This window comes from Kitasatospora mediocidica KCTC 9733 (genome assembly GCF_000744225.1).
Taxonomy (GTDB): Bacteria; Actinomycetota; Actinomycetes; order Streptomycetales; family Streptomycetaceae; genus Kitasatospora; species Kitasatospora mediocidica.
The window spans coordinates 1-228,782 of sequence record NZ_JQLN01000004.1 but is presented as its reverse complement, the minus strand read 5'-3'; the positions used below and the strand labels follow the sequence as shown (position 1 = coordinate 228,782).

200 protein-coding genes, 1 tRNA gene and 3 pseudogenes (1 of these 204 running past the window's edge) are annotated in these 228,782 nt (G+C 72.2%); 105 read left to right on the top strand and 99 right to left on the bottom strand.

Annotated elements, in window-relative coordinates:
- Positions 1-465 carry the 5' portion of an FMN-binding protein gene (locus BS80_RS08905; protein WP_035795258.1) on the bottom strand. 15 nt of this gene lie to the left of the window's left edge, so 465 of the gene's 480 nt are visible here — the first part of the coding sequence; the start codon lies at positions 463-465; its stop codon lies off the left edge, out of view.
- 13 nt (positions 466-478) lie between these two features.
- The gene (locus BS80_RS08900) at positions 479-1,891 is read right to left on the bottom strand and encodes a ferredoxin reductase family protein (protein ID WP_035795255.1); all 1,413 of its coding nucleotides are present in this window, start codon (positions 1,889-1,891) and stop codon (positions 479-481) included.
- Positions 1,892-2,101: 210 nt separating this feature from the next.
- On the opposite strand from BS80_RS08900, the gene BS80_RS08895 reads away from it, so the two are divergent.
- The 3 genes from BS80_RS08895 (at position 2,102) to BS80_RS08885 (ending at position 6,899) form a co-directional block, all read left to right on the top strand.
- The gene (locus tag BS80_RS08895) at positions 2,102-3,298 is read left to right on the top strand and encodes an alpha/beta hydrolase (RefSeq protein WP_035795252.1); all 1,197 of its coding nucleotides are present in this window, start codon (positions 2,102-2,104) and stop codon (positions 3,296-3,298) included.
- A 111-nt stretch (positions 3,299-3,409) separates the two neighbouring features.
- Positions 3,410-5,647, top strand: coding sequence for an McrB family protein (locus tag BS80_RS08890; RefSeq protein ID WP_232246417.1), 2,238 nt, complete (start codon positions 3,410-3,412; stop codon positions 5,645-5,647).
- Positions 5,648-5,660: 13 nt separating this feature from the next.
- Positions 5,661-6,899 (top strand): McrC family protein, encoded by a 1,239-nt coding sequence (locus BS80_RS08885; protein WP_035795249.1) that lies wholly within the window; start codon positions 5,661-5,663, stop codon positions 6,897-6,899.
- Here the strand turns inward: BS80_RS08885 and BS80_RS08880 are convergent.
- Positions 6,886-7,791 carry a hypothetical protein gene (locus tag BS80_RS08880; RefSeq protein ID WP_035795246.1) on the bottom strand — a complete coding sequence of 302 codons (906 nt, stop codon included), beginning with the start codon at positions 7,789-7,791 and terminating at the stop codon, positions 6,886-6,888. The two genes, BS80_RS08885 and BS80_RS08880, sit on opposite strands and share 14 nt — an antisense overlap.
- A 142-nt stretch (positions 7,792-7,933) precedes the next feature.
- On the opposite strand from BS80_RS08880, the pseudogene BS80_RS08875 reads away from it, so the two are divergent.
- Positions 7,934-8,359 (top strand): annotated as a pseudogene (locus BS80_RS08875) (permease); the annotation flags it as partial.
- 19 nt (positions 8,360-8,378) lie between these two features.
- Here BS80_RS08875 and BS80_RS39160 read toward each other — a convergent pair.
- Positions 8,379-8,603, bottom strand: coding sequence for a hypothetical protein (locus tag BS80_RS39160; RefSeq protein ID WP_083974438.1), 225 nt, complete (start codon positions 8,601-8,603; stop codon positions 8,379-8,381).
- Between the two features lie 227 nt (positions 8,604-8,830).
- Between BS80_RS39160 and BS80_RS08870 the strand changes: the two genes are divergently transcribed.
- A complete protein-coding gene (locus tag BS80_RS08870; RefSeq protein ID WP_035797030.1) occupies positions 8,831-9,517 on the top strand; it encodes a M24 family metallopeptidase in 687 nt (228 codons plus the stop codon).
- A 73-nt stretch (positions 9,518-9,590) separates the two neighbouring features.
- On the opposite strand, the gene BS80_RS08865 is transcribed toward BS80_RS08870, so the two are convergent.
- Complete coding sequence (locus BS80_RS08865; protein WP_035795243.1) at positions 9,591-11,645, bottom strand: phosphocholine-specific phospholipase C; 2,055 nt, start codon at positions 11,643-11,645, stop codon at positions 9,591-9,593.
- Positions 11,646-11,840: 195 nt separating this feature from the next.
- Here BS80_RS08865 and BS80_RS08860 point away from each other — a divergent pair, with 195 nt between their 5' ends.
- Positions 11,841-12,371 carry a GNAT family N-acetyltransferase gene (locus tag BS80_RS08860; protein WP_035797028.1) on the top strand — a complete coding sequence of 177 codons (531 nt, stop codon included), beginning with the start codon at positions 11,841-11,843 and terminating at the stop codon, positions 12,369-12,371.
- Positions 12,372-12,437: 66 nt separating this feature from the next.
- Here the strand turns inward: BS80_RS08860 and BS80_RS08855 are convergent, their stop codons facing one another.
- Together BS80_RS08855 and BS80_RS08850 are read right to left on the bottom strand one after the other, a co-directional pair.
- Positions 12,438-13,361, bottom strand: coding sequence for a hypothetical protein (locus tag BS80_RS08855; RefSeq protein ID WP_035795240.1), 924 nt, complete (start codon positions 13,359-13,361; stop codon positions 12,438-12,440).
- Complete coding sequence (locus BS80_RS08850) at positions 13,358-13,879, bottom strand: SigE family RNA polymerase sigma factor (RefSeq protein WP_035795237.1); 522 nt, start codon at positions 13,877-13,879, stop codon at positions 13,358-13,360. Before BS80_RS08850 ends, BS80_RS08855 begins: the two co-directional genes overlap by 4 nt.
- Positions 13,880-14,049: 170 nt before the next feature.
- Between BS80_RS08850 and BS80_RS08845 the strand changes: the two genes are divergently transcribed.
- From BS80_RS08845 to BS80_RS42570, 6 genes are all read left to right on the top strand, one after another.
- Positions 14,050-14,388: a hypothetical protein gene (locus tag BS80_RS08845; RefSeq protein WP_035795235.1), complete on the top strand. Its 339-nt coding sequence runs from the start codon at positions 14,050-14,052 to the stop codon at positions 14,386-14,388.
- A gap of 202 nt (positions 14,389-14,590) precedes the next feature.
- The gene (locus BS80_RS08840; protein ID WP_035797026.1) at positions 14,591-15,829 is read left to right on the top strand and encodes a glycosyltransferase; all 1,239 of its coding nucleotides are present in this window, start codon (positions 14,591-14,593) and stop codon (positions 15,827-15,829) included.
- A 135-nt stretch (positions 15,830-15,964) separates the two neighbouring features.
- Positions 15,965-17,560 (top strand): ArnT family glycosyltransferase, encoded by a 1,596-nt coding sequence (locus tag BS80_RS08835; protein WP_051966373.1) that lies wholly within the window; start codon positions 15,965-15,967, stop codon positions 17,558-17,560.
- Positions 17,561-17,700: 140 nt separating this feature from the next.
- The gene (locus BS80_RS08830) at positions 17,701-19,710 is read left to right on the top strand and encodes a galactose oxidase early set domain-containing protein (RefSeq protein ID WP_035797022.1); all 2,010 of its coding nucleotides are present in this window, start codon (positions 17,701-17,703) and stop codon (positions 19,708-19,710) included.
- A gap of 61 nt (positions 19,711-19,771) precedes the next feature.
- Complete coding sequence (locus tag BS80_RS08825; RefSeq protein ID WP_035795233.1) at positions 19,772-20,242, top strand: hypothetical protein; 471 nt, start codon at positions 19,772-19,774, stop codon at positions 20,240-20,242.
- A gap of 596 nt (positions 20,243-20,838) precedes the next feature.
- Entirely contained in the window at positions 20,839-22,761 is a 1,923-nt protein-coding gene (locus BS80_RS42570; RefSeq protein WP_083974434.1) for a putative Ig domain-containing protein, read from the top strand.
- A gap of 161 nt (positions 22,762-22,922) precedes the next feature.
- On the opposite strand, the gene BS80_RS08810 is transcribed toward BS80_RS42570, so the two are convergent.
- Both BS80_RS08810 and BS80_RS08805 read right to left on the bottom strand, forming a co-directional pair.
- Entirely contained in the window at positions 22,923-25,472 is a 2,550-nt protein-coding gene (locus BS80_RS08810; RefSeq protein ID WP_408607355.1) for a glycosyl hydrolase, read from the bottom strand.
- Between the two features lie 240 nt (positions 25,473-25,712).
- Entirely contained in the window at positions 25,713-25,973 is a 261-nt protein-coding gene (locus BS80_RS08805; RefSeq protein WP_035795227.1) for a hypothetical protein, read from the bottom strand.
- A 185-nt stretch (positions 25,974-26,158) separates the two neighbouring features.
- Between BS80_RS08805 and BS80_RS08800 the strand changes: the two genes are divergently transcribed.
- Positions 26,159-27,094 (top strand): NADP-dependent oxidoreductase, encoded by a 936-nt coding sequence (locus BS80_RS08800; protein WP_035795224.1) that lies wholly within the window; start codon positions 26,159-26,161, stop codon positions 27,092-27,094.
- Between the two features lie 53 nt (positions 27,095-27,147).
- On the opposite strand, the gene BS80_RS08795 is transcribed toward BS80_RS08800, so the two are convergent.
- Both BS80_RS08795 and BS80_RS08790 read right to left on the bottom strand, forming a co-directional pair.
- Positions 27,148-28,029, bottom strand: coding sequence for a fumarylacetoacetate hydrolase family protein (locus tag BS80_RS08795; protein ID WP_035795222.1), 882 nt, complete (start codon positions 28,027-28,029; stop codon positions 27,148-27,150).
- A 96-nt stretch (positions 28,030-28,125) separates the two neighbouring features.
- Positions 28,126-29,340 carry an acyl-CoA dehydrogenase family protein gene (locus tag BS80_RS08790; RefSeq protein ID WP_035795220.1) on the bottom strand — a complete coding sequence of 405 codons (1,215 nt, stop codon included), beginning with the start codon at positions 29,338-29,340 and terminating at the stop codon, positions 28,126-28,128.
- 254 nt (positions 29,341-29,594) lie between these two features.
- On the opposite strand from BS80_RS08790, the gene BS80_RS08785 reads away from it, so the two are divergent.
- The gene (locus BS80_RS08785) at positions 29,595-30,554 is read left to right on the top strand and encodes a sulfite exporter TauE/SafE family protein (protein WP_035795218.1); all 960 of its coding nucleotides are present in this window, start codon (positions 29,595-29,597) and stop codon (positions 30,552-30,554) included.
- Positions 30,547-30,936 (top strand): DUF1634 domain-containing protein, encoded by a 390-nt coding sequence (locus BS80_RS08780; protein WP_035795216.1) that lies wholly within the window; start codon positions 30,547-30,549, stop codon positions 30,934-30,936. The genes BS80_RS08785 and BS80_RS08780 overlap by 8 nt, the downstream gene beginning before the upstream one ends.
- 43 nt (positions 30,937-30,979) lie before the next feature.
- Here BS80_RS08780 and BS80_RS08775 read toward each other — a convergent pair whose 3' ends face one another.
- From BS80_RS08775 to BS80_RS08755, 5 genes are all read right to left on the bottom strand, one after another.
- On the bottom strand, positions 30,980-32,197 hold the full coding sequence (locus BS80_RS08775) for an FAD-dependent oxidoreductase (protein ID WP_035795214.1): 1,218 nt from the start codon (positions 32,195-32,197) through the stop codon (positions 30,980-30,982).
- Positions 32,198-32,211: 14 nt separating this feature from the next.
- Positions 32,212-32,808, bottom strand: coding sequence for a PadR family transcriptional regulator (locus BS80_RS08770; protein WP_035795212.1), 597 nt, complete (start codon positions 32,806-32,808; stop codon positions 32,212-32,214).
- A 145-nt stretch (positions 32,809-32,953) separates the two neighbouring features.
- On the bottom strand, positions 32,954-33,676 hold the full coding sequence (locus BS80_RS08765) for a ribonuclease H family protein (protein ID WP_035795209.1): 723 nt from the start codon (positions 33,674-33,676) through the stop codon (positions 32,954-32,956).
- Between the two features lie 102 nt (positions 33,677-33,778).
- Positions 33,779-33,870, bottom strand: a tRNA-Gly gene (locus BS80_RS08760).
- A 166-nt stretch (positions 33,871-34,036) separates the two neighbouring features.
- Positions 34,037-34,729 carry an SDR family oxidoreductase gene (locus BS80_RS08755; protein WP_035795206.1) on the bottom strand — a complete coding sequence of 231 codons (693 nt, stop codon included), beginning with the start codon at positions 34,727-34,729 and terminating at the stop codon, positions 34,037-34,039.
- Positions 34,730-35,078: 349 nt separating this feature from the next.
- Here BS80_RS08755 and BS80_RS08750 point away from each other — a divergent pair, with 349 nt between their 5' ends.
- Positions 35,079-36,806 (top strand): WD40 repeat domain-containing protein, encoded by a 1,728-nt coding sequence (locus BS80_RS08750; protein ID WP_157536080.1) that lies wholly within the window; start codon positions 35,079-35,081, stop codon positions 36,804-36,806.
- Between the two features lie 213 nt (positions 36,807-37,019).
- Positions 37,020-39,383 carry a chitobiase/beta-hexosaminidase C-terminal domain-containing protein gene (locus BS80_RS08745; RefSeq protein ID WP_035795202.1) on the top strand — a complete coding sequence of 788 codons (2,364 nt, stop codon included), beginning with the start codon at positions 37,020-37,022 and terminating at the stop codon, positions 39,381-39,383.
- A gap of 63 nt (positions 39,384-39,446) precedes the next feature.
- On the opposite strand, the gene BS80_RS08740 is transcribed toward BS80_RS08745, so the two are convergent.
- On the bottom strand, positions 39,447-40,514 hold the full coding sequence (locus tag BS80_RS08740; protein ID WP_035795199.1) for a LacI family DNA-binding transcriptional regulator: 1,068 nt from the start codon (positions 40,512-40,514) through the stop codon (positions 39,447-39,449).
- Between the two features lie 247 nt (positions 40,515-40,761).
- On the opposite strand from BS80_RS08740, the gene BS80_RS08735 reads away from it, so the two are divergent.
- Genes BS80_RS08735 through BS80_RS08720 form a run of 4 tightly spaced genes read left to right on the top strand, consistent with a single transcriptional unit; the run spans position 40,762 to position 45,491 of the window.
- On the top strand, positions 40,762-42,087 hold the full coding sequence (locus BS80_RS08735; protein WP_035795196.1) for an ABC transporter substrate-binding protein: 1,326 nt from the start codon (positions 40,762-40,764) through the stop codon (positions 42,085-42,087).
- 60 nt (positions 42,088-42,147) lie between these two features.
- Positions 42,148-43,098, top strand: coding sequence for a carbohydrate ABC transporter permease (locus BS80_RS08730; RefSeq protein WP_035795193.1), 951 nt, complete (start codon positions 42,148-42,150; stop codon positions 43,096-43,098).
- 13 nt (positions 43,099-43,111) lie between these two features.
- Positions 43,112-43,957 (top strand): carbohydrate ABC transporter permease, encoded by an 846-nt coding sequence (locus tag BS80_RS08725; RefSeq protein ID WP_035795190.1) that lies wholly within the window; start codon positions 43,112-43,114, stop codon positions 43,955-43,957.
- Positions 43,958-44,015: 58 nt separating this feature from the next.
- Positions 44,016-45,491, top strand: a complete 1,476-nt coding sequence (locus BS80_RS08720) for a glycoside hydrolase family 1 protein (RefSeq protein WP_035795187.1) — start codon at positions 44,016-44,018, stop codon at positions 45,489-45,491.
- Positions 45,492-45,696: 205 nt separating this feature from the next.
- On the opposite strand, the gene BS80_RS42565 is transcribed toward BS80_RS08720, so the two are convergent.
- Positions 45,697-46,161, bottom strand: coding sequence for a class F sortase (locus tag BS80_RS42565; protein WP_232246416.1), 465 nt, complete (start codon positions 46,159-46,161; stop codon positions 45,697-45,699).
- Positions 46,162-46,917: 756 nt separating this feature from the next.
- On the opposite strand from BS80_RS42565, the gene BS80_RS08710 reads away from it, so the two are divergent.
- The 3 genes from BS80_RS08710 (at position 46,918) to BS80_RS08700 (ending at position 49,905) form a co-directional block, all read left to right on the top strand.
- Positions 46,918-47,997 carry an ice-binding family protein gene (locus BS80_RS08710; RefSeq protein ID WP_232246415.1) on the top strand — a complete coding sequence of 360 codons (1,080 nt, stop codon included), beginning with the start codon at positions 46,918-46,920 and terminating at the stop codon, positions 47,995-47,997.
- A 119-nt stretch (positions 47,998-48,116) separates the two neighbouring features.
- Positions 48,117-48,851 (top strand): DUF5819 family protein, encoded by a 735-nt coding sequence (locus BS80_RS08705; protein ID WP_232246414.1) that lies wholly within the window; start codon positions 48,117-48,119, stop codon positions 48,849-48,851.
- Entirely contained in the window at positions 48,841-49,905 is a 1,065-nt protein-coding gene (locus BS80_RS08700) for an HTTM domain-containing protein (protein WP_035795182.1), read from the top strand. Before BS80_RS08705 ends, BS80_RS08700 begins: the two co-directional genes overlap by 11 nt.
- A gap of 122 nt (positions 49,906-50,027) precedes the next feature.
- Here BS80_RS08700 and BS80_RS08695 read toward each other — a convergent pair whose 3' ends face one another.
- Positions 50,028-51,236 carry a PP2C family protein-serine/threonine phosphatase gene (locus tag BS80_RS08695; RefSeq protein WP_035795179.1) on the bottom strand — a complete coding sequence of 403 codons (1,209 nt, stop codon included), beginning with the start codon at positions 51,234-51,236 and terminating at the stop codon, positions 50,028-50,030.
- Between the two features lie 1,078 nt (positions 51,237-52,314).
- Here BS80_RS08695 and BS80_RS08690 point away from each other — a divergent pair.
- On the top strand, positions 52,315-52,602 hold the full coding sequence (locus BS80_RS08690) for a DUF4873 domain-containing protein (protein WP_157536077.1): 288 nt from the start codon (positions 52,315-52,317) through the stop codon (positions 52,600-52,602).
- A 378-nt stretch (positions 52,603-52,980) separates the two neighbouring features.
- On the opposite strand, the gene BS80_RS08685 is transcribed toward BS80_RS08690, so the two are convergent.
- Complete coding sequence (locus tag BS80_RS08685; protein WP_035795173.1) at positions 52,981-53,790, bottom strand: exodeoxyribonuclease III; 810 nt, start codon at positions 53,788-53,790, stop codon at positions 52,981-52,983.
- A 309-nt stretch (positions 53,791-54,099) separates the two neighbouring features.
- Between BS80_RS08685 and BS80_RS08680 the strand changes: the two genes are divergently transcribed.
- Positions 54,100-54,909 carry a GntR family transcriptional regulator gene (locus tag BS80_RS08680; RefSeq protein ID WP_035797010.1) on the top strand — a complete coding sequence of 270 codons (810 nt, stop codon included), beginning with the start codon at positions 54,100-54,102 and terminating at the stop codon, positions 54,907-54,909.
- Between the two features lie 85 nt (positions 54,910-54,994).
- Here the strand turns inward: BS80_RS08680 and BS80_RS08675 are convergent, their stop codons facing one another.
- Complete coding sequence (locus BS80_RS08675; RefSeq protein WP_035795170.1) at positions 54,995-56,152, bottom strand: ROK family transcriptional regulator; 1,158 nt, start codon at positions 56,150-56,152, stop codon at positions 54,995-54,997.
- Between the two features lie 323 nt (positions 56,153-56,475).
- Between BS80_RS08675 and BS80_RS08670 the strand changes: the two genes are divergently transcribed.
- Positions 56,476-57,201, top strand: coding sequence for a class I SAM-dependent methyltransferase (locus tag BS80_RS08670; RefSeq protein ID WP_232246413.1), 726 nt, complete (start codon positions 56,476-56,478; stop codon positions 57,199-57,201).
- A 77-nt stretch (positions 57,202-57,278) separates the two neighbouring features.
- Positions 57,279-57,794, top strand: coding sequence for an NUDIX domain-containing protein (locus BS80_RS08665; RefSeq protein ID WP_035797008.1), 516 nt, complete (start codon positions 57,279-57,281; stop codon positions 57,792-57,794).
- 46 nt (positions 57,795-57,840) lie between these two features.
- Here the strand turns inward: BS80_RS08665 and BS80_RS08660 are convergent, their stop codons facing one another.
- The 3 genes from BS80_RS08660 to BS80_RS08650 all read right to left on the bottom strand — a co-directional run bounded on the left by BS80_RS08660 (position 57,841) and on the right by BS80_RS08650 (position 60,341).
- Positions 57,841-58,914, bottom strand: coding sequence for a C40 family peptidase (locus BS80_RS08660; protein ID WP_035795167.1), 1,074 nt, complete (start codon positions 58,912-58,914; stop codon positions 57,841-57,843).
- A 162-nt stretch (positions 58,915-59,076) separates the two neighbouring features.
- Positions 59,077-59,979, bottom strand: a complete 903-nt coding sequence (locus tag BS80_RS08655; protein WP_035795164.1) for a M56 family metallopeptidase — start codon at positions 59,977-59,979, stop codon at positions 59,077-59,079.
- Positions 59,976-60,341, bottom strand: a complete 366-nt coding sequence (locus tag BS80_RS08650) for a BlaI/MecI/CopY family transcriptional regulator (RefSeq protein WP_035797007.1) — start codon at positions 60,339-60,341, stop codon at positions 59,976-59,978. The genes BS80_RS08655 and BS80_RS08650 overlap by 4 nt, the downstream gene beginning before the upstream one ends.
- Before the next feature lie 189 nt (positions 60,342-60,530).
- Here BS80_RS08650 and BS80_RS08645 point away from each other — a divergent pair, with 189 nt between their 5' ends.
- Positions 60,531-61,052 carry a DUF3291 domain-containing protein gene (locus BS80_RS08645; RefSeq protein ID WP_035795161.1) on the top strand — a complete coding sequence of 174 codons (522 nt, stop codon included), beginning with the start codon at positions 60,531-60,533 and terminating at the stop codon, positions 61,050-61,052.
- Positions 61,053-61,117: 65 nt separating this feature from the next.
- On the opposite strand, the gene BS80_RS08640 is transcribed toward BS80_RS08645, so the two are convergent.
- The 4 genes from BS80_RS08640 to bioB all read right to left on the bottom strand — a co-directional run bounded on the left by BS80_RS08640 (position 61,118) and on the right by bioB (position 65,295).
- Complete coding sequence (locus BS80_RS08640) at positions 61,118-61,786, bottom strand: class I SAM-dependent methyltransferase (protein ID WP_035795158.1); 669 nt, start codon at positions 61,784-61,786, stop codon at positions 61,118-61,120.
- Between the two features lie 151 nt (positions 61,787-61,937).
- Positions 61,938-62,669, bottom strand: a complete 732-nt coding sequence (bioD, locus tag BS80_RS08635) for a dethiobiotin synthase (RefSeq protein ID WP_035795155.1) — start codon at positions 62,667-62,669, stop codon at positions 61,938-61,940.
- Complete coding sequence (locus BS80_RS08630; RefSeq protein WP_232246467.1) at positions 62,666-63,898, bottom strand: adenosylmethionine--8-amino-7-oxononanoate transaminase; 1,233 nt, start codon at positions 63,896-63,898, stop codon at positions 62,666-62,668. Before BS80_RS08630 ends, bioD begins: the two co-directional genes overlap by 4 nt.
- A 104-nt stretch (positions 63,899-64,002) precedes the next feature.
- Positions 64,003-65,295 carry a biotin synthase BioB gene (gene bioB, locus BS80_RS08625; RefSeq protein ID WP_035795152.1) on the bottom strand — a complete coding sequence of 431 codons (1,293 nt, stop codon included), beginning with the start codon at positions 65,293-65,295 and terminating at the stop codon, positions 64,003-64,005.
- Between the two features lie 175 nt (positions 65,296-65,470).
- On the opposite strand from bioB, the gene BS80_RS08620 reads away from it, so the two are divergent.
- A complete protein-coding gene (locus tag BS80_RS08620) occupies positions 65,471-66,307 on the top strand; it encodes a hypothetical protein (RefSeq protein ID WP_157536074.1) in 837 nt (278 codons plus the stop codon).
- Positions 66,308-66,365: 58 nt separating this feature from the next.
- Here BS80_RS08620 and BS80_RS08615 read toward each other — a convergent pair whose 3' ends face one another.
- Positions 66,366-68,855, bottom strand: coding sequence for a DEAD/DEAH box helicase (locus BS80_RS08615; RefSeq protein WP_408607368.1), 2,490 nt, complete (start codon positions 68,853-68,855; stop codon positions 66,366-66,368).
- A 114-nt stretch (positions 68,856-68,969) separates the two neighbouring features.
- Between BS80_RS08615 and BS80_RS08610 the strand changes: the two genes are divergently transcribed.
- Positions 68,970-70,145, top strand: a complete 1,176-nt coding sequence (locus tag BS80_RS08610) for an 8-amino-7-oxononanoate synthase (RefSeq protein WP_051966576.1) — start codon at positions 68,970-68,972, stop codon at positions 70,143-70,145.
- Here the strand turns inward: BS80_RS08610 and BS80_RS08605 are convergent.
- Positions 70,126-71,301 carry an MFS transporter gene (locus BS80_RS08605; RefSeq protein WP_035795144.1) on the bottom strand — a complete coding sequence of 392 codons (1,176 nt, stop codon included), beginning with the start codon at positions 71,299-71,301 and terminating at the stop codon, positions 70,126-70,128. The two genes, BS80_RS08610 and BS80_RS08605, sit on opposite strands and share 20 nt — an antisense overlap.
- A gap of 207 nt (positions 71,302-71,508) precedes the next feature.
- Here BS80_RS08605 and BS80_RS08600 point away from each other — a divergent pair, with 207 nt between their 5' ends.
- Entirely contained in the window at positions 71,509-72,282 is a 774-nt protein-coding gene (locus BS80_RS08600; protein ID WP_035795142.1) for an enoyl-CoA hydratase/isomerase family protein, read from the top strand.
- Between the two features lie 36 nt (positions 72,283-72,318).
- Here the strand turns inward: BS80_RS08600 and BS80_RS08595 are convergent, their stop codons facing one another.
- Entirely contained in the window at positions 72,319-73,515 is a 1,197-nt protein-coding gene (locus BS80_RS08595) for an MFS transporter (protein WP_035795139.1), read from the bottom strand.
- Between the two features lie 84 nt (positions 73,516-73,599).
- On the opposite strand from BS80_RS08595, the gene BS80_RS08590 reads away from it, so the two are divergent.
- Complete coding sequence (locus tag BS80_RS08590) at positions 73,600-74,592, top strand: ArsR/SmtB family transcription factor (protein ID WP_035795137.1); 993 nt, start codon at positions 73,600-73,602, stop codon at positions 74,590-74,592.
- A gap of 41 nt (positions 74,593-74,633) precedes the next feature.
- On the opposite strand, the gene BS80_RS08585 is transcribed toward BS80_RS08590, so the two are convergent.
- Positions 74,634-75,287: a GNAT family protein gene (locus BS80_RS08585; protein ID WP_035797002.1), complete on the bottom strand. Its 654-nt coding sequence runs from the start codon at positions 75,285-75,287 to the stop codon at positions 74,634-74,636.
- Positions 75,288-75,471: 184 nt separating this feature from the next.
- Here BS80_RS08585 and BS80_RS08580 point away from each other — a divergent pair, with 184 nt between their 5' ends.
- On the top strand, positions 75,472-77,568 hold the full coding sequence (locus BS80_RS08580) for a tetratricopeptide repeat protein (protein ID WP_157536071.1): 2,097 nt from the start codon (positions 75,472-75,474) through the stop codon (positions 77,566-77,568).
- Between the two features lie 44 nt (positions 77,569-77,612).
- Here BS80_RS08580 and BS80_RS08575 read toward each other — a convergent pair whose 3' ends face one another.
- The 3 genes from BS80_RS08575 to BS80_RS08565 form a co-directional block, all read right to left on the bottom strand.
- Positions 77,613-78,005 carry a RidA family protein gene (locus BS80_RS08575; RefSeq protein ID WP_035795133.1) on the bottom strand — a complete coding sequence of 131 codons (393 nt, stop codon included), beginning with the start codon at positions 78,003-78,005 and terminating at the stop codon, positions 77,613-77,615.
- An 85-nt stretch (positions 78,006-78,090) separates the two neighbouring features.
- The gene (locus tag BS80_RS08570) at positions 78,091-79,026 is read right to left on the bottom strand and encodes an NADP-dependent oxidoreductase (protein WP_035795131.1); all 936 of its coding nucleotides are present in this window, start codon (positions 79,024-79,026) and stop codon (positions 78,091-78,093) included.
- Positions 79,027-79,125: 99 nt separating this feature from the next.
- Positions 79,126-79,749, bottom strand: a complete 624-nt coding sequence (locus BS80_RS08565) for a DsbA family oxidoreductase (RefSeq protein ID WP_035795128.1) — start codon at positions 79,747-79,749, stop codon at positions 79,126-79,128.
- 136 nt (positions 79,750-79,885) lie between these two features.
- Here BS80_RS08565 and BS80_RS40490 point away from each other — a divergent pair, with 136 nt between their 5' ends.
- From BS80_RS40490 to BS80_RS08540, 5 genes are all read left to right on the top strand, one after another.
- The gene (locus BS80_RS40490; RefSeq protein WP_035795126.1) at positions 79,886-80,491 is read left to right on the top strand and encodes a TetR/AcrR family transcriptional regulator; all 606 of its coding nucleotides are present in this window, start codon (positions 79,886-79,888) and stop codon (positions 80,489-80,491) included.
- 278 nt (positions 80,492-80,769) lie between these two features.
- Entirely contained in the window at positions 80,770-81,798 is a 1,029-nt protein-coding gene (tdh, locus tag BS80_RS08555) for an L-threonine 3-dehydrogenase (RefSeq protein ID WP_035795123.1), read from the top strand.
- Between the two features lie 22 nt (positions 81,799-81,820).
- Entirely contained in the window at positions 81,821-83,008 is a 1,188-nt protein-coding gene (locus BS80_RS08550; RefSeq protein WP_035795120.1) for a glycine C-acetyltransferase, read from the top strand.
- Between the two features lie 43 nt (positions 83,009-83,051).
- Positions 83,052-83,972: a LysR family transcriptional regulator gene (locus tag BS80_RS08545; RefSeq protein WP_035795119.1), complete on the top strand. Its 921-nt coding sequence runs from the start codon at positions 83,052-83,054 to the stop codon at positions 83,970-83,972.
- A 122-nt stretch (positions 83,973-84,094) separates the two neighbouring features.
- On the top strand, positions 84,095-85,018 hold the full coding sequence (locus tag BS80_RS08540; RefSeq protein WP_035795117.1) for a Gfo/Idh/MocA family protein: 924 nt from the start codon (positions 84,095-84,097) through the stop codon (positions 85,016-85,018).
- Between the two features lie 106 nt (positions 85,019-85,124).
- On the opposite strand, the gene BS80_RS41725 is transcribed toward BS80_RS08540, so the two are convergent.
- The 3 genes from BS80_RS41725 to BS80_RS08525 all read right to left on the bottom strand — a co-directional run bounded on the left by BS80_RS41725 (position 85,125) and on the right by BS80_RS08525 (position 89,415).
- Positions 85,125-87,236: an alpha-galactosidase gene (locus BS80_RS41725; RefSeq protein ID WP_035795116.1), complete on the bottom strand. Its 2,112-nt coding sequence runs from the start codon at positions 87,234-87,236 to the stop codon at positions 85,125-85,127.
- Between the two features lie 185 nt (positions 87,237-87,421).
- Positions 87,422-88,777, bottom strand: coding sequence for an ABC transporter substrate-binding protein (locus BS80_RS08530; protein WP_083974629.1), 1,356 nt, complete (start codon positions 88,775-88,777; stop codon positions 87,422-87,424).
- Positions 88,774-89,415, bottom strand: a complete 642-nt coding sequence (locus tag BS80_RS08525; RefSeq protein WP_051966367.1) for a hypothetical protein — start codon at positions 89,413-89,415, stop codon at positions 88,774-88,776. The genes BS80_RS08530 and BS80_RS08525 overlap by 4 nt, the downstream gene beginning before the upstream one ends.
- A 154-nt stretch (positions 89,416-89,569) precedes the next feature.
- Here BS80_RS08525 and BS80_RS08520 point away from each other — a divergent pair, with 154 nt between their 5' ends.
- From BS80_RS08520 to BS80_RS08495, 7 genes are all read left to right on the top strand, one after another.
- Positions 89,570-90,091, top strand: coding sequence for a hypothetical protein (locus BS80_RS08520; RefSeq protein ID WP_035795114.1), 522 nt, complete (start codon positions 89,570-89,572; stop codon positions 90,089-90,091).
- Positions 90,091-91,938: an ABC transporter permease gene (locus BS80_RS08515; RefSeq protein ID WP_051966366.1), complete on the top strand. Its 1,848-nt coding sequence runs from the start codon at positions 90,091-90,093 to the stop codon at positions 91,936-91,938. The genes BS80_RS08520 and BS80_RS08515 overlap by 1 nt, the downstream gene beginning before the upstream one ends.
- Positions 91,935-92,693, top strand: coding sequence for an ATP-binding cassette domain-containing protein (locus tag BS80_RS41720; protein ID WP_232246411.1), 759 nt, complete (start codon positions 91,935-91,937; stop codon positions 92,691-92,693). Before BS80_RS08515 ends, BS80_RS41720 begins: the two co-directional genes overlap by 4 nt.
- Entirely contained in the window at positions 92,690-93,355 is a 666-nt protein-coding gene (locus BS80_RS08510; protein WP_232246410.1) for an ATP-binding cassette domain-containing protein, read from the top strand. Before BS80_RS41720 ends, BS80_RS08510 begins: the two co-directional genes overlap by 4 nt.
- An 80-nt stretch (positions 93,356-93,435) precedes the next feature.
- The gene (locus BS80_RS08505) at positions 93,436-93,846 is read left to right on the top strand and encodes a VOC family protein (protein ID WP_035796993.1); all 411 of its coding nucleotides are present in this window, start codon (positions 93,436-93,438) and stop codon (positions 93,844-93,846) included.
- A 45-nt stretch (positions 93,847-93,891) separates the two neighbouring features.
- On the top strand, positions 93,892-94,347 hold the full coding sequence (locus BS80_RS08500) for a helix-turn-helix domain-containing protein (protein WP_035795113.1): 456 nt from the start codon (positions 93,892-93,894) through the stop codon (positions 94,345-94,347).
- A gap of 185 nt (positions 94,348-94,532) precedes the next feature.
- Positions 94,533-95,138 carry a hypothetical protein gene (locus BS80_RS08495; protein ID WP_035795111.1) on the top strand — a complete coding sequence of 202 codons (606 nt, stop codon included), beginning with the start codon at positions 94,533-94,535 and terminating at the stop codon, positions 95,136-95,138.
- A gap of 54 nt (positions 95,139-95,192) precedes the next feature.
- Here BS80_RS08495 and BS80_RS08490 read toward each other — a convergent pair whose 3' ends face one another.
- Genes BS80_RS08490 through BS80_RS08470 form a run of 5 tightly spaced genes read right to left on the bottom strand, consistent with a single transcriptional unit; the run spans position 95,193 to position 102,622 of the window.
- Positions 95,193-97,400 carry an RICIN domain-containing protein gene (locus tag BS80_RS08490; protein WP_198045474.1) on the bottom strand — a complete coding sequence of 736 codons (2,208 nt, stop codon included), beginning with the start codon at positions 97,398-97,400 and terminating at the stop codon, positions 95,193-95,195.
- Positions 97,401-97,452: 52 nt separating this feature from the next.
- Positions 97,453-99,432 (bottom strand): hypothetical protein, encoded by a 1,980-nt coding sequence (locus BS80_RS08485; RefSeq protein ID WP_035795108.1) that lies wholly within the window; start codon positions 99,430-99,432, stop codon positions 97,453-97,455.
- A gap of 11 nt (positions 99,433-99,443) precedes the next feature.
- Positions 99,444-100,304: a carbohydrate ABC transporter permease gene (locus BS80_RS08480; RefSeq protein ID WP_035795105.1), complete on the bottom strand. Its 861-nt coding sequence runs from the start codon at positions 100,302-100,304 to the stop codon at positions 99,444-99,446.
- Entirely contained in the window at positions 100,301-101,245 is a 945-nt protein-coding gene (locus BS80_RS08475; protein ID WP_035795102.1) for a carbohydrate ABC transporter permease, read from the bottom strand. Before BS80_RS08475 ends, BS80_RS08480 begins: the two co-directional genes overlap by 4 nt.
- A 30-nt stretch (positions 101,246-101,275) precedes the next feature.
- Positions 101,276-102,622, bottom strand: coding sequence for an extracellular solute-binding protein (locus BS80_RS08470; RefSeq protein ID WP_035795099.1), 1,347 nt, complete (start codon positions 102,620-102,622; stop codon positions 101,276-101,278).
- Positions 102,623-102,766: 144 nt separating this feature from the next.
- Here BS80_RS08470 and BS80_RS08465 point away from each other — a divergent pair, with 144 nt between their 5' ends.
- Entirely contained in the window at positions 102,767-104,047 is a 1,281-nt protein-coding gene (locus BS80_RS08465) for an ROK family transcriptional regulator (protein WP_198045473.1), read from the top strand.
- Positions 104,048-104,113: 66 nt separating this feature from the next.
- Here the strand turns inward: BS80_RS08465 and nadE are convergent, their stop codons facing one another.
- Genes nadE through BS80_RS08435 form a run of 7 tightly spaced genes read right to left on the bottom strand, consistent with a single transcriptional unit; the run spans position 104,114 to position 110,240 of the window.
- On the bottom strand, positions 104,114-104,956 hold the full coding sequence (gene nadE / locus BS80_RS08460; protein WP_035795098.1) for an ammonia-dependent NAD(+) synthetase: 843 nt from the start codon (positions 104,954-104,956) through the stop codon (positions 104,114-104,116).
- Positions 104,957-105,010: 54 nt separating this feature from the next.
- Positions 105,011-105,937, bottom strand: coding sequence for an NAD-dependent epimerase/dehydratase family protein (locus BS80_RS08455; RefSeq protein WP_051966365.1), 927 nt, complete (start codon positions 105,935-105,937; stop codon positions 105,011-105,013).
- A 3-nt stretch (positions 105,938-105,940) separates the two neighbouring features.
- Entirely contained in the window at positions 105,941-107,029 is a 1,089-nt protein-coding gene (locus BS80_RS08450) for a cytochrome P450 family protein (RefSeq protein ID WP_198045472.1), read from the bottom strand.
- Positions 107,029-107,970: an AMP-binding protein gene (locus BS80_RS43485; protein WP_269676098.1), complete on the bottom strand. Its 942-nt coding sequence runs from the start codon at positions 107,968-107,970 to the stop codon at positions 107,029-107,031. Before BS80_RS43485 ends, BS80_RS08450 begins: the two co-directional genes overlap by 1 nt.
- Entirely contained in the window at positions 107,967-108,482 is a 516-nt protein-coding gene (locus BS80_RS43480; RefSeq protein WP_269676097.1) for an AMP-binding protein, read from the bottom strand. Before BS80_RS43480 ends, BS80_RS43485 begins: the two co-directional genes overlap by 4 nt.
- A 10-nt stretch (positions 108,483-108,492) precedes the next feature.
- A complete protein-coding gene (locus BS80_RS08440) occupies positions 108,493-109,233 on the bottom strand; it encodes a glycosyltransferase family A protein (protein ID WP_232246409.1) in 741 nt (246 codons plus the stop codon).
- The gene (locus BS80_RS08435) at positions 109,230-110,240 is read right to left on the bottom strand and encodes a 3-oxoacyl-ACP synthase III family protein (protein WP_035795096.1); all 1,011 of its coding nucleotides are present in this window, start codon (positions 110,238-110,240) and stop codon (positions 109,230-109,232) included. Before BS80_RS08435 ends, BS80_RS08440 begins: the two co-directional genes overlap by 4 nt.
- Positions 110,241-110,423: 183 nt before the next feature.
- On the opposite strand from BS80_RS08435, the gene pepN reads away from it, so the two are divergent.
- Entirely contained in the window at positions 110,424-112,916 is a 2,493-nt protein-coding gene (gene pepN, locus BS80_RS08430) for an aminopeptidase N (RefSeq protein WP_035795094.1), read from the top strand.
- A 44-nt stretch (positions 112,917-112,960) separates the two neighbouring features.
- Here pepN and BS80_RS08425 read toward each other — a convergent pair whose 3' ends face one another.
- Both BS80_RS08425 and BS80_RS08420 read right to left on the bottom strand, forming a co-directional pair.
- Positions 112,961-113,956, bottom strand: coding sequence for an aldo/keto reductase (locus BS80_RS08425; RefSeq protein WP_035795092.1), 996 nt, complete (start codon positions 113,954-113,956; stop codon positions 112,961-112,963).
- Between the two features lie 102 nt (positions 113,957-114,058).
- Positions 114,059-115,072 (bottom strand): helix-turn-helix transcriptional regulator, encoded by a 1,014-nt coding sequence (locus tag BS80_RS08420; RefSeq protein ID WP_035795090.1) that lies wholly within the window; start codon positions 115,070-115,072, stop codon positions 114,059-114,061.
- A gap of 150 nt (positions 115,073-115,222) precedes the next feature.
- On the opposite strand from BS80_RS08420, the gene BS80_RS08415 reads away from it, so the two are divergent.
- Positions 115,223-115,909, top strand: a complete 687-nt coding sequence (locus BS80_RS08415; RefSeq protein ID WP_035795089.1) for an alpha/beta fold hydrolase — start codon at positions 115,223-115,225, stop codon at positions 115,907-115,909.
- 299 nt (positions 115,910-116,208) lie between these two features.
- Here BS80_RS08415 and BS80_RS37530 read toward each other — a convergent pair whose 3' ends face one another.
- A complete protein-coding gene (locus BS80_RS37530) occupies positions 116,209-116,808 on the bottom strand; it encodes a hypothetical protein (protein WP_051966363.1) in 600 nt (199 codons plus the stop codon).
- A gap of 388 nt (positions 116,809-117,196) precedes the next feature.
- On the opposite strand from BS80_RS37530, the gene BS80_RS08400 reads away from it, so the two are divergent.
- From BS80_RS08400 to BS80_RS08390, 3 genes are all read left to right on the top strand, one after another.
- On the top strand, positions 117,197-117,622 hold the full coding sequence (locus BS80_RS08400; protein ID WP_035795087.1) for a HEAT repeat domain-containing protein: 426 nt from the start codon (positions 117,197-117,199) through the stop codon (positions 117,620-117,622).
- A 295-nt stretch (positions 117,623-117,917) separates the two neighbouring features.
- Positions 117,918-118,877: a prolyl aminopeptidase gene (gene pip, locus BS80_RS08395; RefSeq protein ID WP_035795085.1), complete on the top strand. Its 960-nt coding sequence runs from the start codon at positions 117,918-117,920 to the stop codon at positions 118,875-118,877.
- A gap of 103 nt (positions 118,878-118,980) precedes the next feature.
- The gene (locus BS80_RS08390) at positions 118,981-119,619 is read left to right on the top strand and encodes a nucleotidyltransferase domain-containing protein (protein ID WP_035795079.1); all 639 of its coding nucleotides are present in this window, start codon (positions 118,981-118,983) and stop codon (positions 119,617-119,619) included.
- A gap of 189 nt (positions 119,620-119,808) precedes the next feature.
- Here the strand turns inward: BS80_RS08390 and BS80_RS08385 are convergent, their stop codons facing one another.
- A complete protein-coding gene (locus BS80_RS08385) occupies positions 119,809-120,540 on the bottom strand; it encodes an SDR family oxidoreductase (protein ID WP_035795071.1) in 732 nt (243 codons plus the stop codon).
- Positions 120,541-120,635: 95 nt separating this feature from the next.
- Here BS80_RS08385 and BS80_RS08380 point away from each other — a divergent pair, with 95 nt between their 5' ends.
- The 3 genes from BS80_RS08380 (at position 120,636) to BS80_RS08370 (ending at position 123,667) form a co-directional block, all read left to right on the top strand.
- On the top strand, positions 120,636-121,487 hold the full coding sequence (locus tag BS80_RS08380) for a LysR family transcriptional regulator (RefSeq protein WP_035795069.1): 852 nt from the start codon (positions 120,636-120,638) through the stop codon (positions 121,485-121,487).
- 365 nt (positions 121,488-121,852) lie between these two features.
- Positions 121,853-122,884, top strand: coding sequence for a hypothetical protein (locus BS80_RS08375; RefSeq protein ID WP_035795067.1), 1,032 nt, complete (start codon positions 121,853-121,855; stop codon positions 122,882-122,884).
- Between the two features lie 141 nt (positions 122,885-123,025).
- Positions 123,026-123,667 carry a hypothetical protein gene (locus tag BS80_RS08370; RefSeq protein ID WP_157536067.1) on the top strand — a complete coding sequence of 214 codons (642 nt, stop codon included), beginning with the start codon at positions 123,026-123,028 and terminating at the stop codon, positions 123,665-123,667.
- 123 nt (positions 123,668-123,790) lie between these two features.
- Here the strand turns inward: BS80_RS08370 and BS80_RS40480 are convergent, their stop codons facing one another.
- Positions 123,791-124,102 carry a transposase gene (locus BS80_RS40480; RefSeq protein ID WP_157536065.1) on the bottom strand — a complete coding sequence of 104 codons (312 nt, stop codon included), beginning with the start codon at positions 124,100-124,102 and terminating at the stop codon, positions 123,791-123,793.
- Positions 124,069-124,500, bottom strand: a complete 432-nt coding sequence (locus BS80_RS40475; RefSeq protein ID WP_232246466.1) for a transposase family protein — start codon at positions 124,498-124,500, stop codon at positions 124,069-124,071. Before BS80_RS40475 ends, BS80_RS40480 begins: the two co-directional genes overlap by 34 nt.
- Before the next feature lie 373 nt (positions 124,501-124,873).
- On the opposite strand from BS80_RS40475, the gene BS80_RS08355 reads away from it, so the two are divergent.
- Entirely contained in the window at positions 124,874-125,485 is a 612-nt protein-coding gene (locus tag BS80_RS08355; RefSeq protein ID WP_063771927.1) for a DUF3885 domain-containing protein, read from the top strand.
- A gap of 12 nt (positions 125,486-125,497) precedes the next feature.
- On the opposite strand, the gene BS80_RS08350 is transcribed toward BS80_RS08355, so the two are convergent.
- From BS80_RS08350 to BS80_RS40470, 4 genes and pseudogenes are all read right to left on the bottom strand, one after another.
- Entirely contained in the window at positions 125,498-125,923 is a 426-nt protein-coding gene (locus tag BS80_RS08350) for a hypothetical protein (protein ID WP_035795063.1), read from the bottom strand.
- A gap of 84 nt (positions 125,924-126,007) precedes the next feature.
- A complete protein-coding gene (locus BS80_RS42560) occupies positions 126,008-126,388 on the bottom strand; it encodes a hypothetical protein (protein ID WP_232246408.1) in 381 nt (126 codons plus the stop codon).
- Positions 126,389-126,610: pseudogene (locus tag BS80_RS43475) on the bottom strand (tyrosine-type recombinase/integrase); the annotation flags it as partial.
- Positions 126,611-126,750: 140 nt separating this feature from the next.
- The gene (locus BS80_RS40470; protein ID WP_157536063.1) at positions 126,751-127,110 is read right to left on the bottom strand and encodes a hypothetical protein; all 360 of its coding nucleotides are present in this window, start codon (positions 127,108-127,110) and stop codon (positions 126,751-126,753) included.
- 303 nt (positions 127,111-127,413) lie between these two features.
- On the opposite strand from BS80_RS40470, the gene BS80_RS08340 reads away from it, so the two are divergent.
- From BS80_RS08340 to BS80_RS08305, 8 genes are all read left to right on the top strand, one after another.
- Positions 127,414-129,129 carry an acyclic terpene utilization AtuA family protein gene (locus BS80_RS08340; protein WP_035796970.1) on the top strand — a complete coding sequence of 572 codons (1,716 nt, stop codon included), beginning with the start codon at positions 127,414-127,416 and terminating at the stop codon, positions 129,127-129,129.
- Entirely contained in the window at positions 129,126-130,724 is a 1,599-nt protein-coding gene (locus BS80_RS08335) for an acyl-CoA carboxylase subunit beta (RefSeq protein ID WP_035795061.1), read from the top strand. The genes BS80_RS08340 and BS80_RS08335 overlap by 4 nt, the downstream gene beginning before the upstream one ends.
- 97 nt (positions 130,725-130,821) lie before the next feature.
- Entirely contained in the window at positions 130,822-132,783 is a 1,962-nt protein-coding gene (locus tag BS80_RS08330) for an acetyl/propionyl/methylcrotonyl-CoA carboxylase subunit alpha (RefSeq protein WP_035795059.1), read from the top strand.
- A 62-nt stretch (positions 132,784-132,845) separates the two neighbouring features.
- On the top strand, positions 132,846-134,027 hold the full coding sequence (locus BS80_RS08325) for an acyl-CoA dehydrogenase family protein (RefSeq protein ID WP_035795057.1): 1,182 nt from the start codon (positions 132,846-132,848) through the stop codon (positions 134,025-134,027).
- A gap of 111 nt (positions 134,028-134,138) precedes the next feature.
- The gene (locus BS80_RS08320; RefSeq protein WP_035795055.1) at positions 134,139-135,713 is read left to right on the top strand and encodes an AMP-binding protein; all 1,575 of its coding nucleotides are present in this window, start codon (positions 134,139-134,141) and stop codon (positions 135,711-135,713) included.
- 149 nt (positions 135,714-135,862) lie between these two features.
- Positions 135,863-136,480, top strand: coding sequence for a TetR/AcrR family transcriptional regulator (locus BS80_RS08315; RefSeq protein WP_035795053.1), 618 nt, complete (start codon positions 135,863-135,865; stop codon positions 136,478-136,480).
- A 158-nt stretch (positions 136,481-136,638) separates the two neighbouring features.
- Positions 136,639-138,189 carry an aldehyde dehydrogenase family protein gene (locus BS80_RS08310; protein WP_035795051.1) on the top strand — a complete coding sequence of 517 codons (1,551 nt, stop codon included), beginning with the start codon at positions 136,639-136,641 and terminating at the stop codon, positions 138,187-138,189.
- Between the two features lie 185 nt (positions 138,190-138,374).
- The gene (locus BS80_RS08305; RefSeq protein WP_063771926.1) at positions 138,375-140,888 is read left to right on the top strand and encodes a SpoIIE family protein phosphatase; all 2,514 of its coding nucleotides are present in this window, start codon (positions 138,375-138,377) and stop codon (positions 140,886-140,888) included.
- Between the two features lie 16 nt (positions 140,889-140,904).
- Here the strand turns inward: BS80_RS08305 and BS80_RS08300 are convergent, their stop codons facing one another.
- From BS80_RS08300 to BS80_RS08285, 4 genes are all read right to left on the bottom strand, one after another.
- Positions 140,905-142,437, bottom strand: coding sequence for an MFS transporter (locus tag BS80_RS08300; protein ID WP_035795049.1), 1,533 nt, complete (start codon positions 142,435-142,437; stop codon positions 140,905-140,907).
- Positions 142,434-142,988, bottom strand: a complete 555-nt coding sequence (locus tag BS80_RS08295) for a TetR/AcrR family transcriptional regulator (protein WP_035795047.1) — start codon at positions 142,986-142,988, stop codon at positions 142,434-142,436. Before BS80_RS08295 ends, BS80_RS08300 begins: the two co-directional genes overlap by 4 nt.
- Before the next feature lie 140 nt (positions 142,989-143,128).
- The gene (locus tag BS80_RS08290; protein ID WP_051966361.1) at positions 143,129-143,521 is read right to left on the bottom strand and encodes a cell division protein SepF; all 393 of its coding nucleotides are present in this window, start codon (positions 143,519-143,521) and stop codon (positions 143,129-143,131) included.
- Positions 143,522-143,769: 248 nt separating this feature from the next.
- On the bottom strand, positions 143,770-144,288 hold the full coding sequence (locus BS80_RS08285; RefSeq protein WP_035795045.1) for a DinB family protein: 519 nt from the start codon (positions 144,286-144,288) through the stop codon (positions 143,770-143,772).
- 110 nt (positions 144,289-144,398) lie between these two features.
- On the opposite strand from BS80_RS08285, the gene BS80_RS08280 reads away from it, so the two are divergent.
- On the top strand, positions 144,399-145,133 hold the full coding sequence (locus tag BS80_RS08280) for an SDR family NAD(P)-dependent oxidoreductase (RefSeq protein WP_035795044.1): 735 nt from the start codon (positions 144,399-144,401) through the stop codon (positions 145,131-145,133).
- Between the two features lie 20 nt (positions 145,134-145,153).
- Here BS80_RS08280 and BS80_RS08275 read toward each other — a convergent pair whose 3' ends face one another.
- Together BS80_RS08275 and BS80_RS08270 are read right to left on the bottom strand one after the other, a co-directional pair.
- Entirely contained in the window at positions 145,154-145,837 is a 684-nt protein-coding gene (locus tag BS80_RS08275; RefSeq protein ID WP_035795042.1) for a TVP38/TMEM64 family protein, read from the bottom strand.
- 1 nt (position 145,838) lies between these two features.
- Positions 145,839-147,044, bottom strand: coding sequence for an MFS transporter (locus BS80_RS08270; RefSeq protein WP_035795040.1), 1,206 nt, complete (start codon positions 147,042-147,044; stop codon positions 145,839-145,841).
- A 56-nt stretch (positions 147,045-147,100) separates the two neighbouring features.
- Between BS80_RS08270 and BS80_RS08265 the strand changes: the two genes are divergently transcribed.
- The 5 genes from BS80_RS08265 to BS80_RS41715 all read left to right on the top strand — a co-directional run bounded on the left by BS80_RS08265 (position 147,101) and on the right by BS80_RS41715 (position 152,074).
- Positions 147,101-148,318 (top strand): ROK family protein, encoded by a 1,218-nt coding sequence (locus BS80_RS08265; protein WP_035795035.1) that lies wholly within the window; start codon positions 147,101-147,103, stop codon positions 148,316-148,318.
- A 103-nt stretch (positions 148,319-148,421) separates the two neighbouring features.
- A complete protein-coding gene (locus BS80_RS08260) occupies positions 148,422-148,838 on the top strand; it encodes a TOBE domain-containing protein (RefSeq protein ID WP_035795033.1) in 417 nt (138 codons plus the stop codon).
- 54 nt (positions 148,839-148,892) lie between these two features.
- On the top strand, positions 148,893-149,690 hold the full coding sequence (locus BS80_RS08255; RefSeq protein WP_232246407.1) for a glycerophosphodiester phosphodiesterase: 798 nt from the start codon (positions 148,893-148,895) through the stop codon (positions 149,688-149,690).
- Positions 149,690-150,799: a winged helix DNA-binding domain-containing protein gene (locus tag BS80_RS08250; protein WP_035795032.1), complete on the top strand. Its 1,110-nt coding sequence runs from the start codon at positions 149,690-149,692 to the stop codon at positions 150,797-150,799. The genes BS80_RS08255 and BS80_RS08250 overlap by 1 nt, the downstream gene beginning before the upstream one ends.
- Before the next feature lie 159 nt (positions 150,800-150,958).
- Positions 150,959-152,074, top strand: coding sequence for an AI-2E family transporter (locus BS80_RS41715; protein WP_051966360.1), 1,116 nt, complete (start codon positions 150,959-150,961; stop codon positions 152,072-152,074).
- A 31-nt stretch (positions 152,075-152,105) separates the two neighbouring features.
- On the opposite strand, the gene BS80_RS41710 is transcribed toward BS80_RS41715, so the two are convergent.
- On the bottom strand, positions 152,106-153,059 hold the full coding sequence (locus BS80_RS41710; RefSeq protein WP_035795031.1) for an alpha/beta hydrolase: 954 nt from the start codon (positions 153,057-153,059) through the stop codon (positions 152,106-152,108).
- Positions 153,060-153,209: 150 nt separating this feature from the next.
- Here BS80_RS41710 and BS80_RS08235 point away from each other — a divergent pair, with 150 nt between their 5' ends.
- Complete coding sequence (locus BS80_RS08235) at positions 153,210-154,052, top strand: spermidine synthase (protein WP_035796955.1); 843 nt, start codon at positions 153,210-153,212, stop codon at positions 154,050-154,052.
- A gap of 53 nt (positions 154,053-154,105) precedes the next feature.
- On the opposite strand, the gene BS80_RS08230 is transcribed toward BS80_RS08235, so the two are convergent.
- Together BS80_RS08230 and BS80_RS08225 are read right to left on the bottom strand one after the other, a co-directional pair.
- A complete protein-coding gene (locus BS80_RS08230) occupies positions 154,106-154,429 on the bottom strand; it encodes a nuclear transport factor 2 family protein (RefSeq protein ID WP_035795030.1) in 324 nt (107 codons plus the stop codon).
- A 32-nt stretch (positions 154,430-154,461) separates the two neighbouring features.
- Positions 154,462-155,646 carry a M20 metallopeptidase family protein gene (locus BS80_RS08225; RefSeq protein WP_035795029.1) on the bottom strand — a complete coding sequence of 395 codons (1,185 nt, stop codon included), beginning with the start codon at positions 155,644-155,646 and terminating at the stop codon, positions 154,462-154,464.
- Between the two features lie 163 nt (positions 155,647-155,809).
- Between BS80_RS08225 and BS80_RS43470 the strand changes: the two genes are divergently transcribed.
- From BS80_RS43470 to BS80_RS08190, 7 genes are all read left to right on the top strand, one after another.
- Entirely contained in the window at positions 155,810-156,856 is a 1,047-nt protein-coding gene (locus BS80_RS43470) for an Lrp/AsnC family transcriptional regulator (protein ID WP_269676096.1), read from the top strand.
- A 169-nt stretch (positions 156,857-157,025) separates the two neighbouring features.
- Positions 157,026-157,541, top strand: a complete 516-nt coding sequence (locus tag BS80_RS08215; RefSeq protein ID WP_035795028.1) for a hypothetical protein — start codon at positions 157,026-157,028, stop codon at positions 157,539-157,541.
- Positions 157,542-157,673: 132 nt separating this feature from the next.
- Positions 157,674-158,345 carry a DedA family protein gene (locus BS80_RS08210; RefSeq protein ID WP_035795026.1) on the top strand — a complete coding sequence of 224 codons (672 nt, stop codon included), beginning with the start codon at positions 157,674-157,676 and terminating at the stop codon, positions 158,343-158,345.
- Between the two features lie 61 nt (positions 158,346-158,406).
- Positions 158,407-159,075 (top strand): O-methyltransferase, encoded by a 669-nt coding sequence (locus BS80_RS08205; RefSeq protein ID WP_035795025.1) that lies wholly within the window; start codon positions 158,407-158,409, stop codon positions 159,073-159,075.
- A gap of 76 nt (positions 159,076-159,151) precedes the next feature.
- A complete protein-coding gene (locus BS80_RS08200; RefSeq protein WP_035796948.1) occupies positions 159,152-160,051 on the top strand; it encodes a Gfo/Idh/MocA family protein in 900 nt (299 codons plus the stop codon).
- A 262-nt stretch (positions 160,052-160,313) separates the two neighbouring features.
- Positions 160,314-162,242, top strand: a complete 1,929-nt coding sequence (locus BS80_RS08195; RefSeq protein WP_051966358.1) for an RNA ligase family protein — start codon at positions 160,314-160,316, stop codon at positions 162,240-162,242.
- Positions 162,242-165,154: a poly(A) polymerase gene (locus tag BS80_RS08190; protein ID WP_035795024.1), complete on the top strand. Its 2,913-nt coding sequence runs from the start codon at positions 162,242-162,244 to the stop codon at positions 165,152-165,154. The genes BS80_RS08195 and BS80_RS08190 overlap by 1 nt, the downstream gene beginning before the upstream one ends.
- A 50-nt stretch (positions 165,155-165,204) precedes the next feature.
- On the opposite strand, the gene BS80_RS08185 is transcribed toward BS80_RS08190, so the two are convergent.
- The gene (locus BS80_RS08185) at positions 165,205-166,287 is read right to left on the bottom strand and encodes a hypothetical protein (protein ID WP_035796943.1); all 1,083 of its coding nucleotides are present in this window, start codon (positions 166,285-166,287) and stop codon (positions 165,205-165,207) included.
- Between the two features lie 117 nt (positions 166,288-166,404).
- Positions 166,405-167,805 carry an APC family permease gene (locus BS80_RS08180; protein ID WP_083974624.1) on the bottom strand — a complete coding sequence of 467 codons (1,401 nt, stop codon included), beginning with the start codon at positions 167,803-167,805 and terminating at the stop codon, positions 166,405-166,407.
- 237 nt (positions 167,806-168,042) lie between these two features.
- On the opposite strand from BS80_RS08180, the gene BS80_RS08175 reads away from it, so the two are divergent.
- Both BS80_RS08175 and BS80_RS08170 read left to right on the top strand, forming a co-directional pair.
- Positions 168,043-169,257 (top strand): ROK family transcriptional regulator, encoded by a 1,215-nt coding sequence (locus tag BS80_RS08175; protein ID WP_035795021.1) that lies wholly within the window; start codon positions 168,043-168,045, stop codon positions 169,255-169,257.
- A 143-nt stretch (positions 169,258-169,400) separates the two neighbouring features.
- On the top strand, positions 169,401-169,727 hold the full coding sequence (locus tag BS80_RS08170; protein WP_035795019.1) for a nuclear transport factor 2 family protein: 327 nt from the start codon (positions 169,401-169,403) through the stop codon (positions 169,725-169,727).
- A 70-nt stretch (positions 169,728-169,797) separates the two neighbouring features.
- On the opposite strand, the gene BS80_RS08165 is transcribed toward BS80_RS08170, so the two are convergent.
- The 3 genes from BS80_RS08165 to BS80_RS08160 form a co-directional block, all read right to left on the bottom strand.
- Positions 169,798-170,529 carry a bestrophin-like domain gene (locus tag BS80_RS08165; protein ID WP_157536062.1) on the bottom strand — a complete coding sequence of 244 codons (732 nt, stop codon included), beginning with the start codon at positions 170,527-170,529 and terminating at the stop codon, positions 169,798-169,800.
- Positions 170,526-170,672, bottom strand: coding sequence for a hypothetical protein (locus BS80_RS40465; protein ID WP_157536061.1), 147 nt, complete (start codon positions 170,670-170,672; stop codon positions 170,526-170,528). The genes BS80_RS08165 and BS80_RS40465 overlap by 4 nt, the downstream gene beginning before the upstream one ends.
- Before the next feature lie 587 nt (positions 170,673-171,259).
- Positions 171,260-171,892, bottom strand: a complete 633-nt coding sequence (locus BS80_RS08160) for a TetR family transcriptional regulator (RefSeq protein WP_035795015.1) — start codon at positions 171,890-171,892, stop codon at positions 171,260-171,262.
- Positions 171,893-172,121: 229 nt separating this feature from the next.
- Between BS80_RS08160 and BS80_RS43465 the strand changes: the two genes are divergently transcribed.
- The 3 genes from BS80_RS43465 to BS80_RS08145 all read left to right on the top strand — a co-directional run bounded on the left by BS80_RS43465 (position 172,122) and on the right by BS80_RS08145 (position 179,219).
- Positions 172,122-177,830 (top strand): DUF5979 domain-containing protein, encoded by a 5,709-nt coding sequence (locus tag BS80_RS43465; protein ID WP_035795014.1) that lies wholly within the window; start codon positions 172,122-172,124, stop codon positions 177,828-177,830.
- A gap of 220 nt (positions 177,831-178,050) precedes the next feature.
- Complete coding sequence (locus BS80_RS08150) at positions 178,051-178,482, top strand: hypothetical protein (protein ID WP_035795012.1); 432 nt, start codon at positions 178,051-178,053, stop codon at positions 178,480-178,482.
- A 59-nt stretch (positions 178,483-178,541) separates the two neighbouring features.
- A complete protein-coding gene (locus tag BS80_RS08145; RefSeq protein WP_035795010.1) occupies positions 178,542-179,219 on the top strand; it encodes a GAP family protein in 678 nt (225 codons plus the stop codon).
- Between the two features lie 39 nt (positions 179,220-179,258).
- Here the strand turns inward: BS80_RS08145 and BS80_RS08140 are convergent, their stop codons facing one another.
- Positions 179,259-179,669, bottom strand: a complete 411-nt coding sequence (locus BS80_RS08140) for a hypothetical protein (protein WP_035795009.1) — start codon at positions 179,667-179,669, stop codon at positions 179,259-179,261.
- Between the two features lie 226 nt (positions 179,670-179,895).
- Here BS80_RS08140 and BS80_RS08135 point away from each other — a divergent pair, with 226 nt between their 5' ends.
- Positions 179,896-181,767 carry a galactose oxidase early set domain-containing protein gene (locus tag BS80_RS08135; RefSeq protein ID WP_035795008.1) on the top strand — a complete coding sequence of 624 codons (1,872 nt, stop codon included), beginning with the start codon at positions 179,896-179,898 and terminating at the stop codon, positions 181,765-181,767.
- A gap of 284 nt (positions 181,768-182,051) precedes the next feature.
- Here the strand turns inward: BS80_RS08135 and BS80_RS08130 are convergent, their stop codons facing one another.
- The 13 genes from BS80_RS08130 to BS80_RS08070 form a co-directional block, all read right to left on the bottom strand.
- A complete protein-coding gene (locus tag BS80_RS08130; protein WP_035795007.1) occupies positions 182,052-182,534 on the bottom strand; it encodes an NUDIX domain-containing protein in 483 nt (160 codons plus the stop codon).
- Between the two features lie 463 nt (positions 182,535-182,997).
- On the bottom strand, positions 182,998-184,197 hold the full coding sequence (locus BS80_RS08125) for a type III PLP-dependent enzyme (RefSeq protein ID WP_051966356.1): 1,200 nt from the start codon (positions 184,195-184,197) through the stop codon (positions 182,998-183,000).
- Between the two features lie 41 nt (positions 184,198-184,238).
- Complete coding sequence (locus tag BS80_RS08120) at positions 184,239-185,198, bottom strand: alpha-ketoacid dehydrogenase subunit beta (RefSeq protein ID WP_035795006.1); 960 nt, start codon at positions 185,196-185,198, stop codon at positions 184,239-184,241.
- Positions 185,195-186,190: a thiamine pyrophosphate-dependent dehydrogenase E1 component subunit alpha gene (locus BS80_RS08115; protein WP_332262161.1), complete on the bottom strand. Its 996-nt coding sequence runs from the start codon at positions 186,188-186,190 to the stop codon at positions 185,195-185,197. The genes BS80_RS08120 and BS80_RS08115 overlap by 4 nt, the downstream gene beginning before the upstream one ends.
- On the bottom strand, positions 186,187-187,101 hold the full coding sequence (locus BS80_RS08110; RefSeq protein WP_035795005.1) for a phytanoyl-CoA dioxygenase family protein: 915 nt from the start codon (positions 187,099-187,101) through the stop codon (positions 186,187-186,189). The genes BS80_RS08115 and BS80_RS08110 overlap by 4 nt, the downstream gene beginning before the upstream one ends.
- A gap of 20 nt (positions 187,102-187,121) precedes the next feature.
- A complete protein-coding gene (hppD, locus tag BS80_RS08105) occupies positions 187,122-188,108 on the bottom strand; it encodes a 4-hydroxyphenylpyruvate dioxygenase (protein WP_035795003.1) in 987 nt (328 codons plus the stop codon).
- 73 nt (positions 188,109-188,181) lie between these two features.
- Positions 188,182-189,447 (bottom strand): beta-ketoacyl-[acyl-carrier-protein] synthase family protein, encoded by a 1,266-nt coding sequence (locus tag BS80_RS08100; RefSeq protein ID WP_035795001.1) that lies wholly within the window; start codon positions 189,445-189,447, stop codon positions 188,182-188,184.
- Positions 189,444-191,063, bottom strand: coding sequence for a class I adenylate-forming enzyme family protein (locus BS80_RS08095; RefSeq protein ID WP_035794999.1), 1,620 nt, complete (start codon positions 191,061-191,063; stop codon positions 189,444-189,446). Before BS80_RS08095 ends, BS80_RS08100 begins: the two co-directional genes overlap by 4 nt.
- A gap of 124 nt (positions 191,064-191,187) precedes the next feature.
- Positions 191,188-191,736, bottom strand: a complete 549-nt coding sequence (locus BS80_RS08090) for a beta-ketoacyl synthase N-terminal-like domain-containing protein (protein ID WP_035794997.1) — start codon at positions 191,734-191,736, stop codon at positions 191,188-191,190.
- Positions 191,733-192,845, bottom strand: coding sequence for a beta-ketoacyl synthase N-terminal-like domain-containing protein (locus tag BS80_RS08085; RefSeq protein ID WP_035794995.1), 1,113 nt, complete (start codon positions 192,843-192,845; stop codon positions 191,733-191,735). The genes BS80_RS08090 and BS80_RS08085 overlap by 4 nt, the downstream gene beginning before the upstream one ends.
- Positions 192,842-193,123 (bottom strand): acyl carrier protein, encoded by a 282-nt coding sequence (locus BS80_RS08080; protein WP_198045470.1) that lies wholly within the window; start codon positions 193,121-193,123, stop codon positions 192,842-192,844. The genes BS80_RS08085 and BS80_RS08080 overlap by 4 nt, the downstream gene beginning before the upstream one ends.
- The gene (locus tag BS80_RS08075; RefSeq protein WP_035794987.1) at positions 193,120-193,395 is read right to left on the bottom strand and encodes a phosphopantetheine-binding protein; all 276 of its coding nucleotides are present in this window, start codon (positions 193,393-193,395) and stop codon (positions 193,120-193,122) included. The genes BS80_RS08080 and BS80_RS08075 overlap by 4 nt, the downstream gene beginning before the upstream one ends.
- Positions 193,396-193,447: 52 nt before the next feature.
- The gene (locus BS80_RS08070) at positions 193,448-194,851 is read right to left on the bottom strand and encodes a class I adenylate-forming enzyme family protein (protein ID WP_051966355.1); all 1,404 of its coding nucleotides are present in this window, start codon (positions 194,849-194,851) and stop codon (positions 193,448-193,450) included.
- A gap of 245 nt (positions 194,852-195,096) precedes the next feature.
- Between BS80_RS08070 and BS80_RS08065 the strand changes: the two genes are divergently transcribed.
- The 3 genes from BS80_RS08065 to BS80_RS08055 are packed head-to-tail and all read left to right on the top strand — an operon-like array spanning position 195,097 to position 198,552.
- A complete protein-coding gene (locus BS80_RS08065) occupies positions 195,097-196,236 on the top strand; it encodes an alpha-hydroxy acid oxidase (RefSeq protein WP_035794983.1) in 1,140 nt (379 codons plus the stop codon).
- A 31-nt stretch (positions 196,237-196,267) separates the two neighbouring features.
- The gene (locus BS80_RS08060; RefSeq protein ID WP_035794982.1) at positions 196,268-197,212 is read left to right on the top strand and encodes an alpha/beta hydrolase; all 945 of its coding nucleotides are present in this window, start codon (positions 196,268-196,270) and stop codon (positions 197,210-197,212) included.
- A complete protein-coding gene (locus tag BS80_RS08055; RefSeq protein WP_051966354.1) occupies positions 197,209-198,552 on the top strand; it encodes an aminotransferase-like domain-containing protein in 1,344 nt (447 codons plus the stop codon). The genes BS80_RS08060 and BS80_RS08055 overlap by 4 nt, the downstream gene beginning before the upstream one ends.
- Before the next feature lie 71 nt (positions 198,553-198,623).
- On the opposite strand, the gene BS80_RS08050 is transcribed toward BS80_RS08055, so the two are convergent.
- The 4 genes from BS80_RS08050 to BS80_RS08035 all read right to left on the bottom strand — a co-directional run bounded on the left by BS80_RS08050 (position 198,624) and on the right by BS80_RS08035 (position 201,921).
- Positions 198,624-199,388 carry an ABC transporter permease gene (locus BS80_RS08050; protein WP_035794980.1) on the bottom strand — a complete coding sequence of 255 codons (765 nt, stop codon included), beginning with the start codon at positions 199,386-199,388 and terminating at the stop codon, positions 198,624-198,626.
- A gap of 20 nt (positions 199,389-199,408) precedes the next feature.
- The gene (locus BS80_RS08045) at positions 199,409-200,365 is read right to left on the bottom strand and encodes a daunorubicin resistance protein DrrA family ABC transporter ATP-binding protein (protein ID WP_035794978.1); all 957 of its coding nucleotides are present in this window, start codon (positions 200,363-200,365) and stop codon (positions 199,409-199,411) included.
- Between the two features lie 102 nt (positions 200,366-200,467).
- Positions 200,468-201,643 (bottom strand): glycosyltransferase, encoded by a 1,176-nt coding sequence (locus BS80_RS08040; RefSeq protein ID WP_035794976.1) that lies wholly within the window; start codon positions 201,641-201,643, stop codon positions 200,468-200,470.
- Positions 201,640-201,921: a hypothetical protein gene (locus BS80_RS08035; RefSeq protein ID WP_035794974.1), complete on the bottom strand. Its 282-nt coding sequence runs from the start codon at positions 201,919-201,921 to the stop codon at positions 201,640-201,642. The genes BS80_RS08040 and BS80_RS08035 overlap by 4 nt, the downstream gene beginning before the upstream one ends.
- 144 nt (positions 201,922-202,065) lie before the next feature.
- Here BS80_RS08035 and BS80_RS08030 point away from each other — a divergent pair, with 144 nt between their 5' ends.
- The 4 genes from BS80_RS08030 (at position 202,066) to BS80_RS08015 (ending at position 204,989) form a co-directional block, all read left to right on the top strand.
- A complete protein-coding gene (locus BS80_RS08030) occupies positions 202,066-202,998 on the top strand; it encodes a 3-oxoacyl-[acyl-carrier-protein] synthase III C-terminal domain-containing protein (RefSeq protein ID WP_035794972.1) in 933 nt (310 codons plus the stop codon).
- Positions 202,999-203,072: 74 nt separating this feature from the next.
- On the top strand, positions 203,073-203,390 hold the full coding sequence (locus tag BS80_RS08025) for an acyl carrier protein (RefSeq protein WP_051966353.1): 318 nt from the start codon (positions 203,073-203,075) through the stop codon (positions 203,388-203,390).
- A 4-nt stretch (positions 203,391-203,394) separates the two neighbouring features.
- Positions 203,395-204,240, top strand: a complete 846-nt coding sequence (locus tag BS80_RS41705) for a hypothetical protein (protein WP_051966352.1) — start codon at positions 203,395-203,397, stop codon at positions 204,238-204,240.
- Positions 204,237-204,989, top strand: coding sequence for a 4'-phosphopantetheinyl transferase family protein (locus BS80_RS08015; RefSeq protein ID WP_035794970.1), 753 nt, complete (start codon positions 204,237-204,239; stop codon positions 204,987-204,989). The genes BS80_RS41705 and BS80_RS08015 overlap by 4 nt, the downstream gene beginning before the upstream one ends.
- Positions 204,990-205,031: 42 nt before the next feature.
- Here the strand turns inward: BS80_RS08015 and BS80_RS08010 are convergent, their stop codons facing one another.
- Positions 205,032-205,529, bottom strand: coding sequence for a GNAT family N-acetyltransferase (locus BS80_RS08010; protein WP_035794968.1), 498 nt, complete (start codon positions 205,527-205,529; stop codon positions 205,032-205,034).
- A complete protein-coding gene (locus BS80_RS08005; RefSeq protein WP_035794966.1) occupies positions 205,526-206,851 on the bottom strand; it encodes a DUF6271 family protein in 1,326 nt (441 codons plus the stop codon). The genes BS80_RS08010 and BS80_RS08005 overlap by 4 nt, the downstream gene beginning before the upstream one ends.
- Before the next feature lie 365 nt (positions 206,852-207,216).
- On the opposite strand from BS80_RS08005, the gene BS80_RS43460 reads away from it, so the two are divergent.
- The 4 genes from BS80_RS43460 to BS80_RS07985 all read left to right on the top strand — a co-directional run bounded on the left by BS80_RS43460 (position 207,217) and on the right by BS80_RS07985 (position 213,012).
- Positions 207,217-209,961: a PKD domain-containing protein gene (locus BS80_RS43460; protein WP_083974408.1), complete on the top strand. Its 2,745-nt coding sequence runs from the start codon at positions 207,217-207,219 to the stop codon at positions 209,959-209,961.
- 165 nt (positions 209,962-210,126) lie between these two features.
- Complete coding sequence (locus BS80_RS07995) at positions 210,127-211,071, top strand: ABC transporter ATP-binding protein (RefSeq protein WP_035794964.1); 945 nt, start codon at positions 210,127-210,129, stop codon at positions 211,069-211,071.
- Complete coding sequence (locus BS80_RS07990) at positions 211,068-212,435, top strand: ABC transporter permease (protein ID WP_035794962.1); 1,368 nt, start codon at positions 211,068-211,070, stop codon at positions 212,433-212,435. The genes BS80_RS07995 and BS80_RS07990 overlap by 4 nt, the downstream gene beginning before the upstream one ends.
- Before the next feature lie 262 nt (positions 212,436-212,697).
- Complete coding sequence (locus tag BS80_RS07985; protein ID WP_035794960.1) at positions 212,698-213,012, top strand: hypothetical protein; 315 nt, start codon at positions 212,698-212,700, stop codon at positions 213,010-213,012.
- A 31-nt stretch (positions 213,013-213,043) separates the two neighbouring features.
- Here BS80_RS07985 and BS80_RS07980 read toward each other — a convergent pair whose 3' ends face one another.
- Both BS80_RS07980 and BS80_RS07975 read right to left on the bottom strand, forming a co-directional pair.
- Positions 213,044-213,508 carry a J domain-containing protein gene (locus BS80_RS07980; RefSeq protein WP_035796926.1) on the bottom strand — a complete coding sequence of 155 codons (465 nt, stop codon included), beginning with the start codon at positions 213,506-213,508 and terminating at the stop codon, positions 213,044-213,046.
- 5 nt (positions 213,509-213,513) lie between these two features.
- Positions 213,514-213,894 (bottom strand): STAS domain-containing protein, encoded by a 381-nt coding sequence (locus BS80_RS07975; RefSeq protein WP_063771925.1) that lies wholly within the window; start codon positions 213,892-213,894, stop codon positions 213,514-213,516.
- A gap of 379 nt (positions 213,895-214,273) precedes the next feature.
- On the opposite strand from BS80_RS07975, the gene BS80_RS40450 reads away from it, so the two are divergent.
- The 3 genes from BS80_RS40450 to BS80_RS07965 all read left to right on the top strand — a co-directional run bounded on the left by BS80_RS40450 (position 214,274) and on the right by BS80_RS07965 (position 217,692).
- Positions 214,274-214,420 (top strand): hypothetical protein, encoded by a 147-nt coding sequence (locus BS80_RS40450; protein WP_157536060.1) that lies wholly within the window; start codon positions 214,274-214,276, stop codon positions 214,418-214,420.
- Positions 214,417-215,361, top strand: a complete 945-nt coding sequence (grpE, locus tag BS80_RS44045) for a nucleotide exchange factor GrpE (RefSeq protein WP_083974404.1) — start codon at positions 214,417-214,419, stop codon at positions 215,359-215,361. Before BS80_RS40450 ends, grpE begins: the two co-directional genes overlap by 4 nt.
- A 1,647-nt stretch (positions 215,362-217,008) precedes the next feature.
- Positions 217,009-217,692: a hypothetical protein gene (locus BS80_RS07965; protein ID WP_035794958.1), complete on the top strand. Its 684-nt coding sequence runs from the start codon at positions 217,009-217,011 to the stop codon at positions 217,690-217,692.
- A gap of 49 nt (positions 217,693-217,741) precedes the next feature.
- Here the strand turns inward: BS80_RS07965 and BS80_RS07960 are convergent, their stop codons facing one another.
- From BS80_RS07960 to BS80_RS42520, 3 genes are all read right to left on the bottom strand, one after another.
- Positions 217,742-219,106, bottom strand: coding sequence for a DUF2254 domain-containing protein (locus tag BS80_RS07960; protein ID WP_051966348.1), 1,365 nt, complete (start codon positions 219,104-219,106; stop codon positions 217,742-217,744).
- Between the two features lie 162 nt (positions 219,107-219,268).
- Positions 219,269-219,871, bottom strand: a complete 603-nt coding sequence (locus BS80_RS07955; protein ID WP_083974402.1) for an NAD(P)/FAD-dependent oxidoreductase — start codon at positions 219,869-219,871, stop codon at positions 219,269-219,271.
- Positions 219,872-219,969: 98 nt separating this feature from the next.
- Positions 219,970-220,509, bottom strand: coding sequence for a winged helix-turn-helix domain-containing protein (locus tag BS80_RS42520; protein WP_232246405.1), 540 nt, complete (start codon positions 220,507-220,509; stop codon positions 219,970-219,972).
- A gap of 584 nt (positions 220,510-221,093) precedes the next feature.
- On the opposite strand from BS80_RS42520, the gene BS80_RS07940 reads away from it, so the two are divergent.
- The 7 genes and pseudogenes from BS80_RS07940 to BS80_RS07910 form a co-directional block, all read left to right on the top strand.
- Positions 221,094-221,627, top strand: a complete 534-nt coding sequence (locus BS80_RS07940; protein ID WP_035794956.1) for a universal stress protein — start codon at positions 221,094-221,096, stop codon at positions 221,625-221,627.
- Positions 221,628-221,643: 16 nt separating this feature from the next.
- On the top strand, positions 221,644-222,075 hold the full coding sequence (locus BS80_RS07935) for a hypothetical protein (RefSeq protein WP_035794955.1): 432 nt from the start codon (positions 221,644-221,646) through the stop codon (positions 222,073-222,075).
- Positions 222,076-222,875: 800 nt separating this feature from the next.
- On the top strand, positions 222,876-222,965 hold the full coding sequence (gene kdpF, locus BS80_RS40440) for a K(+)-transporting ATPase subunit F (RefSeq protein WP_035794954.1): 90 nt from the start codon (positions 222,876-222,878) through the stop codon (positions 222,963-222,965).
- 1 nt (position 222,966) lies between these two features.
- Positions 222,967-224,628, top strand: a complete 1,662-nt coding sequence (gene kdpA / locus BS80_RS07925) for a potassium-transporting ATPase subunit KdpA (protein WP_035794953.1) — start codon at positions 222,967-222,969, stop codon at positions 224,626-224,628.
- Complete coding sequence (kdpB, locus tag BS80_RS07920; RefSeq protein WP_035794951.1) at positions 224,628-226,733, top strand: potassium-transporting ATPase subunit KdpB; 2,106 nt, start codon at positions 224,628-224,630, stop codon at positions 226,731-226,733. The genes kdpA and kdpB overlap by 1 nt, the downstream gene beginning before the upstream one ends.
- A 20-nt stretch (positions 226,734-226,753) precedes the next feature.
- Positions 226,754-227,392 (top strand): K(+)-transporting ATPase subunit C, encoded by a 639-nt coding sequence (kdpC, locus tag BS80_RS07915; RefSeq protein WP_035794950.1) that lies wholly within the window; start codon positions 226,754-226,756, stop codon positions 227,390-227,392.
- Positions 227,393-227,512: 120 nt separating this feature from the next.
- Positions 227,513-228,782: pseudogene (locus BS80_RS07910) on the top strand (universal stress protein); the annotation flags it as partial.

Here is a 228,782-nt window from a genome sequence, read left to right as displayed (position 1 = left end):
GTCGAGGGCGGCCTGCAGCGACTGCGCGTAGCCCTCGGAGGTGTACGTCGCGCCCGACACCACGTCGATGTCCGCGCTCTGCGCCGCCAGCGCCTCGGACTTCAGCACGGGCAGGGCGTAGGAGTCGATCTGCGAGCTGTGGCCGCCGTAGGTCTGCTGGAGCACCACGATGTCGGTCAGCTTCCCGCCGGACTTGACGGCCTGCACCTGCACCGGGCCGTAGCGGGTGTCGACGACGCTGCCCGTGAAGGTGCCGCTGCCGCTCCCCGCCGCCGGTGCGGGCGCCGCCGTCGACGTGCTGGACGGCGGGGCGGCGGACGGCGCGGCAGCCGGACGCGGCGCGTCGGCCAGCGCCGACCGGGGCGCGCCGGCGGACTGCGCCTTCACCCCGAGCAGCAGGGCGACGCCGGCGCCGGTGGAGAGCAGGGCCAGGCTGGTCCTGCGCGCGGGGCTGGTCTTGCGCATGGCTCCGGACCTCCTAGAACTCGAACGATTCGGTGTGGATCCGCCCCTGGGGGACCCCGGCGTACCGCAGGTGCTCGGTCGCGGTCGCGGTCATCCCGGCCGGCCCGCACAGGAAAACCTCGCGCTCGGACAGGTCGGGGACCATCCGGCGCAGCTGCACGGCGGACAGCGGGTCGCCACCGGCGGTGCGCGGCCCCACCAACGGGTAGAGGCCGAAACCGCGCCGGCGGGCGATCGCCTGCAGTTCGCGGTGCAGCACCAGGTCCTCGGCGCTGGAGGCACGGTAGAGCAGGATCACGTCCGAGCCGCGCCCCGGCAGCGTCTCGAACAGGGCCCGGATCGGGGTGATGCCCGCGCCACCGGCGATCAGCAGCACCCGCCGCCGCCCGCTGGTGCGCCGCGCCGTGAAGGCGCCGTACGGACCCTCGAACCAGACCCGGGTGCCGGGCCGCAGCCGGGCCAGCGCCGCACTGGAGGCGCCGAGGTCCTTCACCGTGATGCGCAGCGTGTCCGCGCCGGGCGCGGCGGAGAGCGAGTAGGGGTGGGACTGCCACCACAGGCCCGGGGCCAGGAACCGCCAGCGGGCGAACTGCCCGCCCTCGGCGCGCAGCAGGTCCAGGTCGCGGCCGGTCAGGTGGATCGACACCACGCCCGGCCCCTCCCCGACCACCCGTGCCACCCGCAGCCGGTGGCGCAGCGAGCGCCGCAACGGCAGTCCGATCCGGAAGATCACGACGGCCACACCCACCACCAGGTGCGCGCCCGACCAGAGCAGCCGGTTGCGCGCGGAGGTGGAGAAGTCCGCGCCGACCGCGAACTCGTGGGCGAAGGCGAGGCCGATCGCGACGTAGACCAGCAGGTGCACGTGGTACCAGGTCTCGTATCCGAGCCGGCGCCGCACCGCCCGGGCCGAGACGAGGCCGACCAGCACCAGCAGGGCCAGCGCGATGGCCGAGAGCAGCACGTCGGGGTAGTCGAGGACGACGGTGACGCCCTCGGAGACCGGGTTCGTCCCCGACTGCCAGGCGTAGCCCAGGATGACCAGCGCCGCGTGCGCCACCGCGAGCGCCACGGTGTACTCGCCCAACGCCCGGTGGTAGCGGGCGACGACGTCCGAGCCCACCCGGTTCTCCAGCCACGGCACCCGCGCCATCAGCGCGACCAGCACCAGCAGCAGGTAGGCGGCGAGCAGCCCGGCGATCCGTCCGCCGGCGGTCAGCCAGTCCGCGGTGCTGTGCAGCGAGCCGGGAATGGTGTTCTGCCACCACAGCGCGAGCACCGCGGGCACCCCGGACCAGATCACCACCAGCAGCGCCCGCGCCCACGGGACCCCGGCTCCGGGTACCCCCGGCAGTCCGGGCGGCCGCTCGGCCGGCTTGCCGCGATGCCGGGCCGAACGCGGGCTTGGCGCGCTCACGGTCGACATGAGTGGCTCCCGTCCTGGTGCGATTACTGACGGGATCACAGTGCCGCGCGCGGCATAACAGGGCCGTAACAGCAGGCTGGTGTGACGCGCTTCTCATCTCTCTTATGATCATGGGCGAAACCGAACCCGTGATCGGGCCCGTCCCCGTACGTGAGCACGCACCGGCCGAGCGGGGCCCGCGCGGTTGATGACCCGGATATGAGAGCACGCATGCAGCTGACAGGCACCCCCTTCCTCCTCCTCGCGATCCTGCTCTTCGTGGGCTCGATCGGGCTGGTCGTGGTGCAGTGGAGCAAGGCCGGCGCCGAGCGCGGACGGGGCCGGGCCTCGGGGCAGCCGCAGCCGCAGGGGCGGGCGGCAGGGCGCAGGCGCGAGCGGGAGACCGGTGGCCGCGGGCCGCTGCGGGCCGCCGGCTTCCTGGCCTCGGTCCTGCTCTGCCAGGCCACCGCCGTGACGCTGGTCTTCGTCCTGGTCAACAACGCCAACCAGCTCTACGACACCTGGGGCGACCTGCTGGGCACCGCCAACCACGTCCGGACGGTGGCCGCCCCGCCGCCGGACCACGGCCTGGTCGCCGACACCAAGCGGGCCAAGGTGCTCCAGACCTTCAAGCCGGTGGACGACAGCGCGGTGCCGGGCGACGTGCGGACCACCGACCTCAAGGGCCAACTCTCCGGTGTCGACGGTGAGGTGGTGGTGTGGACGCCGCCGCAGTACGACGACCCGGCGTACAAGGACAAGACGTTCCCGGTGGTGGAGCTGCTGGCCGGCTTCCCCGGCTCCTCCAGCGCCTGGTTCGGCTCCATGAACGTCACCAAGCAGCTCGCGCCGCTGATGACCTCCGGTCAGGTGACGCCCTTCATCCTGGTCTCGCCGCGGGTCACCCTGCTCGGCGGCGACACCGACACCGGCTGCGCGGACGTCCCGGGCAAGATCAACGCGGAGACCTGGTTCTCGCGCGACGTCCCGCAGATGATGCTGGACAACTTCCGCGTCGACGCCTCCGCCGCCCGCTGGGCCGTGGCCGGCTACTCGGCCGGCGCACACTGCGCCACCCGGCTCGCCCTGGAGCACCCCGACCGCTACCGCGCCGCGGTCAGCATGTCGGGCTACAACGACCCGATGTCCGAGCCCAAGTCACTGACCGCCAAGGACCCGCACCTGCGGGAGATCTCCAACCCGCTGTACATCCTCACCCACGCCCAGACCCCGCCGAACGTCGCGATCTACGAAACCGGCCGCAAGGGCGACGGCCTGGAGGACGCCCTCGCCCTCCAGCAGGCGGCGAAGGCCCCCACCACCGTGACCTCGGTGGAGAACCCCGGCGCCCACCTGATCAGCACCTGGAAGCCGATGGTGCCCGCCGTCTTCAAGTGGCTCAGCACCATCATCCCGGCCGGGAACTGACACTGACGCAACGTCAGCCCGGACCCCACTGCTCCGGGTGCACATCGCGGCACTAGCATGTGCGACGGACAGACCGGCGGTTGGTTCGGGGTGCACGGCGGGGGAGCGGCAGTGGCGGAGCAGCAGGTGGCGGGGACGGGCAGGCGGCCGGACGGCACCGAGGTGCGGGAGGCGGTCCAGCGGGTGTTCCGCGAGGGCCTGCGCACCGGGCGCTCCGCCTTCCTCCCGGAGCTCGCGGTGTGGACCGCCGAGACCGCCGCCGACCTGCGGGCCCGCTTCGTCGACCGGCCCGACGAGTCCGCGGACACCTTCCTGGTGAAGCTGCGCCGCCAGCTCGACGGTGCGCCGGCCGAGACCATGGTGCTGGCCGCCGAGCTGCTGTACGTGAACCTCGCGCCGCTGGTGCCCGAGCAGATCGGGATACCGAAGAAGCGCGAGATCCTCTCCGACATCCTGAGCTGGGCCGGGCGCGACTACCGCCTCCCCGAGGCTGAGGCCGGGCAGGTGCCGCTGACCGGGTTCCTGCATGGCGGCCAGGGCTTCCTCAACTACCGCTGGGCGCAGTTCCAGTTGCTCGTCCTGGTGACCGAACGGTTGGCCGGGCTGCCGCAGGCGCAGCGTGAGGCCGAACTGGCCGACCCGTGGCGGTTCCGCCAGGAGTGCTTCGCGATCCAGGAGCGGATCGGCCACCGCAAAGGCCGCGCCCAGATCCACGTCCTGCAGCACCTGCTGTTCCCCGACACCTTCCTGCCGATCGCCAGCGCCGCCCACAAGCAGCGGATCCGGGACGCCTTCCAGGACCGCCTTTCGGCCCCCGGCGAGAACCAGGACCGCGATCTGCTGGCGCTCACCCAGGTGTTGGCCGAGGAGTCCGGCGGCCGGGTCGACTTCTACGCGTCGCCGTGGGTCGAACAGTGGCGGCCCACCGCCCAGGAGGCCACTCAGCGCGGCTGGCTGGTGCGCGGCCACGACGTCAACGGACGGAACGTCATCCCGGCCTGGCTGGAGGGCGGTTACTGCTCGGTCTCGTTCCCCGAGGTGACCGGGCTGACCGCCGTCAGGCCCAGGAAGAGCGTGATCAAGGCTGTCGTTGAGGCCTACCCCGACCTCGGGGCCGGTGCCCGCGGCCAGATCATCTCCCAACTGCACACCTTCCTCACCGTCATGGAGCCCGGTGACGTGGTGGTCACCGTCACGCCCGAGAGCGTCCACGTCGGCACGGTGCAGAGCGCGGCGTACGACGAGCCCGCCGACGGCCCGGACACCGCGCGGCGCAGGCGGGTGCAGTGGGCGACCGCGCAGCGCCCGCTGCTCCGCTCCCAGCTTGCCGAGCAGGTGCAGAGCCGGCTGACCCGGCCCGCGACGGTCTACGACATCAGCGCGGTGGCCGCCGAGATCGCGGCGACGGCAGGTCTGGACGAGGTCGTCCAGGACGTCCTGCTGGAGGCCGATCTGACCCGGCCGCTGGAGTTCGCGCCGGTCACCGGGGAACTGGCCGAAGAGCTGCTGATGCCGCTGGACTGGCTGCGCGAGACGGCCCGCCAGCTCGAACTGGACCGGCAGATCATCCTCTACGGGCCGCCCGGGACCGGCAAGACCTTCCTGGCGCGGCGACTGGCCCAGCACCTGGCCGGGGCCGAACGCACCCGCCTGGTGCAGTTCCACCCGTCGTACACCTACGAGGACTTCTTCGAGGGCTTCCGGCCGGTCCGCGGCGAGTGCGGCACGGTGGCGTTCGACATCGTCCCCGGTCCGTTCAAGCTCCTCGCCGAGCAGGCCCGCCTGGACCCCGGCAACCCCTATGTGCTGATCATCGACGAGATCAACCGCGCCCATCTGGCCAAGGTCTTCGGCGAGTTGTACTTCCTGCTGGAGTACCGCGACGAGCCGATCACCACCCAGTACAGCCCCGAGACGCCGTTCGACCTGCCCCGCAACCTCTTCGTCATCGGCACGATGAACACCGCCGACCGCTCGATCGCGCTGATCGACGCGGCCATGCGCCGGCGCTTCGCCTTCCGCCGGCTGGCCCCCGACCGCGCGCCCGTGGCCGGTCTGCTGGACCGCTGGCTGGATCGCCAGGGGCTGGGCCACGAGCCTGCAAGGATCTTGGACGCCCTCAACCGGCGGCTGGCCGATCCCGAACGGGCCATCGGCCCCTCCTACCTGATGACCCGCCGGATCGCCGACCCGCTCGGCCTGGATCTGGTCTGGCGCAGCCAGATCCTGCCGCTCCTGGAGGACCAGCTCTACGGCAGTGGCATCGACGTCGAGCAGGAGTACGGGCTCGCCGCCCTGCGCGCCGAGGCACAGCAGGCGCCCGCGCACCCCGACGACGTCGCCGGGTAACCCGGTGCCTGCCGTGACCCCCGTGCTCCCGGTGCCCCGGTTCGAGCTGACCGAGACCGGGCCCGGCATTGTCCGCCGGCTCACCGGCGGACAGCTGGCCATGCTGATGGCGGTGCCCGAGCTGGTCGGGCTCGCCCCGGCCGCGGGCGGCCAGTGGCGGATCCGGGGCAACCAGAAGGTCGGCCTGGTCCGCCTCGGCCGCGGCGCGGACGCCCTGGAGGTGTTGATCCGGCCCAAGCTGGCGATCTCCCACCTGCTCTTCCTGATCGGCTACGCGCCGCACGACCCCTGGCACCGGGACACCGTCGAACTCGGCACCGCCGAGGATCTGTTGCCCGCGGTCGCCGAGCTGTTCGCCCGCACCGTGCGGCGCACCCTGGAGACCGGCGTCCTCTACGGCTACCGCACCGTCGAGGAGGACCTGACGGTGGTGCGCGGGCGGATCCGTACCACCGACCAGCTGCGTCGCACCGGCCTGCCGCTCCCGGTGGCCGTCCGCTACGACGACCACTCGCCGGACATCCCAGAGAACCGGATCCTGCTCGGCGCCCTGCACCACCTGGAGCTGCTGCCCGGCATCGCGCCCGCCACCCGTACGCTGCTGCGTCACCTGGCCGGACGCCTGGCCGGCGTCCGCCCGCCCATTCCGGGCGAGCCGCTGCCGGTCTGGGCCCCGAACCGCCTCAACGCCCGCTACCGGTCGGCGCTGCGGCTGGCCGAACTCGTGCTCGCCGGCCGGGCCGTCCAGCCCGAAGGGCCGGCGGCGCTCCAGGGGGACGGTTTCCTGCTCGACATGCCGCGGGTGTTCGAGAACTTCCTCGCCTCGGCGCTGGGCGACGCCCTGCGCGGCCACGGGGTGCGGTGTGCGGCCCAGGAGACCCGCCACCGCCTCGACCAGGCAGGCCGGGTCAGGCTCCGCCCGGACCTGGTGCTCTACCGGGCAGGACAGCCGGCCGGTGTCGTCGATGCCAAGTACAAGGCACTGAACGCAAGCGTCCCGCCCACCGAGCATCTTTACCAACTTCTCAGCTACTGCACCGCGTTGGGCCTGCCCGCCGGACACCTGGTCTACGCGGGCGGCAGCGCCGCGCCGAGTGCGGCCGCGCACACGGTCCGCGGCTCCGGCGCCGTCATCCACGCCCACACCCTGGACCTCGGCCAGCCGCCCGCAGACCTGCTGGCCGCGGTCACCGGCCTGGCGCGGGTGCTCGCGCCGGCCGGTGACCCGGACTCCGCTGCTACTGCAGGGTGACCACCTGGTGCATGCCGAGGGCCGCGTGCGAGACGCCGAGGGTCTCGTCGGGGACCTGGCAGAGCACGGCGTAGGTGCCCGGCAGCAGGCCGTGCGCCTGGATGGCGGCGCCGTGGTCGGGGGAGATGCCGCCGAAGCCGGTGGCCGGGCCGGTGAAGGGGGAGGCCGGCGTGCCGCCGGCCGCGAGCGCGCCGTAGTAGGCGTCCAGCTGGGCGTCGGTGGTGCCCGGGGCGACCGGGCGCAGCTGCATCTCGTGGATCTCAGTGGACGTGTTGTGGACCAGGTAGGCCAGGTGGGCGTGGTCCAGCGCCGCCGTCTCGAAGCGCGGGCCGGCGAACGTGTCGTGCTGGAGCACCATGCCGTCGGGGAAGCGGGCCTGGTTGGCGCTCTGGCCGTTGGTGCCCACCAGGTCCAGACGCTTCGTCACCGGGTGGGCCGGGTCGGCCCGCAGTGCGGTGAGGTCCACCAGGTAGACCGCGCCGGGCGAGACCTCCTCGGTGAACTGCTCGTGCACCTGCGGGGTGACCAGCGCGCCGCCGAGCGCGTCGGCTTCGGTGCGGAAGGCCTTGATCCCGGCGGCCGCGGTGGGTCCGTCCGTGCTGAGCGAGGCGGCCAGGTCCTTCAGCGCCTGGTCGGAGGTGACGCCGTCGTGCGGGCGCAGCAGCTGGAGCTGGCGGCCGGCCGCGTCGTCCGTCGCGACCCGGAAGCTGACCAGCCCGCCCGTGTGGGTGCCGTCCGGCACCTGGATGCCGCCGGCGCCGAGGCTCACCTCGATCGGGTGGTCCTCGGGCGAGGTGGCGCCCGCCGGGCCGACCCCGCCGAGGACCGCGGCGAAGGTGAGGGTGGTGACGGCGGCCGCGCGCGCCGCCCGGATGCAGAGGTGTTGCGACATGAACATCCTTTCGAGGGGAGATCCCTGATCGGTCCCCAGCGGGACGGGCGACCGTGCAGGTTGCGGACAAATGCACACCGATCGGGCTAGGGTGCGTCAGCGGAACCAGCGGAACCAGCGGAAGGCGGGGGAGATGCGGGCGATCCGGGCGATCGGGCACGCGCTGGCCGTCACCGGATCGATGACCTGGCAGATCACCTGGGCGCTGATCCTGGGGTTCCTGCTCTCCGCCGTCGTGCAGGCGGTGGTGCGCAGGGCCACCGTCGACCGGCTGCTGGGTGACGACCGTCCGCGCACCCTGGCGGTCGCCGCCGGCCTCGGCGCCGCCTCCTCGTCCTGCAGTTATGCGGCGGTGGCGCTGGCCCGCTCGCTGGTCCGCAGGGGGGCCGACTTCACGGCCGCGATGGCCTTCGAGATCGCCTCCACCAACCTGGTGATCGAACTCGGTTTGCTCCTGGCGCTGTTGATGGGCCGACAGTTCACGGCAGCCGAGTTCGCCGGCGGACCGGTGATGATCGTCGTGCTCGCGGCGCTGCTACGCCTGCTGCTGCGCCCAGCCCTGCTGCGGGTCATGGGCGGCTCGCCGGCTACGTGATCGGCTTGCCGAGGGTGGTGAAGGTGCCCTGCAGCGAGGCGGCGGCGAAGACGGTGATCGTGCCGGTGACGCTCGCGGGCGCGGCCGCCGACGCGGAGCCGCTAATGGCGGAGGTCGAGGAGGAGCCGGAGGAGCAGCCGCTGACGGCCAGGACGGCGGCGGCGCAGGCGCCGACCAGCGCCGGCGGCAGACGGCGGCGGACGGGACGGGACGGCACAGGAGTCTCCCGGGGCGGCGGGGTGTTGGGGCGGGGCGGTGAGGATCCCGGCCCGAGCCTAAGGCCGCAGATACGAGGAGAGTCGGTACATTTCGATGGCATTCGCCCGATTGCCCGAGCCGATTGCCCGAGCCGATTGCCCGACCGATGGCCCGACCGGCCGCCTGTGGTGACCGCGGGCCGGAATCCCCTTGGCCGCACCTGCGGCGCCTCCTAGGGTGGGCGTCATGCATGATGAACCCGCACGCGTGGCAGGACTGTTGGGAGCCCAGGCGAAGGCCGAGGAGCTGTTCGCCGAGGTGGAGAAGCGCGGCCTGATCGCCGCCGGCCAGAGCGAACGCGCCGTCAGCGACCGGATCCGCGACCTCGCGAACGAGATGTTCGACATCAAGCGCTACTGGCACAAGCGGATCGTCCGCACCGGCGCGAACACCCTGCACCCCTACCGGGAGAACCCGCCGGACCTGGTGATCGCCGAGGACGACATCGTCTTCGTGGACTTCGGCCCGATCTTCGAGGAGTGGGAGGCCGACTTCGGGCGGACCTTCGTGCTCGGCGACGACCCGGTCAAGCAGCGCCTGCGGGACGACCTGCCGGTCATCTTCGCGGCCGGCCGGCGTTACTTCGAGACCCACCAGGACGTCACCGGCGCGCAGTTGCACGCCGAGATGGCCAGGCTGGCGGCGCAGGCGGGCTGGGGGCTCGGCGGCTGGCACGCCGGGCACCTGGTGGGGGAGTTCCCGCACGAGGAGATCGCGGGCGACGACCTCGAGTCGCATGTCACGCCCGGCAGCGACCACCCGATGCGGCGCACCGACCGGATCGGCCAGCAGTGCCACTGGATCCTGGAGGTCCATCTGCTGGACCCGGACGGCGCCTTCGGCGGGTTCTACGAGGAGTTGCTCGACCTCTGAACTGCTCGACCTCTGAGCGGCTCGCCGGGTCGCCGGGGTGCGGCGCGCGGCCGCCGCACCCGGTGACGGTGCCTCAGCCGGTGCTGCTCGGTGAGCCGTTCTCGGCGTGGCCGGTGAAGCGGCGCAGGAACGCCGGATCGGTGTCGAGGGTCGCCGACAGGTCGAACCAGCCGTCGAAGGCCAGCAGGTTCCAGCTGTCGGTGACCGACCCGCCGGCCGGGATCGAGTAGGTCCACGGGCCGTCGCCCCGGTAGTGGTTGGCGGTCCAGGTCACCGTGACCGGCGCGGCCGAGGCGTTGGTCATCACCAGTTGCAGCCGGGGGGTCGCGGTGTACGAGGCGGTGATCTCCACGCCCGCGCCGGCGCCGGCGGCGTCGCCCGCGAACTGCCACAGGAACCGGTTGGGTCCGTGCACCGCGATGTCGTACCTGCCGCCGCCGTAGGCCTGGATGTGCCAGACGTCGCTGACGCTCCCGCCGGCCGGCACGTCGTAGCGCCACGGCCCGTCGCTCTGCCCGTCGGCCCGGTAGGCCGCCAGCTGCACGTCGGCGGTGCCCTGGTTGGCGAAGGTCGTGGTGAGGGTCTGCCGGTCGGCGCTGAGCGCGACGGCGGCCAGCGGCTGGTACGGCAGCGCCCGGGCCGGGCGGGTGCCGGGCAGCTGCGCGGGGACGGCGGTGGGCCCGGTGGCCGGCGGCGCGGCGGCGGGCAGCCCCTGCTCGGGGTCGCCGGGGTCGCCGGGGGCGATCGCGCGGGTGGGCATCGCCGGCAGGGTGGTCGGCGGCGTGGCGTCGGCGGCGGTGAAGTCGAAGCAGCTGGTGAGGTCGCCGCAGATCGAGCGGCGCCAGGGTGAGATGTTGGGGAACGGGGTGTCCGGGTGCTTCCAGGTCTCGATGAAGCGGATCACCGAGGTGTGGTCGAAGACCTGGGAGTTGACCCAACCGCCCTTGCTCCAGGGTGAGATGACGGTCATCGGGACGCGGGCGCCGAGCCCGATCGGCAGGCCGGCGACGTACTCGTCGGTGGCGCCGGCCGGCGGCATCGGCGGCGGGACGTGGTCGAACATGCCGTCGTTCTCGTCGTAGTTGATCAGCAGGACGGTGGAGGACCACAACTCCTGGTTGCTCCACAGCGCCTTCAGCACCTCCTGGGTGTAGACCGCGCCGTTGAGCGGCCGGGAGGAGGGGTGCTCGCAGTAGCCGGTCGGCGCGACGACCCAGGACACCTCGGGCAGCGTGCCCTGCGCACAGTCGGCTATGAACGAGGACAGCACATGGGCGGGGTCCTTGCCGAGGCCCGAGTCCGGCTGCCACGGCGTCACGGACGCCTTCTGCGCCAACGCGGCGTTGGCCGGGTCGTGGTAGGCGTGGAAGAGCCAGAGCGGGTTGTCGCCGTAGTCGCCGACCCACGGGTGGGCGCTGTCGTCGCCGACCTCGTTGTTGGCGTAGACCTTCCAGCTGACCTGTTGCTGCTCCAGGAACTCCGGGTAGGTCTGCCAGGAGTAGACCGGCTGGTAGTCCGCCGGGTTCTCGTTGCCCGGGCCGCCGGCCCGCCCGGCCGCGTCGATGGTCCCGGAGAACAGGTAGACCCGGTTGGGCGTGGTCGGGCCCTGCACCGAGCAGTGGTAGTGGTCGCAGAGGGTGAACGCGTCGGCCAGCGCGCGGTGGAAGGGGATGTCCTGCTCGGTGAGGTAGCCCATGGTCATCTCGCCCTTGGCGGCGATCCACCGGTCGCACCGGCCGGCGTCGATGGCCTGGTGCTGGTCCGACCAGTCGTGCGGCAGGTACTCGTCGTCCTGCCCGTCGACCTGGGTGGTGTTGATCCGGAACGGCAGCAGATGGCCCTCGGCGCGTGCGGCGGAGGGCTGGTGGAAGACGTCCTGGCCATTGGGCATGGTCACCGCCGTGCGGTCGCCGAAGCCCCGGACGCCGCTCATCGTGCCGTAGTAGTGGTCGAAGGAGCGGTTCTCCTGCATCAGCACCACGACGTGCTTGACGTCGGCCAGCGACCCGGGGGTGGCCGGTGCGGCGAGTGCCTGCACCAGGCCGGGCGGCAGGACGGACAGGGCTCCGGCTGCGGCGGCGCCGCCGAGGAACCGACGACGGGTGAACGGGGAGCGCGACTCGGTCATCCGACCGACCTCCATCTGGACGTGTCTCTCGCCTCTGCGACCGCCCCCACCACGACTGCCGGTCGGCCTGAACGGCATGACTGTTGCGCGATCTGACATCTGGAGTCAATAGATGATTAAAACTCCGTTGTATCGAGCATGATCGAGCACAACGCCCTGGAGGGCCGACACCCCACGCAGTGGCAGGATGGGGGCATGACCGAGATCCTCACTCCCCGCCTCCTGCTGCGCCGCTGGCAGGAGGACGACCTGCCCGCCATGGCGGAGATCAACGCCGACCCGCTGGTGATGGAGTGGATCGGCGACGGCTCCGTGTGCGACCTGGAGCAGACCGCCGAGGCGATCGAGCGCTGGGAGGAGGACTGGGACGACGAGGGGTTCGGCCTGTTCGCCGTCGAGCTGCTGGGCTCCGGCGAGTTGATCGGGTTCGCCGGCCTCTCCGTCCCCGAGTTCCTGCCGGAGGTGCTGCCCTCGGTGGAGATCGGCTGGCGGCTCGGCCGGCAGTTCTGGGGGCAGGGCTACGCGTCCGAAGCCGCCCACGCCGTCCTGGAGTTCGCACTGGAGGATCGCGGCCTGGACCGGGTGATCAGCATCTGCAGGCTCGGCAACGACGCCTCCGAGAACGTGATGCGCAAGCTCGGCATGGAGCTGGAGAGCGAGACGACCCACCCGGCCTTCGGTTTCCCGCTGCGGGTGCACGCCATCGACCTGACCGAGTACGCCTGAGCCCCGCGTGACACCGCCCCGCCCCGGACGACTGGACGTCCGGAGCGGGGCGGTGGCGGTTTCAGGTCACCTCAGCATCGAGGTGTCGGTGGCCAGGACGGTGCCGTCCTTCCCGTAGGCCTTGACCGACTGCGCGGACGCGCCCGCCGGCCGCAGCACGGCGAACCAGCGGCTCGGGGAGTCCCCGACGGCGGCCAGGGCCGGTTCGGAGGTACTGCCGTCCTTCCAGGTCACCACCACCTTGGCGACGTCCGGGCCGACCTGCGACATGACCACCGGGGACGCACTCAGGGCGTTGTGCGCCTCGCCGCTCTTGTCGCTGGTGTAGCCGACCATGCCGCCCGACAGGGAGTCGGTGGGGTGCGGCGGGGCCGAGGGCGGCGGGGCCGTGTCCAGGGTGTCGTGGTTGAGCCGGTGGCCGTCGAGCGTGACGTAGAGGTCGACCACGTCGGTGTCCGGCTGCCAGTACTGCCGGACGTAGTCCGCGGTCGGCTCCGACAGGCTGGGGGAGCCGGTGATCTCGTCCTGCCAGATCAGCCTGGCCTGCTGGAGCGACTGCTCCCTGCTCGCGGCCGGCCAGAGCGCGGCCCAGGCCTGCCACTGCTTGCCGCCGACGGTGCCCTGGCTCACCAGCGTGCGGACCGGCGTGAACGGGTCGCGGATGCCCGGCGTCGGGGTGGTGGCCGTGCCCGGCGAACTGCCGGGGGTGAGCGCGACCCCGGCGCCGCTGGCTGCGGCCACCGTCTGGGTGTGGCCGGTCGGCAGGTGGCTCGCGCCGATCAGGACGCCGCCCCCCAGGACCGCGGCCGTCACCAGGGTGGCCCCGGTCAGCGCCATCCGTCGCCGGCGCAGCCGGCGCCGGCCCACCGTCAGCAGCTGCTCGAAGGGCGCCGGGCCGATCCGTACGGCCTCGGCCAGGTCGGCGAGTCCCCGCTCGACGTCCGTGCCCGCCCCGGCCGCGTGCTCGCGGTCACCGTCATAGTCGCTCATAGCGTTCCTCCGATGCTTTCCATGTCGGTCAGTGACGAGAGGGCACGCAGTTTGGCGATCCCCTTCGATGCCTGGCTCTTCACCGTGCCCACCGAGCAGTCCATGACGAGCGCCGCCTGACTCTCGCTCAGGTCCTCCCAGTAGCGCAGCACCACGGCCTGTCGCTGCCCGGGCGGCAGCGTGCCGAGCGCCGCCAGCAGGGCGCCGCGCGCGTCGAGTTGCGCGAAGCCGTCCCGGTCGGCGCGCTCGGGCACCGCGTTCACCAGCTGCTCGGGCGCCTTGCGGCGGAACCGGCGGGCGTGTTCGTTGAACAGGATCCGGCGCACGTAGGCGTACGGCTCGTCGGCCCGGCTGACCCGTCGCCACGCCACGTACGCGCGCTCCAGGGTGGACTGCACCAGGTCCTCACCGGTGTGCTGGTCGCCCGCCAGCAGGAACGCGGTCCGCAGCAGGCGGGGCCAGGCAACGGTGATGAACGCCTGGAACTCGGTGTCCCGGTCGGTCTTGGGTTCTCGCATGAGTACCTCCTCACCCAGCCAGAGCCCACGGGGGTACCCAACCGTTGCTTCGCCTGCCGAACATTTCTCCGATCATCCCAGTCGGCGGGGTGGCAGTGGTTTTGAGGGGCTTGCGGGACTGTGGCACAGTTAACGCGGTGTTTCCGATCGATTGCCTGGAGTGACGAGTCATGTTGACGTCGTTTGCCCGTTCGGAGGGTCACGCCCCCGCCGGTGTCGCACCGCTCGCACCGGGGTTCGAGGAGGGCGGCGCGGGCCGGGTGCTGGTCAAGTGCATGGGCCGCACCTACGCGACCACCGTCGCCACCACCCCCGCCACCGCCGAGCGGATCACCTTCAGCGACGTCACCGACATCACCCGCCCGCTCCCGCTCGGCGCCGCCGTCCGGTCCGACGACGCCCTGTGGGCCGTGCACGCCCCCGACGGACGGGCCCTGCTGCACACCGGGGACCTGCTGTCGGCGGTGGTCGCGCTGCGCGAGGACTACATCTCCTCGGCCAGGCCCTGAGTCGAAGCGGTTCGCCCACAGAGCGGTGACGCTCCGTCAACTGTGCTCGGTGGGCCGGTGATCCGCCTTTCGGTCGGCAACATGAATGTAACCGGACAATATTCCTGGAACATGACACCAATCGTTGGTCAAAGGTATCTAATCTCGGAGGAGAGCAGGGCCGGTCCGGGGGCGGGCGTCGGCGATGGCCGATGGGGGGAAGATGCTGAGTTCCTTATTCATGGTCGGGGTGTCCGCGATCCTGTTCTGGATGGCGGCCCTCACCCTCTGGTGGATGCTGCACGCCTGGCGGACGCCGGAGACGCTGGCCGCCACGAGTTTCGGGGCCGCTGACGGCGTCTGCGGTCTGGAGTTCTCCCTGTTGGTGCCCGCCCGGCACGAGCAGGAGGTGCTGGAGCACACGGTGACCCGGCTGCTGGAATCCAGCCACACCGCGTACGAGATCCTCGTCATCGTCGGCCACGACGACCCGCTCACCGCCGAGGTGGCGGCCAGGATGGCCGACCGCGCGCCGGGGCGGGTGCGGGTGATCACGGACACCCACGAGGTCAAGAACAAGCCGAAGGCCCTGAACACCGCCCTCCCGCACTGCCGGGGCGAGGTGGTGGGCGTCTTCGACGCCGAGGACCAGGTCCACCCCGAGCTGCTCGCCCATGTCGACCACGCCTTCCGCGCCAGCGGCGCCGCCGTGGTGCAGGGCGGCGTGCAGCTGATCAACTTCCACTCCAGCTGGTACAGCCTGCGCAACTGCCTGGAGTACTTCTTCTGGTTCCGCAGCCGGCTGCACCTGCACGCCAGCAAGGGGTTCATCCCGCTGGGCGGCAACACCGTCTTCGTACGGACCGAGGTGCTGCGCGCGGCGGGCGGCTGGGACCAGGACTGCCTGGCGGAGGACTGCGACCTGGGCGTGCGCCTCTCCACCGGCGGCGCCAAGGTGGTGGTCGCCTACGACTCCTCGATGGTGACCCGGGAGGAGACCCCGGGCACCCTCTACAGCCTGCTCAAGCAGCGCACCCGCTGGAACCAGGGCTTCCTCCAGGTCTACCGGAAGAAGGAGTGGAAGCGGCTGCCCTCGCTGCGCCAGCGACTGCTCGCCCGCTGGACCCTCACCACGCCGTTCCTGCAGGCCTTCTCGGGTGTGGTGATCCCGATCGACCTGCTGCTCGCACTGACCGTGAAGCTGCCGGTCTCAGTGGCGCTCTTCTCCTTCGTCCCGGCCGTTCCCGCCCTCGCCACCTTCGCCTTCGAGGCCGTGGCCCTGCACGACTTCGGCGTGCAGTACGACCTGCGGGTGCGACCCGTGCACTACCTCAAGCTGATCGCCGGCGGCCCGCTCTACCAAGTGGTGCTGGCGGGCGCCGCGCTGCGCGCGGTCTGGCGCGAGCACCGCGGCGACCGCGGCTGGGAGCTCACCAGACACGTCGGCGCGCATCTCGGCTGACGCGCGCGGGAATACCGCCGCCGCCGGTTCACCCGGACTTCAACGGTGTGCATACGGCAGATCGTCCGCGCGTGGACTGGGCCGGGGACAAACGATGCCCTGTCGGATTTCCTGATTCCTGGAGAAGGAAGAACCTTGACCACGCTTCTGGACACGGCCTCCCGCGCGCCGATCACCCCACCGGGGGTCCGGCCGACCCTCCTGAAGCATTCGCTGCGCCGGATCGGCCCGGACGGCTGGACCGCCGTCGCCGTCACCGCCGTCGTCCTCGTGGTGCAGGGGTGGAACATCGCCGGGTTTCCCGCCGTCAGCGACGACGAGGGCACCTATCTGGCCCAGGCCTGGGCCGTCCAGCACCACCGGGGCCTCGCGCCCTACACCTACTGGTACGACCATCCCCCGCTCGGCTGGCTGCAGTTGGCCGTGCTCTCCTGGCTGCCCGGGCTCTTCGCCTCCTCCGCGCACGTGCTGACCGCCGAGCTGCGGATCGCGATGCTGCCGGTCACCGCCGGCGGCGCCCTGCTGTTGCACCTGCTGGGCCGCCGGATCGGCCTCTCCCGCTGGGCCGCCGCGCTGGCCGTGCTGCTGTTCGGGCTGAGCCCGCTGGCGGTCGGCCTGCAGCGCGAACTGTTCCTGGACAACTTCGCGGTGCTCTGGATACTCGCGGCCTTCGTGCTGGCCGCCTCGCCGCGCAAACACCTGTGGCACCACGTCGCGGCGGGTCTGTGCGCGGGTGTGGCGGTGCTCTCCAAGGAGACCGTGGCGGTGGTGCTGCCCGCGCTGCTGCTCCTGCTCTGGCAGCACTGCGACCGCACCACCCGGAAGTTCTCGCTGGTCGGCTTCACCGCGGCACTGGCCCTGGTCGGCCTGGGCTACCCGATGTACGCCGCGCTCAAGGGCGAGCTGTTCCCGGGTCCGGGCCATGTCTCGCTGCTGGGCGGGCTGCTCTTCCAGCTCCAACGCGAGGGCTCCGGCTCGGTGTTGACGTCGGGCTCGGGCTCCCGCCGGGTGCTGGAGTCCTGGCTCTACTACGACCGGGTGCTGATCCTGGGCGGGCTGGCGGCCGCGCTGCCCCTGCTCGGCGCGCGACGCCTGCGCGCCGTGGCGCTGGCCGTCCTGCTGCTGGCCGCGGTGGTGCTGCGGCCGGGCGCCGGTTACCTGCCGGCGATGTACGTGATCCAGGCGCTGCCCTTCCTCGCGCTCAGCCTGGCGGGCCTCGCCCAGCTCGGCGCGCGCCTGGCGCTGCACGCCGTCCCCCGGCTCGGACTGCGCCCGCTGCGCTGGGGTGTCCTGGTGCTGGCCGCCGCGCTCGCGGCCGGCTGGACGCTGCCGCGCTGGTACGCCGGGGACCGCACCGCGCTGACCGTCGACGCCAACGCGCCGTACGACGCCGCCGCGCGCTGGATCCGCGCCAACGTCCCCGACCCCGCGCACACCCGGATCACGGTGGACGACGCGCTCTGGCCGGACCTGGTGCGCGACGGCTTCGAACCGGGCAGCGGGGTGATCTGGTTCTACAAGGTCGACCTCGACCCGGCCGTCTCCCGCACGCTGCCGCAGGGCTGGCGCAGCCTGGACTACATCGTCTCGACGCCCATCGTGCGCCAGGACCCGGGCGCCCTGCCGACCGTACGCGCGGCCCTCGCCCACTCCGTCGTCGTCGCCTCCTTCGGTGACTCGGCGGCGGACCGGATCGAGATCCGGCGGATCGTCAAGGACGCCTCGCCGTAGGCCGTGCCCGAGCCTCACCCCACCGAGATGCCCCCGACCCAGCCCCCGACCCGTGGAGGAGCCCGCCTGTGACACGCACATCCCGACCCCGACACCGAGCCGTGCCGGTCTACCTGGCGGTGCTCGCGCTGCTGGCCCTGATGCTCGGCGCCCAGCCCGCCTGGGCCGGTGCCAACCTGCTGGTCAACCCGGGCCTGGAGGCGCTGGACGCCAACGGGTTCCCGGTCTGCTGGGAGCAGTCCGGCTGGGGCAACGGCACCGTCAGTTACTCCGTCACCCCCGCCTCGCACGGCGGCGGCAACGCCATGCGGGTCACCGTCGCGGGCGTCACCAGCGGCGACCGCAAGGCGATGATGGTGGAGAACCCGTCCTGCGCCCCGTCGGTGACACCCAAGCACCAGTACGACCTGGGCCTCTGGTACACCACCACGACTCCCGACACCGTGGTCACCGCCTTCCGGCACGACACCGCCGGTGGCTGGCAGTACTGGACCGACCTGGAGACCCTGCCGGTCACCTCCGCGTACACGCACACCAGCGTGCGCACCCCGGTGGTCCCGCCGAACACCGACCAGATCAGCTGGGGCGTCACGGTCTACGGCAACGGCACGCTGACCACCGACGACTACACCATGGAGGACGCCACCGTCCCGGCCACCGGCACGGTCTGCACGGCCGGAAGCGCCTGCACCGCCGGGTCCTGGCAGGTGCTGCCGTTCCTGAACGCGGTGCGCAGCATGCACGCCATCGTGCTCCACAACGGCAAGGTGCTGTTGATGGCCGGATCCGGCAACGACCCGATGGCGTTCGCCGCCGGCACCTTCACCTCGGCGGTCTACGACCCGTCCACCGGCACCTTCAGCCAGATCCCGACGCCCGCCGACATGTTCTGCTCCGGCCACGTCCAGCTGCCGGACGGCCGGGTGCTGATCGTCGGCGGCACCAAGTCCTACCCGGCCCCCGACGCCAGCCACGGCTACGAGGGGCTCAACACCGGGTACGTCTTCGACCCGGCGACCCAGGCGTACACCCGCACCAACGACATGAACGACGGCCACTGGTACCCCTCGGCCACCGAGATGGGCGACGGCGACATCATCAGCTTCGGCGGCCTGCGCGGGGACTCCAGCGGCAGTGTCACCACCGAGCTGTACTCCGCCGCCGCGCAGGCCTGGCAGCCGACCTGGAAGGTGCACCAGAGCTGGAACTTCTGGGGCCTCTACCCCTCGATGGTGCTGATGCAGGACGGCCGGCTCTTCTACACCGGCAGCCACGTCTTCGGCAACGGCACCCCCGGCGCGGGCGCCTCGATCTACGACTACAACGCCAACACCATCACCGACGTCCCCGGGCTGCAGAGCAAGGACACCCGCGACCAGTCGATGAGCGTGATGCTGCCGCCCGCGCAGGACCAGCGGGTGCTCACCGTCGGTGGCGGCAACATCGTCAGCAACGTGGACGCCGGGCGGCAGACCGACATCGTCGACCTCAAGGCCGCCAGCCCCTCCTACACGCCCGGCCCGCTGCTGCCGACGGGCAGGACGGCCGACGGCAGCCCCGAGTCCGCCACCCAGGGCAAGATGTACGTCTCCACGGTTCTGCTGCCCAACGGCCAGGTCTTCGAGACCAACGGCGGCCTGCACAACCGGGCCGATCCGGTCTTCGAGGCCTCGATGTTCGACCCGGCCACCAACACCTTCACCCCCGCGATGGCCACCGACCCGATCCCGCGGACCTACCACTCCGCCTCGTTCCTGCTGCCCGACGGCCGGGTGATGACGGTCGGCGACAACCCGGGCAACGGCAGCTTCGACATGCACGTCTCGCTCTACACGCCGCCGTACCTCTACCAGGGCGCCCGCCCGCAGATCACCGGCGTCGCCAACCCGATGTGGTCCTACGGCTCCAGCCAGCACATCACGGTGGACGCGCCGATCGTCCGCGCCGAACTGATCCGCCCGGCCGCCGTCACCCACTCCTCCGACCCCAACCAGCGCTTCGTGGACCTGCCGCTGAGCGTCAACGGGGACGGCAGCGTCAACCTCAACGTGACCAGCAACCCGAACCTCGCCCCGCCCGGGTACTACATGCTCTTCGCGGTCAACGCGAACGGCGTGCCCTCGGTGGCGCAGTGGGTCCACCTGATGTGACGGTCCGTCATAGTCCGTCATAGTCCGTCACAGCTCCGGCTCCAGGAGAATCGAGAACCGTGTGAGTACCAAGACCTCGCGCCGCCGGGGCGCGGGCCCGCTGACCGCCGCGCTGGCGCTCGGCACCGCCGTCGCCGCTCTGGCGGTGGCCCTGACGCTGCCGGCCACCCGCGCCGAGTCCCGGCCGGTCCCGCCGGGCGCGGCGCAGCAGCGGTCGCGCCCCGCCCCGCACGTCATGGACTTCGCCCAGGGCCTGAATGCCCCGGTGAAGCAGGCGCCGTCGCAGCCGCAGGCCGCCGGTGCGCCGGTCGCGGCCACCGCCGACGGCTGCGACCACGCCTACGGCGACGTCAACGTCTGCGTCCCGTGGACCTTCCCGGCCACCGCCGGCGCCGCCCCGGGTGCCGGGTGCCGCTGGCTGCTGGCCCACGGCTACCCGGCGCTGGCCGTGCACGGCCGTGACCGGCTGGGCCTGGACACCGACCACGACGGGACCGCCTGCGACCGCGGGGACGCCGGCGCGACCGACTGACCCGGCGTCAGTCCGTCGAATGGGGGTGCGCCTTGGGCGCACCCCCATTTCGCAGAAGATGACTGTCACTGCCTTTTGTTATTCAGTGAATACCGATGCGTGTTAACCGTGATGAATTCAGTTCTCTGTTCCGCTGTGCGCGAAGTTCAATTCCATGGGGTATGCCACGCGCGTCGACCGGCTTCGACCTGCGGCTTTGCCGGGAAGCTGGGAGCCCCCGGGGGAAATCTGGGAATTGCCTGTTGACCGCCGTTCAGCTGTTCTGCTTTGCTTCACCGCGACGACGGTGGCACCACCGACCCGGTAGTGACCAACCGACAGTTGTCGTGGTCCATACCTCTTTTCCATTGCGCGGACCTCTCTCCGGAGAGCTCCCGGCCATGCCCTGAACCCTGCTCGGCTCATTCCTCGAATTCCCCCACGGGTGAGCTCTGTCCTGGTGCGGTGCGTGATCGCAACGCTTTCTCCCCCGGTGGGGACGGCACAGCGGAATCGGTGAGAGCGCGGTCCCGGCGGGCCTCGGCCCACGTTCTGGAAAGCCGCTGCCCTACTCCCGATCGGAGTGCGGGCGGCGGGTTCACGAGAGGACCCCTCCCATGGGTAGCCCCCACACCACCCGCCTCGCGAGGCGTGCCGCGCTGACCGGTGCGGTCTCCCTCGCGGTCGCCGCCGCCGGTCTGATCGCCGGTCCGGCGCAGGCCGTCGCGCCCAGCGCTCCGGCCGCGCAGCAGGCGCAGAGCGCCGACCCGTTCAGCCCGTCGTACCAGCACGCCTACCGGCACGGCGCGGTGCCGACGCTCCAGCAGCACGACAAGATGACGGGCTGGGCGACCAGTCACGCCGCCACCACGGCGGCGACCGGTCCCGAGACGCTGTCCTACGGCGGCGGAGTCGACGGCATAGGTGTCCAGAGCGGCCACTCCAAGGTCTACCTGGTGTTCTACGGCAGCCAGTGGGGTACGCAGGGCGCGGACGCCAACGGTAACGCGACCTTCAGCGGGGACCCGAGCGGCGTCGCGCCGGTCACCCAGCAGATGTTCAAGGGCATCGGCACCAACAACGAGCTGTGGTCGGCCGACCTGACCCAGTGGTGCGACGGGCCGAACGTGGCCACCGGTGCGACCAGCTGCCCCTCGAACGCCAACTTCATCCCGTACCAGGCCGGTGGCGTGCTCTCCGGTGTCTGGTACGACAACGCCGCCGCCTCGCCGAGTGCCGCGACCGGCAACCAGCTCGCCCAGGAGGGGATCAAGGCCGCCGGTCACTTCGGCAACACCACGGCCGCCGCGAACCGCGACGCGTACTACATCGTCCTGTCGCCGCACGGCACCGACCCGGACGGCTACCAGGACCCGAACACCGGCTACTGCGCCTGGCACGACTGGAACGGCGACACCACGCTGAACGGCGGCGCGGCCACCTCGAACTACGGCGACATCGCCTTCAGCAACCAGCCGTACAACGTCGACCAGGGTGCGGGCTGTGGCGTCGGCTTCGTCAACTCCCCCGGCACGCTCGATGGTTACACCATGACGCTCGGCCACGAGTGGCACGAGATGATGTCGGACCAGAACCCGGCCGGCGGCTGGACCAACCACACCGGTGACGCCACCTACAACGGCCAGGAGAACTCCGACGAGTGCGCCTGGCTGAAGCCCGGCACCACCGGCGGCGCGGCCAACGTCGCGTTCGGCACCGGCACCTTCGCCGAGCAGGCCAGCTGGTCCAACGACACCAACGCCTGCTCGATCTCGCACCCGATCGTCGGCGGCGGTTCCACCGGCGGCGGCAACACCGTCACCGTCAGCGCCCCCGGCAACCAGAACGGCACCGTCGGCACCGCCGTCAGCCTGCAGGTCAGCGGCAGTGACTCGGCCTCGGGCCAGACCCTGAGCTACTCGGCCACCGGCCTGCCGGCCGGCCTGTCGATCAGCTCCACCGGCCTGATCACCGGCACCCCGACCACCGCGGGCACCTCGACCGTCACGGTCACCGCCAAGGACGCCACCGGCGCCACCGGCAGCACCACCTTCACCTTCACCGTCGCCGGCGGCGGCTCCACCGGCTGCACCCCGGCCCAGCTGCTCGGCAACGCCGGCTTCGAGACCGGCAGCGCCGCCCCGTGGACCGCCAGCTCCGGCGTCATCGACAACGGCACCTCCGAGGCCGCGCACTCCGGCTCGTGGAAGGCCTACCTCGACGGCTACGGCAGCACCCACACCGACACTCTCTCGCAGAGTGTCACCATCCCGGCCGGCTGCAAGGCGACGTTCAGCTTCTGGCTGCACATCGACACCGCCGAGACCGGCAGCACCGCCTACGACAAGCTCGGTGTCACGGCCAACGGCACCACGCTGGCGACCTACTCCAACGTGAACGCCGCCACCGGCTACGTCCAGAAGTCCTTCGACCTCTCGGCCTACGCCGGCAAGACCGTCACCCTGAAGTTCACCGGCACCGAGGACTCCTCGCTGCAGACCAGCTTCGTGATCGACGACACCGCGGTCACCACCAGCTGACACACCGCACCTGCGGACCACTGACAGCACCGAGGGGGGCCGAGCGCCCGCCTCGGTGCTGTCGGTGTCGGGAGCCGGTCGGCGGACCGGCTCCCGACACCGACGGGGAGTGCCGCCGCTCCTCGGCCGCTCCTGGGATCCTCCGCTCCTCCGCTCCTCCGCTACTCCGAGCCGCAGTCCCGCAGGGAGATCGACCAGAGGCCGCGGCCGTGGGTGGCGGCGTACAGACGCCCGTCCGGACCGAGCTTCAACTGGTCCACGGCAACGGCCGGCAGTTCGGCCACGCGCTGCCAGGCGGTGCGGCCGGCGGCCCGGTAGAGCACGCCGAGGTCGGTGCCCAGCGCCAGTCCGCCCGCCTTGGTGACCACCAGGGAGTCAGCCGGGACGTCCGGCAGGTCGGTCGAGATGTCGCTCCAGTGCGCTCCGGCGTCCCTGGACTCGAAGACGTGGCCGACACCGGCTCCCGGTCCGGCCGTCCACTGGCGGGAGAAGCCGTTGACGGTGAGGAAGACGTGGTCGGCGTCGGCCGGGTCGATGGCCAGGCCGGAGAGGTAGCGGTTGGGGACGGTGGCGTCGACGGGCAGGTTCAGCTGCTGCCAGCCGGTGCCGTCCGCACGGCCGACGGCGATGCCGCGGGCGAAGCCCTGACTGTCGCAGGGCCCGCACCAGGCCGCGTAGACCTTGCCGCCGGAGGCCGCGACCGCAGTGGCGACGTGCCCGGCGCCGAGGTCGAAGGCGCTGGTCCAGGCGCTGGAGCTGCGGATGGCGTAGCCCTGGTTCTGCACCCAGACGTGCCGGCCGCCGGCGACCCAGAGATTGCCGTTCTGCTGGTCGGCGGCGAGCGGGGCGATGAAGCGGGCGCCGGCGCCGCCGAGGGCGTTGTCGGGCGGGGCGACCGAGAAGGTGGTCGCCTTGCTCGGGTCGGTGAGGTAACTGCCGTCGTTGACCGCGCAGTTCTGGGTGACGTTGACCGCCAGGTAGACGTACTCCTGGGCGATGTCGCAGCCGTTGGCCGGGTCGGTGAGGGTGTCGCCGCCGTCACCGCCGAAGTTGGATCCCATCACCGTGTCGCGGCCGCGCAGCATCGACTGGCCGTTGTCCTGGAGGCCGCCGTTGACCGCGACGCCGCCGAAGTCGAGGTCCTTGCCGACGCCCACCGAGTAGTACTGCAGGGTGTCGATGGTGCCGTCGTTGAGCGAGGTCCAGTCGGTGCCGTGGCCCGAGGCGTCCACCGTTCCGTTCAGCGGCCTGCGGTAGATGCCGCCGTCGTTGCCCGCCAGGACGTACGCGCTGCCGTGGTAGCCGCCGACCGCCAGCGCGTGCTGGTCCGGGTGCGTGGTCTGCGGGCAGCTGCCGCTCTGCTTGGTCGGATCGATGCTCCAGCACGGGAAGTTGAAGTTCCAGTACGGTCCGACGGTGTTCCAGTTCGTGCCGCCGTCAGCGGTCTCGAAGACCTCCTCCAGGCCCGCGTAGACGTGCTCGGGGTTGGTCGGGTCGACCTGCAGCGACTGGTCGTACCAGGACTGCAGGCCGGGCAGGTCACCGGGCATGGTCAGTGCGGAACCGGTGGCGGCGAGCTTCTTGGCGTCCGCGATCCGTGTCCAGGGGCCCAGCGGGGAACCGGACTTGGAGACGAAGATGCCGTCCAGCGCGCTGTCCTGGCCGGTCGCCTGGAGGGCCGGCGACTGGTCGATGGCGTAGTAGCGCGATCCGTCGGCCGAGCGCGCGAAGGTCACCTCGCCGACGTCCGCCGCATCCGTGGGGAGGTCGCCGAGCGAGCTCAGCCGCTGCCAACTGCCGTCCGCGGACCTGCCGTAGAAGCCGTTGTAGGTGTCGCCGCTGCGCCAGCCCACGGCGAGGACCACCTTGCCGGGGTCCCTGGGGTCGACCGCGATGTCGTTGGTGATGTTCTTGTAGGGTGCGCTCGGGTCCGTGGCCAGTGAACCACCTGGCAGGTAGGCGGGGTTGGGGGCGTACTCCAGGGTCCACGGGCCGCGCAGGTCGGTGCTGGAGTGGCTCCACACTCCCCGGTCGGTGGCGGCCCAGACCAAGCCGGCGCCGAAGCGCAGTTCGTGGATGGTGGTGCTGTCCAACTCGGCGCCGCCGACCCGGCTGCGGGCACTGAAGACGCCCTGCTGGGGATGGTCGAGCACGTAGACGCCGCTGCCGAGGTAGGCGTCCGAGCTGGTGGTCGCCTCGCCGGTGCCGAGCCAGAGCCGGCCGCGCTCGTCCAGTGCCAGGGCGCCGGTGGACTGGGTGGGCAACTGGTCGCTGATCGGCTGCCAGTGGCCGCCGCCGACCGAGGAACGCCAGACACCGCCGCCGGCGCTGCCGGTGTAGACGTGGCCGGAGTCGTCCGCAGCCACGGCCGCCATCCGGCCGGTGACATCGCCCATCCCCGCACTGGAGTTGGAGGAGACGTCACGGTAACGGGGGTCGTCGGAGTTGTAGGGCAGACCGGTGAGGTGCTTCCAGTCACCACCGGTGTCCGGCAGGGCCTGTAACGCGTTCCAGGCGGCCCCGAAGGCACCGGGGGCGACGGTGCCGGGGGAGGTGCGGGCCTCGGCGCGCTGGTCCGCGCCCTCCTGGATCTCGTCGGCCTCACCGCCGTCGTCGCCCTTGCCGCTGTCCAGTGGGCGTACCGTGGAGTTGAGTTGGGGGTGTGCCAGTGGGGGATGCGGCGGGGTGGCGCCGGCTGGTGAGCTGACCATTCCCAAGGTGGCGGCGAGAGCGCAGATCGTGAGCCATCGCCTGGCGCGCAGTGGTACCGACAACAGAACCTCCCAGTCGTCATTGACCGTTCACAGTGCCGGGCCGAGCGGGGGACTCTGCTCGGCGGCACCGGTGAGGGAGACTCGACCACGGCGTGGGCCGGTCGGTGTCGGTTAGCCGAAAGCTTCACCGATTTGTTGTTCAGCACCTGCCAATCAGCTGGTCGATCAGCCGGTCGATCAGCCGGCCGGACTGCTGGGCGGTGCGCTGTGGGGGTGGATCGGATCCACCGGGAACTGGCTTCCGTTCGACGGGACGGTCACCGGCCCGGTGCCGGACGGGCTGGGGGAGGGGCTGGGGGACGGCGTACCGGTGGCCGACGCGGGGGCTGACGCCGGGGTGGTCGGCGGGTGGGGATCCGGTCCGCCCGTCGAGGTGCACGCCGCGAGGGCCGCGACGAGCACGGCGGCGAGGGCGGGGACTGCGGTACGTCTGTTCATCGGTGAGTGCTCCTCTGCTGCGGGCTGTCAGGCCTTGGACGGTGCGCACGCCCCGCCGGTTCCACCCGGGCGGAGGCGGTCACGGCAGCGCCTCCCGGGTCGCGGGCCGTCCACGGCGTAGAAAGGGAGCGGCGTCGCGGTGCCGTGCCGCGCCGGGATGGAACGCACACCGACTGGAGTTCGTGATGAAAGCTCTCGTGGCCGCCGAGTACGCGACGCTCGACCAGATCTCCGTCGCGGACCACCCGACTCCCTCGCCCGGCCCGGGGCAGGTGCTGGTCAAGGTGGAGGCCGCCGCGCTCAACCCGCTGGACCTCGCCCTGATCACGGGCGCGATGAAGGACATCTTCCCCGTGCAGCACCCGCTGGTCGTCGGCATGGACGCGACCGGCACGGTCGCGCAGGTGGGGGAGGGTGTGACGGAGTACGCGCCCGGCGACCCGGTGCTCGCCTTCACCGGGCAGGCCGGGGCGGTCGCCGAGTACACCGTGGCGACGGTCGGCCCGCTGCTCGCCAAGCGGCCGGCAGGGCTTCCCGCGGTGCAGGCCGCCGCGATCCCCGAGTCGGGGCTGACGGCGGTCTGCCTGCTGCGCGCGGTCGGGCTCGCCGCCGGGGAGAGCCTGCTGGTGGTGGGTGCCACCGGCGGCATCGGGCTGTACGCCGTGCAGGTCGCCGCTTCGCTCGGCGTCCAGGTGATCGCCACCGCCACGGAGCAGGACGCCGAGTACGTCCGCGGGCTCGGGGCTGCCGGCACGGTCGACTACAAGGCCGTCGACGTGGTGGCGGAGACCCTGCGGCTGGTGCCGGACGGCGTGGACGTCGTGCTCGACCTGATCAACAGGGGTGAGGCGCTGGCGGGTTCGGCCCGCGCGGCGCGTCCCGGCGGACGGCTGGTCTCCCCGCTCTTCGGGCCCGAGGAGCTGGGCCGCGACGTGTCGGGCGTCTACATCGGCAGCTTCACCGCCGAGCCGGGCGACCTGGAGAAGCTGGCCGCCCGCGCGGCCGAGGGCACGCTGCGGGTGGAGGTCGGCGCGAGCTACCCGTTCGTCGACGCGGTCCGCGCGGTGGCCGACTTCGCCGGCAAGCACACCCGGGGCAAGGTCGTCGTCACGGTGCCGTGACGCGCTCGCGGGCCCCGCCGCAGAGGTCGAGCGGCGGGGCCCGCGAGGGGCCGCTAAGACGGGGGCGCCCCGACGATCCGGCTGGACAGGGTGCCAAGGCCCTCGACCGAGCACTCGACCAGGTCGCCCGGGGCCAGGTAGCGCGGCGGTTCGGCGGCGAAGCCAGTGCCGGACGGGGTGCCGGTCAGGATGACGTCGCCGGGTTCCAGGGGCACGATCCGCGAGATCTCGGCGATGGTGCGGGCGATGCCGAACACCATCCGGTCGGTCCGGGACTCCTGCCGCGTCTCGCCGTTGACGCTGAGCGTGATGACCAGGTCGTGCGGGTCGGGAACCTCGTCGGCGGTGGTGATCCACGGGCCCAGCGGGCAGCTCGCCGGCAGGCTCTTCGACAGGTAGTACTGCTTGTGCCTGGTCTGCAGGTCCCGCGCGGTGATGTCGTTGGCCACGCAGTAGCCGAAGACATGGCCGAGCGCGTCGGCCTCCTCGGTCCGCCAGGCGCGTCGGCCGATCACCACCGCGAGCTCGACCTCCCAGTCGAACTCCTGCGACAGCGAGAAGTCGACGGCCACCGGGCCGATCGGCCCGGTCACACAGCCGCGGTCCTTGGTGAACACCACCGGGTGCCGGGGCGCCCGGTACTCCCGCCCGGCCTTGCGGTAGGCCTCCTCGCCGTGGTCGGCGTAGTTGAGGCCCAGCGCGAAGAGGTTGCGCTCGGGGCGCGGCAGGGGGGCCAGCAACTCGACCCCGTCGCGGGGCACCCGGCGTCCGCCGGCCGCGTCCCGGGCCAGCGACTCCCAGGCCGTGGGGCCGGCCTGGATGAGGTCGAGCATGCCGCCCGCACGCTCGCCCTGCGGGACGACCAGGTGCTCGCCGTCCGCGCCGACGAGCGCGACCCGTTCGGCACCGCCCTCGCGGATGGTCGCGAGACGCATCGTTCCTCCGTTTCGTATCGGTGCTCGGTCAGTGATCGGCGTTCGGCGAGTCGTCGCCGCTCAGCCTGTCGTCGCGGCTCGGTGGGTCGTCGCCGCTCAGTCGAGCAGGCGGTCCAGCTGCGCCGCCACCGTGCCGCGCAGCACCTCGGAGGCGCCGCCCGCCATGGTCAGCATCCGGGCGTCCCGCATCAGTCTGATGATCGGCAGCTTGTCCGAGAGTCCGTTGGCCCCGCACACCTGCGCGCTCGCGTTGGTGATCCGCAGCGCGAGTTCACCCACCACGTACTTGGCCATGGCGCTCGGCGCGCCCGTCTCGTCGCCGCCGGCCCACTCGGCGGCCGCCCACGCGGTCATCGCCTCGGCGGCCTTCAGCTCGCTGACCAGCGGCGCCAGCGTCGTCTGCATGTTGACGTAGGCGGGCGAGCCGGCCGGCAGGCGTCGGCCCGCGTAGTCGAACGCGGTGCGCAGCGCGCTCTTGGAGAGGCCGATGCAGATCGCCGCCTGGCCCAGCCGCTTGCCGTTGTAGTGCCGCATGATGCGCCGCAGCGAACCGCGGTCGAATCCGAGCACCACCCGCGCGTCGGGCACGAAGACGTCGTTGTACCGGACGTGGTACTCGCCCAGTCCGCGCAGGCCCAACTTCTCCTTGCGGTCGTCGATTTCCACCGTTCCGTCGCCCGGACCGAGCAGGGTGCGGTCGACCGTGAACAGGCCCACCTCGCGCGCGTCCGGGGCGGGTTTGGCGACCACGAAATGCAGTTGGCGGCGCGCGGCGCCGGTGATCCAGTCCTTTTCCCCGCTGATCCGAAAGCCGCCCGGTACCCTGGTCGCCACGGTCTGGAAGCGGCTGACCTGGGAGCCGGTCTGCGGTTCGCTCATCGCGAATGCGGCCTGCACGGCGCCGGATCCGATCCGGTCGAGACAGGCGTCGCGCAGCGCGTCGTCCGCGTACTCCCGGAGCATTCCGATCTGCCCGAGGTTCTGGTCCATCACCGCCTTGGCCACGGGGGGCGAGACGCGCGCCAGCTCCTCCAGCACCCGCAGCAGGAAACGCACCCGCTCGGTCCCACCGTGCGGCTGATCCCGCTGGTAGAGAAGGGAGTTGGCGAAGAGCCCGGCGCCGGCCAGCTCGCCGAACAGCTTGTCGCCGATCTCGTCGTCGCGGTCGATCGTGGCGGCCAGCGGCGCGAGGCGCTCGCCGGCGAAGAGTCGCACCGTCGCCAGGAAGGCCTCGGCGCGGGCCCGGTCCCCGTCCGCGTCGGCCGCCTGATCGGCAGCGGCGGGAAGGTGCTGGATCGTTAACGAAGTCATGGAGTGCCCTTCTCCTTGAGGGAGTCTGCGGGATCACTTCGCACCGGTCGTACGTACACACCGTGGTGCAAGTGCCTCGACGATGCCACTCGCTCTTCTTGTTCGTGTTACAACGAAGTTAACTGTCCGTCAGGTTGGCGGTGGGGTACGTCACACCGGGAGATTTACCTGGCGAGGTGTCAATTGCCGTTCGTGCGAGTAAGGATGATCCCAGCACCACACTGTCGACGCGTGCCGGAAAAGGGGCTGCCCTCGTGACGCTGACTTTCTTCACCCTCGCGATGCTGCTGTTCATCGGCGTGGTGGCGGGCGCGGTGGGCGCGTTGTCCGGAATCGGCGGGGGCGCGATTGTGGTGCCCGCGCTGGTGCTGGGGTACGGGGTGTCGTTCCGCTCGGCGGTGGCCGTCTCGCTGGCCGCCGTCATCGCCAACTCCGCGATGGGTTCGGCGACCTACCTGCGCCAGGGGCTGACCCACAAGCGGCTGGCCTTCAGCCTGGAGATCGCCACGACGATCGGCGGTATCGGCGGCAGCCTGCTGACGGCCCTCATTCCGCGCGCGGCGCTGGAGGGTGTGTTCGGCGCGGCCCAATTCCTGTCCGCCGAACTCACCCGGCGGCGACGGCGGTTGCAGAACAGACCGGTCCCGTCCGCGCCCGCGCCGCAGCGCGTCCCGGCCGGCGGGTCACCCCTCGATGCGCCATCCCTTGACGCGCCACACCTCGACGCGGCGCCCCCCGACGCACTCGCCTCGTACGGCCTGCGCGCCTGCGAGGGCGGCAGTGCGCTGGACGGCCTGGTCGCCGACGAGACCGACGGTACGACCCTCGCCTACCGGGCCCGCCGCCCGCTGGTGGGATCCGGCGCCTCGCTGGTGGCGGGCCTGCTCTCCGGCATGCTGGGGATCGGCGGCGGCTTCCTCAAGGTCCCGGCGATGACGCTCGGCATGGGCGTGCCGGTCCGCGTGGCCACCGCCACCAGCCAGTTCATGATCGGCATCACGGCGGTGGCCAGCTTCGTCGTCTACTACGCGAGCGGCGTGGTGCAGCCGCTGCTGGTGGCACCCATCGTGCTCGGCATCACGGCCGGTTCGCTGTTCGGCTCCCGGCTGGCCGGCCGGGTCTCGGTCGCCGTGATCGAGGCGGTCTACAGCACCGTGGTGCTCGCCTCCGGCCTCTCCTTCGTCCTCGCCGCCTTCGGAGTGATCCATGTCTGAGCTGCCCGGACCGGCACTCCTCGAGTGCCCGCCCGCCCGTCCCGGATCCGCGCCGATCGCCCGCGAGCGGCGCGTCAACACGATCACCGCCAGGGTGCTCACCGGTACCTGCGTCGTCGCGCTGGCACTGATCCTGGCCGGGCTGGTCACCGCCCTGGCCACCGGTGACCGTACGGCGCACAACGCCTCCCTCGGCGGCTTCGCCGCGCACGGCGGGACCGGCGAACTCCTGCTCGGCCTGGGCCTGGTGGCACTGGCGGCCGCTCCCGCCCTGGGCATCCTGGCCACCGTGGCCTGCTGGCTGCGCGACGGTGACCGGCGCTACGCCCTGACCGCCGCCCTGGTGGTCGCCCTCCTGGTCGGCGGCGCCTTTCTCGGCTGAACCCCGGCCTCGGAGCTGCTCCTAGGCCATGCCGTTCCGCCCGTCAGGCGGCCGGGTGTCGCTCCCATTCGATCCGGTAGCGGTGCACCGGGCCGAACATCTTCTCCGGCTTGAGGAAGGTCCGCACCGCGATCGGGGCCACCGCTCTCATCAGCATCCGGGCCGCCGGGCCCGCGCTCTTCTCGTTGTTGTTCCGCTCCGCCTGCGCGATGATCTTCTCCACCCGCCCGCGCCGCAGCGACTCGTAGGTGCTGAACGCGCTCGCCGGGTCCGGCAGGTCGCGCAGGCAGCGGGCCAGCTCGACGGCGCTCTCCACCGCCAGCGAGGCGCCCTGGCCGGAGCTGGGCGAGGGCGCGTGGGCGGCGTCCCCCACCAGCACCAGGCGGCCGCGGTGCCAGTGCGTCACCTTGGGCATGATGTGCAGCGAACCGACGTTGACCAGCTGCGCCGGGTCCGCCTGCCGCAGGATCTCGGCGGCCGGCCGGTCGCCCGCGTGCTGTTCGCGCAGCAGGTCCAGCCACTGCGCCCCGGACGTCTCACGGGCCTGTGCGGCCGTCAGCTCCCGGGCCCGCGTGATGTTGCTGAACCAGGTGGTTCCGCCGCCGGGCAGCGCCCACCAGCCGAAGAAGGCCCGCCGCCCGTTGGCGAAGTGCATCGCGTCGTACTGTGCCCCGTCCGGGGTGTGGGCACTGTGGCCGCCGAGTCCGACCAGTCCGGTGTTGCGCGCCCCGGGCGCCGCCGGGTCGATCAGCGTGCGCACTGCGGAGCGGATCCCGTCGGCGCCGATCAGGACGTCACCCTGCGCGCTGGTGCCGTCCGCGAAGTGCGCGGTGACGCCGTCCGGGTGCTCCTCGACGTCGACCAGCCGCTTGCCGTACGCGACCGCGACGCCCTCCTCGCGCAGCCGCCGCTCCAGCACGGCGTACAGGTCGGCGCGCCACATCGCCAGGCCCGGCGGGAGCCCGGGCACGCCGCCGAACCGCGCGATCCGCTTGCCGTTCGGCCCGTCGATCAGCATCTGCTGGATCGGCTGGCCGATCTCGCGGACCTGCTCGTCCACCCCGAGCAGCCGCAGCGCGGCCAGCCCGTTGGGCGCGATCATGAACGCGCCGCCGACCCCCTCTGCCGTGGTCGGGTAGGCCTCGAAGACGCTCGCCTCGATACCGGCCTTGCGCAGGGCCAGTGCCGTCGCCGGGCCGGCGATGCCGCCCCCGATGACGAGTGCCGTCCTGGTTCCCCGTATTCCCGTTGCTGCTGACATGTTCTGACTCTCCGTCAATTCGGACCAGCGAAGAACTCCTGCCACAGCCGGAGGTAGTCCGGCCGGTCGAGCGACTCGATGAGCGTGGTGACGAAGCGTTGCTCGGCCTGGAGGACGCCGAGCCGGTACTCCTCCTCGATCAGGAAGATCCACGGCACGTTCTGTTCGGCGCCGAGCCGCAGTTGCTCCCCGGCGTCCGTCGCCAGTTCGCCCAGCGCCGTCAGCCGCCGGTTCAGCAGTTCCACCGCGTCGGCCGGCGTCAGGACGGCCAGCAGCGACAGCGCCACCCCGAACTTCGGGTGCTCCGGCTGCGGTTCGGCGACCAGCTCGCGCATCCAGTCGTCGAGCTCGCGCCGCCCCTCGGCGGTGAGCGCGTACACCGTGCGCTCGGGCCGCTGGGTGTCGCGCACGGTCTCCTGTTCGACGACGAACCCGGCCTTCCGCAGCTGCTCCACCACCATGTAGAGCGAACTGCGCGTGTACTTGACGGTCCGGTCCTTGCCGTGTTCCTTGAGCCGGCGGCCCATCTCGTAGGGATGCATCGGTTCCGCCACCAGCTCCGCCATGACGGTCAGGGCCAACAGGTTCGCCACCGCGCGTCGCTTAGCCACGACGTGCCTCGCTCTCTCGTAGTCAGGATCGACTATCCAGCGTGAACTAGTCGATGTCAACTATATGAATAGGCATGCCTCTGCCCGGATGTCCCGTGGACGACGCCAGGGCGCCCGCACCGACGAGGGTGCGGGCGCCGGATGATCAGGCCTGGGAAGCCGCGCACTGGGGGTGTCCCCAGCTGCTGCCGACCTTGGTGATCTGGTCGCCCTTGGCGTACGGGCGCGAGCAGGGGCAGGTGCCGGGGAACCGGGCGGCCAGGGTCCGCGAGCCGCCTGCGGAGCTCTTCCGCGCCGACGTGCCGGTCGTACCGGTCGAGGCGGATGAGGCGGACGACGAGCCGGCCGGGCGGCGACTGCGCGCGGCGGTGGCCGGGGCCGGGTCCGGCACCGGAAGGTCGGCCGCGGTGCCGCCGGCGTCCTGCTGGGTCCGGGCGGCGTCACTGGCGGCCTTGTCGGCGATCGCGTTCAGCGGGTCGCCGTTCACCTGGTGGGCGGCGACGTACACGAAGGTGACGTCCCGGCCCTCCAACAGTGCGTCGATGCGCTGGATCAGCTCGCGGTTCGCCACCGGCTTGCCGGCGGCGGTCTTCCAGCCATTGCGCTTCCAGGCCGCCAGCCACTTCGTCACCGCGTCGCGGGTGTAGGTGCTGTCGAGCCGCACCTCCAGCGCCGCGCCCGGGTCCGTCGCGGTGAGCAGCTGCTCCAGTGCCGTCAGCTCGCCGACGTTGTTCGTGTTGTGCCCGAGCGCCCCGGCCCGCCAGCGCTGCGGCGTCCCGTCACCGTCCGCGATCACGTAGGCCCAGGCCGCCGGGCCCGGATTTCCCTTGGCAGCTCCGTCACAGGCTGCGATGACTCGTTCGACCATGCATCGATCATGCCAGGCCCCGAGGCGCCCCCGAACCCCGCCGATCACCGCGGAGCACCACCTGATCGCTGCCGATCGCCGACCATCGCTGGCCATCATCGCTGGCGGAGAAGGCAGGATTCGAACCTGCGTGGGCTTGCACCCGACCGGGGCGGCAGCCCCGGCCCCCGATCAACCGCTCCGGGCACCTCTCCTCGGGACCGACCCGCCGCGTTCGCCGCGGTTCGTCCGTCCCTGTGCCACCGACTATGGCCCACCGTGCTGACCCGGCGCTGACGGTCCGCTGACCCGCCCGCGTTCTACGGGTCCGATGGGCACGAACGACGACCGTCCGGCTCCGCTCCGATCGCCGTACCCGCGTCAGCCGAGCTGCCCCGTCGGTCGCATGGTGATCTGGTTGATGTCCACGCCCGCAGGCTGGTTGAGCGCGAAGGCGATCGCGGCGGCGATCTGCTCGGGCGTCATCGCGTCCGCAGGGGTGCCGCCGCGCTCGGCCCAGAACGCGGTGTCCACCACTCCGGGGGCGACGACGGTCACGCCGACGCCGTCCTTGCCGACCAGCATCCGGGTGTTCTCGGCCAGCGCGTGCGCAGCCCACTTGGTGACCGAGTACAGGTTGCCGGGCGTGTTGCGCACCCCGGCGACGGACCCGATGAACACGATCCGGCCCTTGGACGCCCGCAACTGCGGCAGGGTCTCGCGCACCAGCAGGGCCGGGCCCAGAACGTTGGTGAGGACCATGGCGCGCATGTCCTCGGGGGCGTGGCTCTCCAGGTTGCCGGGCAGCGAGAAACCGGCGTTGGCAATGACGTTGTCCAGTCGGCCCCACGCCTGAACCACGCGGCTCACGGCGTCGGCGACGTCCTGCGCCTCGGCGGCGTCGCCAGCGATCGTCAGCAGCCGCTCACCCGCTCCGGCCGAAGCGGCGAAGGCGGCCAGCTTGCCCGCGTCACGTCCGGTGACCGCCACACGGTGGCCCTGCTCAAGGAGGGTGCGGGCGGTGGCGGCACCGATTCCGGTCGATCCACCGGTGATCAGTGTGACGGGCTCCATGCAACGGCCTCCTCGGCTACGTGGTGATCATTGCCCCAAGACGCCTGCACTATACGTGGGGTGAGCTACCGCCAGGAGTGTCACGCCGTACCGACTCCGCCCGGGCCCGCTCGACCGGACTGTCCCGTCATCGATCATCGCCGATGAACGGGCTGCGGGCCGGAGACCGGGGCATGTCATGGGGCCTCTGCCCAAGGTCGGTCCCGGGGGCGCCCGTAGTCCTCGGGGTGTACGCCGGCTCCGTCCTTCGGCAGGGATGGCAGGCAGGGCGAGGCCTCAGCGCCCTGCCGTAACCGTGGCTCGGTGTCGGTGTGCTCGGGTGGTTGGCGCAGCTGGATACGGTCGGATCATGTCTGATGATCTGCGTGACGGTGGTGCTGGTGTGGATTCGGCTGAGGCGGATGGCTGGTTGACGGATCCGGGGTTCCTGGTGCACGGGGATCCGGGGCGGGTGGAAGCACTGCTGGACGGGGCGTCGGGGCCGGCGGCGCGGTTGCTGGCGGCGGTGTACCGGGCTTCGGCGCAGCTGCACCGGAACGCCGAGGCCGGGGTGCGGCGGCAGGTGCTGGCGCTGGACGCGGCGCGTTTCGGGGACCGAGAGCTGTCGGCGCGGATCACCGCAGTGCCGGTGGAGGACGAACCCGCCGCACGGTGGGGTGTCGAGTGGGCCACCGGCTCTCGGCTCGACCGGTCCCGGCGTCGTATCGCGACCGGCCACACGGAACCGTTGCTTGCGGTGGCGACGGTGGTGGTCGACGGCCGCCCGGTGGGGGTCACCGGCAGTACTGACCGGACGGCGGGCCTGTGGGACCTGACCACCGGACAACGGATCGGCCGGCCCCTCACCGGCCACACCGGCGAGGTGTGTGCGCTGGCGACGGCGGTGGTCGGGGGCCGTCCCGTCGTGGTCACCGGCAGCAGCGACCACACCGCACGGGTCTGGGACCTGACCACGTACGAGCAGGTCGGCGAGCCGCTCACCGGCCACACCGGCGCGGTGTGTGCGGTGGCGACGACGGTGCTCGACGGTCGTCCCGTCGTGGTCACCGGCAGCGGCGACGACACGGCCCGACTCTGGGACCTGACCACTGGTCAGCAGATCGGTGAGCGCCTCACCGGCCACACCAGCGCGGTGTACACGGTGGCGACGGCGGTGCTCGACGGCCGCCCCGTCGCGGTCACCGGCAGCCACGACGAGACCGTACGGGTGTGGGACCTGACCACGCGCCGGCAGATCGGCGAGCCGCTCACCGGCCACGAGGGCGGGGTACGGGCGGTGGCGACGGCGGTGCTCGACGGTCGTCCCGTCGCGGTCACCGGCAGCCACGACGGGACCGTACGGGTGTGGGACCTGACCACGCGCCGGCAGATCGGGGAGCCGCTCACCGGCCACTACGGCTGGGTGCTGGCGGTGGTCACGACGATGATCGACGGCCGCCCCCGCATCGTGAGCGGAGGCGAGGACTGGGAGCTGCGGGTGTGGGATCCGGCCACCGGCGAGCAGGTCGGCGAGCCGGTGACCGGCCACAGCGACAAGGTGCGGGCGGTGGCGACGGCGGTGCTCGACGGCCGCCCCCACGTGATCGCCGCCAGCCAGGACGGGATGCTACGGGTGTGGGACCTCAGCGCCGGGCAGCAGGTGGGTGAGCCGCTGAGCGGCCACGACGGCGAGGTGTGTGCGGTGGCGACGGCGCTGGTCGACGGCCGTCCACTCGCTGTCACCGGTGGCGACGACGGGGCGGTACGGGTGTGGGACCTCGACACCGGCGAGCCTGTCGGTGAGCCTCTCGCCGGCCACGCCGAAGGGGTAGCGGCGGTGGCGCCGGTGGTGGTGGGCGGCCACACCGTGATCGTCAGTGGCAGCGAGGATCAGACGGTGCGGGTATGGGACCTGATCACCAGTCAGCAGATCGGGCCACCGTTGGTCTTCCCGTTGCCGGTAGGGGCGGTTGGCGTGGCGCCGGGTGGTCGGCTGCTGGTGGGCTTCGGCGGGGAGGTCGCGGTGCTGTGCGGTAACTCATCGTCAGGCCCTGAAGTGGCATCCGGCGGTGGCCCAGTGGCTACGTTCAAAGGGTGAACTCTGCGCTACCTCTTGACGGTGGTTCAGACCACTAACAGACTCCCCCTCGAACGCGCTCACCCTGATCGGCCCGTGCAGGACGTCCCTTGTGACCTGACTCGAAGGCCCTCCCCACGGCGGCCGGGAGTCCCGTTCTGAAGTGACGTCAGCACTTCCACGGTGCCGATCTGGCGTTCACTTCACGAACACAGACGAGAGGACCCCCACCACATGCATCACGCTGTCCTTCCGAGCCGCCGGCCGTCGAATCCGGGGCGGGGTCAAGGCACCGTAGCCCTGCTCGCTGTTCTCGCCCTGGTACTCGCCGGGCTGTTCGGCCTCACGTCCACGTCCGGGACCGCCGCTGCGGCGTCCAGCGACTACACCCAGAGCGTCACCCCGGTCAGCGCCTCGCAGGCGCAGATCACGTTCACGCCGACGACGCCGGCCCTCTACGTCGACGTCCACTACCTGATCAACGGCACGGGCCAGCAGAACTTCCGGATGACGAACAACGCCGGTAGCTGGACCCAGACCGTCAGCTCGCTCACCACCGGCACCCTTCTCGAGTACTGGTTCACCTACGAGAAGAACGGCCCGCAGTACGACACCCCGCACTTCACCTACACGCAGGGTGGGGGAGGCGGCTCGAACCCGGTCGCCACGCCGACGTTCAGCCCAGCCGGCGGTTCCTTCACGAGCGCGCAGTCGGTCACCATCACCGATGCGACGCCGGGTTCGACCATCCGCTACACCGTCGACGGATCCGCTCCCACCGCTTCGTCGGCCCTCTACACCGGGCCGATCACGGTCGCCGCCACGACGACCGTCCAGGCCGTCGGATTCGCCTCCGGCCTGACGAACTCGGCGACGGCGGCTGCCACCTTCACCATCGGCGGCTCGCAGACCGGATGCCCGACCCAGTCCGACACCCCGAACTTCGGGCCGAATGTGCACATCTTCGACCCCAGCATGTCCAGCGCCGGCATCCAGTCCCAGCTCGACGCCCAGTTCGCCCAGATGAAGGACACCACCACCGCGCAGTTCTCCGAGAACCGCGTGGCCGACCTGTTCAAGCCCGGCGTGTACAGCGTGGAGGACAACGTCGGCTTCTACACCTCGGTCGCGGGCCTGGGGCAGAACCCGGACGACGTGACCATCAACGGCCACGTCACGGTCGATGCGTTCAACGCGTCGGACGCGGGCAACGCGACGCAGAACTTCTGGCGTTCGGCGGAGAACCTGGCCATCAACCCGGCCGGTGGCAACCGCTGGGCGGTGGCGCAGGCGGCGCCGTTCCGTCGCATCGACGTCCACGGTGACCTCCAGCTCTACCCGGCCAGCTACGGCTGGGCGAGCGGCGGCTATGTCGCCGACACCCAGGTGACGGGCCAGGCGTCCTCCTCCTCGCAGCAGCAGTGGTACACGCGGGACAGCAGCCTGGGTAGCTGGAACGGCGGCGTCTGGAACATGGTGTTCTCCGGCACCACCGGCGCACCGGCGAACAGCTTCCCGAACCCCCCGGAGACCACGCTGGCCACCACCCCCGTCTCGCGCGACGTGCCCTACCTCTACGTCGACGCCACCGGCGCGTACCGGGTGTTCCTGCCCTCGCTGCGCACCAACGCCTCGGGCCCCAGCTGGGCGGGCGGCAGCACCCCGGGCAGTTCGCTGGCGATGAACCAGTTCTACGTCGTCAAGGCCGGCGACACCGCCTCGACCATCAACGCGGCGCTCGCGCAGGGCTGCAACCTGTTCGTCACCCCGGGCGTCTACCACCTCAACCAGACGCTCAACGTCACCAGGGCCGACACGGTCGTCCTGGGCATCGGCTACCCGACGTTCGTGCCGGACAACGGAGTCGACGCGATGCACGTGGCCGACGTCAACGGCGTTCGGCTGAAGGGCCTGCTGTTCGACGCCGGCACCACCAACTCGTCCGCGCTGCTGACCGTCGGGTCCGCCGGATCGGGCGCGAGCCACGCGGCCGACCCGACGACGATCCAGGACGTGTTCTTCCGGATCGGTGGCGAGATCGCGGGCAGGGCGACCGCGAGCCTGGTCGTCAACAGCAACGACGCGATCATCGACGACATCTGGGCCTGGCGCGCCGACCACGGCAACGCGGGCACGGTCGGCTGGGGTGTCAACACGGCTGACAACGGCCTGATCGTCAACGGCGACAACGTCAAGGCAACGGGCCTGTTCGTCGAGCACTACCAGAAGTACCAGGTCACCTGGAACGGCCAGAACGGCAAGACGATCTTCTTCCAGAACGAGATGCCGTACGACGTGCCGAACCAGGCCGCCTGGATGAGCCCGACCGGGGTCAACGGCTACGCCGCCTACAAGGTGGGCGCCAACGTCACCTCGCACGAGGCGTGGGGTCTGGGCAGCTACTGCTACTTCAACGTCGATCCGTCGGTGAGCAGTTACCACGCCTTCGAGGTCCCGGCCACCCCGGGCGTGAAGTTCCACGACACGCTCACCGTCTCCCTGGGGGGCAAGGGCACGATCTCCCGTGTCATCAACGACACGGGAGCGATCACGCCCACCGGCAGCACCGTCCCCAGCAACGTGGTCTCCTTCCCCTGAGCGATGTGACGGTCCGTCAGGCGTAGCCCCCACCACTCGTGGTGGGGGCTACGGGGGTCTGCCTCAGGCCGACTCGCGCACCACCAGCTCGGTGGCCAGCACGACTTGCCGGCGGGCACGTCCGGGCTCGGCGATCTCCTCCAACAGCAGCCGGACCATGGTCCGCCCCATCTCCTGGATCGGCTGGCGCACGCTGGTCATCGCGGGGTCGGTGTGCCGGGCCACGATCGAGTCGTCGAAGCCGATGAGGGCGACGTCCTGCGGCACCCTGCGCCCGGCCGCGCGCAGGCTCTGCAGGGCGCCGGCGGCCATCACGTCGGAGGCGCAGAAGACCGCGTCCACCTCGGGGACCCGTTCGAGCAGCGCGCGCATCGCCGCCCGCCCGCCCTGCTCGGTGAAGTCGGCCTGTTCCACGAGTTCGTCGCGGTACTCCCGGCCGGCCTCCTCCAGGGCGGCCCGGTAGCCACCGAGCCGGGCCTGGGCGACCTCCATGTCCAGCGGCCCGGTGACGGTGGCGATCCGCTCGCAGCCACGCCGCAGCAGGTGGCGCACGGCCATCCTGGCGCCGCCCGCGTTGTCGGCGGCGACGTAGCTGAGCGGTTCCTGGTCGCCGCGCCGGCCGGCCAGCACCGAGGGGATCCGCAGGTCCTCCAGCACGGTGGGCAGCGGGTCGTCGCGGTGCACGGCGACCAGCAGCACCCCGTCCACGCGCTGCGCCTTCAGGTAGGCCGACAGGCGCTCGCGGTCGCGCTGGTTGCGGACCAGGACGAGCAGCAACTGCAGGTCGGAGTCAGCCAGTTCGGCGGAGACGCCGCTGATGATGTCGGAGAAGTACGGTTCCGAGAAGAGCCTGGCCTCGGCCTCCGGGACCACCAGGGCGATGGCGTCGGTGCGCGAGGTGACGAGGGTGCGGGCGGCCCGGTTGGGCACGTAGCCGAGCTCGGCGACCGCCCGCTCGACGGCGGCCCTGGCCCGCTCGCTGACCCGGGGCGAGCCGTTGATCACCCGCGAGACCGTGCCCCGGCCGACGCCCGCGAGCGCGGCCACCTCCTCCAGCGTCGGACGGCCGGCCCCGCGCCGCTCTTCGCGGCCGGTGGGCGGCCCGAGGGGGCGCGGTGCGGTGGGGGTCATTCACTCACCTCGTACGGAGTCGCAAAGGTCGGGGGCCGGGCGGTGGCCATTCTGACAGGTGCGGGCGGGCTCAGGACTCGCTGCGGTTACGTCTCGGACTTCCTCTTGACACGCGACCCCGGAAGGCAGGAACCTTCCGGCAGGTCGGTGGGAGCGCTCCCATTGCCCACACCGTACACCGCGCCCCGGCGCGAGCACCCCGCGATGTTCGAAGCCTCCGGAACAGCCACCCGTCAAGGAGCTCGCCTTGCACCTGTCCGCCACTTCCCACTCCCGCAGAACCGCAGCCCTCGCCACCACCGGACTCCTCGTCACCGCCCTGGTGCTCACGGGCTGCTCCAGCAGCAGCGGGGGCAGCGCCGGAGCCGGCTCCACCGGCGGGTCCCGGATCACCCTGACCGTCGGCGACTTCGGCACCTTCGGCTACAAGGAGGCCGGACTGTTCGCCGCCTACTCGGCCTTGCACCCGAACATCACCATCAAGGAGGACACCACCACCGCCGAGGCCGACTACTGGACCGCACTGCAGACCCACCTCGCGGCCGGCGGCGGCCTCGACGACGTCCAGGCCCTGGAGGTCGGCCGGATCGCCCTGGCCACCTCCGACGCGCTCAACGGCTCGTTCGAGGACCTCGCCAAGGCACCCGGCGTCAACAAGGACGACTACCTGGCGTGGAAGTGGCAGCAGGCCACCACCGCGGACGGCCGGACCATCGGTCTGGGCACCGACGTGGGCCCGATGGCGATCTGCTACCGCCAGGACCTCTTCCAGGCCGCCGGCCTGCCCTCCGACCCCGCGCAGGTCGCCGCACTGTGGGCCGGGGACTGGTCCAAGTACGTCCAGGTCGGCCAGGAGTTCCAGGCCAAGGCGCCCAAGGGCACCTACTTCATGGACTCCGCCACCGGCCTGTTCAACGCGGTGGTCTCCAGTAGCGCCCAGCAGTACTACAAGGGCGGCACGCTGGACTACAAGAACTCGCCCAGCGTGAAGTCCGCCTGGGACCTGGCGATGCAGGCCGACGCGGCCGGCACCTCGCAGGGCCTGAAGGAGTTCGACACGCCCTGGCAGACCGCGTTCTCACAGTCCACCTTCGCCACCACCGTCTGCCCGTCCTGGCAGCAGGCCAACATCCAGAAGTACTCGGGTCCCGCCAACAGCGGCAAGTGGAACATCGCCCAGGCGCCGGCCGTCGGCAACTGGGGCGGCTCCTTCCTGGCCGTGCCCAGCACCGGCAAGCACAAGGCCGAGGCCGAGGCGCTGGTCGCGTGGCTGACCGCACCGGAGCAGCAGGCCAAGGTCTTCCAGGCGGTCGGCAACATCCCGTCCAACCAGAAGGCGTACAGCCTGCCCGGACTGGTCGACTTCAAGAACCCCTACATCGGACCGAACGCGGCCACCGGCCAGCTCTTCTCCACGGCCGCCGGCACGATCAAGGCCGCCGAGACCGGCCCGCACGCCGGTGATCTGCAGAACGACTTCAGCAACGGCATCCTGCTGGTCGAGCAGAACCACAAGAGCGCGAGCGACGCCTGGGCCGCCACCGTCCAGCAGATCGACAGCAGCATCCAGTAGCCCGCCGGGGCCGGCGCACTGCGCGCCGGCCCCCGCCGAACCCACGGAAGGAAACCAACCGTGGCCGTCTCCACCGGCCCCCAGCGTCGCCAGACCTGGCGGACCCGCCTGTACCGCTGGGACAGCAAGGGCGCCCCCTATGCCTTCGTAGCGCCGTTCTTCGTCGTCTTCGCCGCCTTCGGACTCTTCCCGCTGCTCTACACCGGCTGGCTCTCGCTGCACCAGGTGAGCCTCTACAACGTCAGCCGCTCACGCTGGGTCGGACTGCAGAACTACACCGACCTGCTCTCCGGGCCACCCAGCCGCTTCTTCTGGAACGCGCTGCGCAACACCGTCACCCTCGGCGCGCTGTCCACCGTCCCGCAGCTGCTCCTCGCGCTCGGTCTGGCCCACCTGCTCAACTACCGCCTGCGCGGACGCTCGTTCCTGCGGATCGCCCTGCTCGCCCCTTACGCGACCTCGGTGGCCGCGGCCACGCTGGTCTTCGCGCTGATCTTCAGCCCGGAGGGCGGTATGGCCAACTGGCTGCTCGGCCTGGTCGGTGTCGGCCCGGTGCACTGGGAAGCCGGGCACTGGACCTCGCAGTTCGCCATCGCGCTGATCGTCACCTGGCGCTGGACCGGCTACAACGCGCTGATCTACCTGGCCGCGATGCAGGCCGTGCCGGGCGACCTGTACGAGGCCGCCGCCATCGACGGAGCCAACCGCTGGCGCCAGTTCTGGCACGTCACGGTCCCCGCGCTGCGCCCGACGATCCTGTTCACCGTGGTGATCTCCACCATCGGTGCCACCCAACTCTTCGGTGAACCCTTCCTGTTCGGCGGTCAGAGCGGCCACCAGGGCGGTGCCGCCAACCAGTACGAGACGCTCGGCGTGCTGATGTACGACCAGGGCTTCCGCGACAGCATGCTCGGCCGGGCGTCCGCCATCGCCTGGACCATGTTCGCGCTGCTCCTGCTGCTCGGCCTGGTCAACGCTCTGATAGCCCGTCGGCTGCGCCGTGCGCAGTAAGGAGAGGAGAACCATGTCCCGAGCCGGCCGCCAGCACCACGCGGGCCCGCTGACGTACCTCGTGTTGATCATGGTCGCCCTGGCCTCGCTCTTCCCGCTGTACTGGACGCTGGTGGCCGCCTCCACCGATGCGCACCGGGTGGTGTCGAGCCCGCCGCCGCTGCTGCCGGGCGGCAACCTGTTCCACAACCTCGCCTACGTCTGGCACAACGCCGGCGGGCGGGGCATGGGGGTGGCCCTGCTCAACTCGACCCTGGTGGCGGGCTCGGTCACCCTCAGCACGGTCGCCCTCTCGGTGCTGGCCGGATTCGCCTTCGCCAAGCTGCGGTTCGCCGGGCGCGGCGTGCTGATGGCCCTGGTGGTCGCCACGCTCGCGGTGCCCGCGCAGCTCAGCGTGGTACCGCTGTTCATCCTGATGAAGAATCTGGGGCTGGGCAACCACCTCGGGGCGTTGATCCTGCCCACCCTGGTGACCGCCTTCGGTGTGTTCTTCATGCGCCAGTACCTGGTTCAGGCGCTGCCCACCGAACTGCTCGAGGCGGCCCGGACCGACGGCGCCAACTCGCTGCGGGTGGTCTGGCATGTCGTGGTGCCGATCGCGCGTCCGGCGATGGCCGTTCTGGGCATGCTGACCTTTGTGCAGTCCTGGAACGACTTCCTCTGGCCGATCATCGCGATGAACGGCTCCACCAATCCCACCGTGCAGGTCGCGCTGGCGGGCCTGGGGACCGGCTGGTCCACCGACTGGTCGGTGATCATGGCCGGGGCCCTGATCGGCACGCTGCCGCTGCTGCTGGTCTTCGCCCTCTTCGGCCGGCACATCGTCGGCGGCATCACCCAGGGCGCCATCAAGGGGTGACCCGCCACTGCCCCTCTGCAAGCCCTCATATCGTCATCTACTTGGGAGCGCTCCATCCATGCCACTGCCACCCCGCACCACCGACCGTCCCGCCGGCGCGCGACTGACCTTTCCCACCGGATTCCTCTGGGGGGCGGCCACCGCCGCCTACCAGATCGAGGGCGCGGTGCGCGAGGACGGCCGGACGCCGTCGATCTGGGACACCTTCAGCCACACCCCGGGCCGGGTGCACGCCGGGGACACCGGTGACCAGGCCACCGATCACTACCACCGCTACCGCGAGGACGTCGCGCTGATGGGCGACCTCGGCCTGCAGGCGTACCGGTTCTCGATCTCCTGGTCGCGGGTGCAGCCCACGGGTCGAGGACCGGCGGTCGAACGCGGCCTGGACTTCTACCGGCGGCTCACCGACCAGCTGCTCGAGGCCGGCATCCAGCCCGTCGCCACCCTCTACCACTGGGACCTGCCACAGGAGTTGGAGGACCGCGGAGGCTGGCCCGAGCGGGACACCGCCGAACGCTTCGGCGAGTACGCGGCCCTGGCGGCCGAGGCACTGCGCGACCGGGTGGCCGTCTGGACCACGTTGAACGAGCCTTGGTGCTCGGCCTTCCTCGGCTACGGCTCCGGCGTGCACGCGCCCGGCCGCACCGACCCGCGCGCCGCGCTGCGCGCCGCGCACCACCTCAACCTCGGCCACGGACGGGCGGTGGCCGCCCTGCGGTCCACGTTGCCCGCCGGTTCCCAGGTGGCGGTCAGCCTCAACCTGCACCAGGTGCGGGCCCTCACCCAGGCTCCGGCCGACCTGGACGCCGCCCGACGCATCGACGCGGTCGGCAACCGGATCTTCACCGGCCCGATCCTGCAGGGCGGCTACCCCGCAGACCTGCGCACGGACACCGAACACCTGGTGGACTGGGACGCCCTGGTGCACCCCGGCGACGAGCAGGCCATCGGGGCGCCGCTCGACCTGCTCGGCATCAACTACTACACGCCCACCCTGGTTTCGGCGCCCCCCGCCGACGCCGTAGCCCCGACCCCCGCCAAGGCCGCCGAGCACGACGCGCACGGTGCCAGCGAGCACTCGCCGTGGCCGGGATCGGAGTCCGTCCTGTTCCACCAGCCGCCCGGCGACCGCACCGCCATGGGCTGGTCGATCGACTCCTCGGGGCTGTTCGACCTGGTCACCGGGGTGGCCCGGGCCAACCCCGGCCTGGGGCTGCTGATCACCGAGAACGGCGCCGCCTTCGAGGACGTCCTGACCGCCGACGGCGAAGTCCACGATCCCGAACGGATCGCGTACCTGCACACCCACCTGGCAGCCGTCCACCAAGCCATCGCCGCGGGCGCGGACGTGCGCGGCTACTTCCTCTGGTCCCTGCTCGACAACTTCGAGTGGGCCTACGGCTACGCCAAGCGCTTCGGCGCCGTTTACGTCGACTACCCGACCCAGCGTCGCATCCCCAAGGCCAGTGCCCACTGGTACGCGGCGACGGCCCGCGCCAACACGATCGAGCCAGTCCCGAACCCGTCCTGAGTCCGAGCCTCACCCCGTGACGCCCCCATGACGCCCGTTGCACGGCCGGGCTGCCGATCGACCGTGGCAGCCCGGCTTTCCGCGCGTGATCAGCCCCTGAGGTCGTAGGCCGCGGTCACGGGAGCGTGGTCGCTCCACCCCGGGTGTCGGATGCGGTGGTGGACCTGCGCGGCGCTATTGCCTCATGTGCAGCGCATACGGCTGTTCATGCCTGCTTGGTGCGCGTCAGGTGGGCGTACGCGACCACGTTGTCCAGGTAGCCGGTCTTCTTGGAGAAGCGGCCGCCGCAGGTGATCAGTCGAAGCTCCGATCGGCTGGTCGCCCCGTAGACCTTGTCGTCCGGGTAGTGGTCCTTGGGGTAGACCTCGACGGCGTCGATGGTGAAGACGGCGCTGGTGCGGTCCTTACGATCGATCTCGACCTCGGCGCCCGGGTGCAGGCGGCCCAGGCTGTAGAAGACGGAGAGCCCGTGCTTGTTGTCGACGTGGCCCGCCATCACGGCGTTGCCGTTCTGACCCGGTGTCACGCCGCCCTGGTACCAGCCGACGACGTTGTTGTCGTCCGGCGGGGGTGGTTGGAGGTGCCCGGCGGCGTCCAGTGTGATGGGGATGACCCGTGCCTCGACCCGGATGGCGCGGATGCGGATCCGGGTCGGTGGTGAAGCGCTCATGCCGGGGGCCGCGGACTTCGTGTCGGGTGGAGCGCCGTGGCCACCGCTCCCGCCCGATGCCTGGGCGGCTGTCGGTTGGGGCGGGAGATCCGTCCGGCGGCCGTCCTGGAGGAGCCATACGCCGATGACCAGGACCAGGACGGCGACGATGACGGCTGGCCGAGGCCTTCTGAGCCCGTGCACTGCCGCCTCCTTTGCTGGACTCTGGCCGAGTTCGCCGTGGGGTCCGAAGAGTGCCGCTGACAGTACGGGGTCGGGGCCGCGGCGGACTCGGGCTGACAGCGCGGGTCGCTGTCGAGATTCGTCCATCGTGTCATCGGACCGGCACTCCCTCTGCCAGCCGTCGCCGGACTGAATGAGTGATTGTGTGTATCGGGGTGCGAATTCCGGTGTCGGGTGTCGCCGGGATCATCTGACCGGGTGTCATGATCGTGTGGGGCGAGGCCTGGCAGTCCTGCGTGAATCACCCGGATGCGTGGCGCGGCCCGGCGAAGGCAGGGCCGAGGCACTCCTATCGTATTTGTATACGAACTCTCTTCAAGAGGGCTGGGTTGGGACAGATGCTGCTGCTCCATCTCCTTGAGTAGCCCCGGGGATGAGAGCTCGAACTCTTCGATCGATTGCACTCCCTTCCGTCGGACCCTCTTGAAGGAGCTTGACGCCTCAATGAACTCGAACACCCTGGCTGTGCCTCACCTGCGCGGATTTGCCGCCCGGGTTTCCACGGCCTTAACCCTGGCCCTCACGGCTGCGGGGATGGCGGTGCTGCCGACTCCCGCCCACGCGATCGGGGTCGCCGTACCCCTCGGAACCGCTGCCAGCTTCGCCGTCCTGGCCGGCCAGTCCGTCACGAATACCGGGCCCAGCACCATCACCGGCGATGTCGGGGTGAGTCCGGGGACCTCGGTGACCGGCTTTCCTCCGGGCACCGTGAGCGGCGTCATCCACGCGGCTGACGCCGTTGCCCTGCAGGCGCAGACCGATCTGACCGTCGCGTACAACAACGCTGCCGGCCAGGCCTCCGACGCCAGCGTCTCGGGCGACCTCGGCGGCCGGACGCTGAATCCGGGCGTCTACACCGCCTCCTCGTCCATCGGGCTCACCGGCAGCCTCACGCTCGACGCCCACGGGGACCCCAACGCGGTCTGGATCTTCCAGGTCGGGTCGACGCTGACAACGGCCTCCGCGAGCCGGGTGCTCCTGGTCAACGGCGCCGCGCCGTGCAACGTGTTCTGGAAGATCGGCAGCTCCGCCACGATCGGGACCAACTCCACCTTCGTGGGCAACATCCTGGCGCTGACGTCGATCTCCGCCACCACCGGGGCGACCATCGACGGCCGCGCGCTCGCGCGGAACGGGTCGGTCACCCTGGACACCAACACCATCACGCGGGAGACCTGCTCGACGGGCGGGACGACCTCCGGCACCACGTCCGGCACCACCGCTGGGACCACGGCCGGTACGTCGGGTGGCACCACTGGCGGTACGACGGGCGGCAGCACCGCGGGGACCACGGGCGGGACGACCGGCGGTACGACGTCCGGCACCACTGCGGGGACCACGGCCGGTACGACGTCCGGCACCACTGCGGGGACCACGGCCGGTACGACAGGAGGGGCCACCAGTGGTACGACGGCGGGGACGACCGGCGGAGGCGCGTCGGGTGGTGGAGGCTCCGGTGGTCGTCCTCCGGTCGGCGGCGTGGGCACCGGTGTCGGCGGTGCCGCGCAGGGACCGAGTGCGACCGAGATCACGATCGGCGGCATCCTCGTCGGACTCTCGTTGACCGTTGTCGGCTTCCTCGTCGTCCGCCGACGCGCGCTGACCGGATCCTGACCGCACGGCACACCTGGACTGATGTCCCCGCGTGGGCGGTTGGCGTGGGGACATCGCGGTTCGTCACGGTGAGATAGCAGACGGGATGGCACGAGGTGCGAGCTGACCACGAGAAAACGATGACCGACATCGACCAGACCTGCGCGGAGAACGGACGTCCGCCGGTGGGCAGCCTCACCGCGCCTCAGGCCCAGAGGATGCCGGAGCAGGTGGGCGGCACGGGAGCAGCGCCTCCGGCCCTGTCGCTTCCGGCCGCGCTGACCGTGGCCTTCGCGACCGTCCTCTGCGTCCTGGCGGTCCTCGGCCATGTCTGCCTGGTGTTCCTGCACGTCGCACCGTCCAACGCGGTCTCCCAGCGGTACCAACGGCAGACCGACGCCTGGATCTACCCCTACTTCGAGCAGAACTGGCAGCTCTTCGCCCCGAACCCGGAGTCGGTGCGCCGGCAGATCTCGGCCCGGACGGCGTCGACGGCTCCCGACGGCTCGCGGCGGGTCGGCGAGTGGCTCGACCTGACAGCGATCGACGACGCCGCCGTCCTGCACTCGCCCTTCCCCAGCCACACGGCGCAGAACATGCTGCGCCGGGCGTTGTCCGCCTACCTCGACACCCAGGGAACCGGCCGGACGCCCGTGTCGGAGCGGGCGCGGCTGCTCCAGGAGTACGTGGCGAACATCGCGGCCCAACGCCTCGCCGCCGGTGCGCACTCCGCCTTCGACGCAGTCCAGTTGCGCGTCGTCAGTACACCGATCACACCCCCGGCATCGACAGTACCCGCCGCCCCGACCCCCAGTGGCGATCCCTCCGACAGCAGGTATCTCCCGTGGTGGCAGGTGAAGTCCCATGACCACTGACCGCAGGCCCGACCCGGTCACCAGGGTGCTCACCTTCCTCACCGAGCGGGCCGTCTCGCTCCACGCGGCAGCTGTGCTGCGGATCGGCTATGGGTTGCTCTATCTCGCTTTCCTGTTGCGTGAGTTCACCCACCGCGAGGAGATCTGGGGCCCGGGCTCACCGTGGACTCCCGACCTGGCGCGCGAACTCCTGGGCCAGACGGGAGAGTTCAGTCTTCTCACGCTCTCGGACAGCGGCGCCTGGTTCGAGGCCTGCTATGCGTTGGCCGTCCTGACGTCCGCACTGTTCGCGCTCGGGTGGCACACCAGGGCGGTCTCCGTGCTGTTCGCCGTCGTGGTGACCTCGTTCGACGGCCGGGCCGTCTTCATGACGGACGGCGGGGACAACCTCATCGTGCTGATGGCCCTCTACCTCACGCTTACAGCCTGCGGACGCCACTGGTCCCTCGACGCCCGTCGGGCACGGCTGCGCAGGGGTGAGACCCGCCCCGGGGCACTGTCCGGGTGGCGGCAGCAGGCCGCCCTGGTCCGCAGCCGGCTGGCCGCGCTCGTCCACAACTGCGGCATGTTCGTCATCGCGGCCCAGGTCTGCGTGCTCTACGGATCCGCCGGCCTCTACAAGGTGCAGGGCGGCCTCTGGCGCGACGGCACCGCGCTGCACTACGTCCTGCACCTCGACCTCTTCCGGCCGTGGCCCGCCCTCTCCCAACTGGCCGACGACCACAGTCTCATCCTCGCGGTCAGCGCCTACCTGACCGTGCTGGTTCAGGTGGCCTTCCCGTTCGCCCTGTTCAGCAGGCTCAAGTACGTCACCCTGGCCCTTCTGCTCAGCATGCACGCGGGGATCGCCGTCCTCCTGGGGCTGCCGGTCTTCTCCGGCGCCATGATCATCGCCGATGCCGTCTTCCTGCCGGATCATCTCCTCCTCCGCCTTGCTCGTGCCGCTCGGCTCCTGCGGCGCAGGGCCGCCACCGCCTCCAGCCCGTTCGTCCCGCTGCCCGCCCAGCCCACCTCCGGAGCACCTGACATCCGGCCCCTCCGGGACAGCCGCTGACGGGCCCGCCGTCCGAAGAACAAGCAGCGCGGCGGCGCCTCGATTCCTGAAGAAGGGCGGGCCGGTCATCGCGCTCCCGCGTGGTAGCCGGCCCGGGGCGTTTTGGTCGCTGCCGCGGGCGGCTACTGTTCCGGGGATGTACGGCTGTCCGTAGCGCCGCCGCGCCACTCGACCAGGAACAGGCTCGCGTCATCGGTCGTGGTCCCGCCTCGCTCGCGCATGAGGGCATGGGAGAGGTTTCGCACTGTCTGCCGTACGGCGCCACTGGCGGGTCCGATGCGTTCGATCGTGTCGAGCAGGCGTTCCTCGCCGAACTGCTTCCCGCCGGTCGTGTGTTCCTCGACGAGGCCGTCGGTGTAGAAGAGCACCCGGTCACCGCGCCGGAGCTGCCGGGTGCTGATCTGCGGTGTGGCACCGCCGAAGCCGACCGGCAGGGTTCCGGGGCTGTCCAAGGCCTGGATCACCTGGTGGTCGCGGATCAGCAGCGGCGCCGGGTGGCCGGCGTTGACCCATTGCAGATGGCCCGTTTCGACATTCAGGCGCATCATCTGCGCGGTGACGAAGTGGTCGGGGCCGAACTGCTCGTCGATGGCGGCATCCATGAACGCGTACAGTTCGGCAAGCCCGACACCAGCGCGCCTGGCATGCCGGTAGGCGCCCACGGCAACAGTCGCCAGTACGGCGGCGTTCAAGCCGTGACCCATCGCGTCGATCATGGCCAGATGCAGGATGTCGTCGTTGAGGGCGTAGTCCAGGCTGTCGCCGGCGACGTTGTAGGCGGGCTCCAGGATTCCGGCAACCGCGACCTGCGGGGTGCTCATCGACAGTGGCGGCAGCAGCGACCACTGGATCTCCGCAGCCACGCTCATCGGCTCGCGGCGCCGCACCTGGAAGAACCAGTCCGTGTAGCCGCTCTTGGTGACCAGGATGTCGGCGACCAGCCTGGCGAGACGTCGCAGCAACCGGCGGTCGTCGTCATCGACGCTGTCGAGAGTGACAGCCATGACCCCGACCTCGTCGCCGCCGTCCAGGAGTGGGAGGAACATCCGAACGCCGTCAGCCTGAGGATGCTCGGCCGGGGTCGCGCTGAGGAAGACCGCGCCAGCCCGAGAACCGTCGATGGACACCGGATCTCCAACGGTGAGTCCGTTGCCCGGGAGCGGCACCAGCAGGAGTTGACCGTAGTCCTGCAGGAGGATCGAGACGTCCCGGCCGCCGATCGCGCGGACCTCTTCCGCCACCAGTGGACCGATGAGCTGAGGCGGCATCTCGTGAGCCCGGTCCAGCAGATGCCCCAGTAGCCCCTCACCGAATCCTTCCGACCGGTCCACCGCAGCCTCGCTCCTTGTCCCGGGTGAATTCCGCCGTTGGCATCGCCGTCGCCGCAGTGGCCATCCTCCCCTGTCGGCGTTTGTGGCTTAGTGACCACGTAGATCCGCGAGCGCTCAGTGGGGTTCTCCCTGTCTCAGGATCGCACCGGCTCTCAACCTGCGATACCCGGGGCAGGATGGATCTTGTCGCAGCGGCGTCCGGGCCCTGGGTTGGGCTCTGGCTGTGAAATCCCCGAGGGTGGGCGAGGTGTACGGCGGGGGCTCTTGCAGCCGACCGGCAGTGATGGGCAGTCCGGCGCGACGCCTCGGCAGCGTCGGAAAGCGCCGAACGAGTGATGTGACCACGGTCGTGGAGATGAGGACGATTGAGTACGAATGCCATTAATCGTTCCGTGGTGACTCTTCGGGCAGTCGCTGCGCATGGAAATTATCGGTGCGATCATTCTTCTCGGTGAGCCCGATTGTGAGCTCTGCGGAGTATCCTGGAATATGCCGGAAGAACTGGCCGGCAGGGCGACCGCGAGGAGTAAATATGCAGATCAGTAGGGCGGGATTGCTATTCTGCGACTCGTGATCGCGAAATTCTTGCCCGGCCCTTCAGCGGGAAGACAGTAGATTCGCTACGGGGTCAGGGGTCGCAGGTTCAATCCTGGTGTTCCGATCGGCGTTTACGCTGGTCGTAGGCCGTTTCCGCAGAGATGCGGAGGCGGCCTTTTGCTGTGCGTCAGCGACCCGCCGCCTACTGTCGAATGCCCGAGCCGGGCAGGAGGACGAACGCACGCTGCTCCGTACAGCAGGTCAGCACGCGCTCGACGAGGCCGGCATGCTGCTCGGCTCCGTCGGCCAGGGAGTCCTGCACCACGCGCGCTGTCCCGTCGTCACTGTGCCGGGGCCGGTGGGCCCTGGCGATCGGACGCGAGCGGCATGAGGCTGTCGGCCGCCCAGGCGTAGAGCGGCGGCCTGAAGCCGGGGGCGTACGGGGCGGCGCCGAGCGGAGAGGGACCCTGACCGTTTCGTGCCCTCGGCCTGCCGCCTTCGCCATGTCGCAACCAGGCTCGGGCGGCGGCAGACTGCAGGCATGGGTACATCCAGCTACGAAGGGCCGGCCATGGTTCTCGCCGGGGGCCTGGAGATCAGGGTCCACGCCGAACTGACCGCCGAGACTCCCCGCCACGGTCAGACGGGCTGGCGGGGCACTCTTCAGGCCGAGGAGGCGGGCGAGGACTTCGAGTCGATGCACGAGAGCCACTCCGGAAGGCTGCGACTCTATGACGGCCGGGAAGGAGCCTTCACTGTGACCAGGGCGGTGCAGGGTTTCGGACGCACGACGCTACGAATCACCGGGAGCGGATCGATCCCCTTCTGACGGGGCGGCGTCTCCGGGCGTTGGTGATCGGCTCGCAGTCCGTGATCGCTGGAGTAGCGGTCGCGAACTTCGCGGGCCGGACGGCGCCCGGGCATGGCTAGGCCGTGTCTGACAATTCGCGTCGGATGAGCCCGCGGCGTTGGGCGCCCGGCTGGGCGTGCCGGCGGATCGTCCTCGCACTGGGTCGTCAAAAGCGGTTCGGGCGGACGTCAAACCATTGACTGAGGATCTTCGACTGGGGCGTCTGCGGAGCGGGACGGCGATCCAGTGCGTGTGAAGGTGCTCGCATCGGACCGCCGCGAATCAGCCAACTGGCTCTGCCTGCAGGCGGGTTACGTCATCCACCCCGATGGGTGGATGACGCGTTGGAGAGTCCCTTCACCCGATGTCGAAGACGGCTGTCACCGGCGCGTGGTCCGACCACCGCTCGGCGTGGGAGGCGGCTCGCTCGACGTACGCCCTGGTGCAGGAGTCCGCGAGATTCTGACTGGCCATCAGATAGTCGATCCTCCAGCCGGAGTCGTTGTCGAACGCGCGGCCGCGGTAGGACCACCAGGAGTAGGGGCCCTCCTGGTCGGGGTGGAGGCGGCGGACGGTGTCGACGTAGCCGGGGCCGGAGGTCTCGTCGAGGACCTGGGTGAGCCAGGCGCGTTCCTCGGGGAGGAAGCCGGAGGCCTTCTGGTTGGCCTTCCAGTTCTTGAGGTCGGCCTGCTGGTGGGCGATGTTCCAGTCGCCGCAGACCAGGACCTCGCGGCCGTCGGCGGCGGCGCGGGTGCGCAGGGCGGCGAGGTGGACGAGGAATTCCGCCATGAAGCGTTCCTTCTCCTCCTGGCGTTCGGTGCCGACTTCGCCGGAGGGGAGGTAGAGGCTGGCGACGGTGAGGCCGGGAAGGTCGATTTCTGCATATCTGCCCGAATTGTCGAATTCCTCCGACCCGAATCCGATCTGCGTGCGGGTCGGTTCCGCGCGCGAGAGGACGGCCACCCCGGCGCGGCCCTTGGCCGCGGCCGGCGCCCAGACCGCGTGCCAGTCCGGCAGCCGGCTCAACTCGGGTGGGAGCTGGTCGGCTTCGGCCCGGACCTCCTGGAGGCAGACCACGTCGGCCTCGGTGGCGGACAGCCACTCCACGAAGCCCTTCTTGGCGGCGGCCCGAATCCCGTTCACGTTCACAGTGGTTACGACGATCACCGGGGCAGCGTACCGGGGGTGCGGGGGTGTGCGGGACCGCCGCGCTGGCGGGTTCTCGGGGGGCGTCGACGTCGTGGCGTGAACGCGGCATGAAGCGGTGCCATGGGTCGGTCAAGCCTCGTCATTGGTCTTGACCATCTCCTCGGGAACCCCCTAGGGTCACTTACTGCAAGGACCTTTAATAAAGAAGGACGGATAAAGCCCGAGCTTCCACCTGGCAGGACCCGCAGGTGGAACGGGGACACGGTCCTTCAACGATGCCGGCGACCCGCCCCTGGCGGTCGAAGCCCGGCGAGGGTGGAGGACAAGGTGGCGACAGCACAGCTCACGGCGGTACCGGAGCCGAAGTACTGGCACCTGCGCACGGTCCTGCTGCGCGCCATCGACACCGAGTTCTCCACCGGCCAGGTACTGCCCAACGAGCGTGACCTCTCCGCCCGTTTCGGCGTGGCCCGGGCCACCCTGCGCCAGGCGCTGGACCAGTTGGAGCTCGAAGGCCGTCTGGTCCGCCGTCGCGGGATCGGCACGCTGGTGGCAGCGCCGCGGGTCGGCGTCCCGGTCAGCCGTCGCGAGGAGGGCTGGCCCGGCAGCAGCCGCGACCAGTCCTGGCGTGCGGTCGACTGCACCAGTGCCGGCGCCTCGGAGCAGCTGGCGCGGGCGCTCGGCATCGCGGTCGGCGAACTCGTCCACACCGTGCGGCGGATCCGCGTGGCGCAGGGGCAGATCGTGGCCACCGAGTCGCTGCACGTGCCGGACTCGACGCTGAAGCTGCTGCCCGCCATCCGCCTGTCGGCCGGCGGCGGCACGGCCGGTGCGGCGCAGGCCGAGAGCGACGATCAGGCCCGTTCGGTGCTGCGCCGCCTGGAGCGCCTGGGTGTGGACGGCGACTCGCGTTCGGTGGAGCTCGGCGTCGCCGAGGCCGAGGAGGCCGCGCTGCTGGAGCGTCCGCCGGGCACCCCGGTGCTCGTGGTGACGACCCAGTACGCGGCGGCCGGCCGGCTGGCGGCGGTGGGGACGTCGACCTACCGCGCGGACACCTGCCGGCTGACCTTCGGTGAGACCGGCCTGGTGGAGGTCACCCCGGTGGCCGCCGTCCCGGCCGCCCGCACGGCTTCCTGAGGCCGGCGAGACGCTCGACAAGGGCCGTACCCCGGGCGGGGTACGGCCCTTGCTTCGCGTACTTCGGTTACTTCGGGCCTGTGGTTCAGCCGCGTGAGGTCGGCTGGTCGACGGCGAAGAGCTGCTCCTCCACCTGGTCGAGCGCCAGGCGCAGCGCGCCGAGCGCGACCACGTCCTCGCCAAGCGCCGAGAGGGTGACCGCGGGCGCCCGCAGGCAGTAGAGCGCCAGCTGCTCGCGCAACGGGTCCAGCACGCCGTCCAGTCCGGCCGCCCCGCCGCCGATTACCACCAACTGCGGGTCGATGGCGACGACCAGGGCCGCCACGTCGTGCACCAGCCGGCCGAGGAAGCGGTCCATCGCCACCCTGGCCACCTGGTCGCCCTCGCGGGCCAGCCGCAGCACGCGCGCCACGGCGGCCTCGTCCAGCGGGTCGAGCGGCTGGCCGGTGGTGGAGAGCAGGCGTTCGGGCGTGGCCTCCTGGCCGAGCAGGTGCAGCGCGCCGATCTCGCCGGCCGCGCCGCCGAAGCCCCGGTGCAGCCGCCCGTTGATCAGCGAGCCTGCGCCGGGGCTGAGCCCGGCCAGCACGAAGACCACGTCGCCCATGCCGACCGCGGCGCCCTGCCAGTGTTCGGCGATGGCGGCGAGGTTGGCGTCGTTCTCGATCAGGACCGGGCAGCGGAACGAGCGTCTCAGCCGGGCGCCGAGATCCAGGCCGGTCCACCCCGGCATCGCGGTGCCGAGCCGGACGGCGCCGTCCTTGTCGACGATCCCCGGGCTGCCGACGCCGACCGCCCACAGGTTGTCGCGCGAGACGCCGGCCTTGCGCAGCAGCTCCGCGACGGCGGCGCGGACCGCGCCGACCCGCTCCTCGGCGTCCAGGCTCTCGTCGACCAGCCGGGAGTGACTGCCGATCAGCTGGCCGGCCAGATCGGCCAGGACGACCCGGACGCCGTGCACCCCGATCTCGATGCCCAGGGTGTGGCCGGCCTCCGCGCGGAACCGGAACCAGCGTGCGGGACGGCCGCGTTGACGGCTGCTGTCCTGGGTCTGCTCGACCTCGGCGACCAGTCCGGACTCGACCAGGTTCTCGATCACGCCTTCCACGGTCGGCCGGGAGAGGCCGGTGTCGCCGACCAGTTGGGTCAGCGTGACGGACTGCCCGTCGCGCAGCGCGCGCAGGGTGACCGCGGCGTTGATGCGACGCAGCAGCGAGGAGTCTCCTCCGGTGAGTCGGTCCGCCAAGACGCTGCCTTTCCGCGTTCGCGCGACTGCACTGGCGCGCGGTTGACGAGTGTGCGGTGACGTCCGGTGCCCCGCGAGGACCTGCCGCCGGTGCCGTCACGCGGGCGCGCCGTGCCGGAGGCCGTCAGCCGGATGGTACTCGCGACCACCCCTGACCGCGAGCGTTTGTGCAGCTCATGACCGGTTCGGTATCGAAAGGTGAGGTTACTGCGATCACTGTGAGCGGGCCGTGTGGTGTACCTCGGGGCCCGCGCGGTCCGGTCGGGGCAGCGCGCCGCCCGCAGGTGGCGTCCGGGGGCTGGGCGGAGCCCTATGCTGCGGGAATGCCGAACGAGACCCGTACGCTCCAGCCGGGCACGCCCGCGATGTCCGATGCGGCCCTGACGTCCGATCCGGCCTCGACGTCCGATGCGGCCTTCGTCCGGCAGGAGACCCGGCCGGCTCCCGTTCCCTTCGTCCCCGAGGTCCGCCTGCGGATGGCCGACGACGCCATCGCGCTCTGGGAGACGACGGAGTCGGCGCGCGGCGAGATCGGCCTGCCCCCGCCGTTCTGGGCCTTCGCGTGGGCGGGCGGGGTCGCGGTCGCGCGGTACGTGCTCGACCACCCCGAACTGGTCGAGGGGCGAACGGTGCTGGACGTGGCGGCGGGCTCGGGGCTGGTCGGCATCGCCGCCGCCCTGCGCGGCGCGAGATCGGTCCGGGCGGCCGAGATCGACGCCTACGCGGTCGCGGCGATCGGGATCAACGCCGAGGCGAACGGCGTGCGGGTGGACGCGGCGGTCGAGGACCTGCTCGACGGCGACGGCGGTCCGGCCGAGGTGGTGCTCGCCGGTGACGTGTTCTACGAGCGGGCGATGGCAGGCCGGTTCCTGCCCTTCCTGGAGCGCGCGCAGGCCAGGGGAGCGCTCGTGATCGTCGGCGACCCGGGCCGGGCCTACCTGCCCCGCGCGCGCTTCACGGCGCTGGCCGCGTACCAGGTGCCGGTGGTGGCCGATCTGGAGGACACCGCCCTCAAGACCACCACCGTCTGGCAGTTGACGGCTGCCTAGCCGAGCGGCGCAGACGGTTCCCGGACCGAGCAGTCGTGGGCGCGGACCTGTCGGTGCCCTCTGGCATCGTGTGCGCCATGGCCGAACTGGTGGAACGCGTCGACGAGGAAGACCACGTACTGGCAGTCGTGGAGCGTAGCGAGGCGATCCGCCGCCGGTGGCTGCATCGCGTCGCGACGACCGTCTGCCGCGACCCAGAAGGCCGGTTCCTGGTCCACCGACGTCCCGACGACGACTCCCGCTTCCCCGGCCGGTACAACTGGCTGCTGGGCGGCGCCGCCAACGTGGGTGAGACATACGAGGCCGCGGCAGCCCGGGAACTCGCCGAGGAGATCGGCGTCCGCGCCTCCCCACGGTTCGTCTTCAAGTACCTCTGCCGCGGAGTGATCAGCCCCTACTGGCTGGGCGTGCACGAGGCCACCGTCACCCAGCTGATCACACCGGATGCCTCGGAGGTCGCCTGGCACACCTGGCTCACCGAAGCCGAACTCCGGGATGCGATCCGCAGCCCGAACTTCGTCCCCGACGCCCGGGAAGCCTTCACCAGGTACCACGCTCTGACCGATCCGCCGGAACGCCCCCGAGTCGAGTGACCGACCACCCAGGAGGCCGCTGCGGTCAGACGCGCTCTCCAGGACCTCAGGGGCGGACGGCGCCCATGTACGACGGCATGCTGTCGAGGTTCAGGATCGTCACGTTCTTGCCGGTGCGCGGTGCGTGGATCATCTGGCCGTTGCCGATGTAGATGCCGACGTGGTGCAGGTCGGAGAAGAAGAACACCAGGTCGCCGGGTTGCAGATCGGCCCTGGCCACGCGGTGTCCGGCGTTCCACTGGTCCTGGGAGACGCGCGGCAGGGAGACCCCGGCGGCCGACCAGGCGGCGCCGGTGAGTCCCGAGCAGTCGAAGGTGCTGGGACCAGTGGCCCCCCACTCGTAGGGCTTGCCGAGCTGGGCGTAGGCGAACTGGACGGCGGCCGCGGCCCGTCCGGTGGCCGGACCCTGGTACGTCGGACGGTCGGCCGAGCGCGCGGCACGGGCGTCGGCGCCGCTGCCGCTGCCGCTGCCGCTGCCGCTGCCGCCGGGGCCGGCGTCCTGCGCGGCGAGCTTGGCGCGGTCGGCCGCGCTGAGCTTGTTGAGCAGGGCCTGGGCCTGCGCCAGCCGGTCCTGGACGTCCTTCTTCTCGTTCCCCATCGCCGTGGTGCTGGTGCCGAGTTCGGCGAGGGTGGCGGCGGCCTGGACACGGTCCTGGTCCAGGCGGCGCTGCTCGGCCTGGACCTGCTTGAGCAGGGCGGCGGTGCCGTCGGCGGCCTGGTTCTGCGCCGCGGCCTGGGCGAGGTAGCTGCCGGGGTCGGAGTTGAGCATCAGTTGGAGGGACGGGTCGATGCCGCCGCTGCGGTACTGGTTGCCGGCCACGGCGCCGAGCCGGGTCCGCAGCTGGTTCATCCGCTCCTGGCCGGCGGCCACCCGGTCCTGCAGCTGGGCGGCGTCGGTCTGGAGCTGCTGCTGCCTGGCCTTGAGGCCGTTGAACTTCTCGGTGGAGACCTCGGCCTGGGTGTTGAGCTGGTCGACCTGGGCCTTGACGCTCTCCACGGTGGGCGCGGGGTCGGCGTGTGCCCCGGTGGCGGTGGTCAGCAGAACGCTGCCCGCGGCGGCGGTGGTCAGCGCGGCGGCGCGCAGGCGGCCCGGCGGGTTCGGCTTGCGGTGGTTTCCCATCGGGCGGCAGGCTCCTTCGAGGTGACGCGCCGCCTGCGGACACAGGCCGGCCCGAGCGGTGCGGCGGGCTTCGGCCACTCCACTTTCTAATCAACTTAGTAGATGACGGTCGCAGCAGCGCAACCGCCCCCCGATCACCACCCCCGCTCCCCGCTCGCCGGCTCAGGGTCCGCAGGCGACCAGGACCGGTGCCACCGGCAGCGCGACCAGCGCGGCCCACCAGCCCAGCCGTACGGGCAGCGCCAGGGCAGGCGGCAGCCGCCCGCCCGGCTGGAGCAGCCGTCGCACCCGCTGGACGGCTGCGTGGGCACCGGCCGCCAGCGTCCCGCCCGGCCGCCCGCCGGCGGCCACCACGCACAGCGCCTCCGCCAGCACCCGGGGCGTGCAGTGCCGCAGCGCGGCGTCGTCCGCGGCCATCTCGACCAGGACGGGCACCTGGTGGGCCATCAGCCGGGCGACCGGCAGCCAGGGCAGCGCGTCGCCCAGCGCCTTCGCCGCCGCCACGGCCAGATGGTGACGCCCGCGCAGATGGGCCCGCTCATGGGCGACCACGGCCGAACGGTGCTCCGCGTCCAGGCGCTCCAGCGCGCCGCGGGTCAGCACCACCCGGCCGCCGTCCCCGGGCAGGCACCACACGGCGGCCCGCTCGTCTTCCACGACCCACCACCCGCGCGCCCGGTCCCGTCGGCCGACCACGTCCAACATCTCGCGATGCCGGGCCCTCGCCCTGGCGGCCCGCAGCAAGCCGGCGCCGACCACGCAGGCCGCCGCCGCGAGGGCCAGCGCGCCGAGCGAGAGCGCGTGGTGGTGACCGGCCGCGCCCTCGAGCGGTGAGCCGGTCGCGGTCGGGGCCAGCCAGCGGCCGGGCCGGGCCCGCAGATGGCCGGGCAGCGCGAGCACGTGCACGGTCATCACCGCCGCCACGGCCCAGGAGAGGGCGAGGACGGCCCAGGTCGCCGCCGCGCTGCGCGGCGCCCGGACCGACCAGGCGGACCCGGCCAGCCGCCGGGGCGCCAGCCATCCGACGGCGGCCAGGTAGCCGGCCAGTAGCAGGAGGATGCTCACCCGCGGCCGCCGCCGTCCCGCTCCAGCAGTGCGCGCAGGGCCCGCGCCTGGTCGTCGTCCATGCCCTCGACGAAGAGCAGCAGGGCCGCCTGCTGGTCGCCGCTCTCCTCCAGCACCTCGCGCATCAGCGACGCGGTGTACGCCTCGCGCGAGCGCACCGGTTCGTAGACCCAGGCGCGCCCGTCCTTGTGCCGGCGCAGCCAGCCCTTGCGGAACAGGATGTCCGCGACGGTGGTCACCGTCGTGTACGCCACCGGGCGCACCCGGTTGAGGTCGTCGACCACCTCGCGCACCGTCGCCGGTCGTCCCCACTCCCACAGCCGTTCCATGATCTCGGCTTCCAGCTGACCGAACCCGCGCACCACCACGCTCCCTTCCCGGCCCAGCCTAACCGTCTGCCAAGCACCCGCGACGACCGGTGCACGAGGCCATGTGGACAGCGGAAACGCAACTTCGACAGGGCCCGCGGAGGCGGCTACTTTCACACCGTGTCTCCGGCGATTGCCCACGCTCGCAACGGAGTTCCTCCATGCTGAACCAGGGAGAAACGCATGTCCCAACTCGCGCTCTACACATTCGGCGTCCTGAAGTCACCTCTCGCCGATCCCGGACCTCTCACGCGCGAACTGCACGGCAGCAGTGAGGCCGTCTACCGGACGATCAGCCGGCACCCCGGGTACGTCGCTCGTGCCGAACCGGCGGACGGCGCCCGGGGTACCCTCTTCGACCTGGACTGGGGCGCATGGGGCGCGTTCGCCGTACCGACCTGGTACGACAAGGGCCATACGGTGGAAACCACCGCCCTGGCCGCGACCCTCTCGCTCTGGACGGACCTGCGCGCCGCCCTCGACGCCGTCTACACCGGTCTGCACCGTACGGCGCTGAACAGGCGCAACGACTGGTTCGAGCGGACAGGACACCCGGCCTACGTGTCCTGGTGGGTCTCCGACGGCGTGATACCCACCTGGCAGGACGGGGTCTCCAGGCTGGAACACCTCCACGACCACGGCTCCGCGCCGCACGCCTTCACCTTCCAGCACCCGTTCGCCCCGGGAGCTGTTCCTGGACGATGACGCGCTGCCGCGTCACGGCCGATCCGCGCCCACACCACCTCGTAGGGGCCGCAGGCCCGGGGGCCTCAGGCGGGGCGTCGGGCCATGACGACCACGCCCGGTCCGGTCTGCCCGTCCGCAGGGAGCCGGAGTTCGGCGACCGGGTGCAGTCCGGCCTGCTCGATCAGGTCCACGAGCTGCTCCGGCCGCCACTTGTGCGTGGTCCAGCGAACGGGCACGCCTCCGTATGCCTCGGTGCGCACCGTATCCTCGTCGCCGACATGGGTGCCGGCGATGAAGTGCCCGCCCGGTTTCAGGGCGTACGCGAAATGGGCGAGGACCTGCGGAAGGACATCGCGGGGGAGGTTGAACAGCGACCACCACCCGAGCACGCCGCCGAGGGAGGCTTCGCCGAGGTCGAGCTCGGTGGTGGAGGCGACGCTGAAGCGGCATTGCGGATACAGGCGGCGCGCGTTCTCGATCATGCGGGGAGAGAGGTCCACCCCCGATACGTCGAGTCCGCGTTCGGCGAGGTAGCCGGTCACCGTACCGGGGCCGCAACCGACATCGAGGACGGGCCCGAGCCCGCCCACGGTGTCGGCGAAGGCGTCGATCGACGCCTTGAGCCAGGGATGGCGACGGATGTCACCCATGCCCGTCGTCGCGACCATGTGGGCGTAGTTGTCGGCCACCAGGTCGTAGGACTCGCGGACGACGTCGAGATCGGCCGGGCGGTCGATGGGGTGTGCGCGCATCAGCCAACTATAGGACGGCGGCCCTCCGGTGGGTGGCTCCGGAGTCGATCGTCACGCGTCGCTCCGGCTCAGGAATTCGCCAACGGTCCGGACGAAAAACCTCGGATCGTCCAGCCACGGGATGTGCGCGGCGCCCGGCACCCGCCACGCACTACCGATGGATCGCCGCGAAGGCGTCCGCGTCCCAGTGGCCGCCGAGGGCGGGGGCCAGCGAGGCTGCGGCCAGGTCGGCGAAGGGGGTGCCGGGCTGGGCGGTGGCGCCGGCCGGGAGGGCGCCGAGCAGGGGGGCGCCGGCGGCGGTGGGGAGGTCGGCGAGGTTGCAGCGGGTGGCCAGGTCGGGTTCGGCGGGCCAGCAGCCGATCACCACGCCCGCCGGGCGCAGCCCGCGGGCCCGCAGGGCTTCGGCGGTCAGCGCGGTGGCGTTGAGGGTGCCGAGTCCGGCGGTGGCGACGAGCAGGACCTCGGCGTCGACTGCTGCCGCCATGTCGGCCAGCGTGAGGCCCTGTTGGTCGTAGCGGACCAGCAGGCCGCCTGCCCCCTCGACCAGTGTCAGGTCATGATGTTCCGTCAGTTCGCCCACAGTGCGCACAAGTTGATCGAGCGTCAGAAACGGGAGCCCGGAGCGACGGGCCGCCGTCTCGGGAGCCAGCGGCTCGGGGTAGCGGGCCAGCTCACGGGTGCTGAGCAGCGCGGAGTGCGGGGAGGCGCCGACCAGCCTGACGACCTCCTCGGCGTCGCCCGGCTCGGTCGCGCTCACGCCGGTCTGGCCGGGCTTCAGGACGGCCGTCGAGCGGCCAGCGCGGACGGCGAGGGCGGCGATGGCGGCCGTCACCGCGGTCTTGCCGACCTCGGTGCCGGTGCCGGTGACGAAGAGCAGGCTCATCCCGCCACCGCCGCAGCCGCGACCGCTGCGGTGATCCGCGCCAGGTCGTCGTCGCCGGTCACATACGGCGGCATCGTGTAGATCAGGTCCCGGAACGGCCGCAGCCAGACGCCCTCGCGGGCCGCCGCCTCGGTGGCCGCCCGGACGTCGACCGGGTGGTCGAGCTGGACGACGCCGATCGCGCCGAGCACCCGGACGTCCGCGACGCCCGGCAGGTCGGCGGCCGCGGCCAGGCCGTCCAGCAGTCCGGTCTCGATCCGCTTGACCTCGCATCGCCAGTCCTGGCCGAGCAGCAGCTCGATCGAGGCGTTGGCGACCGCCGCCGCGAGCGGGTTCGCCATGAACGTCGGGCCGTGCGCGAGCACCGGCACCTCGCCCCGGCTGATCCCGTCCGCGACCTCGCCGGTGCACAGGGTGGCGGCCATCGTGAGGTAGCCGCCGGTCAGTGCCTTGCCCAGGCAGAGCACGTCCGGCGAGACGTCGGCGTGCTCGGCGGCGAAGAGTGCGCCGGTGCGGCCGAAGCCGGTGGCGATCTCGTCGAAGACGAGCAACACGCCGTGCCGGTCGCAGAGTTCGCGCAGCAGCCGCAGGTAGCCGGGGGAGTGGAAGCGCATCCCGCCGGCTCCCTGGACCACCGGTTCGACGATCACCGCGGCCAGCGTGTCGGCGTTGCGCTCGATCAGCTCGGCCAGCTCCGCGGCGTACGCCGGGTCCACCTCGGCGGTGAAGCCGGCCGGCGGCTCGCCCGCGAAGAGCTGGCGCGGCAGCACGCCGCCCCAGAGCTGGTGCATCCCGCCCTCGGGGTCGCAGACCGACATCGGGTGGAAGGTGTCGCCGTGGTAGCCGCCGCGCCAGGTGAGCAGCCGCTGCTTCTGCGGCCGTCCCACGGACTGCCAGTACTGCAGGCACATCTTCATCGCGACCTCGACCGCGACCGAGCCGGAGTCGGCGAGGAAGACGTGCTGGAGCGGCTCCGGGGTGATCTCGACCAGCCGGGCGGCCAGCCGGACGGCGGGCTCATGGGTGAGCCCGCCGAACATCACATGGCTCATCCGCCCCAGCTGGTCGCGCACCGCCTCGTTCAGGACGGGGTGGTTGTAGCCGTGCACGGCCGCCCACCAGGACGACATGCCGTCGACCAACTCCCGGTGACCACCGACCGGTTCGGCCAGCCGCAGCCGGACGCCGGAGGCCGACTCGACGACGTAGGGCGTCGAGGTGCCGGGCATCGGGCCGTACGGGTGCCAGACGTGCGCCCGGTCCAAGTCGAGCAGGGCGGAGGTGGGGAGCTGTGCCACGGTGTCGCTGTTCCTCTGGGTGTGCCGGGGTGTTCTCAGGCGTTCGGTGCGAGCGTGGTGCCCGCGCCGCGGCGGCGCACCCGGACCAGGTCGGAGCGGAGCTCGTCGCTCTCCGCCGCCTCGTCGGCCGAGGAGGCCTCCTCGGCCGGAGCGGCCGCAGCGGCTGCAGTGACCGGAGCGGATCCGCCGCACGGCCCGCAGCCGCCACCGCTGTGACCGCCGCAGCCGCCGCCCGTGCCCTCGGCCTCGGCCGGCTCGGCGCCGTGGCCGCCGCACCCGCCGGCGCTCTCGCCGTGGCTGCCGCACCCGCCGCCGGCCGCCTCCGAGCGGTGCCGGGGCAGCGTCACCTGGCCGGTGCCCTCGACCTCGAACCCGGCGTCCGCGATCATGTCGAGGTCGGCCTGGCCGGCCTGGCCCTCGCTGGTCAGGTAGTCGCCCAGGAAGATCGAGTTGGCGATGTGCAGCCCCAGCGGCTGCATGGTGCGCAGGTGCACCTCGCGCCCGCCGGCGATCCGCACCTCGACGTCCGGGCAGACGAACCGGACCATCGCCAGGATCCGCAGGCAGTGCTGCGGGGTGAGGTTCCACTCCTTGGCCAGCGGGGTGCCCTCGAACGGGATCAGGAAGTTCACCGGCACCGAGTCCGGGTTCAGCTCCCGCAGCGAGAAGACCACGTCCACCAGGTCCTCGGCGCTCTCGCCCATACCGGCGATCAGGCCCGAGCAGGCGGAGAGGCCGGCGCCGTGCGCCTTGTTCACCGTGTCGACCCGGTCGGCGTAGGTGTGGGTCTTGGTGATGGTGCCGTAGGTGTTCTCGGAGGTGTTGAGGTTGTGGTTGTACGCGTCGGCGCCGGCCGCGGCCAGCCGCTCGGCCTGGTTGTCGGAGAGCAGACCCAGGCAGACGCAGATCTCGACGGCCGGGTCCTGGTCCTTGATCGCGGCGATGGTGTCGGTGACCCGGTCGATGTCGCGGTCCGTCGGGCCGCGCCCGCTGGCCACCATGCAGACCCGCTTCGCGCCACCGGCGACCCCGGCGGCCGCGGCCTCGGCGGCCTGATCCGGCTTCAGCCAGGTGTACTTGAGGATCTCGGCCTTCGAGCCCAGCCGCTGGGAACAGTAGGAGCAGTCCTCCGGGCAGAGGCCGCTCTTGAGGTTCACCAGGTAGTTGAGCTTGACCCGGCGGCCGAACCACTGTCGGCGGACCCGCCCGGCGGCCGCGACCACGTCCAGCAACTCGTCGTCGGTGGTGGCCAGGACGGCCAGCGCCTCCTCCCGGGTGGGGAGCTCGCGGCGCAGGCCCTTTGCAGTGAGGGTGTCAAGCAGATCCATGCTGTGAATCCTGCCCGGACGACCTCGGGTGGCGCCAGAGGGAATCCGCCAGAAGATCGCTCCTCGGGTGTGCGAGTTGTCACAGTCCCACTGCGCGCCGTTGGTACGGGGACGTCCTATTCCTGGAGTAGGGCTGCTGACCTGGGCTGTCGGGTGTCCCCCTAGAATCTGCGCCATGACCACGCAGGGGGAATCCCACCCGATACCCGCACGCGCCGACGACGGACCGGAACGCCCACAGGAACCCGGCCAGGGCGGCGGGCTGGGGCACAGTCAGAACCACGGCCCGGACTGGGGCAGAGCCTCCAGAACCGGTCGGCGCCCCACCCCGCTGCGGATGGCCGGCTGGGCGGCCGCGGTGGTGGCGGTCGGCGCGATCGGGTTCGTGGTCACCCTGCCCAACCCGGGCGACTGGGTGCCCGGTCTCGGCCCCTCCAGCAAGGACGCCGACCGGACGCCGCCGGTGGTCGGAAACCCGCCGCCGACCTCGGCCGCCGACCCCAACCCGTTCACCGTGGACCGCTACTTCCCGGTCGCCCGGCCGATCGACCTGAACGGCTACCACGCCAAGCGCTCCGGCGTACGGCAGGGCAGCGACTGTGCCGAGACGCTCCAGGACCGGACGAAGAACGTCTTCCAGAGCACCGGCTGCCAGGGTTACCTGACGGTCAGCTTCAGCCGCACCCCCGACGGCAAGGTGCTGTCCAGCGTCACCATCCTGCGGTTCGGCGACGACGCCACCAGCCAGCGGGTGGCCGACCAACTGAACGCGCAGCCGGGCTTGCTGGCCTTCATGCAGCCGGACGCCACGATCGCGGCGCCCTCGCCGGCCGCCGATCCGCAGCACCAGAAGCCGGTCGCGCGCACCGAGGCGGTGCACCACTACGTGACCGTGGCGACCTCCCGGTTCGCGGACGGCACCAGCGGCACGGCGGCCACCCCGGACCAGCAGCTGCTGGACGCCACCTGGGCCACCTCGTACACCGCCTCGGACGCCTTCGTCTGGGGCTGAACAGGCCTGCCGCCACCGACCCCTGACGGTGCGTCAGGGGTCGGTGGCCCGGCTCCGGTCAGCCCAGCCGGTCCACCGCGGTGACCCGCAGGACGGCGCGCCCCTCCTCGTCCGAGCCGTGCAGGTCGACCTCGGCGCTGATGCCCCAGTCGTGGTCGCCCGCCGGGTCGTCGAAGATCTGCCGGACCCGCCAGGAGTCGGAGTCCTCCTCGATCAGCAGCATCTTGGGGCCGCGCGCGTTCGGGCCGGTCCCGAGGTCCTCGTGCTCGTCGTAGTAGGCGTCCATCGCGTCGCCCCAGCGGTCCGCGTCCCAGCCGTACTCGCCGTCCAGCTCGCCGAGCACGTTGTAGTGCTCCAGCGCGCACAGCTCCACCCGGCGGAACATCTCGTTGCGCACCAGCACCCGGAAGGCGCGGGCGTTGGCGGTGACCGGCAGCGGCTTGGCGTCCAGCGCGACGGCCGGGGCGTCCTCGTCGGCCGGGTTGGCCAGCTGCTCCCACTCGTCCAGCAGGCTGGAGTCCACCTGGCGGACCAGCTCGCCGAGCCAGGCGATCACGTCCTTGAGCTCGTCGGTCTTCGCGTCCTCGGGGACGGTCTGCTCCAGCGCCTTGTAGGCGCCCGCGAGATAGCGCAGCACGATGCCCTCGGTGCGGGCCAGGTCGTAGTGGCCGACGTAGTCCACGAAGGTCATCGCGCGCTCGAAGAGGTCGCGCGCCACCGACTTGGGCCGCAGCGGGTGGTCGCCGATCCACGGGTGCGCCCGCTGGTAGACCTCGTAGGCGTGGGTGAGCAGCTCCTCCAGCGGCTTGGGATAGGTCACCTCCTGCAGGCGCTCCATCCGCTCCTCGTACTCGACGCCGTCGCGCTTCATCTCGCCGATCGCCTCGCCGCGAGCCTTGTTCTGCTGCGCGGCCAGGATCTGGCGCGGGTCGTCGAGCGTCGCCTCGACCACCGAGACCACGTCCATCGCGTAGGACGGCGACTCCGGGTCCAGCAGCTCGAAGGCGGCCAGCGCGAAGGTGGAGAGCGGCTGGTTGAGCGCGAAGTTCTCCTGGAGGTCCACGGTCAGCCGGACGATCCGGCCCTCCGCGTCCGGCTCCTCCAGCCGCTCGACGACGCCGCCGGCCAGCAGCGAGCGGTAGATGGCGATCGCCGAACGGATGTGGCGGCGCTGGGAGCCCCGTTCCTCGTGGTTGTCGGTGAGCAGTTTGCGCATCGCCTCGAAGGCGTTGCCCGGACGGCCGATCACGGAGAGCAGCATCGCGTGGCTGACCCGGAACCGCGAGACCAGCGGCTCGGGGTCGGCGCCGATCAGGCGCTCGAAGGTCTCCTCGGTCCAGCCGACGAAGCCCTCGGGGGCCTTCTTGCGGACCACCTTGCGCTTCTTCTTCGGGTCGTCGCCGGCCTTGGCGATCGCCTTGTCGTTCTCCACCACGTGCTCGGGGGCCTGCGCCACCACCTGGCCGACGGTGTCGAAGCCGGCCCGGCCGGCCCGGCCGGCGATCTGGTGGAACTCCCGGGCGCGCAGCGTGCGGACCTTGACGCCGTCGTACTTGGAGAGTGCGGTGAAGAGCACCGTGCGGATCGGCACGTTGACCCCGACGCCGAGCGTGTCGGTGCCGCAGATCACCTTCAACAGGCCGGCCTGGGCGAGGCGTTCGACCAGTCGGCGGTACTTGGGCAGCATTCCCGCGTGGTGCACGCCGATGCCGTGCCGCACGTACCGGGAGAGGTTGCGGCCGAACTTGGTGGTGAAGCGGAAGTGGCCGATCAGGTCGGCGATGGCGTCCTTCTCGGCCTTGGTGCACATGTTGATGCTCATCAACGACTGTGCCCGCTCCACCGCCTCCTTCTGGGTGAAGTGCACGACGTAGACCGGTGCCTGACCGGTCGTCAGCAACTCCTCCAGGGTGTCGTGCAGGGTGGTGCGGCGGTACTCGTAGAAGAGCGGCACCGGCCGGGTGACGGACCGGACCACGGTGGTCGGGCGGCCGGTGCGGCGCTTGAGGTCCTCCTCGAAGCGCCGCATGTCGCCCAGGGTCGCCGACATCAGCAGGAACTGCACCTGCGGCAGCTCCAGGATCGGGATCTGCCAGGCCCAGCCGCGGTCGGGCTCGGCGTAGAAGTGGAACTCGTCCATCACCACCTGGCCGATGTCGGCCCGGTCGCCGTCGCGCAGCGCGATGTTCGCGAGCACCTCGGCCGTGCAGCAGATGATCGGCGCGGTCGGGTTCACGCTCGCGTCGCCGGTCATCATGCCGACCTGCTCGGTGCCGAACATCTTGCACAGGTCGAAGAACTTCTCCGAGACCAGCGCCTTGATCGGCGCGGTGTAGAAGGTCCGCTTGCCCTCCGCCAGCGCGGCGAAGTGCGCACCCGCCGCCACCAGGCTCTTTCCGGAGCCGGTGGGGGTCGCCAGGATCACGTTCGCGCCGGTGAAGAGCTCGATCAGCGCCTCCTCCTGGGCGGGGTAGAGCGTGATACCCCGCTCCTCCGCCCAGCCCGCGAAGGTGGCGTACAGCGCATCGGGGTCGGCCGGCTTGGGCATCAGATCTAGGAGGGTCACCGGCCCATCTTGCCTGCTCGCGCCGGTGCACGGCAAAGAACGGTGTGCCACGGAGCACGTTGCCCCCTCGTGGCGGCCCGTGCCAGGCTGCCGCTCATGGTCCTTCCCTCCTCCGCGCCCGCCCGGGCCGCCGCCCCCGCCGCCGTCTTCGACTGGCTCGACGAGGCCGCCGAGCTGCGCGCCCGGGCCGGTCTCACCCGCACGCTGCGCAGCCGTCCGGCCGACGACCCGGTGCTCGACCTGGCGAGCAACGACTACCTGGGCCTGGTCCACCACCCCGAGGTCACCCGTGCCGCCGCCGACGCCGCGCTGCGCTGGGGCGGCGGGTCGACCGGCTCGCGGCTGGTCACCGGCACCACCGCGCTGCACACGGAGCTGGAAGTCGAGCTGGCCGACTTCTGCGGTGTGGAGGCCGCCCTGGTCTTCTCCTCCGGCTACGCCGCCAACCTGGCCGCCCTGACCGCGCTGACCGACCCCGACACCCTGATCGTCTCCGACGCCTACAACCACGCCTCACTGATCGACGGCTGCCGGCTCTCCCGCAGCGACGTGCACCGCGCTCCGCACAGCGACCCGCAGGCCGTCGCGGCGGCGCTGGCCGAGCGCAGCCGGCCGCGGGCCCTGGTGGTCACCGACTCGCTCTTCTCGGTCGACGGCAACGCCGCGCCGCTGCGCGAGCTCTCCGCCGCCGCCCGCGCGCACGGCGCCGCCCTGCTGGTGGACGACGCGCACGGCCTGGGCGTGCTCGGCCCCGGCGGCCGCGGCGCCCTCGCCGCCACCGGTCTGGCCGGCGCGCCGGACACCGTCGCCACCGTCACGCTCTCCAAGTCGCTCGGCTCGCAGGGCGGCGCGGTGCTCGGCCCGCGCCGGGTGATCCGGCACCTCACCGAGACCGCCCGCACCTTCATCTTCGACACCGGCCTCGCCCCGGCCGCCGTCGGCGCCGCGCTCGGCGCGCTGCGCCTGCTGCGCGCCGAGCCGCAGCGCGCCGAGCGCGCCCGCGAGGTGGCCCGCACCCTCGCCGAGCAGCTCACCGCCGCCGGCCTGCGGGCCAGCCGCCCGGACGCGGCCGTGGTCTCGGTCCGGGCACCGGGCCCGGAGCAGGCCGTCGCCTGGGCCGCCGACTGCCGGCGGGCCGGACTCGCGGTGGGCTGCTTCCGCCCGCCGTCCGTCCCGGACGGTCACTCCCGGCTGCGCCTGACCGCGCGCGGGGACCTGACCGCGGAGCAGATCCGCTTCGCAGTGCGAGTGATCACGACGACGGCGCCGTAGCCGCTCGGGCCGGTCGCGGCGCCCTCCCCGCCAACAGGGGCGCCGTCCCGACGGCCAGCAGCGGGACGGCGGCCAGGGCGAAGCAGGCGATCGGCGGCAGGGCGCCGGTGGCCAACCCGGCCGCCGCGGTGCCCGCCGTCGAGCCCGCGTTGAACGCGGTGTTCACCCAGGCTCCCGCCCGGGTGCGGTGCTCGGGCGCGGCGCACTCGTCCGCGACCAGATAGGCGGTGGCCAGCGCCGGGCTGACGAAGAGCCCGGCCAGGCCGACCAGTACCGCCAAGCCGCCCAGCCCGGGCGCGAGCCCGCTGACCGCCAGCACCGCGCCCAGCCCGGTCGCCACCAGGGCCAGCCGCACCTGGGCCGGCCGCCGCCAACGCACCGCGCCGTACGCCAGGCCACCGAGCGCGCTGCCGGTGGCCAGCGCCGCCTCCAGCCAGGCGACCGCGCCCGGCCGTCCGTGCCCGGCGGAGATCATCAGCAGGCCGAGCGCGCCCAGACCCACGCCCAGCGCGGCGGTCACCGCCACCGGACGTCCGATCCCGGGCACCAGCCCGCCGCCGCGTCCGGCGGCCGCCGCGCGCGGCCGGGGCGCCCGGGCGACCGGTGCGCCGACCAGTGCGAGCGTCCCGGTGAGCACCAGCGTGGCGCTCAGCAGCAGGCCGGGCGTGGGCCCGATCAGCCCGACGAGCAGCGGTCCGCCGACGTAGAGCAGCTCCTCGGCGACCGTGTCCAGACTGTAGGCCCGCTGCAACAGCCCTTCCTGTGGCAGCAGTTCGCTCCACAGTCCACGCATCACCGGGCCCAGCGGGGGAGCGACGGCCCCGGCGGCGAGCGCCAGCGCGGCCAGCGCCGCGCCGTGCGCCACGGTCAGCCCGAGCAGTGCCGCCGCGTACAGCAGCGCCATCGGCGGCAGCGCCCGGCGCGGCCCGTGCCGGTCGATCAGACCGGCCCGGACCGGCGAGAGCAGGGCGATGGTGAGCCCGAACATCGCCAGCACGCCCCCGGTGGCGGCGTAGGAGCCGGTGGAGCGGGCGATGGTGAGGGTGAGCGAGAGGGAGACCGTCCCGTAGGAGAGCCGGCCGACGAGAGCGGCGCCGAAGGTGCGGGCGGCCTGCGGCGCGCGCAGGACAGCGCGATAGGAGGGGGAAGAAGACATGGGAATGTTCCTCGACGTGCGGAGGGAAGGTGCAAGGACGCCGGGGCGCCGCAGCGGCTCTGGCCCAAGGGGGCCGGCGCGGGTGCGGTCGCGGGGCGGGTCCTATGCACGGGGGAGGAACATGGGGGTCACGCTAGCAGCTGATGGACCGCTAGTCTCTGGAGTTCAGGATAGTTAACGCCGCTTAACAGCTCTGGAGGATTCGCCATGACGCGGTTCGTCACCCTGGACGTCGAGGACGCCGTCGGCACCATCCGGCTGGCCCGGCCGCCGATGAACGCCCTCGACGTGGCCATGCAGGACCAGCTCAAGGAGGTCGCCGAGGAGGCCGCCGCCCGGGCCGACGTGCGGGCCGTGGTGATCTACGGCGGCGAGAAGGTGTTCGCGGCGGGCGCCGACATCAAGGAGATGCAGCGCATGTCGTACACCGACATGGTGCAGCGCGGCGGGGCCCTGCAGGACGCGTTCACCGCGGTGGCCCGGATCCCCAAGCCGGTGGTGGCCGCCGTGACCGGCTACGCGCTGGGCGGCGGCTGCGAGTTGGCGCTCTGCGCGGACATCCGGATCGCCGGCGACAACGCCAAGCTCGGCCAGCCGGAGATCCTGCTCGGCCTGATCCCCGGCGCCGGCGGCACCCAGCGCCTGGCGCGCCTGGTCGGCCCGGCCAAGACGAAGGACCTGATCTTCACCGGCCGCATGGTGCGCGCCGACGAGGCGCTGCGGATCGGCCTGGTGGACCAGGTCGTCCCCGCCGAGGAGGTCTACTCCGCCGCGCTGGCCTGGGCCGGCAAGCTGGCCACCGGCCCCGCCTGGGCGCTGCGCGCGGCCAAGGAGGCCGTGGACCGCGGCCTGGAGAGCGACATCGACTCCGGCCTCGCCCTGGAGCGCACGCTCTTCGCCGGCCTCTTCGCCACCGAGGACCGCGACACCGGCATGCGCAGCTTCGTCGAGGACGGCCCGGGCAAGGCCAAGTTCGCGTAGGTCACCGGGCGCCGGTCCCCCGCCGGGGGACCGGCACTACGCCGCCACCCGATCGCTCGCGGGTACCTGCGCGGCCGGCCGGGCCCGCAGGCCGGGCGCGAGGGCCAGCGTGACCGCCACCGAGACCGCCGCCACGCACGCCATCGCCGTTGCGGGGGAGGTCCGCCCGGCGACGGCTCCGGCGACCGCGGCGCCCACGCCCTGCATGGTGAGCATCCCGGAGGAGTGCAGGCCCAGTGCCTGTCCGCTCAACTCGTCCGGCGTCAGGGCCATCAGGCGCTCCTGGAGCAGCAGGCTGGCCGAGTAGCCGACCGAGGCGAGGACGACGGCTGCCACGGCGAGCGGCAGCGCCGGGCGCAGCGCGAAGGCCAGATAGGGGACGGCGAGCAGCAGCCGCAGCGGCGACCCGAGCCGTGCCTTCCAACGCGCGGGCAGGAAGCGGCCGGTGAGGGTGTCCCCGATCAGCATGCCGAGCGCGGCGAAGGCGAACAGCGCCCCGGCGTGCCGGGGATCGTACGGGATGAAGAGGGACTCGCAGCCGACGATCAGCCCGTTGGGGACCCAGAGGGCGAGGAACACGTAGCGTCGCGAAGTGGACGACCACAGAAGCGCGTTGGTTCGCCAGGTCTGCGCGACGGACGGCCGGCCGGTGGCGCGCGGCGCCCGTCGGCTCAGGCCGCTCCGGGCGACGGCCGCGGCGGCCAGGCCCAGCGCGGCGCCGACCAGCAGCGTGCCGCGCGGTGACACGGTCGACACCAGCACCCCGCCGGCCGCGTATCCGCAGATCTGGACCAGGCCGACCGACATGTTGAGCACCGAGCGGCCGAGCAGGTAACCCTGCTTGGAGAGGATCTCGTTGAGCAGTCCGTAGCGCACTCCGCCGCCCAGCGAGGCGAGTGTCCCGAGCGCGAGGAGCACGGTGAAGGCGGCCCACACCGGCAGGCCGGGGATGGCCTGGGCGGCGTCGCCGAGGCCGAACAGCACCGCGATGCCGGTCAGCGCCGCGCGCGGCGGCAGCCGGTCGGCCGCCGACAACAGCGTGGTCGCGCCGACCACCTGGGCGAGCGAGGGGCCGAACATCGCGAGCGCGGAGAGCAGCGGGGAGCCGGTCGAGGAGTAGATGAGGGTGCCGAGGGCCGGCCCGGCGACCGTCGAAGCCGCCACCTGGAGCGAGGAGGCGAGGAAGTACGGCGTGAACTCCGGCGTGCGGAAGAGTTCCTGGTAAGTGCGCATGCCGAGAGTCTCGGCGGCCTGCCCCGAGGGGCGTTACTCTTTCGCGCGGCGGCGAAACAACGGGAGCTGGGGGAGGAGCGGGCGATGGGGTTGTGGCAGGTCAACGCGGACACCCTGGTGAGCAGCCGGTTCGTGCTGTCGCCCGTCGCCGAGACCGTCGCGAGCCTGATGGACCTGGAGTGGGGACGCGCCGCCCACCCGGGTGAGCGCGGCTGGCTGGACGCCCACCAGGGCGCGCACCGGGCGCGGTTGGCCGAGGACCCGGTCACCGCGCAGCTCGTCAGGGTCGGGCTGGGCGGCGTCTGGAACGCGGACTTCCTCACCCCCACGCCGAGCGGCCGGGGCGAGCAGACCTTCGACGAGGAGCTGGCGCGGATCCGCCGGACGCCGCCCGAGGAGGCCCTCGATCATCTGACGGTGTCTCATGGTGGCGCGTTGCCAGCCCTGTTGCGCCGGTCCGATCTGCCGCAGCGTGCGGCCGACCTGCTGCAATGGGTGTGGACGGAGACGGTCCTGCCGTACTGGCCGCGACGCCGACGCGTCATGGAGGCCGATGTCGTCGCCCGCACGGCCCAGTTGAGCCAGGGCGGCTGGGCGGCGGCGCTGGACGACATGCGCCCGGGGATGCGCTGGCTGGGGGAGGGGCGGCTCCAGATCAACGGCCACGACTACCCGCCCCGGGAGATCTCCGGGGCACAGCTGCTCTTCGTCCCGATCACCCCGCGCCGGGGCTGGGTCTCCTGGGACGCGCTGCCCGCCTTCGGCCCCCGCTACGCGGTGGTGTACCCGTGTGCGGGGGTGCTGGCCGGCGCGGACCGGGCGCAGCCGCCCGAGGCGCTGGGCGCGCTGCTCGGCCCCGCCCGGGCGGGCGTCCTGGTCCTGCTGGACGCCCCGAAGAGCACCACCCAGCTGGTCGCCCTGACCGGCCAGGGGCTCGGCTCGGTCGGCCGCCACCTCAAGGTCCTGCTGGACGCCCGACTGGTCGGGCGCCGCCGCGCCGGACGCTCGGTGCTCTACTACCGGACGGACGTCGGCGAGACCCTGGTCCGGGCCCAGTCGGCACTAGGCCGTGTCTGACGATTCGCGTCGCGGGCCCGGCGGGAATTGTCAGACACGGCCTATACCTGGTGGCTCTGCACCAGCAGGGCTTCTGCGCCCACCGGCCGGAATCCGGCGGCCTGGAAGACCCGGACGCTCGTCGCGTTGCCCGGCGCCTGCTGCGCCCACACCACGTCGCCCTCAGGCACCAGGTGGCGGGCGCTCAACGCCAGGGCCCGGCCCAGCCCCTGGCCCCGGCCCGCCACGTCCACCTCGATCGCCGCCTCCCACCGCCCGGCCACCGCCCGCCCCAGCACCAGCACCCCGCCGGGCACCGTCCAGGCCCGGACGTCGTCGCGGTAACGCAGTGCCCGGGCGATCCGCGGGTGCTCGCGGTCCTCGATCTCCCGCAGCGCCAGGGGCGGTTCACCGGTCAGCCGCCCGGCGACGGTGACCAGGTCGATGTTGTTCACCACCCGTCCCGTCCGCCGCTCGAACGCGGACAGGAACGCCGGGCTCAGCGGCGCGGCCAGCGGGTCGACCACCGTCGCCGCCAGCTCCGCGCGTACCCACGCCGGGTCCTCGTCGGTGAACACCACCGCATGCGCGCTGAACGACAGCACCCCCGCATCCCGCTCCGACGGCTGCGGCACCACCGTGACGGTCCCGTCCGAGGGCGGGAACACCCCGCGGGCGGCGTCGTCCAGGATGGCGGCCAGTGTCTGCTTGTCCATGATCGGCACTCTAATCGGGCGCTCTCCCGCCGGGGTTGCCCGGGTACGCTGAGTGGCCTGTCGGATGGACGAACGGGTGGGTGGCATGGCGGTACCGGGGCGTGGCCCGCAGGCACGGGAGGGGACGGCCAACACGATCAGCGGGGGGACGTTCGGCTCCACGGTCATGGCGGAGACCGCCCTTGTGACCATCCATCAGCCGTCCGGGCCCACCGCCCCAACCAGGCCCGCCCCGACCGTGCCCGCACTGCCGGAGCCGGCTCCCCTCCCGTCCGTTCCGCCCGGGTTCACCGGCCGGGAGGACCAGGTCCAAGGGCTGCTCGACCTCCTCGGCCCTCGGCAGGCGCCCGGCGCCGAGACCGGCAGCTACGCCGACGACGACGAGGTGCCCGCCGTCGTGGTGACCGCGGTGGCCGGGATGGGCGGCATCGGGAAGACCACCCTCGCCCTGGCCGCCGGCCACGCCGCCCTGCGCTGCGGCCTGTTCACCGGGGCACTGTTCCTCGACCTCCTGGGCTACGACGACAGCCCGGTCGAGGCCGGGCAGGCGCTGGACGGCGCGCTGCGGGCGTTGGGCGTCGCGGTCGAGCAGATCCCGTCCGAGGACCACGCCCGCGCCGCGCTCTACCGCGCCCAACTCCAGCTCCGCTCGCGGCACGGGCAACGGATCCTGGTGATCGCGGACAACGCTTCGCGGCTCGGCCAGGTCGAGCACCTGCTGCCACCCGGCGACGGCCCGCACCGCCTGCTCGTCACCTCCCGCGACGACCTGCCCGGACTCGGCGCCCGGCTGGTCGACCTCGACGTGCTGGAACCCGCCCCCGCCGCCCGGCTGATCCGCACCGCCGTGGCCATCGCGCTGCCCAGGGACACCCGGGTCGCCGACGACCCGGCCGGCACCGCCCGGGTCGCGCAGCTCTGCGGTTTCCTGCCACTGGCCCTGCAGATCGCCGCCGCCCAGCTGGTCGCCGAACGCCACCTCAAGCCGGCCCAACTCGCCGACGACCTCCACGACATCGACGGCCGGCTCGACGTCCTGGACGACGGGAGCCGGACCGTCAGAGCCGTGCTGGACCGCTCCTACCGGCGGCTGGCGCCCACCCACGCCGAACTCTTCCGCACCCTGGCCCTCAACCCGGGCCCCGACGTGTCCACCGAGAGCGTCGTCGGCTTCACCGGCGCCGCCAAGCCGAAGGACGTCCGCGCGCGGCTCACCACCCTCGTCCGGGCCAGCCTCATCCGCCAGGACGCCGACACCGGCCGCTGGCGCATGCACGACCTCGTCCGCGCCTACGCCGCCGAACAGGCCCACGCCCACCCCGTGGCGGAGGCGCAGGCACTGCGCCGCATCCTGGTGTACTACGACCGCGCTGCCTGGGAGGCCGAGACTCATCTGAACCGAGACCCCGGCCGACGGCCTGCCGTCCGGAACCGGGCCAGGGCGTTGACCTGGCTGGACGCGGAACGCGACAACCTCATCGCCGCCGTCCACAGCGCCTATGTCGCTGGCCATCTCGACATCGCCCACCGCCTTCCCGCCACTCTGGGGGAGTATCTGCTGCTGCGTCGGCACCTCGAAGACCTGTGGGGCATCGCCGTGGTCAGCCGTGAAGCCGCACACGCCACTGACGACCGCCGTAGCCAGGCCAGGGCGTTGACGAATCTCGGGACCGTCCTGCAGGAGCTGGGCAAGCTCAGCGAGGCGGTGGATGCTCAACGGACTGCCCTCAGCGTCTTCCTGGATCTCGACAACCAGCACAGTGCTGCTCGGTCGTGGGGGAACCTCGGCAACGCCTTGCAGAAACTGGGCATGCTTCACGAGGCTGTTGCTGCTCATCGGGCCGCCCTCGCTATCTTCCTGGATCTCGAGCACCAGCACGGAGTTGCCTGGGCATGGACCGGGCTGGGCAACGACCTGCAGAAGCTGGACCGTTTCCAGGAGGCTGCCGACGCCCATCAGACCGCCCTCACCATCTACCAGAGCCAGGACGACGACGACAGCACGGCGCTTGGGTGGAACAATCTCGGCGTGGCACTGCGGAGTCTGGGGGTGCTCGGAGAGGCTACGGCGGCCGGGCGGCAGGCAGTGGCGATGCTCAGGGAGCAGGGCGACGTCTACCGCGAGGGCGAGGCCCTGGACGAACTCGCCGACACGCTGCGCGCGGCAGGCTTGCCCGCCGCCGAGGTCCGTGCGGTGCGCGAGGAGTCCGCGGACGCCTACCGCCGGGCCGGTGCGGCCGAGAAGGCCGACGAGGTCGTGGCGAAGCCGGACGCGTCGTAGCCGCGCCCGGCCCGCCCGGGCGAGCGCAAGCGCTCTGCCGGACGTCAGTCGGAGATCGCGTCGAGCTCCAGTTCGACCAGCCACTCGGGATCGATGAAGCGTGAGACCTCGATGAACGTGCAGGCCGGACGGACCGCCGCGAACCGCTCGCCGTGCGCTCGCGCGGCTTCCTTCCACCGCGTCACGTCGGTGAGCATGATGCGGGTCCGCACGACGTCCTCCAGCGAGGCGCCCGCCGCCTTCAGCGCGGCCTGCGCGATGTCCAGGCACCTGACGGTCTGGGCGTAGACGTCGCCCTGCCCCACGGTCGTCCCGTCGTCGCCGAGGGGAGCGGTCCCGGCGACCGCGACGTGCGCACCTTTGCGCACGGCCCGGGAAAACCCGATCTGTGGTTCGAGTGGTGAGCCGGAACTGACGAGCTGCCGAGCATGATCCATCGCACCATGCTCGCAGATCCCGCCCGTTCGAAACAGCCCCCCCCCATCACGGCTCGCCCCCATCACGGCTCCCCCCGGGGCCGGTTCAGGACGGGATGCCGAGCACCGTCCGCCCCCGGGCGCGGCCGCCCTCCACCTGGGTCAGGGCCTGCGCCGCCTGGTCGAGCGGGAAGACGCTCTGCACCACGGGACGCAGCTCGCCGCTCTCCACCAGGCCGGCGATGCGCGCCAGTTGGCCGCCGTCCGGGTGCATGAGGAAGGCGCTCGCCTGCACGCCCCACTGGGCCTTCCGGGCCTCGACGTCGGGGATGAAGACGATCGACACCAGGGTGCCGCCCGGCTTGAGCAGCGGGAACGAGCGGTCCTGGGTGTCCCCGCCCACGGTGTCCAGGACGATGTCGACGGGCTCGACGAGCTCGTCGAACTTCTCGTTGCGGTAGTCGATCACCTGGTCGGCACCCAGTCCCCGCACCAGCTCCACACTGTCCGCGCTCACGGTGGTGACCACCTCGGCGCCGAGGTGCTTGGCGATCTGGATGGCGGCGGCCCCCACGCCACCCGCGCCGGCGTGGATCAGCACCCGCTGTCCGGCCTGGAGTCGGCTGTGCTCGGTCAGGGCCTGCCAGGCGGTGAGCGCGACGAGCGGCAGCGAGGCGGCCTCCTCGAAGGAGAGCGCGGCCGGCTTGGCCGCGACCAGGGACTCGTCCACCGCGACGAACTCGGCGAACGCCGCACCCACCCGCGGGTCGACCCGGGCGAAGACCTCGTCGCCCACCGCGAAGCGGGTGACCGCGGCACCGACGGCGGCGACCACCCCGGCGACCTCGTTGCCCAGCACGCGAGTCTGCGTGAGGCCCTCGGGCTGCATGAAGCCCTTGGCGATCAGGTGGTCGATCGGGTTGACCCCGGCGGCCCGGGCCTCGATCAGCACGTCCTGGGGGCCGACCGCGGGAGCGGGCACGTCCTCGACCGTCACGACGTCGGTGACGGGACCGTAGCTGTGGATGACTGCTGCCTTCATGGTGCTTTTTCCTTGCGTTGCTGTGTATCGGTGGAAGAGCGGAATGTGCGGGCGGGCGCGGTGTGCGGGACTGTGCCGGACTGTGTGGTCCGTGCGGGACTACGCCCCGGCGGCGATCTTCGTCATGACCTCCAGGAGCAGCTCCGGGCTCTGTGCCCCCTGGACGGCCAGTTCGCCGTCGAACACGAAGGTGGGAACCGAGGTGACGCCCAGCCGCGCCGCCTCGGCGAGTTCGGCGCGGACCTCCTTGACGCCGTCCTGCGAGGCGAGGAAGGCGGCGAGTTCGGCGCGGTCCAGCCCGGCCGCCGTGCCGATCTCCGTCAACGCCGCGTGGTCGCCGAGGTCGCCGCCGTCGGTGAAGTAGTGCGCCAGCAGGCCCTCCTTGACCGCGCTCTGGTGTCCGCGCTGTCCGGCGAACCAGATCAGGCGGTGTGCCGAGAAGGTGTTGACGGCCACCGCGTCGTCCAGCCGGAAGGTGATGCCCTCGGCCGCCGCCGCCTCGGTGAGCGGGCCGAAGATGCTCTGCGCGGGCCGGCCGAACTTCCGCTCGTAGACCTTCGCGGACGGTTCGCCGACCTCCGATGCCCCGGGGTTGAGCTGGAACGGGCGGTAGACCACCTCGACCTCGGCTGCCCCGGGGAACGCCGCGAGGGCCTTCTCGAAGCGGCGCTTGCCGATGTAGCACCACGGGCACACGACATCCGAGTAGATCTCGACCTTCACGACTGCTCCTGACGGGTTCGGGATGACGGAGGAGTTGTTGACCTCTCGTTCCAGAACATACCGATTGTGGAACGAGAGGTCAAATACTTGGCCCTTTCGTCCCCGGTCGCCCCCGCACTTGGGTAGCGTTGGGCCCATGGGACGACCGCGCACGTTCGACGAAGAGGCGATCCTGGACCGGGCGATGCTCCTGTTCTGGCGCAAGGGCTACGAGGCCACCAGCATGAACGACCTGGTGGAGGAGCTCGGCCTGGGCCGCGGCTCGATCTACGCGGCGTTCGGCGACAAGCACCGTCTGTTCGTGCTGGCGCTCGGCCGCTACCTCGGCCGCCAAGACGACCTGCTCGCCTCGTCCTTCGACGACCTGCGACCCGCGCTCCCACAGCTGCGGGAGCTCTTCGAGCGGCTGCTGCAGGCCGACTCGGTGTGCAGCGAATCGGGTTGCTTCAGCGTCAACAGCATCGCGGAGCTGCTGCCGAACGACGAGGAGGTCGCGGACCGCGCGCGGCGCAGCCTGCGCAAGGCCGAGCAGACGTTCGCCGTCCAGCTGGAGCGGGCCCGGCGGGGCGGCGAACTGTCGCCCGCGATCGGGGCGCCCGAGGCCGCGCACCTGCTGCTGACCCTCGTCCAGGGCCTGCAGATCATGCGCAAGGTCGACCCGGACCCGGCCCGCACCACCGCCTGCCTGGACTCCGCCTTCGCGCTCCTGCGGAACCCCGTCCCTGCGCTCGCGCTCTCCTGACCGGCGCGACCGCCTGGCGCGAGCGCCCCGAACACGCTCGGCGGACGTGAACTCCCGTCCGCCGAACTCGCTCGAACGGGTGCCCCTCGGCACGGCGCCGGGCCCGGCGGCGCAGGCTCGGGCACGATCGTGAAGCCCAGCTGTCGCCGCCGTTAAGAATTCCTCGATGGACCGCACCCCCTCCCACCAGGCAGATTGCAGGGGCCCGGTGAGGAATGGCGCCGATGCCGGGTTTCCCCCCACCCTCGCGCGTCAACCAGGTGTCAGGAGCCGTCGCCGTGAAGGCACTCGTCAAGAAGCACGCCGAGCCCGGTCTGTGGATGACCGATGTCCCCGAGCCCGAGACCGGCCCGGGCGACGTGCTGATCAAGGTGCTGCGCACCGGCATCTGCGGCACCGACCTGCACATCCGCAAGTGGGACGGCTGGGCCCAGCAGACCATCCGCACGCCGCTGACGCTCGGTCACGAGTTCGTCGGCGAGGTCGTGTCGATCGGCGCCGCGGTCGCGGACATCGCGGTCGGCGACCTGGTCAGCGGTGAGGGCCACCTGGTCTGCGGCAAGTGCCGCAACTGCCTGGCCGGCCGCCGCCACCTGTGCCGCAACACCGTCGGCCTGGGCGTCGGCCGGGACGGCGCCTTCGCCGAGTACGTGGCGCTGCCCGCCTCCAACGTGTGGGTGCACCGGGTGCCGGTCGACCTGGACGTGGCGGCGATCTTCGACCCGTTCGGCAATGCGGTGCACACCGCGCTCTCCTTCCCGCTGGTCGGCGAGGACGTGCTGATCACCGGCGCCGGCCCGATCGGCATCATGGCGGCGGCCGTCGCCAAGCACGCCGGCGCCCGGCACGTGATGATCACCGACGTCAGCCCGTACCGCCTGGACCTGGCCCGCGAGGTCGGCGTGACGCTGGCGCTCAACGTGGCCGAGCAGACCATCGAGGAGGGCCAGCAGAAGCTGGGCCTGCGCGAGGGCTTCGACGTGGGCCTGGAGATGTCCGGCCGCCCCGAGGCGCTGCAGTCGATGATCGCCAACATGACCCACGGCGGCAAGATCGCCATGCTCGGCCTGCCCGCCGAGGACTTCCCGGTCGACTGGGCGCGGATCGTCACCTCGATGATCACCCTCAAGGGCATCTACGGCCGCGAGATGTTCGAGACCTGGTACGCGATGTCGGTGCTGCTGGAGGGCGGCCTCGACCTCAGCCCGGTGATCACCGGCCGCTACGCCGCGCAGGACTTCGAGGCCGCCTTCGACGAGGCCGCCGGCGGCCGGTGCGGCAAGATCATCCTCGACTGGACCGTCTGACCAACCCCCTGAAGGAGCCCTTGTGTTCGACTCCGTACGCGAAGACGTCGCCGCCACCCTCGTCGAGATCACCGAGGCCGGCCTCTTCAAGCCCGAGCGGGTCATCGGGACCCCGCAGAACGCCTCCGTCAGCGTCACCTCCGGCGGCCGCCCGGGAGAGGTGCTGAACTTCTGCGCCAACAACTACCTCGGCCTGGCCGACCACCCCGACGTGCTCGCCTCCGCCAAGGACGCGCTGGACCGCTGGGGCTACGGCATGGCCTCGGTCCGCTTCATCTGTGGCACCCAGGACGTCCACAAGCAGCTGGAGGACCGGCTCTCCGGCTTCCTCGGCCAGGAGGACACGATCCTCTACTCCTCCTGCTTCGACGCCAACGGCGGCGTCTTCGAGACCCTGCTCGACGAGCGCGACGCCGTCATCTCCGACGCGCTGAACCACGCGAGCATCATCGACGGCATCCGCCTGAGCAAGGCCCGCCGCCACCGCTACGCCAACCGCGACCTGGCCGAGCTGGAGCAGCAGCTCAAGGAGACCCAGGACGCCCGCCGCCGCCTGATCGTCACCGACGGCGTCTTCTCGATGGACGGCTACGTCGCGCCGCTGCGTGAGATCTGCGACCTGGCCGACCGCTACGACGCCATGGTGATGGTCGACGACTCGCACGCCGTCGGCTTCGTCGGCCCCGGCGGCCGCGGCACCCCCGAGCTGCACGGCGTGATGGACCGCGTCGACATCATCACCGGCACCCTGGGCAAGGCGCTCGGTGGCGCCTCGGGCGGCTACGTCGCCGCCCGCCGGGAGATCGTCGCGCTGCTTCGCCAGCGCTCGCGCCCGTACCTGTTCTCCAACTCGCTCGCCCCGGTCATCGCGGCGGCCTCGCTGACCGTGCTCGACCTGATCGAGACCTCGCACGAGCTGCGCGAGCGGCTGAACGCCAACACCGCGCTGTTCCGCTCGAAGATGACCGAGGCCGGCTTCGAGATCCTGCCCGGCGACCACCCGATCGCCCCGGTCATGATCGGCGACGCGGCCAAGGCCGGCCGGCTGGCCGAGCTGCTGCTGGAGCGCGGCGTGTACGTGATCGGGTTCTCGTTCCCGGTCGTCCCGCACGGCAAGGCCCGGATCCGGGTCCAGCTCTCGGCCGCGCACTCGACCGAGGACGTCGAGAAGGCCGTCGCGGCGTTCATCGACGCCCGGGCCGCCCTGTAAGCAGGCGCTCGGGCCGTCCCCCGGCGCCTGTCAGAATGGGTGCGTGATCGACGCCAGACGACTGCGGACCCTGCGGGCCGTGGCGGACCACCGAACGGTGACCGCCGCGGCCGCCGCGCTCTACCTGACCCCCTCCGCGGTCTCCCAGCAACTGGCCGCCCTGGAGCAGGAGACCGGCCACGAGCTGCTGGCCCGCGACGGCCGGGGCGTACGGCTGACGCCGGCGGGCGAGATCCTGGTCACCCACGCCGACGCCGTGCTCGCCCAGCTGGAACGCGCCGAGGCGGACCTCGCGGCGTACGCGGCCGGCGTGCAGGGACAGGTCACCGTCGCCTCCTTCGCCACCGGCATCTCGCTGGTGCTGGCCCCGGCGATCACCGCGCTGGCCGCCTCCGCGCCCGGGGTGCTGCTCAAGGTGCTGGACGCCGAGGGCGACGCCAGCCTGCCGATGCTGCTGGACGGGCAGGCGGACCTGGCCGTCGCCGTGGAGTACCGCGGCGCCCCGCGCGCCGGCGACCGGCGCCTCGCCCGCTTCCCGCTGTACGCCGAGCCGTTCGAGGCCGTCCTGCCGCTCGGCCACCGGCTGGCCGCCGGACCCGGACCGGTCGCGATGGCCGAGCTCGCGGCCGAGCCGTGGATCGGCCCCTACCCCGGCAATCCCTGCCACGACGTGGTGCTGCTGGCCTGCGAGCACGCCGGCTTCACCCCGCGCCTGGTGCACTCCTCGGACGACTTCCGCGCGGTGGTCGCGCTCGCCTCGGCGGGCGCCGGCGTGGCGCTGGTGCCCCGCTCGGCGCTGGCCGGGGTGGACCTGGCACAGGTCGCGGTACGGCCGGTGGACAGCGACCTCGCGACCCGCAAGGTGTTCGCGGCCGTGCGCAGCGGCGCCGAACTGCACCCACTGATCCGTCCCGTCCTGCGCGCGCTGGGCGACGCCGCGGAACAGGTCGCGGGCCGGTCCTGAGGCCGCCCTCCGGAGCGGGACCCGGGGTGCGACTCGGAGCGGGACTCGGAGCGGGACTCGGGGCGGGACCCGGCGCGTAAGGTGGGGACGGCCCGATGATCGTCCGTACGCCAGGAGATCCCATGAGTCAGACCCCCGCCCCCGACGCCCTGCTTCCGGTGGGGGTGATCGGGCTCGGTGACATCGCGCAGAAGGCCTACCTCCCGGTCCTGGCGGCGCTGCCGGGCCTCGACCTGCGTCTGATGACCCGTGACCGGGCCAAGCTCGACCGGATCGGCGACACCTACCGGATCGCCCCCCGCTTCACCGACCTCGGCGAGCTGATCGACAGCGGCATCCGCGCCGCCTTCGTGCACGCCGCCACCGATCAGCACGTGGCCATCAGCGAGCGCCTGCTGACCGCCGGCATCGACGTCTACGTGGACAAGCCGCTCGACTACCACCTCGCCGGCGCAACCCGGTTGACCGCCCTCGCCGACTCGCTGGGCCGCTCCCTGATGGTCGGCTTCAACCGCCGCCACGCCCCGGGCTACGTGCAGGCCAAGGAGCGCCCGCGCGACCTGATCGTCCTGCAGAAGAACCGCGAGGGCCTGCCGGAGGCCGCCCGCACCCTGGTCTTCGACGACTTCATCCACGTGGTGGACACCCTGCGCTTCCTGGTGCCCGGCGAGATCGAGCAGGTGGACGTCCGCTGGCGCAAGCGGGACGGGCTGGTGGAGCACCTGGTGCTGACCCTGGCCGGGGACGGCTTCACGGCGCTGGGCATCATGAACCGGATGAGCGGCGCGACCGAGGAGGTCCTTGAGGTCTCCGGCGGCGACTCCAAGCGCGCCGTCCTCAACCTCGCCGACGTGGTCGACCACCGCGGCCAGCCCACCATCCGCCGCCGCGGCGACTGGGTCCCCGTCGCACGCCAGCGCGGCATCGAACAGGTCGTGCACCTCTTCCTCGACGCGGTCCGCACCGGCAAGACCCTCGACGCCCACGATGCCCTGCGCACCCACGAGTTGTGCGAGCAGATCGTCCAGCGCATCGAATCCCCCTGAGCCGCAGCCGGGTTCGGCCGTCACCCGCTCGGCCGGGCTGGAACGCGGTCGGTCCCGGTGATCGCCGAGGCTGGGCGCTCGGTGACCACCGGGACCGTGTCCGGTGTCAGGACAGGACGCTCCAGGTCTGGCCGGGGGCGGCCGGGTTGGGCGGGTTGGTCATCCCGGTCGAGCCGGCGGTGCTGCCGGCGGTGTCCAGGGTCAGGCCGTTGCCGACGTTGGTGATGGTCAGGGCGCCGGCGGAGTTCTGGGTGACCTTCCACTTCTGCCAGGGGTTGTTGGCGGAGGGGGCGAGCAGGTAGGCGCTGCCGACTCCGGCGCCGCCGGCCAGCACGGTGTGCGACTGGGGGGCGGTGTAGCAGTTGTCGGTGATCTGCACGGTGCCGTCCGCGTTGGGGGTGAACAGCCACTGCTGGGCGGCGTTGCCACTCTGGTAGGCGTTGATGTCGGAGTTGCCGCCGGTCGGGGCGTAGCAGCCGCCCTGGACCTCGAGCGCCTGGCCGCCGGTGCCGCCCGCGCTGATCGCGTGGTACTTGTTGTCGCCGACGACGCTCGCCGCGCCGGTTCCGGTGCCGCCGCCCGTGCCGCCCATGTCGATGCTTCCGCCGGCGATGCGCAGGAGCGTGACGCCGTGCGCCGGGATCCAGCTGCCGCCGACGGTGCCGGTGAGGGTGCCGGTGGAGCCGGTCCACAGGTCGCGGTAGGAGTAGCTGGAGCCGGTCAGGCCGAGGTCGGCGAAACTGGCGCTGGGCATGGCCCAGTTGTTCGGGTCCTGGTTGACCAGCGCGACGGCCAGGTCACCGTTGGCGAGCTGGCGCTTGAGGATCACCGGGGCCGTCTGCGAGGCGGGGTAGTTGGGCATGGTGCCGACCAGGGTGGCGGGCTTGGCGAGGCTGTCCTGGTCGACGGCGATCATGTCGGGGTTCTTCAGCAGCCCCAGGGCGGAGGAGCTGATCCCGGTGGACCAGGTGTAGCCGTTCGAGGTGTGCTGGGCGTCGGCGGTGGCGCGCAGGTCGGCGCCGGAGATGAGCGGGGCGGCCATCATCGACAGGACGGACAGCTCGGTGCGCGACTCGTCGTCGGTGAACGGCTTGTCGCCCTTGTAGGTGTCGGTGACGCCCCAGACGCCGTTCGGGTCCTGCCAGCCGGCGAACATCATGTCCATGTCGTTCCAGCTGCCGGGGTGCACGTTGCCCGGGTACTTCAACGCGGTCTGCAACTGGCCGTTGTAGAGCACGCCGTCCAGCTCGCTGTCCCGGTCGCCGCCGATCCGGCACATGTTGGCGACCTGGCCGCACCACACTCCGGTGGGGTAGTAGCCGGCCGCCTGGTGCGGCTGGACGCCGGCCGCCAGGATCAGCGGGTCGGTGCGGGCCGGGTCGTTGGCGTTGAGCAGGTAGGGGATGCCGGTGTGCGCGGGCTGGGCGGACAGGCTGAGGGTGACCTTCGGCCTGCCCGCCGCCGAGGTCGCCGCGTCGAGGGCCCGCTGGAAGGTCTGGGTGCGGGCGTAGATGGACTCGGTGAGCTCCTTGCCCTCGCCCTGCGGGTAGTAGGCGTAGCCGTCGGGGCCGGTGATCGTCGGGCCGTACGGGCAGTCGTCGTACTTCACGAAGTCGACGCCCCAGGCGACGAAGTCGCCTGCGTCGGTGGTCTCGTGGCCCAGGCTGCCGGGGTGGCCCTGGCAGGTGGTGTAGGTGTCGGTGCCGTACAGGCCGAACTTCATGCCCTTGCTGTGGGCGTACCAGGTCAGGTACTGGATGCCGTTCAGGGTCTGGCCGTTGACGGTCTGCGAGGGGAACGAGGTGGGGTCGGGGACCAGGTGGCCGCTGGTGGGGTCGTTGCCGTTGCCGTCGGTGCCGGAGACCGGGTTGCCGTTGCCGTCGTACAACTGCATGGCGTTGTCGGCGGTCTTGGCGAAGTCCGCGCTCTGGCCGCTGCGGTGGCGCATCGACCAACCGTCGTCCACGGTGACGGTGTTGTAGCCGGCCTGCACCAGGCCGTTGGCCGCCATGAAGTCGATGGTCTGCTTGACCTCGGCCTCGGTGACGGACGGGCCCATGCTGTTCCAGGAGTTCCACCCCATGGGCGGGGTGAGGGCGTTGCCGTTGCCGAGGGCGGCAGCCGGAGCGGCGGTGACGAGGGAGGCGGTGCCGAGGCCGGAGACGGCCAGGGCCATGGCGGCGAGCATGCCGGCGACGCGTTGGGGTGATGTGCGCATGTGGGGGCTTCCCGAGGGTGGGTGGGCCGGGGTCGTGTCCACCCGAAGGGCGGTCCTGACAACGGCTGGTGGGGGGCCGGGACGGCCAGTGCCATACGATATTGCACCGCTCAATACCCCACAAGACCAAACACAATAGATCATCGAAAGCGTGCCCCTGGGGGGTGAGAGCGGCTCCCGGTGGCTCAGGGCCGGTAGGGCAGCTGCGGCACGTCGAAGCAGTTGGTGTCCATGTCGGGCACCTGGGTGACCCAGCCGGGGCCACCCGCCGGGGTGACGTCCTGCCAGCGGGCCACGTTCAGGCAGGCGCGGACCGGCCCGCTGGGGCGCGGCTCGCGGACGAAGTCGGCGGGGATCAGCAACCCGTGCGCGTCATAGGGCTGGGTCCGGTTCATGAAGCGCTCCACACACGCCCGGGTCAGCGCCGCCCCGCACGAGTCCATCGCGTCGGTCAGCCACTGCGCGCCCGCCCAGCCCTCCAACTCCCAGGCTGACAACAGGGGTTCGCGATCCGGGAAGTACCGGCTCATGGCACTGCGGAACTGCTGGACGGCGGGGTACCGGGTGTCCGCGTAGTTGCGGCTGGACGAGGTGGCCCACAGTTCGCCGCGGCAGCCGGGCGCCGCCGCGTAGTCGCGGCCGACCGTCTGGGTCCAGTTCTGCACGTTGGTCACCTTGGCGGTGATCCGCACCCCCGCCGCGTCCAGCGCCTGGCAGAGCCCGGTGTTGCCCCGGGTGTCCATCGCGTCGAAGACGATCTGGGTGCCGTCGGAGGCCATCGCGGTAGCCACCGCGGCGAACGCGGGCAGCGCCAGGTCCACCGTCTTCGTCAGCACGTGGTAGCCCTCGGCCGTCAGGCCCTGCTCGATCTGGTGCGCGTAACTCAGCGACTCCGCCTGGTTGTAGGCGACCACCGCGGCCCGCCGCACGCCCAGCCGCTGCCGGAAGTACCGGTAGACCTCGGTGCTGAGGAAGAGCGTCCCGTCCCAGCCGACCGAGCGGCCGTCGCGCGGGGCGTTGCTCCCGTAGATCCCGTAGAGGTGCGGATACGTGTCGTACTGGGTGCCCAGCGGTTGGCCGCCGACGTCCGGCACCGCCTTGCCGTTGACGTACGGGGCTCCCGCGTAGTCGAGCACGCTGCCGGCCGCGAAGGCGAAGACCTGGTCCTGGTCGATCAGCTTGTGCACGCAACTCTGGTTGCCGAGACCACTGCCGGAGTCGTCGCAGGTCACCACCTGCACCGTCCGACCGTGCAGGCCGCCGGCCGCGTTCAGCGCCTGGAAGAACGCCAGCGCGCCGTACCGGGGGCCGGAGAGCACCTCGGTGCCGAGCGGGCTGGTCAGCGAGGTGACGATGCCGATCTTGATCTGCCCCGGTGTCACCCCGGTGTCGCCGGCCGGGTTGCCTCCGGCGGCCGTCGGGGCCGGCGCGGCGAAGTCGCTCTCCGGCAGCCGGGTGCCGCAGCCGGTCAGCGAGCCGGACAACGCCAGCAGGGTGGCCGCCAGCGCGGCGGCCACCCTGGCGGTGCGCGGTGGGGTCAGCTGCTGCACCCGGGCACCGCGCCGGCCGCGGTGTTCCCGCTCTGCGCGACCAGCGCGCAGAGCGTGCTCTGCGAAACCTTCCAGGTGCCGTTCTCCAGTACCGCCTGACCGGCCGCGTTGGGCTGCACCACCTGGCCCTGCAGCGACAGGTTGTAGGTGACGATCGCCGTACTGGCGTCGCTGAACTGGACGTTCGTCACCTGCGCGCTGATCTGCGAGATCCGCGGGTCGGCGGCGAAGGCCTCCAGCAGTGGCTGGAGTTGGGCGCCGTTCTGCAACAGCGCGGCCTTGGCGGTGATCGGCGTGGACGGCGAGAAGAAGCTCTGCCAGTTCTGGGTGACCTGTGCCGTGGCGGCGGCCACGTCGGCCGGGGCGGTGCCGGTGGCGGACGGCGAGGCCGCGGCGGACCCGGACGGCGCCGCGGACGGCGTCGCCGACGACGCGCTGCTTGCCGAGGGGGTCGGGGTGCTGCCGGAGCTGCTCTTCGTGCTGCTCGAACAGGAGGCCACCAGCAGCACGGCCCCGAGCGCGCAGGCCACGGTCCGAAGGACCGCCAGGCGGCCGGACGGGTGGGAGCGCGGGGCTGCGGACGAGTGCCGCGCCGAGTCGGCCGGTCGGTCGTTGGGCGTGCTGCGCATGGGTTCTCCGCCTGGTGTCGCGCTGCGACCGGGTGTGACGCAGGTGACACTATGAAGGCCGATCGACCGCCCGCCCGCAACACGAGGGGCGGCCGCGCCGGCCGGTGCGGCCGGCGGTCTCGCCGGCCCCTGGCGGGGGGTGGAGAGGATCGCGATGGACGGCTCGGGGCGCCCGGTCCGCGCCCGGCTACTCGCCGGCGCACCGTTCGGCTGGCTGCTGGCCCTGCTGGGCGGGGCGATGTGCGTGCTCGGCTGGTACGCGGTCTCGGGCGAGCGGCTGACCGCCCGCCAGCTCCCCTACCTCGCGTCCGCCACCGCGCCGGGCGCCGCACTCATCGTGGCGGGCGTGGTCTGGGCGGCGCTGCGCACCCCGGGCGCGGGCGATGCGGCCACGCCCGCGCTCCCTGATGCGCCGAGCGCCGTCGACGGGTGGCCCCCCGAAGCCGGGGGAGAGGCGACAGGGGAGGCCGGAGGCGAGGTCGTGGGTGAGTCGGCGGCGTGGGGCGGTGGCCTGGTCGCCGTCCCCGGCGGCACCCTGTGCCACCGCCCCGACTGCCCGCTGGTGGCGGGCAAGCCGCGGGCCGCCGCGGTGGACGGCGCGGCGATCCGGGCCCGCGGGCTGGCGCCCTGTCCGGTCTGCGAGCCGGACGTGCTGCCCGCACAGGGCCCGCTCTGATGGCCGACCCCGGGCTGGCGATCGACTTCGCGCTGGCGGGCGTGGCCGTCGGCGCCGCGGCCGCGCTCAGCGGGGTCGGGCTGGTGGTCTGCTACCAGCTGACCGGCGTGCTCAACCTGGCCCAGGGCGGTATCGCCGTCTTCATCGCCTATCTGCTGCGCGAGCTGGTGGTGGTGCGGGGCTGGCCGGTGGGGTGGGGCGCGGTGCTCTGCCTGCTGGTGGTGGCTCCCGGGCTCGGCATGCTGCTCCAGCTGGCCGTTTTCGGACCGCTCCAGCGGCGGCGGGCGGCTGTCGGCGAGTTGGTGGTGGCCTGCGTCGGCGTCCTGGTGCTGCTGATCGGCGCGGTCGCGGCGATCTGGGGTACCACACCGCTGGCCGACGTCCCGGCGCTGGTCCCGGCGCGGACCGTCACGTTGCCCGGCGGCCACCTGCTCCGGGTGGACGCGGTGGCCCAGCTCGGCGCCGTGCTGGTGATCGCGGTGGCGCTCTGGGCGGTCGGGCGCTGGACCGGCTTCGGGGTGCGGGCCAGGGCGGTGTCCGCGGATCCGACGCTGGCCGAACTGGCCGGGGTGAACGCCGGGCGGGTGGCGGCGGCCGGCTGGGCCTTCGGCTCCTTCGCGGCCGGGCTGGTGGGCGTGCTGCTGGCACCGCTGGTGCTGCTCGACCCGTACGGGCTGCCGTTGCTGGTGATGGAGACCCTGGCGGTCGCGGTGGCGGCCCGGCTGCGCAGCCTGCCGATCGCGGTGGCCGTCGGGCTCGCGCTGGGTATCGGTCAGTCCGAGCTGAGCTGGCTGCACCCGGCCGGCACCCTGGGGCCGCTGCTGGACGCCGTGCAGTCCAACCTGTTCGCGGTGGCGCTGCTGGTGGCCGCCCTGGTGCCGTGGGGATTCGTCGAGGGCTTCGCCGACCAGGGGCTGCTGGGCGGCGGCGGGCTCCCGCAGCTCGGGCGGCCGCCCGGCGGTGGCCGGGGCCGGGGCTGGGCGGCCGTCGCCTGCGCGCTCGCGCTGCTCACCCCGCTGGCGCTGCGGGCGGGCGGGGTGCGGGCCGTGCTGACGGTGCCCGCGCTCGCGTTGATCCTGCTCTCGGTGGTGCTGGTGACCGGCGGCGGCGGGCTGGTCTCGCTGGGCCAGGGCGCCTTCGCGGGCCTGGGCGCACTCGCCGCCGCGCTGCTCGCGTCGGGACGGATCCCGGCGGGCGCGGCGCTGGTGGTCACCGTGCTCGGGCTGGCGGCGGCCGGGCTGCTGATCGGCCGCCCGGTGGTGCACCGGCGCGGCCTGGTGCTGGCCCTGGTGACCTTCGCGCTGGCGCTCGGCCTGAGCCGCTTTGTCTTCGAACAGCCCTATGCCACCGCCGGTCTGACGGTGCTGCGGCCCGCCTTCCTCCGCGGCGACCACGCCTTCTACGCCGCCGAGTTGGCGGTGCTCGGGGCGGGTGCGCTGCTGGTGGCGGCGGTGCGGCGGGGGCGGCTGGGCCGGGCGCTGGTGGCGATGCGTGACCACGAGGCGGGCGCCTGGGCGGCGGGGGTGGCGGTGCCCCGGGTCAAGCTGCTGGTCTTCGGGCTGGGCGCGAGCCTGGCGGGTGCGGGCGGGGTGCTGCTCGCGCTGGCCGGGGAGGCCTTCGACGCCTCGGTCTTCGACCCGGTGCAGGGGCTGCTCTGGTTCGCGGCCGTGGTGGTGGCGGGGGTGGACAGTGCGGTGGGTGCGGTGTTGGCGGCGTTCGCCTTGGTGGGGTTGGACGCGGCGACGGTGCCGGGGATGTCGGCCGTGGTGGTGGGCGCCCTCGCGGCGGGCGCGGGGTGGCTGCCCGGCGGACTCGCGGGCGGGATCCGGCGGATGGTGGCCGGGTGAGCACCGACCGGACCGACCCGGGTACGAGAGATGGGGTGGGCCGCCCCGGGCTGCTGGCCGGGCGCGCGGTGCTGCGGCGGCTCGGCGGCGTGGCGGTGGTGGACGGCGTGGACCTGACGGTCCGGCCCGGACGGGTCACCGCGTTGGTCGGCCCGAACGGCGCGGGCAAGAGCGTGCTGCTCGACTGCCTCAGCGGGCTGGCCCGGCCCGACGGCGGTCGGATCCTGCTCGACGACCTCGACATCACCCGGGCGCCCTGCCACCGGCGGGCCCGGCTCGGTCTGGCGCGGACCTTCCAACAGGTTGCGGTCTTCCCCGAGTTGACGGTCGCGGACAACGTCCTGGTCGGCGCCGAGCAGCGGCGCCGGCGGCCGACCGCGCCGGGCGCCGCCGCGCTCCGGGTGGCCGGCGCGCTGCGGCTGCTGGGCCTGACCCCGCTCGCCCACCGGCCGGCGGGCGACCTGCCGCTCGGCGTGCTCCGGCTGGTCGAGCTGGCCAGAGCGCTGGCCGGATCACCGCGGGTGCTGCTGGTGGACGAGGTCTCGGTCGGCCTCGACGCGGGCCAGGTCGCCCAGGTCGCCCGGGTGCTGGCCCTGGTGGCCCGCGAGGGGGCCGGCGTCCTGCTGGTCGAGCACGACCTCGGGCTGGTCTCCCGGCTCGCCGAACTCGCCTACGTCCTGGACGGCGGCCGGGTGGTGGCCACCGGGCCGATCGAGCGGGTGCTCGCCGACCAGCGGGTCCGGCGGCTCTGGTGAGCGGGGCGACGGGCGGGCTGGCCGCCGAGCTGCGCGGCGTCCGGGTCCGCGACGGACGGGTCGAGCGGCTGCACGGGGTGGACGTGCGCTGCCCGAACGGGCGGCTCGGCTTTCTGGTCGGGCGCAACGGGTCCGGGCGTTCCACCGTACTGGCGACCCTGGCGGGCCTCGCCCGCCCGTACCAGGGCCGGGTCACCGTGGCCGGGCGGGACGTCACCGCGCTGGCCGCCCACCGCCGGGCCGCGCTCGGGGTAGTGCTGGTTCCGGCCCGCCGAGCGGTCTTCTCGACTCTGACGGTGGCCGAGACGCTCGGCCTGTCCGGCCCGCCCGAGCGTGCGGTGGTCCGATTCCCGGAGCTGAGCTCCCTGTTCGGCCGCCGGTGCACCGAACTCTCTGGCGGTCAACAACAGTTGGTGGCCCTCGCGCGGGCCGTGCTGGCCGACCCGGCGCTGTTGCTGCTCGACGAACCCGAACGCGGGCTGGCCCCCGCCGTGGCGGTCCGGCTGCGCCGGCTGCTGGCCGAACGGGCGCTGGCCGGCCGTGCGGTCCTGCTGACCGCCCGGACCCTGCCGCCCTGGGCGCCGGACGACGCCCTGGTGCACGTGCTGGAGCGCGGCCGGCTGGTCTGGCTCGGCGAAGCGGGCGAACTGCGTCAGGGTTGAACGGCGCCAGGGCTGAACCGCGGCCAGATCGGTCAGGAATCGAGAAGCGCCGTCCCCAAGCCGCACCTAGCATGACCGCCATGGACATCACCATTCACACCAGCGTCCTCCCGCACGACGACCCGGACGCCTCGGTGGCCTTCTACCGCGACGCCCTCGGCTTCGAGGTCCGCAGCGACGTCGGACAGGGCAAGATGCGCTGGATCACGGTCGGCCCGGTCGGCCAGCCCGGTACGTCCATCCTGCTGGCGCCGCCGGCCGTCGACCCCGGGGTCACCGAGGACGAACGCCGCACCATCGCCGAGATGATGGCCAAGGGCACCTACGGCTGGATCCTGCTGGCCACCCACGACCTTGACGCGACCTTCGAGAAGGTGCAGGCGGGTGACGCCGAGGTCGTCCAGGAGCCGACCGAGCAGCCGTACGGCATCCGCGACTGCGCCTTCCGCGACCCGGCCGGCAACCTGGTCCGCATCCAGGAACTTCGCTGAGCCGTTCCGGCAAGGCGGTCATCGCCCTCGAAAGGGAGTCTCCTCATGTGTCACCCCTCGTGGGGACGTGCACGTCTCGCGGCGCAGCGGCTGAGCGACTTCGCCCGGCTGCGCCGCGTCCGCGACCGGATCGACCGGGAGTACGCGCGGCCGCTGGACGTCGAGGCGCTCGCCCGCGACGCGCGGATGCCCGCCGGGCAGCTCAGCCGCCAGTTCCGGCTGGCCTACGGCAGGTCGCCCTACGCGTACCTGACGGCACGTCGCGTCGAGCGCGCGACGGAGCTGCTGTTGCGCTGTGACGAGCTCGGCGTCGACGAGGTCCGCCGCGCGGTCGGCTGCTCGTCGCCGGGCGTCTTCAGCACCCGCTTCACCGAGCTGGTCGGCGTGGCGCCGAGCGCCTACCCGCGCGGCGCGTCGGGCACCGCGTCGGGCACCGTGCCGGCGACGCGGCAGCCGGCAGGACCGGTCGGGAGGCGAGAGGCACCGGCGCTCGCGCCCTGAGCGGGCCGGCCGGCCCGTGACGATGTCGCGGTTCTGTCACCGGTTCGGCAGAGACTCGCAGGGAGGGTGTGCTCCGCGGGCGACGGCCGCGACGATGGGGCGGTCGGGGATGTGCGGAGCGAGCTGGGGGCAACGTGGCACACCAACCTTCCGTCCGGTGGAGCACCCTCCACCGACGGTGTGCCGTGGCCGTGCTGGTGGCCCTGTCCGCCCTGGCGGTCGCCGCCGCGCCGGTGGTCTGGGCGGGTTCGCAGGACGTTCCGGGTGATCGGCGCGGGTGGTTACTGGCTTGCGGGGCCGCCCTGTTGGTGGCGCTCGGGGCCTCAGGCCCGCTGCGCCGGGAGATCTCCGCCGGCGCGTACGTCTCCGCCTGTCTGGCAGTCGTGCTGTTCCTGGCCCTCGCGCTGGGCACCGTCTTCGCGACGGCCCAGGCCGCCGACGCCATCCGGATCCAACGGCACGAACTGCCCAGCGCTTCGGCCACCATGACCGCGTGCCGGACCACGGGCCGGGAGCTGGACGATCAGGACCACGTCAGCTACACCTACGGCTGCACCTACCACTGGACGGTCGACGGCCGCGCGTTCAGCGCCCAGCGCTCCACCGACCAGCTGTATCCGGACGGCCGTCCGACCAGGGTGTGGCTGGACGGCGCAACGATGATCACCGGGCGGCCGGACATCCTGGCGATCCCGATCTGGGTCGCTTTCGCCCTGGTCGGGTTGCTGGGCACGCTCCGTTTCGGGGCGTCGCTGGCCTGGCAGGTCCGCGCGTCCGGCCTGCTGCCGTGAGGGGGCGGTGCGCGCCCGGCCCTCGGTGAGGCTCCACCGAGGGCCGGGCTCAGCTCAGTTGACCGTCCAGTGTTGCAACGCCGAGCCGGTGTCGGCCTGCTGGGTGACCAGCGAGCCGTCCGAGCCGGTGGCGGTGGTCAGCAGGAGGCCGCTGCTGCGGGAGGCGATGGTGTAGCCGCCGTTGACCGCGGTCACCGTCCAGCGCTGGTTGGCGTTGCCGGTGCAGGTCCACTGGATCACCTGGGCGCCGGCTGTGGTGGAGCCGCCGCTGACGTCCATGCACAGGTTCGACTGGCCGTTGGTGATCTGGTAGGAGCCGTCGGACTGCTGGGTGAGGACCCAGTTCTGGTTGGCGCCGCCGTTGGGGCTCCAGGTGACCAACTGGGTGCCGGCGCTGGTGGAGTGGTTGGGGTCGTCCAGCGCCTTGCCCGAGGTGGTCAGCGTGTGGGTGCCGTTGAGGCTGACGCCGGTGCCGGTCACGGTGAACGTCAGGGTCTGTTCGCCCGCGGTACGGGCGCCGCCGACCGCGTTGCCGGTGGTGTTGGTCCAGCTGCGGGTGGGTGTGGTCTCGGCCGCGCGGCTGCTGTCGGACGAGAGCCCGAGCACCAGGCCGCTGTAGCGGTTGACCAGATGGAATCCGCCGGCCGTGCCGGGGATCACGAACCACTGCTGGCCGACCGAGGAACTGTCCGCGGTGACCGTGGGTTTGGCGCCCCAGGCGCGGCCGGCCTGGGTGGTCGAGTCGACTCCTAGCAGCTGCCCGGTGGCCGAGTTGACGATCCGGTAGGAGCCGTCCCCGTCGGCCGCGAAGCTCCACGACTGCAGCGCGGAGCCGGTGGCCGAGGCCAGCGAGGTGGCCGCCGAGCCGCCCTGGGACTGGGCCAGCACCCTGCCGTCCGCGTTGCCGATCCGATAGGTCTTGCCGGTGTCCACCGGCGCGGCCGGGCTCGGGGAGCTGAGCGTGATATCGGTGTACTCGCCGTTGGAGCCGTTCGAGCAGGACCACGCGCAGTACGAGCGGAAGGTCTTGCCGACGACCGTGTTGTTCGTCCGGCTGGCGCCGTCCAGGAACCATCGGTACCAGGAGGCGGTGTGGTAGCCGCCGGTGTCGCCGAGCGCGAACCACTTCTGGGTGGAGAGGTCGGCCGTGGCGTAGAAATGCTGCGGCGCCGATCCGCTCTGGTCGACCCCCTGCGGCTCGCCGATGTACAGGCCCAGGTAGGCGTCGTAGCTGACGTCCATGACGAACAGCGGTGAGGTGGGCGGCATCTGGCCCGCCGCGATCTGCTGTTCGGCGGTCCCGGCGGTGGCCGGGTTGTACTCGGCCGAGGCCGGGGTGTAGCCGGTGGGGTGGGAGGAGTCGACCGGCACCATGTTGCTCTCCAGGCCGCCCTGACCGGGCTGGGACCAGGCGCCGTTGTACCACTTCTGCCAGGAGCCGGGAGCCATCTTCGAGGCGATCGGCGCGCGTGCCGCGTGCTCGTAGAAGGCCTTCCAGCCGCCGCTCTTGTCGATGACGCGGGAGCCGTAGAAGACGTAGAAGTAGCCGGAGGCGGTGTCCACGTACAGCCGCTGGTCGCCGTCGCCGTAGGAGTAGGTCTGGCCGGGGAACTGGCCGGTGTCGCCGCGCTGGGTGCTGTACGGCGAGGTGATGGCGTGGTCCTTGATGGTCCAGGTGTGGCCCTGGTCGGTGGAGACCGCGTAGTCGATGGCGTCGTAGTGCAGGCCGTCGTTGAACGGCGAGGGGGTGAACTCGTTGTGTACCAGGCCGTACCAGTCGCCGGTGTCGGGGTCGACCCAGGTACCGACCAGGTCGCAGTAGTTCTTCTGGGCGTAGCTGGTGTTGCCGACGGAGTAGCTCGCGGTCAGGCCGGTGGGACTGTTGTTGCAGCGCCAGGTGGTGTCGTTGTTCTTGTCGTTGGCGTTGGCGGGGTTGACCGCGTTGTCCAGGGCGTTGTCGGCTGTCGCGGAGTCGAAGTCGCTGCCGCTGTAGAAGCTCCAGGAACGGTTGTCGGTGGCGCCGTAGAGGGCGTCGGACTCCTGGTAGTGGAAGCTGCCGTCCTTGTCGGTGAAGGGCGCGGCCGGACTGTCGGAGATCTGGCCGAACGGGACGGGGGTGCCGACGGTGACGCCGTAGCCGCTGGTGGGCACGGCGGCGGGGGTGGCGGCCGCCGGGCCGGCGGCCAGGCCGGTCAGGCTCAGGGCCGCGCTGGCGAGGATCGCGACCAGGGCGCCGCGGGGTGGGGGAAACGTGGGAAACACGGATGCTCCTTGCTGTGCGGAACGCACACCGCCGTGGGGGTTCACGGTGGAGTCAGTGCCAGTCCACGACCAGCCAGCCGCGGTGCGGCAGGTCCTGGTCGAGGCTCAGCCCGCGGTGGTGCTCGGTGACGCGGACCGAGGTCGGTGGGGCGAGCGGGGCCAGCAGGGTGGCGCCGGGGGCCGTGGGGGCGGTCGGCAGCGCGATCCGCGGCCGGGCCGGGTCGGCGCTGCCGTTGGCCACGGCGAGGAGCCAGCCGCGCTCGGAGTGGGAGAGGTGCGGGATCAGGTGGGGGCCGCCGCTCACCAGCGGCAGGGTGGGCCGGTCGCCCTCCAGGAACCGGACCATGGCGTGCAGCAGGCGCTGGCCGTCGTCGTCGTACGGCAGCAGCTCGGGCGCGGTCGCGGCCAGCACCGCGACACGGCCGCCGAGTTCGTTGGCGAACACGAACCTGCCCGGCCCCCAGTACTGCTGACTTGACGTCAGAATGCTGGTCCAGGGCTCGGCCTGTGGAGCGAGGGAGAGCAGGGCCAGCGCCGGCTGGACGTTGACGCTCAGGTACGCGTCCTCCCGCGCCACGTGTTCGAGCGCGTACGGGCCGCCGAGGCCGGCGGCCTCGCGCTCGACGAGGCCGCAGGCGCGCAGGCCGAGCAGGTGGCCGAAGCCCCGCCGGGTGAGCACCTCGGCGGCCGTGCCGTCCAGCAGCAGCCCGCCCGACAGCATCTCTTCGATCTCGGAGTCCTCGAAGGACCAGGCGAGTTGGCCGAATACCGCCTGCACGGGGGCCGGGCCGGCGGTGACCGGGACGCCGTAGCGCAGCAGGAGATCGGCCGCGGGGCCGGCGTCGACGGCGAGTTCGGCGAGCTCACCTCCGGTGCGGGTGCGCACATGCGCGGCCGCCTGCGGGGGTACCGGTAGGCCGACCCCGTGGGTGCGCGGTGATCGCGGTTGGCGTTCGGCGACCCAGTCGAGGGCGGGGCGCGAGCGGCGCAGCAGGTCGGCGATCCGCGGGAAGCGCTGGGCGCGCCCGGACTGCATGGGGTGGACGTTGAGGAACATCGCGTCGGATCCGGCGAGTTGGGCAGCGACCAGTTCGGACCAGGTCTGCGTGTCGGACTTGGACCAGGCGGTGTGCGGCCAGTTCTCGATCTCGGGTTCGCTCGTGGCATGCGCCGGTCGCAGCGCCCGTTGAGCCTCCAGCATCCAGACGGAGAAGCTGAGTTCACGTCCGGGGGCGTCGCCGTAACGGGCGAAGTGCGGGCGGTGGGCGACCCGGCCGTCGATGCTGAGCGCCTCGAACAGGGCCGGCCAGTCACGGCCCTCCACCGAGTGGACGCCCAGTTCGGAGCTCATCAGGCCGAGCTGGACGCGTCCGCCGGACTGCGCGCCGACTGCCGCCGCCACCAGTGCTGCGGTCTCCAACTGGGCTGTGCGCCAGACCTGTTGCAGCAGCTCGCGCCACGGGTGGGGTTCCCCCGGGGAGGTGACGGCGGTCACCAGCCGCTCCCGGGTGACCGGTCTTCCGACGACCGCCGCGAACCGCTCCAGCATCAGTGGCTCGAAGCCGCCACCCCAGTGCAGCGGGGCGTGGTTGTGGTAGCGGAAGTCGTCCTCCAGCCAGAGGACCCGCAGGTCCAGGGTGGCGTAGCGGGCGTAATGGGCGGCGAGCCAGCCGCGCCAGCGCGGGCAGGCGAAGGAGGCCTGGGCCACGGCGGCGGTGCCCTCGGGGTCGACCATGGGGGCGAAGCCGAGCCGGTCGACGCGGCCGCGGTCGGCGTGGCCGGCGGTGACCCACGGGTTGAGGCTGACCCCGATGCCCGCCTCGCGCAGGACCGTGGTCGCGGTCGCCGCGGTCTCGAAGAGCAGATCCTCGGCCGCGCCGGTCGGGTGGCCGGTGTAGAGCTCCTCGGCGCCGAGCAGCAGCACCACCTCGTCGATGCCGGCCTCGCCGCAGAACTTGGCCAGCTCCTTGGCGTGTTGGGCGGCCTCCGGGGTGGGGTGGAGCTGGAAGCGCAGGTGGTACCTCGCGGGCACGAGGGGCCTCCTCACTTGGTGCTGCCGGCGGTCAGACCGGAGCGCCAGAAGCGTTGCAGGGACAGGAAGAGGACGACCAGCGGGATCGCGGAGATCGCGGCCGCGGTGATCACGATGTTGAACGGCACGGCGCTGGGGCCGATCCCGCGCTGGGCCTGCCAGCCGACGATGCCGACGGTGACCGGTTGCAGGTGGTCGTTGGCCAGCATCAGCACCGGCAGCAGGTAGTTGGTCCAGATCGCGACGAACTGGAAGAGGAAGATGGTCACCAGCGCCGGGGACATCACCCGCAGTGCGATGGTCGCGAAGATCCGGAACTCGCCGGCGCCGTCGATCCGTCCGGCCTCGATGACCTCGTCGGGGACCGAGGCCCCGGCGTAGATCCGGGCCAGGTAGACCCCGAACGGGCTGACCATGCTGGGCAGCAGCACCGCCCAGTAGGTGTTGACCAGGTGGATCTGGGAGAACATCAGGTAGAGCGGGACGGCGAGCAGCGGCTGCGGCACCAGTACCGCCGCGAGGACCGAGTTGAACGTCAACTCCCGTCCCCGGAAGCGGTACTTGGCCAGGGTGTAGCCGGCCAGCGCGGCGATCAGGGTGCTGACGGCCGCGCCGCCGACGGCGTAGAGCGCGCTGTTGGCGAGCCACTGCCAGTAGATGCCGCCCTGTTGGGCGAAGACCTGCTGGACGTTGTCGAAGAGCGCGAAGCGGGCGAACCAGAATCCGTTGCCGCTGAACAGGTCCGCGTTGGTCTTGGTCGAGGAGACCAGCAACCACCAGACCGGGGCCAGGAAGTACACCGAGGCGACCAGGAGGACGCCGAGGACCAGCCAGCGGGCCGGTCCCGCCGACTGACGCGGGGCGGCGCTCACAGGGAACCTCCACGGCGCTGGACCAGCTTGAGGAAACCGAAGGACAGGACGAAGGCGAGCAGCGCGAGGATGACCGACTCGGCGGCGGCGGCGTTGAAGTTGTTGGCGTTCACGGCGTCGTAGGCCGCGTAGATCGGGGTGTAGGTGCTGGGCAGGTTGGGGGCGACGTTGTGCAGGATGGCCGGCTCGTTGTAGAGCTGGGCGGTGCCGATGATCGAGAAGACCGTGGTGAGCACCAGCGCCGGGCGGACCAGCGGCACCTTGATCCGCCAGGCGATGCCGAAGGCCGAGCAGCCGTCCATGGTGGCCGCCTCGCTGAGTTCGGCCGGGATGGCCTGCAGGGCGGAGTAGATGATCAGCATGTTGTAGCCGGTCCAGCCCCAGGTCAGCATGTTGCCGATGGTCGGCGCCAGCAGGGCGTTCGAGGTCAGGTCGAGGTGCAGGCCCAGGTGACGGGCGGCCGCGCTGATCGGGCTCAGGCCGGGGGCGACCAGGTAGGACCACATGATGGCGCCGACCACGCCGGGCAGCGCGTACGGCAGGAAGAAGGCCAGCCGGAAGAACCGCTTGAAGAGCGTGGATCTGGCGTCCAGCAGCAGGGCCAGGCCGAGCGCCAGCAGCAGCATCAGCGGCACCTGCACCGCGCCGATCAGCAGGACCCGCAGCAGTGAGCCGCGGAAGTCCGCGTCGCCCAGCGCCGTCGCGTAGTTGGAGAGTCCGCTGAACACCTGGGTGGGGGCGGTGAGGCCGAGGCCCGAGCGGTGCATCCGGAACAGGCTCTGGTAGACCGTGTAGCCGATCGGGGCCAGGTAGAGCGCCGCGAACGGCAGCAGGAACGGGGCGAGGAAGAGCACGACGGGCCGCCCGCGCCGGCGGCCGGTGCGGCGCGCGCCGTCGGCCGTCGTCCGGCCGGCTGCCCGCTCGTGCAGAGCGGTGGTCATGGAGGTTACTGCCTTTCGGTTGACGGTGGGTCAGCCGCCCGAGACGCTCAGGCCCTGCTGCTTCATGCCGGCCACCGTCTTGGTCTGCACGGTGCTGAGCATGTTCGGCAGCGTGGTGCCGCCGGTGCCGGCCTGGCCGAGCCCGTCACCGAGGTCGGTGGAGGTCTGGGTCATGGTCGGGCCCCACTGCCAGTCGGTGCTGATGTGCGCGCTCTCCGCCTTGAACACGTCGAAGATGCTCTGGCCGCCGTAGAAGGGGTCCGCTGCCGAGAGCACCGGGTTGGACAGTCCCGAGGTGGCGGCCGGGTAGATCCCGGTGACCTTGATCAGGTTGCTGAGACTGTCCGGGTCGGTGCTCATCCAGGTGGCGAACTCGGTGGCCTCCTTGGCGTGGCCGCAGCCCTTGAGCACCGCGGTGGCCGAGCCGCCGTCGTTGCCGTAGACCGGGTTGGCGGCGTCCCAGACCGGCATCGGCGCGACCGCCCACTGGCCCGCACCGTCCTTGACGCTGCTGGCGATGATCGGCGCGTCCCAGACCGCGTTGACGTCGGAGAGCACCTTGCCACTCGCCATGTCGCTGTAGAGCGAGGGGTCGTAGCTCGGGTCGGTCTTGACCAGCTTCTTGTCCAGCAGGCCCTGCCAGAAGCCGGCCACCTTCTGGTTGGCGGCGCTGGCCATGCTCACCTGCCACTGGTCGCCCGCGGTGCCGAACCACCCGGCGCCGGCCTGCCAGGCGAGGCCCGCGTAGTTGTAGGCGTCGTTGCCGAGGTCGCCGAGGTAGACGGTGGGGTCGGCGGCGTGCACCTTGGCGGCGTCGGCCGCGTACTCGTCCCAGGTGACCGGCGCGGTGGTGATGCCGTACTTGGCGAACAGGTCCTTGCGGTACATCAGGGCCATCGGGGCGGTGTCCACCGGGATGCCGTAGGTCTGCCCGCCGATCGTGACCTGCTTCCAGGTCCAGTCGGCGAACTGCGACTTGGCGGCGCCGGCGTACTTGCTGACGTCCTCCAGAGCGCCGGCGGCGGCGAAGCTGGGCAGCGTCTCGTAGCCGACCTGGCCCAGACAGGGGGCGTTGCCGGCCTTGGCCGCGGTGAGCATCTTGGTGTAACCGCCCTTGGAGCCGGAGGCGGTCTTGTCGAAGCTGACCTGGATGTTCGGGTGGGTCTTGTTGAACAGCGCCACCGACTGGTCGTAACCCGGCGCCCAGCCCCAGAAGTCCAGCTTCACCACGCCGCCGGCGGAGCCGGACGACGCCGTCGAACCGGATCCGCCGAAGCTGCTGGATCCGCCGGATCCGCTGGAGGAGCATCCGCTGAGGACGGTGGCTGCCGTGAGGACCGCGATCGCGGCGGTCAGGGAGTGGGTTCTTGCCTTCACGGACGTCTCCTGGAGGTCGTGGGGGGAAGAGCACGGGATCGAAGAGGCTCGAAGCGTGAACAAGCCGGATTCGTTCGGCTATTGTTTGAACTAATATCGGCCAAGTCAATAGGCTGGGTTCATCCACACGAGGGGAGCAGTCCGGTGAAGCAGGCGCTGCAGGGAACGGGCGTGCGCGATCTGGCCATGGCGCGCCCGGCCGTCGCGCGGGACCGGTCCGCGTCCCGGCGGGCCAATCTGAGCCTTGTGCTGCGGCTGCTGCGCGACGACGGCTCGCGTTCCCGGGCCAGGATCGCCGAGGAGACAGGCCTGCCCAAGGCCACCGTCTCCCACCTGATCGCCGAGCTGCTGGACGGCGGCCTGGTCCGGGAGGGCGAGGCCGAGCGCGACCGCGGCGCGGTGGGGCGGCCCGGTCAGGCGGTGGAGGTCGACGGCCGCAGCGTCCACGGCCTGGGCGCCGAGATCAACGTGGACTACATCAGCCTGCTCGCGCTCAACCTGCGCGGCGAGGTCACCTTCGAGCAGCGCACGCCCCTGGACGTACGGGCCGTGGGCGTCGAGGCGGCGCTGGACGCGGTGGCCCGCCTGACCGCCGACGGCATCGCCGCCGTGCGCGGCGCCGGCGGTCAGGTGGTCGGCGTCACCCTGGCCACCCCCGGCGCCGTGGACATGGACGCGGGGGTGGTCAAGTACGCGTCCAACATCGGCTGGCGGGAGGTCCGCGCGCTGGCCGGGCTGCGGGAGCGGCTCGGCCCCGGAACCCCGGAACTGCACCTGGAGAACGACGCCAAGCTCGGCGCACTGGCCGAATACGTACTGGCCTCCGCCGACAACGTGCGCGATCTGGTCTACGTCACTGGTCAGACCGGCGTCGGCGTCGGCATCATCGCCGGCGGCCAACTCGTGCGTGGCACCAGCGGATACGCGGGCGAGGTCGGACACCTGCGGCTGGTCGCCTCGGACGAGCCGTGCGCCTGCGGGCGGCGCGGCTGCTGGGAGACCACGGTGGGACGCGACGCCCTGCTGCGCTACGCCGCCGATCCGGCGGACATGGTCTGCGACCCGATGATCGACCTGGGCCGACGCCTCGCCGAGCTGCGCAACCGCGCGCATGCGGGCGATCGCCGCACCCTGGAGGCGCTCAGCCGGATCGCCGACCACCTGGCCCCGGGGCTGGCCCTGCTGGCGGACATCCTCAACCCCCGACTGCTGGTCCTCGGCGGCCACTTCGCCTACTTCGGCGAGCACCTGATCGACGCGGTGACCGCCCGGGTGCGCGAGCTCGTGATGGCCCCCGACGCCGGCGGCAGCGAGATCGTGCTCTCCCAGCTCGGCCTGGCCGGCACCTCGCGCGGCGGCGCGCTGCTGGCCCTGGACGCCGTGTACCAGGACCCGACGGCGGTGATCGCGGCCGGCGGCCACTGAACCCGCAGCGGGCGTGAACGGGCCCCAGCCCCGGGGACTTCACCCCGGGGCGCGCCTACCTCCGGATCAGCGCCGCCACCAGTCGTCGAGCGGGGTGACCGGGACGACCCGCTTGTGCCGGGTCGCGAGGAAGGTCGACTCCAGCTTCGCCGCCACCTCCGGTGCGACGTCGGCGCCTTCGAGGTAGTCGTCGATCTGGGCGTAGGTCAGGCCGAGCGCCACCTCGTCGGGCAGCGCGGGCCGGTCGTCCTCCAGGTCGGCGGTCGGCACCTTCTCCCAGGTGCTCGCCGGTGCGCCCAACTCCTGCAGCAGAGCGGCACCCTGACGCTTGGTCAGACCGGTCAGCGGGGTGATGTCGACGCCGCCGTCGCCGTACTTGGTGAAGAAACCGGTCACCGCCTCGGCCGCGTGGTCGGTGCCCACGACGAGCATGCCGAGCTGCCCGGCGATCGCGTACTGGATCACCATGCGTTCACGGGCCTTGATGTTGCCGCGCACGAAGTCCCGCAGCGTGGGCGCCTCGCCCAGCAGTTCCCGCAGGCTGAGTGCCGCCTCGGCGGCGACGGCGTCCGCGCCCGGCTTGACGTTCACCTCGATCGACCGGTCGGGCTTGATGAACCCCAGCGCGATCTGCGCGTCGTGCTCGTCGGCCTGAACGCCGTAGGGCAGTCGGACGGCGACGAAGCTGGCCTCGTGCCCCTGCGCCCGCAGCTCCTCGGCGGCGAGCTGGCACAACCGGCCGGTCAGCGTGCTGTCCTGGCCGCCACTGATCCCGAGCACGAAGCCCTTGGCCGGGGTTGACCGCAGGTAGTCCTTGAGGAAGTCGACCCGTTGCCGGATTTCGTCCTTGGGCGCGATAGCCGCCTTGACGCCGAGCTCGGCGAGAATCTGCTCCCGTACGTTAGCCATCCACGTACTGTACTGGCCGGAATCGGACCCGGGAAAGGCGGCCCCGCACAGGCCCTAACGGCACCGGGCGAGGTAGTCGGCCAGGTCGTGCGTGGGCCGCCAGCCCTGGGCGCGGGCCTTCGCGGTGTCCAGCACCACGCTGCTGGCCAGCTGGTCCACCGCGTACGGCGTCAGCTCCGGCGAGCGCCGGCGGGCCAGCCGGACCAGCGGGAGCGGCACGTGCCCGATCCTGGCCCGGACCCCGTGCGCGGCCAGCAGCCGGCGCAGCACCTCGTCGCGCCGGTAGGGCTCGGCGTCGGCGATGTTGTAGGCGCCGGGCGGCCAGCCCGCGGCCGCCAGGCAGGCGTCGGCGAGGTTCTGGACGGCGGTCAGGCTCAGCGACACGTCGGCGCCGGGGAGCAGCAGCAGCCCGCGGCGCACCCGGGCCAGCACCCGCGGCAGCAGGTGCGGGTCTCCCGTCCCGTACACCGCGCGGGGGCGCAGGACCACGGCGCCCGCCGCCAGCGCGAGCCGTTCGCCGGCGGCCTTGCTGCGCCCGTAGGCGTTGAGCTGGCCGCCGGCGCTCGGGTGCTCCTCGGCGACACGGGAGCGGTCGAGCCGGGGGTCGTAGACGCTGGCGCTGCTCACCCAGACGACCGGACGGCCGGCCGCGGCGGCCAGCAGCCGTGCCGTGCCCGCGACATTGACCGCGTACTGCTCCGCCTCGGCGGGGGAGCCGGGCGGGTGGTCGCCGACCGCCGCCGCGCAGTGCACCACCAGGTCCGCGCCGCCGAGGTCGGGCGGCTCGGTCGCGGCGTCCCAGCTCAGATGCCGCCCCACCGGGCCGGGGCGGCGGCCCACGCAGAGCACCTCGGCGCCGCGCGCGGCCGCCGCCCGGGCGACCTCGCCGCCGCAGAAGCCGCTGGCACCGGTGACGGCGATGGTGACGCCGGTGACGCCGGTGGTGGGGGTGACGCCGTCGGTGGCGTGCAGGCGCGCCATCGATCAGCCCTTCCCGACGAGCAGTGCCGCGTACCCAGGGAGGGCGGCGCGCCGGTCGACGGTGGACCGCAGGACGCGGGGCGCGTGCGGGGCCAGCGCGGTGAGGAAGTCGGCCAGTTGGGCGCGGGCGAGGGCGGCGCCGGGGCAGCCGTGCGGGCCGGCGCCGAAGACCGCCTGGGCGGCGGCGGGCGGATCGTCCGGGGTGTCGCGGTGCGACTGGGCGGCGTGTCGGGCGACCAGGATCAACCGGTCGCCGCGCCGGATCGGGCAGCCCGCGACGGTCGCGTCGGCGGCCGCCACCCGCGGCAGGATCGGCGAGGGCGCGGTCAGGCGCAGCAGCTCGACGGCCAGCGCGGGGGAGGTGTCCGGCCCGAGCCCGGCCCAGAGCCCGGCCCGCGCGCACCACGCGGCGGCCCGGGGCAGCGCGGCCATCGTGGTGTTGACGGCGGCGACCGCGAGCGCCGCGTCGCGGCCGTCCGGGAGCAGGGAGGCGAGACGGCCGACGGCCTGCTGGGCGCTCGGACGGCGAGTGAGCGCGGGGAGCGGAGGCAGCAGGGTGGGCAGGTGGTCGCGGGCGGCGGCGGTCGCGGCATCGCAGGCCGCGCGGGCCAGCGCCGTCGGGTCGGCCGAGCTGCCGGTCAGGGCGGCGACGGTGACGCCGGCCAGCTCGCGCACGATCGGGACCAGGTCGGTGCGCTCGGGCAGTTCGGTGAGGCGCTCGGCCAGGACCCGGCGCCAGAGCGGCCGCAGTGCCGCCACCCCCGGAGCGCCGAGGAGGGCGGAGACCTCGCGGCGCGCGGAGCGGTGGGCGCCACCGTCCTGGTCGAAGAGCTGGTCGCCGTCGGTCAGCCGGGCGGCCGCGCCGCCGGTGGTGCCCTCGGCGGTCCGGTCGAGCGGGACGCGGGTGAGGACGTGGTGGTACGCCTGCGCGTCGTGCACCAGCACGGTCCGGCCGACGCGTACGACGGGCCGGCGCCGGGTGACGGTGAGGAGACCGAAGAGCGCGGGGTGGCTCGCCAGGTAGACCAGGCGGTCCGCGCTGCGGGCGGCGCGGATCCGGGGGTGCGTCCCGGGGTGTGTCGGCAGGGTCATCAGAGGCCCAACTCTCGGGCGCAGTACCGCGAGGCGGCGGCGCGGTCGGGTTTGCGGGAGCGGCCGGCGAGCGGGACGTCGGCGAGCAGCAGGGCGTCCGGGCGGGCGCTGCCCATCGCGGCCAGCGGCCGCCGGAGGTCGGCCCGCAGGCGGCGCGGGTCGGCGCCCCGGCGCGGCTGGACCAGGGCGACCAGGCGCTCGTCGCCGTCGCCGGCCGGTACGCCGACCAGGACGGCGAGTTCGACGTCCGGCAGGTGCAGGGCGGGTTCGTAGAGGCCGGGGTAGATGTTCTCGGCGCGGCGCAGCACCATGTCCTTGAGCCGCCCGGCCAGCACGATCCGGCCGTCCGGGGTGAGCCGGGCCCGGTCGCCGGTGGCGACCCACGGGTCGGGTTGCTCGCCGAGGTAGCGGTGGCGGGCGCTCGGCCCGCTCAGCTGGAGTTCGCCGCGCTCGCCGAGCCGGACGCCGACGCCGGGCAGCGGGTGGCCGAGCAGGTCGCCGTCCTCGGTGAAGGCGGCCTTGTCGGCCTCCTCGACGACGGCGGCGGGGAACAGTTCGGTGAGGGCGTACACGCCCCAGGCCTCCCGGGCGCCGGCCCGCTTCACCCGGCCCAGCAGCTCGGCGGGGGCCGGCGCGGAGCCCGTCCAGACCCGGCCGGTGAAGTGGTCGAGGGAGCGCAGCTGTGGCGGGGTCAGGTAGGTCTCCGCCGGTCGCAGGGCGACGAGCTGGCGCCCGAGGACGCTGCTGGAGCGGGCCGGCAGCGCGACGCTCGCGCCCGCCGCCAGCGCGGGCACCAGGACGAAGAACGTGCCGCCGAGCACCGCCGCCCCCGGTTGCGGGGCGACCAGCGCGGCCACCGTCCGCATCCCGGCGGCGAGGCCGGCCCTGGAGTGGACCACGGCGCGCGGGGCCGAGGTGGTGCCGGAGGTGAAGACGATCACCGCGTCGCCGTCCCCGTCGTACGGGACGGGCGCCGGCGCCCGGGCCGCCGCCAGCGCGGGTGCGCAGCCGGGCGGCGCGGGCCGACGGTGGCGACCGGGCCGAGGGTGCGCAGCGGGGGAAGGGCCAGTTGGGCGCGGCGGGCCAGCGGCCGGGCCCAGCCGGCCACGGCCTGCGCGGCGGCGTCGGCCAGCACCAGCGCGGGCGGGGCGAGCGCGAGCCGGGCCCGCAGGACGTCCGGTCCGGCCGCCGGGTCGAGGACGGCGGCCCGCAGGCCGAGCCGGTGCGCGGCCAGCAGGACGGCCAGCGCGTGCGGCCCGGGTCGGACCGCGACGCCGAGGGTGTCGCCCGGGCGCAGCCCGTACCGGTGGTGCAGGGCCGCGGTGTAGCCCTCGGCCAGGTCGGCGAGTTCGCCGCAGCGCACCCGGACCCGGACGGTGCCGGCGCGGGTGCAGCCGAGCAGCGCGGGGCGGTCGCCGCCGTGGCGCAGGGTGTGGTCGAGCAGATCGAGCACGGCGGCCTCCTCAGCGCACGTCGACGTGGCGCCGGCCGGCGCCGCGTTCCAGGTACCAGCGGGCGGTGCCGAGCACGCCGTAGGCGCGGATCCGGCGGGTGGAGTTCTGCACCACCATGTCGCGGCGGTGGACGATCGCCGTGGTGTGGCGGCGGACCCGGTTGATGAACGTCCGGTCGGTGGGCGAGGGCCGGCGCGGCATGCCGCCGACCGCCTGGTAGAGCTCGGCGGTGATCGCCATGTTGTTGCCGGCGTGCATCCGGTAGGGCGTCAGGTAGCCGTGCCGACGCCGGTGCGCGAGCCGGATCCGGCCGAAGCACGCGCCGAGTGCCACCAGGACGCGGAACACCGCGCGGCCGACCGGGCCGTGCTCGTCGGTCCGGGCGGTGATCCGGCCGCAGACCAGGCCCCCGGAGGCGAGCAGCCCGGCACGAGCCGCAGCCGTCCAGCCCGGCTGCGGCAGGCAGTCGGCGTCGGTGCGGGCGAGCAGCGTGGCGCCGCGCGCGATGGCGTACCGGAACCCGGTGTCGATCGCCGAGCCGACGCCCTTCTCCGGCTCCACCAGCAGCTCGACCGCAAACGGCGCGTCCTTCGCGAAGGCCCGCACCTTCTCCACCGTGGCGTCGCTGGAGCCGTTGTCGGCGACCAGCAGCGTGAACGCGCGGTCGCGTTGGGCGGCCAGTGCCCGCAGCGCGCCCTCGATCCGGGCCTCCTCCTGGTAGGCCGGGACCACCACCCACAGCGCGGTCACGACTTCTCCCAGACCATCGTCATCAGGCTGACGCCGCCGCCCAGGCCGACCATCAGCACCCGGTCACCGCTCGACAGGTCATCGTGTATTCGGTCGAGTTGGACGCCGATCGCGGCGCTGGCCAGGTTGCCGAGCTCGGGGACCGTGACCACCAGCTTCTCGGCCGGCACCCCGGTCAGTTCCACGAACCGCTCCAGGTAGGGGAGCGTCACCTGGTGGACCAGCACCCGGGCGTAGGCGTCCCAGCCGAGGCCGGTGCGGGCGGCCACCCGGGTCAGGATGTCGCCGCCGATCTTCTCGAAGACGCCGCGCAACTCCTTGCCGCCGCCCCGGAAGTAGCTCCACTCGTCACCGCGCGGATGCCGTGAGCCGCCGCCGGGGATCCCGCCGACCGCCCAGTGCTCGGAGGCGGTCTCGGTCTCCACGTCCAGGATCCCGCCGCGCCCGACCGGCTCGACCACCACGGCCGCGCCCGCGTCGCCGAAGGTGTAGCCGGCGAACCCGTCGCGGAACTCCTCCAGGCCGCCCGGGTCGCGCCGCATCGCCCGGCTGGGCGTCTCGCCGGTCACCACCAGGGCCCGCCGGGCCCGACCGGCCAGGACCAGCGCGCGGGCCGTGTCGATGCCGTTCAGGAAACTGTTGCAGGCGTTGGAGAGGTCGAAAGCGTGGGCCCGCGAGCCGAGTTCGGCCTGGACCAGGTGGGCGGTCGCCGGCTCGCAGACGTCCCGGGTGGCCGAGGCGAAGAGCAGCAGGTCGATGTCGGCGGGGTCGTAGCCCGCGCTGTCCAGCGCCCTGCGGGCGGCGCCCAGGGCCAGCGTCGAGGCGTACTCGCCCTCGGCGGCGAAGCGACGGGTGCGGATGCCGGTGGCCTTCTCGAACATCCGGTCGGGGAGGCGCAGGCCGCTGCCGGCGGTGATCTCGTCCTGGAGCTGCTGCGACGTCAGTTCCCGCTCCGGCAGGCAGGAGCCCACCGCGGTGATACCGACGTACGTTCTAGCGGGGTTCATGCGGCCATGCTGCCGTCGCGCGGTCGGTGCGGTCCTGAGTACGCGTACTCAGTCTTCCCGACCGCGTGCGGTTGTCCGCCCGCGCCGCCACCGACCGGCCAGATATGGCCGATCACCGCGGTCGGGGGACGGCGCGGGCGTATTCGGCTTGTCCGGGGCCCGCCACTGGGACAGCATGCGAACATGCCAGCCCTTCTCCGTACCGAAGCCGTGTACCGCGCCCAGCTGCTCGCCGTGCAGTCCTACCACGTCGACCTGGACCTCACCCGCGGCGACCGAGGTTTCCGCAGCACCGCCGTGATCCGCTTCGACTGCGCGCAGCCCGGCGCGGAGTCCTTCGTCGAGGTCGAACCGCAGGCCCTGCTCCGCGCCGAGCTGAACGGCCGCCCCCTCGACCCCGCCACCCTCGACGGCAACCGCCTGCCGCTGCCCGCCCTGGCCGCGCACAACGAGCTGCTGGTCGAGGCCGACATGGCCTACTCGCGCACCTCCGAGGGCCTGCACCGCTTCACCGACCCGGCCGACGGCGCCGGTTACGTCTATGCCAGCTGCGGTCCCGACCTCGCCCCGAAGTTCTTCGCCTGCTTCGACCAGCCCGACCTCAAGGCGCCGTTCACCTTCACCGTCGCAGCGCCCGAGGACTGGACGGTGGTCGGCAACGGCTCCTCCGCGCGCCTCGCCGACGGCCGTTGGGAGATCTCCCCGGTCGGCCCGATCTCCACCTACCTGGTCACCGTGGTCGGCGGTCCGCTGCACGCGGTGCACGCCGAGCACGACGGCATCCCGCTGGGCCTCTACGCCCGCCGCTCGCTCGCCGCCGAACTCGACCGCGAGGCCGAGGACCTGTTCGAGGTGACCCGGGCCGCCTTCGACCGGCTGCACGAACTGTTCGACGAGCGCTATCCGTTCGGCGGCTACGACCAGGTCTTCGTCCCCGAGTTCAACTGGGGCGCGATGGAGAACCCGGGCTGCGTGATCTTCCGGGACGAGATGCTCTTCCGCTCCGCGGCCACCGACGCGGAGCGCGCGATGCGGGCGATGGTGGTCTGCCACGAGATGGCGCACATGTGGTTCGGGGACCTGGTCACGCTGGCCTGGTGGGACGACATCTGGCTGAACGAGTCCTTCGCCGAGATGCTCGGCTACCGGATCGCGGCCGAGGCCACCCGGTACACCGGCGCCTGGACGTCCTTCGCGGTGCGCCGCAAGAGCTGGGGCTACGACGCCGACCAGCGCCCCACCACCCACCCGATCGCCGGCGCCCCGACCGCCACGGCCGCCGAGGCGATCACCAACTTCGACGGCATCTCGTACGCCAAGGGCGCCTCCGCGCTGCGCCAGCTGGTGCACTGGCTCGGCGACAAGGCGTTCTTCGCCGGGCTCAACGCCTACTTCGCCGAACACCGTTGGGGCAGCGCGGAGCTGGGCGACTTCCTGGCCGCGCTGAGCCCCGCCACCGAGCGCGACGTCCCCGGCTGGGCCGAGGTCTGGCTGCGCACCACCGGCGTGGACACCCTGCGGATCGAGGTCGAGACCGAGGCGGGCACCGACCGGCTCGTCGAGGCGGCGTTGGTCAACGAGGGAACCCGCCCGCACCGCGTGCGGGTCGGCGTCTACGAGCGCGACGGCGAGGCCGTCGTGCTGCGCGGGCGACTGGACGTCGACGTCGCCCCCGGCGGTCGCACCCCGCTGCCCGAACTGGCCGGCACCAGCCGACCGGCCCTGCTGCTGCCCAACGAGGGCGACCTGAGCTGGGCGCGGATCCGGCTCGACGAGCACTCGGCGGCCACCGTGGCCGCCTCGCTCGGGGCCGTCACGGACGAGCCGGCCCGCGCCGTGCTCTGGGAGCACGCCCGCGACCTGGTCCGCAGCGCCGAACTGCCGGCCGCCGACTACCTGCGCCTGGTCGCCGCCCACCTGCCGGCCGAGCGGGTGGACGCCATCGTGGAGGCGGTGCTGACCTTCGCCACCGATCACGTGGTCGCCCGCTACCTGGACCCTGCCGACCGGGACGACGCGCAGCGACTGCTCGGCGACACCGCGCGGGCCGTGCTGGTCCTGCCGGACGCGCCGCACGGGCTGCGGATCGCCGCGCTGCGAGGGGTGGTCGCCACCGCCTGCGGCGCGGAGCAGCTCGCCCGGCTGACCGACTGGCTGGCCGGCCGCGAGCTCCCGGCGGGCCTGGCCTTCGACACCGACCTGCGCTGGGCCGCCCTGGCCCGGCTGGCGGCGGCCGGAGCCGCCGGCGAGGAGCAGATCGCCGCCGAGCTGGCCGCCGACCCCAGCAACATCGGTGAACAGGGCGCGGCCCGCGCCCGCGCCGCGCTGCCCGAGGCGGCGGCCAAGGAACGCGCCTGGCAGCAGCTGTTCACCGCCGGCGCGCTCTCCAACCACCTGCTGACGGCGACGGCCGAGGGGTTCTGGCAGTCCGGCTCGGCGCAGAGCCGGCAGGAGTACGTGCAGCGGTACTTCGAGCAGATCGCCGGGGTCGGCGAGCGCGGTGACGCGGTCGCCAGGGCGCTCTGCAGCAGGTTCTTCCCGGCGGGTGAGGCCACCGCCGACACGGTCCGCGCGGCCGAGGCGTGCCTGGCCCGCACCGACCTGCCCGCAGCCGTGCGCCGGTACCTCGCGGACGGGCTGGACGATCTGCGCCGAGCGGTGGCACACCGGTCCTGACACCCTGCCGTCGGCCCCCTGAGCCGATCAGGGGGCTGACGGCCTCACGCCCACGGCAGCGCGGCGCGGGTGCGCCAGTAGGCCTCCGCCGGCTCGGCGAGCGCGTCGAGGGCGGCCAGGTCCGCGGGGCCGAGGCCGACTCCCGCGGCGGTGAGGTTGGAGGCCAACTGCTCGGGGGTGGCCGCCCCGGAGAGCACGACGTCCGCCCACGGCTGGGCGGCGGCCGCGGCCAGCGCCAGGGCGTCGCAGGACGTTCCGGTGCCGGCCGCGAGTGCGCGCAGCGCGGCCGTGTCGGGGCCGGTGGCGTTGCGGTCGGCGAGACGGCCGTTGGCCATCCCCTCCTTCACCACCACGAGCCAACCCGCCTCGTGCGCCCGCGCCAACGCCGGTCCGGCGGACGGCTCCAGCACGTTCCAGGTGGCCTGGACGGCGGCGAACAGCGGCTGGCCCCCCGCCGTCACCTCCAGCGCCGCCCGGATCGTCTCGGCCTGGGCCGGGCCGCTGGTGGACAGGCCGACCCGGACACCCCCGGCGGCCAGCTCCGCCAGCCGGGCGTGCAGCGCGGGGTCGGTCAGCGCCGGACTGTCCGGGGTGACCGAATGCACCAGGTAGATGCCCAGCCGGGCGCCCAAGGCCGCTCTGGTCTCGGTGATCTGACGGTCGAACACCGCCGTGGAGTGCTCCTTGACCTCGTGCACGGGCACGCCGGAGGCCTGCCAGTCGGCGGTGTAGGTGTAGCCCCACTTGCTGCCCACCAGCACCTCGGACGCGGCCTGCGGCCGGGCGGCGAGCCACTCGCCGACGAACTCCTCGGCGCGGCCGTACGACCGGGCCGTGTCGAAGTAGCGCACGCCCGCCGCGTAGGCGGCGTCGAGCAGGGCGTGGGTCCGCCGCCGCAGCGCCTCGACGGTCCGCTCGGCCGGCAGGTCGAGGTCACGCCCGAGCGTGATGTAGCCGGGCCGTCCGACGGCTGCGGTGCCCAGGCCGAACCGCGCGAGCGACGGTACGGCGGCGGGTCCGAGGGCGGGGTCGGTCGGCATGCGGGGTCCCTTCGACGGTTCCGGTGGGCACCGGCGCTGCGCCCACCCGCACCGAACCCTATCCGCCGCCCGTGACGCCTTCACCGCCGCCGGCCTGCGCCTTCACTCGCCACGACTCCCGGAGCCCCACCCTGCGCCGTCCCCCGACGCCGGTCCGGACACGGCGGCTCCCAGCCGGGCCGCCAGGGTGGCCACCGCCTCCCGAAGCTCCGTCCCGCCGACGACCTGAAAGTCGAATGGGACCGCCGCCAGCCACTCCTGCGCGTACATCGCCGGATTGCGGGTGCTGCCGACGAGCACGCAGCGTTCCTCCGCCACCCCCACCGGTTCGAGCTGTCCCATCGCCGGACCGACCCACGGGGCGACCCGCTCCACCGGTGCGTCGAAGAGCACGCGCGTGGGAAAGGCCCATCCGCTGCCGAGGTTCTCCTCCAGCAGCACGACCGGGTCGAGGTCCTCCGGCATCCGGAACCCGACCGCACTCTCCTCGGCCGCCAGCACGCGATCGACCCGGTAGGTGCGCACGGCGTCCGCGCGATGGGAATGGCACAGCAGGTACCAGCGCGCCCGGCGGACGACGACCGCCCACGGGTCCACCTCCGCCTGCCACTGGTTGCCGGCCGCGCTCCGGTAGGTGATCACCACGCGCCGCCGGGCAGCGATCGCGTCCACCAGGGCGCTCGTGACAGCGGGATCCGCGTAGGCCGCACCCGGATCGGGCGCGGCAGCGGCATGCTCGCGCAGTGCGGCCGCCTGACGTCCGATCCCCTCGGGCAGCGCCTGGATGACCTTGCCCAGAGCGGAGCCGACCAGGTCCCCGGGATCGGTCGCGGCGGGCCTGCCGTCGAGCACCGCCATGACCAGGCCGAGCGCTTCGTTCTGGGTGAAGCTCACCGGCGGCAGCCGGGTCCCTCGCCGCAACCGGTATCCGCCGTGCGGGCCGCGCACGGAGTCCACGGGAATGCCGGCCTCCCGGAGGATCGCGACGTAGCGACGTGCGGCGCGATCGGTCACCCCGAGCTTCTCCGCGAGTTGCTCGGCCGTCGTGCCGGGGCGGGTCCGCAGGATCTCCAAGGTGCGCAGTGCGCGGGCGGTAGGACTCGTTCCGGTCTGCACGGTGGACAGCGTAGGCGGCCGCCGGCCAATCAGGAAGCAGATCGTCCTGAATCGCTCCTAGCATGGGGAGCACCTGGTCGGGCAGACCGCGCCCGGCGCGCGACGCCTTCGGCCACCTCTGCCGCAACCTCGACATGGAAGTGGATCACTGTGGACATCCTGCTCATCGGCGGCCTGTGGCTGGACGGCACCGCCTGGAACGCGGTGATACCTGCCCTTGAGGCCCTCGGGCACCGCCCGAAGCCCTTGACCCTCCCGGGCCAGGGCGACGGACGCGCCTGCGCCACGCTCGACGAGCAGCTGGCGGCAGTCCTCGCCGCGATCGACGCGACGGCGGAGAAGCCCCTGCTCGTGGCGCACTCAGCCGCCTGCACCCTCGGCTGGCTGGCCGCTGACGCGCGCCCGAACGGGGTGGCCAGGCTGGCGCTGATCGGCGGCTTCCCCACCGAGGACGGCCGGCCGTACGCCGACTTCTTCGACATGCGCGACGGCGCCATGCCGTTCCCGGGCTGGGGCCCTTTCGCAGGAGCGGACAGCGCCGATCTCGACGAGGAACTCCGCCGGCGCATCGCGGCTGCTGCCATCCCCGTCCCCGAGCAAGTGGCCCGGGGCGTGGTCCGGCTGACAGATCGGCGCCGCTACGACGTCCCGGTCCTGGTGGTCTGCCCGGAGTTCAGCACGGAGCAGGCCCGCGCCTGGATCGCGGCCGGCGAGGCGCCGGAACTCGCCCGGGCCAAGCATGTCGACTTCGTCGACATCGACTCCGGCCACTGGCCGATGTTCACCGAGCCGGCCGAACTCGCCCGTCTCCTCGACGCCGCGGCCTCGCGCACCTGACCGCCGACCGCCCGGAGACCCCGGCCATGGCTCATACCGTCCGCCGACTGGACACCTCGACCTGGGACGCGTTCGCCGAACTCGTCGAAAACACGTGGACCCAGCGTGAACGCCACGGTGTAGCCGAAGCCGGCTGAGCCCCGCTGAACGCGAAGCGCGAGGGCGGCCTGCTCGTGGGAGCAGGCCGCCCTCGCGTCGGTGAACGTCCGGCTGGTCTCGTTGGTGCGCCTCGCCGCGCACGAGACCGTGCCCTCGGCCGGACGAGCTCGGTCGCCGACCGGCTGTCGGCGGTTACCGGATCAGGCGCTGGGGCTCTCCGTCGCGCCGGCCGCGGGCTGGCCCGAGGCGGCCGGCAGCAGCGGCGCGCAGGTCTTGTACGCGGCGGCCGTCGCCGGGTCGGCGGTGTTCAGCGCCTTGAGGCCGCCGGTGGCGGGGAGGGTCACGCCGTGGTCCTTCATACAGCCGGTGAAGGCCTGCATCGCGGTGCTGTTGAGCCCGCCGCCGTTGCCGCGACCCTGACCGCCCTGCGGGCGGAGCGAGGCGCAGGCGTCCATCGCGGCCTTCATGGCGGGGCTGGCCGAGGCGCCGAACCCGCCACCGAACCCGCCGCCGTAGCCGCCACTGGGACGGTCGCTCGGGTAGCCGCTGGGGCGGTCGCTCGGACGTCCGCTCGGACGGCCGCTGGGCCGGCTGGGCAGGGTGACGCCGTGCTGCGACAGGCAGGTGGTGTAGGCCGCCATCGCCTGGTTCCGGCCGCCAGAGGCGGACGCGGACGCGGACGGGGAGCTGGACGCGCTCGCCGTCGTCGCCGTGGACGAGGACGAACAGCCCGTGAGCAGCAGCAGGCCCGAGACGAGCACGGCGCCGGCGCCGGCGGAACGGATGGTGGTCCGGGACAAGGCCGGTGCCTCCTAGATGCGGGGAAAGCGGATGGTCCGCCGGCGCTTTGCGGGGACGCAGCGCCGACGGCCCTCTGACTGAACCGCACCGTCGTTTAGGAAGCCTGGGCCTTGCTGGGAACTTCCGGTGTCCTGCGGAGCCCGCCGAGGGTGATCTTGTGTACGGATGCGACAGTTCTGCGGCACTATGTCCGATTTCGACCGGACGTGATCGGTCCGCACTCTCATGGAACTCCCAGCCTGTTGGCGGTCGACAGAGGTGGAAGCTTTGCGCCGGCATGGGTCTCACAAGGGGATCGTGCACGGCCGGGGTCGCCGGTAACGGCGGGACGCCACCGATCTACCGTGGTGTCTGACGCAACGTCGGCCCCGGACCGAAGGTCACCTCATGAGCGACTCCGCCTCCCACCCCTTCGCCGTGCACTACCGTTCACTGCCCGAGGACGAGCGCTGTGACGCCCTGTACGGCCTGGAGGCGGAGTACACCCCGGAGCTGTTCGACGTCCTGTGCGCGATCGCCGCAGACCAGGACGATGACGACCTGGCCCGCATCGAGGCCGTCAAGGTCCTCTGCCTGAGCGACGCGAGCGCCGACGCCGAGACCGGCGCGCGCCTCCTGGCCTTCGTCCTCGGCCTCGTCGTCGGCGACCCCGACGACGACGTCCGGCTGCACGCGCTGCACGCCCTGCAGTGGCTGCCGCCCACCGCACTGGCCACGCCGGCCGCCCGCGCCTGCCTGCTCACCGTCGCCCGGACGGACTCCTGCCCGCTGGTGCGCGAGGACGCGCAGGCGCTGGTCGAGGGTCGGCCGTGAGTCGGCCGGCCCGTCAGGACGCGTCCGACGGGCCGGCGAGGTGGCGCACCGTCACCTTCTACGCCTCCTGTACCTCCTCCACCTCCTACCGCTCCGGGTCCCACTCCGTGAGGTGGTCATCGGACTTCGGCCACCGGACAGCCGTTCTCGCAGCTCACGGGAGGTGCGTCGGGCGACGCAGTCGAGTGCCGCCGCGCACGCCCGGGTGAAACCGGTCTCAACACCCCTCCCCACGCGGCGGGTTGCGAGAAAATCAGTGGAACCCGATCGCGATCGCGCCCTAGGCTGGTCGGTTATGGTCCATTTCTACCCGCCCACCAGTCCCTATGACCACGGCATGCTCGACACCGGTGACGGCAACCGCATCTACTACGAGCAACTCGGCCATCCCCAAGGCAAACCCGCCGTATACGTGCACGGCGGCCCGGGAGCACCCGGCTCCCGGCGGCCGATCAGGGCCTGGGACCCCGAGCGCTACCGCGTCATCCGCTTCGACCAGCGCAACTGCGGTGACAGCACCCCGCACGCCAGCGACCCGGCGGCGGACATGAGTCTGAACACCACGCAGCACCTGATCGACGACATGGAACGGCTGCGCGAACACCTCGGCATCGAGCGGTGGTTGGTGAACGGTGCCTCCTGGGGCTCGACGCTCGCCCTGGCCTATGCGCAGCAGCACCCCGAGCGGGTCACCGAGGTCATCATCCAGGCGGTGACGATGACCCGCCCCAGCGAGACCTACTGGCTCTACCGGGGTGCCGGGCGCTTCCAGCCCGAAGCATGGGACCGGTTCCGCGACGGCGTCCCCGAGGACGAGCGGGACGGCGACCTCCTCGCGGCCTACGCGCGGCTGATGGAGAACCCGGACCGCGCGGTCCGGGCGAAGGCCGCCGCCGACTGGCTCGCCTGGGAGGACGCGGTCATCTCGAACGAGCCCACCCACATCCCCGGCATGTACAGCGACCGGGAGATCGACGCGCAGATCGCGTTCGTCCGGATCTGCGCCCACTTCTTCAGCAACGGTGCGTGGCTGGAGGAGGACCAACTCCTGCGCAACGCGCACAAGCTGGCCGGGATCCCGGGAGTGCTGGCGCACGGCCGGCACGACATGGGCAGCCCGGTGGAGACGGCGTGGGAGCTGGCGAAGGCCTGGCCGGACGCGCGACTGCACATCTTCGAGGACTCGGGGCACGTCGGAAGCGACGCGCTGCGGGACACGGTCTATGCGGCCATCGAGGAGTTCAAGGACCGCTGACCCCGGGGAGCCCGTGGCCGGCTGCCGAAAGCCCGCCCGGAGCCGCCCGGACCGCTCACGCGGCCACCCGGGCGGCTCCGCCACCACACGGTAGGTTGGCACGATGACCGAAGCTCTGCCGCCCGGCGGCGTTGTGCTCGACGCGGACGAACTGGATGCCCGGTGGGCCGACGCCTGGCGGCCTGAACAGGTAGCGGAGCGGCTGGGCGGGGTCAGCGCGCCCTGGTGCGTCGCAGCGGGATGGGCACTGGATCTGTTCCGCGGCAGTCAGTCGCGGCCGCACGACGATCTGGAGATCGCGGTGCCCGCGGCGCGATTCCCGGAGATCAGGGACCGCTTCCCCGAGTTCGTCTTCGACGCGGTGGGTACGGGCCAGGTCTGGCCGACGCCGGGAGCCGAGGCACTGGCAGCCACGTACCAGACCTGGGCACGGGATCCGGCAAGCGGTCAGTTCCTGTTCGACGTGTTCCGCGAGCCGCACGAGGGCGGGACCTGGATCTGCCGACGGGACGAGAGCCTGCGGCTGCCGTATGACGCGATCGTCGAGCGGACAGCGGACGGAATCCCCTACCTGCTACCGGAGTTGGTACTGCTCTTCAAGGCGAAGGCGATACGGGCCAAGGACCAGGCGGACTTCGACGGCGTCCTGCCACTGCTGAGCCGCCCCCGACGGGACGCCCTCGCCGGATGGCTGGAGCGCGTGCACCCCGGCCACCCGTGGCTGGCAGAGCTGGCGGGGTAGCGGCCCGCCTGAGTGTTCGACTTTCAGGCCCGCCTCCGCCGGCCATGAGCGCGTCGTGGAGGCGTCCGGATGGCTCCCCCCATCGGGGCCGCACCCCCGAACCAGTTCTCGACCGTGCCGGTCCAGGCCCTGTGCTTGCAACCTACGGTGAACTGCCTTGTACCCGGCCGGAGATGACTGCCGTGCACATCACCAGGGCACTTCTCCGGCGTCCTCGAAGAACCTGCCGGTCGGGCCGTCGTCGGGCAGGGTCGCGAGTTTGACGGCGATCTCCGCGCCCTGTGCGGGGGTGCGCACGCCGCGGAAGCCGTTGAGGTCGGTGGCGACGTAGCCGGGGCAGCCGACGTTGATCAGGATGTTCGTGCCGCTCAACTCCCGGACGTACTGGAGGCTGACGGCGTTCAGGAAGGTCTTCGACGGTGCGTACGCCACGGCCACCGGACCCGTCGTCAGCTCGGCGGCGGTTCCCGACTGCCGGGTCAGGGAGCCGACGCTGCTGGACATGTTCACGATCCGCGGTGAGGTGGAGCGGCGCAGCAGCGGCAACATCGCGTTGGTGACGCGGATGACGCCGATCACGTTGGTCTCCACGACCGTCCGGATGGTGGCGGGATCGACCTGGGTGGGCTCCTGCGGCATGCCGCCTGTGATGGCGGCGTTGTTGACGAGCACGTCGAGGCGCCCGGCCCTTGCTTCGATCAACCGCGCGGCGGCGCTCACGCTCGCGTCGTCGGTCACGTCCAGCGGTACGCCGAACGCGTCGATGCCGGCCGCGCGCAGTCTCTCCACCGCGGCCTCACGGCGCTGGTCGTCGCGGGCGCCGACGCCGACGCTCCAGCCGAGGGCGCCCAGGCCCGCGGCGATCTCGTAGCCGATTCCTTTGTTCGCGCCGGTGACCAGCGCGATCGTTCGTTCGCTCATGGGGATCATGCTGCCCCCGGCTCCCGGCTGGGGTCCAAGACCGATCGGGTGGGCACTGATACCGTCCAGGTATTGATCCGGGGTAGCGTAGTCGCGTGGAGACCCGGGAACTGCGGTATTTCGTCGCCGTCGCTGAAGAACTGCACTTCGGGCGCGCCGCGCTGCGCCTCGGGATCGCGCAACCGCCGCTGTCACGGGCGATCCAGCAGCTCGAACGTCGACTCGGGGCAGCACTGCTGGACCGGACCAGCCGCACCGTCACGCTGACCGAGGCCGGCTCGGTCCTGCTGGTCGAGGGCCGGGCGGCCCTGGAGGCGGTCGACGCCGCCGAGCGCCGGACCCGCCGCGCCGCCGCTTCCCGCCCCGGCCGCCCCGGGCTCGTCCTGGTCACGAAAGCCAGCGCGTCCCGCGAACTGCTGGCGAAACTGCTCGACGCGTACGCCGCGGAACCCGGCGCGGTCCCCGTCGACGTCATCCTGTGCGGCCCGGCCGAGCAGGAACAGCTCCTGCGCGAAGGCCGGGCCGACGTGGCGCTGTTGCACCGGCCGTTCGACTCGACGGCCGGGTTCCACACCGAAGAACTCAGCACAGAGGGCCAGGTGGTGGTCCTGCCGGCCGGGCATCCGCTCACCTCCCGGACCCACGTGCACATGGCCGACATCACCGGGCTGCCGAGCCTGCCCCTGCCACGCTGGCCCGACCCCGACGGCAGCTACCCGCCAGGTCCGGGCCCACAGGTCCGCGACCACGCGCAGTTGCTGCAGCTCGTCGCGCTCGGCCGTGCCTGCGCGGTCTCACCGGAGTCGTGCCGAGCCCAACTTCCCGGCGACCTCGCCGCCGTGCCCGTGCTGGACGCGCCGACAGTCACCACCGTGATCGCCTGGCCGCCGCACAGCCGGTCCAGAGCCGTCGCCGACCTCGTCCGGACTGCGACAGGTCTCCAGTAGTTCCGACGCCTGGCGAGGTTTACCGACGGCAGGAGCTCGGAAACCGGCTCTGAACTGCGACGATTCATAGACTACATGTCAGCGACGGGGGCGTGCTGTGGTTCTGCGTCGCTCGTCGGAGTGGTTCTCAAGTGCCCTCGTCGTCTGACGGCCAGATGCCTTCATCGCAGGACTGAGCTGGTCCAGCCCTGTCACCGCGAGCATGGCTCTGTCCGTGAGAACGCGGATGTACATCGCGTTGGGAGGCACCCGACGCCCGCGAAGGAAACAACGTGTTCGCGGGTTTCGACAGCAGTACGGGTACGGAGAAGCTGCTGCTGGGGGTGCTGGATGGCCGTGGTAGTCGGGTGTCTAAGGTCGCGTCCATGACCAGGACCACGCCCCCGCGCCCGCTCGATGTCGAGGTGCTCTTCCCGGAACTGGCCGCCTACCGGGGCACGACGACGCGCCTCCACCCGCGGCCGGGGAGCCCGGAGGTGTCGGCCAGCTCGGTGGGCGGCCCGATGCTGTGGCCGGCGAACGAGCCGTGGCCGGTGTGCAGCGAGGCACACGGCCGCCGGCGGGGGCGGCGCCCGGCTGACATCCACCAGTGGCGACAGGTCCTGTCTGCCGCATGGGCCCGGGAGCAGAACCCGGGGCCCACGGATGAGGAGCGGAAGCTCCTGGACGAGCTACGCCTGGAACACCGGCCTCCCGAGGTGTCGGAGACGGACCCGCTGCCGATGATCGGCCTCGCGCAGCTGTACCGGCGGGATCTTCCCGACCTGCCGGTCGGGCCGGGCAACTGCGACCTGCTCCAGGTGTTCTGGTGCCCCTTCGACGCGCACGGCCCGAGCCGGTACGACCTGGAACTGCACCTGCGCTGGCGGCGGTCCTGGGAGGTCGGCGAGATGCTGACCGCACCACCGCAGCCGCTGGTCGTCGGATCCGCCGGGTTCGTACCCGAGCCCTGTGTCCTGCACCCGGAGCAGGTGGCCACCTACCCGTTCGCCGGCCTCCTGCCCGAGGACCTGTGCACCCGGCTCGACGCCTGGGACGAAGCCCAGGAAGAGGAGGTCGAGCAGTCGGCGGACGAGAATGCGGCTGATCCGGTCGGCTACCAATACGACCTGTCCATCCCGCCCGGCTGGCGCGTCGGTGGCTTCGCCTCCTGGCACGCCACTGACCCGTACCCCATGGACTGCCAGACCTGTAGGACGCCGATGCACCTCCTACTGACCATCGACAGCTCGGAGTGGGACGGCGGCAGCGGCAGCTGGAAGCCGCTGGAGGACCGAGACCTTCCCACCCATCGGTCCGCCACCCCCACCGAAGTCACCGTGAGCCGATTCGGCGAGCTCAACGTCTTCGCCTGCCTCACCGATCCCGACCATCCGCACCGCTGGAGTATCCAGTAACTCGTAGGGCCTACCTGGTGCGGCAACGTTCTCGTCGCCGAGCGAGGGCGCTGTCGCTTCTCGGGATCTGGCACGAGTTCTGTGGAACGGTGACGCTCAGTGCCGCTGGTGATGTCGGTAGGACGGTCGATAATGCCGGTCATGGCAGATCGCAGTCCGGTTCTCCGGATCATCACCTCGGCGGCGCGGGAGTCCCTGAAGCCGCTCGGCCTGGCCCAGCGCGGGCGGTCGCGGCTGTGGATTGATGATCACGGGTGGTGGCTCGGGGTTGTGGAGTTCACCCCGCCGCGGACTGCCGGCAGTGGTCTGCACATCGGTGCGATGTGGCTGTGGCACGACGTGGACCGCTTGGCCTTCCACGTTGACGCAGGCCAGTCCGGCGCTGAGCTGTTCCGCACCGAGAACCAGTTCAAGCCGCTGGCACTCGAACTGAGCCGACGAGCCGCGGCGGATGTAACTGCGCTGAGGCAGAAGTTCCCGGCTCTGCCGGACGTCGCCCAATACGTGACATCCAGGCCGGTGCGGCCGGGATTCCTCTGGGACGGCTTCGACGCCGGAATCGCAGCCGCCCTGATCGGGGACCCGGACACGGCCCGCGATCACTTCGAGCGAGTCCTCCGAGAGGACGCACTGGCGCCCTGGATGGCCGAAGCCCAGGAGAAGGCACGGGCGCTACACGCGATCGCGGCAGATCACGACGCCGTGGCCGCATGGGTCACGCGGGCTGTCGGCTCATGCCGGAGCAAGCTGGGCCTGGATGCCGTGCCGCTCGCGCTCAGCTGATCGGACCGACCGACAGAGCTGCACTCAGGCGAGAAGGACTCGCTTCCGCAACAGGCCGAAGCCGGCCCGGCCGTACATCTGGCGCTTGATCATTACAGCTACGTGGAATCTGACCGGGGGTGATCATGGCCCCTCGGTGTGACTGCGGACTGGGGAGACGTGTTGGGCGGCACGGTGGCGGGTGACGCACCGCTCGGCGGCCTCACTGACGTTGTGCCAGAGATGCCACCTGTCTGCGACTTGGACAGCCTGCGGGGCGCCGGTCCGGGCTCCTTCGGCGAAGAACGGGGCCCGGTCACGGCAGACGACCTCGATGCTGGGACGCTCTGCGAGCCAGGCGGCGACCGTCGCCGCTTCCCGGTCCGGCAGCAGGTCCACCGGCCGCCGCGTCTCGATGTCGATCAGCACGGTCCCGTAGACGCGGCCCTTGCGCATCGCGTACTCGTCGACCCCACCACCCGCGGAGACGGCAGCTGTGGCTCGGGCAGTGCGTGGACCAGTCGCAACACGGCACTACGACTGATCGAGACCCCGAGGACGTCAGCCAACTTGGCACCGGCCCGGCCGGCCAGCGCCAGGCCAATGCTGGCCAGCGCCGTCCGCAACCGCTCGGTCCAGCGACTGTGCCGACGGGTCAGGCCCGGCACCTGCTCGGCGAAAGTCCGCCGCTCACAAGACGTGCCGGCGCAGATGAGCCGGCGGACGTGCAGATGCAATAGCACTCGTTGGCCCGCGCTCGGCATGTCCGTGGGAGAGCGCAGGTAGGAGCCGTGAAGCCGACTCGACCGGACCCCACATCCCGGGCACGGCGCCCCAACAGCCGTGGACCTCACCTCGACCTGAATCACCTCGCTGTTCACGTCGACCGACAGCACCTTCACGTCCGCGACCGCCGGAAACAGCAACGCCTCCAGCCGGGCCAGTTCACGGGCCAGAAGTGTCAGCGACAGCACGATGGCACCCGACGATTTTCAAGCAACCTCACGAGGGCGGCTAAGAAGATCAATACTTACGCAACGTGAGCTCCCACAGAACTCGTGCCAGAGCCGCTTCTCGTGAACATCGAACACGCCGCGGTCCGGGTGCCTCCCGAAGCACTGAACAACTGCTGTCGAAACCAGTGAACAAAGCCACGAGCATGAGGGACGTCGAGCGGCCGGATATTTCACTGCCCATCAACGGCAAGATCGACTATGTTGCGGTGTTATGAGAGGCAGAGACCAGTCGGTGGACATTGCTGGACTCGATGGTGCCTGGAACAGGTCGTGGCCTAAGTGCCCGCCGGAGGCCCGCCGTCTGCGTCACCAGTTCCCAGAACGCTGGGTCCGCTTCCACGCCCTCCCGGAGGGCAAGAGGTATGCGACCTCGGACGCCGAGCACGCCGAGATCCTGCGTCGTCACCACGCGCTTCTGGAGGATCTCCTCGGAGACGTCACGGTCGACGGCGGAGGATTGGTGGCGATCACCTGCTCCTGGTCCGCGACCGGTTCCCCGACTCCGCGAGACACTGCGGTCGCTGCCACCACGCCCGGGGCCGCGCACTGGCGAAGCGATGACCTGGCCATCGAGCCGGGCTTCCACTCGTGGCAGCACCACTACGTCTCCGCGACGGACCTGTACGATCCCGCACTGGACCGGCTCCTGCTCTGCGTAGCCGATGACATGACCGGCGGCGTCATCCTCACTGCACCCGTCTGTACATGGGTTGTCCACCCCTATGACGGCGGCGTGGACCTCTTCGCCGAGAGCACCAAGGTGCGCGACCAACTCGCCAGCAGATATGCCGAGTGGCTGCCGTCGACGCGGCAGGGGACGTGAGCTGGAACGGCGTCAGGAAGACGAGGGCGACTCGGCAGCTCCGGCCAGGCGGAGACTACGACCGAGGTCACCAACGAGCAGGCGGGGGTGGCGTCGCCACCACCACATGTCGATGGGGTCGAATCCGCTGATCCGGTGGAACTGCGACATGGCGATGCCGTCGTCAAAGACGGTGGCGGCTCGGAATTGGTCGTCGAGGGCTTTGATCTGCGGAGTCCAGATCACGATCACGCGTTCAGCGAGGATCGGCCATGCCTCGTGGAGCCAGTTCCGGCTGTAGAGGTCGTTGGTGTATTCCTCGACCATGTCGTCGTAGCCGTTTTCGACCTCGCCCACGAGCCAGGCCCATTTGTCGACCATCTCTTGGACGGTGAACGCCTTGCGCCAGCCTCGTTGATGCAGGACCTCGCCTGCTGACTGCTCGTTGTGGGGCTCCATATCGCGGAGCCTGGCATACCGCGCGTCCGTTGACCAAGGGTTTCCCTGATCAACGAACCTGATCGAGCGGCACTCCTTGAATGGTCAGGTGGCCGCGATCTGGGCTTCGAGGTCGGCGACGCGGCGGTCCTGGAAGCGGAGGTTGGAGCGGGCGGCCTTGAGGCGTTCGTCGAAGGACCGGTTGTCGGCGGTGAGCTGGCGGACGCGCTGCTTGAGGGTGGTGTTCTCGGTGGTGATCCGCTGGATGGCCTCCTGGGTCCACTCGGCTTCCAAGTCGCGGACCCGTCGGAGGAGTTTGCCGATGCGGGTGCGCTGGGTGAGGATCTCGGCGGGGGCGGCCTGGGCCTGCGCGCGGGTGAGCGGGGTGGCGTCCCCGGCCAGGAGTTCGCCCGGTTGGGCGGTGCCGGGGCCGGCGACCCAGATGTGCTGGAGCACGTCCTCCAGATCAGGGCTGGTCAGATGCACGTAATGCTCGGCTATGCGGTCTGAAACCTGGCCGAGGTAACGGCGGATGTGGGTCAGCGAGGCACCGGCCCGCAGCAGATTGGTGGCCAGCGTGTGGCGAGCCTGATGGAAGACGAGCTGGCCCAGGTCGAGTTCGTTCCCCCAGTCCCGGAAGCCGCGGTTGAACCACGTGTAGGACAGGGTGGTGGTGCCGACGGGGTTGCGGACCTTGGTGGCGAACAGGGCCAGCCGGGCCCGTTCGCTGCCCGTCGGTCGACGGCCGTGCCGGGCGAACGAAGCAAGACGTCGGTGCGGGTGACCTGGGTGACCGTCGAGGGTTCCCCGGTAAGTCCCCTTAGCCGCGAAGATCCAAGATCCTTGGCTCAGGCATTTCGCAGGTCAGTACCAGCCACCAGTTTCGGCAGCTCAGCGGGAACATTGGGTGCATCTCGCCAAGCGCCTGCGATCGCGAGAAGCGCTTCCCACGCGAGCTCGGCAGCGGCGCCGGGCTGACCAGCGTCGAGTTCGGCGAGCAGGCGCTTGCACAGGACGTTGGTGACGTCATACAGGGCGCCCGAGGCACGGGCCGCATCGGCCACACCCGAGTCCGCAGCATGAGGCGGCTGACCAGGAAGCCGAATGGCAACCGAGCCGGCAGAGTAGCTCCGCCCATGAACGAAGTCACGCAGAGCGCAGAGTTGATCTCGGGTTGGCAGGGACGTTTGGGTAATGCGCTCGATCACCAGCCGACTCTATCGGTGCTCTACCCGCCTGCCGCCCCGACGCCGGTTCCAACTACCGCGACTACGCTCAGCCGACGTGTCACGGCTCAACTGCTCTCTGTAGTCGGTCGCCGCTCTCACAAACTATCGAGTCCCATCGCCAATCAACGTGTCCGGTCTCAAGTGGATTTCGGCGGTGGCCAGCAAGCTCAGGCCAGATAACAAGCATGCATGATTGCTTTTTTCCCCCATCGCTGCCACGCTTCGTCCTGCTGGCGGACGAAGGGGTGCGTGGTGGGCGAACTCGACCTGGCAGGGCGGCAGATGCTGCGGATCGGCAATGCCTCGGGGTTTTACGGGGACCGGTTCTCGGCGGTGCGGGAGATGCTGACCGGGGGGCCGTTGGACGTCCTGACCGGGGACTATCTCGCCGAGCTGACGATGCTCATCCTGGCGCGGGACCGGCTGAAGGACCCGCGGGCGGGGTATGCCAAGACATTCCTGCGGCAGCTGGAGGAGTGTCTCGGGCTGGCCGTCGAGCGCGGGGTGCGGATAGTGGTCAACGCGGGTGGGCTGAACCCGGCCCGACTGGCGGAGGCGATCCGGGAGTTGGCGCAGGCGCAGGGGTTGGCGCTGCGGGTCGGGCATGTGGAGGGGGATGATCTGCTGCCCAGGGCGGCCGAGTTCACCGATCCCGCCGGCGCGACCGGGCTGCTCGCCGCCAATGCCTACCTCGGCGCCTGGGGCATCGCGGAGTGCCTGCGCTCCGGTGCCGACCTGGTGGTCACCGGCAGGGTGACCGACGCGGCGCTGGTCGTCGGGCCGGCGGCGGCGCACTTCGGGTGGGGGCGGGGCGACTTGGACGCGCTGGCCGGGGCGGTGGTGGCGGGGCATGTGCTGGAGTGCGGGGCGCAGGCCACCGGCGGAAACTACTCCTTCTTCACCGAGCACGACGTCACCCGCCCGGGCTTCCCGCTCGCCGAGGTGTACCCGGACGGCAGTAGCGTGATCACCAAGCATCCGGGCACCGGCGGTGCGGTCACCACCGGCACCGTCACTGCGCAGCTGCTCTACGAGACCGCCGGACCGCGCTACGCCGGGCCGGACGTGACGGCCCGCCTGGACACCGTACGGCTGACGCAGGAGGGCCCGGACCGGGTCCGGATCAGCGGCGTGCGCGGGGAGGCGCCGCCGCCGACGCTGAAGGTCGGGCTCAACCGGATCGGCGGCTGGCGCAATGAAGTGACTTTCGTCCTCACGGGGTTGGAGATCGAGGCCAAAGCGGCGCTGGTCCGCACGCAGCTGGAGCAGGCGTTGGACGGCGTGCGCCGTCCGACCGAGGTCCGCTGGACGCTGGCCCGTACCGAGCAGCCGGACGCCGCGACCGAGCAGCAGGCCAGCGCGTTGCTCCAGCTCACCGTCCGCGACCCGGACGCCGCCAGGGTCGGTCGGCCGGTCGGCGCGGCGGCCGTGGAACTGGGGCTGGCGGGTTACCCGGGCTTCCACCTGACCGCGCCGCCGGGACCGGGCGCGCCGTACGGGGTGTTCGAGGCCGTGTACGTGGACGCCAAGCTGGTCGAGCACTGGGCGGTCCTGCCGGACGGGAGTCGGCGCGCGATCGCACCCGCCGAGGCGACCCGTGAACTCGCGGAACTCCCCGACCCGTTGCTCCCTGACCCGTTGCTCCCCGAGCCGGCCGAACCGGGCCCCACCCGCCGCGCCCCGCTCGGCCTGCTGGCCGGCGCGCGCAGTGGCGACAAGGGCGGCGACGCCAACGTCGGCCTCTGGGCCCGCAGCGAGGACGGCTGGCGCTGGCTGGCGCACACCCTCACCGTCCACAAACTGCGCGAACTCCTGCCCGAGGCAGCCGACTTGCCCATCACCCGGCACCTGCTGCCGAACCTGCGGGCGGTCAACTTCGTGATCACCGGTCTGCTCGGCGAGGGCGTGGCCGCGCAGGCCCGGTTCGATCCGCAGGCCAAGGCGCTGGGGGAGTGGCTCCGCTCGCGTCACGTCGACATTCCGGAGGCCCTGCTGTGACCGTCCTGCCGACCCGCCTCGACCCCGGCTCGCCCGACTACGCCGCGCACCGCACGGCGATGCTCGACAAGCTGGCCGGCCTCGACGCCGAGCACGCCAAGGCGCTGGCCGGCGGCGGCCCCAAGTACGTGGAGCGGCACCGCAAGCGCGGCAAGCTGCTGGCCCGCGAGCGGATCGAGCTGCTGCTCGACCCGGACTCGGCGTTCCTGGAGCTCTCCCCGCTGGCCGCCTGGGGCAGCGACTACCCGGTGGGCGCCGGGCTGGTCACCGGAATCGGGGTGGTGGCGGGCACCGAGTGCCTGATCACCGCCAACGACCCGACGGTGCGCGGCGGTGCGAGCAACCCGTGGACGCTGCGCAAGGCGCTGCGGGCCAACGAGATCGCGCTGCGCAACCGGCTGCCGCTGATCAACCTGGTCGAGTCCGGCGGCGCCGACCTGCCCAGCCAGAAGGAGATCTTCATCCCGGGTGGCGCGCTGTTCCGCGACCTCACCCGGCTGTCGGCGGCCGGGATCCCGACTGTTGCGGTGGTCTTCGGCAACTCCACGGCGGGCGGGGCCTATGTGCCGGGGATGTCCGACCACACCGTGATGGTCAAGGAGCGGGCCAAGGTCTTCCTCGGCGGGCCGCCGCTGGTCAAGATGGCGACCGGCGAGGAGTCGGACGACGAGTCGCTCGGCGGCGCCGAGATGCACGCCCGGACTTCGGGCCTGGCCGACTTCTTCGCGGCCGACGAGCAGGACGCGATCCGGCTCGCCCGCCGGATCGTGCACCGGTTGCACTGGCGCCGCGCGGGCGCGGCACCCGACCCGCTCGCCGAGGCGCCGAAGTACGACGAGGAGGAGCTGCTCGGCATTGTCCCGGGTGACCTTAAGGTGCCGTTCGACCCGCGCGAGGTGATCGCGCGCATCGTCGACGGGTCCGACTTCGACGAGTTCAAACCCCTCTACGGGACGAGCCTGGCCACCGGTTGGGCGACCCTGCACGGCTATCCGGTCGGCATCCTGGCCAATGCGCAGGGAGTGCTGTTCTCAGCGGAGTCGCAGAAGGCCGCGCAGTTCATCCAACTGGCCAACCAGCGCGACATCCCGCTGCTGTTCCTGCACAACACCACCGGCTACATGGTCGGCAAGGACTACGAGCAGGGCGGCATCATCAAGCACGGCGCGATGATGATCAACGCGGTCGCCAACAGCACCGTGCCGCACATCTCCGTCCTGATGGGCTCCTCCTACGGCGCCGGGCACTACGGCATGTGCGGGCGGGCCTACGACCCGCGGTTCCTGTTCGCCTGGCCGAGCGCCAAGTCGGCGGTGATGGGCCCCCAGCAGCTGGCGGGGGTGCTGTCGATCGTCGCCCGTCAGTCGGCGGCGGCCAAGGGAGCGCCGTACGACGAGGACGCGGACGCCGCGATCCGCGCCATGGTGGAGCAACAGATCGAAGCGGAGTCGCTGCCGGCCTTCCTCTCCGGACGGCTCTACGACGACGGGGTGATCGACCCGCGCGACACCCGTACGGTGCTCGGGCTCTGCCTCTCGGCGATCCACAACGCGCCGGTCGAGGGCGCGCGCGGTTACGGCGTCTTCCGGATGTGAACCGGCCCATGGACACCGCCTGCGGAGGCCACAGAGCCACAGAGGCCACAGAGGCCATGGAAGCCGCCGACCCGATACGGAGAACAGGAAGCATCGGATGATCACTACCCTGCTGGTCGCCAACCGGGCGGAGATCGCACGGCGGGTCTTCCGGACCTGCCGCGACCTCGGCATCGCCACCGTCGCGGTCCACTCGGACCCGGACGCGGACGCCCCGCACGTCCGCGAGGCCGACGCCGCCGTACGGTTGCCGGGCGCGGCGCCCGCCGACACCTATCTGCGGGCCGACCTGCTGGTGCGGGCCGCCCTGGAGGCGGGCGCGGATGCCGTCCACCCGGGGTACGGATTCCTCTCCGAGGACCCGGCGTTCGCGCAGGCGGTGCTGGACGCGGGGCTGACCTGGGTCGGGCCGCCGCCGCGGGCGATGGCCGCGATGGGCTCCAAGACCGCCGCCAAGCGCCTGATGGCCGCAGCAGGGGTCCCGGTGCTCGGCGCGGTCGACCCGGCCGGGGCCACCGAGGCGGACCTCCCGCTGCTGGTGAAGGCGGCGGCCGGCGGCGGCGGCCGCGGTATGCGCGTGGTCCGCCGACTGGCCGACCTGCCGGGTGAGTTGGCAGCGGCTGAGGCCGAGGCGGCGGCCGCCTTCGGCTCCGGCGAGGTGTTCTGTGAGCCGTATCTGCCCACCGGCCGGCACGTCGAGGTGCAGGTGCTGGCGGACACGCACGGTACGGTCTGGTCGCTCGGTGAGCGCGACTGCTCGGTGCAGCGTCGGCACCAGAAGGTGCTGGAGGAGGCCCCGGCGCCCGGACTGGACGATGCGCTGCGCGCCGAACTGTCCTCGGCGGCAACGGCGGCGGCCCGCGCGATCGGCTACACCGGCGCCGGCACGGTGGAGTTCCTGCTCGCACCGGACGGCCGGTTCTTCTTCCTGGAGATGAACACCCGCCTGCAGGTGGAGCACCCGGTCACCGAGTGCGTCACCGGGCTCGACCTGGTGGCCCTGCAACTGGACGTGGCAGAGGGCGGAATGCTCGCCGCCACCCCGCCGACGGTGCGCGGCCATGCGATCGAGGCGCGCCTCTACGCGGAGGACCCGGCCCAGGACTGGCAGCCGCAGACCGGCACCCTGCACCGCTTCGAGCTGGACGGCGTTCGCTTCGAACTCACCGGCCGGGAGGCCGGGTTGCGGGTGGACGCGGGCGTCGTGGACGGCACGGTGGTGGGTATCCACTACGACGCGATGCTCGGCAAGGTGATCGCCTGGGCGCCGACCCGCGCCGCCGCCGCCCGCCGACTGGCCGGTGCACTGGACCGGGCCAGGATCCACGGGCTGGTCACCAACCGGGAGTTGCTGGTGCGCACGCTGCGCCACCCGGCCTTCCTGGCCGGCCGGGTGCACACCGCCTTCCTGCCCGAGCACGCGGCGGACCTGCTCGCCGGGCCGCCGGACAAGCGCCTGCCGTCACTCGCCGCGCTGGCCGCAGCCCTGGCCGACGCGGCGGCCCGTCCTTCCGCGCTGCCCTCGGGCTGGCGCAACCTGCCGTCACAGTCCCAGGTCAAGCGCTATCTCTCGGCGGACGGCTGTGAGTTGGAGGTCCGCTACCGGCTGACCAGGGACGGCCTGCGGGCCGAGGGCCATCCGGACATCCGGCTGCTGAGCGCCGCGCCGGACCAGGTGGTGCTGGAACTCGACGGTATCCGCCGCACCCTGCACGTCGCCCGCTACGGCAGCCACGTCCACGTCGACTGCGCCGCAGGCGCCGTCGCACTGACCGCGCTGCCGCGCTTCCCGGAGCCGCAACAGCAGCGCACACCAGGCGCGTTGCTCGCGCCGATGCCCGGCACCGTGATCCGCCTCGCGGCCGCCGTCGGCGACCGGGTCGCGGCGGGCCAGCCGCTGCTCTGGCTGGAGGCGATGAAGATGGAGCACCAGGTGGTCGCCCCGCAGGACGGCACGGTGACCGACCTGCGGGCCGTCGCCGGCCAGCAGGTCGAACTGGGCGCGGTCCTCGCCGTCGTCGAGCCCTCCGACCAGGAGAGCGCCACCAAGGCCGCCTGAGCACACCCCAACACCTGAACACCCCAACACCCCAACCCCCTTCAAGCCCGGGAGGACCGGACATGTCCGCACCGCGCACCACCGAGAGCCCGCTGATCGAGACCCCCGAGCGCATCGCGCTCCGCCAGGCCGTCGGGGACCTGGGCCGCCGCTACGGTTCGAGCTACTTCCTGGCCAAGGCCCGGGCGGGCGAGCACACCGACGAACTCTGGGCCGAGGCGGGCAAGCTGGGCTACCTGGGCGTCAACCTGCCCGAGGAGTACGGCGGCGGTGGCGGCGGAGTGGCCGACCTCGCCATCGTGCTGGAAGAACTCGGCACGGTGGGCTGCCCGTTGCTGATGCTGGTGGTCTCGCCGGCGATCTGCGGCACGATCCTCGCCCGCTTCGGCACCGACGCCCAGAAGCAGCAGTGGCTGCCGGGCCTCGCCGACGGTACCCGCCGGATGGCCTTCGCCATCACCGAGCCGGAGGCCGGCTCCAACTCGCACAAGCTCTCCACCGTCGCCCACCGCGACGGCGAGGACTGGGTGTTGAACGGCCGCAAGGTCTTCATCTCCGGCATCGACCGCTCGGACGCCGTCCTGGTGGTCGGCCGCACCGCCGACGCCCGCACCGGCAAGCTCAAGCCCGCGCTGTTCATCGTCCCGCGCGAGACGCCGGGCTTCGAGTACCGTCCGATTCCGATGGAACTCGTCTCGCCCGAGAAGCAGTTCCAGGTCTTCATCGACGACGTCAGGCTGCCGGCCGACGCCCTGGTAGGCGACGAGAACGCCGGTCTGCTGCAACTCTTCGCCGGTCTGAACCCCGAGCGCATCATGACCGCCGCCTTCTCGCTCGGGGTGGCCCGGCAGGCCCTCAACACCGCAGTGGAGTACGCGAAGACCCGCACGGTCTGGGACACCCCGATCGGTGCCCACCAGGGGCTGTCCCACCCGTTGGCCCAATGCGCGATCGAGATCGAACTCGCCCGTCTGATGATGCGCAAGGCCGCCGCCCTCTACGACGGCGGCGACGACCTGGCGGCCGGCGAGGCGGCCAACATGGCCAAGTACGCCTCCGGCGAGGCGGCTTGCCGCACCGTGGACCAGGCCGTGCAAACCCTGGGCGGCAACGGCCTGAGCCAGGAGTACGGGCTGGCCGCCCTGATCGCCGCCACCCGGGTCGGCCGGGTGGCGCCGGTCAGCCGGGAGATGATCCTCAACTTCGTTGCGCAGCACACCCTGGGGCTGCCGCGCTCGTACTGACCGGCCCGCGCGCACGCGTGCGTTCCGCGATGCCCGGGTAACAACCCGGGCATCCGGGGGCGTACCGCTCCTGCGGCCTGAGGGCCGGGATTCCGACGCAAGGAGTAGAAGATGGTGTTCCGCAGCGCGTACCCCGACGTCTCGGCTCTCGACCTGCCGATCCACCAGGCGGTCCTGGGCGGGGCCGCCCGCTTCGGCGACCAGCCGGCCCTGGTCGACGGGGTGACCGGGGAGAGCATCGGCTACGCCGAACTGGCCGCCTCGGTCGGCCGGGTCGCCGCCGCCCTGGCCGAGAGCGGCCTGCGCGCGGGCGACGTGGTCGCGCTGCACAGCCCCAACTCGATCGCCTACCCGGTGGCCTTCTACGGCTGTACCAGGGCCGGCGCCACCGTGACCACGGTCAGTTCGCTCGCCACCCCGGGCGAGTTGGCCGAGCAGCTGCGGGACAGCGGCGCGCGCTGGATCATCACCGTCGCGGCCCTGTTGCCGGTCTCGCTGGCGGCGGTCGCCGAGCTGGCCAAGGACGGCATCGAGATCCGCGAGATCATCACCTGCGACCCGCACCCGGGCCACCGCTCGCTCGCCGACCTCCTCGCCTGCACCGGCCCGGAGCCCGAGGTCACCATCGACCCCGGCACGGACGTGGCGGTGCTGCCCTACTCCAGCGGCACCACCGGCCTGCCCAAGGGAGTGATGCTCACCCACCGCTCGGTCTCCACCAACCTGGCGCAGGTCGACGCGTTGCACTGCGCCGAGCCGGGCGAACGGATCCTGGCTGTGCTGCCGTTCTTCCACATATACGGCCTTACCGCTCTCCTGAACCGCCCGCTGCGCTCGGGCTCCACCGTCGTGGTGCTGCCCCGCTTCGACCTGGAGCAGTTCCTGCGCACCGTCCAGGAGCAGCGCGTGGAGGGCCTGTTCGTCGCCCCGCCGATCGTGCTGGCGCTGGCCAAGCACCCGCTGGTGGACCGCTACGACCTCTCCTCGGTGCGCTACGTACTCAGCGCCGCCGCGCCGCTGGACGCCGCGCTGGCCGCGGCCTGCGCCGCCCGGCTCGGCCTGGACACCGTCCGGCAGGGCTACGGGATGACCGAACTCTCGCCGGTGACCCACCTGGTGCCGCTGGACGACCCGGCACCCTCGCCCGGCGCGGTCGGCAAGCTGATCTCCTCGACCGAACTGCGGGTGGCCGCCCTGGACGGCTCGGACGACGACCTCGGCGTCGGCGCCACGGGTGAACTCCTGTTCCGCGGGCCGCAGGTGATGAAGGGCTACTTCGGCCGCCAGGGCGAGACCGACGCGATGATCGACGCGGACGGCTGGTTGCACACGGGCGATGTCGGCCTGGTCGACGAGCAGGGCTATCTGCATGTGGTCGACCGCGTCAAGGAGTTGATCAAGTACAAGGGCTACCAGGTGGCGCCCGCCGAGCTGGAGGCGCTGCTGCTGACCCACCCGCAGGTGGTGGACGCGGCCGTCATCGGTGTCACCGGGGCGGACGGCACCGAGCGGCCGAAGGCGTTCGTGGTGCGCGGCCCGGGCAGCGGGCTCACCGAGACCGAGGTGATCGAGTTCGTGGCGAGCCGGGTGGCGCCGTACAAGAAGGTCCGCGCGGTGGAGTTCCTGGACGCCGTGCCGAAGTCGGCGAGCGGCAAGATCCTGCGCCGCGAGCTCCGCACCCGCTGACCGCCCGCCCGCTGACCGCGCACCCACTGCCGCCCGCACACGACCGCACGCCCGCCGGCCGGCATCCGCCCGGCCACCCCGTCTGCGAGGATCACGGTGGCCGGGCCGAGGACCCGGACAGACCCCGTACGGACCGGAGCGCACCACCGATGACCACCGCCGCCCGCACCCCCCAGCAGGACCGCAGCCGAGCCACCCGCCGCCGACTGCTGGAGGCGGCCGTGGAGTGCCTGGCCGAGCTGGGCTGGAACGGCAGCACCGTCACCGTGGTGGCCGAGCGGGCCGGAGTGACGCGGGGGGCCGCCCAGCACCACTTCCCGACCCGCGAGGACCTCTTCACCGCCGCCGTCGAGCACGTCACCGTCGAGCGGCTGGCCGCCGTCCGCGCCGACACCGGCGAGCTGCCGCCACCCGGCCCGGCCCGCACCGAGGCGGTGGTCGACCTGATCGTCCGCCTCTACACCGGGCCGCTCTTCCGCGCCGCCCTCCAGCTGTGGGTGGCCGCCGCGACCGAGGAGCCGCTGCGGGAGCGGATCGTGGCCCTGGAGAACCGGGTCGGCCGGGAGTCGCACCGCGCCGCGGTGGAGTTCCTCGGCGCGGACGAGAGCTCCCCGGGCGTACGGGAGAGCGTCCAGTCGACCCTGGACCTGGCCCGCGGCCTGGGCCTGGCCAACCTGCTCACCGACGACGGCGCCCGCCGCGCCGGCGTCGTCCGGCAGTGGGCCCGGCTGCTCGACAGCGCGCTGCAGCAGTCGGCCGAGCGGTAGCACGCCCTGCCGTCGGCGGCGTTTGGGGCGACCATGAACAGGCGACCGCGAACAGCCGACCGCAGCAGCGCGCTGCCGCGCACCCGCTCCCCGGACGGGTCCGCGGGCGCTCCCCGGACGGCGGCGCCCGCGCACCCGTCCGACCGGAGGAACGCCCCATGACAACTCTGCGGCTCAAAGCCGGCACGTCCTGGTCCGACACCTACGCCCGCTGCGTCGGCGCCGCCCCGGAGGCGTTCACCCCGGACCGTCTGCTGAACCTGGTCCGGGGCGAGTGGCGCACGGTCGGCACCCCCGGCGAGGCCACCACACCGCTGGACGGCAGCGAGATCCCCGGCCCGCCGCGGATCGACATCGACGAGGCGCACCGCGCGGTGGCCTTCGCGATCGACGAGCACAGCCGATGGGGCGCGGTCCCGCTGGACGAGCGCAAGGCCCGGGTGCTGGCCGCGGTCGAGTCACTGGCCGAGCACCGGGACCTGCTGGCCCTGCTGCTGGTCTGGGAGATCGGCAAGCCGTGGCGGCTGGCCTGCGCGGACGTGGACCGGGCGCTGGACGGCGTGCGCTGGTACCTGGAGAACATCGACCGCCAGCTGGCGGGCCGGGTACCGCTGCCCGGGCCGGTCTCCAACATCGCGAGCTGGAACTACCCGATGAGCGTGCAGGTGCACGCGGAGCTGGTCCAGGTACTCGCGGGCAACGCGGTGGTGGCCAAGACGCCCTCCCAGGGCGGCTTCCACTGCCTCACCCTGGCGCACGCGCTGATGCGCCGCGCGGGCCTGCCGGTCTCCCTGCTCTCCGGCCAGGGCAGCAGCCTGGCCGACGCCCTGGTCCAGGCACCGGGCCTGGGCGCGCTGGCCTTCGTCGGCGGCCGCGCCAACGGGCGTCGGGCGGCCACCGCGCTCGCCGACCTCAACCGGCGGCACTTCCTGGAGCAGGAGGGCCTGAACACCTGGGGCGTCTGGGACTACAGCGACTGGCCGACCCTGGCGGCGCACCTGCGCAAGGGTTTCGAGTACGCCAAGCAGCGCTGCACCGCCTACCCCCGCTACGTCGTCCAACGCTCGCTCTTCCCGGCCTTCCTGGACACCTACCTGGCGGTCCTGGCCGACCTGCGGTTCGGCCACCCGCTGGCCGTCGCCGACCCGTCCGACGCCTTCCCCGCGCTGGACTTCGGCCCGGTGATCCACGCGGCCAAGGCCGCCGAGCTGCGCGCGCACTTCGACGCCGCCGTCGCCGCCCGCGGCATCCCGTTGCACCGCGGGGACCTCGCGGCCGGCTCGTTCCTGCCCGGCCAGTCGCTGGACGCCTACCTCGCGCCGCTCTGCGTGCTGGAGCCGCCGGCCAGCTGGGCGCTGCACCACAGCGAGCCGTTCGGCCCGCTGGACTCGATCCTGCTGGTCGACACCGAGTCCGAGCTGCTGGCCGCGATGAACGCGGGCAACGGCTCGCTGGTCGCCTCGCTGGCCACCGACGACGCAGACTTCGCCGCCCGGGTCGCCCCCGACCTGCTGGCCTTCAAGGTCGGCGTCAACAAGCCGCGCAGCCGCGGCGACCGCGAAGAGGTCTTCGGCGGCCTCGGCGCCTCCTGGAAAGGCGCCTTCGTCGGCGGCGACCTGCTGGTCCAGGCGGTGACCTTCGGCCCGCAGGGCGCGGAGGAGAAGCTGTACGGAAACTTTCCTTCCTACTCCCTCTACCCGCCGCGCTGATCCGGCCCGCCCGGCCGCATGCCCGCACGTCCGGCCATCCGGTCACCGGCGGTCGCGCGCGGTCGCCGCCGCGTCGATGTCCGGGCAGTCTGGTTAGCGAGCACGAGGAAGCAGATACGCGCAGTAGCACGGGGCCCGCCAGGGCCGCGTGACCGGGAACGAGCCGCCTGGGTGGTTTCCAGACCATGCACGCACCAGACACCGGCCCCCCGTCCGAAGGGGAGCACAGCGGGCAGGACCCCGCCGCCGAGGACCGCGAGCGCCTCGACGACGCCCCGCCGACCGACATCGCCCCGGCCCGTCTGGACGGCCACCGGCTGGTCCCGCTCGCCACCGCCCTGCTGGACGCCTCCGGCCGCGTCCTGCACTGGAGCGAGGACGCCGAACAGCTGCTCGGCTGGACCGCCGACGAGATCATCGGCCACTACGCCGCCCCGCTGCTGGTCCGCCCGGTCCACCGCGACGAGGTGCTCGCCCTCTACCAGCGCATCCTGATCGGCCGCCGCTGGTCGGGGGTCTTCCCGGTCCGCCACCGCGACGGCCACGAGGTCGAGCTGGAGTTCCGCACGTACGGCATCGCCGGCCCGGACGGCCGGCCGCTGGTGCTGGCCACCGGCTCGGACGTCCGGGCGCTGCGCCAGGTCGAGGCGGACCTCGCGGTGCTGGACGGCTTCTTCACCCAGTCCCCGATCGGCATGGCCGTCTACGACACCGAGCTGCGCTTCGTGCGGCTCAACGAGGCGCTGGCCAGGATCAACGGGCTGGGCGTCGGGGCGCACCTGGGCCGCCGCATCGACGCGGTGCTGCCGGGGCTGAACGGCGCCGAGATCGAGGCGGTGATGCGCAACGTGCTCGCCTCCGGCGTCCCGGTGGTGGACGCCCGCTCGTACGGCCGCACGCCCGGCGACCCGCGCCGGGACCGCGCCTGGTCGGCCTCGTACTTCCGTCTGGAGGACCCCACCGGCCGGGTGCTCGGCGTCAGCTCCTCGATCATCGACGTCACCGCGCGCTTCCAGGCCGAGGCGCGGGCCTCCCGGGCCCAGGAGCGGCTGGCGATGCTGGCCTCGGCCACCGTCCGGATCGGCACCACGCTGGACCTCAAGCGCACCGCCGAGGAGCTGGTCGAGGCGGTGGTCCCGCGGTTCGCCGACTTCGCCACCGTCGACCTGCTCGACCCGGTGCTGCAGGGCGAGGAGCCCGGACTGCTCGCGCCGGACCAGGGCGTCGAGCTGCGGGCGGTGGCCTCCGGCGAGGCGTACGAGTCGCGGGTCTCGATGCTGGCGGACGAGGTGGGCGAGACCTCCGCTTTCGACTCGCACCGGATGTACACCCGGACGCTGCGCAGCGGGCGCCCGCTGGTGATCCCCCATCTGGACGAACCGACCCTGCGCAGTCTGGCCGCCAAGCCGGAGCGGGTCGGCCCGGCGATCGCGGAGGGCGTCCACTCGTACCTGCTGGTGCCGCTGATGGCCCGCGGGATGGTGCTCGGCGGCGCCGAGTTCGTCCGGATCCGCAATCCGGAGCCGTTCAACGACGCGGACGTCTCGCTCGCCGAGGAGCTGGTCGCCCGCACCGCGGTCTCGATGGACAACGCCCGGCTCTACCGCCGCGAGCGGGAGACCGCGCTCACCCTGCAGCGCAGCCTGCTGCCGCAGGAGATCCACCGCACCCTCGGCCTGGAGATCGCCTACCGCTATCTGCCCAGCAGCGTGGTCAGCGAGGTCGGCGGCGACTGGTTCGACGTCGTCCCGCTGTCCTGCGGGCGGGTGGCGCTGGTGGTCGGCGACGTGATGGGCCACGGCATCCGGGCCGCCGCCACGATGGGCCAGCTGCGCACCGTCGCCCGCACCCTGGCCACCCTGGACATGCTGCCCGCCCAGGTGCTGACCCGGTTGGACGAGACCGCCACCGGGATCGGCGAGGGCCAGTTCGCCACCTGCGTCTGCGCGGTCTACGACCCGGTGGACCGCAGCTGCATGCTCTCCAGCGCCGGTCACCTGCCGCCGGTGGTGATGGACCCGGACGGCAACGCCCGGGTGCTGACCCCGCCGGCCGGCGTGCCGCTGGGGGTCGGCGGGGTGGCCTTCGAGAATATCGAGTTCACGCTGCCCGAGGGCGGCATCCTCGCCCTCTACACGGACGGCCTGGTGGAGCGCCGCGGCCAGGACATCGACGACGGCATCGACGCGCTGCGCCGCACCCTCGCCGAGCGCGGCCGCACGCTGGAGGCGCACTGCGACGCCGTCGTCTCCAGCCTGGTCCGGGGCGGCTCCGAGGACGACATCGCCATGATCATGGCGCGGGCGCTGCCCGTACCGGGTGACCGGATCGCCACCCTGTCGCTCATCGACGAGCGCCGCGCACCCGCGCTGGCCCGCCGCTTCACCCGCGCCACGCTCGCCGCCTGGGGCCTGTCGCCGCTCGCGGACTTCGCCGAGCTGCTGGTCAGCGAGCTGGTCACCAACGCGCTGGTGCACGCGGGGCAGCCGCGCCGGCTGCGGCTCTTCCGCGACCGCGGACTGACCATGGAGGTCGCCGACTCCGCCGGGACCGCCCCCCGGCTGCGCCCGTTCGGCTCGCAGGAGGAGGGCGGTCGTGGGATGGCGCTGGTCAACGAGCTGGCCCACCGCTGGGGCAGCCGGCCCCTCAAGGACGGCAAGGTGGTCTGGGCCGAGCTCGAACTCCCGCTCGGCAGCTGACCCCCGCTGTCCGCTGCTATCTGCGCGCGGGCCGCAGCAGGAACCAGGACAGCACCGCGCCCGCGATCAGCAGCCCGGCGGCCAGCACCGCCGCCAGGCTCATGCCGTGCACGAAGGACGTCCTGGCCTGCTCCAGCAGCGCGTGCCCGGCCCCGGCGGGCAGCGTCGCGGCCGCCTCCACCGCGCCGCCCAGCGACTCCCGGGCCCGCGCGGCGAGTTCCGGGTCGACCCCGGCGGGGACGCCGACGCCGCCCGCGTAGACCGCGGTCAGCACCGAGCCGAAGAGCGCGATGCCCAGCGCCGTGCCGAGCTCGTAGGCGGTCTCCGAGACGGCCGAGGCCGCGCCGGACTTCTCCTCGGGCGCCGCGGTCAGCACCAGGTCGGCCGAGAGCGTGTAGACCAGCCCCTCGCCGGCGCCGAGCACCGTGAAGACAGCCGCCAGCACCAGGTACGCGGTGTCCTGCTGGAGCCAGCCCAGCACGCCCATCGCCAGGCCCATCGCCAGCAGCCCGCCGACCAGCGCGACCCGGGCGCCCGCCCGGCGCGCCAGCCGGGCGCAGAGCACCGAGGCGACCACGGCGCCGGCGAAGGCCGGCATCTCGGCGAGCCCGGCCGTGAGCGGCGAGTAGCCGCGCACCAGCTGGAGGTACTGCGAGATGAAGAAGACCACCCCGGCCAGCCCGATCAGCGCCATCAGCGCGCCCAGGATGGCGGCGGTGAAGCGGCGGTCGGCGAACAGTCGCACGTCCAGCAACGGCGTGGCCAGCCGCAGTTGGCGGCGGACGAAGACGATGAGCGCGAGGACGCCCAGGATGGCGGCGGTCGGCACGTCCCAGCGGGCCACGCCGTGGGCGGCGGCCTCCTTGATCGCGTAGACCACGGCGATCACGCCGAACATCGAGAGCAGCACGCTCAGGACGTCCCAGCGGCCCGGCTTGGGGTCGCGCGACTCGGGCAGCAGCCAGCCGCCGAGCACCAGCAGCAGGGCCATCACCGGCAGGTTGAGCAGGAAGACCGAGCCCCACCAGAAGTGCTCCAGCAGGATGCCGCCGACCAGCGGTCCGGCGGCCGCGCCCGCGGTGGCCGCAGCGCCCCAGATGCCGATCGCGGTGCCGCGCTCGCGGGCGTCCGGGAAGAGCGAGCGGATCAGCGAGAGGGTGGAGGGCATGATCGTCGCGCCGGCCACGCCGAGCAGCGCGCGGGCGGCGATCAGCCAGCCGGGGCCGGGGGCGTAGGCGGCGACCAGCGAGGCCGCGCCGAACGCGGCGGTGCCGGTCATCAGCAGCTTCTTGCGGCCGATCCGGTCACTCAGCGAGCCCATGCTGACCAGGAGGCCGGCCAGCACGAAGGAGTAGATGTCACCGATCCAGAGCAGCTGGGTGCTGCTCGGCCGCAGCGTCTCGGTGATCGAGGGGATGGCCAGGACCAGGACGGTCGCGTCGATCGCGACCAGGACGATGGCCAGGACGAGGACGCCCAGGCCGATCCAGCGGCGGTCGTGCTGCTGCTGGGCAGTGCGGGTGGGGCTGTGGAGCATGGTGGTGCTCATGAGGTGGAAGTTCTCCTGAGGGCTCCGCCGAGGAAGAGCTCGATGAGGGCGAAAGCACTGTCGCGGGGGGCGAGGCGGCCGTCCTGGACGGCCCAGCCGACGCCGGCCAGCAGGTCGAAGAAGGCTTCGCTGAGCCAGCTGGCCGACAGCTCGATCCGGAAGACGCCCTCCTGCTGACCGCGCAGGAAGAGCGCGCGGACCCGGGCGTCCTGGTTCTCCCAGAGGGCGCAGAGCTCGGGGTCGTCGAAGAGCTGGTTCTCCCCGGCGAGGAAGGCGCAGAGCGCCGCGTCCGGCACCAGCACCTCGGCAAGTCGGCGCAGTGCGAGCTGCGCGTCGCCGTCCTCGATCGCGGCGGTGTCCAGGGCGGCGTTGTACTTGCGCAGGGCCAGCAGGCCCACCTCGCGGATCAGCGCGTCGCGCCCGGGGAAGATCCGGTGCAGCGTGGCGCGGCTGATGCCGGCGGCGCGGGCGATCTCGTCCAGATGGGCGGTCGGCTGGCGGGACAGGACGCCGACGGCTGCCTTGAGAACCGAGTCGCGATCAATTGCCATGAAAGGAGTCTAGCTCATCTGAGACATGGATGTCTCAGATGAGAGGTCTCTCGCGTCCGGCCTCCTCCGAATCCGGGCAGCAAAAAACCGGAGGCGGCGGGGGCCGCCTCCGGCAACGGAGGGTCGTACTGCTGCTGCGCTCAGCTCTGGTTGTAGAAACCGCTCTCGTCCAGCGGCCGGTCGATGACCGTGACCTCCACCTCGGCCGGCGTGAGCAGGAAGACCCGGCGGGCGATCCGCTCGATGCCGCCGTAGGTGCCGAAGACCAGGCCGGAGGCGAAGTCCACCATCCGCTTGGCCTCGGCGTCGTCCATCTCGGTCACGTCCATGACCACCGGGGTGCCGGCTCGGACGTGCTCGCCGACCGCCCGGGCGGACTCGAAGCCGGTCGGCTTCAGCGAGACGATCTTCGCCACCTGCGGGATGGTGGGCGTCGCGTCCGCGATCGCCCAGGGATCCTCGTGCACTGCGGCGGGGTAGTTGCCGGAGGGCATCAGCCACCCGTTGTGGTGCTCGTCGCGAAGTGCTCCCATGCCGCGCCTCCCTGTCCTTATCCCGTCTGGTCCCGTGAGCCGCGCGGTCGTCTGACGCGCCATCCACTCCTCGGAACGGTCCGAGTATCGCACTGATCACGCCTCTGGCGCCCGCCCGGGCGCGCCGTTCGGGTTGTGGCGTGTGCCGCCGGCACACGCCATCCTCACTCTGAGCGGACGTCACCGACCGCTGGACGGTTGCGCGCGTGGAGCAACTGTTCTGCGGTCAATGAGAGGTTGACGAAGCGTCACTCACCCGTCCGGCCGTCCACCGCCTCGCGGAGCAGATCGGCGTGCCCGTTGTGCCGGGCGTATTCCTCGATCATGTGGACCAGGATCCAGCGCAGCGTCACTTCCGCACCGTCGCGCAGGGTCTTGCCCACGGTCTCCAGTGGCAGGCCGGCGATCGCCCGGTCGGCGCGCTCGATCTCGGCGCGCCAGGTGCGGAAGTCGGTGGCGGGGTCGGCGGTGGCCACGCCGTTGAAGTCCGTGTCCGGGTCCTGCTCGGTCCAGTACAGGCCGGTGGAGTCGACGCCGTGCAGGACCATCTGGAACCAGTAGTGCTCCACCTCCGCCAGGTGCCGGACCAGCCCCAGCAGGCTCAGTGACGAAGGCGTCACCGGGTGTTGCCGCAGCTGGTCGTCCGTCAGGTCGGCGCACTTCAGCGCGAGGGTCGCGCGGTGGTAGTCCAGCCAGGAGGTGAGCATGGTCGTCTCGTCGGCGGCCAGCGGCGGTTCGGTGCGGGGCAGGGGAGCGGTGGTGTCCATGGCGGCCATCCTGCTGCAGAAGACCCCTGCGGGCGAACGCATTTGTCGTGGCTATGCTCGTCCCTGCCGTGCGGCCGCCCGGCCGCCCAGTCGACCGAGGGAGTCCGCCCATGCCACGTCCCGTCACCATCGTCACCGGCGGAGGCCGCGGGATCGGTGCCGCGGTCTGCCGGCGGCTCGCCGCCGACGGCCACGACCTCGCGATCGGCTACCTGCGGGACGCGGACTCCGCCGAGGCGGTGGCCCGTGACGCCCGGGCGGCCGGCGCGCGGGCGGTCACCGTCCGGCTGGACACCGCCGACGAGGCCGACGTCGACCGGCTCTTCGACACCGCGGCCGAGCAACTGGGCCCGGTCACCGGGCTGGTCAACAACGCCGGGGTGACCGGTCCGCTGGCCCCGATCACCGAGCTGCGCACCGAGGACCTGCGCAGAGTGGTGGACGTCAACCTGATCGGCTACGTGCTCTGCGCCCGCCGCGCCGCCCGGGACTTCGCCCCCGGCGGCGCCATCGTGAACATCTCCTCCGCCGCGGCCACCCTCGGCAGCCCCGGTGAGTACGTCCACTACGCGGCGACCAAGGCCGCCACCGACACCCTCACCCTCGGCCTCGCCAAGGAGCTCGGCCCGGCCGGGATCCGGGTCAACACCGTCTCGCCGGGCCTCACCAACACCGAGATGCACCGGGACATGGGCGACGCCGACCGCCCGGCCCGGCTGGCCCCCGGCATCCCGCTGCGCCGCGCCGGCGAACCGGACGAGATCGCCGCCGCCGTCGCCTGGCTGCTCTCCCCGGACGCCTCCTACGCGACGGGCGCCAACCTGCGCGTTTCCGGCGGTCTGTGACCGCCCTCGTGCCGCCCTGCTCAGGCGGTCGCCGCAGTCGCTGGGCTTTTGCGGCGGGAGCGCCAGAGGGCGGCCAGGCTGAGCAGGCCCATCAGGACGATCACCGCGGTGGAGGCCAGGAAGGCGGGTGAGCCGGGGGAACCGGCGGCCGAGCCGGCCACCACGTAGGCGGCGGTGCCGGGCAGGACGCCCAGCGCGGTGCCGGCCAGGAAGGGGCGCAGGCCGACGCCGGAGAACGCGGCGCCGAGGTTGGCGGCCTGGAACGGGACGCCGGGGATCAGCCGCAGCAGCAGCACGCTGCGGAAGCCCTGCTCGGTGAGCCGGCGATCCAGTGCGGTCAGCACCTTGCCGCGCAGCAGCGGCCGCACCGCCTCGCGTCCAAGGCCCCGTCCCAGGCCGAAGGCGAGGGCGGCGCCGAGCGTGCTGCCGAGTACCGCCAGGGCCAGGCCGCGCTCCACGCCGAACAGCACCCCGGCGGCCACGTTGAGCGCGGGTTTGGGCACGAACGCCAGGGTCCCGAGTGCGAAGAGCGCCGCGAAGGCGGGTGCGCGCCAGGCGCCGGGGACGGCGGCGGCCGGATGCCGCGGGTCCCAGAGGGCGACCGAGGCCGCGGCGGCCGCGAGGATCAGGGCCAGCAGGGCCAGGCGCGCCCAGGGGGAGCGCAGCGCGCGGCGGGCCGGTGCGGCGAGACGGGTGAGGAGCACCTCACGAGGGTATGTCCTGGCGGTCGAGCCCCCGCCGGCCGGTGGTCCCGGTCACGGCGCGGGGGACCGGGCGCAGCGCGCCTGCGGTCAGCGTCAGGCCGGCGACCAGGGCGGTGACCAGGGCGAAGGAGACGGTCAGCGAGCTGGCCTGGGCGACCGCGCCGACCACGGCGGGGGCGATCAGCCCCGAGGTGTAGGTGACGGTCGCGACGCCAGCGATGGCCTGGCTGGGGTTGGGGCCGCGGTGGCCGGCGGCGGCGAACGCCAGCGGGACGACCACCGCGATCCCGATGCCGAGCAGCGCGAAGCCGGGCACCGCCGTCGCCGGGGTGCGCGCGGCGACCACCAGCAGGCCGCCGGCCGTGGCGACCGCGCCGCCCAGCCGTACGGTGCGCACGGCCCCGAGCCGGCGGACCACCGCGTCCCCGGCCAGCCGGGCGGTGGCCATGGTGAACGCGAACGCGGTGTAGGCGATCGCGCCGGTCGCGGCCGTGGCGCCGGTGACGTCGCGCAGGTAGACGCCGGACCAGTCCATCCCGGCGCCCTCGGCGAAGACGGCGCAGAAGCCGACCAGGCCGATCGCCAGCGCCGAGCGCGGCGGCAGGGCGAACCGGGCCGGGGCCTCGGCGTCGGGCTCCGGGCGGACGTCCAGCAGTCCGGTGCCGACGAGCTGCCCGAACACCAGCAGGACGCCCGCGGCCAGCGCCAGGTGCGGACCGGCTGTCAGGTGCTGACGGGCCGCCAGCGCGCCGAATCCGGAGGCGACCAGTCCGCCGACGCTCCACATGCCGTGCAGGCCCGACATGATCGAGCGGCCGAGCCGCTGCTCGACCTCCACGCCCTCGGCGTTCATCGCGACGTCGGCCATACCCGCCGTGGCGCCGAAGACCAGCAGCGCCAGGCAGAGCCAGGGCAGGCCCGGCATCACGGCGGGCAGGGCCAGCGCGAGGCAGTAGAGCGCGAGCAGCAGCCGGATGGCGGCCCGGGCGCCGAGCCGGTGGGTGACGCGGCCGGCCAGCGGCATGGCGAGGGAGGCACCGACGGCCGGCATCACCAGCGCGAGGCCGAGCGCGCCGGGGCTGAGCCGCAACTGGTGCTGGACGGCCGGGATCCGGGTGGCGAAGCTGCCGGCGGCCGCGCCGTGCACGGCGAACACCAGCGCGACGCTGATCCTGGCCCGGCGCAGGGAGGGGGTCGGTCTCGGCATGGCCGATAAATTATCAGGAAGGAAACCTAATAGACAGATCTGGCAGGATCCGCGTCATGACCACCGCACGCACGGCCACCCCCAGCACTGCCCGTGCGATCAACGACCGGCTGGCCCTGGACCTGCTGCTGCGTCACGGCACCCTCACAGCCACCGAGCTGCACTCGCTCACCGGGCTCTCCCGCCCCACCGTCTCCGACCTGCTGGAACGCCTTCAACGCGGCGGTCTGGTGACCCTCGTCGGCGAGCGCGGCGAGCAGCGCCGGGGGCCCAACGCCCGGGTGTACGGCCTGCGCTACGACCGCGCCCAGCTGGCCGGCATCGACGTGCGGACCGCCGGGGTCACGCTGGCCGTGGCGGACCTGGCGGGTCGCACCCTCGCCACCGCCGCCGTCCCCGTGGACCCGGCCGACCCGCCGGCCGACGTCGCCGAGCGGGTGTTGCGGACGCTGCTGGACACCGCCGAGCAGGCCGGGGCGACGCGGCTGCACACCGTCGCCGTCGGCGCGCCCGGCTTGGTGGACCCCGCCACCGGGGAGCTCAACTCGGCTCGTTCGCTGCCGCGTTGGCACGCCGAGCTGGTCACCGTGCTGCGTGCGGGCCTGACCGGTGAGGTGATCTTGGAGAACGAGGTCAACCTGGCCGGCATCGCCGAGCACCGGATCGGCGCCGCCGTCGACCGGGACACCTTCGTGCTGCTCTGGCTCGGGCACGGGGTGGGCGCAGCCGTCCTGCTGGACGGCCGGCTGCGGCGCGGTTTCTCCGGCGGCACGGGGGAGATCGCCTTCCTGCCGGTCCCCGGCACGAACGGGCTGCCCAGCGCGACCGCGTGCGAGGGCGGGTTCCACAGCTTGGCCGGCAGCGCCGCGGTCTGCGAACTCGCCCGCGCGCACGGCCTCGTCCCGCCTGTCCCGCCTGCCTCGGGTGTCTCGGGCGCCGGGGAGGACGACGCGGCGGCGGCCGAGGCCGTGGTGCTGGCGGCGGTGGCGGACGAGGCCGCGGGCGGGCCGTTCCTGGACGCGCTGGCCGAGCGGGTGGCGCTGGGCGCGGCCGGTGTCTGCGTGATCCTGGACCCGGGCTGCCTGGTGCTGGGCGGCGAGATCGGCCGGGCCGGCGGCAGCGCGCTCGCCGACCGGGTGGCCGCCCGGCTGGCCGCACTCTCGCCGCTGCGCACCGAGGTCCGGGCGGGCGCGGCCGGCGGTGGCGCGGTGCTCAGCGGCGCGGTGCTGACGGCCTCGGACGCGGTCTGCCTGGACCTGTTCGGCGACGTCTGAGCCAGCCTTGCCACCGGGGCGCGCGGGCGGGTGACGCGGGTACGGGCAGCCCGGCGGGATGCGAGAGGATGGGCCCACCAGCACCAGAACTCAGGGGAGCACCATGGGCCAGCCCGACCGGTCGGTCAACCACTACCGCATCGGTGAGGCCGCGGCCATGCTCGGCGTCAGCACCGACACCATGCGCCGCTGGGTCGACGCCGGCCGGGTCGAGGCCGAGCGGGACGACCACGGTCACCGGATCATCCCGGGCGTCCGGTTGGCCGCCTTCGCCCGGGAGCTCGCCAAGCCCGGCGCGGCCGAGGCGGAGGGCCGTCCCTCGTCGGCACGCAACCGCTTCCCCGGCATCGTCACGCACGTGGTGCTGGGCGACGTCGCCGCACAGGTGGAGGTGCAGGCGGGACCGTTCCGGGTGGTGTCGCTGATCAGCCGGGAGTCGGCGGAGGAGCTCGGCCTGGTGCCGGGGGCCCGGGCGACTGCGGTCATCAAGTCGACCAATGTGATGATCGAGCGGGGCTGACCTCACGGTCCGTCCTGCTCCAGCGCCCCGCACCGACCGACCGGAGGAAGAGCCGTGCCATCCGCCCTGCCCAGTGGACAGCCTGACGAGTCGCCGGCCCCCGTCGACGCCCGGCCGGCGGGTCCGCGTCCGCTGGCCGTCGCCCACCGCGGCGACCCGTACCGCCACCGGGAGAACACCCTCCCCGCCATCGCCGCCGCGCTGGCCGCCGGGGCCGACGCGGTGGAGGTCGACGTCCAGCTGACCCGCGACGGTGTCCCCGTCCTGCTGCACGACCGGACGCTCAAGCGGCTCTGGGAGCTGGACCGGCCGGTCCGCGCCCTGACGGCCGCTCAGCTCGACGGCCGGCAGTTCGCCGGCGGCGAGCGCGTCCCGTCCCTCACCGAGGCGATCAAGCTGGTGACCGGCTCCCCGGCCGCCCGGCTGATGATCGACCTGGACGAACCCGGCCCGGTCGCCGCTGCCTGGCAGGCCGTCGCCGACCTCGGCGCCGAGGACCGGGTGATGTTCTGCGGCCCGGCCACCGCGATGCTCGCGGTGCGGGCGCTCGCGCCGGACGCGGTGCTCGCGCTCACCTGGAAGCAGCCGGTGCTGCCGGCCCGTCCGCTGCTGGACGACCTGCGCCCGCACTACCTCAACCCGCCCTTCGGCCTGGTCGACCGCGCCCTGGTGGACGGCGCCCGGGACGAGGGACTGGAGGTCAGCGCCTGGACGGTGGACCTGCGCCGCACCATGCGGCGGATGCTGCTGGCCGGGGTCGCCTCGGTGACCTCCAACCGGATCGCCACGCTCCGCTCGGTGATCGACGCCTCGGTGCCCGACGCTTCGGCGGGCCGCGCGGGCCGCGGCTGATGCCCGAGCCCCGGACGCTCGGCGCCCGCGCGCTGAACCGGGCCCTGCTGGCCCGTCAGCACCTGCTGGAACGGACCGACGCGACGCCCGAGGCGATGGTCGGGCACCTGGTCGGACTACAGTCCCAGGCGGTGGACCCGCCGTACTTCGGTCTCTGGTCCCGGCTGCGCGAGGTGCGTCCGGAGCAGGTCGGCGACCTGATCGAGCAGCGCACGGCGGTCCGGCTCGGCCTCCAGCGCGGCACCATCCACCTGGTCACCGCCGAGGACGCCCTGACGCTGCGTCCGCTGTTCCAGCCCGTCCTGGACCGGGCGCTGCGCGGCACCTTCGGCAAGCGGCTGGCCGGGATGGACCTGGACGCGCTGGCCGAGCGCGGCCGCCGGCTCGTCGAGGAGCGGCCGCGGACCTTCCAGCAGCTGGGCGAACTGCTCGGCGCGGCCCACCCGGACCGGGATCCCGCCGCGCTGGCCCAGGCGGTCCGCGCCCGCCTGGCGCTCGTCCAGGTCCCGCCACGGGGCCTGTGGCGCGCCGGCGGCCCCGCCGCGCACACCACCGCCGAGCACTGGCTCGGCCGCCCGTGCGCCGCGCCGGCGGACGGTCTGGACCGCCTGGTGCTGCGCTACCTCGCCGCCTTCGGCCCCGCCACCGCCGCGGACGTGCAGAAGTGGTCGGGGCTGACGCGCCTCAGTGCCGTGCTGACCCGCCTGCGCCCGCAGCTCGCGGAGTTCCGCGACGAGCACGGCCGCACCCTCTACGACCTCCCCGACGCGCCGCGCCCGCCCGCCGACACCCCCGCGCCCGTGCGGCTGGTCGCGCCTTTCGACAACCTGCTGCTCTCGCACGCCGACCGCACCCGGGTGCTGCCGCAGGAGTACCAACCCCGGGTGATGACGCGCAACGGCATCGTGCTCGGCTCGCTGCTGCTGGACGGCCTGGTGGCCGGCACCTGGGAGCTGCTCCCCGAAGGCGGGGTGCCCCGAGTGCGGCTGCACCCGTTCGTCCCGCTGCCCCGCGCGGCGCGCGCCGAGGCGCTGGCGGAGGCGCAGCGGCTGCTCGACTTCGCCCTGCCGCCGGGCCGGAGCGGCGAGATCGAGCTCGCCGGCCCGTGAGGTGCGCCGGTCGGTGAGGTGCGCCGGTCGGTGAGGCGCGCCGGTCGGTGAGGTGCGCCGCACGGTGAGGCGCGCCGCACGGCGGCAAAACGGATGTTCCGTCAGATGGTGTGCTGAGATGGTCGGATTGATGCCGGCCGGTCAAGGCGGAGGACGGAAATGTCTGAGCAGTCCGCGCCGCCCGGCGGGGCGGGTGGGGGGCCCGAGGACCGGCGCAGGCCGTACGAGTCGCTGCCGCCCGCCGTGCGGACCGCGGCGGCCTGGTCGGTGGCCGTGATGCTCTTCATCGGCGTCGGGGCGATGGTCGTCTTCGCCTTCGTGGAGCTGAGGGCGGCCACCATCCCGATGACCGTCGCGCTGCTCGGGACAGCGTTGCTGCAACCGGTGATGCCCTGGCTGGTCGGACGCGGCCTGGGGCGCGGGGCGGCCGCCGGGCTGACCTGCACCGTGCTGGTGGGGGTGGTCTGCGGGGTGCTCGGGCTGCTGACCAACTCCCTGGTGCACAGCGCCCCGCAGATCGCCACCTCGCTGCGGCAGGCCGGCGACCAGCTCGCCGACTGGCTCGGACCGGCCGGCAACAAGATCCAGCAGGGCCTCTCGCAGGCCGCCGCAGACAGCGGCTCGGCCGGCGGCTCGCTGATCGGTTCGCTGGCCAACGGTGTGCTCTCCGGCCTGGGAGTGGCCGTCCAACTCGTCACGGGCGCGGTACTGGCGCTCGCGCTGGTCTTCTTCTTCCTGCGCGACGGCCACCGCAGCGGCGATCTGGTCCGCTCGGCGCTGCCCCCCGAGCGGGCCGAGATCGTCATCGCCTGCGGGCAGCAGGGCTTCACCGCGATGGCGGGCTTCATGCGGGGCACCACCCTGATCGCGCTGATCGACGCCCTCTTCATCACGGTCGGCCTGGTCATCCTCGGCGTGCCGGGGGCGGCGGGGCTGGGCGCGCTGGTGTTCCTGGGCGCCTTCGTGCCGTTCATCGGGGCCTTCCTCTCCGGCACGGTCGCGGTGCTGGTGGCGCTGGCCGACGGCGGGCTGGGCAAGGCGCTGTGGACGCTGGGTGTGGTGCTGGCCGTGCAGATGGTGGAGGGCAACGTCCTGCAGCCGCTGATCCAGAGCCGGACGGTCGAGCTGCACCCCGCGACCATTCTCTTCGCGGTGGTCGCCGGCGCCGGGATCGCGGGCATCATCGGCGCGCTGCTCGCAGTCCCGCTCTGCGCGGCGGCGATGGGCATCGTCTCGGTCCTGCGCGGCCGCCCGCTGCGCGCACCCGCACCGTAGGGCGGCGGGGGCGCGCAGCGGGCGGCGGGCCTCAGGACGGCGGGAAGTACGCGCCGAGCCAGCGGTCCAGCTCGGTGAAGACCCGCTCGCGGGCCGTCGGGCCGGAGAGCACCAGGTCGTGCATCCCGCCGTCGATCCGCACGGTGGTGACCAGGCGGCCCAGCCGGGGCGCGAGGGCCGCGATGTCGTCGGCGCGCAGGATGGCGTCGGCGCGGTGCAGGGCGGGGTCCCACTTGCTGGTGGTGATCGAGGAGGTGGAGGCCATCAGCACCACCGGGCAGTCGATCGCCAGCCCGCGCCGCACCCGACGCTGGCCGCGCTGGATGGCGGCGAGCCAGCCCGCGTACATCGGGAACCCGGCCGCGGGCTTCAGGGTGAGGTCGAAGTCCCAGCTGCCCTTGTGCTCGCGGTGCAGGCTGTGCACGTAGTGCGGACTGAGCGCGGACGGCAGCTTGCGGGTGGCCGCCAGCCGTCCCAGCGCGCCGACGGCCGGCGCGCCGAGGGTGCGCACGGCCGGCGAGGTGGGCAGCGCGAGGAACGGGCTGTTCAGGAAGAGCCCGTCCACCAGCCCCCGGCCGGCCCGGCGGTCCGCCCAGAGCGCGCCCACCAGGCCGCCGGTGGAGTGGCCGTTGACCAGCAGCCGGCTGTGCCCGTCGACCTCGCGGATGATCCGCACCGCCTCGTCCAGCTCCTCGTCGTAGGCGGCGAGGTCGCGCACGAAGTTCGGCGACTGGTGCGGGCGCAGCGAGCGCCCGTACTTGCGCAGGTCCAGGGCGTAGAAGGAGAAGCCCGCCGCGGTGAAGTGGTCCGCGAGGTGTGTCTGGAAGAAGTAGTCCGTGTAGCCGTGGACGTAGAGCACCGCCCGCGTGGCGCCGGGGACCAGCCGCCGCACCAGGGTCGCACTGACGGCGCCCTCGTCGTCGGCGGCCAGTGGCAGTTCGGCCGCCTCGTAGGGGGCACCCAGGATGTCTTCTCGAAACTCCATGTCCGCTGCCGCACCCAATCTCTGCTCCGACCGATCCAGGAGCACTGACCATACCGGCCGGTAACGCGCTGGGTGCGCTGCGCCGAGCCCGGCCGGGTGGTCCTATGCTGCGGACATGCTGAGAAAGACACGCCGGTGACGGACGCGCCGCTGCCCGAGCCGGTCCCGGTGCTGCGCGAGGTCGCGCTCGGGACGGCCAAGCTGATGCCCGATCTCGACTGCGACGGTGGCTGGTTGCTCACCCTGGACGGCACTCCGCAGTCCTACGTGGACCTCGCCGACCCGACCCGGCTGGAGTTCGAGTACACCCGCCGGATCGGCCACCTCGCCGACGCGCTGGCGCCCGAGGGCGGGGCGCTGGACGCGCTGCACCTCGGCGGCGGCGCGCTCACCCTGCCCCGCTACCTGGCCGTCACCCGCCCCGGTTCGCGCCAGCGCGTGGTGGAACTGGACGGCCCGCTGATGGAGCTGGTCCACGAGGTGCTGCCGTGGAGCGGAACCGATCTCGCCGTGACGATCGGGGACGCCCGCGAGGCGCTGGGCGAGGCCGCGCCGGACTCGGTGGACCTGCTGGTCGCGGACGTCTTCCACGGCTCGCGCACCCCCGCGCACCTCACCTCCGTCGAGTTCGTCACGCTGGCGGCCGCCGCGCTGCGCCCCGGCGGCTGCTACGCGGCGAACCTGGCGGACGGCGCTCCGCTGGAGTTCGCCAAGGCACAGGCGGCCACCGTGCGGGCGGTCTTCCCGGAGACCTGCCTGGTGGCCGAGCCCTCCGTGCTGCGCGGGCGCAGGTTCGGCAACGTGCTGCTGGTCGGCTCCGACCGCCCGCTGCCCGTCGAGGCGCTCAGCCGACGGCTGGCCGCCGACCCGTTCCCGGCCCGGCTGGTGGAGGGCGACGAACTGCGCCGGCTGGTGCGCGGCGCCAAGCCCGTGACGGACGGCTCGGCCCGGCCCTCGCCGCCCCCGCCGGCCGGCGCGTTCAGCATCGCGTAGCGCCGGCCGGCGGGCGCGTCGGCTTCCTCCGCTCAGTTCGTCGGCTCCTCCGCTCAGTTGAGGAAGTCGACGCGGTCGATCAGGCCGTCGCGCACCCGGTAGGCCACCAGGACGCGCACCGGTTCGTCGGCCAGGCCGTGGGCGACTTCGTGGTCGACCACCCAGTCGCCCTCGCTGAGCCGCCCCACGATCTCCGCGCGGCAGCGGCCCTCGGCGAACTGTCCGGCGTAGGTGTCCCGCAGGGCCTGGCGGCCTCGCAGGTCGCCCTTGCGCCGGTGGACCACGACGTCCTCGGCGTAGGTGGCGACGAAGGCGTCGAGGTCGTGGCTGTTGTAGGCGGCGAGCTGCTGCTCGACCACGTCGCGCGGTTCGGTCATCTGCTGGATCGTTCCTTTCCCGGTGTACGGGTTCAGGCCGCGAGGCGGCGGGAGGCGAGTTCGGCGTAGAGCGCGGCGCCCTCGGGGAGCACCGCGTCGTCGAACTGCGCGTAGGGGGAGTGGTTGAGCGGCAGGGCGTCGGGGTCGGTCCCCTTCGGGGCGGCGCCGAGCCACGCGAACGAGCCCGGAACGGCGTCCAGGACCCGGGAGAAGTCCTCCGACCCGGTCATCGGGTTCGGCATCAGCTGGAAGCGCTCCTCGCCGAAGACCTCCCGGACGGTGTCCGCCAGGAAGTCGGTCTCGCCCCCGTCGGTCACGGTCACCGGGTACCCGGGAAGGTACTCGACCTCGGCCCGCAGGCCGTGGGCGGCGGCGATCGCCCTGACCAGCTCGACCACGATGTCGGCGACCCTGGAGTGCGCCTCGGCGGAGAAGGTGCGCACGGTCGCCTCGAAGCGGGCGCTCTCGGGGATGATGTTGCGCTGGGTGCCGGCCTGGAGGAGCCCGACGGTGACCACCACCGGGTCGAACACGTCGAAGCGCCGGGTCACCATGGTCTGCAGGGCGGTGACCATCTCGCAGGCCGCCGGGATCGGGTCCTTGGCCCGGTGCGGCACCGAGCCATGGCCGCCCGAGCCGTGGACGGTGACGTTCAGCGCGGCGGAGGCGGCGAGGATCGGTCCGCGCCGGGAGTGGAACTCCCCGTGCGCCATGGCCGACGCCACGTGCAGGGCGTAGCCGGCGACCGGGCGGCGGCCCGCCGCGTCCAACACACCCTCGGCCAGCATGGCGCCGGCTCCGTCCCAGCCCTCCTCACCGGGTTGGAACATGAACACCACGTCGCCGCGGAGCTGCTCCCGCCGCGCGGCCAGCAGCTGTGCGGCACCCGCGAGCATGGCGGTGTGCAGATCGTGTCCGCAGGCGTGCATGGCACCGTTGGTGGCGGCGAACGGCACCGGGGCCTTCTCGACGACCGGCAGCGCGTCCATGTCGGCGCGTAGCAGCACCACCGGACCGGGTAGCCCGCCGCGCAGCACCGCGGTGACCGAACTGAGCGCGGAGCCCTGGCTCACCTCCAGCGGCAGCCCCTCCAGGGCCCGCAGCACCCGCTCCTGGGTGCGCGGCAGATCAAGGCCCAACTCGGGTATCCGGTGCAGGTCGTGGCGGAGCCGGACCAGGTCAGGTGCCAGTGCGAGAGCGTCGTCGTGCAAGGACATGGGTGCCTCTCATCGGATCCGCGCGGGGCGGGAACTTGTGTGGAGCGATCTTGTTCGGTGATTCTGGATCTCGCGGCCGGGGTTTCCCGCGAATTCGCTGGATGTCGCCAGGAAGAGGCTCATCGATGAACGAATCCACCGGCGGTCGACGGTGAGCGGCCCGGTGAGCGGCCTCGGTGTGACGGTGGACGAGCTGGACCTCGCCCTGGTGAACGCGATGCAGCTGCGGCCCCGGGCGCCCTGGTCGCTGCTCGGCCAGACCCTGGGGATCAGCCCGGTGACCGCCGCCCGGCGCTGGCGCCGGCTCTCGGAGGCCGGGATCGCCTGGGTGACCGCCTACGGCCTGCCGCACCCCGACGACCGCGGGTGCATCGGCTACCTCGACCTCGACTGCGCTCCCGGCCGGCTTCGGGAGATCGCCGACGAGCTGGCCGAGGACCCGCACGTGATGAGCATCGAGCAGCTCTCCCAGGGCTGCGACCTCGTCGTCACCGCGGCCTTCACCGACCTGGCGGCGGTCTCCCGGTACATCGCCGAACGACTCGGCCGGCTCCCCGGGGTCGACGCCGTCCGCGTCCATCTGGCGACCGCCTTCTACGCCGAGGGGATCCGCTGGCGGCTGGACTCGCTGGACCCCGCCCAGCGCGTGGAGCTGCACGACGATCACCCCGCAGGCAACGGGTCGCCGCCCGCAGTACGGGCCGAAGTCCGCGCGGAGGACCGGGAGCTGCTCATCAGGCTGGGCGTCGACGGCCGCCTCGACCAGGCCGAGCTGGCCGCCGCCACCGGACTCAGCCCCTCCACGCTGCGCCGCCGCCTCGACCGGCTGGCCGGCTCCGACGCGATCCGCTTCCGCTGCGAGATCGCCGCCCGCGACGCGGGACGGCCGGTCCTGGCGACCTTCCGGGCCGACCTTCCCCCCGACCGGCTCGACGAGGTCGGCCCCCAGCTGGCCCGGCTCCCCGAGGTCCGGCTCTGCGTGTCCGTCACGGGCGCGCACAACCTCCTCCTCTCCGTCTGGCTGCGCTCCCTCGCCGACGTCCAGCGGCTGGAGGCCGCTCTCGCCCGCCGCTTCCCCGACCTGCGGGTGGCCGAGCGCCGGGTGTCGCTGCGAACCGTGAAGCGGATGGGCCGGATCCTGGACGCCGACGGACGCGCGCTCCGCGCCGTTCCGATGGACATCTGGCGTGACCCGGTTCCGGTCCGCTGATCGGCAGGCGTCTCGACGGAGATGCGAACTGCCTTGCGGTTTGAGACGGTTGAGAGACAGCGCCGAGGACGGGCAGGGGCCCCTCCGGGAGCGTTCGCCGCCCGTGCGGGGTGCGCCGGGGCCGGCACCGACGCTGTCCGTCCCGACGCGATGCGAGGTGCCAGCTGCGATGTCGACCACGATGAACACCCGGGCGCACGGCGCCGACCAGGTGAGGGCGTTGGAGCGGGCGCTCGGCTTCGAACCGCCCTCGCCGGATGTCACCCGCGCCGCGGGCGCGGACCTGATCCGCGGGATGCAGGAGCGCGTGGACCGGCGGCGGGCCGAGTTCGTCCGCGCGGCCGAGCTCCGGCGGCCGGTGCTGGACCAGCTGCTGGGCGCCTCCGGGGTGCGAGAGGCGATGCAGCCGCTGCAGGAGGACCAGAAGAGGCGGACGGCACGGCAGGTCGAGGTGCAGCCGGCCTGGAGCAGCGGCGTCGGCTGGTTCGACTCCGACTCGGGGACGGAGACGGGCACCTGGACCGTCGCGGAGACCTCCTTCAAGGCGAACGCGGGCCACTCCTACTTCTGCCAGGTGGGATTCAGCGCCTCGGTGGACGCCGACAGCGGTACGTTCGGCTTCGCCGACTCGACCATCCACATGAACGGTTACATCCAGGACATGGTGCTCGGCGGCCTCGGGTGAGTGTGCCGCGTCGGCGGAACTTAAAGGAATGGCAAAGCGTTGCGTCGGGTGGCAGCGCGTTAGGCTGCTTAGGCCGCCCACCATGGCCGGTCGGTCTTATGTTCCGCAGTGTGCTCCTGGAGGTAGCCGGCCTTGTTTCACATCGACACCTGGATCGACAGCGTCCCGCCGTTGGCGGTGTATCTGCTGGTCGGACTGATCATCGGCGTGGAGAGCATCGGCATTCCGTTGCCCGGTGAGATCGCCCTGGTCTCCGCCGGCCTGCTGGCCTCCAAGGGGACGGTCAATCCGGTGCTGGTCGGGCTCTGTGCCGTGGCCGGGGCGGTGATCGGCGACTCGATCGGCTACGCCATCGGACGCAAGGGCGGCAAGCCGCTCTTCGAGAAGCTCGGGAGGAAGTTCCCGGCGCACTTCGGGCCCGACCATCTGGCCACCGCCGAGCGGGCGTTCAACCGGTGGGGGATGTGGGCGGTCTTCTTCGGCCGGTTCATCGCGCTGCTGCGGATCTTCGCCGGGCCGCTCGCGGGCGCGCTGCGGATGCCGTACTGGAAGTTCCTGATCGCCAACGTGCTCGGTGGCGTGATCTGGGCGGGCGGGACGACGGTCGCCGTCTACTACGCCGGCAAGGTCGTCGAGAAGTACCTGCAGAGCTTCTCCTGGGTCGCCCTGGTCCTGGCCGTACTGGCGGGGGCGACCTCCGCGCTGGTGCTCAAGCGCCGCGCGGCCCGGATGCGCGCCGAGCACAAGGCCGCCGACGCGGCCGCGGGCCGGGTGGGCGAGCAGGCGCTGCCCGTCGGTGAGTGACGGAGCGTCACGCCGTAGGATCTCCGTAGCAGCAGAGGCCAGTAGCGCAGCGGAGGTTCTGATGACCCAGCAGCAGTGGACCGCAGTCGACGAGTACCTGAGCGGTGTCCTGGTGGGGGAGGACGCCGCACTCAGCGCCGCGCTGGCCACCAGCAAGGCGGCGGGCCTGCCGGAGATCGCGGTCGCCCCCAACCAGGGCAAGCTGCTGCACCTGCTGGCGGTCACGGCCGGTGCCCGCCGGATCCTGGAGGTCGGCTCGCTCGGCGGCTACAGCGCGATCTGGCTGGGCCGGGCGCTGCCCGCCGGCGGGCGGCTGGTCTCGCTGGAGATCAACCCGGCGCACGCCGCGGTCGCCCGGGCCAACCTGCACGAGGCGGGCCTGGAGAAGGTCGCCGAGGTGCGCACCGGCCGGGCCGCGGACAGCCTGGCGGAGCTGGTGGACGACGGCGCCGAGCCGTTCGACCTGGTCTTCATCGACGCGGACAAGCCCAGCAACCCCGAGTACTTCCGCTGGGCGCTGAAGCTCACCCACCCCGGATCGCTGATCGTCATCGACAACGTGGTGCGCGGCGGCGCCGTGGCGGACGGGCAGAGCACGGACCCGTCCGTGCGGGGCGTGCGCGAGATGCACGAGCTGATCGCGGCCGAGCCGCGGGTGACGGCGACCGCGGTGCAGACCGTCGGGGTCAAGGGGTACGACGGGTTCACGCTGGTTCGCGTCATCGGCTGATCGGCACACTGGCTGAGCGAACACTGGCTGAGCGGCTGGCCGCTGCGGCCCACGGAGACGGCGAAGGGTGCGGCGGATGCGGATCGGACTACTGGGAACCGGCCCTTGGGCGCAGCGGGTGCACGCGCCCGTGCTGGCCGACCACCCTGGGGTGGAGTTCGTCGGGGTGTGGGGTCGGCGCCCGGAGGCGGCCGCCGAGCTGGCGGCCGTGCACGGGGTGCCGGCGTACCAGGACGTGGATGCCCTGTTCGCGGCGGTGGATGCGGTCTCGATGGCCCTGCCGCCCGCGGTGCAGGCCGGGCTGGCGCTGCGCGCCGCGCAGGCCGGGTGCCATCTGCTGCTGGACAAGCCGCTGGCGATGGACGTCGAGCAGGCCGCCGCCGTGGTGGCGGCGGCCGAACGGGCGCGGGTGCGCACCGAGGTCTTCTTCACGCTCCGCTTCGACCGGGACCAGTCCGCCTGGACGGAGCAGCGGGCCGCCGCGGGCGACTGGTTCACCGGCCACGCGCAGTGGCTGGGCTCGGTCTTCGCTGCCGGTGCCGACAGCCCGTACGCGGCGTCGCCCTGGCGCCGGGAGAAGGGCGCGCTCTGGGACGTCGGCCCGCACGTGCTGTCGGTGCTGCTGCCCACCCTCGGTGGGGTCGAGCAGGTCACGGCGGCCGGCGGTCCGGGCGACACCGTGCACCTGGCGTTCCGGCACGCTGGCGGCGCGTCCAGCACGGCGAGCCTCAGCCTGACCGCACCGCCGAAGGCCGCGGGCATGAGCATCGAGCTGCGCGGGGAGGCGGGCGTGAGCCGGATGCCGGACTCCACCGCCGGTCCCCGGGCGGCCTTCGAGCGCGCCGTCGATGCGCTGCGGTCGGGGGAGCCGCACCCGTGTGACGCGGCCTTCGGGCTGCGGGTGGTGCGCGTCCTCGCCGCTGCGGAGGAGGCGCTGAGCACGGGGTGCGCGGTCCGGCTCGCGGTGGGGGGCTGAGTCGGGGGGGGCGACGGGGTAGGTATGTCGGCGTCTTTTAGCTGTTCTACGACATGTAGAACAGCTAGAGCTCTGATGTCAGCTAGCGCGGCTAGCGCAGCTCGTCGGCAGCCGCGACGAGGCGCGAAGCCGGACCAGTCGGTGGCGGCAGCCGCTCGCGAGCGCGCGCCGAGCTGCGGTTTCCCGGCCGATTAATGGTTGGAGCCGCCCCGCGGACCCGCCCTAGGGTGGCCGGACACGACGTCGTCAACGGGAGCGGGCCATGCGGACGCACTACCCTCGCACCCCGCACCTGCCCTGGTCGCCGGGGGCCACCCCGGACGATGTCCGGGCCGGCGGGCTGGCCGGGCTGCTCGGCCGGGAGGTCGTGGTCACCGAGAAGCTCGACGGGGAGAACACCACGCTCTACCCCGACGGCCTGCACGCCCGTTCGCTGGACTCGGCGCACCACTCGTCCCGCGCGTGGGTCAAGGCGTTGCAGGGCCGGATCGCCCGGTCGATCCCCGCCGGCTGGCGGATCTGCGGGGAGAACCTCTACGCCCGGCACTCGATCGCCTATGACGACCTGGAGAGCTGGTTCTACGCCTTCTCGGTCTGGGACGCCGAGGACCGCTGCCTGGACTGGGACGAGACGGTGCGCTTCACCCGCGCCCTGGGTGTGCCGGTGCCGCCCGTGCTGTGGCGCGGCGTGCTGGACGAACGGGCGGTGCGAGCGCTGCGGAAGCTGCGGCTGGACACCGAGCGCCAGGAGGGGTTCGTGGTGCGCGCCGCCGAGGGCTTCGGCCGGGCGGAGTTCGCCGACCGGGTGGCCAAGTGGGTCCGCCCGGCGCATGTGCGCACCGACACGCACTGGATGCACGCCGCCGTCGTCGCCAACGGGCTGCGGCCCGGCGCCGCGCTGTGGGACGTGCGGTCGGGGGCGGCGGTCGACGTGCCGGCGCTGCTGGCCGCGCTGAGCCTGGAGCCTGCCGAGCTGGGGAGCGGTCCGGACGCCGTCGAGCGGGCCGAGGCGGCGGTGGCCGACGTCTCCGCGCGGCTGGAGCTGTTGGGTCGTCCGGGTTCGGCCCGGCTCGCGGGCGTGCTGGCGGCGCTGTTGCACGGTGCGCGTCGGGGCCGGTTGATGCCCCGACTGGTGGCGCCGCTGGGCATGGCACAGGCGCGCCGGGTCGCGGACCTGGTCGGCCTGCACTCCGCGCTGCATGGGCCGTTCCCGGACGATGAGCGCCGGGCCGGACTGGTCCGGATGGCGGCGGCGGCCGATCTGGGGGTGCTGCACGCGGTCGCCGCGGCCGTACTGACCGGACGGACGGACCCGGCGGCCGCCGAGGCCCGCGAGCAGGTCGAATGGTCGGCGCTGCACGCCGAGGCGTCCGGCCTGCTCGGCCCGGCGCCACTGCGCGCGCTGCGCCTCGCCCTGCGCCTCGCCCTGCGGCACGAGCTCGGCGCGGCAGGCGCGCACGTCCCGCCCGGCGCGCACGTCTCGCCCGGCGCGCACGTCCCGAGCGAGACGTGCGCGCCGGAGGCCGCGGTGGCCGACCGGTACTGGGCCGAGGCGCTGGAGGGCCGGGCGCTCGGCCGGTTGAGCACCGCGCAGGAGGTGATGGCCCGCGGTTGGCGGCTGCGGAACGGGGAGTTCCCCCGCCTGGTCGTCATGGTGGGCCCCTCCGGCAGCGGCAAGAGCGGCTTCGCCCGCGCGCTGCCCGGCGTGGACGAGGTGCTGTCGCTCGACGACCTGCGCGAGGCCCGCGGGGACCGCTCGGACCAGCGGGCCAACGCGGCCGTTCTGAGCGCGGGACTGGAGCGGCTCGCCGCCGCCCTGACCGGGCGTCGGACGGTGGTCTGGGACGCCACCTCGCTCACCCGTCAGCAGCGCTCGCTGGTGCACGCGGTGGCGGCCCGCCGGGACGCCTTGGTCACGCACGCCGTCGTGCTGGTCGATGAGGCGGAGCTGGCCCGGCGCAACGCCGTCCGCCCGCACCCGGTGCCGGCCGCCGTACTCGCCGCGCAACTCGCCCGCTTCGCACCGCCGTACCCCGGCCAGGCACACCGCACCTGGTACGTCGGCCCGGGCGGCACCGTCGACGACATGGACGGCATGGACGGCATGGACGCCGTGGACGACATCGACGACCTCGACGCTGTCGGCGCGCTGGACCACGTGGACGGCTCGCCCGACAGACTGGAGCTGTGATGCGCACCAGCGAGGAGATCTACCACCGGATCCGCTGGGACCAGCGGTTCGACCCGGCCCGGTTCGTGCTGGGCGTCAACGTCCGCGCGGCCGTGCCCAAGCGGGTGCCGCTGCCGGCCTTCGTGCCCGGCGGCGACATCCCGTGGCACCGGGTGCTGTTCGTCGAGGCCGATGGCGAGGTGGTCTGGGACCGGGCCGCCGGCCTGGACCGGATCGACTCCTCGGGGCTCGGCCGGGCCCAGGACCCGCGCCGGCTGCGCGCGCCGTTCTTCACCGCCCGCACGCCGTACGCCTGGGACCCGGCGCGTGGCTGGTGCCCCGCTCCCGTCCCGCCCACCGCCGCGACCGTTCCGGCCGCTTCGTCCGGCGGCCGGTCCGGGGCGGCCGTCCGGGTGCTGACCTGGAACACCCTCTGGGACCGCTACGACAGCGACCGGATCGACACCGCCCGACGACGGCCGCTGCTGCTGGCGGAGTTGGAGCGCGCCGACGCCGACGTCATCGCCCTCCAGGAGGTCGATGCGGGTCTGCTCGCCCTCCTGCTGGCGGCGCCCTGGGTCCGGGCCGCGTACACCCTGGGCACCGACCCGACCGGGCGGGACGTCGATGAGAGTGGGCTGCTCCTGCTCAGCAGGCTGCCCGTGCGGGAGGCGGCGCAGCACCGGCTCGGCCCGCACAAGGCGGTCGCGGCCGTCACCGTGCAGACGGCGGACGGCCCGCTGACGGTGGCCGGCACCCACTTGACCAGCGACCATTCCGAGCACGGGCCGCTCACGCGGAAGGCCGAACTCGCCCGTCTCGCGCCGGGGTTGGCGGGGGTGGACGGCGACCTGCTGCTCCTGGGCGACTTCAACGACGGCGCCGGCGGTCCGGACGGCCCGGCAGCCCGGCTCGGCCTGCGGGACGCCTGGAGCGAGGTGCGCGGCGCGGACGACCACACGCCCACCTTCGATCCGGGCGTCAATCCACTGGCCGCCGTCTCCTCGCTCTTCGGACGCGCCTCCCGGCTGGACCGGGTACTGCTGCGCGGGCCCGCGCTGCGGGCGACCGCGGCGGAGCTGTGGGGCGCCGCACCGGCGACCCCCGACGGGCTGTTCCCCTCCGACCACTACGGGGTGCGCGTCGAGTTGGGCGGCGGATCTGATGCCTCGTCAGAGACGTTGAGCAGCAGTGCTGTTGTGCTGGATGTCGCGCCGACCGCCAGGACGGCACTGGCCTGGATCCCGCCGGGCGAGCTCTGGCCGCCGATCCAGCAGGCCCGGCGCGAGCACGATCCGCAGCTCGACCGCTGGCCGCCGCACGTGAACCTGCTCTTCGGCTTCGTGCCTGAGTCCGACTTCGAGCAGGCCGCTCCGCTGCTGAGCGCCGCTGCCGCGCGCGTCGCACCGTTCACCGCCCGGCTCGACGGAGTGCGCAGTTTCGCGCACCGCGACGATGCCACCCTCTGGCTCGATCCGGCGGCGGCCGACCCTGCTCCCTGGGCCGCGCTGCGCCGCGCGCTGGAGCAGTCCTTCCCCCGCTGCCGGGGGCGCGGCGACGGCTACACCCCGCACCTGACGCTGGGGCGCGCCCGCGATCCGCGCCGACTCGCCGGCGCGCTGGCCGCGCGGCTGGGCGGGAGTTCGGCACTGGTCGGTGAGGTGGTCCTGCTCTCGCGCCGGGGCCAGGGGCCGATGCTGCCCCGGGCCACCGTCGCCCTGGGGACGGGCACGCTGCAGTGGCTGCCCGAGCCTGTCACTGAGCCGGTCGCCGCCGCCCCGGCTGCCGCCGCTCAGGATGAGCTTGCGCAGCAGGTCATGCGGCGGCTGTCGCAGGCGCTGGCCGAGGGTGTCGTGCACGTCGTCGGTTCGCGCCGGCTCGGGTGCGCGCTGCCGGGGGCGGACCTGGACCTGGTCGCGGCGCTGCCCGGCACGGTCGAGCCGGCGGAACTGCTCGCGCGAGTACGGGCGGCGCTGCCGGAGGCGGTCCGGGTCCGTCCGGTGATCGGCGCCCGGGTGCCCGGCCTGCGCTGGCAGGTCGAGGGCCTGGCCGTGGACCTGGCGGTCGTCGCCACCGGGCGGCTCGCGCCCGCCGAGGCGGTGCGGCGACGGGCCGAGCTGGGCGAGGCGGCGGCGACGGCGCTGAGCGCGGTCAGCGACGCGGATGCGATCCTCGCCGCGGTCGGCGCCGACCGCGGTGCGTTCACCGGGTTGGCCCGGCAGGTGAAGGCCTGGGCGCGGGCGCGAGGGCTGGACTCGGCGCCGTTCGGCGGCCTGCCGGGTCTGGCCTGGACGGTGCTGGCCGCCCGTACGGTCCGCGAGGCGGAGCCGGGCACCGGGGCGGACGGGCTGCTGCGACAGTTCTTCGGCAGCTGGGCGGCCTGGGACTGGCGGGTGCCGGTGGCTCTAGCGGCCGAGCCGTCGCCGGCCTCCGAGGCCGCTGTGACGATCACGACCCCGAGCGGTCCGGTCCGTTCCTGTACCGATCAAGTGGGTTTCGGCGGGCTGGAGTTGCTGGTCCAGGAGCTCTACCACGCCTGGGAAACCCTGGAGGGCGGAGAGGACGGCCGCCGGTCCGAGCTGCTGTCGCCGCCCGCGCTGCACCGGCGGCACGCGGCCTGGGCGGTGCTGACCGTACGGGCGGTGCGGGGCGAGGAGTTCGACAGCACGCTCGGGCGCGTCCGGGGCCGGCTGCGCGCGCTGCTCACCGTCCTGGAGCGGGCCGGCCTCGCGGACGTGCACGCCTGGCCCCGGCCGTTCGAGCACGAGCCGTCGGAGGGCGGTGGCCGGGATGTCGTGCGCTACGCGATCGGGCTCGGCCGGACGCCGCCGGACGCCGCTCGGCTCGCGGCGGTCACCGCGGCCTGGGCCGAGGGGCTGCCCGGCGTGCGGCTCGACCGGGTGGAGTGCGGCGAGGTGCCCGGCCTGCGGTGACGTTCCGACGGCCGTCCATTCCTCAGGACGGCCTTCGGAACGGGCGGTCGTCAGACCGGGCGGCGGTCGGCGGGGCGGCGCGGCGGGATCGGTACGGCGGGGAAGTCCCGTGGACCGGTCCAGAGCGTCGGGACGGCGTCCACGCGGCGGCAGATCTCGTACGCGATGGACTCGTAGTTGACCCGCCACCCCTGGAAGTGCGGCCAGGCCAGCACGGTGGGCCGCTCGGTCTCGAAGCCGGAGGCGACGATCATGGTCACCGCTGCGTCGAACTCGGCGTAGCTGATCCGGATCGGGCTGTTCGGCTCCGGATCGGGATCGAAGGGGAACCGCAGCACCCGGGCGATGTCGCGCAGCGCGGTGAAGCCGGCGCGCAGCACCAGCCGCGCTTCGGGCGGTGCGGTGCGGGGGTTGAGCGCGAGCTGGAGAGCGGCAGCGTCCATCACCGTGATCAGGCCGACGATCCAGCTGCGGTGCGCTTGCGGCGAGCGGAAGGAGAGCAGGACGGGGTAGTTGGAGTGGCTCTCGCCGAGTTCGGCGGCCAGCCGTTCCCAGTCGCGGTAGAGCTGCGGCAGCGCGGTCTCGGTGTCCACCAGCGACTGGCGGGCCAGCAGTTCGGGCCCCCAGGCGGGCTCACCGGCCCTCGACTGGAGCAGCGTGACCTCCACCTCGCGGCGGTTGTAGGAGCCGTAGAGGGTCGGCAGGTAGGCGATCTGCAGGGCGATCACCAGCGGCCCGCTGGCCGCGGCGAGGAAGTCCAGGCCGGAGAGCCGCAGCCGGTCGCCGCTGGCGTAGCCGAGGGTGAAGAGGCTGGAGCCGGCCTCGCGCAGCGCGACCCCCCAGGACAGGTCCGAGCTCGCGTACAGCAGCAGCGTGAAGCCCGCCAGGAACGCGCAGAGCCAGCAGAACAGCATGCCGAGCAGCATCAGCGGTGCCAGCCAGGCCTGGGCGCGGTCCTGCGCCCGGTAGGTGCCGAACGGGTTGGCGCAGAGCCGCAGGACGGTCCGCAGGATCCGCCAGAGCCGGGAGACCAGCGTGGAGTAGAGCCCTCGGGGCACCACCAGGGTGCGCAGGATGCTGGCGATGGTGAGCGCGAGCACCAGGACGCCGGCCAGCGCGGAGATCAACCTCATGGGGACATTGTCGATCATCCGGCGGGCCGGCGTGCTGCACGGGCTCCCGGTGGTGTTCGGGCGTCAGGCGGCACCCGGGTTTCAGGCGGTGCGCAGGCACCGGGCGGTGAGCGGGCCTCAGACGGTGCTCGGCTCGCTCGCCGGGGTCGCCGTCAGGTACTCCTCACGGATCTCCTTGGGCCCGAACGGCCAGATCCGTTCCACCCGCGCCCAGAGCAGGAACGCCAGGCTGCCCATCGCGACCCAGGCCAGCGACCATTCGATGGGGTGGAAGCCGGGCGAGTTCTTGTCCGCGTAGCCGTAGATGACCAGCCAGCCGACGGCCGCGAGGATGCTCGGCGCCGGATACGGCCACATCCGGTACGGCCGGCTCAGCGCCGGCTGCCGGCGCCGCAGCACGGTGACGGCGAGGATCTGCGCGAGCGCCTGGACGATCACCATGACGGTGGTGAGCAGGTCGATCAGGATGGTCAGCGGCGGGTGGGTGGCGCTGGCGCCCACGTGCCGGCTCAGGTAGAAGCCGGCGGCGGTGACCACGCTCATGGTGACCAGCCCGAGCACCGGGAACCGGTGCTTCTCGTGCAGCCTGCCGTACGAGCGGAAGAAGACGCCGTCGCGCGCGGCGTCGTACGGCACGCGCGAGCCGCCCAGCAGGCCGGTGAAGACGGACGCGAACGCGGTGATCAGGATCAGCACGGTGACCACGTCGGCCGCGTTCTTCCCCCAGGTCTTCTGCAGGACTGCCGAGGCGACCGACTGCGAGGCGATCGAGTTGGGGTCGAGCATGTCCTGCCAGTTGATGACGCCCAGCACGCCGATCTGCAGCAGCAGGTAGATGCCCATGATGCCGATGATCGAGAAGATCACGGCCCGTGGCATCACCCGGCCGGGGTCCTTCACCTCGGCGCCCATGTAGGAGGCGGTGTTGTAGCCGAGGTAGTCGTAGATTCCGATGGTCAGCCCGGCCGCGAAGCCGATCCAGAACTGTCCGTGGGTCAGCTGGATCGCGTGCGCGGGCCAGGTGAAGGCCCGGGACGGGCTGAAGTGGGTGTACGAGGCGAGGATCACGGCGGCGACCGAGGTGATCATCACGCTCCACATCACCGTGGTGATCCGCGCGATGCTCTCCACCTTGCGCCAGAGCAGCAGGGTGACCAGCGCGACGAACGCCAGCCCGACCAGGTCGCCCTGGTCCTTGCTCATGCCCGGCCACAGATAGCCCAGGTACTGGACGAAGCCGACCACGCCGGTGGACATGATCAGCGGGATGAAGAGCATCGCGGTCCAGACGAACAGGAACGGCATCAGCCGTCCGCTGCGGTACTGGAATGCCTCGCGCAGGTAGACGTAGCTGCCGCCGGAGCCGGGGAGCGAGGCGCCGAGTTCGGCCCAGACCAGGCCGTCGACGAGGGCGAGCACCGCGCCGGCGATCCAGCCGATCACGGCCTGCGGACCGCCGAAGGCCGCCACCATCAGGGGAATGGTGACGAACGGTCCGATGCCGCACATCTGGCTCATGTTGATGGCGGTGGCCTGGAAGAGGCCGATTCTTCGGGTGAATCCTGTGGACACCGGGAACCTCCGGGCGTGGGGTGGCGGGAGGAGAGGCAGGAAGGGATCTGCCGAGGTGTGATTAAGTTAAGTATCCTTACTTTCCACGTCAAGACCGTTCCGGTAACAAGAGGCCGCAGCGCATACAGTGGCGGCAGGCAGAGAGATGATCCACTCGGACCCCATGAAGGCGCGGAGGCGACGATGAGCTCCCACCCGGCCGCTGAGCAGCCGTGGAACCGGCAGCGGCTGCGTAGCAACAACGAATGGCTGCTGTTGGAACGGCTGCGCACCGCCGGGCCCGCCTCGCGTGCCCAACTCGCCCGCGACACCGGCCTGTCCAAGCCCACGGTGTCCGCCGCGCTGGCCAACCTGGAGCAGGCCGGACTGGCCCGCGAGGCCGGGACGCTGGCCCCCGAGCGCGGACGGGTCGCGGTGCTCTACGAGCCGGACCCGACCGCCGGACACGTGCTGGGCGTCGACATCGGCCGGGGCTGGCTGCGGATCGCGGTCGCCGACCTGGCCGGGGAGATCGTCGCGCGCCGCGACGTGCCCAACCGGGGCCGTACCGCCGACGCGGTCGCCGACGCCGTCGTCGCGGCGGCCCGGGCCGCGATCGAGGAGGCCGGGCTCGTCCCCGGTGCGGTGGCCCACGCGGCCATCGGTACGCCCGGCGTCTGGGACGAGTCCGAGCAGCGCGTCCGCTATGCCGCCAACCTGCCCGGCTGGGGCCGGCGCGGGCTCTTCGACCGGATCCGGGCCGGGCTCGACACCGAGATCAGCGTCCATAACGACGCCAACCTCGCCGCGCTCGGCGAGTACGCCCGGGGCGCCGGGGTCGGCAGCCGGCTCTTCGTCTACCTGCTGATCGGCACCGGCCTGGGCATGGGCGTGGTCTCCGGCGGCAGGCTGCAGAAGGGCGCGCACGGCGCGGCCGGCGAGATCGGCTTTCTGCCGCGGCCCGGCGGCCCGGTTGCCTGCGAGGAGGGTGAACGCGCCCAGCGGCGTGGGACGTTGGAGTCGGCCGCCGCTGCCGAGTCGGTGGTCAGGACGGCCCGGGAGCTGGGACTGCGCGGGGCGGGTACGGCCAAGCAGGTCTTCGACGCGGCCCGGGCGGGCGACCCGGCGGCGCTCGCCGCGATCGACCGCGAGGCCGCGCAACTCGCCTACGCGGTGGCCGTGGTGTCCTCCGTCCTGGACCCCGACCTGGTGGTGCTCGGTGGCGGGGTGGGGCACAGCGCCGACCTGCTGCTCGGCCGGGTGGAGCAGGAACTGCACCGGCTCACCCCGCTGCGGCCCCGGTTGGCGCCGAGCCTGCTGGGCGAGGAGGCGGTGCTGATCGGGGCGTTGGCCACGGCGCTGCGCACCGCGCGGCCCGAGGTCTTCGAGCGGCGCTCGGCGGCGCTGGACCGGGTCTGAGGCCGTCTGGGGGGCTGGCCCGGGTGCGGGTGGGCGTGCGCCGGGCGGGCGAACGGGCCCGGCCGGCGCGGCGTGGCGCGGTGTGCCGTCGTCGCGGGTGCGGAAGGCTGCGCAGCGATCCCAGCGCCCGAGGAGACCCCGCCATGACCTCGCCCACCGTGCCGCACCCGCTCGACCGCCTGCTGGCGGCGGTCAACGCGGGTGAACTCGACGCGTTCCTGGACTTCTTCACCGACGACGGCGTGGTCGACGACTGGGGGCGGGAGTTCCGCGGCCGGGCGGCGATCCAGGGGTGGAGCGACCGGGAGTTCCTCGGATCCGCGGTGACGCTCAAGGTCACCGGGGTCGCGCAGAACGGCGCCGAGGTGGTGGTGAGCACGGAGGTCGGCGGCAACGGGTTCAACGGTCCGTCCGACTTCGCCTTCCAGGTGGACGGCGACCGGGTGCGCCGGATGCGGATCACCGGCTGACCACCCGGTCGCGGGGGCGGGGGTCCGCTGTCGATGGACCGACCGCCCCCTCGAGGTGGGTGACGCTTCGTCAGTTCGGTTGGGAGAGCTGGCTGAAGCGGTCCAGGCTCTGCTGGTACGCGACGGGTGTCACGTGCACGGGACCGGAGTAGGGGTGGGTCATGTGCAGTACCAGGTACACGCCGAACCCGACCACCGCGCCGACCAGACCGAGTGCCACGGCCTCGCGACGCTGGAACGTCAGGCCGGCGATCGGGGCGTAGAGCAGGACCAGCAGCCCGGTGGCGATCAGTGCCGGGTAGAGCGGCGCGGGCAGTGAGGCGGTGGCGTCGGCCAGCCGGATCTGCCGCTTGGTGTAGATGTCGTCCAAGTCCGCCAGCATGGTGGTGCGTTGCTCGGAGGCGGGCAGGGCTTCGACATGGCTGCGGACGGCGTCCAGGCCGGCCCAGGTGCCGGCGTCGGCCGTGCCGTGGCTCATCGCCTTGAAGTCCGGGCCGATGACGTCGGTCACGTAGGCGCGCAGCAGTGGGCGGGTGGTCGGGTCGGCGTCGGTGTAGGCCGCGTTGAGCGAGCGGGCCTCGTCCCAGGTGTGCCCCCGGGCCGTGTTGAGGTTCGACCAGGAGCCCGCGATCAGGAACGCGGTGACCAGCATGAAGGACGAGAGCGAGGCGGAGCCCAGAAAGCCCAGGGCGCCTCCTGAGAAGGTGCCCTCGCGCGAGCGGCTGGTGCGGCCGAAGGCGGCCAGGATGGCCACGGCGACTCCGCCGCCGATGATCACGGCGACAATGATTCCCAGGCTCAACGACGTCTCCCTGCAGTGTGGTTGATGAAGGTGACCGCGCCGGCCAGGACGGCGGGGACGGTGATCGCGACGAGCATGAACGCGCTGTCGGCCGCGCCGACGGCGGGGACGGTCAGGCTCTCGTCCGGCGGCCGGGTCGGCACGGCGGTGGTGGCGTGCAGCTGGCTGGGCGCGGGCGGGGGAGGCAGCGGCGCCGCTGTGCTGGGCGTCGGCCTCGGGGTGGGGCGGGCGGGTGCGGCCAGGTGCGGGGTGGGCTTGGCGGGCGCCGGCGGGTGGTGCGGGGTCGGCGCGGGCGGTGGTGGCGGGGGAGCCGGGTGGGTGGGGGGTGGCGGTGGAGGTGTGGGGGCGGCGGTGGCGCGGGTGGACTCGGCGGATGCGGCACGGGCGGGGGAGTGGGCGGCGGCGGTGGTGGCGGAGGTGTGGGCGGTGGTGGGGGAGTCGGCGGCACCGGCGGTGGCGTGGGGTGGCAGTGGTCGTGGTCATGGTCGTGGTCATGGTCGTGATCGTGGTGGTGCCCGGGGTCGGGATCCGGCTGGTGATGCTCGGGGCCGGTGGAGCCGGCGGTGGTGCGTCGCATGCGAGGAAGCTAGCCAGCCGCCGCCGTCCGGGCAGGCCGAATTGCATTCTCCTGCAACTAAGTTGACTCTTCAGGGGGTGAAAAGTTCGACTTCCCGTACGTGCGGCGAACTCATGTTCCAGATCCGGGCCGCCCGGGGAGGGCTGATCGGCCTCACGCGGCCAGGTACCGCCGGAGCAGGATCTTGCACTCCGCGATCAGCGCCGGATCGCCGTCCCGGTCGTGCTCGAAGGCGAGTTTGAGCACCGCGTCGGCGCATTCGAGCGCCACCCGCAGGGCCAGCGGGGAGGGCCCGCGTCCGCCGGCGCTCAGATGCTCGGAGGTGAGCCGGTGCAGCTGGTGGGCGACCGTGCTGTTGTTGTCGAGCGTGAGGTCCAGCAGGTGTTCGGCGTCGCCGACGGCCGGCGGTGTCGGCCCGGTGAGCCCGAAGTCCAGGGCCCCGAAACCGGCCACGGCACGCTTCATGGCCACGAACTCCTCGACGGCGAGGTCGACGAAGCCGCCGATGTCCTGCGGGCACTCGGCGTCCAGGCGGCGGGTCAGCCGGTCCAGGTAGCGTTGCAGGTTGCGGCGGGCGAGTGCCGCCAGCAGGCTCTGCTTGCCGGAGAAGAACTGGTACAGCGTGCCGATCGGCACCTGCGCGCGGGCGGCGATCTCCTTGGTGGTGAGCGCTGCGGCGCCGATCTCGTCCAGGAGTTCGGCACAGGCGTCCAGGATGCGTTCCAGCCGCTCCTGGCTGCGCTGCTGTACGGGTTGCCGGCGCAGGACCTCGGTCTGCTCACTCATAGGCCCACTGTGCCGCATCCGGTGTTCCACGCGCGAATCACTGATATGAGGCCAGCTCATCTCTCTCGTCCGCCGACGACCCGATCGTCGGGGGAGGTCGACTGTGGGACCGGTTGGGCCATCAGGGCGGCAGTCGACTTCCCGGTCGCGCCGACCAGGGGGAATCACTCTGCGTACATCTAGTGTGACGAGCATTTGTGTGGCTTGTCGACCTGGAGTGGTGGTAGCGATGCTGACGACGAGTGCGGGCAGACGGGTGCTGGTGGCGACACTGGCCCTGCTGGTGCTGATGCTGGGAGCCCCGCCCTTTCGGTCCGGCGCGGCGACCGCGTACTCCGGGCCACTGATGACGTTGGACAAGTCGGTGGAGGGCGCCCCCGATCCGCTGGTTCCTGGCTCCGCGTTCTCGTACAAACTCACGCTCTCCTGCTCGTCGTTGAGCAACTCGTGCGTGAACGCCTACATCGAGGACACGCTCCCCGCCGAGTTCGACGCCACCACGCTGCCGCAGTCCACGCCGACCATGCGGGTGAACTACGACCCGGCCACCCGCAAGCTGCGGATCGACTTCGTCAACGCGCTGGCCTCGCCGCCCAACCCGGCCGGTTCGGTCGGCCTGCCGGCGGGCACCACGGCGGACGTCTCCATCGGGATGCGGGTCCCCGCCACGGGGCCGCTCAAGGACGGCCAGTCGGTCACCAACACCGCGACCGCCGGAGCCGACAACGCCGCCAAGGTGATCGGCACGACCACCCAGACCGTCACCATCCCCAAGAACCTGGACGCCAAGGCCACCAAGAGCTGGCAGCCCGGCGCCGACGTGGCCCAGAGCGGCGGGGTGTCCACCATCGAGCTGGGCGCGGCCAACACCTCGTCCAGTACGGACGGGGTCAGCCTGCTGCGGATCGAGGACGCGAGCCCGGAGCTCTACGAGAACTTCGATCTGGTCTCGCTCGGGCCCGTGACGGCCATGCCCAAGGGCGCCGACCGGGTCACCGTGCTGGTGTGCACCAAGCCCCCGGGCAGCGCGTGCGGTGACTCCGAGTGGGTGCGCTCGCCCGCCGTCCCCGGCCCGGCACTGTCGCTGCCCGCCGGGGTGAGTGCCGCTCAGGTGACCGGCGTGCGCTTCGAGTTCACCGACTCCACCGGCCGCGCGCTGCCCTACGACGCGGGCGGCGCCAAGGTGCCGATGCAGGTCAAGCTCCGCGACACCCGGCGCACCGGCGGCGCCAAGATCGACCCGGCCGGCCGGACCACCGTGACCAACTGCGCCGAGCCGAGCGTCAAGGACGCCGCGAGCAGGTTCACCATCATCGGCGTGCCGGGCTGCGCCACCCACGACATCCTGCCCAACATCGCCACGGTCGACCTGGAGAAGCGCTTCTTCCCCGACAACCGGGGCGACTTCACCCAGAACGGCACAGCGGTGCGCGGCGAGCACTCCGGCGCCACCGCCCAGCTCACCGCCGGCAACAGCGCGCCGTTCGCGGTCGCCACGCTGACCATCACCGAGCCCTCGGGCTCCGCCGTCAGCGAGTTCGACAAGGTCGACGCCGACAAGCTCAAGCTGGACTTCCCGGACGGGGCGACCAGCGCCGTCCTCACCGTCACCTGCCGCGACGGCAGCACCGCCCCCGCCGTCACGTTGGCCAACCCGCCCAAGAGCCACACCCTCGCCTCCACGGGCTGCCCGGCGGGCAGCCCGCCCCGGCGGATCTCCGTCACCTACTCGGGCGAGCGCAACGGCGCCGGAACCATCAGCCCCGGCGCGAGCGCCGGGCTGGCCGTGCACGGCACGCTCAACGACAAGGTCACCGCCCAGGACAGCAAGGACGGCGTCAGCGACTGCGCCGACGCCGCCGCCACCAACCCCGCCAACGGCTCCGGCTCGGCCGCCGTCACGGCCTGCGCCTCGCTCAAGGTCGAGGACCCCGATCCGAACGGCTACGGCTTCAAGAGCTCGTCCTGGACCGAGATCCCGCCGGACCAGGACCTCACCTACAGCCTCGGCTACACCAACCAGGGCAACGTCACCCTGCCCAACCTCCAGCTGACCGACCCGCCGGACCCGGCCGCCGCCGGCAACCCGTTCGACCAGCTGGAGATCGTCGCGGTCAGCACCGACGCCAACCCGCGCACGCTCAAGCTCGCCGTCCAGCTCTACGACCCGGCCCTCTCCAGCTGGGTCGACTACGTGCCGCCGGACACCGCGCTGCTCGCCCGCGCCAAGGGCGTCCGGCTGAAGGCCCCGGACGGCGTGCCGGTCGGCGGCTTCATGCGGGCGACCGTCACCGTCCGGCTGCGGCCCGGTGTCACCTCCGGCAAGCTGCGCAACTGCGTCGGCATCAGCATCGGCGGCGCCGCCTCCGGAAGCCCGAGCTGCTCCGAGGAGGTCGACGTCAAGCCCGCCAAGGCCGCCGCCTCGCTGCAGAAGACCCTCGACCCGGGCACCGTGCTGCGCCCGGTCACCGGCATCGTCCCGCAGGACGTCGCGGTCCGCCTGACCACCCTCAACAGCGGCAACATCGGCCTCCGGCGACTGATCGTCACCGACACCGACCCGGCGTTCTTCGACGCCGTCACGGTTACCAGGCTGGCCGGGGTCACCTTCCCGGCCGGCGCCGACCGGGTGCGGGTGGACGTGTGCACCACGGGCTGCACCGCCAGTCCGCCCGTCTTCGTGACGGGCACGCCCACCGACAGCACCACTCCCGGCTTCCCCGCCGGGGTGGCACCGGCCGACATCCAGGGCCTCCGGGTCACCTTCAGCTCCTCGGCCGGCGGCTACCCGATCCTGCCCGCCACCGCCGCCCCCGGTGGCGGCAACTGCCCGAACAGCAGCGTCTGCCTGGTCGTCCAACCCCGGACCGGCCTGCGCTCGGACGCGGCCAAGCCGATCCCCGACGCCCTGCCCGACACCGCCTCCGGCGCCGGGGAGAGCCGGCTCCAGCCCGACGGCGGTACGTTCCCGATCCCCGACAGCACCGCCACGCTGACCGTGCGCGAGGGCAGCAACCGGCTGCGGGTGGAGAAGGAGCCCGAGCACACCGTGCTCAGCCCCGGCGCCGCAGCGCCGTTCAACCTGCACGTGCGGAACACCGGCACCGCCCCCGTGCCCGACCTGGTGATCGTCGATGACGTCCCCGGCGGACTGCGCTTCGACGACGCGTTCCAGGGTGACCAGGGCCTGCCCTACACGCTGCGCTACACCCTGCCGCCCGGCGCCAAGGAACCGGCCCGGGTGCTCTTCGAGCCGGTGCGCGACGCCGGCGGGCGGATCACCAAGCTGGTCTGGCGCTTCCCCGGCTGGACCTTCTACCCGAGCGAGGAGGTGGTGGTCGGCTACCAGGTCAAGCTGGCCGGAGGCGTGGCGGCCGGCACGGCCATCACCAACGTCTTCGGCGCCGGTTCGGCGACCGCTCCCCAGCTCAACTGCGACCCGCAGTCCCCGCGCCTCGGCCAGGTCACCGATGATCCGCGCTACGGACCCGGCACCTTCTGCACCTCCGACGCCGACGTCGTCTCGCGCTCCGGCGTCTCCTTCGACGCCGCCAAGTGGGTGACCGGCGACCGCGCCCTCGGCTACCAGGACGCCAACACCGGCGCGGCGGTCCCGGCCGGCGACCCGCGCTGCCCCGAGCTGACCGTGGCCGGGGTCGTCTACACCCGCTACCCGTGCGTCGCGCTGACCCGGCCGGGCCAGAGGTTCGGCTTCGTGATCCGGGTGGAGAACACCGGGACCGAACCGGCCAAGTCCCTGCACCTGCTCGACGTCTTCCCGGCCCCCGGCGACACCGGAGTGCTGCTCGGCGACGAGCAGCGCGGCACCCAGTGGGACAGCATCCCCACCCTCACCGGGCCGGTCGGCTACACCGGCACCGGCAACGCCGCGATCACCTACACCACCACCCGCAACCCCTGCGGCAGCCAGGTCGCCACACCCAGGCGCAGCTGCGCCGCCGCCTCCTGGAACGCCGACACCGCACGCGCCACCGCCTTCCAGGCCGCCGTGGACTTCCCCGCCGGGATGGCGCCCGGCACGGCCGCCGTCTTCGCCCTCCCGTTCCAGGCCCCGGCCGACCTGTCCACCCCGGGCTACCCGTCGGTCGCGTGGAACTCCTTCGCCCACACCGAGACCGTCACGGTCGGCGGCAGCACCACCGACCTGCCGGTCACCGAGCCGCCCAAGGCCGGCATCGGCCTGGTCTTCGGCAACGTCCGGATCCTCAAGAACGTGGTGGACCCGCCGGCCGGAGTCGCCGTCGGCCCGTTCACCCTCGCCTACTCCTGCCTGCTGACCACCGCCTCCGGCGACGCGGTCGAGGTGAGGGGCGGTCAGGTCCGGTTCGACCCGGGCAAGCCGTTCGACCTGTCCGGCGTCCCCGCCGGAGCGGTCTGCCGCTTCTGGGAGACCGACAGCGCCGGAGCGCAGAGCGACCACCAGGGCGAGGCCAACGCGGTGGTGGTCACCGTCACCCCGGCGGCCGACGCGACGACCCGCCAGCAGGCCGAGATCAGTAACCACTACCCGCGCCGTGACCTCGTCATCGCCAAGCGGGTCACCGGCCAGGGCGCGGCGCTGGTGGGCGAGGGCCCGTTCAAGGTCACCGTGGACTGCGCGTTCAACGGCAAGCGCCTGCCCGGGTTCCCCCAGGAGCTGGTGTTCCGGGGCGACGGCTCGCAGTCCGTCACCGACCTGCCGCAGGGCAGCTCCTGCGACGTGCTCGAAACCGACAACGGCGGCGCGAGCCACGTCGAGTACGATCTGACCCACTCCTCCCGCGTCCAACTGCCGCCCCGGCCGGGGGAGATCGAGGAGCCGGGCCCGGCGGGCGGGCCCGCCACCGTGATCATCACCAATGACTTCCCGGTCGGCGCGCTGAGCGTGACCAAGAAGCTCACGGGCGCGGGCGCCCCGCAGGCCGGCGGACCGTTCCGGTTCCGGGTCAGCTGCGACTTCAACGGCCGCAGCGCCGTCCTCACCCGCGACGTCGAACTCACCGCGCCGGACCACCTGACGGGCCGGCTGGACGGCCTGCCGGTCGGGGCGCTCTGCACGGTCACCGAGACGGACAGCGGTGGCGCCGACGCCCCGGCCAAGCCCGTCCACGGGATCGTCATCAAGGAAGGCACCACCGACCTGGCCACCGCCGAACTCAGCAACACCTTCTCGGCGGGCCGCCTGACCCTGGCCAAGATCCTGACCGGCCCGCTCGCCGAGGCCGGCTACCTCAAGGACGCCGCCTTCGGGCTGCACGTGATCTGCCGCCGCGACGGCCACGACGTCCTCGACCGGACGGTCACCGTCCGGCCCGGCGCCCCCGTCAGCCTGCCCGAACTGCTGCTGGTCGGCACCCGCTGCTGGGCCACCGAACTGCCCAGCGGTGCCGGCGGCACGGTCGTGGACCACCCGGACGAGCTCCACGCGGCCGAAGTCGGCGTGGCCGCACCGGATATCACCATCACCGCGAGCAACGAGTACCGTCCGGCCACCCTGAGCCTGCTCAAGCGGACCACTGGCCCGGGCGCCGACGCCGTCGCCGCGAAGGACGTCGCCGTCGAGCTCAGCTGCCGCCTGACCACCGCCCCCGGCGCCGCCCCGATCGTCCTGGTGGACCGCCGCCGCTACCTGTTGCGCCCCGGCCAACTCCGCCTGGTGGACGACCTGCCCGCACCGCTGCCCGGCGGAGCGCACTGCTGGCTCACCGAGCCCGACCCGGCCGGGGCCGATTCCACCGTCATCGACCACGGCGACGAGGCCCACGCCCTGCTGCTCGACGGCACCACCCCGGGCGTGATCACCGCCACCAACCACTACCCCGACTCCGGCCGCCCCCTGCCGGACACCGGCAGCGACCTCGCCCCCTGGGCCCTGGGCGCCTTCGGCCTGCTGCTGCTCGGCACCCTGGTCCGCCTTCGGGCGCGACGGACGGACTGACGGACTGACGGGTATCGCGGGTCCCGGCCCTGCCACCACGGCGGCAGGGCCGGGACGCGTGGGCCCTCGTGCGGCCGGCCCTGCCGTCAACGACGCGTCAGGATTCCCGTCCGGCCCGTAAGGACGGCGTAAGGAGCCGGACCGAGCCGGGCGGCACGGGGTTTGCTGAAGGGCTCTGCCGCGCCGCGGCGAACCGAACGTCAGAAGGAGCGAACCGGCGATGAGGTTCTACACCGCGCGCCCCGGCCGGCGTTCGTACCGGCCCGTGACGGTTCGGCTGGCCGTCGACATCTCCGGCGTGCTGGCGTTCGCCGGCAGCGCCGCGCTCACGCTCGCGCTCGCCGCGGTCGGGGCGTTGCACCCGAACGGGTTCGCCCTCGGGGTCTTTGCCCTGTTCTGCGCCGCGCTCGGCCGGATCTCGCGTCCGGTGGCGGCGCCGCTGATCGCGGGGACGGCCTGGTGCTTCCTCAACGGCTTCGTGGTGCACCGGGACGCGACCCTCGGCTGGTCGGGGGCCGGGGTCGAGGCGGCCCGGCTGGGGCTGTTCGTGCTGGCCGGGCTGCTCGCCTCGCTGCCCGGGGCGCTGCCGAGGCGGCGGATCAGGGCCGAGACCTGGTCGCTCGTAGAGCTCGCTCGAAGCAGCCGGCGCTGACGGGGAGTTGAGGACGGCGCTGCTCGGCGTCGCTGGACGCGGTTCGAACGGAGAGCGCCATGGGCAACGCCATCGGCCAGATGCTGGCTTCGGCGGTCGGTATCGCCATCAGTCCGATTCCGGTCATCGCGATCGTGCTGATGCTCGCCACCGCGCGCGGACGCGCCAACGGCGTCGCGTTCACCCTCGCGTGGGTACTCACGCTGGGCGTGGTCAGCACCGTCGTGGTGCTCGCCGGTGACGGCGGGGGCGCCCACACCACCGGTGGTCCCGCGACCTGGACCTCCTGGGTCAAGCTCGCGCTCGGGGCGCTGTTCGTGCTGCTGGGGGTCAAGCAGTGGACCGGGCGGCCGAAGGAGGGGCAGGCGGCCGAGCTGCCGGGGTGGATGCGGACCATCGACTCCTTCAGCCCGGGCAAGGCCGCAGGACTGGCCGTCGTCCTGGCCGGGCTGAACCCGAAGAACCTCGTGCTGGCCGTCGGCGGCGCCCTGTCCATCGCCTCCAGCACCGCCGGAGCCGGCGGCAAGACGGTGGCCACGGTTCTGCTCGTACTGATCGGCTCGCTGTGCACGCTGCTGCCGCTGGGCGTCTACCTGCTGGGCGGCGAGCGCGCGGCCGGCACTCTGCAGTCCTGGAAGACCTGGATGGCCGCCCACAACGGCGCCATCATGACCGTGCTGCTCCTGGTGCTTGGGGCCAAGTACGTCGGCGACGCGCTCAGCGCGCTCACCGGCTGAGCGAGCACCGGTCCGGTTCGCGGTCCGGGTGGGGTCCGGTCAGCCGCCGGGGGTGTTCTCGCCCTGGGTGCAGGCGACGTAGAGGGTGAGGTTCGCGGGCTCGTACCGGTTGTGGTCCTCGGTCTGCTGGAACTTGCGGACGGTGACGATCCAGCCGCTGGCGTCCGCGTTGGGCCGGCTCTCCAACAGGTCGGCCGGCAGTGGGGCGAGGGTGTGGCCGGGCTGCGGGGTCAGGGCGTAGCCGCCGCTGAGGACGCTCTCCTCGGGCGGGCACATCAGGGTGTGCGGGGTGCCGTCGGCCCCGTTCGGGATGAGGTCGCCCGTCACGGTCTGCGGCTGGACGGCGCCGCGGGTGGTGCCGGCTGCCGCGCTGGTCGCGCCTGCGGTGCCGACGGCCAGCAGCGCCGAGGCCACCGCCGTGGCGACCGTTGCGGTACGGATTCTGGACATAGGGGTGCTCCTTCGGTTCGCGCCCGGGGGATTCGGCCATCACAACACGGGTCGCCGCGATCGCGGTCTCGACACGCACAGTGACGGCGTGTCGGCGGGATTTGAAGTGACTTCGGAAGTGTCTTGGCACGAACTGCTACGCAGAGTGTTGTAGTGGCTGCATAAACCCGTCGGTTGCGCGTCGGGCCGACCGGCCCGCCGCGCGCCGGACCCCCTAGGAGTGCCGATGACACGCAGACCCTTGTCAGGTCTACTGGCGGCCTGCGCCGCAGCTCTGGTACTGGCGACCACCACCGCCTCGGCCGCGCCCCCGCCCACCCCGCTCGCCGCCGATCGATTCGGCGAGACCGGTGGCCTGCGGATCACCGACGAGCAGGTGCGAGCCGAGCTGCGCCCCGGCGAGGTCGAGGCGTTCGGCCGCCCGGCCGCCGAGTCGATGGCGCGCGACCGGATCGGCCTGCGGGCGGTGCAGACCGACTATCCGCAGACCACCCGCACCAACCGGTTCAACGCGCTGACCGCCTCGCAGGCACAGATCAACGCCGGCTTCGACCCCGCACTGGTGGGCAAGTTCACGGACTACTTCCCCACGCCGGAGTTCGGGGCGCACATCGCTCTGCTGCCCACCGGCAAGGTCCTCGCGTTCTCGTTCGAGAGCGTCGAGGACAACCCACAGAAGGAGACCGCGCCCACCGATGTCATCGGCCGCCAGAACGCCGGCCGCGCCTATCTCTGGGACCCCTCGAAGGGGAGCGGCCCCGCGGCGTTCAAGGCGGTCCCGCCGCCGGTCGTCGACATGCCGGACGGTACGGGTCAGCCGCGGCCGGCGCCGTTCTTCTGCGCGGGCCACTCCTACCTGTCCAACGGCATGCTCGGCGTCTTCGGCGGCAACCTGGGTGGCAACGGCGGCACGGGCGCCAAGCTGGCCCTGGTCTTCGACCCGTGGACGGAGACCTGGCACCAGCAACAGGACCTGGCGGTGGGCCGCTGGTACCCGTCCGTGGTCACCGGGGCCGACGGCCGTCTGCTCGTCATGTCCGGCCAGTCCGAGCTGGGTTGGGGCACCCCGACGCCGCTCATCGAGCGCTTCCCCGCCAAGGGCGTCGACCTCTCCTACACGCCCGGCAGCATCCCGGACGGCCTCCCGTCGGACCAGTGGAAGACGGACGCCCCCTACCGGATGGACTACCCGCACCTCTTCTCGCTGCGGGACGGCAAGGTCTACGGCTTCGGCCGCGACTCCGACCAGCAGTGGACGTTCAACCCCGCCGACGAGTCCCGCGGCAAGCTGCCGGACCGCCCCGACGGCGGACTGCGCAACTACGGTGCCGCCGTCGCCCTGCCCGGCGGCACCGCCGGTCCCGACTCCGTCCTGATCCTGGGCGGCAACCGCAACGACCGCAACACCTACCGGTTCTCCAACGGCGCCTGGACCACGGACAGTCAGCGGGCCTTCGGCCGGACCCAGGACGACACGCTGATCCTGCCGAACGGCAACCTGTTCACCGTCAACGGCTCCTACGACATCCGCGACTACGGCAACGGCCCGTACAACCCCAACGCCGACCTCAAGTACCGGCAGACCGAACTGCGCGACGCCCAGGGCCGCTGGACCCTCGGCCCGGTGCAGCGCCTGCCGCGCGGCTACCACTCCAACGCCGTCCTGCTGCCGGACGGGCGGATCATGGTCACCGGCGACGAACTCCAGCAGATCGCCAACAACCCCGACATCAAGTCGGGCATGAACGGCACCATCGAGATCTACGAACCCCCCTACCTGCACCAGGGCCCGCGCCCGGTGCTCAGCAAGGCGCCCAGCCGCCCGTTGGGGTACGACTCGGCGTTCAAGGTCACCACCACCACACCGTCCCGGGTCAGCCGAGCCGTCCTGGTCGCGCCCATCACCTCCACCCACTCGGTGGACACCAGCCAGCGGCACCTGGAGCTCCAGATCACCGGTCGCTCGGGCAACAGACTGGAGTTGAAGACGCCGCCGTCGGCGCAGGCGGCGCCGCCCGGGTACTACATGCTCTTCCTGCTCGACGACGCCGGTGTTCCCAGCGAGGCCAAGTTCGTCCAACTCGCCCCGGGTTCCTGACCGTTCCCGACCCCTGACCGGCCCCCGCATGCCCCTGGCAGCTAGTGCCGCGTCAGGCAACCTTCGCCCCGTCGCGACGCCCGGCACGCACTCTCGCCGCACCGGCCGAATGCCCAAGTACGTCCAGTACGAGGACTTCCGGCCGGCACGCCGAGAGCACGCACCAGGGGGGCACCTCCCGGCCGAAGGCTGGGGGACCCGCTCCTAGACGGGCAAAGGTTGCCCGACGCGGCACTAGCCCTGCCGGGGGCGCGCCTGGTGGCGGCCGGGCGTTATCGCGAGCGTTATCGGGCGACCAGGGCGCGCGGGTCCACGTCGCTGTCCCAGCCGTGGGTGGAGAAGCCGCGGCCGCCGTCGAGGTAGGCGGTGAGGGCGGTGTGCGAGGTGGGGAACATCGGGGACGGTAGATCGGTGGCGTCCCTCCACACCACCGCGAGGTGCTTGTCCGGCTCGGTGTTCGTCAACTCGCCCTGCCAGGAGGTCGTGGCGAAGACCGAGAGCAGGAACGGCCCCTTGCCGTCCCAGCCGGCCCTGACCTGGACGGTGTGGACCAGCCGCAGCTCCTGCGGCGGGACGACAAGCCCGGACTCCTCCAGCAGCTCGCGGGCGGCGGCCTCGTCCAGGCGCTCGCCCTCCTCGACCTTGCCGCCGGGGATCGTCCACACGGGGGTCTTGGTCCAGCTCTCGTTCGCGTAGTGGAGGCAGGCGACCTGGCCCGTCCTCTCGTTGTGGACGATGACGGCCACGGCCTGGCGAAGGGACTGCATTTCGGAACTCCAACCGGTAGGCGGCAGAGAGCCGTTCATCGAACGGTCTTCGGTCGCGGAGCGTGGTGAGCACGGTGAACCGCCCGTTCGCACCCGCCGAATCCCCAAGTGGATTCATGGAGAGGCGAGTTGGTGGATGTGCTGCGGGCCGGAAGGGTCCGATGATGGTGCTGTTCGAGTGCCGTGTTCAAGCGGATTGGCTCCGGGCGAGCCCGGGTCGAATGGGGACGTTTCGAGCACGCCCTCGGCGCCGGACAGGGACCTCTGCGGACGGTTGCGGCGGGTGGTGGGCCGGGGGTGGAGTCCAGCGCGCATGCGGCGAGAGCCCGTTCGAGTGCTGCTGTCGTGCCGCTGTCGAGGTGTCCCGGACGCCGGGGTGGGTGCGGAGAGCACGCGGCGCGAAGCCGTCACCGGGATTCACTCGTTCGGCGGGTGAGGTGCTGTTTTCGGGGTCCGTTCGACGTCAGCCGGGCAGTACCGTGTACGGCAGTGGGGCGAAGCCGTTGAAGCCCTGGGTGAGGTAACTGACGGCGTACGCACCGCTGGAGAGGATCCACACCGGGTCGCCGGAGGCCAGCGCCCGGGGCACCGGTATCCGGCCGGTCGTCTGCCCGTGCGGGAAGGTGTCGTCGCTGTCGCAGGTCGGGCCGGCCACCACGGCTGGGACGTACTCCGGGTCCGGGTGGGTCGGGAAGACCAGCCGGTACTGCACCTGGTCCATCTCGTAGAGGCCGTTGAACTTGCCGCAGCTCAGGTAGAGCCAGTACTGCCGCTCGCCGTCCGGCTGCTGACGGGAAGTCAGCCGGTAGACGTGGGCCCGGATCGCGCCCTGGTCGGCGACCAGGTGGCGGCCGGGCTCCAGGAGGAAGTCCAGCTCGCCGCCGTGCAGTTGGCGTAGCTGGTCGATGCCCTCCCGGAGGACCGGGAAGATCTCGTCGAGCGGCGGGTCGAGGGCGGTGCCATGCCGGTCGACGTACCCCAGGGCGGGCAGGCCGCCGCCGAGATTGATGTGGTCCAGCCGGATCCCGTGCTGTCCGAGCTCGGCCAGCACGTCGCCGAGCAGCTCGAAGGCCGCCACCCAGGCCTTGGAGGTCAGTTGCTGCGAGCCGACGTGGACCGAGAGCCCGGCGGGGGTCAGCCCGGCCTCCCGGGCGGCCGTCAGCACCCGGACGGCGTCCGCCGCCGAGCAGCCGAACTTGCGGCTCAGTCCCCAGAGCGCGCCCTCGCCGCTGGTGGCGAGGCGGCAGAACACCCGGGAGCCCGGGGCGTGTTCGGCGATCGCGGTGATGTCCGAGAGGCTGTCGGTGGCGAAGTCCCGGATACCCAGGCGGTACGCCTCGGCAATGCCCTGGTCGGATTTGACGGTGTTGCCGTAGTGCACCCGGCTCACCGGTACGCCGGTGCGCAGGGCCTGGGTGATCTCGTTCGGGCTGGCCGCGTCGAAACCGGCTCCGAGCGTGGCCAGTTCGGCCAGCACCTCGTCCACCGGGCAGGCCTTCATGGCGAACCGGACCTCGACGCCCGGCAGTTCGGCCACCAGGTCGGCGTAGCGGCGGGCGATACCGGCCAGATCGTAGAAGATCCGGTCCTCGGTGGCCGCTGTCAGGGCGGCGCGCAACGCGGTTGTGAGCGAGCGGAGTTCGGTCCTGGTACTGCGGTTCACCGAGCCGGGTCCTTGTCGTGGGTGGTGCTCCGGACGGGGGGCTACTTCATGACGGCGCGCAGGGCCCTTCGCAGTTGGTCGCGGTGGGGTTGCAGGGCGCGGTCGAGCTGCGGGGCGAACGGCAGCACGGTGCCGTCCGGCCGGGTGATCCGCCGGGGCGGGGCGACCAGACGCATCTCCTCGGCCGCGGTGGCGAGGACTTCGGCGCCGATGCCGCAGCTGCGGTTGGAGTCGTCGATGACGACGAGGCGGCCGGTGCGTTCCAGTGAGGCGGCCAGGGCCGGCCAGTCGAAGGGGTGGAGGGTGCGCGGGTCGAACACCTCGACGGAGATCTCCGGGGCGAGTTCCTCGGCGACGGCCAGCGCGTCGTGCACCAGGTGGCCGACGGCGACCACGGTGACGTCGGTGCCCTCGCGGTGGATCCGGGCGCAGCCCAGCGGGATCGGCGCGAGCTCCCAGGTGACGGTTTCGCGCACCGGCAGGGCGGCGGCCGGGGCGAACACGATCACCGGGTCCGGGTCGGCGATCGCCGACCGCAGCAGCCCGTAGGCGTCGGTGGGGGTGGCCGGCACGACGGTCTTCATCCCGGCGTGGGCGAAGAGGCTGTACGGGTGGTCGGAGTGCTGTCCGGCCCAGCCGTCCCGGGAGCCGGAGCCCGGCACCAGGCAGGTGAGCGGGACGCCGGTCTGGCCGCCAGTCATCAGGGAGAACTTGTGCGCCTGGTTGACGAGTTGCTCGAAGACGAGGAAGAGCAGCGAGGGGATCTGGAACTCGATCACCGGCCGCCGTCCGGTCAGTGCCGCGCCGATCGCCATCGAGGTGAAGGCCTGCTCGGAGAGCGGGGTGTCGACGATCCGGCCCGGGCCGAAGCGGTCCAGCAGGTTGAGGGTGGGCCCGGCCATTCCGGCGCCGATGTCCTCGCCGAAGACGCAGACCGCCGGGTCCTCGGCGAGGGCGTCGGTGAGCGCCCGGTTGAGTGCCTTGGTGTAGGAGAGCCTCATGCCGTCGACCCCGCTCGCGGGCGCAGGCCGTCGGCGTAGAGGTGGTCCAAGGCGCGCTCCGGATCGGGGTGTTCGGATCCGAGGGCGAACTGCTCGGCGGCGGCCAGCTGTTCGCGGACCGAGGCGTCCAGCTTCGCGGCCAGGCCGTCGGGCAGCAGTGCGGCGGCCCGCGGCAGCGGGTCGTGCTCGCGCCAGTCGGCGATCTCCTCGGCGGTGCGGTAGTGCAGTTTCATCAGCCGCTCCATGGTGTGGTGCCCCTCGAAGCGGTAGGTGCGGCACTCGAGGAAGCCGGGGCCGCCTCCGCCGCGCGCCCGGGTGACGGCTTCGGTGGCGGCGCTGCGGACGGCCTCGGTGTCCATCCCGTCGACCTCGGCGGCCGGGATCCCGAAGGCCGCGGCCCGGCCGGTGGCGCTGCCGGCCACTGCGGTGGCGGCCGGCAGCGTGGTGGCGTACCCGTTGTTCTCGCAGACGAACAGCACCGGCAGCTGCCACATCGCGGCCAGGTTGAACGATTCCAGCAGGACGCCCTGGTTGAGCGCGCCGTCGCCGAAGAACGCGACGGCGACCCGGTCCTCGCCGGCCTGCCGGGCCGACCAGGCGGCTCCGACCGCGATCGGGCCGCCCGCGCCGACGATGCCGTTGGCGCCGAGGATGCCGAGCGAGAAGTCGGCGGCGTGCATCGAACCGCCCCGGCCCTGGTTCAACCCGCTGGTACGGCCCAGGAGTTCGGCGAGCAGCCGGTCCGGTGCCGCGCCCTTGGCCAGGACGTGGCCGTGGCCTCGGTGGGTGGAGGTGATCCGGTCCTGCGGGCGCAGCGCGGCGCAGACCCCGACCGCCACGGCCTCCTGCCCGATGTACGGGTGGATGCCGCCGGTGATCGCCCCGGACCTGACCAGGTCGAGCGCGAGTTCCTCGAAGCCGCGGATCAGTCGCAGCATCCGGTAGCGCCCGGCGGGTGAGCCGAGGCCGGCTGAGTCGGCGGGGCTGGTCACAGCTCTCCCCGCCAGACCACCGGGCAGATCTCCGGGTCCGCGTAGTCCGGCCGGCCGTCGGCGGTGCGACGGACCACCACGTCGTGGTTGTACGAAGCCGGGCTGCCGTCGGGGCGGGTGGCGTGGCGGTACTCGTTGGCGCCGTCCTGCAGGTGCAGCGATATCGCCCGGCGCGGGGTGTCGGCCAGGTTGGCGCCGCTGCCGTGATAGGTGCGGCAGTGGTGGAAGCTGACGTGCCCGCGCGGGATGACCACCGGCACCTTGCGCACCTCCTCGCCGTTGTGGTGCGCGTTGGCGGTGAGGATCGACTCCAGCTCGGAGCGGTCGCGCTGGGCGAAATGCCGGGTGGAGTCCTCCCCGGAGGGGAGCTCCTTCCAGCGGTTGCTGCCGTCGACCATGGTGATGGTGCCGTTCTTCTCCCCGCAGTCGTGGAACGGGATGAAGGCGGTCAGCATCCGTTCGGAGGACGAGGTGTGCCAGTAGTGCTTGTCGAAGTGCCATGGCACCTGGTTGGAGGGCTCTTCGGGCACCGGCGGCTTGAAGATCAGGGTCGACTGGAAGATTCGGATCTCCTCGGTCCCGGCGAGCAGCGCGGCGACGGCGCCGACCAGCGGCTTGCGCAGGATCGTGGCGATCGCGTCGCTCTCGTGGTGCACGTAGTCGTTGTGCCGCTGGACCGGTCCGTGCGAGGGGTCCCAGGAGGCCAGGTTCGGCGGACGGACCGCGAGGGTGCGGTCGCGGTGGCCCTCGTAGTACTTCTCGGTGGCGGCCTGGAGGGTGTCCAACTCCTCGTCGGTGAACAGCCGGTGGGAGAGGTACCAGCCGTGCTCGCGGTAGCCGGCGATCTCCTCGGGCGTGGGCAGCAGGGCGCGCTCGGCCTCGGTCAGGACGAACTCGGGTGCGGTGGTCATGGGGTGTTCCTCCTCGGAGTTCAGGCGGAAGCGGCGGTGCGCTGGCGCTCGACGGCCTCGTAGAGGGCCTTGATGTTGGCGGTGCCGAAGGTGCCGGCGCCCTGGCGCTCGATCACTTCGAGGAAGAAGGTCCGCCGCGGGTGGGTGGAACGGGCGAAGATCTGGAACAGCTGGCCGCCGTGGTCCTGGTCCACCAGCACGTCCAGTTCGCGCAGCGTCCCGACCGGGATCGCGGTGCCGCCCAGGCGCTCGGCCAGCCCGTCGTAGTAGGTGGAGGGGGTGGAGAGGAACTCCACGCCGCGGGCCCTGGCGGTCAGGACGGCGGTGGCGATGTCGTGGGTGCGGAACGCCAGATGCTGGACGCCCGCGCCGTCGTGGTCGGCGAGGAAGGTGTCGATCTGTCCGGCGCGGCGGCTGGTGTCCGGCTCGATCAGGGTGAACGTGACGTCCCCGGACGCGCTCTGCACCACGCTGGAGTCCATCGCCTGCTCGCCGACCTCGATGTACTCGCCGAAGATCCGGTGGAAGCCCAACGCGGCCTCGCAGAACCGTACGGAGTCCGCGAGTTGCCCGGCGGGGACGCAGACGGCGACGTGGTCGAGGGCGTCCAGCAGCTCGCCCGGTGCGGTGGGCGCGTCCTGGAGCGGCACGAAGCGCAGCGCGGTGTCGCCGAAGCCGGCGATCAGGCCGCCGGCCCGGTCCAGCACCACGGCGCCGTGCCGCTCGGCCCGCTCCAGCGCGGCCCGCGGGTCGGCGCAGCCGAGCGCCAGCGCGGCCACGCCGTCGCCGTGCCGGTCGACGTAGCGGGCCACCGGGTGGTCGGCCGCGTCGGCGGAGCTGAGCCGGAGTCGGATGGTGCCCTGGTGGACATGGATGCGGCGCTCGCCCGCGACCGGGACGGGCTGCTCGGCGTCGGGCAGGAAGCCGAAACCGGTATGGAGGTCGGCGGCGGTCTGCGCGGCGTCCGCGCAGTGGTACTCGACATGGGTGATCGTCTGGATGGACAACGGAGCTCCTGGCAGAAGGAGTTGAGAGCGGAGAGGCGATGCCGGGGCGGGGCGCGCGGCAGGCGGCGGCGGTCTACTTGGCGGTGCGGGTGGGCGTCGGCCCGAAGATCAGGCTGGTGTTGTGGCCGCCGAACGCGAAGGCGTTGCTCAGCGCGGCCCGCAGCTCGACGGGTCGGGCGGCGCCGCGGACGTGGTCCAGGGCGCAGGCCGGGTCGGGCTGCGCCAGGTTGAGGGTCGGGGGCAGCAGGCCACGGGCCACCGTCAGCGCGGTGACGGCGGCTTCCACCGCCCCGGCGGCGCCCAGCAGGTGGCCCGTGGCGCCCTTGGTGGAGCTGACGGCCGGGCCGTCCGCCCCGAAGACGGCGCGCAGCGCGGCGCTCTCGGCGGCATCGCCGATCTTGGTGCCGGTGCCGTGCGCGTTGACGTAGCCGATGTCGGACGGGTCCAGGCCCGCGCTCGCGAGTGCGGTGCGCATGGCGTCGGCCGCGCCCTCGCCGTCCGGGCGCGGCATGGTCGGGTGGTGGGCGTCGGTGGTCGAGCCCCAGCCGATCAGCTCGGCGTACCCGGCCGCCCCGCGGGCGTCCGCGTGCTCGGCGCTCTCCAGCACCAGGACGCCGCTGCCCTCGCCCAGCACGAAGCCGTTGCGACGGGCGTCGAACGGCCGGCTCGCCTGCGCCGGGTCGTCCCAGCCCTGGGCCAGCGCACGGGCGTTGGTGAACGATGCGGCGATGGTCGGGTGAAGGGAGGACTCGGTTCCGCCGCACACCACCACGTCCGCGTCGCCGGCCCTGATCAGCCGCAGCCCCTCGGCCACCGCCTGGGCGCCGGCCGCGCAGGCGGTCACGATCGTGGTGCTGTAGCCGCGGATCCCGTGCTTGATCGCGACCCGGGCGGTCGCCATGTTGGAGAGCATCCCGGGCAGCAGGTAGGGGCTGACGCCGGGCCGGCCGCGCTCCAGCCGTCGGTGGGACTGCTGCTCGAAGGTCTCCAGACCGCCGCCGCCGGTGGCCAGCACCACCGCGGTACGGCGGGCGTCGACGTCGCGGCCGACCACCAGTCCGGCGTCGGCCAACGCGTCGTCCGCGGCCGCCATCGCCAGCAGCACGAAGCGGTCCACGCAGCGGGTCTCGGGGGGCGGCAGCACCTCCCGGCCCTCGATGTGCGGGGCGATCCCGGCGGCGGGAAGCCAGCCGTGGGCGCTGTGGCCCTCCGGCACGGCGACGATGCCGCTGTGCCCGGCGGTCAGCGCCTCGAAGACCTCGGCGGGCTTGCGGCCCAGCGGGGTGACCAGGCCGATGCCGGTGACGACGGCTCCCGGCCTGCGCGCGGTCCGGGTCATCGGCCGGCCACCGAGGCGAGGTAGCGCTCGCGCAGCAGGACCTTGCGGACCTTGCCGGTCGGGCCGAGCGGGATGTCCTGCGCGGCGACGACCAGCACCGAGCGCACGGTGGCGGCGGAGTGCTCGTCCAGGGCGGCGACGACGTCCTTGGTGCGGTCGACGGCCGGGTCGGCGCCGTCCGCGAGGGTCAGCAGCACGTCGGTGACCACCCGGCCGCCGTCCTTCACCGCGACGACCGTGCAGTCCAGGACGCCGGGGACGCGGGCCAGCACCCGTTCCTCCGACATCGCGGTGTACAGCCGCCTGCCGTCGCCCAGGTCGACCGAGTCCACCAGGCGGTCGACGTGGTAGTAGAAGCCCTCCTCGTCCCGGTACATCAGGTCACCGGTGAGGAACCGGCCGCGCAGCCGGGTGCGGTAGGTGGTGACCGAGTCGTTCCAGTAGCCGAGCGCCAGGGTCGGTGAGGCGGTGGCGAGTTCGCCGACCTCGCCCGGGCCGAGCGGTTCGCCGTCCGGGCCGACCACCTCGCAGTCCACGAAGGTGTGCGGACGGCCGACGCAGCGGCCGTACTTCTCGGTACCGGGGGCGTGGGTGATGAAGAAGTGCGAGTGGCCCATCTCGGTCGAGCCCAGACCGTCGACGAACACCGAGCCCGGCTCGCGGCCGCGGCCCTGGCGGGTGACGGTCTCGCGCGAGCCGGTGGCGATCAGCCGGCGGATGTGCGCCTCGTGCGCGCAGTCCCCGGTGTTCCACCAGAACGCCACGGTGTCGAGCCTGCGGGCGGCCAGGTCGTGGCGGGCCAGGTCGGCCCAGGTGGCGGCGAAACCGATCACGCCGCGTGGCTGCCAGCTCTCGACGGCGTCCAGCACGGCGGCACCGGACTGCTCGGAGAGCAGGGCGAGTTCACTGTGCTCGGTGAGTGCGAAGTTCACCGCGATGAGAGTGGCCGCGTGCGGGGCGGGCAGGGCGCTCAGCATCCGGTCCGACCCCTGCGGGCGGGGCAGCGAGGCACGGTGGCGGATCGCCGCGTACAGGCTCGCGTGCGAGTGCACCACGGCCTTCGGCATGCCGGTGGTGCCGGAGGAGTGGGTGATGGCCACCGGGTCGTCCGCCGCGTGCCGGTACGGCTCGGGCGCCGCGTCGGGGTCGCCGGAGCCGAGCTCGGTGGCGTCGGCGAGGACCGGGGCCACCGGGTCGTACCCGGCCAGCTCGGCCCGGTGCTCCGGGTCGGTGAGGATGCCGACGGCGCCGAGCCGGGCGATGTAGCGGGCCGCGCGCTCGCCCTCCACCCTGGGGTTGAGCAGCGCCGGGACGGCGCCGAGGCGCGCCAGCGCGAGGAAGGACAGGACGTGGTCGGCGGCGGCCGTCGCGTACACCACCACCGGGTCGCGCCGGCCGACCCCGAGCGCGTGCAGCGCGGCCGCCCTGGCCCGGACGGCCCGGTCGACCTCGCGCAGGGTGAAGGGCTCCCAGGCGGCGTGGCCGTCCACCGCGGTGTCGAAGGTCAGCAGCGGGTCGTCCAGACCGATGCCCAGGGAGACTCTGCTGGTCAGCACGTTTCCTGCGCCGACGTCCGGATCGCTCGCCAGAAGGCTGCGGATACTGCGGATGCTCACGGTGATGGATCCCTCTCGTGGTGCTGGCCGTGCTGGTACGTGTGCGGTGTCCGGGACGGGTACGGACGGGGTGTGGGTGTGCGCGTGGATGCGCGGTCAGGGGACGCGTCGGTGGGTCACGCGGTCATGCGGAGGTGACCAGGACGGCGGTGGCGTGGTCGGTGTCGCCGGCCTGCTCGGCCTGCTCGGCCTGCTCGGCGGCGATGACCAGGACCTGGTCGGCGTCGCCGTCCGCGAGGAGCAGAGCGGCCAACTCCAGTGCGTCCGCCGGGATCTGGCCGGGTGCGGCAGCCTCCCGCGGGCTGATGGCGACGACCGGGCCGGTCAGTCCCCAGCGGGCGGCGATGTGCCCGAGGACGGCGTTGGGGTTGGACTGGAAGAACAGCAGCGGCGGCATCCGGCGGTCGGCGGCGGCGGCGCTCTCGATGGCCAGCGCGGTGGCGCGGTCGCCTCCGGCGCTGGCGAGCAGCAGCCCGGTGCGGTCGGTCGTGCCCGGCGGGGACGGGTGGTCCCCCGCCGGGTTCGTGTCCCGGTGCCGGGTGAGGCAGAGCTCGGCGACGGCCGCGACCAGGGGGTTGAAGGTCGAGGCCGAGAAGCCGGGCAGCGGAGGCAGCTCGCGGGGTCCCTGCGGGTGCGGCCAGGTTGCGGTGGCGAGCGTGCGCAGTCGGCTCATGCGGCGGCGACCAGGAGTGCGGTGTTGGCGCCGCCGAACGCCGAGTTGAGGCTCAGGGCGTAGCGGGGACGGCCTTCGTGCGGTCCCTCCAGGACGAGGTTCAGGCCGATCTCCGGGTCGGGGCCCAGCCAGCCGGCGTTGACCGGTAGCCGTTCGCTGCCCAACGCCGCGATGGTGACGATGAGTTCGAGCAGTGCGGAGGCTTCGAGGGCGTGGCCGTGCACGGACTTGCTGGAGCTGACCGGGAGTTCGTCCAGGGCGTCGCCGAACACCTCGCGCAGCGCCCGGGTTTCGGCCAGATCGGACGTCGGTGAACCGGTGCCGTTGGCGTTGACGTAGCCCACCTCGGCCGGGGCGACACCCGCCCGGGCCAGCGCGGACCGGGCGGCGCGGGCCACTCCCTCACCGTCGGGGCGTGGCCGGCACACGTGGTGGGCGTCCCCGGATCGGCCCCAGCCGGCGAGTCGGGCCAGCGAGCGCGCGCCGCGCTGTCCGGCGGCCGTGTCCGCTTCGATCACCACGGCAGCCGCGGCGTCGCCGAGCACGGTGCCGGTGCGCCCGGCGCTGAACGGCCGCAGTTCCCCGTCGCGGGCCAGGGCCCGGCCCGCGTCGAAGGCCGCGAAGACGCCCGGCTCCACCAGGTGGCCGGCCGCGACCAGCACCCGGGGGTGCCGGCCGGAGGCGACCAGGGCCGCCGCATCGGCCACCGCGGTGGCGGCGGCCACGCAGGCGCCGGTGTAGACCCGGGTCACCCCGGGCAGCCCCAGGGCGGCAACGCCCTTGGCCACAGCCTCGGTCACCTCGCGGGTGCGCAGATCGCTGTGCAGGGCGAGCAGCAGGGGCGTGTCACCGGGCCCGGCGGGCAGCCCGGCCTGCCGGCACGCGTCGGCGATGACGCCGAGTACCGCGCGGGCCAGCGGCGGCGGATCGGGCAGCAGGGCTGCCCGCCGGGTGCCGCGCCGACTGACGTCGAAGCGGGTCACCTCGGTGACGCCGGACCTGCCGTGTACGGTCGCGGCCGCCAGCGGGGCGAGCCCGGAGCCGAAGGCACTGAGCACCCCGAGACCGGTGAACACCGGCCGGACGGCCGGCGGTGCGCTGGTGCTCATGATCGCGTGACCCCACCGGCTCCGGGGACCGCGCCGACGGGGGCGGCGGCGAGGACGGCCGCACGCAGCACCGCGACGGCGTCGTCCACCGTGCGGACGGCCTCGAACTGCTCGTCGGAGAGTTCCAGTTCGACCGCGTAGCGTTGCTCGAACTCGGCTGTCAGCCAGGTGAGTTCGAGTGATCCGAGGGTCTCGGGAACGCTGTCGGCGGCGCGCTGCCCGAACGCCGCCAGCATCGACACGACCTCGGCCCGGTCCGGCAGCGCCGGCGTACTCACGCGGGGCTGCCGGAGACGGCCTGGGCGGCGGCGACCCGTCGGGCCACGTCGGCGGTGAACTGGTCGAGGGTCATCAGCGCGGTGGTCTCCATCTCGTCGAGGTCGAACGTGACGCCGAACGCGTCCTCGATCTGCACCGACAGGTCGGCGAGGGCCAGCGACTCGAGGTCGAGCCCGGCCGGGCCGAGGTCGGTCTCGCCGGTGACCTCGGAGACGTCGTACTGCATCTCGGTGAGTGCGGCGAGGACGAACTCGTGGATGCGCTCCTGCATGGTGGTACTCCTCGTGCTGGATCGGGACCGGTGCGGTGGTGCGTGCGGTGGGTCAGAGCGCGGGCGCGGCGACCGCGTCGGTGGCGGGTGCCGCGGCGGCGCGCAGGGCGGTGGTGTCGCGCACGAGCTTGCCGGTGGCGGTGCGGGGCAGTGCGGGGAGGAACGAGAGCTGCCGCGGCCGCTTGTAGGAGGCCAGTTCGCGGGTCAGGGCGTCGTGCACGGTGTCGTGGACGGCAGCGGGGTCGGCGTCGGCGGCGTGCTCGGTGGCGAGGTACGCCTCGATGGCGCCGTCCACGAAGACCACTACGGCCTCGCGGACCTGCGGCAGGGCGGCGAGGGTCTGCTCGACTTCGGTGAGGTCGACCTTGAGGCCGCCGATGGAGACCTGGGAGTCGCGCCGGCCGAGCACGGTGACCCGGCGGGTCTCCGGGTCGATCCGGGCGGCGTCCCTGGTGTGCAGCCGGCCGTCCGACCAGCGGGTGGGGTCGCGCAGGCCGGGGTAGGGGGAGGCGGCCATGGCGATGTGCAGTTCGCCGCCGTCCTCGCGCAGGTCCATGCCGTGGACCGGTTCGGCCCAGGGGTGGAGGCTGCCGTCGAGGTCGGTGGCGATGACCCCGAGTTCGGTCATGCCGTACATGGTGCCCAGCGGCACACCGTACCGGGCGGTGAAGGCGGCGGGCAGTCCCGGGCGGACCAGCTCGCCGGCGACGATCATCCGGCGCAGCTGCGGCAGCGGCGGGGGAGCGGTCGCACCGGCCAGCAGCTCGGCGTGGAACGGGACCCCGATCACGGTGGTCGGCCGGTCGTCCTCGGCGATCGTGGCCAGGATGCCCGCCGTCGTCATCCGCTCGGGGACGGTCAGTGGTGCCCTGGCGTGCAGGCTGTTGAGCAACCCGCCGACCAGGCCCAGGACATGGACGACCGAGGAGAGCAGGACGACCCGTTCCCCGGCCTTGGGGAACAGCTCCAGGCGCCGGTAGCAGTCGAGCTCGCGCAGCAGGTCGTCGGCCGTGCGGGCGATCACCTTGGCCGGACCGGTCGACCCCGAACTCAGCTGCACCAGGGCGTGGCCGGTCGCAGCCGGTCGGCCGCCCGGCAGCGCCACCGGCACGGGGTCGGTCTCGGCGAAGCCGCGCAGCTTCGCCGCAGGGCGGTGCGCCGACTCCACCAGGACCTGGGGCGCCAGCCGTTCGACGGCGAGCGCGACCTCGTGGTCGGTGAGCCGGTGGTCCAGCAGGACGGCCTGCGCGCCCAGCCGCCAGCAGGCGAGCAGCGCGGCGGTGTAGCCGAGCGAGGGCGCCAGCCGCAGCGCGGCCGTGCCGCCGCTCGACAGGCCGGCGGCGGTGAGCCGTTCGGCCTGCTCGGCGACGAGGGCGCGCAGGGTGGCGCGGTTCACGGGAGTACCGAGGCGCAGGCACTCCTCGTCATCGGGGCCGGCCAGGAGGATGTGATCCACCCAGTCGTGCGGGGCCTTGGCTTGCGAGGCCCCGGCCGGCCGGGGAGGAGGGGAGGAAGAGCCGGTCAACGCCACTCCACGAAGGGGAGGTTGTATGGACATCGGTCACAATCAGCGGGGTTGGTTCTATTCCTGACGATTGCACAGACGATCGAGCGAAAGCAAGGTCTATACCAATCGGTGATCGGCCTCCTACGCTGCTGAGTCGGAGCCGGCCCGAGCGAGGCCTGCTGGAAAGGCAGCCCGTGGGACCACTCGAACTGGCGGACGTCGAACGCGCGGCCCGCGCCCGACTCCCCGCCGAAATCTGGGACTTCGTCCAGGGGGGCAGCGGCGCCGAACGGACCCTCGCCGCCAACCGGGCCCAGTTCGACCACTGCCGGCTGCGCCCGCGCACGCTCGTCGACGTCTCCGGCACCGACCAGGGCCTCACCCTGCTCGGCAGCCGGCTGCGGACCCCGATCGGCGTCGCCCCGATGGCCTACCACCAGCTGTTCCACCCCGAGGGCGAGGTCGCCACCGCCCGTGCGGCCGGCCGCGAGGGGGCGCTCCTGGTCGCCGGAATCTTCGCCAGCCGTACCCTGGAGTCCATCGCCGAGGCCGCCACCGGCCCGCTCTGGCTCCAGCTGTACTGGCTGCGCCGCCGCGACGCGCTGGCCGCCCTGCTGGAGCGGGCCGAGGCAGCCGGCTTCCGCGCCCTGGTGCTGACCGTGGACGCCCCCCGGATCGGCCGGCGGCTGCGCGACGCCCGCAACGGCTTCGCCGTCCCCGCGCACATCCGCGCCGTCAACCTCGACCAGGCCCTGATGGCCGCCAGCCACCGGGCCGGCGAGGGGAGTTCGGGCATCGCCGACCATGCCAGGGAGCAGTTCGACCCCACCCTGACCTGGGCGGATCTGTCCTGGCTGCGCGAGCGCAGCAAGCTGCCGATCGTCCTCAAGGGGATCCTGACCGCCGAGGACGCCCGGCTGGCCGCCGAGCACGGCGTCGACGCGGTCGTGGTCTCCAACCACGGCGGCCGCCAACTCGACGGTGCCCTGGCGACCCTCGCGGCTCTGCCCGAAGTGGTCGCCGCGGCAGGGCCGAATCTGCCCGTTCTGCTCGACGGCGGTGTCCGGACGGGCACGGATGTTGCCCTCGCGATCGCCCTCGGCGCCCGGGCCGTCCTGATCGGCCGCCCGGTCCTGTGGGGCCTGGCCGCCGACGGCGAGGACGGCGTCGCCCGGGTCCTCGGTCTCCTGCAGGCCGAACTCGACGACACGATGGCCCTGCTGGGCCGGCCACGGCTGGCCGATCTCGACCACACCGCGGTGGCCCGGCCGACCGGCTTCGGACCTGCCGCTCCTGCCACCGCCACCTCAGCCCCCGACCGCCGCCGCCACTGACCGTCGGCCGCCGACCAATCCAGGACATCCCTTGCCACTGCACCCCCAGGCCGAGGCCCTGCGCCGGCAGCGCTCCGCGGCCGGTACGCCTCCGCTCTACTCCCTCACCACCGCCGAGGCGCGTGCCGCCGACCTCGCCGACATCCAGGCCTCGGCCGGGAACCCGGAACCGCTGGGCGCGGTCGAGGAGTTCACCGTCCCAGGCCCCGGCGGACCGCTGACCCTGCGGGTCTACCGCCCGGCCGCCGACGCCGTCCCGGACGGTCCGCTGCCCGCCCTGCTCTACCTCTTCGGCGGCGGCTGGACCCTCGGCTCCCTCGACACCGGCGACGCGATCTGCCGCCGGCTCACCAACGCCGTCGGCTGCGTCACCGTCTCGGTCGGCTACCGACTCGCCCCGGAGCACCCCTTTCCGGCCGCCGTCCACGATGTCGCCGCCGCCGCCGAGTGGACCGCCGAGCACGCCGCCGACCTGGGCATCGACCCCGGGCGGCTGGCCGTGGGCGGCGACAGCGCCGGCGGCAACCTGGCCGCCGCGCTCACCCTGATCGCCCGCGAGCGAGGCGGCCCCGCGCTGCGCCACCAACTGCTCGTCTACCCCAACACCGACCACGGCGCGGACACCCCGTCCGTCCGCGAGCACGACGACCCGCTGCTGTTCAACCGCCGCTCGGTCGCCTGGTACTGGGACCACTACCTGGCCGACCCGGCCGACGGCGCCGACCCGCTGGCCTCGCCGCTGCGCGCCCCCTCGCTGGCCGGGCTGCCGCCGGCCACCGTGATCACCGCCGAGTACGACCCGCTGCGCGACGAGGGGGAGCTCTACGCCGAGGCGTTGCGGGCCGCCGGCGTGCCGGTTCAGGCCCGCCGCTACGCGGGCATGCCGCACGGCTTCTTCGCCATGGCCGGCGTCCTGGACGACGGCCGCGACGCCCAGCGGTACGCCGCCGAGCGGCTGCGGGAGGGCCTGCTGTGAGCGCCGAGACGCCGGCCGGTCCGCCGATCGCCCCGCTGCCGCTGGGCGAGCTGCACGCCAGCCTCGCCGACCCGCTGCTGGACGCGATGACCTTCCTCAACGAGGTCACCGAGCGCTATCCGGACGCACTCTCCTTCGCCCCCGGCCGCCCGCACGAGGGCTTCTTCGAGCCAGAGAGCGTCCACGAGTACCTGGACAGCTACCTCGCCCACCTCGCCGATCGCGGTCTGAGCCGCAGCGCGGTGCGCACCGCGCTGTTCCAGTACGGGCCGACCAAGGGCATCATCGCGGACCTGGTCGCCCGCACCCTCGCCAACGACGAGGGCCTGGACGTGGCCCCCGAGGCGCTGGTGCTCACCGTCGGCGCCCAGGAGGGCATGCTGCTGGTGCTGCGCGCCCTCTGCGCCACGCCCGAGGACGTCCTGCTGGTCAGCTCGCCCTGCTACGTCGGCGTCACCGGCGCCGCCCGGCTGCTCGACCTGGCGACGGTCCCGGTCCCCGAAGGCCCCGAGGGCGGCCCGGACCCGCGGGCCGTGCACGAGGCGGCCCGCGCCGTACGGGCCTCCGGCCGCCGCCCGCGGGCGCTCTACGTGGTCCCCGACTTCGCCAACCCGTCCGGAACCAGCATGCCGCTGGAGGCCCGGGCCGCACTGCTGGAGGCGGCGGCCGAACAGGGGTTGCTGGTGATCGAGGACAACCCGTACGGCTTCTTCGCCCGGGAGCCCGGGGAGCGGCCCACCCTGAAGGCCCTGGACCGCCGCCGCCAGGTGGTCTACCTCGGCTCCTTCGCCAAGACCTGCTTCCCCGGCGCCCGGCTCGGCTATGTCGTCGCCGACCAGGAGGTTGTCGCACCGGACGGCAGGACCGGCCTGCTCGCCGACGAACTGGCCAAGCTGAAGAGCATGACGACGGTCAACACCCCGGCGCTCAGCCAGGCCGTGATCGGCGGCATGCTGCTGCGCCACGACTGCCGGCTGCGGGCCGCCAACGCTCCCGCGAGCGCCTACTACGCTGCCAACCTCACCGTGCTGCTACGGGAGTTGGAGCGGAAGTTTCCGGCGGCCGAGCGGGCCGGGCTGGGCCTGTCCTGGAACGAGCCCGAGGGTGGCTTCTTCGCCGTCCTGGACGTGCCGTTCACCGCCGACGAGAGCGCCATGGAACGCTGCGCGCGCGATCACGGAGTGCTGTGGACCCCGATGGCCCCGTTCTACCCGGCGGGCGGCGGTGAGCGCCGCCTGCGGCTCTCCATCAGCGCCCTGAACGAGCGGCAGATCGAGGTGGGGGTGGCCCGGCTGGCCGACTTCGTCCGGGAGTCCGCAGCCCGCGAGGCGACAGGCTGAGCGCAGCGAACGAAGGGGGAGGGGCCGGGTGCGAACCCGGCCCCTCCCCCTTCGTCCTTGACCGGACGCCGCTACCGGATCCGGGTCGAGAACAGCCGGGCCGACCAGTAGACCGCCCCGGTCGTCATCACCACGACGATCAGCAGCCCCTGCCAGACCACGCTGTCGCCGATGTTGCCGGAGAACAGCGCCCGCATGCCCTCCACCGCCCAGTAGAAGGGGTTCCACTTGGCCATCGTCTGCAGCCACATCGGCGCGAGCGCCAGCGGCAGCAGCACCCCGGAGAGCAGGGCGATCGGCTGGGCGAGGGTGTTCACCACCGGCGCCATCGCGGAGTCGTTGGGCAGGACCAGGGCGATGCCGTACGAGATGGCCGAGGTCATCAGCGCCAGCAGCCCGAGCAACAGGTAGGCCAGCAACAGGTTCAGCGGGTCCACACGCAGGCCGAACGGCAGCGCGATCAGCGTGATGAGCACCGCCTGCACGAGCAGCGCCACCACTTCGCGCAGCGCCCGCCCCAGCAGCAGGGCGAGCCGGCTGACCGGGGTCACCCGGGAGCGCTCGATGACGCCGGCCTTCAACTCGCCGAGCAGACTGAATCCGGTGTACAGCCCGCCGAAGATGCAGAGCACCGCCAACAGGCCTGGGACGTAGATCTGGTAGGCCGCGGCATAGGTGGTGGCACCCATGGGTTCGAGGACCTTCTTGAGCAGCGGAGCGAACAGCAGCAGGTAGAAGATCGGCTGGATCACCCCGACGGCGATCCAGATCGGTGTACGCCACATCAGCAGCAGCTGCCGCTGGAAGACCAGCCAGGTGTCACGGGCGAGCTTCACGGAAGGGACCCCAGGGATTGTCAGGACTGGTCGATGGAGCGGCCGGTACGGGCCAGGAACACGTCGTCCAGGCTCGGCCGTTGAAGCTGCACGGTCCTGGGGACGACGCCCGCCCCGTCGAGGACGCGCAGCAGCTGCGGAATGGCCGCGGCGCCGTCCTGCAGGTAGAGCCGTAGGCCGTCCTCGCCCTGCAGCTCCAGCCGGTCCAGGTAGGGCTGGTCGCGCAGCGCGTCAGCTGCGGGCCCGCTCTCGCCGGCGGCGATGCCGAGCAGGACGACGTCGCCGGAGATCTCGCGCTTGAGTGCCTCGGACGTGCCCTCGGCGACGACTTGGCCGTGGTCGACGATCGCGACCCGGTCGCAGAGCGCGTCGGCCTCCTCCAGGTAGTGGGTGGTCACCACCACCGTCATGCCCTCGGTGCGCAACCGCTTGATCTCGGCCCACACCTGGCCGCGGCTGGCCGGGTCGAGGCCCACCGTCGGCTCGTCCAGGAACAGCACCTGCGGGGCGTGGATCACCCCGAGGGCGATGTCCACCCGGCGGCGCTGGCCGCCGGAGTAGGTGCTGCAGGGACGGTCGGCGAACTCGGTGAGGTCGAAGGCCTTGAGGGCGTCTTCGGTCCGTTGCTGGGCTTCGGCTTTGCCGGTGCCGTACATCCGGGCCTGCAAGACCAGTTCCTCGCGGGCGGTGACCACGTCGGTGGTGCCGCCGCCCTGGGCGACGTAACCGATCCGCCGACGGACCTCGGCCGGGTCGGCCAGCAGGTCGGCGCCGGCGATCAGGGCTTCGCCGCCGTCCGGGCGAATGAGCGTGGCGAGCATGCGCAGTGTGGTCGTCTTCCCGGCGCCGTTGGGGCCGAGGAATCCGAAGATCTCACCTGCTCGGACGTCCAGATCGATACCGCGGACGGCATCGACAACGGTTTGGCCGCGTCTTCCGGACGGATAGGACTTACGAAGTCCCTTGGTCTCGATCAACCAGAACTCCCGTGCTGGGATGGGGTGCGGGGGCTCCTGGGAACCGGTGCTTCGGCTTCACAGTAGATGCTGGGTACCCGAAGAGCAATGGCCTAGACCAATTCAACGGGATGATGTCGGCGAGTCCGCGACCAGTGCCTCCAGTCGCTCGGCGCCCGCCACTGCCCCTCCGCCGGACATCAGTTGACGCCCGAGCAGCTCCGCAGCCTTGCGGTGGGAGGGTTCGTCGAGCACCTGCCGAAGCCGCTCGGCGATGCCCTGGGGGCCGACGCGGGAGAACGGAACCCGCAGGCCGGCCCCGGCTTCGGCGACCCGCTGCGCCACGAAGGGCTGGTCGTTGCGGATCGGCGCCATCAGCAGCGGGACGCCGTGCGCCAGCGACTCGCCCACGGTGTTCATCCCACCATGGCAGAGGACCGCGTCCAGCGCGCCCTTCGACAGCAGCTCCAGAACCGGCGCCCTGTCGACCACCAGCACGGAGTCCGGAAGGTCGGCGGGAAGTGCCCCGCGCTGAGCGGCGATCACGGCCTGGACGCCCTTGCCGTCCCGGGCCAGGGCCTGGACGGTGCGGTCCAGGAAGTCCGCGCCGACCGCGTCCGACATGGTTCCCATGGTGACCAGGACGGTGCGCCGGCCGGGGTCCAGCCGCTCCCAGGGGAACGCGGGATCCGCCGGGCGCCGCGTCAACACCGGTCCCACCAGGGCGTACTGCGGCAGCGCCGGCAGGTCGCCCAGCAACGCCCGGCCGGTGGTGGCCAGCACCAGGTGCGGCGAGAAGCGCGGGTCGGTGAACTCGGCGGCGGGCAGCCCGGCCCGCTGCCACAGCCGTTCCAACTGGTCCGTCATCCAGGCCTCGACCCGTGGCAGGGCCCGGTACGGGCGGCCCAGCTCCATCGCCCCCGGCGCCAGGCTCGCCCACGGCAGTCCGTGCCGCTGTGCGATCAGCGCGCCCGCCGGGGTGTGCTGGTCCACCAGCAGCGCATCGGGCCGGAACTCCCGCACCACCGTGTCCAGCGGCTTCATGGTGAACCGCGCGTACGGGACGATGAAGCCCTCCCACAGCGAGCGCAGCGAGGCCAGACCGTGGCCGCCCAGCGCCCGGAACGCCCGGGTGCCGGTGCCGAAGACCCGCGCGTCCGGGCCCAGCAGCGGCTGCAACACCGTCTCGGTGCCGGTCCAGGCCACCTCGTGGCCGCGTGCGACCAGCTCCTTCGCGATCCCGGCCGCCGGGTTGACGTGCCCGGTCAGCGGGGGCACCACCAGCAGGAAGCGGCTCATCGGCGCACCAGCTCCGCCAGGTCGCCGACGGTCAGCGCGGCCAGCGCATCCAGGTCAAGGCCCGCCCGCAGCGCGCCCAGGTCGACGCCGAAACGCTCCCGCAGCAGCGTGTCCAGGACGGCGAACTCGGTTTCGTCCAGGGCCAGATCGGCGTCGAGACGGGCCTGCGGTATCACCAACTCTGCCCATTCGGGCAACGCGTCGGCGGCTGCGACCAGCAGCGCCGCGAGCTCCGGGTCCACCGTGGACGGCGGCGCGGACGGTGTGTCGGGTGACAAGTCCGAATCGATGTCAGGGTGTACGAAGGAAGGCCGGAAATCAGTCATCGGGGCTCCACCTGCTCGACGGCACGGGGGCGAAAGGGAGGTCTCCGGGTCGGTGATCACTTGTGCGACCTGCGGAGCGTGGGAATACTAGCCCGGGTGACCGCACTGGAGGCAGTGGCAGTCCACTTCCCCCCACGACTCGTTCCGATCGAGGACGTGGGCGCGCGGATCGGCCTGACCCCACGTCAACTTCGACTCTTTCGCCGCTTCCACGGCCTGGACCAGGTACGCCTGGACCCGGACGGGACGCTGCTCGACCTGCTGGACGCCGCAGTCCGGGCGCTGCCCGAACTGCGCGGCAACGAACACCGCGTCCGGTACCTGCTGCATGCGCGCAGCATGCCGGTCGCGGTGCCCTATCCGCTCAACCCCCTGCACCAGCTCCAGGAGCGCTTCGGCCTCACCCATGCCAACGCCTTCACCGTCACCCACCAGGCATGCGCGGCTTCGTTGCTGGCCGTCGACCTCGCCGGGCGACTGCTGGAGGACGACGGTGATCCGTCGGCGCTGGCCCTGGTGGTGGCGGGGGAGAAGACCTTCACCCGGGACGCCCAGCTCGTCCCGGAGACCGCGATCTTCGCGGAGGCCTCGGCGGCCTGCCTGGTCGCTCCGGGCGGCACCCGCGACCGGGTGCTCTCCTACGCGGTCCGCCAGCGGCCCGAGTTCGACGGCCGGCTGGCCGAGGACCCGGAGCTGCTGGCGCGCTACCAGAAGGAGTACCACTCCACCATGATCGAGGCCATGGAAGCCGCCCTCGATCAGGCAGGTCTGGACCTCTCCGGGATCGCGCTGCTGCTTCCGCACAACGTCAACCAGGCATCCTGGCGCATGATTTGCCGTCGGCTGGGCTATCCGCTCGACCGGGTGGTGCTGGACAACGTGCCCTCGGTGGGGCACAGTTTTGCCGCAGACGCCTTTATCAACCTCCGCACCGCCGTCACCGGCGGAATGCTCCGGCCGGGCGATCACTACCTGATCGCCGCCGCCGGCGTCGGCGCCACCTTCTCGGCCATGGCCATCCGGCACTGACGTGCCGTCATCGGGGCGATCGTCGCAGCGCTCCGCACCCGTAGCCACCTCATCCACCACGGGACGGTTCACCCATGTCAGACTCCGCCCTCTCCACCACCACCGACCTGGTCGGCACCGGACCGGTCGACGCCGAGCTGCGCGGCCGCATCCTGCGCGGCATCGAGGAGGTGCTGCCCCGCGTCCTCAAGCGCGAGCTTCCCGAGAACCTGGAGAACGTCTGCTTCTTCGAGGACCTCGGCCTCACCTCGGCCGGCACCATCGAACTGGTCCTGGAAATCGAGGAGTCGCTCGACATCCAAGTCGACATCGAGCACCTCAGCCTGGACGACCTCAGCTCGATCGGCCGCCTCACGGACTACGTCGCCGGTCACCTCGTCGACGAGGACTGACCCGGTGCCCCCCGCCGCCGAGGCCCGGGGCCTGCGCGTCACCAGGGCGATCGCCGCTGGGTTCGACGGCCGCTCCGAAGCCTCGCTCCACCCCGATCTGCGGACCTTCGTCGGCGACCTGGTCCGCCCGTACGGCCTGCCCCTGCGTGAGGATCTGCTGAGCGAGGGTTCCGGACACGACTACGGGCAGATGGCCGAGGGCCTGCTCGGCAGGGCGCTGGCCGCCGGCGAGCCGGCGGACCTGTTGATCTTCGCCTTCTCCTCCCCGGACGTCCGGCCCGGCGCCCCCGCCGCCCTCCATCTCAGCCGCCACTGCCCTGGGCAGCCGACGGCCTTCGCCGTGTGCGACCAGGGCAGCGCGGCGGCCTTCACCGCCCTGCGGATCGCCCGCGCCCACCACCGCACCGGCGGCTGTCGGCGGGCAGTGATCGTCCTCGCCGAGCAGAGCGCCCTGCACTACGAGGCCCCCGAGCCGGTCGGCCTGCCCGAGGAGCACCGTGCCGTCGTCCTGGTCTGCGAGGAGGGCGCGGGGGAGGGGATGCGCGTCCACCAGGAGGCGCAGCCGGACGGCTCGCTGGCCCTGAAGTCGGTGCTCGCCGACTACCGCGAACTCGGCCGGGGGGCCGGGCTGTTGCTGGCCGCAGAGCTGGCCGGTGGCACCCCGCCGGTGGACCTCGGCGCTCAGGACGCCCCCGGAGCCGTCGAGACGGCCCGACCGGGACAGCCGTTCACCGGAGTCTGGACCCTGCTGGCCGACCGGCTCGCACGGCGCCCGGAGGCCGGTGGCCCGCTGCTGGTCGCGGACCACGACCGGCGCCTGGGCAGGCTCAGCACCCTGTCGCTGCCGTGAACGCCGACCGCGTCGCGGACGTCGGGGGCGTCGCGCACGTGAGTGACGTGATCGACGTCTGGAGCATCCCCACCGACCAGCCCCCGGCTCTCGTGCGGCGGCTGCGAGGCCTGCTCGACCTCGACGAACGCAGGCGTGCCGAGGCAGCCCTCGACCCTGTGCAGGGCGAGCGCTTCACCGTGGTCCGGGGCGCCGTCCGCCTGCTCGTCGCCGACCGGCTCGGCAGCGGAGCCGCCGAAGTCGTGTGGGAGCACGGCCCGCACGGCAAACCCGCGCCCGTCCTCCCGCCCGCCTGCGGCGGGATCCACGTCAACTGGTCCGGCTCGGGCGCGCTCGCGGTCCTGGCCATCGCCGACGGGCGCCGGGTCGGCGTGGACGTCGAGGCGATCCATACGCCCGGCATCGGCGCGCGGATCGCCCGCCGCTACTTCCCGGCCCGCGACGCCGCGTTCGTCCTGGAAGCCCCCACCCCGGCCGACAGCGCCGACCGCTTCACCCGGCTCTGGTGCCGTCGTGAGGCCTGCGTCAAGGTCCACGGCGGCCGGCTCGCCCAGGGCCTGGGCCTTCCGCTCGCCGGCCCCTCGCCGCTGCGGCTGGCCGACTCGGGCCGGCTTGGCCCCGGCCCGCTGTGGCTGTCGGACGTGACGGTGCCGGGCCCGTTCCGCGCGGCGGTCGCCGCCGACCTGGACCGTCCTTTCACGGTCCGTCACCGCAGCTGGGTCGCCCCGGGCCTGCCTGAGCGTCCCTGACAGCCCGACCCCCCGGCCGGGCTGTCAGGGACGCTCAGTAGGTCAGTGCACCGGCATCGACATGTAGACCGCGCGCCGCCCGTAGGACGCCGGGACGGCCACCTCCCGGTGCGCGCGGTAGCCGAGGAGCCGCAGCAGGATGTCCGTCCCGCGCACCGCGACCATCGAGATCTGCTCGAAGCCCAACTCCTCGGCGCGCGACCGGAGATACCACATGAACTCCTCCGCGACCTCCCGGCCGCGCAGGTCCTCGGCGATCACCAGGTCGTGCACGTGCAGGTTGCCCGACGCGAACGCGGTCTCCTCCGCCCGGACGAGGTCCGGGCAGCGCAGCGGCGGGTACGGCAGGCTCAGCAGGTAGCCGCGGACCGTGCCGCGTTCCTCCAGTACGAAGCAGGTCTCCGGTGAGCCGACGGCGCGGGACTGCAGCGCCTCCCGGCCCTCCGACAGGCCGTCGGCCGCGTAGGCGTCGTGTTCCAGCGCGACCACGGCGTCCCAGTCGTCGTCGGTCAGCCGCCGGATCAGGAAGTCCTCCCTCACCCGGCAGCCCCGTCCACGCCGAGGCCGAGGCCCTCCGCGCGGGCGGCTGCCACCATCCCCGCCCAGGCCTCCACCAGCACCGCCCAGCGCTCGGCGTCCTCCTGCGCCTCGTCCAGGAGCTGCTGCCGCTGCCCGGCCACCACGTCCGCGAGCTCGGTGTACTTGCCGCCCAGCTTGCGGTAGGAGCGGTCCACGACGTCCAGGCAGTGCTCGTTCCCTGCCCGGTCCCAGTCGACAGTGCCCCGCGCCAGGGCGAGGATCGGCTCGACCTTCAGTGCGTGCCGCTCGTCCAGCAGCTCGCGGCCGAGGTCGATCATCCCGCCGTAGACCGGGTACAGGTACAGCATCGAGAGCAGGAACTTGACGAACCGCATCTGGTAGGAGATGAAGCCGGCGCCGATGCGCCGCTCGGGCGTGTAGTAGTTGACGATGTGGCGGTTGTGGACGACGCCGGGCAGCCCGGCGTGGACCATGGCGTGCAGCAGGGCGTAGTCGCTGCCGATGGTCTGGATCGAGGGCAGCAGCGGCAGTACCTCGTAAGCCCGGTGGTCCAGGGCGATGTTGCACATGTAGACGTCCCAGATGTCGGGCACGCCGAGGACGGAGTCGTCGGTGCTGAACGGCTCGGAGCCGGCGCCCTTGAAGGAGACGTCCACCATCGCGTCCTGCTCCTCCTGCGACCAGACCGGCGGCGTCCACAGCCGCACCAGGTCGCGGTAGACGGCCGGGTCCAGCTCGTGGATCTCGCCGATGTCGACGTTGAGTTCGCCGATGAAGGAGCCGCTGACCAGCATCACCGGCTTGTCCGCGTCGGCCGGGTCGAGCTCGGAGCGGGACACGTCGGCCGCCGCCTCGCCGGCCGGCCGGCCGATCGAGAGCAGTTCCTGGTGGATCGGGAACATCTTCTGACCGTCGACGACCTGGTAGTCGAAGTCGTCGTTGCGCAGGTGCGCCGAGGTGCAGCCCAGCGCGGCCGCGCCCAGGAAGAGCCGGTTGACGCAGGAACCGTACGCGACGGCCTGCGGGAGCATCAGGTCGAGCAGCAGCTCGGGGTCCGGGGCGCCGGAGCGCTCGGCCACCCGGCGCAGGAACTCCCGCTGCTGCGCCTCGCCGAGGTGGTGGACGAGCACGCCGGGAGTGGGGGACAGCGAGGCCACGGCGTCCGCGTTCTTCGCGAAGTCCTCGCCGTCGGTGGTGTCGAGGACGAGGAAGTGAACCTCGACCCCGAAGGTCGCGACGGCGTAGGCCGCCTCCTCGGCGAGGTCCACGATAGTGCCGGGGCAGGCACGCATGGTGGGCAGGGCGAGGCAGACTCGTTGCATAGTGTGGGATTCTCCGTCTGATCGTCAGATTCGTTACAGAGCTTGTCAGTTGAATGGAAATTAAGGTCCTGGACGGCGTCGGTGCCGGGTCGCCGGGCACTGCCGGACTCATCTGGATGACCTTGCTTCACCCACAGTGGACTAGACCAACTTTGGTGTCAATGGGCGATTTCGGTGATCGGGTGGAGTGCGCCGACCATGCCCGAGTGGGCAGACCCGAGCGGGCGGGCTCACCGGGGTGAACGCCGGAAGAAGAACCGGTTCTTGAGAGTTCTACGCGCATCTACTTGTCCAACGCCCGTTTCGCGACGACCATACGGACGCCAGTCATCTGACTATGCACCGTCACGTGCGGAGGCGTGTTCATGAGGAATTGGAAGAAGAGATCGGCGAGTGTCGCTGTGCTCGCGGTCATCACGTTGGCGGGAGCCTCGCTGACCACAGCCGCGGGAGCCGGCGGGCGCCCCACGACCGGCGTCGGCTCGTGCACCCTGAAGGGGTGGAACCCGGCGACGAGCCCGGCGAACGCCAAGAACCTGCCGGTCGGCCAGCGTCCGCAGAGCTACAAGCCGGACGACTTCGACTGCTCCGGCGCGGTGTTCGCCGCGCCCGGCGTGGAGTTCGCGAAGTTCCCGCAGCCGAAGGACCTCAAAATCACCGACAAGAGCGTCGTCCGTACGGTCGGCGGCCAGCAGTCGGTCGTGGGCGAGCCCACCGCAGCGGTGAACCCGTTGGCGCCGTACTTTCCGGCGTTCCAGCACTTCGTGGTCATCTACCGGGAGAACCACACCTTCGACGACTACCTGGGCGACTGCGCGACCACGATCAGCGCCGGCTGCAACGGCCAGGTGCAGAGCACCAACCACATCAGCTCCGTGCCGGACCTGCACCAGTTGGCCAAGACCTACTCGCTGTCCGACTCGTACAGCACCGGAGTTCAGCCGCCGTCCGGCCCCAACCACTGGTTTATGTTCTCGGGGCAGTCCTCGTCCAGCAGCCAGCAGCAGTCGTACCCTTCGAACGGCACCCAGTTCGACCGCTTCCTGCAGAGCGACGCCGGTCCCGCGGACGAGGGCACCAACGCCTGCACGGCTCCCTCCGGCACCAGCAGCGGCACCAGCCCCTACACGTTCATCATGAACGGCGACATCTACTGGATGCTCAACAGCGGTAGTGGCTACTGGAAGAACCCGGGTGACGGCAAGGTCGAGGTCCTCCCGCCCAACCGCCCGGGCACGTCCATCCCCGAAGAGCTGCACACCAACGAGTACACCTGCCAGAACCAGAGCATCCCCGACAGCACGGTCGCCAGCGACTACCTCAACTTCATCAACACCAACGGGATGCCGGCCTACAACTACGTCGAGCTGTTCAACGACCACCCCGGCACCTACCAAGACGTCCCCGGCAACGACACGGCGACGAACAACATCGTCAACTCCATCATGAGCAACCCGACGTACAAGGACAACACCCTGATCGTCGTCACCGAGGACGACACCCAGAACGGCAGCAACGGGTCGGACCACGTCAGCAACACCTACCGCGTGCCGCTGCTCGTCATCGGGAACCCGGCCTACGTCAAGCAGCACTACGTCTCGCACGTGGCGTACACCACGGGCAACGTGCTCGCGGCGATGGAACGCACGATGGAGAACGTGCACTCCGGCGTGATCGACCCGAACGACAACCTGGGCACGTCCACGTTCCCCATGACGACCGCGGACCAGGCCGCGCTCGGCGACCCGCTCGAGGACTTCTGGGTCCAGGGCTCGACCCCGCTGTCCGCCAAGGCCACGGGCTCCCCGGCCACCGGCAACGCGCCGCTGGCCGAGAGCTTCACCGGCTCGGCCACCGGCGGCACGGCCCCGTACTCGTACAGCTGGAACTTCGGCGACGGGAGTACCAGCACGTCGCAGAACCCGAGTCACACCTACACCGCCGCGGGCACCTACACCGCCACACTGACCGTCACCGACAGCGCCTCGCCGGCCAACACCGCGACCTCGCAGGTGACGACCACGGTCAACGCCGTCGGCAACCCGCTGGCGGCCACCGCCTCGGCCACTCCGACCTCCGGCCAGGTGCCGCTGAGCGTCGGCTTCACCGGTACCGGCACCGGTGGCACCCCGGCGTACTCGTACAGCTGGAACTTCGGCGACGGGAGTACCAGTACGTCGCAGAACCCGAGTCACACCTACAACACGGCGGGCACCTACACCGCGACGCTGACCGTCACCGACAGCGCCTCGCCGGCCAACACCGCATCCTCGACGGTGACCATCACGGCCTCGCCGATCGCCGCGACGACACCGGGCGCGCCCACCGGCCTGGCGGGCACAGCCGGAACCGGGCAGGTCGCCCTGAGCTGGACGCCGCCCTCCAACACCGGCGGCGAGAACATCACCTCCTACAAGGTGTACCGCGGCACCGCCAGTGGCGGCGAGACGCTGGTGACCGGCGGCGGCTGCAGCGGTCTCGGCGCGGTGACCTCCTGCACCGACTCGGGTCTGACCGCCGGTCAGACCTACTACTACAAGGTCAGCGCGGTGAACGGCGTGGGCGAGGGGGCGCAGAGCAACGAGGCGTCCGCCACCCCCACCGGCACGGGCTGCCAGACCCAGCAGCTGCTCGGCAACCCCGGCTTCGAGAACGGCAGTTCCAGCCCCTCGCCGTGGACTGTGACCTCGACGCACAGCCCCGTCTCGGTGATCGGCAAGAGCAGCTCCGAGCCGCCGCACAGCGGCACCTGGGACGCCTGGCTCGACGGCTGGGGCAAGGCCACCACCGACACCCTCGCCCAGAGCGTCACGCTGCCCAGCGGCTGCAGCAGCTACAACTTCAGCTTCTGGCTGCACACCGACACGGCCGAAACCTCGACGACCTCCGCCTACGACACCCTCAAGGTGCAGGTGCTCAACAGCTCCGGCACCGTCCTGAGCACCTTGGCCACCTACTCCAACCTCAACCACAACACCGGGTACGCGCAGCACACCTTCAACCTCGGCGCGTACGCCGGCCAGCAGGTGACGCTGAAGTTCACCGGCGCCGAGGACTTCGAGTACCAGACCTCGTTCGTGCTCGACGACACGGCGCTGAACGTCAGTTGAGTCAGCTGAGTCAGCCGGGTTCGCTGACTTCGATGCGAAGGATCTGATTGCGGAACCCGCCGGGTGGCGCACTGCGGTGCATCACTCGGCGGCGCGTTGCGCGTCACGCGCCAGGGACAGGCTCTTCAGAATCAGCTGGGCGCCGGCTGAGGGATGGATGGACAGATGGACACACCCGTCGCGGTGAGGGGCCGCGGCATCACCAAGGTCTTCGGTGATGTCGTCGCGCTCGACCATATCGATGTGAGCATGACGCAGGGGCAGATCCACGGCCTGGTCGGCCCGAACGGTGCCGGCAAGACCACGCTGCTCGGCCTGTTGCTGGGCCTGGCCGTCGCCGACGAAGGGAGTCTGGAGATCCTCGGCGCTCCGGTGGGACGCGCACTGGCCGCGCCTGACGGTGTCTCCGGGTTCGTCGACGGGCCCGGGCTCTACCCCACTCTCACCGCGCGACAGAACCTTGCGACTCTTCTTGCGCTGCGCCCCGATGGCGCGCCTGCCACCGGAGTTGAGGAGGCTCTGGAGCAGGTCGGACTGACCGACGTCGCCGATGACAAGGTCCGCGGCTTCTCCCTCGGCATGCGCCAGCGGCTGGGGCTGGCCGCGGCGTTGCTGACCAGGCCGCGGCTGCTGGTGCTCGACGAGCCGTCCAACGGCCTGGACCCGGTCGGCAAGAAGCACGTGCACCGGGTGCTCGGCCGGCTGGCCTCCGAAGGCGTCACCGTCGTCCTGTCCAGCCATCGGATGGACGATCTGGAGGCACTGTGTTCCGAGGTCACCATCCTGGCCCGCGGGCGCGTGGTCTTCTCCGGCCCGCTGTCGAAGCTCTCCGACGAGAACCGTGAACTCGACTACCGGCTGCGCGCGTCCGATCCGTCCGCCACTCGCGCGCTCGCGGCCGCGACGCCCGGCATAAGCATCGACGACGGCCCCGACGCCGCGACGCGACCGGACACCGACGTGATCGTCGTACGCGCACGGGTGGCAGCGATGGACGAACTCGTCGCCCGGATGGTGCGCGAGGGCATCGGGGTGCGCGAGTTGGCGCCCGTCGTCTCGCCGCTGGAAGCCGCGTTTCTCGCCCTCACTGAGCAGGAGGCCGACCGATGACCGCGACCGCCGCTTACGCCCCCGCCACTGGGACAGGGGCCGGGACGGCGTCCGCGCGCCCCACCCCGGTGGCCCGCATCCTCCGCTTCGAGTTGGTCAAGCAGTTCTCCGCCTGGCGGGTGCGCCTGCTGATCGGGTTGTGCTGGCTCGGTCCCGGCCTGCTGGTCTTCGCGGTCGACCAGCAGAGCACGCTGCCGTCGGACACCCTGTTCGGCCGGTGGATGCACGCCACCGGCTGGGCCGGGTCGTTGGTGGTGCTCGGCGTCGCCGGCACGTGGGCGCTGCCGCTGGTCACGTCCATGGTCGCCGGCGACGTGTTCGCCTCCGAGGACCGGCTCGGCACCTGGCGCCATCTGCTCATCGCGGTCCGCTCACACCGGCGGATCTTCGCGGCCAAGGCGATCGCCAGTCTCACCGTGATCGGGCTGCTGGTGGCGGGCCTGGCCGTCTCCAGCGCGGTCGGCGGACTGCTCGCGGAGGGAAACCAGCCGCTGGTCGGGCTGGACGGCCACCTGCTCACCGGCGGGGACGCGGCCGGCAAGGTCCTACTGGCCTGGGTCTGCGTGCTGGCGCCGACGCTCGCCCTGGCGGCCATCGGGCTGCTCGGGTCCGTCGCCCTGGGCCGGTCCCCGATGGGCCTGCTGCTGCCCATGCTCGCCGGCCTCGGGATGCAGGTCGTGCAGATGCTGCCGCTGCCGGTCGCGGTGCGCCTGGCGCTGCCCGGTTACGCCTTCATCTCCTGGAACGGCCTCTTCGCCGATCCCCAGCAACTCGGGCCACTGCTGATCGGTGTCGGGGTCAGCCTGCTGTGGGCGGTCGTCGCGACGGCCCTGGCCTACCTGCTCTTCCGCCGCCGGGACTTCACCAACCTGAACAACGACGGCGCCGGACGCCGGGTGCTGACGCTGGGTGCCCTGCCGCTGGCCGGCGTGCTGGCCGCGACGGTCGGTGTGGTCGCGGTGGCGACCGGAGCAGGCGGCTCCGGCATCACCCAGGACAAGGTGCAGCAGTCGGTGGCGACGGTCTTCGCCCACCTCTACCGGTTCCAGCAGGCGCAGATGCGCCAGCCGCCGGTCACCGAAGCCCAGTTGCAGACGTCCGCGATGTGTGACAAGAGCGAAGGGCTCGGCGCACAGGAGGGCCCCGGGAACGACTGGCGCTGCACCGTTTCCTGGACCGTCCCCGGGTACAACGTCGCCGCCCAGGCCATCTACCAGCTCGATGTCAGCCCGAACGGGCGCTACATCGCCGACGGAGACGGACCGGTGGAGGTGAACGGCTACTTCCTGATCGTCACCGCGGGAAAGGCGGTGCCGAACCCGCTCTGGCAGTTCGACGGCAACGTCGATCTTCTCGCCGGATGAACGCCGCGCAGGTGGGCGGCGGGCTGAACCAGGTCATGCGGGGACGCAAGGGTTTGCGCATCCGTGACGGCGCTCGCTTCCTGGAACCGCAAAGTGCCGCGGGGGCGGCGTGCGGTTGCGCGCCTACGTGGAGGCAGCGGCGTTCGGCGTCCAGGGCTGGGCGGGGCCCGAAGCCGGAGATCACCGCGAGGTTCCGGTTGGCCGGGGCGTTGGAGATCGGACGCGACGGAGCGTTTCCGTCCCTGCTTGCCCCGGTCCACCAGTGACCGCCCGGCAGACTCGGCGCCCCGACGCCTACCCCTATCCGTCGGACGTCCACCACACCGTTGGGGCCCTCGCAGGTCTGCTGGAACAGTTCCCGCAGGTCCTGCACCAGTTCGCCGCGGGTCTGAACGCGATCAGCCCGGAACACCTCGCTGTCCTGGAAGACCCGCCCCTGCCGCTCGACCGGCGGGCGGAGGTGGCCCGCGAGTTCGGCGAAACCATCGCCGCGCTGGGAGAGGCTGTCACTCATCTGCGCCTCGCCCAGCAGGCAGCGTCCCGCCTCGTCTACATCGGTCCGGTCGCCGGTCTGTGAGGGTCCAAGGTGCGGGTCTCAGGCGCGCCGCTCACGGCAGCCACGGATCCCCCTGCCAGAGCCACCGCGGCAGCACCGAAGTGATGTCGTCCGGGGGAGGAAGCACACCCTGCGTTCGGACGGGGCCCGCCCACAGGAGAGTGCCCAGAGACCCGGTCCTGTCCCATTCGCGGACGGTGTGCGGCACATCCCGACGGCCCTGCGGCTGGGACCCGACGTGGACCACCGGCACCGGTACCGACCTCGCCGTCCAAGATGTCGGGGCGGCACTCCGGGCGACGTCGCAGGCGGCCCGGCGGGCGGGATCGTGCAGGATCTCGTAGGCGGCCACCACCTCGCCGAGCCGCTGTGCGGACACTGTCGGCTCCTCAAGAGCGGTGTCGGGGTGCAGCATCCGCACCAGGTCCCGGTAGGCCGAAGTGATCTGCCGCGCGGACGCCGACGGCTGAACCCCCAGCACCGCGTAGGGATCCGGCCGGTATGGTCCCCGTGCCATCGTGATCACCTCGGCACGCCCGCCGTGACGCTCTTTTCGGGGGAGCTGCGGACGGTGGCGTCGTGCAGGGTGGGGAACACGGGAAGCACCTGGTCCAGTCCGGTCAGCCGGACGACGCGCAGCACTCGCCCTTCAGGGATGGCCAGGCGCAGTTGCCCGCCCAGCCGACGGGCGGTGGTGTCGGCCTCCAGGAGGGCCCGCAGGCCGCTGGCATCGCAGAACTCGAGGCCGGAAAGGTCGACGACCAGGCGTGCTCGCGGACCCCGGCGGTCAAGGTCCCGCTTGAGGCGTTCGCTCAGCTGGTCGGCTGTGGCGATGTCGAGTTCGCCCTCCACATGCACGACAGACCATCCGTACCGACGTCCTGATGTCAGCTTCAAGTCCATGACGGCACCTCCCCGTGCCCGTCCGGCTCATCGGCCCTCTGGCCCTGTCCCTTGCGGGGGCGCCGTGGGGCGCGATGGCCGTGTGAGGTTGTCGCCGCACCGTGTGCGCGAGGGCACCGTGTGCGGTCGCCCGGTCCGGATGTCACCATTCATGGCCCTTGACCTCTCCTACCGCGACGGTATGGTCCGGGCCGGGCAGATCTGGATCCGGCCTGCGCGGCGCCGGGATGCTCGGCAGTCGATCGTCCTTCGCGTCGGCAGGTCTTGCCACACAAAATTGTGATACCTCAAGCCCCTTGTCTTGACAAGACTCTGCCGTGCGCATGTCACGAGGAGCGGGCAGTGAGGCAGCGGGGTAAGCCGTCCGGTCGGTCCCCAGGTGCCGCAGTCGATCGGCAGCGCCCTGTATGCCCAGGCCCAGGGCGCTGCGGGCGGCGGGCCGGCGGCCGGCGCCGGGCCGGACGAGGACGAGGTCGTCGACGCAGAGATCGTCGACGACGAGCGCCAGAGAGGAGAGGCGCGATGAGCCGGCCCGCGAGCCCTGAGCGTCCCGAGTCCAAGCAGCGGCCCCCAGCGGTGATCCACGACAGGCGGCGCATCGACCCGGACACCCTCCAGCTGAGGGAGCCCGAGAAGGCGAAGCACGAGGACGAGGAGAGGAAGAAGGGACCCGGACGCGAGAGCGGCGGCCATCTCCTGGGCGACACGGACCGGACCGCCGCGCTGGAGGAGCAACTCGCCGAGCGCACGGCCGACCTGCAGCGACTCAAGGCGGAGTATGGCAACTACCGCAAGCGGATTCGGCGCGACCGGCTCGCGGTGCGCGAGATCGCCCTCGTCAACGTGCTCACAGCACTGCTCCCGGTGCTGGACACCGTCGACCCAGTTACCGGGTCGGCGAACACCTCCTGCGCCCGGCCCAGGTCCGGGTCAGCGAACCACCCGCACAGGCAGCAGACACGGAGAACCGACCGACATCCGACGGCCCGAAGAACGAGCCCTCGGGTAACGGCTGAATCAGCAAGGAGAAGGGAGACCCTGATGGCCGGCGACATCATGCGAAAGAGGCTCCCGCACACCGCGTGGCACCCGGACCTGCCCGAATGGTTCGAAGGGCTGCCGTTCCTTCGGCCCACTGACCAGCAGCACATCCGCGTGGAGGAGTTCGAACAGGACGGCGCGTATGTGATCCAGGCCGAACTGCCGGGCATCGACCCGGGTAAGGACGCCGAGATCACCGTGCAGGACGGCGTCCTGACCATCCGGGCCGAACGCAGCGAGGAGCACCGGGACAAGGACCGGTCCGAGTTCCGCTACGGCTCGTTCCAGCGCACCGTCCAGCTGCCGAGCCGGGCGAAGGAAGAAGACGTCAGCGCAACGTACGCCGACGGCGTCCTCGCCGTGAAGGTGCCCCTGGACACCGGGAAGCCGACCGCCCGACAGATCCAGATCAAGCGCGGGGGCTGATGCGGCCGCACCAAGTCGTGCGACGCGGCGCCGCTGGACCGGAGCACCATCTCGCGGTGCGCCGGCCCACCTCCGCTGCGGCACCCAGCCCAGACCCCTTGGAGCCGGGCGTGAGGAGGCGGGCGATGTATCCGCTGTGGGGACGACTTCCTGTCCGGCTAATGGATCGCCAGATCAGTGGGAGGCCGATCACGCCGTCCGCGTGTGAGTCCCCGCCCACCCCGAGAGGCCCGAGCCGCCGCTCTTCGCCCTCGTCTGTTGCCCGGCGCCCTCGCCGGGTTCGTCCCGACCTCTGTGGTCGGGGTGAACCCCGCGTGGGCTGCACCGGCGGGCGCCCTCACGTTGGCCGCCCGCGCACTGGGCCGGCACCGCACCACCCCCGCCGGTCCGGGCGCGCTGCTCGCGGTGCTCCTTGGGGGTGAACATCGGCCCCCGAACTCACCTACACCGGATCCCTCGACATGCTGCTGTGGCGCAGGAACCGGTCGCCTCCGGTCCGTGCTGCGCTCGTTGTCCCGGGCCGCGGGTGCGGACCGTCCGTTCTGCGGGGCGCAGATTACCTCTCCTTCGAACACCGAGAAATCTGTGCTGGCTGGAGTAGACATTGCTCAGTGTTGTGGTTAGTGTTTCTCCCGTAGACGCAGTCAAGCGGTACCCGCCAGACATGAACTGGCGGGCAGCAGGGCAGAAGTTCGCAGGTCGGCACGGTCGTGGGGCCCTGAAGCCAGAGCAGGTGAAGTAAGGCGACAGGACCGGCGGCCGGGCCAGGTGGCCCGCAGTGATCAGGGGTCACGGTCAGCGGTACCGCTGTAGTGCAGGTGCAGTACCAGCAGGTGAAGTTGAGTCGAGTGGTACCAGCAGTCGCGATACGCGGTATCCCAGTGAAGGCGCCAGGCTGCGGGCGCGCGTGCTGGGAGTCCGGCAGTGGGGTTCCAAGCCAGGGAAAGTGCAGGACGGGCAACGGGGCTGGCTGTCGGACCAGGTGATGGAAGTTCAGCAGTACCGAGCAGTTCAGTTTCAGTCCGTACAGAGGATGAACGGAGGGACAGAGCGCCATCAGGATCGCCCGGCCCGTGAGGCATTCACCCGGGCGGACACCGCAGACCCCCTTTTGAGTACGAGGACGGTGGTTTCCGGTCACGCATACGCGATCCCCGCACACCCCCACGCCTGGGGAGTTGCGGAACAAGGAACCCGGCCCAGGCCGGTAGATGGTGTTGTTCCCCTTCGGGGCCCCGGAGCCGCAATGGCGCCGGGGCCCCTCGACGCGTTCCCCAGGAACCAAGAGAGGTGCAGTGACTACGACGACCGACAGGCGCGCCGCCCCCCGGTTCGCGGCCGGCGTCCCCGGGCGCGCCGCGCCGCTCCGGCTCGCCCTGCTCTCTGGCTGACCGGCCTGGTCGACGAGCGGCTGCAGGGCCGTCCTGCGGAGCACGGTATCGGTGAGGTCTGGGAGGCGTGCGAGCGGGTGGTGGTCGCCCTCACCGGCGGACCTGGGCACGAGACCCTCGAACCTGCTCCTGCGACAATGCGGCGTTAAGGTCGGGAATCGCCAACTGTGATGCTATTGACCCGCATTGGGCGCAGGCCTACGCTTCCGGCACCGCCCAGTCCACGGTGGCATGGGCCGGTCAGAGGGAGTGCGCTATGGGCGTTGTCATCCCGATCTTCCTGTTCCTGTGCCTGGTGGGCCTGATTCTCTCGGCCCCCAGGATCGAAGGCTGGCGTGCGGGGCACCGCTGCCGGCAGGCGGCCGCCGACCTGGTCGCGTCGCACGACTTCATCGCTGATCCGCAGGTGGGTCCGTCGGTGGTGCCCTGGTCGGCGCCGCCCTTCCACTACGGGCAGCGGGTGCGGGTGCGGGACGCCGTCCGGGGGAGCTTCGCCGGGCTGCCCGCGACGGTCTTCGGGTACACGTGCCAGGAGAACGGTACGGCGCACTGGTACAGCGTCGCTGTGATCCAGCTGCCCCGGCGGTTGACGCCGATCGAGGTGCACCACGAGCGGGTCTTCTCCTCGGTACGGGTCGGCTACGCTCCCGCGTACCCGACATGCCCCACCGGTGACCAGGCCTTCGACGCCGCCCACCGGGTGGCGACCCCGGACGAGGAGCTGGCCCGCACCCTGCTGACGCCGCAGGCCACGCGCAGGCTGCTGGCGGCGCCCGAGCCCTTCGACTGGCGGGTGTCCGACGACACCCTGGTGGTGTGGCGGCGGGACGGCTGGACCTCCGGTGCGGCCTCGGCCGACTGCTGCCGGGCGGTGCTCCACGTCCTGGAGTCGGCGCTCGACCTCGACCCCGCCGCCGTCGGGGACCCGCCTCAGGCGTGAGTGGTTGCAGCGGCTCAGCGCCGGAGCCCGCTCTCCGAGCGGATGACGGTCAATCCTCGGGCGCGAGACGCCCCTGGTCCGTGTCGTCGTCGAGGGCGAGCAACACCTGGTAGCGGCGCAGCACGTCCTGGCGGTCGGCTTCCTCGGGTACCGAGGCCTGGCAGGCGCGCTGGATCATGGCGGCCTGATCCAGCAGGACCTGGCGACGGTCCGGCATCGAGGTCTGCTCAAGGATCTTGTAGAGCGCGTCCAGCTGGCGGATCATCACGGCGGGATTGCCGAGTGCGGACTGCCGGATCTTCTCGAAGGCGCGCTGGACCAGCCGGTCGTAGTCGGCCTGGTAGGCGATCACCCGGATGCGGCCGCGCGGGTCCCGGTGTACGTGCTGCGGGTGCCAGCCGGTGGTGATCCGGCACAGGCAGTCGCCCAGCCAGTCGATGCAGGTCATCGCGGTGAAGGTGTCGTTGACGGCGGGGGAGAGGGCGCGGATGGCGATCTCGACCAGCTGGTCGACGCCGAAGGAGACATCCTGGGTCAGCGTCCGGTACGGCCCGGTCACCTGACCCCGGGCCAGGTGGTGCGCCACGTGCGCGGCGGCCTCCGGCGGCCAGACCACCGCCAGCGGCTGCCCCTGGACCAGGAAGTGTCCGGGCCGGTACGGGAGGTGGAGCACGGCGTCGGACTTGGCGGCGATCCGGATCAGCCGCTCGTGCCGGATGTACTGGAGATAGCCGCTGGCCGGGGTCGGGATCACTGCACCGGACCCGGTGATCCGCCCGAGCAGGACCTCACGGGTAGGCCCGCTACCTGCACCTGCATCTACCTCGGCATCGGCGCCGCCCTGTGCCTCGATGGCACGGGCGAGGTCCCCGGCGATGCCCGCGATGACCTGCGGGAGCTGGATCATCGTGGCGATGTGGTTGATGAAGTAGATCAGCATCGCGAGATCGACCAGGGTAAGGGCCAGCGCGACGGTGATCGACAGGTGCGGAACGAAGTCGCCGTGCGGCCCCGGACTGATCGCCACCAGCACCAGGACGGTGTAGATGAAGGTGGCCACGAAGGTGCCCAGGGTCAGCTGGGTGCCGCGGTCGCGAATGAAGTTACGCAGCATCCGGGGGCCGAACTGGGTCGATGCCAGCGTCAGTGCGACGATGGTGATCGAGAAGACCAGCCCGACCACGGTGATGATCGCGGCGGCGACCGTCGTCAGGATCTGCCGTGCCGCGTCTGCCGTGCCGCTCAACACCCAGGTGGGCAGCGCGAACCGACCGTCGTAGGCGGATCGGTCCAGCAGCAGCGTGAGTGCGAACAGCCCGGTGGCGCAGAGTGCCTCGGCGACCGGCACCAGCCACAGGTTGGTGCGAAGCGTCTCGCGCCGCCAGTCGGCCTCCAGGAGCGCCCCGCCGCGCATCACCGTTGCCGTCCCGACTGACCGCAGGGATGTGCCGGCTGGGGACGGGCGGGCATCGGGGGCTCCTGGGGGAAGGTGGAGTTCTGGCCTGTGCCGACCAGACTTCCCGGCTCACCTGCCCAGGAGGGTAGCCGAGATCGCGATCCCGTGCCCGGTGCGCTCTCAGACGGCGGACCGGTAGCGGTGAATGAGCGCGACGGTCATCGCGCCCTCGCCCACACCCGAGGCCACCCGCTTGATCGAGCGGGCCCGGACGTCACCGGCCGCGAAGACTCCCGGGACGCTGGTTTCCAGCAGGTAGGGGTCGCGGTCCGGGGCCCCGGAGGCGGCCGGCTTGCCGGAGTGCGGCAGATCGGAGCCGGTCAGGACGAAGCCGTGTTCGTCGCAGTCCACGACACCGCCCACCCAGTCGGTGCGGGGCCGCGCTCCGATGAAGGTGAAGACGAACCTCGACGCGTCCTCGGTGGCGACTTCGGTGACGTTGTCCATGAGCGTGATGTGCTCCAGCCGCTGGTCGCCGCCCAGGGCGAGGACCCGAGTGCTCAGGCGTACCTCGATGTTCGGGGTCCGCTGGATCTCGTCGACGAGGTACCGGGACATTCCGGCCTCCAGCGAGTCGCCGCGCACCAACACGGTGACCTTCGCCGCGTACTTGGCGAAGTGGACGGCGGCCTGCCCGGCCGAGTTGGCGCCGCCGACGATGTGGACGTGGTGCGAGACGCAGGCGTTGCTCTCGGTCGTCGCGGCGCCCGGACGGTTCGCGATCCAGTGGACACCCTGGTGGCGTCTTGGGCCTGGTCCTTGACGTACGCACTACGCGTTCCGCAGTGTCTTCGAGGCGGTTCTGATGTGCGACGTCGCGGTCAACTCTTCGCTGGTGCCGCACCGGCTGGGTCGAAGCGGTAGCCGACCTGGCGGACGGTCGCGATGGCGTTGCGGTACTCGGGCCCGAGCTTGCGGCGCAGCCGCGCGACGTAGACGTCGACGGTGCGGGTGTCGCCGAACGGTGGCTGGCCCCCGACGGCGGTCAGCAGTTGGATGCGGGTGTAGACCCGCCTTGGGTGTGCCACCAGGTGGGCGAGGAGCTCGAACTCCGTGAAGGTGAGGTCCAGCGGTCGCCCGCCCGCAGTGGCCAGTCGAGCCTCGGGATCGACCACGAGGCCGAGGGGCTGGGGACTCGACAGAGCCGGCAGCTGGCTGATCGGGTCGTGGTGCGAGGCGATGGAGCGGACTGCGGGGTGTGGGTGAGGTGAGCGAATGTGGGAGACCCGGGGGTAGTGCAGGGACAAGTCCTTCTCCTTGGTGGTGCGGTGGTGCGGTGGTGCGGCGGTGCGGTACTGCGCGAGGTCAGCGGCCGGGGCCGCGGACGTCTCCGACGCTATGGCGGGTCGGGCTCCGGTCACACGTTCCTGACACTTCGTTGACTGTTCGGGCCCGGTCGCTGACGAGGCCTTGATGAGGCGCCGTCATCCGTGGCGGCTCTGGGAACGGGTGTGAAGGGCGCGTCAAGCTTTCCTGGCGCTCCGTCAGGAAGCTGTCAGGACGCGGGGCCGTCGCCGTCCGGCCGGTTGGCTGGGGTCCGCTCCCCGACCGACCCCTGGCACCCGCCCGCGCGCAGAAGGTCCGCTGCATGCTTCCCCTGGCTCCTGAGCAGGACATCCCCTCGACCGGGCGCCGCAGCGTCCGGTGCAGAGCCGTCATCGCGCGCTGAGCGGGCTGTCGAGCCGAAACAGCTGGTCCGCTCGTTCCGGCCGGCGACGTCGGCACGCTGCTGCTGGACAAGACCGGCACCATCACCTTCGGCAACCGTCATCAAGGTCATCGACCTGATGGTGCAGTTCATCCCCGGGCTCTGACTCCTCGCCCGCCCATGTTGTTAGGGCCACGTTCGGATTCGGGGTCCGCTCGTCAGGGTGGCATCAGGAGTGGGCCCGAACCGGCTGTCCGGGGCTTTGCTGGGGGACAGTCGAAAAGAGGAGGGACCGCAATGTACTCGGGCAGCCAGGACGGACAACGCCGTGTCGTGGTGGGCGTCAGTGGTTCACTGGGCAGCCTTGCCGCCCTGCACCGGGCGGTTGCCGAGGTCCGCCGCACCGACGCCGAGGTGCTGGCCGTCCTCGCCTGGCTCCCGGTGGGAGGCGAGTACGCCTACCGACACGCGCCCTGCCCGCCGCTGCTGGCCGTATGGCGTGAGGCCGCCGAGGCCCGGCTGAGCGAGGCGCTCTGCGTGGCCTTCGGTGGCGCGCCCGCCGGGGTGCGGCTCTCGACGCTGGTGATCCGCGGCGAGAGTGGTCCGGCTCTGGTGCAGACCGCGGACCGGGAGGACGATCTGCTGGTGGTCGGGGCGGGCAGCGGGAGCCGGCTCGCCCGAGGGCTGCGGCGCTCGGTGCCGGCGTACTGCGTCAAGCACGCCGGCTGCCCGGTCCTCGCGGTCCCGGAGCCGAGCCTGCAACGCGACCTGAAGGTTCTCCAGCGCCGCAGTGTTCGGCAGTTGCTGACCGAACCGACTGCGAGCGCGTGAACGGAGCGAGCGCGCGATGAGGCTCTACACCGCTCGCCCAGGCCGGCGGTCGTACCGGCCGGTGGCGGCCCGGCTGACGGTCGGCATGTCGGGCGCGCTGACGTTCCTCGGCAGTGCGGCGCTCGTGCCCGCGCTGGCCGCAGTCGGTGAGTTGCGCCCGACCTGGTTCGCGCTGGGGGCCTTCGCCGGGCTCTGCGCCGCGCTCGGTCGGATATCGCGTCCTGCGGCGGCGCCGTTGATGGCGGGGACCGCCTGGTTGTTCTTCAACGGCTTCGTGGTGCACCGCTACGCCGCCATCGGCTGGTCCGGGGCAGGGGTCGAGGTAGCCCGCCTCGGGCTGTTCGCGGTGGCCGGGCTGCGGGCTTCACTGCCTGCGGCGCTGCCGCGGCGACGGATCCGGGCCGAGACCTGGTCACTCGTCGACCGTACTCGAAGCAGCCGGTGCTGACGCGGTGTTGCCGCACTGTCAAGGATGCATCAGAGCAGGTGGAGTGATCTTGCCGGGCTGATCCGGGTTGGCTTGAATGAGCGTCATGAACCGCTCGAAGCGCCACCACGACCGCCCGCCGCATCCGCGGGCGCTGGGCGTTGTCGCGGTCCCCGTCCGGTAGGGCTGCGCGCCGCAGACGCACCGATCGCCCAGCGCCTCCCTGACTCGCCTGGCCGGCCGCTGACGTGCCGGCAGACACCTTGCCAGAGAGAGACTCCACACCATGTCCAAGCGCGCCCGCAAGAAGAAGGCCCGTCGTAAGAAGAAGGCCAACCACGGCCGCAAGGCCTGCTCGTAGGCCCGTGATCCACCCGGTCCCGCCGTGACATCGGCACCGGGTGTCCAGCAGTCGCAGTCCCGGCGTGCAGTCTGCCCCCGACCGGCATGGTCGGCAGCACGCCGGGACTGCGACATGTCCGGGCAGCTAACCCCTGGGGGCCGGGGTGCCGGGTGAGTGGCCGAAACATTTCGGCCACTTCGTGGTCTCAGGTGTGTGAAGCGGATATCAGTGCCGCGTCAAAGTTCCCGCTGCGCCCGTATGGAGCGCGTCAGGGATCGGTCGACGGTCCGGAGCCGCTGCTTTGCTCCTCCTGCCGGCCCGCCGCCGGTGTCGCGCGGAGGAGTCTCGGAGTCCGGGAGCCGCCCACGGCCAGGTCCCTGAACCAACTGGTGGAGCCCATGCTCGATCTCGTTTTCGTCGGCGTCACGGTCGCCGTGTTCGCCGTCCTCGCCCTGGTGGCCCGGGGGGTCGAGAAGCTGTGAGTGTCGAGAACATCGCAGGCCTGATCGTCGCTGTCGCGCTCGTCGGCTACCTCGTCGTGGCGCTGATCTTCCCGGAGAAGTTCTGACATGAGTTCCACTCTTGCGGGCTGGTTGCAGGCCCTTGCCCTGGTGGGCGCGTTGGCGTTGTGCTACCGCCCCCTCGGCGATTACATCGCCAAGCTGCTCACGACCGCGAAGCACCTGCGGGTGGAGCGCGGGATCTACAAGACCATCGGGGTGGACGGCGACGCCGACCAGCGGTGGCCGGTCTACCTGCGGTCGGTGCTGGCGTTCTCGCTGGTCTCCGTCCTTTTCCTCTACTTGCTGCAGCGGATCCAGAACCACCTGATGCTCAGCCTCGGCTTCAAGGCCGTGGGGGAGCACGGGGCGTGGAACACCGCGATCTCGTTCGTCACCAACACCAACTGGCAGGACTACGCCGGTGAGGCGACGCTGGGCCACACGGTCCAGATGGCCGGCCTGGCGGTGCAGAACTTCGTCTCGGCGGCGGTGGGCATCGCGGTGGTGGCGACGCTGATCCGCGGGTTCACCCGCAGCCGCACCGACCGGGTGGGCAACTTCTGGGTGGACCTGACGCGGATCTGCCTGCGGCTGCTGCTGCCGCTGTCGGTCGTGTTCGCGCTGGTGCTGGTCGCCAACGGTGTGATCCAGAACTTCCACGGCTTCCACGACCTGGCGACGCTGGGCGGGGACACCCAGTCGATCCCCGGCGGGCCGGTGGCCTCGCAGGAGGTCATCAAGGAGCTGGGCACCAACGGCGGCGGTTTCTTCAACGCCAACTCGGCGCACCCGTTCGAGAACCCGACCGGCTTCACCAACTGGCTGGAGGTCTTCCTGCTGCTGGTGATCTCCTTCTCGCTGCCGCGCACCTTCGGCAAGATGATCGGCGACCACCGCCAGGGCTACGCGATCGTGTCCGTGATGGGCATCTTCTGGGCCGGTTCGGCCGCCCTGATGACGTTCTTCGAGACCCACGCGAGCGGTGTGGCGCTGAAGGCGGCCGGCGCGGCGATGGAGGGCAAGGAGGTCCGCTTCGGACCCTGGGCGACCAGCCTGTTCGCGTCCTCCACGACGCTGACGTCCACCGGTGCGGTGGACGGCGCGCACGACTCGCTGACGCCCGGCGGCGGCGGTGTCGCGATCTTCGACATGATGCTGGGCGAGATCGCGCCCGGCGGTACCGGGTCGGGCCTGTACGGGATGCTCGTGCTGGCGATCGTCGCGGTGTTCGTGGCCGGTCTGATGGTCGGGCGCACCCCGGAGTACCTGGGCAAGAAGCTGGGTGGGCGGGAGATGAAGTTCGCCTCGCTGTACATCCTGACCACGCCGGCGATCGTGCTGGTCGGCACCGGTGTCGCGATGGCGCTGCCGGGTGAGCGGGCGAACATGCTGAACTCGGGGGCGCACGGCTTCTCCGAGGTGCTCTACGCCTTCACGTCGGCGGGCAACAACAACGGTTCGGCGTTCGCGGGCATCACGGTCACCTCGCCCTGGTGGGACACGGCGCTGGGTCTGGCGATGGTGTTCGGCCGGTTCCTGCCGATGATCTTCGTGCTGGCGCTGGCGGGCTCGCTCGCGCAGCAGCAGCCGGTCCCCGCCACCGAGGGCACCCTGCCCACCCACAAGCCGCTGTTCGTCGGCCTGCTCTCAGGCGTCGTGCTGATCGTCGTCGGCCTCACCTACTTCCCTGCCCTGGCTCTCGGGCCGCTCGCGGAGGGTCTGCACTGATGTCCACCCCCACTCTCACCACCCCTGCCCAGCAGGAGGCGGCGGTCCACCGGGTCTCCAGCAACCTGCTCGACCCCAAGGTCCTTCTCGCGGCGGTCCCCGACGCGGTGAAGAAGCTCGACCCGCGCGTCATGATCAAGAACCCGGTCATGTTCGTGGTCGAGGTCGGCTCGGTGGTCACCACCGTCTCGGCGATCGCCGACCCGAGCGTCTTCGCCTGGGCGATCACCGTCTGGCTCTGGCTCACCACGATCTTCGCCAACCTGGCGGAGGCCGTCGCCGAGGGCCGCGGCAAGGCCCAGGCCGAGACGCTGCGCCGCACCAAGACCGACACGATGGCCCGCCGCCTGCTCGACTGGCCCGCCTCGCAGGCCGAGGAGCAGGTCGCGGCCACCGAGCTGCAGCTCGGCGACCACGTGGTCGCCGAGGCCGGCGAGATCATTCCCGGCGACGGCGACGTCGTCGAGGGCGTCGCCTCGGTCGACGAGTCGGCCATCACCGGCGAGTCGGCCCCGGTCATCCGCGAGTCGGGCGGTGACCGCAGCGCGGTCACCGGCGGCACCAAGGTGCTCTCGGACCGGATCGTCGTCAAGATCGCCTCGGAGCCCGGCAAGTCCTTCATCGACCGGATGATCGCCCTGGTCGAGGGCGCCGCCCGGCAGAAGACGCCCAACGAGATCGCCCTCAACATCCTGCTGGCCTCGCTGACCATCGTCTTCCTGGTCACCGTCTCGGCCCTGCAGCCGATGGCCGGCTTCGCCGGGGCGCCGCAGACCCTGATCGTCCTGGTCGCCCTCGTCGTGGCCCTGATCCCGACCACCATCGGCGCACTGCTCTCCGCGATCGGCATCGCCGGTATGGACCGCCTGGTGCAGCGCAACGTGCTGGCGATGTCCGGCCGCGCGGTCGAGGCCGCCGGCGACGTCAACACCCTGCTGCTCGACAAGACCGGCACCATCACCCTCGGCAACCGCCAGGCCGCCGAGTTCCAGCCCGCCGCCGGGGTCAGCGTCGACGAGCTCGCCAACGCCGCCCAGCTCTCCAGCCTCGCCGACGAGACCCCCGAGGGCCGCTCCATCGTCGTCCTCGCCAAGACCGACTACGGCCTGCGGGCCCGCGCCCAGGGCGAGTTGACGCACGCCACCTGGGTCCCGTTCACCGCCCAGACCCGGATGTCCGGCGTCGACCTCGACGAGGCCGACGGCGTGCACTCGGTGCGCAAGGGCGCGGCCGGATCGGTGACCAACTGGGTCACCGAGAACGGCGGCACGGTCGGCAAGGACGTCGCCGAACTGGTCGACGGCATCTCCGCCGCCGGCGGCACCCCGCTGCTGGTCGCCTCGCGGATCGGCTCGGCCGCACCGCGCGCGCTCGGCGTCATCTACCTCAAGGACGTCGTCAAGGAGGGGATGAAGGAGCGCTTCGACGAACTGCGCCGGATGGGCATCAAGACCATCATGATCACGGGCGACAACCCGCTGACCGCCAAGGCGATCGCGGACGAGGCCGGCGTGGACGACTTCCTCGCCGAGGCCACCCCCGAGGACAAGATGGCCCTGATCAAGAAGGAGCAGGAGGGCGGCAAGCTCGTCGCGATGACCGGCGACGGCACCAACGACGCCCCGGCGCTCGCCCAGGCCGACGTCGGCGTGGCGATGAACACCGGCACCATGGCGGCCAAGGAGGCCGGCAACATGGTGGACCTGGACTCCAACCCCACCAAGCTGATCGAGATCGTCGAGATCGGCAAGCAGCTCCTGATCACCCGCGGCGCGCTGACCACCTTCTCCATCGCCAACGACGTCGCCAAGTACTTCGCGATCATCCCGGCGATGTTCGTCAGCGTCTACCCGGGCCTGAGCCACCTCAACATCATGGCCCTGCACAGCCCCAAGTCCGCGATCACCTCCGCGATCATCTTCAACGCCCTGGTCATCATCGGCCTGATCCCGCTGGCCCTGCGCGGCGTCAAGTACCGCCCCTCCGACGCCAGTTCACTGCTGCGCCGGAACATCCTGATCTACGGGTTCGGCGGCCTGGTGGTGCCGTTCATCGGCATCAAGGCGATCGACCTGATCGTCCAGTTCATCCCCGGCCTGCGCTAGAAACGGAAGGAGACCCCACCATGTCCAAGCCTCTGCCCACCTCCGTCCGTACCCATCTCACCGCGCTGCGCGCCCTGTTGGTGATGACCGTGATCCTGGGGGTGCTGTACCCGCTGCTGGTGACGGGCGTCAGCCAGGTCGCCTTCAGCCAGAAGGCCAACGGCTCGGTCGTGAAGTCCGCCGACGGCAAGGAGATCGGCTCCAGCCTGCTGGGCCAGAACTACAACCTGCCGAAGAAGAACCCCAACGACCCGAACGAGCAGGCCCAGCCGGACCCGCAGTGGTTCCAGCCGCGCCCCTCGGCCGCCGGTACCGGCTACGACCCGCACGGGTCCTCGGCCTCCAACCTGGGTCCGAACAGTGACGACCTGCTGAAGGCGGTCAACGACCGCCGTGCCGCGGCCGCCGCGTTCGACGGCGTCGATGCGGCCAGCGTGCCGCCGGACGCGCTGACCGCCTCCGGTTCGGGCCTGGACCCGCACATCTCCCCGGCCTACGCCAAGGAGCAGGTGGCCCGGGTCGCCAAGGCCCGTGGCCTGTCCACCGACACGGTCTCCGCGCTCGTCGCCAAGTACACCGAGGCCCGCTCGCTCGGCTTCCTCGGCGACCCCGGCGTCAACGTCGTCCTGCTCAACAAGGCACTCAGCGAGACGAAGTGACGGTTCATCGTCCGACCGACTAGTTGAACCGACCCGGGCGCGGGGAGTAGACCCCCTCGCCCGGGTCGATGCTGATTCACTGTCGTATATCCCTGGCAGCCCCGCAGAAAGCTGACTTCCTTGGCCCGCGATCTTGGCTCCGACACCCTGCCCCGGCGCGGCCGGCTACGGGTGTACCTCGGCTCGGCCCCCGGTGTGGGAAAGACCTACCGGATGCTGGACGAGGCGCGGCGCAGACAGGAACGCGGGGCGGACGTGGTGGTCGGCTACATCGAGTGCCACGGCCGCCGGCACACCGAGGGCATGCTGGAGGGCCTGGACGTCGTCCCCGGCTCACCCGCACCTACCGGGACTCCGAGTTCCGCGAGATGGACGTGGACGCGGTGCTCGCCCGGCGCCCCACGGTGGCGCTGGTGGACGAGCTGGCGCACAGCAACATCCCCGGCGGCCGCAACGCCAAGCGCTGGCAGGACATCGAGGAGCTGCTCGCGGCCGGCATCGACGTCATCACCACGGTGAACATCCAGCACCTGGAAAGCCTCAACGACGTCGTCCAGAAGATCACCGGCATCCCGCAGCGCGAGACCGTCCCCGACGAGGTCGTGCGGCGGGCCGATCAGATCGAACTCGTCGACATGGCACCGCAGGCGCTGCGCCGGCGGATGGCCCATGGCAACGTCTACAAGGCCGAGAAGGTGGACGCCGCGCTCTCCAACTACTTCCGGGTCGGCAACCTGACCGCCCTGCGCGAACTGGCCCTGCTCTGGGTGGCCGGGCGGGTCGACGAGGGCCTGCGCGACTACCGGGTGCAGCACAACATCGACCGGGTCTGGGAGACCCGCGAACGCGTGGTGGTCGCGCTCACCGGCGGGCCGGAGGGGGAGACGCTGGTCCGTCGCGCGGCGCGGATCTCGGACCGGACGGCCGGCGGCGAGCTGCTGGCCGTCCACGTCACCCGCAGCGACGGCCTGGCCGGCGCCTCGCCGGGCGCGCTCGCCACCCAGCGCCAGCTGGTGGAGAGCCTGGGCGGCAGCTACCACGTGGTGGTCGGGCGACGACATCCCCACCGCGCTGCTGAGTTTCGCCCGCGCCAACCATGCCACCCAGCTGGTGCTGGGCACCAGCCGGCGCGGCCGGATCACCCGCTTCTGACCGGTCCCGGCATCGGCGAGACCACCGTCGACGCCTCCGAGGACATCGACGTCCCACATGGTCACCCACGAGTTCACCGGGCGCGGCGACTGCCCTCGCTGGGCCGCCGGCATCCCGGCGCCGGACCGTGGCGGGTTTCACCTCCGGCCTGCTACTGCCCTGCGGGCTCACCGCGGTCCTCTCCCAGACGCGCGGACGCTCAATCTGACCACCGTCGCACTGCTCTTCCAACTCGGCG

What these genes read in the sequence shown, in the direction of transcription:
- BS80_RS08900 (WP_035795255.1), bottom strand. Translation starts at nt 1,891, where the DNA reads ATGTCGACCGTGAGCGCGCCAAGCCCGCGTTCGGCCCGGCATCGCGGC.
- BS80_RS08895 (WP_035795252.1), top strand. Translation starts at nt 2,102, where the DNA reads ATGCAGCTGACAGGCACCCCCTTCCTCCTCCTCGCGATCCTGCTCTTC.
- BS80_RS08880 (WP_035795246.1), bottom strand. Translation starts at nt 7,791, where the DNA reads ATGTCGCAACACCTCTGCATCCGGGCGGCGCGCGCGGCCGCCGTCACC.
- BS80_RS08870 (WP_035797030.1), top strand. Translation starts at nt 8,831, where the DNA reads ATGCATGATGAACCCGCACGCGTGGCAGGACTGTTGGGAGCCCAGGCG.
- BS80_RS08865 (WP_035795243.1), bottom strand. Translation starts at nt 11,645, where the DNA reads ATGACCGAGTCGCGCTCCCCGTTCACCCGTCGTCGGTTCCTCGGCGGC.
- BS80_RS08860 (WP_035797028.1), top strand. Translation starts at nt 11,841, where the DNA reads ATGACCGAGATCCTCACTCCCCGCCTCCTGCTGCGCCGCTGGCAGGAG.
- BS80_RS08855 (WP_035795240.1), bottom strand. Translation starts at nt 13,361, where the DNA reads ATGAGCGACTATGACGGTGACCGCGAGCACGCGGCCGGGGCGGGCACG.
- BS80_RS08850 (WP_035795237.1), bottom strand. Translation starts at nt 13,879, where the DNA reads ATGCGAGAACCCAAGACCGACCGGGACACCGAGTTCCAGGCGTTCATC.
- BS80_RS08845 (WP_035795235.1), top strand. Translation starts at nt 14,050, where the DNA reads ATGTTGACGTCGTTTGCCCGTTCGGAGGGTCACGCCCCCGCCGGTGTC.
- BS80_RS08840 (WP_035797026.1), top strand. Translation starts at nt 14,591, where the DNA reads ATGCTGAGTTCCTTATTCATGGTCGGGGTGTCCGCGATCCTGTTCTGG.
- BS80_RS08830 (WP_035797022.1), top strand. Translation starts at nt 17,701, where the DNA reads ATGCTCGGCGCCCAGCCCGCCTGGGCCGGTGCCAACCTGCTGGTCAAC.
- BS80_RS42570 (WP_083974434.1), top strand. Translation starts at nt 20,839, where the DNA reads ATGGGTAGCCCCCACACCACCCGCCTCGCGAGGCGTGCCGCGCTGACC.
- BS80_RS08810 (WP_408607355.1), bottom strand. Translation starts at nt 25,472, where the DNA reads ATGGTCAGCTCACCAGCCGGCGCCACCCCGCCGCATCCCCCACTGGCA.
- BS80_RS08805 (WP_035795227.1), bottom strand. Translation starts at nt 25,973, where the DNA reads ATGAACAGACGTACCGCAGTCCCCGCCCTCGCCGCCGTGCTCGTCGCG.
- BS80_RS08800 (WP_035795224.1), top strand. Translation starts at nt 26,159, where the DNA reads ATGAAAGCTCTCGTGGCCGCCGAGTACGCGACGCTCGACCAGATCTCC.
- BS80_RS08795 (WP_035795222.1), bottom strand. Translation starts at nt 28,029, where the DNA reads ATGCGTCTCGCGACCATCCGCGAGGGCGGTGCCGAACGGGTCGCGCTC.
- BS80_RS08790 (WP_035795220.1), bottom strand. Translation starts at nt 29,340, where the DNA reads ATGACTTCGTTAACGATCCAGCACCTTCCCGCCGCTGCCGATCAGGCG.
- BS80_RS08780 (WP_035795216.1), top strand. Translation starts at nt 30,547, where the DNA reads ATGTCTGAGCTGCCCGGACCGGCACTCCTCGAGTGCCCGCCCGCCCGT.
- BS80_RS08775 (WP_035795214.1), bottom strand. Translation starts at nt 32,197, where the DNA reads ATGTCAGCAGCAACGGGAATACGGGGAACCAGGACGGCACTCGTCATC.
- BS80_RS08765 (WP_035795209.1), bottom strand. Translation starts at nt 33,676, where the DNA reads ATGGTCGAACGAGTCATCGCAGCCTGTGACGGAGCTGCCAAGGGAAAT.
- BS80_RS08755 (WP_035795206.1), bottom strand. Translation starts at nt 34,729, where the DNA reads ATGGAGCCCGTCACACTGATCACCGGTGGATCGACCGGAATCGGTGCC.
- BS80_RS08750 (WP_157536080.1), top strand. Translation starts at nt 35,079, where the DNA reads ATGTCTGATGATCTGCGTGACGGTGGTGCTGGTGTGGATTCGGCTGAG.
- BS80_RS08745 (WP_035795202.1), top strand. Translation starts at nt 37,020, where the DNA reads ATGCATCACGCTGTCCTTCCGAGCCGCCGGCCGTCGAATCCGGGGCGG.
- BS80_RS08740 (WP_035795199.1), bottom strand. Translation starts at nt 40,514, where the DNA reads ATGACCCCCACCGCACCGCGCCCCCTCGGGCCGCCCACCGGCCGCGAA.
- BS80_RS08725 (WP_035795190.1), top strand. Translation starts at nt 43,112, where the DNA reads ATGTCCCGAGCCGGCCGCCAGCACCACGCGGGCCCGCTGACGTACCTC.
- BS80_RS08720 (WP_035795187.1), top strand. Translation starts at nt 44,016, where the DNA reads ATGCCACTGCCACCCCGCACCACCGACCGTCCCGCCGGCGCGCGACTG.
- BS80_RS42565 (WP_232246416.1), bottom strand. Translation starts at nt 46,161, where the DNA reads ATGAGCGCTTCACCACCGACCCGGATCCGCATCCGCGCCATCCGGGTC.
- BS80_RS08710 (WP_232246415.1), top strand. Translation starts at nt 46,918, where the DNA reads ATGGCGGTGCTGCCGACTCCCGCCCACGCGATCGGGGTCGCCGTACCC.
- BS80_RS08705 (WP_232246414.1), top strand. Translation starts at nt 48,117, where the DNA reads ATGACCGACATCGACCAGACCTGCGCGGAGAACGGACGTCCGCCGGTG.
- BS80_RS08700 (WP_035795182.1), top strand. Translation starts at nt 48,841, where the DNA reads ATGACCACTGACCGCAGGCCCGACCCGGTCACCAGGGTGCTCACCTTC.
- BS80_RS08690 (WP_157536077.1), top strand. Translation starts at nt 52,315, where the DNA reads ATGGGTACATCCAGCTACGAAGGGCCGGCCATGGTTCTCGCCGGGGGC.
- BS80_RS08670 (WP_232246413.1), top strand. Translation starts at nt 56,476, where the DNA reads ATGCCGAACGAGACCCGTACGCTCCAGCCGGGCACGCCCGCGATGTCC.
- BS80_RS08665 (WP_035797008.1), top strand. Translation starts at nt 57,279, where the DNA reads ATGGCCGAACTGGTGGAACGCGTCGACGAGGAAGACCACGTACTGGCA.
- BS80_RS08660 (WP_035795167.1), bottom strand. Translation starts at nt 58,914, where the DNA reads ATGGGAAACCACCGCAAGCCGAACCCGCCGGGCCGCCTGCGCGCCGCC.
- BS80_RS08645 (WP_035795161.1), top strand. Translation starts at nt 60,531, where the DNA reads ATGTCCCAACTCGCGCTCTACACATTCGGCGTCCTGAAGTCACCTCTC.
- BS80_RS08640 (WP_035795158.1), bottom strand. Translation starts at nt 61,786, where the DNA reads ATGCGCGCACACCCCATCGACCGCCCGGCCGATCTCGACGTCGTCCGC.
- bioD (WP_035795155.1), bottom strand. Translation starts at nt 62,669, where the DNA reads ATGAGCCTGCTCTTCGTCACCGGCACCGGCACCGAGGTCGGCAAGACC.
- BS80_RS08630 (WP_232246467.1), bottom strand. Translation starts at nt 63,898, where the DNA reads ATGCCCGGCACCTCGACGCCCTACGTCGTCGAGTCGGCCTCCGGCGTC.
- bioB (WP_035795152.1), bottom strand. Translation starts at nt 65,295, where the DNA reads ATGGATCTGCTTGACACCCTCACTGCAAAGGGCCTGCGCCGCGAGCTC.
- BS80_RS08620 (WP_157536074.1), top strand. Translation starts at nt 65,471, where the DNA reads ATGACCACGCAGGGGGAATCCCACCCGATACCCGCACGCGCCGACGAC.
- BS80_RS08615 (WP_408607368.1), bottom strand. Translation starts at nt 68,855, where the DNA reads ATGCCCAAGCCGGCCGACCCCGATGCGCTGTACGCCACCTTCGCGGGC.
- BS80_RS08610 (WP_051966576.1), top strand. Translation starts at nt 68,970, where the DNA reads ATGGTCCTTCCCTCCTCCGCGCCCGCCCGGGCCGCCGCCCCCGCCGCC.
- BS80_RS08605 (WP_035795144.1), bottom strand. Translation starts at nt 71,301, where the DNA reads ATGTCTTCTTCCCCCTCCTATCGCGCTGTCCTGCGCGCGCCGCAGGCC.
- BS80_RS08600 (WP_035795142.1), top strand. Translation starts at nt 71,509, where the DNA reads ATGACGCGGTTCGTCACCCTGGACGTCGAGGACGCCGTCGGCACCATC.
- BS80_RS08595 (WP_035795139.1), bottom strand. Translation starts at nt 73,515, where the DNA reads ATGCGCACTTACCAGGAACTCTTCCGCACGCCGGAGTTCACGCCGTAC.
- BS80_RS08590 (WP_035795137.1), top strand. Translation starts at nt 73,600, where the DNA reads ATGGGGTTGTGGCAGGTCAACGCGGACACCCTGGTGAGCAGCCGGTTC.
- BS80_RS08585 (WP_035797002.1), bottom strand. Translation starts at nt 75,287, where the DNA reads ATGGACAAGCAGACACTGGCCGCCATCCTGGACGACGCCGCCCGCGGG.
- BS80_RS08575 (WP_035795133.1), bottom strand. Translation starts at nt 78,005, where the DNA reads ATGGATCATGCTCGGCAGCTCGTCAGTTCCGGCTCACCACTCGAACCA.
- BS80_RS08570 (WP_035795131.1), bottom strand. Translation starts at nt 79,026, where the DNA reads ATGAAGGCAGCAGTCATCCACAGCTACGGTCCCGTCACCGACGTCGTG.
- BS80_RS40490 (WP_035795126.1), top strand. Translation starts at nt 79,886, where the DNA reads ATGGGACGACCGCGCACGTTCGACGAAGAGGCGATCCTGGACCGGGCG.
- BS80_RS08540 (WP_035795117.1), top strand. Translation starts at nt 84,095, where the DNA reads ATGAGTCAGACCCCCGCCCCCGACGCCCTGCTTCCGGTGGGGGTGATC.
- BS80_RS41725 (WP_035795116.1), bottom strand. Translation starts at nt 87,236, where the DNA reads ATGCGCACATCACCCCAACGCGTCGCCGGCATGCTCGCCGCCATGGCC.
- BS80_RS08525 (WP_051966367.1), bottom strand. Translation starts at nt 89,415, where the DNA reads ATGCGCAGCACGCCCAACGACCGACCGGCCGACTCGGCGCGGCACTCG.
- BS80_RS08520 (WP_035795114.1), top strand. Translation starts at nt 89,570, where the DNA reads ATGGACGGCTCGGGGCGCCCGGTCCGCGCCCGGCTACTCGCCGGCGCA.
- BS80_RS08515 (WP_051966366.1), top strand. Translation starts at nt 90,091, where the DNA reads ATGGCCGACCCCGGGCTGGCGATCGACTTCGCGCTGGCGGGCGTGGCC.
- BS80_RS08505 (WP_035796993.1), top strand. Translation starts at nt 93,436, where the DNA reads ATGGACATCACCATTCACACCAGCGTCCTCCCGCACGACGACCCGGAC.
- BS80_RS08500 (WP_035795113.1), top strand. Translation starts at nt 93,892, where the DNA reads ATGTGTCACCCCTCGTGGGGACGTGCACGTCTCGCGGCGCAGCGGCTG.
- BS80_RS08475 (WP_035795102.1), bottom strand. Translation starts at nt 101,245, where the DNA reads ATGACCACCGCTCTGCACGAGCGGGCAGCCGGCCGGACGACGGCCGAC.
- nadE (WP_035795098.1), bottom strand. Translation starts at nt 104,956, where the DNA reads ATGGCTAACGTACGGGAGCAGATTCTCGCCGAGCTCGGCGTCAAGGCG.
- BS80_RS08455 (WP_051966365.1), bottom strand. Translation starts at nt 105,937, where the DNA reads ATGGCGCGCCTGCACGCCACCGACGGCGTCACCCCCACCACCGGCGTC.
- BS80_RS08450 (WP_198045472.1), bottom strand. Translation starts at nt 107,029, where the DNA reads ATGACCCTGCCGACACACCCCGGGACGCACCCCCGGATCCGCGCCGCC.
- BS80_RS08435 (WP_035795096.1), bottom strand. Translation starts at nt 110,240, where the DNA reads ATGAACCCCGCTAGAACGTACGTCGGTATCACCGCGGTGGGCTCCTGC.
- pepN (WP_035795094.1), top strand. Translation starts at nt 110,424, where the DNA reads ATGCCAGCCCTTCTCCGTACCGAAGCCGTGTACCGCGCCCAGCTGCTC.
- BS80_RS08425 (WP_035795092.1), bottom strand. Translation starts at nt 113,956, where the DNA reads ATGCCGACCGACCCCGCCCTCGGACCCGCCGCCGTACCGTCGCTCGCG.
- BS80_RS08400 (WP_035795087.1), top strand. Translation starts at nt 117,197, where the DNA reads ATGAGCGACTCCGCCTCCCACCCCTTCGCCGTGCACTACCGTTCACTG.
- pip (WP_035795085.1), top strand. Translation starts at nt 117,918, where the DNA reads ATGGTCCATTTCTACCCGCCCACCAGTCCCTATGACCACGGCATGCTC.
- BS80_RS08390 (WP_035795079.1), top strand. Translation starts at nt 118,981, where the DNA reads ATGACCGAAGCTCTGCCGCCCGGCGGCGTTGTGCTCGACGCGGACGAA.
- BS80_RS08385 (WP_035795071.1), bottom strand. Translation starts at nt 120,540, where the DNA reads ATGAGCGAACGAACGATCGCGCTGGTCACCGGCGCGAACAAAGGAATC.
- BS80_RS08375 (WP_035795067.1), top strand. Translation starts at nt 121,853, where the DNA reads ATGACCAGGACCACGCCCCCGCGCCCGCTCGATGTCGAGGTGCTCTTC.
- BS80_RS08370 (WP_157536067.1), top strand. Translation starts at nt 123,026, where the DNA reads ATGGCAGATCGCAGTCCGGTTCTCCGGATCATCACCTCGGCGGCGCGG.
- BS80_RS40480 (WP_157536065.1), bottom strand. Translation starts at nt 124,102, where the DNA reads ATGCGCAAGGGCCGCGTCTACGGGACCGTGCTGATCGACATCGAGACG.
- BS80_RS08355 (WP_063771927.1), top strand. Translation starts at nt 124,874, where the DNA reads ATGAGAGGCAGAGACCAGTCGGTGGACATTGCTGGACTCGATGGTGCC.
- BS80_RS08350 (WP_035795063.1), bottom strand. Translation starts at nt 125,923, where the DNA reads ATGGAGCCCCACAACGAGCAGTCAGCAGGCGAGGTCCTGCATCAACGA.
- BS80_RS08340 (WP_035796970.1), top strand. Translation starts at nt 127,414, where the DNA reads ATGCTGCGGATCGGCAATGCCTCGGGGTTTTACGGGGACCGGTTCTCG.
- BS80_RS08330 (WP_035795059.1), top strand. Translation starts at nt 130,822, where the DNA reads ATGATCACTACCCTGCTGGTCGCCAACCGGGCGGAGATCGCACGGCGG.
- BS80_RS08325 (WP_035795057.1), top strand. Translation starts at nt 132,846, where the DNA reads ATGTCCGCACCGCGCACCACCGAGAGCCCGCTGATCGAGACCCCCGAG.
- BS80_RS08320 (WP_035795055.1), top strand. Translation starts at nt 134,139, where the DNA reads ATGGTGTTCCGCAGCGCGTACCCCGACGTCTCGGCTCTCGACCTGCCG.
- BS80_RS08315 (WP_035795053.1), top strand. Translation starts at nt 135,863, where the DNA reads ATGACCACCGCCGCCCGCACCCCCCAGCAGGACCGCAGCCGAGCCACC.
- BS80_RS08310 (WP_035795051.1), top strand. Translation starts at nt 136,639, where the DNA reads ATGACAACTCTGCGGCTCAAAGCCGGCACGTCCTGGTCCGACACCTAC.
- BS80_RS08305 (WP_063771926.1), top strand. Translation starts at nt 138,375, where the DNA reads ATGCACGCACCAGACACCGGCCCCCCGTCCGAAGGGGAGCACAGCGGG.
- BS80_RS08300 (WP_035795049.1), bottom strand. Translation starts at nt 142,437, where the DNA reads ATGAGCACCACCATGCTCCACAGCCCCACCCGCACTGCCCAGCAGCAG.
- BS80_RS08295 (WP_035795047.1), bottom strand. Translation starts at nt 142,988, where the DNA reads ATGGCAATTGATCGCGACTCGGTTCTCAAGGCAGCCGTCGGCGTCCTG.
- BS80_RS08290 (WP_051966361.1), bottom strand. Translation starts at nt 143,521, where the DNA reads ATGGGAGCACTTCGCGACGAGCACCACAACGGGTGGCTGATGCCCTCC.
- BS80_RS08285 (WP_035795045.1), bottom strand. Translation starts at nt 144,288, where the DNA reads ATGGACACCACCGCTCCCCTGCCCCGCACCGAACCGCCGCTGGCCGCC.
- BS80_RS08280 (WP_035795044.1), top strand. Translation starts at nt 144,399, where the DNA reads ATGCCACGTCCCGTCACCATCGTCACCGGCGGAGGCCGCGGGATCGGT.
- BS80_RS08270 (WP_035795040.1), bottom strand. Translation starts at nt 147,044, where the DNA reads ATGCCGAGACCGACCCCCTCCCTGCGCCGGGCCAGGATCAGCGTCGCG.
- BS80_RS08265 (WP_035795035.1), top strand. Translation starts at nt 147,101, where the DNA reads ATGACCACCGCACGCACGGCCACCCCCAGCACTGCCCGTGCGATCAAC.
- BS80_RS08260 (WP_035795033.1), top strand. Translation starts at nt 148,422, where the DNA reads ATGGGCCAGCCCGACCGGTCGGTCAACCACTACCGCATCGGTGAGGCC.
- BS80_RS08250 (WP_035795032.1), top strand. Translation starts at nt 149,690, where the DNA reads ATGCCCGAGCCCCGGACGCTCGGCGCCCGCGCGCTGAACCGGGCCCTG.
- BS80_RS41715 (WP_051966360.1), top strand. Translation starts at nt 150,959, where the DNA reads ATGTCTGAGCAGTCCGCGCCGCCCGGCGGGGCGGGTGGGGGGCCCGAG.
- BS80_RS41710 (WP_035795031.1), bottom strand. Translation starts at nt 153,059, where the DNA reads ATGGAGTTTCGAGAAGACATCCTGGGTGCCCCCTACGAGGCGGCCGAA.
- BS80_RS08230 (WP_035795030.1), bottom strand. Translation starts at nt 154,429, where the DNA reads ATGACCGAACCGCGCGACGTGGTCGAGCAGCAGCTCGCCGCCTACAAC.
- BS80_RS08225 (WP_035795029.1), bottom strand. Translation starts at nt 155,646, where the DNA reads ATGTCCTTGCACGACGACGCTCTCGCACTGGCACCTGACCTGGTCCGG.
- BS80_RS08215 (WP_035795028.1), top strand. Translation starts at nt 157,026, where the DNA reads ATGTCGACCACGATGAACACCCGGGCGCACGGCGCCGACCAGGTGAGG.
- BS80_RS08205 (WP_035795025.1), top strand. Translation starts at nt 158,407, where the DNA reads ATGACCCAGCAGCAGTGGACCGCAGTCGACGAGTACCTGAGCGGTGTC.
- BS80_RS08200 (WP_035796948.1), top strand. Translation starts at nt 159,152, where the DNA reads ATGCGGATCGGACTACTGGGAACCGGCCCTTGGGCGCAGCGGGTGCAC.
- BS80_RS08195 (WP_051966358.1), top strand. Translation starts at nt 160,314, where the DNA reads ATGCGGACGCACTACCCTCGCACCCCGCACCTGCCCTGGTCGCCGGGG.
- BS80_RS08190 (WP_035795024.1), top strand. Translation starts at nt 162,242, where the DNA reads ATGCGCACCAGCGAGGAGATCTACCACCGGATCCGCTGGGACCAGCGG.
- BS80_RS08185 (WP_035796943.1), bottom strand. Translation starts at nt 166,287, where the DNA reads ATGAGGTTGATCTCCGCGCTGGCCGGCGTCCTGGTGCTCGCGCTCACC.
- BS80_RS08180 (WP_083974624.1), bottom strand. Translation starts at nt 167,805, where the DNA reads ATGAGCCAGATGTGCGGCATCGGACCGTTCGTCACCATTCCCCTGATG.
- BS80_RS08175 (WP_035795021.1), top strand. Translation starts at nt 168,043, where the DNA reads ATGAGCTCCCACCCGGCCGCTGAGCAGCCGTGGAACCGGCAGCGGCTG.
- BS80_RS08170 (WP_035795019.1), top strand. Translation starts at nt 169,401, where the DNA reads ATGACCTCGCCCACCGTGCCGCACCCGCTCGACCGCCTGCTGGCGGCG.
- BS80_RS08160 (WP_035795015.1), bottom strand. Translation starts at nt 171,892, where the DNA reads ATGAGTGAGCAGACCGAGGTCCTGCGCCGGCAACCCGTACAGCAGCGC.
- BS80_RS43465 (WP_035795014.1), top strand. Translation starts at nt 172,122, where the DNA reads ATGCTGACGACGAGTGCGGGCAGACGGGTGCTGGTGGCGACACTGGCC.
- BS80_RS08150 (WP_035795012.1), top strand. Translation starts at nt 178,051, where the DNA reads ATGAGGTTCTACACCGCGCGCCCCGGCCGGCGTTCGTACCGGCCCGTG.
- BS80_RS08145 (WP_035795010.1), top strand. Translation starts at nt 178,542, where the DNA reads ATGGGCAACGCCATCGGCCAGATGCTGGCTTCGGCGGTCGGTATCGCC.
- BS80_RS08140 (WP_035795009.1), bottom strand. Translation starts at nt 179,669, where the DNA reads ATGTCCAGAATCCGTACCGCAACGGTCGCCACGGCGGTGGCCTCGGCG.
- BS80_RS08135 (WP_035795008.1), top strand. Translation starts at nt 179,896, where the DNA reads ATGACACGCAGACCCTTGTCAGGTCTACTGGCGGCCTGCGCCGCAGCT.
- BS80_RS08130 (WP_035795007.1), bottom strand. Translation starts at nt 182,534, where the DNA reads ATGCAGTCCCTTCGCCAGGCCGTGGCCGTCATCGTCCACAACGAGAGG.
- BS80_RS08120 (WP_035795006.1), bottom strand. Translation starts at nt 185,198, where the DNA reads ATGAGGCTCTCCTACACCAAGGCACTCAACCGGGCGCTCACCGACGCC.
- BS80_RS08110 (WP_035795005.1), bottom strand. Translation starts at nt 187,101, where the DNA reads ATGACCACCGCACCCGAGTTCGTCCTGACCGAGGCCGAGCGCGCCCTG.
- BS80_RS08100 (WP_035795001.1), bottom strand. Translation starts at nt 189,447, where the DNA reads ATGACCCGGACCGCGCGCAGGCCGGGAGCCGTCGTCACCGGCATCGGC.
- BS80_RS08090 (WP_035794997.1), bottom strand. Translation starts at nt 191,736, where the DNA reads ATGAGCCGACTGCGCACGCTCGCCACCGCAACCTGGCCGCACCCGCAG.
- BS80_RS08085 (WP_035794995.1), bottom strand. Translation starts at nt 192,845, where the DNA reads ATGAGCACCAGCGCACCGCCGGCCGTCCGGCCGGTGTTCACCGGTCTC.
- BS80_RS08075 (WP_035794987.1), bottom strand. Translation starts at nt 193,395, where the DNA reads ATGCAGGAGCGCATCCACGAGTTCGTCCTCGCCGCACTCACCGAGATG.
- BS80_RS08040 (WP_035794976.1), bottom strand. Translation starts at nt 201,643, where the DNA reads ATGAGCCGCTTCCTGCTGGTGGTGCCCCCGCTGACCGGGCACGTCAAC.
- BS80_RS08025 (WP_051966353.1), top strand. Translation starts at nt 203,073, where the DNA reads ATGTCAGACTCCGCCCTCTCCACCACCACCGACCTGGTCGGCACCGGA.
- BS80_RS08005 (WP_035794966.1), bottom strand. Translation starts at nt 206,851, where the DNA reads ATGCAACGAGTCTGCCTCGCCCTGCCCACCATGCGTGCCTGCCCCGGC.
- BS80_RS43460 (WP_083974408.1), top strand. Translation starts at nt 207,217, where the DNA reads ATGAGGAATTGGAAGAAGAGATCGGCGAGTGTCGCTGTGCTCGCGGTC.
- BS80_RS07995 (WP_035794964.1), top strand. Translation starts at nt 210,127, where the DNA reads ATGGACACACCCGTCGCGGTGAGGGGCCGCGGCATCACCAAGGTCTTC.
- BS80_RS07990 (WP_035794962.1), top strand. Translation starts at nt 211,068, where the DNA reads ATGACCGCGACCGCCGCTTACGCCCCCGCCACTGGGACAGGGGCCGGG.
- BS80_RS07980 (WP_035796926.1), bottom strand. Translation starts at nt 213,508, where the DNA reads ATGGCACGGGGACCATACCGGCCGGATCCCTACGCGGTGCTGGGGGTT.
- BS80_RS07975 (WP_063771925.1), bottom strand. Translation starts at nt 213,894, where the DNA reads ATGGACTTGAAGCTGACATCAGGACGTCGGTACGGATGGTCTGTCGTG.
- grpE (WP_083974404.1), top strand. Translation starts at nt 214,417, where the DNA reads ATGAGCCGGCCCGCGAGCCCTGAGCGTCCCGAGTCCAAGCAGCGGCCC.
- BS80_RS07965 (WP_035794958.1), top strand. Translation starts at nt 217,009, where the DNA reads ATGGGCGTTGTCATCCCGATCTTCCTGTTCCTGTGCCTGGTGGGCCTG.
- BS80_RS07960 (WP_051966348.1), bottom strand. Translation starts at nt 219,106, where the DNA reads ATGCGCGGCGGGGCGCTCCTGGAGGCCGACTGGCGGCGCGAGACGCTT.
- BS80_RS07940 (WP_035794956.1), top strand. Translation starts at nt 221,094, where the DNA reads ATGTACTCGGGCAGCCAGGACGGACAACGCCGTGTCGTGGTGGGCGTC.
- BS80_RS07935 (WP_035794955.1), top strand. Translation starts at nt 221,644, where the DNA reads ATGAGGCTCTACACCGCTCGCCCAGGCCGGCGGTCGTACCGGCCGGTG.
- kdpA (WP_035794953.1), top strand. Translation starts at nt 222,967, where the DNA reads ATGAGTTCCACTCTTGCGGGCTGGTTGCAGGCCCTTGCCCTGGTGGGC.
- kdpB (WP_035794951.1), top strand. Translation starts at nt 224,628, where the DNA reads ATGTCCACCCCCACTCTCACCACCCCTGCCCAGCAGGAGGCGGCGGTC.
- kdpC (WP_035794950.1), top strand. Translation starts at nt 226,754, where the DNA reads ATGTCCAAGCCTCTGCCCACCTCCGTCCGTACCCATCTCACCGCGCTG.